Origin of the sequence: Saccharopolyspora kobensis (assembly GCF_900108315.1) — a bacterium.
In the GTDB taxonomy this organism is placed as follows: domain Bacteria; phylum Actinomycetota; class Actinomycetes; order Mycobacteriales; family Pseudonocardiaceae; genus Saccharopolyspora; species Saccharopolyspora kobensis.
In genome coordinates, this window is the sequence record NZ_FNVB01000003.1 from 734,158 (window position 1) to 946,972 (window position 212,815).

Genomic DNA, 212,815 nt, shown 5'->3' on the forward strand with positions numbered 1-212,815 from the left:
ACGCCGAGCTGGACGAGCTGCGGGACTTCGCCGCCGCCGTGTCCGCACTGATCACCGGATTTGCCGAGCACCACCGCGATACCGCTCCGAGAAAGGGAATTCTCGATGCCTCCGCATGACGCACGCGTCCGCGTGCCCTACGACGAACTGCACTCGTTCGTCACCCGGCTGTTCACCGAACGAGGTGTGCCGCTGGAGCGCGCGATCACCGCGGCCGCCGCGCTCTGCCACGGCGACCTCTGCGGCTTCGACTCGCACGGCGTGTTCAACCTGACCCGCCTGTACCTGCGGCTGTTCGCCACCGACCGGGTCGATCCCGCCGCCGAGCCGGAGACCACGACCGACCTCGGCGCCTGCGCGGTCGTCGACGCGCGCCGCGCGCTGGGCCTGTGGTCGGCCTCCGAAGCGATGGACGACGCCGTCGCGCGCGCCGGCCGGTACGGCATCGGCCTGGTGTCGGTGCGCGGCGCCACGCACTTCGGCTGCGCGGGCTTCCACGCCGCTCGTGCGGCCACGCACGGGATGGTCGGCATCGTCGCGAGCAACTGCGGTGGTCAGCGCATCGCCCGCCCACCGTTCGGGGCACTGACGATGCTGGGCACCAATCCGCTCAGCGTCGCAGCCCCGGCACTGCCCGACCACCCGTTCGTCCTCGACATGAGCACCACGGTGGTGCCCACCGGGAAGATCCGCACCGCCGCGAGCAGCGGCGAGGCGATCCCCGAGGGCTGGCTGGCCGACGACGCCGGGAACCCGGTGACCGACCCGGCCGAGTTCGACCGCCGCAACGCGCACCTGCGCTGGCTCGGCGGCACCCCGGAAAACGGCGTCCACAAGGGCTTCGGTCTCGGGCTCGTCGTGGAGATCCTGTCCGCCCTGCTGCCCGGAGCCGCGTTCGGCCCGTCCCCCGACGCGCTCCGAGGCGATGGCGGGCCGCACGGGCGGGACGACGACATCGGCTACTTCGTCCTGGCCATCGCCCCGGACCTGCTCCGCGAGCCCGGCCGGTTCGACCTCGACGCGCAGGCGATGTTCAGCACCCTGCTCGACTGCCCGTCCGCGGACCGGGAAGTCCGCTACCCCGGCTGGTGGGAGGCGGAGCGAGCCGCCGAGCGGCTGCGCAACGGAGTCCCGATCCGCGAGCACGTCCACCGCGAACTCCTCGAACTGGGACTGCGCGGCCGCCAGCCGGTGGCCGGACGATGAGCCGCCGGATCGGAGTCGTCGGTCTCGGCGCGATCTCGAAGTACTACCTGCACGCCATCACCGAACTGCCCGACTGGGAGCTCGCAGCGGTCTGCGACGTCCGCGAGGCAGCACTCGAACCGCACCGCGGCCGCACGCCGTGCTACCAGGACCACCGCACGATGCTGCGCGAATCCGAGCTGGACGCTGTGGTGGTGACGGTGCCCAACGACGTGCACGCCGAGGTGTGCGGCGACGCGCTGCGCCGGGGAATCCCGGTGTGCGTTGAGAAGCCGCTGGCGGTGTCGCTCGACGACGGGAACGACCTGGTGCGGTTCTCCGAGGCCGCGGGAGTTCCGCTGTTCACCGCGTTCCACCGCCGCTACAACGACAACGTGCTGCACCTGCTCGAACAGACCCGCCGGCGCAGCGACATCATCGCGCTGCGAGTCCGCTACCTCGAACTCATCGAGGAGCACATCGGCGGCGACACGTGGTACCTGGACCCGCAGCGGTGCGGCGGCGGATGCGTGGCCGACAACGGCCCGAACGCATTCGACCTGGTCCGGCTGTTCCTGGGCGAGGTCGAAGTGGCGCGCGCCAACATCGCGCGCGACGCGGCCGGTACCGACCGCCAAGCCACCATCAGGCTGCGCTCGGCATCCGGCATCCCGGCGACCGTCGAACTCGACTGGTCGCACCCCGGTGAGACCAAGGACGTCGAGGTCCTCCTCGCCGACGGAACCCGGCTCTCGGCCGACATGCTGGCCGGGCACGAGGAGTTCAAATCCTCGCTGTGGCACGAGTACTTCGGCATCCTCGACGACTTCGCCACGGCCATCGCCGCACCAGCCCCGACCACCACCGGCGGACTCGCCGCCCTGGAGCTGGTCGACGCGACCTACCGAGCAGAACTACGCGAACCGGCCCTCATCGCGGAGGAGACGAAGTGAACCTGGCAGAGGACGGCCCCAAGCGAGCGCTGACCGGAACGCTGGTGAAGGTGCTGGTGCACCGCCGCGACCAGCGCGGCATGGCGCTCGAACCGCACGCCAGCCGCTGCGTGCAGCGCGGCGAGGTGCACGAGCTGGTGACCACCGACCACCAGGACACCGAGCCGGGAACGCGGATCGACCGGGTCGGCTTCCTCGGCTTCGCCGAGATCGGCTGCGCCGGCGTGATCGACCGCGGCGACGAGTTCTGGATCGGTGACCAGCGCATCGGGACCGTGCTCGGGTTCGACGCCTGCCACTTCCCGAACCACTACAACATCCTGATCAACACCGAGGTCCCCGTGACCGGTGCGGACCTGGAGCTGCAGCCGGAGATGCCGGTCGCTTTCACCCAGGCCCTCCTGCCGGTTGGTTCCTGCGCTGGGCGATAGCCTCCGCTGGGCTTGAGGTTTCGGTCGATTTCGGCGTGATCGGTGGTTTCGGTTCGCGGGTCGGCGTGGTGCAGGTGGCCGGGGCCGTTTCAGGTTGAGTCGTGGATCGCTCCGTCACCGCCAAGGTGGAGTGCGGGGGTTGCAGTGGTGTGGGACCGGCGGGTTCAGATTCGGGCCTGGCCGTCGAGCGACCGGGCTCAGCCGTCGCCGAAGCAGCCCGCATAGCCCTATTAGGACGCTCAGGGATTCACGTTTGCGCCTGCGTGCAGGTCAACGACACGCCGAGCCATCCCCCGTCCTCTTCGGAGGATTTATGCTGCGAGGCAAGGGTTTTCGCGTTTGAAGAGTGTTGTGTTCACCTGATTGTGGGACGGTTATTCGCTCGAAACCACGTTCGATCCTTGGGAGAATTTGATGCATGACACCGCTGATGGCTTCCCAGGACGCGACGCCCGGCGCTGGCGCGGGTGTGGTCGTGTCCGCCTTGCCCGCGTGGGATGTGCCCGCGCCGGGTGGGGTGTGGTCGTCTGCGGTGCACTCCCTTTCCGATGAGGAACTGGTCTCCCGGATCGGGGAGGTGGAACAGCGGATCCGCCAGGCCCGCATGCAGCAGCTGCGGTTGATCGCCGAGGCCGACCGCCGCCGTCTGCACACCGTTTGTGGTGCGCGTTCGACGCAGGTGTGGTTGCAGACCCTGCTCAACATCGACGGCCAGGACGCCACGAACCGGGTCCGTATCGCCACCGCCACCACTCCGGCCGCGCCCACCGACGCCGATGCTGCCGCAGACACCACGGGAGTAGATGTCGTTGCACTCCCGGAAACCGGGCAAGCCCTGGCCGACGGCGTCATTGGGCTGGAGCATGCGCGGGTGATCTCCCGCTGCCTGACCCGTCTGCCCGAGCACGTCCGGCACCAGGCCGGTGAGGTGGAACGATTGCTGGTGGACAACGCCTGCCGTCAGTGCCCCCGTGATCTGGAGAAGTTGGCCGACCGGGTGCGCTACACGCTCGACGCTGACGGTGCTGTGGCGGACGAGTGGGCACAGTTCGAATCCCGTGAGTTGCACTATGCGACGGCTCGTGACGGGATGCTGGTGATCAAGGCCCGGCTGGACCGCGAGACTGGGGCGAAGTTCGTCACCGCCCTGCAACCGCTGGCCGCACCCCGCCCGGAAACCGACGACATCAAGGACCCGCGCACGGTCGGGCAGCGCAACGCCGACGGCCTGTCCACACTGCTCGACCTGGTGCTGGACACCGATGGAATGCCGCGCACCGGTGGGCAGAAGCCGCACCTGACCGTCACCATCGACTACACCCAGCTGAAAAACCAACTCCCCACCAACGGCGGCGAGTTCGTCGCTGGTGGTGCGGGGACGCTGGAGAGCACCGGCCAGTATGTCAGCCCGCAAACCGTGCGCAGGATCGCCTGCGACTGCGAAGTCCTGCCCATGGTCCTGGGTGGCGACAGCCTGCCCCTGGACGTCGGAACCTTGCAACGGACCGCGCCGACCCACATCCGGGCCGCACTACTGGCCCGCGACGGTGTCTGCGCCTTCCCCGAATGTGATCACCCGGCGGGGACGCCGCAGGCCCATCACATCGTGCACTGGATCGACGGCGGCCCCACCAGCCTCGACAACATGGTCATGCTGTGCGCCCACCACCACCGCACCATCCACAACCACCACTGGCACATCGAGCTACAACGTGGCCGCCCGGTTTTCACACCACCGACAGACCTCGATCCGGCACGCACACCGAAGCCCGGTGGGAAAGCCCAACCCGCCACACACCACCACGCCCTCCACCACCTGAACACACCACCAGAAAGCCGCCCGCCAACGTCCAGATCCCTGGCGAGCACCTGATCACCTCACCCCGGTCTTGGGTGGGCACCCCGCCCTGCCCACCGACCAAACAACAGAGCCGAAATTCCGACCCAACAAGGAAAGGGCAGCCACCGATGACGAACCAACCCACCACCGCTCAGCCCGAAACGACCAGCACCACTGCCCTCGTCCGCCACGTCGCCATCCACCGCGAGCCCGCACACCACAGCAACCCGGCACGCCGCTCACCGGCGACGGAGCCATTCACCACACAACCCGCAGAGGCCGCCGCCACCCGCACTCCACGATCCGCCGTCCACAAACGGGACCCGTTCCATACCGGGTCATCCCCGTGACATCCGGGGCCACAGCGCACAATCCCCAAACCACGGGGATGACGCCCAGCACAACACAACGACATCAGTAGTACGCACCTTGAAAACACAAGAGTGGAAACAAAGGCGCCCCAATACCCGTGGGTTCCCTGACAGCAGAAGACCCGGCTGTCAGGGAACCCACGACCGAACCCGGCCGTCGAACGATGAGAACGACGCACCAGGAACCCGCGGAGACCAGAAGGGGCCCCGCAGAGAGAAACAACGGCACAGCGGAGGAGAGGATGACCGGCACCCCAACGCCACCGGCCATCCGCTTCACAGCAAAGCTCAGCCGAGCAGCTCGACGTCGGACTTGCCGTAGTGGAAGTCACGCACGACGGCCAGCAGCTCGTCGACGGACAGCTCACCGTTGCCGTCCTTGTCGACCTGCTCGAACAGGGTGGCGGTCTTCGACTCGTCCACACCGACCGCGATCAGCCAGGTCGCGAACTCCTCGCCGTTGATCTGGCCGTCGTTGTTCTGGTCGCAGAGACCGACGACGCCCTTCACAACCGGGCCGAGCACCTGGTCGAACTTGCTCTCGGCACCAGCCTCGACGAGCGGGCCGGCCGCCGCGATGAACTGCTCCTCGCTCAGCGAGCCGGCGCCCTTGGCGACCTGCTCGAACATCGAGGTGAACGCGTCGGTCAGCGCGCGGGCCTGCGGGCTGGTCGCGCTCTTGCCGAACGCCTGAGCGATCTCCGCCGCCTCCTGCTCGAAGTCGGACCGCTCCAGGCTTCCGCTGCCGTCGGCGTCCCACTTCGCGAAGCGCTTGCGCAGCCGCTCGGTGGCGATGGCATTGGCCATTGGTCACACTCCCATTTCTTCTATCATCATTGGGAAAACAGGACAGGAAGGTCTTCCCGCCCCCAACGCGGGGACTTGCGCCACCCGCGCAGGTCTGTGTTGGTCGCGACTCACATCCGAGCCGCTTGCTCACCCGCGAGCACGCCGCGGGTATCCAGCAACGGGCACGCGGCCCTGGACAGCATTCCGGTGTTGTACTCCGCGTGCGCCTGTAACAGGATCGCCAGGTCCGCCGAGGCGAACTCGGCTTCGACGTCATCCACTTTGGACAGCTCGACCTCGTCCACAGTGAACGTGTCCACGTGCGGGTCGTGGAACAGCACCTCCGCGCCACGCCTGCACAGCTCGCGCGCCACCGGGAACGCCGGGGACTCCCGGGTGTCGGCGACGTCGCGCTTGTAGGTCACTCCGAGCAGCAGCACCCGGGCATCCCGGATCGGCTTCTCCCGCAGCAGTTCCTCCGCCCGGTCGACGACGTGTCGCGGCATCCGGTCGTTCACCTCGCGCGCCGCGCTCAGCACGTCGAAGGTGAAGCCCTCCTCGCGGGCCTTGCTCGCCAGGTACAGCGGGTCGATCGGGATGCAGTGCCCGCCGACGCCGGGCCCCGGGTCGAAAGGAACGTAGCCGAACGGCTTGGTCCCCGCACAGCGCAACACGTCCCACACGTCGATGTTCACCTGATCGCAGAACTGCGAGACTTCGTTGACCAGTGCGATGTTGACGTAGCGGTAGGTGTTCTCCAGCAGCTTCGCCAGCTCCGCCTCCCGGGTACCGCGCGCCACCACCACCGAGTCCACGAACCGGCCGTAGAACGTCGCGCCGTACTTCGCGCACAGCGGCGTGACACCGCCGACGACCTTCGGCGTGTTGCGCACCCCGAAAGCCGCGTTGCCGGGATCGATCCGCTCCGGCGAGAACACCAGGTGGAAGTCGGAACCCACCGCCAGCCCGCTGCGCTCCTCCAGCAACGGCAGGACCGTCTCCTCCGTGGTGCCCGGGTACGACGTGGATTCCAGCACCACCAGCATTCCCGGCCGCAGGTGCTCGGCCACCGCGCACGCCGCCGAGCGCACCGCCGCGAGATCGGGCTCCCCGTCGTCGGACAACCCGGTGGGCACGCAGATCACCACGGTGTCCGCAGTGCCGATCACCGCGGGGTCGGTACCCGCCCGGAACCCGCTCGCGAGGAGTTCGGCGACCGCCTCGCGGGAGACGTCCCCGACGTGCGAGCGGCCGGCGTTGAGCCCCTCCACCACCGCATCGGAGATGTCGAGCCCAGCCGTGGCCAGACCGGCCTCGGCCGCCCAGACCACCAGCGGCAGCCCGACGTAGCCGAGTCCTACGACGACGAGATCAAGCGACAACGCGGGTCTCCAACGGATGTGTCGATGCCATTGCTGCTGCCCTACGGCTCATGCCGAGAAGCTCCCGCTGCCGGGTGCGACGTGCGAGCCGTAGCCGGGCTGAACCGTGACGGACGGCGTCATGCAGAACGGGTCGCCGTAGATCTTCACCGGCTGGTCGGTGTTGTTCACCAGCACGTGCGCCGCCATCGGGAGCTTGTGGCAGCCCTCCGGAGCGGTGTAGGTCGTCAGCTCCTGCATCTCCGTCTCGAAGACGACGACCTCACCGCCGGCGGCTGCGGCGGTTCCCGCGGAAAGGCCCATCGCAAGCGCACTCGCGGCCAGCAGCACCGGAACGGAACGGAACAGGCTCATGTGTTTGAGACCCTTTCAGTGGAGTTCGTTCTTCCTCGGACAGCGCGGGTTTCGACCACCGGTCACCGACCGATCCGGGTGGCCGAGGACAACGCACCCACGCTGACAGTCATCACGAGCACGCCGAGAACCGCGATGATCCCGGCCGCTCTCGCCGGCGCTTCCCGCACGCCGCTGGACTCCGCCAGCTCCGGCACGCTGGGCGGCGGCACTACCGCCGTGTCCACACCGGGCAGCGTCGGAGCGACGGGGGCCACCGCACGTGCCGTAGCACGCACCAATTGGGCGGAATCCGCCACCGCGCCACCGGAAACCGCGGTAGCGGTGACCGTGAGATCGACCCGCTCACCGGCTCCGACCCGGCAGGTGTAGGTGATCGCCCGGCCAGGCGCGAGTTCACCGATCTCACGCCCGCACGCAGCGGGCCGCCCGGTGACCACCACGTCGACCAGCGGCACCGTGGACGGGTTGCGGACCGTCACCGGAACCAGCGCGGCATCAGCGCCCTCGGCGAGCGCGATGTCGCCGATGGTCAGCTCGATCTGCGCCTGCTGCAGGATCTCGACGCGCCCTGTCGCCTCCGCCGTCACGCGGCTCCCGTCCGGAGTCGTGCCTCGGACGCGCGCAGTCAGAACACCGTCCTCCGGCACGGCGCCCTCGCACGACACCTCCGCGCTGCGCCCCGGCTCCAGCCGGTCGACGTCGCGACGACATGGGCCAGTGCCGAGCTCGGCTTCGATCCGCGTCAGCGGAACACCCCCGGTGTTGGTGATGACCGCGTGCTGGGTGATCCGCTCGCCGGGGTTCGCGGCGGACGGCTCCGCGCTGGTGCGCACCTCCAGCGCCGCGTGCCAGCTGACGCGCAGCCGCCACTTTCCCCAGCAGGGATCGCCGGCCCCGGGAGCCACGCCCCGGACCACGACGGTTCGCCCGTCCGCTGCGAGGATGCCGGGCAAGCGGTCCGACACGTCAGCGTGCGCGGTGGCGTTGCCGTGCTCGTCGCGGGTGATGCGCTCGGCCACGATCCGCTCCGAGCCCACGTGCAGGGCCATCGCCGGGTCGTTCGGCCACACGCCCGGGACGAAGCGGCACCAGCCCATCGCGTCGTCGCCCCATTCGAGCTCTGCGATCAAACCCCGGGATTCGTGAGGGATTTCCAGCTCGGCGACCGAGGCGACACCGGGAACCAGGACGCCGCCGACCGTCGCCGATGTGGCGCCCTGGTCGCTTCCGGTCGGCCCGTGCGCGGCCACGAGCCACGGTGCGAGCAGCAGCAGCGCGCACACCAGCAAGCTCGATGAACGCGCGCCCGTCAAGGTGCGCACGACTGCAGATCCCCCTCTGTAGTCAGTGTTTTCGGCATATACCCGAAGACGATGTCACGTTCTGTCACGTGATCGACGCAGAAGGTAGCACGGTGCGATTCCGGCTCCGCCCACCGTGACGCGAGTTCCACTTTGGACTCGAAAACAACCTTGACCTGCTGGGAAAAGCGGCCTGTCACCCGGTCAGACTAGCTCCGCGCGCACCGCCGATGTCCGGCACGGATTTCTCAAGACCACCCGATTGAGCGGAATCGATCCCGGTTCAAGGGAATCCGCCGATCTCACCGGTACCTTCGCCCCTGGCCGCGCTCCGGTTCTCGGGCGCCTGGCGCCTCGTCCTCCCACGCGTTCGTTAGGACCAACCGCCGTGATCCTCATCAGCCTGCTGGCGATCGCCCTGCTGACCGTCGCCGTCGCCGGGTTCACCGTGCTGAACGCCCGCCGCAAGGCGGCCGCGTCCGGCGAATCGGATTCGGATTCGCAGTCCTTCGTCGGCGGCGTGCTGGCCGCGCTGTTCACCGTGGTGCTCGCCTTCTACATCGTGTTCGCCTGGCAGAACGGCGACGACATCGAGAAGGCCTCGCAGCACGAGACCAACGCGCTCATCGACGTCTACTGGCAGGCCAGCATCGCCCCGCAGCCGCACGCCGCGGACATCCAGACCACGATCTCCGAGTACACCGACCGGGTCGCCGATCACGAGTGGCTCGCCCACGACGCCGGCGGGGCCGACCCCGAGGCGGAGCGGCTGCTGGCCGAGCTGCGCACGCAGGTGCTGGCGCTGCCGGTGGACAGCGAGGCGCTCAAGACCTCCCGCGAGCAGTCGCTGCAGGATATCCGGCAGATCACCGAGAACCGCCAGGAGCGGGTCACCATCGCGACCGACGACCAGAGCTTCAACATCGTGCTGCTGGTGGCCAGCGTTCTCGGCGCCGTGCTGATGATCGTCTTCCCGCTGCTGATCGGGCTGAGCATGCGCCCGGCCAACGTGGCGGTGATGGCGGTGCTCACGGCGACCCTCGGGTTCACCGTCTACATGTCGTTCGCGCTGCTGCAGCCGTTCAGCGGCCCGTTCGGCGTCGACCCGGACTCCTTCAACGCCGCCCAGGAGACCTTCAGCACGGCTGCGGGATCCGCGTCCTGAAGCACATCGACCCCAAGTACCAGACCGGCAGCAGCAGCCCGGTGCCGAACTCGGTGCGCCGCTGCTGACTCGAGTGCACGAAGGTTGCCCGGCAGCGGATCCGGGACCGCGATCGGTCCCGGATCCGAACAGGACGTTCAGCTCCGTCCGGACGCGCCCACCCGCACCGACAGCGCATCGAGCGCGCCGAGGTACTCCTTCGCCCGCTCGACGTGGACGAGGTGTCCGCAGGCGATCTCGACGAGTTCCCGGTCGCGGAGCAGCTCCATCGCGCGGTCCTTGTCCTCGCCGTCCATCGCGGCCATCAGGACTCCCCGCTCGTCGTAGTAGGTACCCTTCCGCTTGAACCACCAGTTGGTGTGGATCAGCGTGGTCGGCGCCTCGACGGCGGCGAGGGCCGCCGCGGTGTCGAACCCGTCGTACCAGCGGCCGCTGTCGAAGGCCGTGCCGAACACCGGGTCGTAGTTCACGAAGCCCTCGAAGTAGACGTTCACCAGCCAGGGCAGGAAGAAGATCCGCAGCGGTCGGCCCGGGTTGTTGTCGATCCACCGCAACGAGTACCGGACGATGCCGCGGGCGAGCGGCCCGAAGAAGGCGAAGTACTCGCTGTGCTCGACGTAGTACCGCTGGAAGCTCTCGGCGGGCTCGGCGCGGAGGTACTCGACGGCCAGCCGCGGCAGCGTCCCACCGGTCGTGCGCTCGGCCCGGGGCGGGATCGAGGAGAACAGCGGCGGATCCTCCAGCAGCAGGCCCCGGACCAGGTCGGGCCGGTTGGCGGCCAGCCACAGCGCCAGCAGCGCACCCGACGAGTGCCCGGACACGATGGCCGGCTCCCCCACCACCGCGTCGAGGAACGCCGCGATCAGCGCGCCGACGTTCGCGTTGGTGTAGTCCTGCGCGCCGAGCCGTCCGGACTGGCCGTGGCCTGCGACGTCGACGGCGTAGACGTGGTAGCGCTGAACCAGCTCGGGGAGGACCTTCGCGTGGTCCTCCCACTGAGAACCCTGCCCGTGCACCAGGACCAGCGGCGGCCCGTTGTCCGGGCCCTCGCCGTAGTTGGTGACGAACCCGTCGATCTCCACACGGCGTTCTGCCACGCGGTCGAGGGTCGCCCGCCCTCCGCTACCGGCCACGAGCACTCCTAAGCTCCCAGAAGTACAACTTGTATAACTTATCCTACTTGTGGCCGAGGAGCTGGCGAATCCAGGGTTCAGCGCCTCGGCGACTACGGGGAAGACGAAACCGGGCGCGCATTCGTGACAGCCGCGTCGCGGTGCCGCGCTCAGCCCGGAGCACGCCCTCTGGAATATGCGTTCATGCCGCACGCGTCCGACACCGCTCCCCTCGCGGTCGTGATCGAAAATGACTGCCGCACAGGGAACATCGGACGAACGGAGGGTCACCGGGCGGCGGTTCGACGCCAGATTCGGCTTGGGTCTAGTCCATTCGTGGTTTTCGCTTGACCTGTCGGCCCGAGATCACAACACTCAGCGTCGCGCACCGAGCTCAGCGCGAGCGCTGCCGGGCAGGGGGCCCGGGCTCGGCTCATCGCGTGCAAGAGCGCAGGGCCGCAACGGTTCTGCACCGCACTGGGGGAGGATGGCTCCGCACCCCGTTCGTGCGCGCGGGTTGCCGCGTCCACTAACGCGCGTCCCTTCCCCTTGATGCCGCATGCGTTCAGGCATCCTTGAGGGATTGGAGGGGCATGCCGACGATCACGTCCTATCCAGGTGTCTACGTCGAGGAGATCCCCAGCAGCGCGCGCACCATCACCACCGTCACCACCTCGGTGACCGCGTTCGTGGGACACACCAAGCGAGGACCGCTCAACACCCCGGTCCGCATCACCAGTTTCGCCGATTTCGAGCAGCACTTCGGCGGGCTGACTCCCAACAGCGCAGTCGGTTACGCCGTGCACCAGTTCTTCGGCAACGGCGGCCGCATCGCGGTCATCGTGCGCGTCGCCAAGCGCGGTTCCGGTGAAGCGGCCTGCGTGCAGCTCCCGGACGAGCACGACGACGACTGCCCGGTGCTGGCGGTTCGGGCCAAGGAGCCCGGCGTTTGGGGCAACGGCCTGCACGTCGCGGTCGACTACAACACCTCGACGCCCGACGAGACGTTCAACCTGCAGGTCTCCGACGCCAAGAACCGGGCGCGGGAGGTGTTCACCGGGCTGTCGATGGACCGCGGTCACGGCCGGTTCGTCGAGAGCGTGGTCAACTCCGGTTCCTCGCTCATCCACGCCGAAGCACTCGACGAGGGACGCCCGGCGGCTTCCGGCACCGTGTCCGGCGAGTTCGACGGCGAGTTCCCCGATCTGGCCGTCGAACTGACCGTCTGCATCGGTGACGTCGAGCGCGATTTCACGCTGCACGACCCGGATCAGGACGGCGAAGCACCGACCACGCTGGTCGAGCTGGCGCTGCTGCTGGAGCGCAAGCTGCGCGCGCTGCCGGACGCCCCGGGCAAGCGCGCTTTCGCCGGTGCGGAGGTCGTTCCCTTCGGCAACCGCCTGCAGATCATCGCCGGTTCGACCGATCCGGCCGACGAGGTGCGCTTCAGCGGGGACTGCGCGGGCGATCTCGGCCTCGACGAGACGGTCAACCCGCCGGTGTTCGCGCTGCGCGGTGGCGCGGACGGCGATCCGCCGGGCCCGGGCGACCTCATCGGCTCCGAAGCGGCCAAGACCGGGCTCCAGGCGCTGCGCGACGTGCACGACGTCAACCTCCTCGCGCTGCCGGAGCTCTCCGACTACGAGTCCACTGAGGACGCCATCGCGGTGATCGCCGCCGCTGACCGGCTGTGCCGTGAGCGGCGGATCTTCCAGCTCGTGGACGCCCCGTCGGCCTGGGGCGGGGTGGACTCGGTCCGGGCCGGGATCTCGGCGTTCGAGCCGGTCCGCAGCGATCACGCCGGCCTGTTCTTCCCGCACCTGCAGGCGGCGGATCCGCTGACCGGGCGGCTGCGCGCCTACCCGCCGTGCGGGGCCGTGGCCGGGATCATCGCGCGGACCGACGGCGAGCGCGGGGTGTGGAAGGCCCCGGCGGGCACCGAGGCGAAAGTGCGCGGCGTGCAGTCGCTTTCGGTGCAGCTCTCGGACCGGGAGAACGGGCTGCTCAACCCGCTCGGGGTGAACTGCCTGCGGACGTTCCCGGTGGTCGGGCCGCTGGTGTGGGGTTCGCGGACGCTGGCCGGGGCGGACTCGGTCGACAGCGAGTGGAAGTACCTGCCGGTGCGGCGGTTGGCGCTGCACGTGGAGGAGAGCCTGCGGCGCGGGCTGCAGTGGGTGGTGTTCGAGCCGAACGACGACCAGCTGTGGCAGCAGATCCGGCTCAGCGCCTCCGGGTACCTGCACGCGCTGTTCCGGCAGGGCGCGTTCCGGGGCCGGACGCCGCGCGAGGCGTACTTCGTCAAGTGCGACTCCGACACCACCACCGAGGCCGACACCGAGCGCGGCGTGGTCAACGTCGTGGTCGGGATCGCGCCGGTCAAACCTGCCGAATTCGTGATCGTGACGATCCAGCAGCTCACCGGTCAACCGGAGGTGTGAGCATGGCCGAGTTCCAGATCAACGCGCACCGCTTCGACCCGTACAAGAACTTCAAGTTCCTGGTGCTGTGGGACGGCCGGACGGTCGCCGGGATCAGCAAGATCAGCCCGCTGAAGCGCACCACCGAGGTGGTCAAGCACCGGCACGGCGGCGATCCGAGCTCGCCGCGCAAGGCGCCGGGCCGCTCGGAGTTCGAGGGCATCACGCTGGAGCGCGGCGTGACCCACGACCCGGAGTTCGACCGCTGGGCGAACAAGGTGTGGCAGGTCGGCGCCGGGCTCGGCGCGGAGGTCTCACTGGCCGACTTCCGCAAGGACATCGTCATCCAGGTCCTCAACGAGGCCGGTCAGGTCGCGGTGGCGCACAAGCTCTACCGGACCTGGCCCAGCGAGTACCAGGTGCTGGGCGAGATGGACGCCAACGCCAACGCGGTGGCCATCCAGAGCCTGAAGCTCGAATGTGAGGGCTGGGAACGGGATTACGAGGTGGCCGAGCCGGCCGAGCCGGCCTTCACCAACCCGGCCTGAGATGGTCACCACGGAACCCGGGCAGCTGCTGGCGGTCTGGGAAGCGGGTCTGCCGCTGCACGCCGGTGGCCGCGCGCTGCTGCTGCACCGCGCGGCCCGGCCGGGGTGCGCCGACGAGGAGTTGCGCTCGTCGCCGGTCGGCGCCCGGGCGGCGGATCTGCTCCTGCTGCGCCGGGCGCTGTTCGGGCAGCGGCTGCAGGTGCTCGTCGAGTGCTCGTCGTGCGCGGAGGCGATGGAGTTCGACCTGGACGTCGACGGGCTCGCCGAGCGCCCGTCCGAGCGCGAGCTGCAGGTCAGCGAGGACGGCTACCTGGTGGAGTTCAGGCTCCCCACGGTGGCCGACCTGGAGGTGGCGGCGGCCGGTGGGACAGCTGAGGAACGCCGGCTGCGGTTGCTCTCGCGCTGCACGCTCTCCGCCGTGCACGACGGGGAGCCGGTCGGGTGCGAGGCGCTGCCGGAACGGGTGCAGCGCCGGATGGCCGAGCTCGCCGAGCAGGCCGACCCGGCGGCGGTGCTGACCGTGAGCGTGTCGTGCCCGGAATGCGGGCACACCACGCCGAGCGCCCTCGACATCGCCACCTACCTGTGGTCGGAGCTGGACGCCTGGGCCCGCGACGTGCTGCTGGACGTGCACCTGCTCGCCTCCGCCTACGGCTGGACCGAGTCGTCGATCCTGGCGCTCAGCCCGCTCCGGCGCCGCTACTACCTGGAGTTGTGCGCTGATGCCTGACCACTTCGACCGCCTGCTGGCCCCGACGCCCCGGGCCGCACTCCGCCCCCGTCTCCCGGGCCGCTTCGAACGGATCGACGCGCTGCGAACCGACTCGCGGGAGGAAGCCGAACACTTGGCCCCGCGCGCGGTGGCACCAGTCCCAGTGCCGCCCACCGAAGTGCGACGAGTGGAACGCGAGGTGCGCACCACCACCAACCGAACCACCGTCGTGCACACCGAGCAGCTACCACCGGAACCTCCGCCACCGCCCCAGCCGATCCGGGACCACGACCCGCAGGCGCCCGCTCCCCCACCCGCCACCCGCATCGCGGTCCCCGAAGACAAGAAAACCCAACAACCGCAAGGAATCGAACCGGCACAACCGACATCAGGCCCGAGCACACCCGGAGTGCTGAGAGTGGCGGCAACCCCGGTGCCATCCGAGCAACCGCGCACGCGCCTGGCCTCCGCAGCGGCCCGGGCCACTGCCCGCACCACGCGCCAACCCGCACAACAGCGATCAGAACCAGCTGTCCAGGTGGAGATCGGCCGCCTGGAGGTCAACGCGGCACGCCCCCAACACCGAACCCGCCCACCAGCCCCGCAACGCCAAGCCCCAGCGGTCACCCTCGCCGACTACCTCAGCGAACGAGCGAAGCCATGAGCAGAGCAACTCGATCGCTCCGCAACAGCAGCTCAGGGGACCGTGACGCAACCCAGCCACGAGAAGCCAACAAACGCGAGATCACCCGCATCGCAACCACCACTGAGAATCGCGGAGAGGCGGCACAGTGAGCAACGGGCTTGCCATCGCGACTGTCACGCAGGCTCTCGCGCTGCTGATCGCGAACAACCTGCGTCCCGAGATAGACATGGCGGTCTCCGTGGAGACGCGCAAGCCGCCTGCCGATCCGCCGACCGATCCGACCATCACCGTCTTCCTGTACCAGGTGGCCCCGAACCCGTCGATGCGCAACACCGATCTGCCGAGCCGGGCGCCGAACGGCAGGTTGTGGGCCCGGCCGACCGCAGCGCTGGACCTCAACTACCTGATCAGCGCCTACGGCGAGGAGAGCGAGCTGGTCGGGCAACGGCTGATCGGCTGCGTGGTGCGCACGCTGCAGGAGATCCCGGTGCTGCCCGCCGAGCTGATCGAGCAGGCCGCCGCGAAGCCCCACCTGGTCGGCAGCGACCTGGCCGAGTCGGCGCAGAAGGTGCGGTTCACGCCGATCCAGATGGACGTCGACGAGACCTCGAAGCTCTGGGGGATGCTGCACCAGACGCCCTACACCGTGTCGGTGACCTACCAGGGCTCGCTGGTGTTCATCGAGGGCCGGGAGGAACCGGAGCCCGCCAAGCCGGTCGAGCAGCTCAACACCACCGTCGAAGTCATCCCGCCGGACGATCCCGCGCCAGAACCCGGCTCCGGTGAATCGGTCCCCGCCGCGAAGGACGGTGGGCGAGGAGGTTCGGGATGACCGAGGAGAACGCCGCATCGCCCTCGGATGCCGTGCGCGCCGTGCTCGCCCGCCTGGACGAGCACGTCGAGGGTGTCGAGCCCGACACCGCGCTCCCCTGCCCCGACGCGCTCGAAGCACTGGCCTCCTGCTTCGGGCTCAGCACGTTCGAGCGCGAGGTGCTGCTGCTGTGCGCGGCGATGGAGATGGACGCCACCACCGCCGGCCGGTGCGCGGCTGCCAGCGGGTCTTCGCGCGCTTTCCCGACGTTCTCGCTCGCCCTCGCCGCGCTGACCGACCCGCACTGGAGCGCGCTCGCCCCGGTCTCACCGCTGCGCCGCTGGCGGCTGGTCGAGCTCGACGAGGAAGCCGGGCTGACCACCGGCAGGTTGCGCATCGACGAGCGCATCCTGCACTTCCTGCTCGGCGCGCCCTACCTGGACGTCAGGCTGCACGGGCTGCTGCGGCGACCACCGGCACCGGAATCCCTGCCGCCGTCCTACGAAGCAGCAGCCGAGCGCGTGGCCATGAGCTGGGCCGACGGGCGCTCGGGCGCACCGCTTCGGGTGGAACTGGTCGGCGGCGACGAGCGAACTCGCAGCGACATCGTCACCGCGGCCGCCGCAAGCTGCGATCTGGCCCTGTACGCGATCGACGGGACGGACGTGCCGACCGATCCGGCCGAGCGCGATCAGCTGGCCCGGTTGTGGCAGCGCGAAGCGGTGCTGCTGCCCGCAGCACTGCTGCTGGAGGTCGGCGAACCGGACCGGGAGCAGTCCTCGGCGATCGAGGCGTTCCTGGAGTCGACCGCGGTTCCACTGGTCATCGCCAGTGCCGAGCCGCGGCCGAGCGCCCGTTCCCGGGTCGAGCGGGTGCTGGTTCCGGCGCTGGACAACGACGAGCAGCTGCGGCTGTGGCGGGAGGCCTTCGCCGAGGTGCCGGAGGTGTCCGATGCCGACATCGCCAACCTGGTCTCTCAGTTCTCGCTGCCGCCGCACGTGGTCTCCTCCGCCGCTGCCGCCGTGCGCCGGGACGCCTCCGGTGACGACGCGGTCGGGCTGGCGTGGCAGGCCGGTCTCCACGAGGCGCGGATGGGGCTCGACGAGCTGGGCAGGCGCATCGAACCCGAGGCGGGCTGGGGCGACCTGGTGCTGCCGGAGCGGCAGATGCGGGTGCTGCGGGAGATCGTCGCGCACGTCCGGCAGCGGGCCACCGTGCACCACGAGTGGGGCTTCTCCAGCACGCTGCGCCGAGGGCTCGGCGTCACCGCGCTGTTCGCCGGCGGTTCCGGCACCGGCAAGACGCTCGCGGCCGAGGTGATGGCCCGCGAGCTGGGCCTGGACCTGTTCATCATCGATCTGTCCCAGGTGGTCAGCAAGTACATCGGCGAGACCGAGAAGAACCTGCGCAAGGTCTTCGACGCCGCCGAGCGCGGTGGCGCGCTGCTGCTGTTCGACGAGGCGGACGCGCTGTTCGGCAAGCGCAGCGAGGTCAAGGACAGCCACGACCGCTACGCCAACCTGGAGGTCAGCTACCTGCTGATGCGCATGGAGGCCTACCGGGGCCTGGCGATCCTGACCACCAACATGAAGAAGGCGCTGGACACGGCGTTCCTGCGCCGCATCCGGTTCGTGGTGGACTTCCCGTTCCCGAGCGAGCGGGAGCGAGCCGAGATCTGGCGGCGGGTGGTGCCGGAGCAGGCGCCGGTCAAGGACCTGGAACCGGCGCTGCTGGCGCAGCTGACCGTGGCTGGTGGATCGATCCGCAACATCGCGCTGTCCGGTGCTTTCCTGGCCGCCGAGGAGGGCGAGCGGCTGCAGATGCGGCACATGCTCGCCGCCGCCCGCACCGAGTACCTCAAGCTGGAGCGTTCCCTGACGCCATCGGAGGTGCAGGGATGGGTGTGAACCGGGATGTGCGCATCACCGTCGGTGAGCTGGTGCTCGACGGCTTCGACCGGGTCGACCCGGGCCGGGTGGCGGCGGCCTTCCAGGCGGAGCTGACGCGCCTGGTGCGCGAGCGCGGGGTGCCGGTGGCGGCCGACGGCACCCGGCGGTTCGAGGAGATGACGGAGCTGCCCGAGCTGCCGGTGACCTCTTCGCCCGTCCGCCTGGGCGAGGCGTTGGCGCGCGCAGTGCACGCGGGCTTGGCCGGGAGGGGGCGTTCGGCGTGAGCACTCCGGTTCCGGCGCACCGAGCGCGCTCGTCGCAGGACGCCAAGCGGCGCAAGCGCAAGGACCGCAAGCCGAAGAACCGCGCGCCCGAACCGAAGGAGATCGTCAGCGGCGCGGGCCAGCCGCTGGACCGCAGCACTCGCCGGGAGCTGGAGGAACGCCTCGGCCACGACTTCAGCCGGGTCCGCCTGCACACCGACCGCGATGCGGGCGAGCTGGCCGACATGCTCGGCGCGGACGCGGTCGCGATCGGGCAGGACATCCTGTTCAGCCCCGGCAAGTTCCGCCCGGGCACCGCGGACGGCGAACAACTCCTGGCCCACGAACTCCTGCACACCGTGCAGAACCCCGACGGCCTCGGTGCCCTCCGCGCAGGCCGCGATCTCGGTGCGGTGAGCCTGCCGCAGCAGGCGATCGAGCGCGAAGCCGAATCCGGTGCCCGGGAGCGGAATCCGGAGGTGCGTGCCGGTCGATCGACGCCGGGCTGGCTCCGCTACGCCAAGGTCGACGCCGACCGGACGCGCATGGAGGTCGTGGACCCGGCGACGTTCGTGGACCGGTTGGCCAACGGCCTGCTCCGATCGCTGCGCGGTGACCCGGAGGACCGCTCCAAGCGCACCCGCAAGCAGCTGGCCCGCATGTCGCCCGAGCTGCGCGAATCCGTGCTGGACCGGCTGGAGAGCCGACTTCTCAGCTCGGAGCAGGAGCGCGTGCTCGACTTCGTCGAGGAGATCGAGGCCGACGACAACGTCGAGCGCAGCGCCCTGTCCGCCCCGGAGATCGAGCCCGACGCCGAAGCCGACCTGCGGCTGGAGCGCGAGACCCGGCAGCAGGAGTCGGCCGAGCAGCAGGAGCGCGAGGACGAGCCCGCGCAGGCGGCCGGGCCGGACAAGGAGCACAGCGGACCGTCGGGTGCCGATGGCAGCACGCCGGAGAACGCCGGTCCCTCCGAGCCCGGCGCCGGCGAGACCGACGCCGCTGGTCAGAACCCTGATGCACCGGAGCCGGAGGAATCCGAGCAGTCCGGGGAATCCGCTTCGGAGGACAAGTCCGACGAGCGGTCCGGCCCCGAGGAGAAGGGAACCGCGAAGGGCGAGGCGGAAGGCGGCCCCGGGGAGAAGAAGGACGAGTCCGGGGAGAAGAAGAAATCCGACGGCAAGGAGGGCGAAGCCGGGGGCGAGGGCAGCGCTGAGCAGGAGCAGGAGCAGGAGCAGGCGGAGGAGAAGGCAGAGCCGGTCCCGGCGGAACCGCTGCCCGACGACAAGAAGGAGAAGCCGCGGGACGACGGATCACCGAAGGTCGCGGGCAAGGCCGAACCGCAGCCCGGAGCGGTCAGCGAGCTGGAGGGCACGCGCAACCAGGACGCCGAAGGTCCGCAGGAGAAGCCCGTCTCGCCCCCGGCAGGCGGTGACTCGGAGGTCGAGGTCGGTGGCGGGGAGGAGAGCGCCTGGGACGTCAAGCTGCGGCCCGAGGACTTCCTGCCCGCGGAGGATCTGGACGTTTCCGGCGTGCCCACGGCCGACAAGGCCGAACCGGGCTCGTCGACCAGCGGCATGATGCCGTCCTTCCCCGCTCCCTCGCTCACCAGGGCCGATCAGGTGCAGGCCGAGCGCGACGCCGAAGACGCCGAGGACGAGGCCGCCGAAGCCGAATCTGAAGAGGCCACCGCCCCGCCGCTGGAGTCAGATCCCTCGGTGGAGACCGAAGGAGGCCCCGGCGCGACCGGCCTCGCCGACCTCGCCACCGAGGCCGGGCCTGCCAAGGGCCACCGGCCCGCAGACCCGAAAGCGGCCGAGGACCAGCAGAAGGGCCCGGTGGAAGCCCAGCGCACCGCCCAGGAGACGGCGGGCAGAACCGAGGGCGACAAGGACGCGGCCGGTGGTGCGGTCAAGGAATTCGCCGCCGAGCAGGAGAAGGAGAAGCCCGGCGAGGGCGGCTCCGAGCGCGAGAAGAAGGAGTCCGGCGAGGCCGGGAAGCAGGAGCGGGGCAAAGGCGCCGAGACCGGGCAGCAGGACAAGAGCGGTGAGCAGGGCCAGGACGAGAGCGGTGGCGAGTCCGGTGGGCAGGACAAGCCCGGCTCCGGAGCTCCCACCGATTCCAAGGAGCCGGGCGGCCAGGGCGAGCAACCGGGTGGGGAGAGTTCGAAGCCGACCGAGGATTCCGGCAAGTCCGAGGCGGAATCCCCGAAGCCGCAGGCCGAAGCGCCGCCCAAGCCGACCGAGGAACCCGCGCGCACGGAGACGCCCTCGCCGAAGGCGCCCGCTCCGAAGTCCAAATCCCCGAAGGCCGAGGAACCGAAGAAGGCAGCGGAGCCCAGCAAGCCGGAGGCCGCTGAGAAGCAGGAGGCGGCCGCCGAGTCGGCGCCGTCCAAGTCCGGCCCCGCTCCTGCGGCACCGCGCGGCGGCGGGAGGGGCAGCACCGGTGGCAGCGGCGCCAAACCCGCGGCCAAGGGCAAGAAGAGCCAGGCCGTGCCCAACCTGGCCCAGGCCTCGCCGGAGGCGGGGTTGCGCACGGCGTCCGGTCTCAAGCCGCACCAGGCGATGAAGGCGATGAACGGCGTCAGCAGCGCCGCGGACCGCTCCGTCGGTGACGAGCACAAGAAGCTGTCCTCCGCGCCGCCGTCCATGCAACGGCCCTCCGGTGCCCCGCAGACCCTCGACGGCGAGCCGAAGGCCGACGCCCCCGCCGAGTACTCCACGTCCCCGGCGGACAAGGCCGATGCGCCGGAGAAGAAGGACGCCGAGGTCAAGGACCAGAAGAAGCCGGAGGGCAAGATCCCGGCCGAGGAGGTCGAGGAACCCGACGGCTGGGACACCTTCCTGATGAGCCTCGGGTACGTGGTCGGGACGGTCGCCAGCTGGTTCGACTCCGACGTCAAGCCCGAAGACCTCGCGGCGAAGTTCGCCGGCATGCCGACTCAGGACGAAGCCCTGAAGGAGGCGCAGGCGGGCACGGCGCCGGGCGTGGAGATGAAGGGCGACGCCGGCGAGAAGTCCCGCGAGCAGGACGAATCCGTCGACGCCAAGGGCGAGGAGACCGCCGAGACCGGCCGCGACGACACCGAGCGCCGCATGGGCGAGGACCAAGTCTACCCCAAGGTGCCCAAGGAAGAGCTGCGCGGGAAGGTGCCGGAGCGCGAGCGCGGCAAGGGCGGCGGCCCGGACGGCGGGGCGAACACCGGCGCGGTGCCGGAGGAGGCGGCCTCGGAGGTCGCCGAGCACGAGCGCGGCAAGGAGTTCAAGTCCTCCTTCAGCAAGGGCGAGCAGAGCTTGGCCGAGGCCAAGCGCAAGAAGGAGGCCGACTCCCAGAAGTCCAAGGAGAAGCACCGGCAGTCGGTGGATCGCGAGGTCCAGAAGAACACCGAGGAGCAGGCCGGGCAGCGGCAGACGACGCTCGACGACGTCACCGGCGAACGGCAGCGCTGGCGCGACGAACAGGACGCGGAGCTCCAGAAGCTGGGCACGAAGAAGTCCGAGAAGCGCGAGCAGGCCGAGAAGGACGTCGACAAGCACGAGAAGGACACCGACAAGAAGGCCGAGGAGCGCAAGGAGGAGGACAACGGCAAGATCCGCCAGAAGGGTCGCGACGCCGAGAGCGAGGCCAAGACCAAGCGCACCGAGACCGAGAACCAGGCGGGCAACTGGGTCGAGAAGGCCTTCGAGTACATCAAGCAGAAGTTCATCGAGCTGCGCGACAAGATCATCGAGATCCTGCGCAACGCGCGCGAGAAGATCATCGAGTTCGTCGAGAACTTCAAGTTCGACATCGAAGCGCTGATCAACGAGATCCGCGAGACGATCATCGGCCTGATCAAGAAGCTGGTCGAGGAACTGGTCGAGCTGGCCAAGGCGCTGGTGCAGGCGGTCATCGATCTGGCCAACAAGATCCGCGAGTTCATCGCGGACCTGATCGAGCGCGCCATCGCCCTGGTGAACAAGCTCGCGGAGGCGCTCAAGCAGCTCATCAACGACCTGCTGGAAGCGATCGCGAAGCTGCTCAACGACATCCTCAGCGTCCTGAAGAAGGCGCTGGAGGCGATGGTCCAGGCGGTCAAGGACGCCATCAAGGCGGTCCTGGACTTCGCGTCGAAGCTGCTCAGCGGTCTGGGCCAGTTCATGATGATCGCCGCCGACTTCCTGAGCGATCCGGGCGGCTGGCTCAGCGGCGCGAAGGGCTCCGCGGAGGACGGCGCGAAGAACCACTTCTTCCGCGAGGTCAAGAACGCGGTCAAGACCTGGTTCCAGCAGAAGATCGAGGAGATCATCGGCCTGCCCAAGGAGATCATCAACAAGCTGATCAAGGGCGGCCTGACGCTGGAGTGGATCGTCAAGCAGGTCTGGGACGCCGTCGTCCCCCAGCTGCCGTTCATCATCGGCGAGATCGTGATCACCAAGGTCATCGCCAAGCTCATCCCCGGCGCCGGCTGGGTGATGGCGGTCATCGACGCGATCAAGACCGCCATCGGAGCGCTCGGCGAGATCCTCCGCGCCTTCGGAGCGGTCCTCACCTGGCTGAGATCGGTGCGCAAGGGCGGCGCGGGCGTGCTGTTCGCCAAGGCGGTGGCGGCCGGTGTGGTGGCGCTGCTGGAGCTGGCCTACGAGTTCCTGCTCTCGGGAATCGGCAAGTACGTAGGCAAGGTCGGCAGCCGCCTGAAGGACATCGCCAAGCGAATGGCCACCAAGGGCCGCAAGAAGAACCCAGGCCAAGGCGCCGACGACGAAGACCCCGGCCGCCGACCTGGCCGCAAGGACGCCCCGGGCCCGCGCAAGGACGCCCCCGGTCCACGCAACACCCGCCCCGGCGAAGGCAGCCGCGGCCCCGACCGCCCCAACGCGCGCCCCGGAACCAACCGGCGAAACGAGCGCCCGGGCCGCCGCGACGACGAACGCCGCAACGACACCGGGCGCCGCGACAACGGCCGCGACGAGAAGGACCGCGAGCGCCAGGACGACCGCGTCTCCCCCAGCTCAGCGGCCCGCCAAGCGGCCAGCAAACCAGGCGGCAAACCCGGCCCGGACCGGGACGCCCCGAAGCCCGACCGCAACCACCGCGGCAGAAGCGAATCGGACCAAGACCGCCGACGCCGCGAGGACAACGACCGAGACCGGCCCGACAAGGACCCCAGGGACCGAGACCAGCGCCCGGACAAGGACAACCCGGACTCCCGGGACCGCAAACCCACCGACCGCGACGACTCCCCATCGGCCAAGGACAAGAACGGCAACCCCAAGGGCAAGAAGGACGAGGAAAAGCCCGACACCAAGCCAACCCCAGCTGCCAAGCCCAAGCCCAAGGCAGACCCACCCCGAAAACCCCGCGAAGACACCGACACGAAGAAGGACCAGAAGAAGGACGAGGACACCGGAACGAAGAAGCAGGACGACAAGGACACCACCAACCGCAAGGACGACGACTCCGACTCCAACAGCCGCCGAGACGACGACAGCTCGCAGCGCAAGGACAGGGATCAGGACTCCAACAAGCGCAAGGAGGACAAGGACACCCAGAAGGACAAGGACGGCCCCGGCAAGCACGAGGACAAAGATGGTCCTGATAAGCGCAAACGCACCGAGAACGACCATGGACGAAGCAAAAACAAGGTCCCCAACAGGAAGAAGGACAACGAAACAGACAGACCAGGAAGACCAAAGAGCAAGAACGCGAAAGGCGAAACAAAAAACAAGGACAAGAAAACCAGGGAAGACAGCCTCCGGGAGAAGTTGCAGAAAATACATCGCCATCTCAAGCCCAAGCTGGATCGAGGAATTCGCGAAGACATACACCTGAAAACGCTCGCAGGGTTGCGCGCTCACTACCGACTGAGTCGACTCTGGAAGCAGGGCGGGGACTCGTTCAGAATCTGGGGCGCATCAAGTCCTCCACAACCCGGCCCAACCACGGGCGTGAAAACCAGTGAGAACATTGACCGAACCAAGCACGAGGAACCGGAATCCAATGACATGGTCAAGAAAGGATGGATAGGGCGAGCAAAGAACGGACAATGGTACACCGGAAAAATCACCCACGTCGCGTACGAGGGCAATCGTCAACACAGCTTCGACTTCTACGGCCACGGCACGAAGGGGAAGGACGAATTCAGGGTTCCCGTCAAAGAGGCCAAAAATCGCCTGGACGAACTGGAGTACAGCACCGCACGTCTCAAGTTCGGCCCAGATTTTGAGAGCATACGACACAACAGCCTTTGGGGCGAGTACAACGACGCCCGGCAGACCCTGAACTACAGAATGACAGCACGTTTCACCAACCCCGACAGCCCAACAAGCAAATCAAAAGAAGGAAAGTCGCTCAAGCCGCAGTGGCATCACATCATCGAGCAGCGCCAGAACGGCCCGCACCACATGCACAACCTTGTGCTCACCAAAGCGACGGACAACAATAAATTCAAGGACTGGATGAATGTGAAACAACCAAAGAGCGACCCCAGGAAGACCTCTCAGAACCTGCCGGCAACCGACGGAAAGCCAGCTCACGTCTACCTCCAGAACGCGGGGTACGAAGAGAAACGATCCTGGGGCGTGCGTTGCATGGAAGAAGTGATGGGCATAAACCCCTTGAGGATTCAGACGCTCGATCGCGGTCGCGGCAGGTACCTCAAACTCCCATAACCAGCACCAACAGCCAAAGCGGGTCCCATGTGCACCATATCAATGCCACCTGAAGTAGATCGAACAGCACGTCAGACACTGCTGCGCCACGGCGGAACAGCAGACACCCAGCATGCCAATACATGGAAATTTCCACCCGACAGCCTGGACGCCGCGGCAACCGAACTCGCCGAAAACGGATACCAGTTCCGCGTCGATTGCGAACCATCTCCGGAAATCAAGGGAACGCAAGAAGGCGCGGCTTATCTATGCCTGATTTCAGAAGACGTCCTGGACGATCTGGACCCCGCCGGCCCCCAGCTCGCGTACGCGGATGACGGAAATATTCTCGCAAACAGTGAGCTGATCTCGATCATTGAACCTGCAGTAGATGGAATACGCTGGTCCCGCCACACCAGAGACGACTTCTGGCGCCTCTCGCAGGCCCACACCATACCCGAGCCGATCAAGATAAGGACACTGTTCAGGAAATGGCCAAGACCGGGTGGATCCTGGGTAATTTCTCATGACGGACGCGAGTTCATCACGAAGCCGAGCATCCAGTTCCTCGCGAGGCATGGAGCCGGCTGGACAACCGAGTACCAGTATCGCGAGCAGACTTACAAACGACCACCACTCCTCCTGTGGGGTGGCCACGTGATCAGCATCCTTGAATCACATGGCGTGCAATTCGCCGATGCACCGGTCTACTACTTGAAAGAAACAACTGAAACATCCAGTTGATCCAGAACAGCCAGCAGAAAGGTGATCGAAGTGACCCGATACGCCGACATCCCCAAGCCGATCCGGTCCGGCATCGTCGTTGTTGATCCTGAGCGGGGGACGCCTCAGCGGATCATCGTGTTGCAGTTCAACCCTGACGCGTTGGAGCGGTCTGTGTCTCCGCAGGCTGCTGGAGGTGAAGGGGATGGTGGCGGTGGCGGCAGTGGGAGCGGGGACAAGAACGAGGCACTCCGGTTGAAGGGGCCTGCTCAGGAGACTTGGAAGATCACCGCTGAGCTCGATGCCACCGATCAGCTGGATGTTGCTGCTCCGCACGGGATTCATCCTCAGCTGGCCACGCTGGAGATGCTCGTGCAGCCGACCACCGCGAAGTTGCGGGAGGCCACCCGGCTTTCGAAGAACGGGGCCATCGAGATCAGCCCGATCGAGATGCCGTTGACGTTGTTCACCTGGGGCAGCAAGCGGGTCGTGCCGGTGAAGCTCACCGAGATGTCGGTGAACGAGTCCGCCTTCGACGTCGACCTCAACCCCATCCGGGCCAGTCTGAGCCTGGGGATGAAGTTGCTGACCGTCAGCGATCTGCCCGCCGGGCATCGGGGCGCCGAGCTGTACATGGCCCACCTGGCGCAGAAGGAGCGGATGGCCGGGGTGGCCGCGCAGGGGTCGCTCGGGGCGATGGGGCTCGGCAATCGGGACATCGGATTGGGGAGGTAGGCGTGATCGAGCCGTTCGAGAGTGCGCTTGATTCCGTGCCCGGGTCGCATCCGTATCCGCGGACCAGCCGGTACCACGATGCCGAGATCGGCGTGCACCGGCGTGCCGACGGGACCGAGGTTCGCTACGCCAAGCGGCGGCTGCTGCCGAGGCTCGACGACGAGCACGCCGAGGCGCACGTCGTCAGCGCCGGTGAGCGCCCGGATCACCTGGCGCAGCGGTACTTCGGGGACCCCGGGCAGTGGTGGCGCATCGCCGATGCCAACCCGGTGCTCGATCCTCGCGAGCTGACCGAGGAGGCGGGGCGGGTCATCGCCGTTCCGGACGGGTTCGATCATGTCTGAGGTTCCCGTCGGGCAGGGCCCGGTTCACCTGAGCCTCCGGATGGGGCCCAAGCTCGCCCGGCCGGTTCCGCCGGAGGTGACCGCGGCGCTGCTGTCGGCGCAGATCACCAGCACCGCCGGCGAGCGCAGCGGTTTCCAGCTGTCCTTCGACCTCACCAAGAAGGGCCGGATCATCGACCGGCTGCTGCCCGAGGGGTTCTTCGACCCGAAGACGCGGATCATCGTGTCCATCTCGATCCGGGCGACGCCGGTCGTGCTGCTGGACGGGCTGATCGTGCGCAACGAGGTCGGTTCGAGCAACCAGCCGGGGCAGTCGACGCTGACCATCACCGGCGAGGACCTCACGCTGCTGCTCGACCTCGAAGAACGCGCCGACCGGTATCCCAACCTCGCGCCCTCGCAGCGCGTCGAGCGGATCCTGCGCAAGTACGCCGATTACGGCATCGAACCGCGCATCGTCGGCGAGCAGATCCACCAGCCGCCGCGCGAGCAGCTGCGCGTGGACTACCAGTCCAGCACCGACCTGCAGTACGTCAACGACCTCGCGCACGCCAACGGCTACACCTTCTACCTCGAACCCGGCCCCCGGCCCGGCCGCTCCACCGCTTACTGGGGCCCGGAGAAGCGGCTCGGGCAGCGGCAGCACGCGCTCAACGTCAACATGGGCGCGAACTCCACAGTGGACCAGCTGACGTTCGCCTACGACGGGACCGCGCGGGAACAGCCCGAAGCTCGCGTGCAGGACCCGTCGACCCGCGACATCACGCTGCTGCCCGATCCCGACATCGGCCCGCTGCGGCCGCCCCTGGCCCGCCGGGCCTCCCCCGCGCTCAAGCGCAAAGCGCTGCCCGGCACCGCGAAGATGGATCCCGAACGCGCCCGCGCGCAGGCGCTCGCACGCGCCGCGACCTCGGCCGACGCCATCTCCGGGTCCGGGCAGCTCGACGTCGACCGGCACGGGTACGTGCTGCGGCCCCGGGAACTGGTCGGCGTGCGCGGAGCGGGCGTGACCTACGACGGCGACTACTACGTCAAGTCCGTCACCCACAACCTCCGGGTGGGCTCCTACCAGCAGAACTTCACGCTCTCCCGCGAAGGGCTGGTGGCGGGCAGCGACCGGGTCCGCCCCTAGGCAAGGAAGGAACGCATGGCCGACGCACCGAACAGCCGCTTCCTCGGCAAGTTCCGGGGTCGCGTGATGGACAACGCCGATCCGCTGGGCATCGGCCGGATCACCGCGCAGGTTCCCGACGTGCTCGGCGACCTGACATCGACTTGGGCGCTGCCGTGCCTGCCGTTCACCGGGCGCGAGGCCGGGCAGTACGTGGTGCCGGAGATCGGCGCCGGGGTGTGGGTGGAGTTCGAGCAGGGCGATCCGAGCTTCCCGATCTGGACCGGCTGCTGGTACGGCGAGCGCGCCGAACTGCCGCCCGACGCGCAGAAGGACGACCGGCCGGTGGTGATCCAGACACCGGGCAACCACAAGGTGCTGATGTCGGACGCGCCCGGCGGCGACGGGATCCTGCTGCGCGCGCCCAACGGCGCCTACGTGCAGATCGACGAGAAGGGCGTGACCATCGGCACCGGCCAGGGCGCGTCCATCCAGCTCGTCGGCGACGAGGTCAACATCAACCAGGGGCGGCTGATCGTGCCCAGACGGCGATAGGGGAAGCCTTGACCGGACGCGGGAACTTCATCCACGCCTCCACCGCGCTGCACTGCCCGCACGGCGGGCCGGTCGTCGCCGCATCCGCTGCTGCGGCGGTGCGCGTCGACGGGCAGCCGGTGCGCACCGCCGGGGACGTGTTCGCGGTGCGCGGGTGCCCGCACGTCGCGCGCGGGCGGCCGGATCCGTGCCTGACGGTGCGGTGGAGCCCGCCGCGGGACGCGGTGCTGATCGACGGCGTGCCGGTACTGCTGGACTCCACCGACGGGCAGTGCTTCGGGGCCGATCTGCTGCCGCGCGGCCGGCCGGTGGCGCGCACCGGCGGTCAGGAGGTGAGTTCCCTGTGAAGCGCACCGACATCGCCTTCCCCTACCGCATCGATCAGCGCGGGCGGACCGCTCGGGCCGGGCACGACGCGCACGTGCGGGATCTCCTGGAGCAGCTGCTGTTCACCAGTCCCGGCGAGCGGGTGATGCGCCCGGACTTCGGTTGCGGGCTGCTGGACGTGGTTTTCGCGCCGAACAGCCCGGAACTGACCGCGACGCTGGAGCTCTCGGTGCACGCCGCGGTGCAGCGGTGGCTCGGCGAGCTCGTCGAGGTCGAAGCGCTGGACATCGTGGCCGACGAGGACACCGTGCGGGTGCGGATGCAGTACCGGGTGCGGGCCACCGGCAGCCGCCGGGCCGAGGAGTTCGAGGGGCGTGGTGCGGCGTGAGCACCGATGCGGAACTGCGCTGCGGAGCCGAGGGCAGGCGCGAGAAGGTGCGGGAGCACCGGTTCGGCGGGGTCGACGCAGTGGAGGCCGCCGACGACGGCCGCACGCTGGTGGTCACCTTCATCGGCAGGGCGCCGCACGGGGTGGGCCCGGAGAACGTGCGCATCGACGGCGGCAGGCGGATCACCGGCATCGGTGTGCTGCGGGTCGAGGTGCAGCGGGAGGAGGATCCCGAGCTCGACGACCTGATGCGCGTCACCCTGGACCGCACCGGCGACACCGCGCGCTACCGCCTGTCCATCGTCGCCGCCGACCCGCACGGGCGGCCGGGCACCGAGCCCTACCCCGGTTTCGACCAGCGGTACTTCAGCGCCGAGTTCACCTTCCGGCCCGGCGGGCCGACGCCGTTCGACTGCGCCGAGGAGCCCGGCTGCCCGCCGGAGGCCCGGCCCGCGCCGCTGATCGACTACACCGCGCGGGACTACTCCACCCTGCGGCAGGTGTTGCTGGACCGGCTCGCGCTGACCACCCCGGCCTGGACCGAGCGGCTGGCCCCCGATCTCGGCATGACGCTGGTCGAGCTGTTCGCGCACGCCGGTGACCAGCTCAGCTACCAGCAGGACGCGGTGGCCACCGAGGCCTACCTGGACACCGCGCGCCGCCGGGTGTCGGTGCGCAGGCACGTGCGGCTGATCGACTACGCCATGCACGACGGGTGCAACGCGCGGGCCTTCGTGGTCATAGGCACCGCCGAGGACCTGCTGCTGGAGCCGGGCACCTTCCGCTTCGCCGCCATCGACGCGCGGCCGCGCGGTCCGCACGACCCGCCGGAGCCGGGCCCGGTCATCGACGAGCGCGAGCTGGGCCTGCTCGACGAGCAGGACACGGTGGAGATCTTCGAACCGCTCTCCGGTGATCCGCTGCGGCTGCGCCGCGCGCACAACGAGATCCGGTTCTGGACCTGGGGCGATGAGCTCTGCCGGTTGCCGCGCGGGGCGACCGCGGCGACGTTGCGCGACGAGTGGGCCGGTGCGGGCCGTGCGCTGGACCTGCGGCCCGGTGACCTGCTGGTGCTGGAGGAGGTTCGGGGCGCGCGCAGCGGCACGCCCGGTGACGCCGATCCGGCGCACCGCCAGGCCGTGCGGCTGACGTCGGTGACACCGGGCGTCGACGAGCTGCTGGACCAGCCGGTGCTGGAGGTGACCTGGGCGTCCGAGGACGCGCTGACCTTCAGCCTGTGCCTGTCCACCGCGGGTGGTTTCGACTGCTCCCCGGTGCCGGACGTGAGCGTGGCGCGCGGCAACGTGGTGCTGGTCGATCACGGCCGCACCCAGCGCGATCCGGAGATCGCCACCGCGCCGCCGGAACCCGCGGTGCTGCCCAGCTGCGCGCCGGGCTTCGGCTGCCACGACCGCACCGACGGCAACGAGCCGGCCGAGCTCATCGGGGCGCTCATCGACAAGACCAGGCGCCGGTCGCTGGCGGTCAAGGACGTGCGGGAGCTGCACGCGGTGCTGGGCATCGCGGCGACCGAGCGGGCCGGGATCGGGTTGGAGAACGCCGGGCGGCGGCGCCAGCAGGTCGTGCCCGCGACCACGCACGCGCAAGTCGACGCCTTGCGACGGCTGCTGGCCCAGTCGGTGTACCCGGGCATCGAACCGCGGTTCCGCCCCGTTCTTCAGCGCTCGCCCGTCGCGCAGGCGGTGCCGTTCCCGGTCGCCGGGCACATCGCAGCCGGGCAGGCCGCACGGCTGGCCGCCATTCCCGGGCGGGTGCAGCAGCGGCTGGTCGAGTTGTGGCGGAGTGCGCGCGAAGACGGCCTCGACGAGGACGAGATCGACGAGCTGACAACGCTTTTCGGCTCCCGGTTCGCCGAGCGACTGCGCGTGCGGCCGGTGCCGGTGCTGCGGGAACTGCTGCACCTCAGCGATGAGCTGCTGGCAGCGAAGCGACGTCGTCTGGACGTGCTGATCGCGCGAGCGCGGGCGGGCACGGTGCTCGGGCCCGACATCGCCTGGGAGATCGCCTGCGGATGGGGCCTGCCCTACGCCGAAGGCCTGGAACCGGCCGAACCGGTGCTGCACGGCCCGGCGACGGCCGTGGTGCAGGACCCGCGCGACGCCATGCCCGCCGTGCGCGTCTTCGACGGTGACGAGGTGTGGACGCCGCGCCGGGATCTGCTCCGCAGCGGGCCGCGCGACCGGCACTTCGTCGGCGAGCTCGACGACGACGGACGGCTGGTTCTGCGCTTCGGCGACGGCCGCTACGGCGCTGCACCGAAACCCGGTGCCCGGCTGGAGATCGGCTACCGCATCGGCGGTGGCGAGGCGGGCAACGTCGGCGCGGAGGCGATCAACCGGCTCGTGATCCGGTCCGGGCCGCTGCCCGCGGTGCAGGTGCGCAACCCGCTGCCCGCCGTCGGCGGTACTGAGCCCGAGCCGGTCGAGCAGGTCCGCCAGCTCGCACCGCTGGACCTGCGGCGCACCCGGCTGCGCGCGGTGACGGCCGAGGACTACGCGGCGGTGGCCGGGGAACTTCGCGGCGTGCAGCGGGCCGCGGCGGAGCTGCGCTGGACCGGCAGCCGGCAGCAGGTGCACGTCGCGATCGACGCCGCGGGCAGCGGAGAGCCCTCCCGCGAGCTCCTGGCCGAGGTCGGCGACCACCTGCGCCGCTACCGGCGCATCGGCCACGAACTGATCGTGCGGCCCGCGCAGCGGGTGCCGCTGGACCTCGCGCTGCGGGTGTGCGCGGAGCACGGGCACCAGCGCGGGCAGATCATCGCCGAGCTGCGGCGGATCTTCGGCCGGCGCGGTTTCTTCCACCCGGATGCGCTGAGCTTCGGCGAACCGGTGCGGGTGAGCAGGCTGGTCGCGGCGGCCACCGCCGTGCCCGGGGTGACCGATGCGCGCGTCACCCGGCTGCAGCGGCTGTTCCACGGCGACGCCGGGGAGCTGGCCGAGGGCCTGCTGCGGGTGCACGGCCTGGAGATCGCCTGCTGCGACAACGACCCCGAGCACCCGGAAAACGGCATCCTCGCACTGGACTTCGGAGGTGAACGGTGACCTGCTCCTGCGGTTGCGGCGGTCACGACGAGCGCCACGCCCCGTCCCCGCCGCACAACCCACCGGGCCGCGCGGCCCTGGACTACCGCGTCGGCGAGCACGGCACGTTCCTGGCCGCGATGCTCGACCGGCTGGCGTCACCGGCGAATCCGGCGCTTCGCGGGCTGACCGTGCGCACCACCGACGACCCGACCATCGGGCTGCTGGACGCGGTGGCCGTGCTCGGGGATCTGCTGACCTTCCACTCCGAGCGGATCGCCGACGAGGGCTACCTCGGAACCGCCGACGACGAGCGCTCCCTGGCGCTGCTGGGCAGGCTGGTCGGGCACGTGCCGCGGCCGGGCGTCGCCGCCGACACCTACCTGGCCTACACCGTCGAGCGCGATCCGCGCGGCGAGGACACGCCGGTGCTGATCCCGCGCGGGGCCCGCAGCAACAGCGTGCCCAGCGCGACCGAGCACGACGCGCAGACCTTCGAGACCAGCGAGGACCTCACCGCGCACTGGGCGTGGAACCGGCTGCGGGTGCGGCGGCGCAGGCCCGCGCTGCTGACCCCGGAGGATCTGAAGCAGCGCTCGGAGCTGTTCGTGGCCGGTACCACGACATCGTTGCGCACCGGGCAGAAGCTGCTGTTCGACTTCGGCCGCACGCGGATGCTGCTGCCGGTCGGCGACGTGCGCGTCGACCGGGAGGTGGACGTCACGGCGATCACGCTGCCGCAGTCCCCGAAGCCCACGCTGGCCGAGTTGCAGGCCGAGATCCTCCAGTGGATCACCCCGGCCACGGGAGAGCCCAGCCCGGAGCACCCGAATCCGCGCCCGGTGAGCAGGCTGATCGACGACTTCGACCTCCAGGTGCTGGCGCCGCTGCGCGCCGAGCTGCCGGGCATCACCTCTCCGGCGCAGTTCGCGCAGCGGCTCGCCGGGCCGCTGGAGCGGTTGGCCGAGGCGGAGGTGCTGGCCGATCCTCATCCGCAGGTCGCCGAGTGGTTCGGCCGGTTGCACGCGGTGCTCGCCGAGTTGCGCGACCGCGCCGCCGATCTCGCACCGGTGGCGGTGCTGCAAACCCGCTCGTCCCGCAGGCCGCCCGCGTCCCCGCAGGCTCCGCCGGAGCTGCTGGGCGAGCTGCTGGCCATGCGGGTCACCGCGACGCCGTTCGGCGCGACCGCGCCGCTGCAGCCGATGCAGGACGACAACGGCCGGGTGGTGCGGCAGAGCGACTGGCCGCTGCCCGGCGGGACGCTCACCAGCGTGCGCATCGCCATGGACGCGGCCGGCCGGGAGCTGGTGCGCGCCGAGTTCCAGCGCACCGAGTCCGGTGGCGGGTGGCAGCACGTCGAGCAGCTGCCCGCCGAGGAGGTCTCCTTCGACCTCGGGCCTGGTCGCGTCGAGCTGTCCAGCCGCAGGGAGACCACGCTCGGCAGGCTGGGCGTGCGCAACGGCCAGCCCCGGCCGGGCGTGGAGGTTCGGCTGCTGCCCGGGCTGCCCGCGTGCCGGCTGTTCATCTCCCGCCCGGACGACGAGCGGTCGGTGCACGTCGGCATCCACAACGGAGCGCTGCTGGAGCTGGACCTGGCGCCGCGGGAGGAAGCTGTCTCGCCGTTCGGGCCCTACCAGGTGACCGTGCGCTACACCGCCGGGAGCGAACCGGCCGGTGTCGAGATCGCGCTGTCCACCAGCCCGGACACCGACGGCCGAAACGTGCTGCCGCTGGACGGCGTGCACGAGGAGATCACCGCGGGCAGCAGGATCGTGATCGAGCGCCCGGCCAAGGGCAAGCCCGGCGGAGTGCCCGGCGATCCCGCGCTGGCGTTCGTGGTCACGCACGTCATCGCGGTGCGCAGCACGTCCTGCGCGCAGTACGGCATCACCGGACGCGGCACGGTGCTGACGCTGGCCGATCCCTGGCTGGACGAGCACGACACGCAGCTCTCGCACATCCGCGACACCACGGTGCACGCTGCCGGCGAGCGGCTGCGTCCGGCCGACGAACCGATCGACGAGGACGTGCACGGCAACGCGATCGAACTCGCCGACCTCCACGGCGCGTTGCGGCCCGGGCGGCGGTTGATCGTTTCCGGCCCGCGCGCCGATCTGCCCGGGCACGCCACCGAGGTCGTGGTCATCGCCGAGGTCGAGGAGGTCCTGGACCCGCGGCTGCCGGGCGATCACCCGCACACCGCGCTGACGCTCACCGCCGACCTGCAGCACCGCTACCGCCGGGATTCCGTCGTGATCCACGGCAACGTCGTGCCCGCCACGCACGGCGAGAGCCGCGATGAGGCCATCGGCAGCGGTGATGCCGCGAAGACCCACCAGACCTTCGCGCTGTGGCAGTCGCCGCTGACCTGGTTGCCCGCCGACAACCCGCTCGGCGCCACGCCCACCCTCGAAGTGCGGGTCGACGGGCTGCTCTGGCACGAGGTGGACAGCCTCGCCGGGCGCGGCCCGGACGAGCGCGTGTACGTCACCGGCAGCGCCGCCGACGGGCGCACCACGGTGACCTTCGGCGACGGCGTGCACGGCACGCGGCTGCCCACCGGGCACGAGAACGTGCGGGCGCGCTACCGGTTCGGCACCGGCAAGGCCGCCAACGTCGGCGCGGATCGCATCACCCAGGCGGTCACCCGGCCGCTGGGCGTCACCGGCGTGACCAATCCGCTGCCCGCCACCGGTGGGGCGGACGGGGACGGGCCCGCGCAGACCCGCCGCACCGTCCCGCTGGCGGTCTCGGCGCTGGACCGGCTGGTGTCGGTGCGCGACTACGAGGACTTCTCCCGCTCCCGCGCCGGAGTGGGCCGGGCCTCGGCACGGCCGGTGTTCGACGGCAGGCGCGAGATCCTGCACGTGACCGTCGCGGGCGTGGACGACATCCCGATCGACCCCGGGTCGGACCTGCTGAGCTCGCTGCGGGCTTCGCTGCTGGCGTACGGAGATCCGCGGCTGGCGGTGCGGGTCGAGCCGCGGGAGCTGGTGCGGCTGGTGGTCGCGGCGAAGGTGGAGCTGCTGCCCGACCACTCGTGGGAGTGGGTGCACCCGCGGCTGCGCCACGCCTTGCTGACCGAACTCGGTTATCCCGGAAGGGAACTCGGCCGGCCCGCGCACCTGTCCGAGGTGCTGGCCACCGCCCAGTCGGTACCCGGAGTGTCCTATGTGGACGTCGACGTGTTCGGCACGGCCCCCGACGGCGTGGCCGCCACGGTGCCCGCCCGGCTCGCCGAGCACACCGAGGAGCGCTACCGCCTCAACGAGCCCGAGACGCTGACCAGCATCGCCGCCCGGCACGGGATCACCACCGCCGATCTGCTGCGGCTCAACCCCGACATCACCGACACCCGGCCGCTGCCGTCCGGGCGGACGGTGTTCGTGCACCGCGGAGTCCGGCCCGCGCAGCTGGCGCTGCTGCAGGCCGACGCGCTGACCCTCACGGAGGTGCGATGAGCAGGGATCCGGACGCGCTCGCGCGGCTGCTGCCGGAATGGCACCGGATGCGCGACGCCGAGCAGGGCGGTCCGCTGCGCGAGCTCCTCGGCATCGTCGGCGAGCAGCTGGACCTGGTGCGCGAGGCGATCGAGCAGCAGTACGACGACTGGTTCGTCGAGACCGCCGCCGAGTGGGTGCTGCCCTACCTCGGCGAACTGGTCGGCTACGAGCGGCTGCCCGGCTACGAGCGGGTGTCGACCGCAGGCCTGCGCGACGGCGCTGATCCGGCGCGGGCGCGGCAGCGGCTGGCCGAGGCGCTGGCACCGCGCCGGGACATGGCCGCCACCGTCGGAAACCGGCGGCGCAAGGGCACTCTCGCACTGCTGGAGGAGCTGGCGGCCGACACCGCGGGCTGGCCCGCGCGAGCCGTCGAGCTCTCCCGGCTGGTCGCGCACTCGCAGCCGATCCGGCTGCTGGGCCCGCACGTCCGGCCGCACGGCGGGCTGGCGGACATGCGCGACGGCACCGCCCTGGACCTCGCGACCGGGCCGTTCAGCGACACCGCGCGAACGGCGGACGTCCGGCGCGCCGACTCCCGCCGCCGCCCCGGCGGCCTCACCCCGGCCGGTGTGGGCGTGTTCGCGTGGCGGCTCAAGCCGTACTCGGTGACCAACGCGCCCGCGTACTGCATCGACCGCACCCACGGCCACTACACGTTCTCCGTGCTGGGCAACGACACCCCGCTGGTGACCAAGCCGGTGCCGGAACCCTCGACCAGCCACCTCGCCACCATCGACAACGTGCCCGCACCGCTGCGGCGCAAGCAGGTGGCCGACCGGCTGGCCGACTACTACGGGCCGGGCAAGAGCTTCTGCCTGCACCTCGACGGCCCGGACCGGCCGGTACCTCCGTCGCGGATCGCGATCGCCGACCTCTCCGACTGGCGCTACCGGCCGCGCTACGGGCAGGTCGCGGTGGACCCGGTGCTGGGCCGCATCGCCTTCAGCACCCGCCAGGCACCGCACCTCGGCGTGTCGGTGACCTACCACCACGCCTTCTCCACCGAGCTCGGCGGCGGCGAGTACCCGCGCGAGCCCGAAACCCCGCCCGCGGCGAAGGTCTACCGGGTCGGCCCCGACGAGTCGATCATGGACGCCTACCGGGCATGGCGCGAGGAACCGCGCCGCCCCGAAGCCGTCATCGAGATCGCGCACAACGGCACCCACTTGGAACAGCTGGACTTCGAGCTGACCGCGGGCGACCGGCTGCAGATCCGCGGCGCCGAGGGCTGCCGACCGGTGCTGCGGCTGCCCGACACCCACAGCAACCGCCCGGACGCCCTGACCATCCGGGTACCGGCGGAAGCCGCCGGTGACCGGCCGCGGGTCGTCATGGACGGGCTGCTCATCACCGGACGCGGCATCCGGGTCACCGGACCGCTGGAGGCACTGGTGCTGCGGCACTGCACGCTGGTGCCCGGCTGGTCGCTGCGGGAGGACTGCGAACCGCAGTGGCCCGCCGAGCCGAGCCTGCTGCTGGAACGCACCACCGCCTGCGTGCAGATCGACCGCTGCGTCCTGGGCGGCATCTCGGTGATCGGCGACGAGGTCAGCACAGATCCGCTGCCGATCCACATCCGCGACAGCATCGTCGACGCCACCGACCGCGAACTGCCCGCCCTGTCGGCGCCCGACTGCCGGCACGCGCACGCAACGCTGCACGCGCACCGCAGCACGTTCTTCGGCGAAGTGCACACCCACGCGGTGCGCATCGCCGAGAACTGCATCGTCACCGGCAGCTTCCGGGTGGCGCGGCGCGGGATCGGCTGCCTGCGCCACACCTACGTCCCACCCGGCTCGCGCACTCCTCGCCGCTACCGCTGCCCGGCGGACCTGGCGCCGGTGCGGCCGGCGTTCGCCTCGCGCCGCTACGGCACGCCGGACTACGCGCGGCTGACCGACGACTGCCCGCCCGAGATCCGGCGCGGCGCCGAGGACGGCTCCGAGCTCGGCGTGTTCCACGACCTCTACGAACCGCAGCGGGAGGACAACCTGCGAGCGCGCCTCGCGGAGTACAGCCCCGCCCGCTGCGACGTCGGCCTGATCTTCACCTCCTGAAAGGACGTGCCATGCACGCAGACTTGTCCCGGATCACCTTCCACCCGGAGCGCGGTTACTCGGCGGTGATCGCCCAGCAGGGCCGGGTCCAGGTCGACGCCGACATCAACGAGCAGGTCCTCAACCAGCTCTACCAGCACCGGACCGCGCTCGTCGACCTGATCGGCCAGCACGGCGGCCCGGCCGCCTCCGCCGGGTTCAAGATCGAGCGCCTGGCCGGCAGACACGGCCTGGACGACCTGTCCATCGGGCCGGGCCGCTACTACGTCGGCGGCGTCCTCTGCGACGCACACCGCCCCGAGCCGGGGATTCCCGTTCCCGACGAGGGCGAGCCCGCGCCACCGGACCCGCCGGGGCCCTGGACGTACTGGGACCAGCCCGACGCGTTCCGCGACCCGGAGCTCCCCGGTGACCGGCTGCCCGCCGAAGCGCCGTACCTGGTGTACCTGAAGGTGTGGGAGCGGCTGGTCACCGCCGCCGAGGACCCGGAGCTGCGGGAAGTCGCGCTGGGTGCGGACACCTCGGCGCGGATCAAGGTGGTCTGGCAGGTGCTCGCGCTGCCGAGCTCGGAGCTCCAAGTGCGCAACGCCGACGCTCCGATCGGCGCGGTGGAGCAGTCCTTCGACGAGTGGGTGCGCGGACGCACCGAGAACCCGGCCCGCCTCGCCGTCCGCGCGCAGCGCCCCGATGGCGCCGACGAACCGTGCGTGCTGCGGCCCGATGCGCGCTACCGCGGGCTCGAGAACCAGCTCTACCGCGTGGAGATCCACGACGGCGGCCCCGCGGCGGAGGCGACTTTCAAGTGGTCGCGGGAGAACGGCTCCGTCGTGTTCCCCGTCGACGACGTCGACGGCACCTGGGTGGACCTGGCCTCGCTCGGCGGTGACACCAAGCTCGACCTCGACGTCGGCGACTTCGTCGAATTCCTCGACACCGCCCTCATCAGCCGCCGGGAACCGCGGCCGATGCTGCGCGTCGAGGAGCTCGACCTGCCGGAGCGGCGGGTGCGGCTGTCCGCGGAACCGGCCGTCCCGCACCGCCCGGAACTGCACCCGTTCCTGCGCCGCTGGGACCACCGCGGCTCCCGGGGTGGAGCCGTTCCGGTCGAGGAGGGCCGCTGGATCCCGGTCGAGGACGGCGTGGAGATCTTCTTCCACCGCGCCGAATCCGAGTACCGCAGCGGTGACCACTGGATCGTGCCCGCCCGCACCGCCACCGGCGACGTGGAGTGGCCCACCGACCCGGCCGGTCGCCCGCTGCTGCGGCCGCCGCTCGGCGTCGTGGAGCACTGCGCGCCGCTGGCCTGGGTGACCGGTGAGCAGGTCGTCGACATGCGGCTCACCTTCGGCATGACCTGATCACGGGTAGGGATGCGGTCGTTGGTTGCTGAACCCGCCGTAGGCCTCGAAGCGGGGATGCCGCAGCGGCGGCGCGCCGGGCAGTGAGAGCAGCAGCACGTCCGGTGACCACACCCGCGTGGCGTGGAAACCGAGCTGGTGGACGTCGGGAGTCGTGATGTCCGCGTGCAGCAGGCGCTTCCCGGAATCGCGGAACGCGGCGACCAGGCGCCGCGCCGCGCTGCTCGGGTCGGTGGTGGTGTCGGCGGGCAGGTCGGAGGCCTGCGAGCTGGTGCAGCTCGCGAAGCGCTCCTCGACCACCCGGGCGTTGACCGGATCCGAGTAGTGCGCGACGTTGCCGTCGAGGTCGAAGAAACCGTCGCCCGGTTCGGCGCGGCCGTCCTGCCACGTGCCCAGGGCGACCATCGCCGATGCTTCGACGAGCGCCTTGTACATCGCTGCGGTCAGCTTGCCGTCCGTGCCGAGCCCCAGCACGATCGCCGGGCCGTGCCCCTGGCGCCCGCGAACGAGGCAGACGACCGTGAAGCCGGGCAGGTCGGGACTGGGCAGGAGGTGGAACTCCGGGTCGGGGAAGCGCGGACTCCAGTGCTCCTCCACGAGGTGGCGCAGGGCTCGCGTCCGCCGGTCCCAGCCGATCCGGACGGAGGGCACCGCGGTGTGCCAGTGCCCCATCACGGTGTCCAGCTGGACGAGCTCCTGCAGCGCGTTGAGCAGCGCTTTGACCGGATCGGTGTGGACCGCCGTGCCGGTCGTCACCGCGCTCTGGACGTACGGCTCCTGGTCGCGGATCTGGTAGCCGACCAGCAGCAGTTGTGCGGGCACCAGCACGTCCTCGCCGCCGACCAACGACGTCATCCGCATCCAGCTCATCGGCGCGTTCGGGTCGAACCGCTCGAAGGGGAAGTCCGGCTCGGCGAACTGGAGCTCGGCGAAGACGTCCAGCGCTGTCGTGTCGGCGACCGGTTCACCGCTGCCCACCAGATCGCTGCGGGCGGCGAAGACGAAGTTCTCGCGGTGGTGCGCGGGGAACGCGAAGTGCGCGTAGCGCTCGACCGACTCGGCGATGGTGCGGATCCGGGTGTCGTCGACGTCGGGACCGCAGGCGCCGACGTGCAACGAGCCCGACCTGACCGGCGGTGCGCCGACGAGCTGGTGGAGGCCGTGGGGCTCGGTCGCGGTGAGCGCGAAGCGCAGTCCGTACCGCCGGCGGAAGGTGGTGCCGAGGTTGGGCACCAGTCCGCACACCGGGCTCACCGCGCGTCGGGCGAGATCGTCGGCCTGGGCTCCTCTCGGCAGGGTGCGGTGCGCGAGCGCCACATCAGTCCTGCTCATCGAGCCACGCCTTCACGTCGAAGTACAGCGACGTCTCCTCCTGCTGCGGGACGGGCGCGCAAACCCGGCAGCCGGGCAGCGCGAGCACCTCGTTGACCGCGATCTCCCACGTCGGCAGGTGCAGGCCGAGCGATTTGCCCGCGGTGAATCCGGAGCCGGTGCGGGCGAAGTTGATGACTTCCAGGGCCAGGTAGGACGTGAGCAGCCCGGTCACCGCGGGCAGCATCGGTGGTCGGCCTCCGTTGGCCGCGGCGCGTGCCAGGGCGCGCTTGTAGCGGAGGTAGCCCTCGGCATTGGTCAGTCCCATCAGGACTCGGGTTTCGAAGCAGGCGTAGCAGGCGGTGGCTCCCGGCAGGAAGGTCGGCCCCACGTGCAGGAACGGCCCGTCGATCACCCCGAGGATCCACGGGATCCGCAGGTGCAGGGCGATTCGGTTCAGCAGGTCCAGGCGCACCGGGTCGATGCGGGTGTCGGCCCAGACCAGCAGCGATCCCCGCCAGTGCTCGACCGGCTCCAGCCGCTCGCGCAGGCTCAGCGGGTGGTCGGCCCAGCTGGTGTCGGGGTCGTCGAGCAGCTGCTGCCCGGCTGCGGTGTCCGGCACGACGAGTGCTGGATCGCTGCTGGTCAGCATCCCGTTCAGCTGCTCGACGAGGTCACCGCTGCCCAGCAGCCGCACCGGCGGCGGCTCGGGTGGAGCGGCCGGGCGCAGCACGTGGGCGTAGTCGTCGAGGTAGTGGTCCAGCGCGGACCGCGGGGTGTCCTCGATGGCGTCCAGATCTCGCAGGTAGGCCACCAGCCGGTCGACCTCCGCGCGACTCGTCCCCGCGCTGTCGGCGAGGTCGTCCAGCGCCGTCCCGTCCAGGCCGTTGATCAGGCTGAACAGCCGTCCCGACGCGGACTGGTCGCGGATGGTGTGCGAGAGCGAGTTCCACACGCCCGACCGAAGTTCCACCTCGTCGGGGCTGTGCGGAACAACGGAGAAGGATCGCTTGAGGCGGGGAGCACCGGTGAGGTGCATGTGCCGTACTCCAATCACGCTTCGCCGGGGCGGCCGATGAGCACCGTGTGCAGGAGGGTTCGGTAGAGGCCGTCCAGCCCGAGCGCCCGGTTCGCCGGTTCGTCGTAGAAACCGGCCCAGTCCGTGCTGGCCAGCCCGAGGGAGTTCGCCGCGAGGTGGAGGTGCTCGGACATCGCGCCGGTCTCGTGCAGCACGAAGCGCAGCCCCCGTGCGCCGTACTTGCGCATGGACCGCCACGGCCGCCCCACCAGGAGCGCGACGCAAGCGGCGTCACGCGCGGGCGGGTTCTCGCCGAACTCCCCCAAACCTTCCGAGAGCAACGCCTGAACGGCGGTCGTGTCGCCGTAGTGGTCGAACGCCTCGGCCCTGGGTGCGAAGCGGTAGGCACCGCGCTCCAGCCCGGTCACCCGGATCGCGACGATGTGCAGCTCCACCGGGAAAAGCCCACCGGCGCTGGGCACCGCGCGCCCCGGAACGCGCCGGGTGCTGTCGGCCGGATGCGTGCAGCCGCCCGCCGCGCGCACCAACGTGGCGACCTCCGCGCGGTCGACGGGTTCCCCGCTGAACGACCGGGCGCTGGTGCGGCGCTGGATGAGCTCGTCCAAGCTGCCGTCCAGCGGCAACGACGCGGGCAGGTCGACCCGCTCCGCGTCCGGCACCGATTCCGCGTCCGTCCGGGCGATCAGGGACGTGAACTTCTCGTCGAGGTAATCGGCGACCGAATTGGCGGTTTCCCGGTCGTGCCGGTGCGACCGGGAGGCGAGCAGGAATTCTTCGGCCGGCCGGGCCTGTTCGCCGAACCCGAGGTGGGAGTGCCGAATTTGATGGGGCCGATAAGCCGTCGAATTGAACCACGGCGTTGCCGCGGAGAAGGAATTGGCGTGCAGCGCCAGCGGGACAAGTTCGTTCTCGACCGCCACGACCACCCCGTTCAGCCGGACTGGGAAGCCACCGTCGCGCCCCGGGCGGGAGAAGGCTCGCACCCGGGGCGTTCCAGCGACTTCGCTACTTCTTCGCCCGTGCCGGACGGGCAGCGGCGGAAGAGCTGGAGGCACATCCCGCGGCCGCCATCGCCGGCGACCTGTCCTGGCCACTGCGCGCCGCGCTGCGGTTCTCCCTCGTGGACGAGACCTGGAGCTTCATTCGAACCACCCTCGCATTCTCGGCAACGGCCGGTTGCTCGGCCGCCGCGATACTAGCCACGGAATTCCGCGCCGAGACCCACGAGCAAGATCAACAACCCGACAGAATGAAAAACCTCCCTCGGGTAGTGACACTCTTGCGGGATCGGATCACCGCGCGGTTCGGTCGCGGAATTCCTCGGCTCAGGCGGAGTTCTGCTGCCGCCGGTGGGTGAGCGCGCGGCGGGCGAGGCCGTCAAGGAGGTAGCCGAGCACGCCGATGACCAGGATGACGGCCATCATCTGGTCGTAGGCGAGCTGGTCGCGGGCGTTGAGGATCTGGTAGCCGAGCCCGGAATCCACGCCGAGCATCTCCGCCGGGACGAGCACCACCCACGCGATGCCGAGCGCGACCCGCACACCGGTGAGGACGTGGCCCCGGGTCGCGGGCAGCACGACGCTGGTCAGCACTTCGGTCCTCGTCGCGCCGAGCGAGCGGGCCACGAGCCGGTGCCCCGGGTCGACGGCGTGCACGCCCGCGGCGGTGTTGAGCACGATCGGCCACAGCGCCGCGGCCGCCACCAGGAAGACCACCGGTCGGTGCCCGATGCCGAACAGCGCGACGGCCACCGGTGCCCACGACAGCGGCGAAACCATGCGCAGGAACTGGAAGACCGGGCGCGTGGCGCGCTCCAGCGCGGCCAGCGAACCGACGGCGAAGCCGAGCGGCACGCCGATCACGGCGGCGATGAGCAGCCCGGCGAGCAGCCGCCACAGGCTCGCCGCGATGTCGCCGAACAGCACGCCGCGCCGGGCCAGGTCGGCGATCGCGGGAATGGCGTGCTGCGGCGCGAAGGAGTTCAGCAGCCGGTCCGCACCGGCCAGCACGGTGGTGAGGAACCACCACATCAGGACGGCGACGGCGATCGCGGCCGTCGGCGCGATCCAGCGGGTGCGGGAGCGCGGCGGTGAGATGGTCACGCCGGGTTCACCTCTTCGGTGCGGTGGAGGTCGTGGGGCAGCCCGAACGCGGCGGGGCCGCCGAGCCGGTCGAGCGATCTGCGCACGAAGCGGTCGTCGACGAGCTGGCCGTGGGCGAGATCCGGATCGATCCGCCGCAGGAACGCGGTGTCGCCGTCGACCACGGTGCCGTGCATCGCCCGGATCAGGCCGGCGGTGTAGCTGGCGAACGGGAAGGGCTGGAACCCGATCCGCTGCCCGGACCACTCCGGGTGGTGCAGGCCCGATCCGTCGTAGGTCAGCGCCCTGGTGATCGCGGGCAGCGGCTGCGGCAGGTAGCGGTCGCCGGAGAGCGCGCGCGCCGCGCGCCCGCGGTCGTGCTCGATGCTGCGCTGGGCCAGGGCGACCGAGTCGACCAGCGCCTGCACCCGCAGCGGGTCGCCGTCCAGGAGGTCCTGGTGGGCGAGCACGACGCAGCACGCGTGATCGCGCCACACGTCGCCGATGAAGCGGTGGATGCGCCCGATCTTCTTGATCTCCGCGACGGCGTTGAACGGGTCGGCGACGACGTAGCCGCCGATGGATCCGCTGTCCAGCGCGGGCACCATGTCGGCCGGGCTCATCACCACCAGCTCCGCGGTTCCCGCCGCGGCGGACGGTTCTTCGCGCACCACCGGCCGCAATCCGGCGCGCCGGAGCACGTCCTGCAGGACGATGTTGTGGATCGACCACCAGTAGGGGATCGCGATCCGCCGCCCCGCGAGCTCGTCGAGCGAGCGGATGTCGCGCCGCACGGTAAGCGAGGAGCCGTTGGTGTGGTTCCAGGCCAGGATCCGGACCTGCTCGCCCAGCGAGTACCGGAGCTGCACGGCGAAGGGCATCAGCAGGTGCACGACGTCGACCTGCCTGCTCAGGAACGCCTCGGCCAGCGACGCCCAGCTGCGGAACAGCACCGGGCGCTCGACACCGGCGCCCGTCGCCTCGAAGATCCCGCTGCCGTGCGCCACCAGCAGCGGCGCGGCATCGGTGATCGGCAGGTACCCGACGCGGAGCCGATCGCTCGGGGCCACCGCGCGGCGGGTCGCGTGCGCGGCCAGATCGGCGATGCCCGCCAGACCGCCGAGCGCGCCGAGCGCAACACCGCCGCGCAGCAGCGTGCGGCGGTTCACGACACGCCCGCCTTCGGGCTGGTTCCGTAGTGCGCCAGCAGTTCCCGGCGGAGCGCGCCGCTGTCGGCGCTGTTCTCCCACACGCGGCCGATCGCACCCGATCCGTCGAGCAGCGCGATGCGATCGCCGACCAGCAGTGCCTCGTCCACGTCGTGCGTGACGAGCACCGTGGTCAGCTCCAGTTCTCCGGTGGTGCTGCGCAGCCACCTCTGCAGATCGCCCCTGGTTCCCGGGTCGAGCGCGCTGAACGGCTCGTCGAGCAGCAGCAGCCGCGGGCGGATCGCGGCGGCGCGGGCGATCGCGACGCGTTGCGCTTGGCCGCCGGAGAGCTGGTCGGGATAGGAGTCGGCGAGATCGGCCAGCCCGAACCGGGCCAGCAGCCGATCGGCCCGGTCGGTCTCGAAACGTGCTCTGTTGGCTCGGTAGCCGCCGCCCAGGCGCACGTTGTCCCGGACGGTCAGCCACGGCATCAGCAGCGGTTGCTGGAACACCACGCCGGTGGGCGGCCGGCCACCGGCGTCGTCACCCCACTCGACGGTTCCCGCGTCGAGCGGCTCCAGGCCCGCGAGCGCCCGCAGCAACGTCGACTTGCCGCCGCCGCTGGGCCCCACGACCACGAGGAACTCGCCTTCGGCCACCTCCAGGTCGAGGTCGTGGAAGAGCCTGCGCGGCCCGTAGGTCTTGCCCGCACCGGTCACGCGGACCGCGAGAGTTCCCACCTCAACTGCCCTTCGGTCGGAGCCTGCACGGGGAGGAACGCAGCCTCGCGCAGCCGTCGGCTGGTCGCGCTGCCCGCGACGTAACCGGCGCCGCCGCTGATCGCGGCCTCCAGCCGGGTGGCGTCCCCGGCGACCCGCGCCGCGTCGAGTCGCAGCTGCAGCAGCGCGCGGTCGCTGGCCCGCTGCGGGTCGCGGGCGTGCTCGAAGAGCCGCCGCCGCACGGACTCGTGCCTGCCGTCCACGTCGGCGAGATCCGGGCCGAACTCCGCGTTGAGCCCGGTGAGCCGCTTCCTCGACTGCTCCCGGGACACTCCGGCCAGCCCGCTGCAGAAGGCGCTCTGCACCAGCAGGAACGTCGGCCGGAAGGAGCGGACGAAGCCGGTCAGGTCCTCGCTGAGCACCGCGTCGGCGGCGATCTCCACGCCGTCGAGGCTGATCGAGGAGGACGCGGTGGAGCCCAGCGCCAGCAGCTCCGGCGCGCTGTGCACCGTCACGCCCGGATCGCCGGTCCGCAGCTGCACGACCACACCGCTGCCGTCGCCGAACCGGGCCGGGACGACCACGAGCGCCTCCTCGAAGAGGTTCGAGGCCCACCTGATCGGTCCGTCCAGCCGGACGCCGCCCGCGGTGCGCGTGGCGATCACCGGCACCGGTTCGAGCCCGGCCACGTGCCGCATCGCCGGTGCCATCGCCGTCGCGCCGATGACCGTTCCTCCTGCCAGCGCGGGAAGTTCCCGAGCCGCCGCCGGTCGATCGCTGCTGCGGCTGAGGTATTCGATCACCATGCGCTGCGCCCACAGGGCGAACCCGGAGCTCAGGCAACCGGCCGCGACGTCCTCCACGACCAGCAGCATGGTGGCCAGCCGGTCGTCGGCGTTGTCGGGCGCGCCCAGGTCGAGCAGCCCGAGTTCACCGAGCAACCGCAGGCCCGGCCGGATGTCGCAGTCGCCGCGGTCCACTTCGGACGCCTTCCGGGCGAAGAACTCCAGGACCTCCTGCCGACCGGGGTAGTCGAGCGAGGTGTCCGGTGTGGACGGAACGGTGCTCATCACTCGCTCCGCTCCAGCGCGTGCAGCCGGTCGATCGGGGTGTTGACGACTTCGCGCGCCTTGCGGACCACGCCCTCGTCCGGCGCGTCGTACAGGCACAGGCACTTGACCATGTCCTCGCGGACGTAGGTCCGCAGGAAGCTGACCTCGGGAACCTCGGCGTACTTCGGCGCGTTGGCCTTCTTCCGGCCCAGGTAGGTGTCCATGTCCAGGTCGGCCGGGAAGTCCCACTCGACCAGGTAGCCGGCCTTCGGCCGGGCGGCCTTGATCTCGGCCAGCTCCGCGCCGACCAGCCGGACCTGGTCCGGCCCCGCCACCTCGGCCGCCCCGGTCAGCCGCTCGGCGGTGAGGACGGTGGCCAGGTCCGCGGCGTCCGCCGCCTCGACGACGACGAAGAGCTGGTCGTGCGAGCCGGTGACCTGCGATTCGATGATCTCGCCACCGACCGAGGAGGCGACTTCGCCGATCTCGTGCAGCAGCGCCTCGATCCCGTCGCGGCCGGCGTCGGCGGGCACGATCTCGTACAGGAACAGCGACATGGTTCTTCCCTCCGGAAGGGGGTGCGGGCGAACACCGCACGACGGCGTGCGGTGCGTGAGCGGCGAAGGCCGCGAGGACGCGCCGGTCGACGACCGGGACGCGGAGATTCAGCCGATCCGGCTGGTGAAGTGGTGAGAAGGGGCGCGAGCGCTCAGCCGCGGACAGGCGTACACGCGGCGCTGGTGACCCGCAGCAGGTCCACCTGAAGGCGCTCGACGAGTTCCACGTTCCGCATGCGCCCAAGCCTAGGCATAGACCGATCGTTCTGTCTACGTCCTGGGGCATAGGATGTGGCCGTGGCCTCATCAACACGAGCCGCGGCCGCACCGTCGGAGCGACTGCTGGCAGCGGCGGCGAAGCTGTTCCCGAAGGAGGGCATCCGCGCGGTCGGCGTCGACCGGGTCCTGGCGGAGGCCCAGGTGGCCCGGGCGAGCCTGTACCAGGCGTTCGGCTCCAAGGACGCCCTGATCGCGGCCTACGTGGACCGGCAGGACGAGCACGACCGCGCCAACTACGCCAAAGCCGTCGCCGGGCTCGACGATCCGGCCGACCGGCTGCTGGCCCTGTTCGACCTCGCGCGCACGACCGCGAACAGGTCGCGCTTCCGCGGCTGCCTCTACCTCAACGCCGCCACCGAGTTCCCCGACCAGAAGCACCCCGTCGTCGCGGCCGTGGCCCGGCACCGCGGCTGGCTGCGCGAACTGCTGGTGACGCTGCTGAGCGAAGCCGGGGCGCACGACCCCGAGCCGCTCGCGGACCGGATCCAGGTCATCTACGACGGAGCGGTCGCCGGCTCCAAGCTCAACCGCAGCGCCGACCCCATCGACACCGGCCGCGCCCTGGCCGCCGAGATCCTCGCCGAGCACACCGAGCGGTCGTGAGTGCTTCGGGGCGTCCTGGACCCCGAAGCGCTCACGACCGCTTTTCGCCTTCCGGACCACCGCGCGATCGATCGGAGTAACGTGGCTCACACCGGGGGAAGATCGCGATTGCGGGGGTGCCGGGGATGGTCGAGCCGGGGAGGCTGACCGACAGCGCGTCGTTGACCCGGCGCCTGCTGTGGAACCGCCAGGTCGGTGAGCCCGCGGGCCCGCAGCCGGTGGTCGTGCTGCTGGGCCCCACCGGGTCCGGCAAGACCGAGGCGCTGAACTCCATCTCGCGGGACTGCGGCAGCGGCGTCGTGCACAACCAGCCGCTGGACTTCGCCAAGGAGGCACCGACCACGGTCGAGGCACTGGCCAAGGTCGCCTTCGGGCTGTCCCGCCGCTGGCCGTCCCGCAAACCGCCGCGGTTCACCCGCTTCGCGCTGGGCCTGATCGCCGTGCAGGCGGTGCTGCCGAACGACCGCGAGCAGGCCAGGGCCAAGATCGACCGGGCGATCCGGGAGTTCTCCCGGAATCCGTCGGCGGAGCGGATCGCGCAGATCGTCCAGGAGCTCTCCGATGCGGCCGAGCCGCTGTTCGACCCGCTGCTGGCGGCGACCGTCAACCTGCTGCCCACGCTGATCCGGCACCTGGGGCGCAAACCGCTGTCCAACGCCAAGCGCTGGCACGCCGACATCCCCGAGGCCGAGGGCGCCGGCCCGCTGGACGCCCTGATCCAGCTCAGCACCCGGGCCAGGGCCGACTCCGCCGAGCGGACCAGCTGGCTCACCTCCGCGTTCCTGGCCGACGTGCGGGAGAGCCACCCCGTGCTGGCCAAGCCCGAGCCCAAGAGCCCGTGCGCCTGCCTGAACCCGGCCCGCCTGCCGCACCTGCACAACTGGGTCGTGCTGCTGGACAACGTCGACCACGGCAGCGGATTCCGCTTCCTGGAGGACATCACCGCCGCTCGCGAACGGCACCTGCGCCAGCACGAGGAGCACGATCCGCTGCTGGTCGTCGCCACCAGCGGGCGCTGGCACCCGGAGTGGGAGTCCGACTGGCACCCGCCGTGGAAGTCGGTCGACAGCCTGCCCGATGACGTCTCGGTGGTGCCGCGCTGCCCTAACACCGGTCACTGGCGCACCGATCCGGCGCAGCAGCGGCCGACCGCGCCCTACCTGCCGGTGCTGCTGGAACCGCTGAAGATCGAGGAGACGGCCCGGATCCTCGGCACCGGCGTCCGCTCCCCCGCCGCCAGGCTCGCGCAGCGCGCCAGCGGCGGACTGCCGCACGCCGTGCACACGATCAAGGCCCTGCTCGACGGCCGCGAGCTGGACCGGCAGCGGCGCGACGTGCTGTGGCCCGACGATCTCGCCGAAGCCCGCAGCTGCCAGGAACGCCTCGAAGAGCTGCGGCTCTCGCACCACCTGGTGGACGTCGGCATCGAGGAGTTCGTCACCGCCGCGGCGTGGGCCACCGCGCCGTGGCTGGTGCCCGCCGAGTCCGCGGGCCTGGTCTCGCAGCCGAAGATCGGGCGCATCCTCACCGAACTGCGCACCGCGCTGTGGGTGATCGCCCCGGAACGCCGCGGCGGCACCGAGGACCACACCGTCATGCACCCGTGGATCGCCCGGACGCTGCTGTCCGCGCTGGCCGCGCGCACCGGCGAACCGTCCTACGCGGCGCAGTTCCGGGCGATGCTCGACGACTCCAGCGTGCGGCGCGACCCGGAGCGGCACGCCTACTGCCTGCTGGCGCTGGGCGAGTTCTCCACCGTCGTGGACGTGCTGGAGGAGCGGTTCGACCGGATCCCGCACCAGGACTGGGTGGACCTGCTGACGCTGGTGACCGGCGCGCCGGACGACAAACCGCTGCACCTCGGTCACGACGCGCTCTACCAGGCCCTGGTCGACGAAGACCTGCGCGGTGGCACCGGGGACCGGTCGATGGTGCGCAACGTGCTGGCCCGGCTGGTCGCGGCGGCCTGGCTGCTGGCCAACCCGCTGGTCGGACCGGACGACGAGCGAAAGCGCCTGGTGGCGCAGTGCTTCCGCGAACTCGCGCCGCTGTCCCGGCGGTCCGACGTCGCCGCGCTCTACGAGGCCGCGCGCCAGACGGAACGGCTCTTCTAGCAACCGACGGATTGGACCTGGCGATGACTCGATCACTCCAGTCGACGCCCGCCCCGGTGCGCCCCTGGCCGTGGTGGCGGCGGCACAAGACGATCTCGGTGCTGCTGGTGCTGGCGGTGGTGGCCGGCGGGCTGACGTGGTGGCGGCCGTGGGAGCGCTGCGGCGCGGGCATGGCGGAGGCCGACGGCCAGTGCGTCGGGCTGAGCCTGGACCTGACACCGTTCTCCGACGACGAGACCACCATCGACCTGCAGCAGCGGATCGCCGCGCAGAACGCCCAGGTCACCGGGGACGACTTCATCACCGTCGTGGTGCTCAACAGCATGACGCCCGAACCCGGCTCCGACAGCGCCGCACTGCTCAACGTGCACCACGGCGTCATGGGTGCGATCGCCGCCCAGCAGCGGGTGAACACGACTCCTGCCGTGGGATCGCAGACCCCTCCGGTGAAGCTGCTGCTGGCCAACTACGGAGGTCGAGCGCGCCAGCAGGCCGAAGCCGTGGAGCAGATCATCGCGCACCGCGACGAGCACCGCATCGTCGCGGTCATCGGCCTCGGGCAGAGCCTGGCCGAGACGCGCGCCGCCGCCAGCGCGCTGTCGGCGGCCAAGATCGCCGTGGTCAGCGCGGTGGCCAGCGCGGACAACATGAACCGCGATCCGACCACCGAGCAGTTCATCGAGCGGTTCTACCGGATCACGCCGACCAACACCGACGCCGCGAACGCGGCCGTGTCCTACCTGCGCGGCCGCGACTACCGGAAGGTGATGCTGGTCCGCGACGACAGCAGCAGCGACATCTACACGCAGACCCTCGGGGACGCCTTCGAAGTGGCCTACCGGAACGGCTTCCCGGGCCGAGGGCTCAGCGAGGCGTTCTTCACCTCGCCGTCGGAACAGCTGGAGGGCGTCACCCGCGACACCTACCTCCAGCCGCAGTTCGGCCGGATCTACGCGCGGATGTGCCAGGAGAGCCCGGAGCTGGTCTACTTCGCCGGCCGCGGCGCCGATCTCAAGGCCTTCCTGCGCGCGGTCGGGCAGGGCGGCGCCTGCGACGGGCTGTCCAAGATCGACGTGCTGACCAGCGATGACGCCTCCAGCCTGCTCGGCGAGCCGCTGCCGGAGATGACGGGCACCGAGGCCGACGTCTACTACACCAGCGTGGCCACCGCCGGCATGTGGGACGGGCAGACCTCCGAGGTCACCAACCAGCACAACTACCGGGGCTTCGCCGAGGCCTTCGCCGCCACCGGCCTCCACGACGACCTGCGGGACGGCTACGCGATGGCGCACCACGACGCGCTGCTGCTCGCGGTGGGCGCTGCCCGCCAGGTCCCGAACGTCGGCGAGAACACCAGGCTGGTGGCCGACTGGATCGACAACCACTACGACTGCGCCCACCCGCTGCCCGGCGCCACCGGCAAGATCGCCTACGCCCCGGAGACCCACGGCAACCCGATCGACAAGGCCCTGCCGATCATGCTCCTGGAACCCGGCGGCCGGATCGAGCAGAAGGCCATCGCCTGGACCACCGGCACGCCCTTCGAAACCTCCTGCCGCTGAAACCACCGGCGGAATCGCCGCCCACGATCCCGGTCCGGCGGCTCGCTACGCGGTGGCCACCGGACGCGGGCACGCCCACAGCAATGCTCCGGCGACCGCCGCGGCCACCGCGAAGGCCAGGAAGTTCGCGCCGACGCCGAGACCGGCGGCCAGCAGTAGCCCGCCGACCTGCGGCGCGGCCACGGCGCCGATGCGTCCGACGCCCAGCGCCCAGCCCAGCGCGGTGCCCCGCAAGCGCGCCGGGTAGTGGTTCGCGACTCCCGCGATGATCAGGCACTGGGTACCGTGCGTGCCGACACCGGCCAGCACCAGCAATCCGTAGGTGATGGCGTTCGGCGGATGCGCGATCAGCCCGGCCAGCGCGAGCGCGGCGACCACGGCCGCCACCGCGCCGACGCGCACCGGACCGAACCGGTCGCCCGCCCACGCGGTCAGCAGCGATCCGGCCACCGCGCCCAGGTTCAGCGCCAGCAGGAAGGTCAGCGCGGAGCCGAGGTCGAAACCCGATTGCCGCATCAGCTGCGGCAACCAGGTGCCCAGCCCGAACCAGGCGAACAGGACCGTCAACGTCGACAGCGCGAACAGCGCGGTCGCCCGGAGGTGAGCCCGGGCGAACAATCCGCCGGTGGGCGGCTGCGCGGCGGAATCCTCCGCAACGACGCCGAATTCGCGCTCGACCGCTGCGGCGCGCTCGTGGTCTCCACGGGCCCGGTGGTGAGCGGCGGTTTCCGGGACCAGCCGCCGGCACAGCACCGCCACGAGCACACCGGCGGCGCCGACGCCGAACATGCTGCGCCAGCCCCAGTTCGGGATCAGCCAGATGCCCAGCACCGATGCGGCACTGCCGCCGATCGGCACGCCGGACATCATCAGCGTGGAGACCAGCGACCGGCGGTGCGGGGCGACGAACTCGGCGGCGAGCGCGCTGACCGAGGGCACCAGGCCGCCGAGACCGAGGCCGGCGAGCAAGCGGAGCACGCCGAAGGATCCGGGGTTCCACGCGAAGCCGCAGAGCACGGTGCATACCGAGAACCAGACCGTGCACAGCAGCACCGCGCGCCGTCGGCCGATCCGGTCGGACAGCGCTCCCGCGACCAGGGCGCCGACCAGCATGCCCGCGAACGCCAGGCTGCCCAGCAGACCGGCGGATCCGGCGGTGAGCGCCCAGCCTGGCTCGCGCAGCAGCTCCGGCAGCACCGCGCCGTAGACGATCAGGTCGTACCCGTCGAACACCACCGCGAGCCAGCAAAGACCGACCACGAGGGCGGCTTTCCGGCTCGGCTCGGTGGCGTGCTCGCGGATCTGCGACATGCGGCGAATGCTACTGCCCGCTGGTCGCCCGCAGCGGTGCCGAGTGGCCGCGATCGCGCGCGAAAACGCCCCCACGACCAGCCGTGGGCCGGGTCGTGGGGAGCGGGCGGAAAGGAGGCTCGGGGAAGCCGCGGGCCTCCCCGAGTCCACTGTGGTCAGGTGCTGGCCGGGGCGTGCTGCATGCGCAGGGCGACCAGGAGCAGGGCCGCGGCGATCGTGGCCGAGATGACGGTGAACCCGGTCACCAGCACCGCGACGACGGCCGCGATGGCGACCAGCACACCGGCCGGGGCGAGTCCCCGTGCGCGGCGCGGAGTTCCGGTGGAGCCGCGCTCGAACCTGCCGAGCTGCGCGGTGAGCGGGACGAGCACCATGGCGACACCGGCCAGCCACGAACCGCGGGTCAGCCACCACTCGAAGCCCAGCGGTTCGGGCCAGGGCAGTCCCAGCACCAGCAGCACGGCGGCGAACAGCACCAGGGCGGGCATGTGCCAGAGGTAGACGGTCAGCGAGTGCTTGCCGATCGCGTCGACCGCGGAGCGCACGACCGGCCGTTCCACGAAGACCGCCAGGCGCCCGGTGAACCGCGCCAGCAGGCACACCTGGACGACGCCGAGCAGCACCAGGTTAGCGGTCGGCGGGTTGAGGTTGGCCAGCATGTCCGCCGGGTAGAGGCCGCTGGTGGTGCTGGCCAGCAGCAGCGCGAAGGCACCGAGCGCACCGGTCAGCAGCTGGCCGTCCGAGCGGAACCGGAACCAGCCGTCGGCGTACCAGAAGCCGATCTGCTGGACGGCCAGCCACACGAACGCGAGGTTGCCGAAACCGATCGCCGGGATCCCGGTGGCCATCGCCAGCTGGTCGACGCCGAGCGCGCACGCGACGAGCACCGCCAGCGTCGCCCGGGGCGCGCGCTCGTGCAGTCGGCCCAGCAGCGGCACCAGCGCGGAGATTCCCAGGTAGACGCCGATGAACCACATCGGCTGCCCCATCCGGAACCCGACCTGCGCGAGCAGCTCCGCCGGAGCTCCGGCCGCGGTCGCCACCGCCAGCGCGGCCGCGATCGCGGCGAAGGCGACGAGCGCGGGGCGGGCGAGCCGGACCAGGCGGGCCCGGACGAAATCAGCGGGCGTCGCGCCGGAATCGCGCATTCGGCGCCACTGCGTGATGCCGGCGAATCCGCCGACGATGAAGAACAGCGGCATCACCTGGATGATCCAGGAAATCGGGGTGAACCACTGCTGGTTCTCCAGCGCGTTGCGGATCTGGATTCCCGATTCCCCGACCTCGATGCCCGCCATCACGGCGTGCAGGACGACCACCACGACCAGGCATCCGGCGCGGATCAGGTCGAGCACCCGGTCGCGGGACGGTGCTGGAACGGCTTTCGCCGCCGGTGCGAAAGGTGCGCGCAAAATGGTCACTGCCGCTTCTCCCCGTGAACGGGTCCGGACGAATTCCGGACCGGGAAGAGCGTATGAATTCGGCACCGGAATTCGCGTCGGTCCGGAGAGCGCATTCGCACCCCGTACCGCGGTACGGGGTGCGGTGAATCGCTCCCCCACCGGTACGGTCGCCCGCGCGGTTTCTAGAGCATGCTGAGTTCCCGCATGGCATCGCGTTCGATGCGCGAGAGCTCGTGGAGCAGCGCTCCGGCCTGGCTGAGCTTCTCCGGGTCGCCGGCCTCCCCTGCTGCCGCGACGAGTGCGGCCACCTGCGTCCAGAGCACGGCGGCCTCGGCGTACAGGGCGTGCCCGGTGCGGAGGTGGTCGCTGTCGATCACCTCGGCGCTCTCAGCGAGGAAGTCCCGGTAGAGGTTGCGGAACAGCGCGCCGCCGGTGCCCGCCTTCTCCATGAGAACGGCGGTGCGCGACAGGTCCTCGCCTGGGTCGTCGCTGCGCTGCAGCCACTTCGGCACTTGCTTGGCGGCCTTCTCGATGCCCCGGTGGCCCAGGTTCGCGATGGGCGGGTTCAGGAACGCCTCGGCGCAGGCCTTGATCGCGGGGACGATCTGCTCGCGCGGTGACGGCGCGGTGGGCGCTGCGATGGTGAAGGAGCGGTGCTTGGCGGTCATCGGGCCGCGTTCGGCCCTGGCCCGGGCCAAGCTGTCGAGACCGGTCCTGACGGCTCCGCCCTGGGCCTCGGTGTCCACCAGGTAGGCGTCTTGGTCGTCGTAGCCGTACATGGCCACCACGTGCCCGCCGAAGTGCACCTTCGTGGTGAAGTAGTCCAGGTGGTAGCTGTCGAGCTGGAGGCCGACCGGCCGCCCGGCGTCGATGGGTCCGGCCACGTTCTGCCAGGCCTTGCGCGCGGAGGTGGTCTCCGCGACCAGCAGCTCCAGCCCGAGCGCGGCGGTCAGGTTCCGGGTGAGCTCGAAGGGCTTCACCCGGCCGCCCAGGAAGGGAAATCCCATGCTCTTGCTGTCCCAGTAGAGGAAGGACAGCCCGGAACCGAGCCCGAACAGCATCGGCTCGGACAGGTCGATCCCGGCGTGCCGCAGCAGCACGCCCAGCGTCGTCGTCTCGCAGTGCTGCATGCCGCGAGCATCGATGCCTTCCACCGCGCTTCTCCTCCCGGACCGGAGATCAGGCGCCGTTGGCGGAGACCAGCCCGCACTCGTAGGCGACGATGACGGCCTGCACCCGGTCGCGGATCCCCAGCTTGCCGATGATGCGGCTGACGTGGCTCTTCACCGTCTGCTCGGCGATGAACAGCGCAACGGCGATCTCGCCGTTCGAAAGCCCTTGCGCGACGAGGGTGAGCACCTCGCGCTCCCGATCGGTGAGCGCCTCCAGCCGCGGCGCGGTGCTCTGGCGCGGCGGGGCGGAGCGGGCGAAGTGCTCGATCATCCGGCGCGTCACCGTCGGCGCCAGCAGCGCCTCACCGGCGGCGACCACGCGCACCGCCGAGACGAGATCGGCGGGCAGCGCGTCCTTGAGCAGGAAACCGCTGGCACCGGCACGGATCGCCTCGTACACGTAGTCGTCGATGTCGAAGGTCGTCAGCATCAGCACGCGGGGCACGTGCGCGACGGATTCCGGCGGGTTCATCAGCTGCCGCGTGGTGTCGATCCCGTTGAGCACCGGCATCCGCACGTCCATCACCACGACGTCGGGTTGCCGGGCGTGGGAGATCTCGATCGCGCGAGCACCGTTGTCGGCCTCCCCGACCACCTCCATGTCGGGCTGCGCGCCGAGCAGCGCGGCGAACCCGGCCCGCACCATCGCCTGGTCGTCGACGACGAGCACCTTGATGGTCATGAAACGTCCTGCTCCTGCGAATCGTTGCTGTGCAGCGGGAGAACCGCTCGTACTTCGTAACCGCCGTCGTCGAGGTGCCCGAACCGGAGCTCGCCGCGCACGATGGCGGCCCGCTCCTGCATGCCGACCAGGCCGTGCCCGCCGCCCTGCACCGGGTTGGCCGTCCGCTCCGGCGCACCGTTGCGCACGGTGATCGTCAGCTCGTCACCGGAGCGCTCGAAGCGCACTTCCGTGCGCGCGCCGGGCGCGTGCCTGGTGACGTTGCTCAGGGCTTCCTGCACGATCCGGAACGCCGCGATACCGGCGATCTCGCTGCCCGGCCGCTCCTCCAGCAGCTCCGTGCCGTGCGCGGTGATGTCCACGCCCGCCCGGCGGGAGCTGTCGATCAGCTCCGGGATGCGGTCCAGGCCGGGCTGCGGAACCAGCTCGTTGTCGGTCTGGGTGCTGCGCAGAACTCCCAGCACGCTGCGCATCTCGCCCAGCGCCTGCCGCGAGGCGGCCGCCATCTGGTCGAACTCCGCGCCGATCGCCGGATCGAGCCCCGGGTGCCGGTACTGCGCGGTGGTCGCCTGCACGTTGATCAGCGACATGCTGTGCGCGATCACGTCGTGCAGCTCGCGCGCGACCCGCGTCTTCTCCTCGGCGATCACCCGCTTGGCGTGCTCGTCGGCGCTGAGCCTGCGCTCCTGCACCAGTTGTGAGGAGATCCGCCGCCACTGCCGGACGAACAGCGCGAGCGCGAACGTGCCCGCGGTGACGGAACCGAAGATGAAGAGGTTGGCGATCACCGCACCCGTCGACACGTTGTGCGGCACGAGTGCGGCGGCGGCGAAGGCGGCCACCACACCACCGCCCCAGCACCACAGCCCGACCGGCCAGGTCGGCTGCGCGCCGAGCACACCGACCAGCAGCCCGTGCCCGATCAGCGTCGTCACGGCAACCGGCCACACGGCCGCATCGCCCACCGCGATCGCCAGCGCGAACACGGCGGCGCAGGAGATGCCGGCGGCCAACCGCGGGCGGAAGAGCGCGAGAACGATCGCCGCGGGCTGCACGGCGCCGAGCACGAAGGCCAGCGGGACCGGCATCCCGAAGACGACGGCGTCGAGCGGGATGGCCACCGCGGCCAACGCCAGCGCACAAGCACCGAGCGCCCCGGCAGCCCAGACGACGGGCTTCACCTGGAGCTTCGACTGCTCACCCGGATCACGCCGGCGCACGGATCTGGCCATCGGCAAGGCTCAACTCCACAGGTAGCAGAAGTCCTCGCCGAGACTACCCGCCACCGCCGACATGCCCGGCACCGAAGCCCTTCACCCGACCACCGCGCGGACGGCTGCCACCGCGCGGTCGACGTCCTGGTCGTCGGTCCGCCAGTTCACCACGGAGATCCGCATGGCGCGCACGCCGTTCCAGGTGGTGCCGCCGAACCAAGCTGCACCGCCTCGTTGCACCAGACCGATGACCCGGTCGGTGCGGGCATCGTGATCTCCGTCGGCCGCGGTGAAGCGCACCAGGCCCTGGTTGATCACCGGCCGGGCGAGCACTTCGACCCCCGGCAGCGAGCCGATCTCGGCCACGAGCCGGTGCGCGTGGTCGACGCAGCCGTCGATCACCGCCGCGATGCCCCGCCGCCCCAGGGACCGGATCGCGGCGTAGACCGGCACCGCCCGCGCACGCCTGGACCACTCCGGGTTCCAGTCCAGCTGGTCGCGAGCCGGTGCCGTCCCGTCCTCCGCGGCGGTGTCGTCGGCGTGCACCAGGTAGCTCGCGCGCGTCGACATCGCAGCGCGGTGCGCCGACGGGTGCCGGACGAAGACCAGGCCCGAGTCGAACGGCACGTTGAGCCACTTGTGCGCGTCGGTGGTCCACGAATCCGCACCGCCTGCCTCGGACAACAGGTGCCGGTGCCGGTCGCTGACCGCGGCCCACAACCCGAACGCACCGTCGACGTGCACCCACGCGCCCCTGGCAGCGGCCAGCGCACAAGCCTCCTCGAACGGGTCGAACGATCCGGTGTTGATCTCCCCGGCCTGCAGGCACACCATCACCGGCCCGTCCGCCGCCGCGAGTTCCCGCTCCAGCGCGGCGAGGTCGATCCGACCCTCGGCGTCGGCTCCCACCGCGTGCAGCTGATCGGTGCCCAGACCGAGCAGCCGCACGGCCCGGTCGATCGAGGCGTGCTGATGCCCCGAGGTCAGCACCCGCACAGCCGGGGATCCGGCCAGGCCCCGCCGTTCCACGTCCCACCCGCGATCGGCCAGCAACTTGTGGCGCGCGGCGGCCAACGCGGTCACGTGCGCCGACTGCGCACCCGTGGTGAACGCGAACGACGCCGCACCCGGCAGCCCCAGCAGCTCCTTCAGCCACTCCCCGGTCACTTCTTCGACCACCGCGACGGCGGGCCCGCAAGCGTGCATCGCGGCGTTCTGGTCCCACGTCGCCGTGAGCCAGTCCGCCGCGAGCGCGGCGGGCACACCACCACCGATCACCCAGCCGAAGAACCGCCCACCGGCACTGCCCAGCAGCCCGTCGGCCGTGTCGCGAACCAGCTCGTCGACGACCCGAACGTCGTCCATGCCCTCCTCGGGCAAGGAACGCCCCAGCGCCTCCCGCAACGCAGCCGTGCTCCCGCCCGGAGCCACCGGCCGCGAGCCGAGCCCCGCCAGGAATTCGGCGGCATGCGCGGCGGTCCGCTCCAGCAGCTCCCGCGAATCAACGTGCATGCCGCCAGTGTCAGCACCTCGCCGCTCACCCGCTGGCAGATTTCGGACGCGGTCACGTCCAGCCCAGCGCACGATCGGCGTTGTCGAGGAGGTCCTTGTAGGTCATGACCTCGATTCGGCTCAAGTGCGCGTTGAACAAGCGGAGGGCCTCGTTTACGTCCTCTTCCGCGGCATCCGTGTCGCCAGCCGGGTACCCGATGAGGACCAACCCGCTCGCGCGCCTGGTCTCGATGCCGAACTCCTCGTAGATGCGCTGACGGTGCTCGTCGAGCCCCACCAGGTAGTTGACCACCTGCGACACCGCATCGTGAACCTCGGCGGTGGGCACCCAGGCATTCCGGTGCCGCTTGACGATCGACGCTCCCCTCGACCGCTTGAGCTCCACGACGTGCAGACTCCCGTCCGCACGGATCAGCGGGATGTCGATCTCGTCACCGGGCACCAGACGGCGACGAGCGTCAGTCCCCACGAAACGACCGCCGAAGATCCACGGTTGTTCTTGGAGCTTCGTCTGCATCGCGTGTTCCGTGGCGTCCGGGTCCTCGGCGATCCTTCGGACCTCCGCGAGGCTCTCCGCCTGGCGTTTCAGCTCGGCGGCTCTGAGCAGAGCCAGGCCATCTTCATCGTCGGCGAGAACGGCGATCGCATCCGGCGAACTGACGATCCGGAGCGAGTCCCCAGCCGGGTCTTCGACCTCGATCCGGTACCGGAGCACGCGTTCCAGCCAGAGAGCCATCTCCGCACGTCCCCGGACGATCCGGTAGCGGCCGGGACGTTCCGCTGGGGCGTCGACGAACCGCCCGTCGTTGCTGAGATCGATGAGCTGCTGCAGCACCTCGTCGACTGTCGCGGTTTGCCGATTCTCCAGGATCTTCCGGTAATGCCACTCCAAGAAGTGGTACACCGCCGCGAACGTGTGCGCGACGTAGTCGCGGTTCAGCTCATTCCGCGGCCCGTCCTGGTGGATGCGGTAGTACTCCTCGAAGTCAGGTCTGAGCAGCGATCCGTCCAGGTAGTCGAGAGAATCCTGAACCTGCCGCACGACGTGCCACTCGGATTCCTCCGAAGCGCGCAGGCGAGCGATCTCCAGGAGTCGGACCAGCTCGCGACCGCCTCTCCGCTTCTGACTGCGACCGCTGTGCAGGTAGCGGATCGCGTCCGCGATCGCGGCCTTGACATCGGGATCGACTGCACGCTCCTCGACCTTCTCCAACTGCAGTTCCAACGACCAGTCGGCAGGTCTGGTCATCGAATGCTCCTTCGCAGCGGGGATCTCCCGCCAGGATGCCCTCGGAAGCACTCGGCATCAGCCGGAATCCGCGGTTCCGCACGAGCACCTGGAAGGCGGGGCCCGAGGTGATCCGGGCCCCGCCCGCGCATCAGCCTCCCGTGGTGGCTGCGGCCGGTTCTCGCTGCAGGTGGCGGGTGAGCAGGCCTCCGATGACCGCCAGCTGGTCGGTCTGGGTGATGGTGTTGTGCGTGCACTCGAGGTCGTGGGAGATCACCGCGCCCGTGATCCGCGAGCGCCAGTCGTCGCCGTCGGACACGTGGTCGGCTCGGGTCGCCCGGAAGTACAGCAGGTCGCCGTCGAAGCAGGACTCCGCGTAGGTCGAGGCCAGCTGGGAAGTGTTGAGCAGCGCGGTGGTGAGCGCGGCGAGCTGCTCCTCGCCCAGCGCCGGGTGGTGGTCGGCGTCCGGCGGCAGGCCCGCTGCCTCGAACAGCAGGGCCCGGACGCCTTCGCGCTCGGGCTCGGCGCGGTGGGCCTGCGGGTCGATCGGGCGGGCGTCGAGCAGGGCGAGCAGCGGCACGAGTTCGCCGTCGGCCTGCAGGTGAGCGGCGATGGCGTGCGCCAGCGCGCCGCCGAGCGACCAGCCCAGCAGGTGGTACGGCCCGGTCGGCTGCACCGAGCGGATCTGCCGCACGTAACCCTCGATCAGCTCGCCGAACGTCGACGGCAGCCCGCCGTCGCGGGTCAGCCCGATCAGCTGCAGGCCGTACACCGGCAGGTCGTCCGGCAGGTGGCGCGGCAGACCGGCGTAGCACCAGCTCAGCCCGCCCGCCGGGTGCACGCAGAACAGCGGCGGCCGGCTGCCGCTCGGCCGGAGCGGCAGGACCGCTTCGAACGCGTTCGAGGAGGACTCCTGCTCCAGCAGGCAGGCCAGCTCGGCCACCGTCGGGGCCTCGTACACCGCGCCGAGGGGCACCTCGGTGCGGAGCTCGGTGCGGAGCCGGGTGACGAGTTCGGCCGCCATCAGCGATTGCCCGCCCAGTTCGAAGAAGTCGTCGTCGATGGTGACCTCGCCGACGCCCAGCACATCGGCGAGCAGCGCGCACAGCTGCTCCTCGCGGGGCGTGCGGGGGCGGCGACCGGCGCGTGCTTCGGGCGCGGGCAGGGCGTTGTGGTCGAGCTTCCCGTGGACCGTCAGCGGCAGCTCGGAGAGCAGGACGAACGACGAGGGCACCATCGAGGTGGGCAGTCGTTTCGCCGTCCACGCGCGGAGTTCGGCCGCATCGAGCGGCTCCGGCCCCGGCACCACGTGGGCGACCAGCTCGGGCTCGGCGGCCGAGGTCGCCGTCACCACCGCTTCGACCACTCCTGGGTGCTCGGTGAGCACGGCCTCGATCTCGCCGGGTTCGATGCGGACTCCCCGGATCTTGAGCTGGTCGTCGATGCGGCCGAGGTACTCGAGCTCGCCGTCCTGCGTCCAGCGGACCAGGTCGCCGGTGCGGTACATGCGCGCGCCGGGCGGGCCGAAGGGATCGGGCAGGAAGCACTGCGCGGTCAGCTCGTCCCGGTTCAGGTACCCGCGGGCGACCTGGGCACCGCCCAGGTACAGCTCGCCGGGGACCAGGGGCGGCTGCGGTTGCATGGCCTTGTCCAGCACGTAGGCGCGGACGTTGTGCCCCGGGCGGCCGATGAGCGGCCGGTCTCCCGCGATCCGGCCGTACACGGCGTCCACAGTGGATTCCGTGGGTCCGTAGTAGTTCCAGGCCTCTACGCCGGGGCAGTCGCGCAGCTCCGCCCAGAGGTCGGGGTCGATCGCCTCGCCGCCGACCATGAGCAGCCACGGGAACTTCTCCGCGCCGGACAGCAGGCCCGCGGCCAGCAAGCGGCGCAGGAAGGACGGGGTGAGATCGGCGAAGTCGACCCGGTGCCGGTCGAAGTAGCGCACGAGCGCGACCGGGTCGAGGCGCACCTCGTCGGTGATGAAGTGCACTTCCTGGCCCGCGGCCAGGAACAGCAGGCTCTCCCACGCGGTGTCGAAGGAGAACGACGCGGTCAGCGCGGCGCGCAGCCGTCGCCCCGCGGGCTCGATCAGCTCTCGCCGGTGGTCGTGGAAGAGGTTGGCGAGCTGGCGGTGCTCGACGACCACGCCCTTCGGGCCGCCGGTGGAGCCCGAGGTGAAGTTGATGTACGCCGCGTGCTCCGGCCGGTGGGTGCCGACCGGATCGGTGTCCGGCTGCTGATCGGTGGTGCTCTCGTCGAGCACCAGCAGCGGGTGCCCGGCGGGCAGCGCGGCGCCGATCTCGGCGGTGGTGAGCACGTGCATCGGCTGGACTTCCGCCAGCAGGGTGCGGATGCGGGCGGCCGGGTGGCCCGGGTCGAGCGGCACGCAGGTGGCGCCGGACTTGAGCACGGCCAGCACCGCGACGAGGTAGTCGGCGGTGCGCGGCAGGGCCACCGCGATGCGCGCTTCCGGTTCGGCACCGCGCTCGACCAGCAGGTGCGCCAGGCGGTTGGCGCGGGCGTTGAGCTCGGCGGCGGACAGCCGCTCCGGCCCGCAGACCAGCGCCGTGGCACCGGGATCCGCGCGGACCTGGGCTTCGAAGATTTCCGGCACGGTGCCCGGCGGTGCGTCCTGCCGGGTGTCGTTCCAGGTGCCGAGCACCAGCTCGCGCTCGTCGGCCGACAGCAGGTCGATCGCGCCCACCTGCTGCTCGGGATCGGTGCCGGCCAGCACGTGCAGCAGCTCCAGGAAGCGGCGGTGGTGCGCGGCCGTGGTCGCGCGGTCGTACTTCGACGGGTCCGAGTTGAAGTCGATCCGCAGCGACCCGTCGGCGGGCCGGTCGTAGACGTTGACGCCGAGCCCGGTCACCGGACCGTTCGAGAGGTTGCGCAGCACCGCCGGGAGACTGCCGAACCGGAGCTGGGTGTCGTGGGTCATGATGTTGATGCCCCAGTCACCGAGGTACCCGCCGCGGTGGTGCGCGATTCCCAGGTCCCGCACCATGTGCGCCGAGGAGTAGCGCTGGTGGCGCAGCAGGTCCTTCGCACTGCCCGCGGTGGTGCGGATCAGCTCGGCGACGGTGGTCGACGAGGTCATCCGGGTTCGCAGCGGCAGCACGTTGACCACCATCGACGGCACGCTGCGCGCGAGGCTCCCGGACCGGCCGTTGACCGGCAGGTCCAGCGTGACCTCGTCGTTGCCCGACAGGCGGTGCACGTACAGCGCGAGCGCGGACATCGCGACCGGGGGCAGGCCGGTGCGCGCCGCCCGGGCCAGCGCTCGCAGGCCAGCTGCGTCCTCCGGGCTGACGTAGCCGGTCTCGCGGAGGAAGCTGCGGGGCACGATGGACGACATCCGGCGCGAGCGGTCCGCGTTGGGCCAGTCCGCGAGCTGCTCCGCCCAGTACTGGCGGTCCTGGGCGAACCGCTCCGAGACCTCGTAGGCGGCCTCCTCGGCCAGCAGCTGCGCCAGCGAGCCGAACTGGCACGGCGGGAAGGGCCGCCCTTCCTCGGCCGCCGTGTAGATCTCGGTGACGCGCTGGATGAACAGCGAGAAGCCGAAGCCGTCGAGGAGGATGTGGTGCAGCGCCAAGTAGACGGTGAAGCGCTCCTGCCCGGTCCGCAGCACCGCGAAGGAGAACAGCGGCGAGCTCCGGGGGCTCACCGGCGAGCTCAGCTCGGCCCGCATCCACTCCTCGGCCGCGGCCTGCGGATCAGCGGCCCCGCGCAGGTCCACCTGCGGCAGCACCCAGTCCAGCATCGGTTCCACCGTCTGCCAGACCCGGTCACGACCGTCGCTGTCGAACCGGGCGCGGAGCGCCTCGGTCTCGCCGACGGCCTGCCGCAACGCGACTTCGAGCAGCGGCACGTCCAGCGGGCCGCTGATCTCCACCGCTTCCGCGGCTCGGTACATGGGATTGGCCGGATCGAACTCCTGGGCGAACCACACACCCGTCTGGGCAGCCGTAAGCGGGAGCGTTCCATGGTCCATCTCCTTGGGCATGGCACGCTGGGTACCACGAGCGCGGGGAAACGACACAGCGCCACGTCCGGCGCGTCGGGGTGATGGCTCCATCGGCACTCCTGATCTCCGGTCGTCACATCAAGAACGTCCTGTTTGCACGGACTTCGCGGAGCTCCGGAAGTCCGCCGGAGCGGACAGCTCACCTCACTCGGCAGCGAACTGCCAGTCCACCAGAAAACGTTGCGGTGCACTGGTTTTCATCACCGAAACGGACCCCGATCGACTACCTATCGATCTCCACCGGAGGCAAGTACACGTTCGGGTGAGATCAAGAAGTCCACTCCGGAACACCCCGGCCGCGGCACCCGACCAGACGACCACCACTTCGCAGAATTCAGGCATTACGGACATCTCCCGAGGGCGTTCCCGAAACCCGTTGGAAGACAGAGCCGTTGAGCCGGTCGTCGATGCGAACCTCCACTCAGCGCAGCGGTCGAAGAGCAGGCACCCGCAGGGAACACCCGAGCCGCCGGCGGACCGGCGCGCGCCCGGACCAACCGGCAGAATCTTTCGGATTTCCGGTCATGGCCAATGCTTTTCACCTTCCACCTGGCCGGACACACCCGGTCGACGCAGCCCGATGGCCCGCACGGGTGGCTGAGATTCTCTTTGGTGTGGCAGCCGAAGCGCGCACTCGGAAGCGGTGCAAACGTAGCTACTGCCGGTCGGCGCACCCCCCAAGTTCCCGGAACCCCGGGACAGCTGCCGACGCGGTGAAGATCAGAACACGGATGGGAGTTCAAGCAATGCGCACTACCCTTCGCCTTATCGGTGTCACCGCCGCTTGCGCCGCCGCGCTGGCCATCGGGTCCCCCGCCTTCGCCGGCGGCCACGGGGGCGACCACTCGTCCTCCAGCGCTGTGGGTGGCCACGGTGCCGGTGGCAACGGTGGGGTCGGCGTGAACGTCCTCAGCGGCATCAGCGCCCTGTCCAGCGGTGACGGCGGCAACGCCTCCGCGGGCAACGGTGGCGGCGGCTTCGGTGGCGACGCCTCGTCCTTCGCGGGCAACTGACCTGACGACGGGATAACCCCCGACACAGCAACACCAGGGCGCCGACCGGCCGCACGCCGGTCGGCGCCCGCTTTTCAGCGGCCGGGCGCCCCTCCGGAGCGGGTTGACCTTGACCCTGCGTCAGGGTTGGAGGCTCCAGGACGTGACGAACAACAGCAGCCCCGTCCCACCGGTCGGGGACTTCCAGGAGATCGACGGCCGACGGCTCTTCGCGCACCGGTCGGGCAGCGGCGGCCCGGCCGTCGTGTTCCTCCCCGGCGCCAGCGCCGTCGGGCTGGACTACTTCCTCGTGCAGCAGCGGGTTTCGGAGTTCACCACCGCCGTCGTGTACGACCGGGGCGGCACCGGGTACAGCGACCACCTCCCGCTGCCGCGCACCGCGGCCGAGGTCGCCGCGGAACTGCACCGGCTGCTGGCCGCTCAGGGCGTCCCGGGCCCGTACGTCCTGGTCGCGCACTCCCTCGGCGGCCTCTACGCGCACCGGTTCGCGCAGCTGCACCCGCAGGACGTGGCCGGGCTGGTCTGGCTGGACGCCTTGCACCGCGACTGGGACGACTTCATGCCGCCCACCGCGAGTCTCGCGGCGGCCGAGCGGATGGCCGACCTGGAGCAGGTGAAGCAGCTGCGCCCCGCTCTGCGCGAGGAGTACGCCGACATGTACGCGGCCTACCCCGAGCACCTGCGGCAGGCACTGATCGATGCCCGCACCAGCGACGAGTGGCTCCGCGTCGGCGTCGCCGAGCGCACCGGGCTGGTCGCTCTCGCCGACGAGCTGCGGGCCGGGCCGGGCCTCCCCGACGTTCCGCTGATCGCGCTCAGCGTGCTGGGCTCCGACCCCGCCGAGCAGGAGGTGCACGACGGCCGGAAGAGGATGGACGCGGCGCTGGTGGGCTCGGTCCCGCGCGGGGAGCAACGCTTGCTCTCCGGCACCGGCCACCACCGGCTCTGCTTCGACCACCCCGACGCCGTCGTCCAGGCGATCCGCGACGTCATCGACCGGGCCGCCCGCCCCTAGACTCGGCACGAGACGCGAAGGAGAACGGTGCTCACGATCAGCCAGCTCGCGAAGACCGCCGGCGTGACCGTGCGCACCGTCCGCCACTACCACCACGTCGGCCTGCTCCCCGAACCCGAGCGCGATGCCTCGGGCTACCGCCGCTACAGCGCGCAGGCAGCCGTGGACCTCATCCGGATCAGGACCCTCACCGACGCCGGCGTGCCGCTGGCGCGCATCGACGCGCTGCTGCACGCGCAGCCGGCCGAGTTCGCGGCCGCCATCACCGACATCGACGCCGAACTGCAGCGCAAGATCGACCAGCTGGCCGAGTACCGCCGCCGGATCGCTCGGCTGGACAGCGGCGAACGGCTCGTCCTGCCCCCGGAGGTGGTCGCCGTCCTGGAGCGGATGCGCGCGCTCGGGATCAGCGAGTCGAGGATCCGGCTCGAACGGGACTCGTGGATCCTGATGCTGGCGCTGGATCCGCAGGTCGTGCCGCGGCGGCTCCGGGAGAAGGACGCCGGTCTCGACGATCCCGAGGTGGTGCGCCTGTACCTCGCCTGCGACCGGTCGGTCGACTGGGAGCCGCACGACCCGCGCGTGGACCGGCTCATCGACGAGCTCGACGCGCGGGCCGCCGAGCAGGAGGAGGACGGCGAGCAGCCGGGCTACCTGCGGCTGGTCGTCTCCCGGATCTCCGAAGCGGCACCCGCCTGGCAGCGCATCGTCAGCACTCTCGCCCACCGCGCCGAACAGCGCCGGAGCTCCCGGGGCGGCGGTTAGCCGATTCACCGCGCGATCTCGCAGGTCAGCGGGTGTTCGTCCAGGCGAGGACGGCTGCCCGGCGGGCGGCGGCGCGGATTTCGCCGGTCGCTCAAAGGGGTGGCATATTCCGAAACCGTTTGGTATATGCCATCTCGGCACCTACCGTAGAGACACGCGAGTGACGTTCGCGACCGAATATGCCGGCCGCCGAGTTCGCCGCTTCTGCGGCCGGTTCCTGAGCTGCGGCGCTTGACCGACGTTCCCCCAGATGGTCAAGCGCCGCAGCGGCGGACACCGCCAGGACTTCGCCGCCTGTTCCGCGCACCACCTCGTCCACTGTGGAGTCCGTCGTGCGGTTCATCCAACCCGGTGCCTCGCGGTTTCGGAATCCAAGCGCGGCAACGCTCTTCCCGACCACGACCGATTCCCGGGTCCCGATGGCCCGTCGCGCTGGAGCGGAGCGGTCGGCCGCCGAGCGCCACCGCGAAAATTCCTCCCGAGCAGCCGTTTTCGCGGCTACCGGGAGAAACCTCCACTTCCGGGGAAATCCGCTTCTGCCCGGGTGATCCCGTGCGACACTCCTGTCCGGTGATGTCGGCGGACCGGGGGGCTGCATGAGTCGACCAGCGGGTACCGGAACACTGGCGGAGGCGCTCAACGAGCTGAAGCGTTCCAGCGGCTACAGCTACCAGCAGATCGGGGACCGGGCCCACCTCGGCCGGTCCACCGTGCACCGGTACTGCAGCGGGCAGAGCGTGCCCGCCAGCTTCGGCACCGTGGAGCTGATCGCGAAGGTGTGCGGCGCCGATCGCGATGCCCTCTCCGAGCTGTACCGCCTGTGGGACCAGGCGAACGACGTGGTGGAGCCCGAAGCCGGAGCAGCTGCCGAAGCGACGTCCGAACCGGCTCCGGCTCCGGCTCCGAAGCGGCGCCGCTGGTGGCTGGCCGCCGCCGCGGTGGCGGTCGTCGCGATCGCCGGGGCCTACGCGTACCTGCCGGAGAACGTCAACCGCACCGAGATCCCCGCTCAGCGCGACATCGCCGCGCCCAACTGGACATACAACCCGGGTTCCGTCTCGCCCGGCTTCGTCGGGGTCACCATCAACAGCGCCACCGGCGCCATGCCCACCTTCCCGGTCGGTTCGGTGCGGCTGTGGGACTCGAAGACCCGGTGGCAGGTGCTCGAACCGGAACGCGGCCGGTTCGACTGGACGGTCCTGGACCGGCACCTCGACGGCGCTGGAGCCGCCGGGCTGCCGGTGGTCTACGTCTTCGGCGGCGCGCCGGGGTGGTCTGCCCCGAACGGCAGGCGGACGCCATACACCGACGGTTCCCGGACCAGCCCGCCCGACGACCTGGCCGACTGGGAGCGATTCGTGCGCGCCCTGGTGAACCACGCTGGCGGGCGCATCGAGTCCTACGAGCTGTGGGACATCGGCACCCCGCCGTTCTTCGACGGCCCGGTCGAGACGCTGGTGGCCATGACGCGGATCGCCGGTGACGTGATCCGCGAGCTGGACCCGGACGCCAACGTCGTCTGCCCCGGTTTCACCGGCCTGTGGGAACCCGAGAACCAGCTGGTGATGCAGCGCTTCGCCGAGCTGGGCGGGTACAGCCACTGCGACTACGCCGCGGTCAAGCTGTACCCGCGCAACGCTTCGGACCCGCCCGAGACGATGATGGAGCTCACCAGGCAGATCGACCAGACCCTGGCCCGCGCGCTGATCGGGCCGAAGCTGTGGGCCACCGGCTGGGGCACCGAGGTCACGCAGCAGGAGCGGGTCGAGCCGGAGCTCGCCGCCGACTACGCGGTCCGCTCCTACCTGGTCTCGCTCTGGCGCTGGTACGACCGCTTCTACTTCTACAGCTGGGGCGGCGACCGGGTGCCCATCGTGCTGCAGACCAACGGGTTCCAGCCGACCAAGGCCGGTCGGTTCGTCGGCGAGCTGACCCGCTGGCTGGCGGACGCGAAGATCGACTCCTGCGGGCACGGGCCGGAAGCGGGCCTGCCGGGCAACGTCTGGCAGTGCCGGTTCACCCGGCAGGGCAAGCCGTTCGTCATCCGCTGGACGCACGAGGGCACCGCGCGGATGACGCCCGAACCGGGCACCACGCTGGTCCGGCGGCTGGACGGCACCAGCGCCCCGGTCGATCCGCGGGAACCGATGGAGATCACCGGCCGACCCGTGCTGCTGACCTGAGCTGTGCGGTTCACGCCGGTGCGCCCAGCAGTTCCAGCAGTTTCGGGACGCGGAGATCGGCTGCCGTGCCGATGCCCGCGAACAGGTCGAAGTAGATCGAGGTGAGTTCCGGGTCCGCCTGCACCGCCCGCAGCAGCGCGAGGCGGTGGTCGTTCGGCGGCGCCAGCCTCGCGACCTCCAGCGTCGAGGCATAACCCGGTGTCAGCGCGGCGTCGCGATCCGCCGCGTACTGCCGGAGGGCCGCGTCGAGCACGGCGGGATCACCGGTGAGCAGGCCGCCCGCGCGCTGCGCCAGCAGCTCCGCCTGCCGGAAGGCGTCGCTGATCCCCCGGGCCGTGATCGAGTCCTTGTGGTGCCCGGCGTCGCCCACCAGCGCCCAGCCGGGCCCGGCCGCCTGCCGGAAGAAGTTCTGCTGGTCGCCGGTGCCGCGGAGCCGCTCGACCCGTTGCTTGCCGCGCAGCCGGTCGTGCAGCGCGGGCGCGGTGAGGCGCACCTGGTCCAGGTGAGCGCGCAGCGGATCGGCGCGGACCTCGTCGAAGCGGGACTGCGGGAAGTAGGTCAGCACCAGGGTCGCGTTGTCGTGCGTGGCCACGGCGGCCACCCAGCTCCCGGACTTCTCGTGGAGTTCGAGTCCGGTCGGCACATCGGCCCAGTACGAGTAGTAGGCGCAGGTCAGCCGCGGGTCCTGGGCGGTGTACGGGGCTTGCGCGAAGCGGGCGACGGCCGAGCGCATGCCGTCCGCTCCGATCACCAGGCGGGCCCGCTCCGCGAAGCGCGCGCCGCGGTGGCCGCCTTCGACGCCGACGACCCGCCCGGACTCGTCGTGCAGCAGCCCGGTGATCCGGCAGCCTTCGCGCAACTCCGCCCCGGCCGAAACCGCCGCTTCCACCAGGATGGTGTCCAGGACGTGGCGGCGCGGCGCGTAGCCGGCCCGCTGCCCGGCGACCCCGCGCGCGCAGCCTTCGATGCGGATGTCGGCGACTTCGTAGCGCGCGTGCTCCAGCGGCGGGCATCCCGAGGCGCGCACGGCGTCCAGCAGGCCCCACCTCGCCAGCGCCGCGACACCGGGCTGGTGGATGACGTGCGTGGACAGGGTGTCGGACGGGAAGGCAGCCCGGTCCAGCAGCAGGACCCGGTGCCCCGCGCGGGCGAGCAGCATGGCGGTCGGTGAGCCCGCGCAGCGGGCCCCGACGACGATCGCGTCGAACATGGCGTCAGCTCCCGAGTTCGGCGTGCAGGGCTCGCCGGTCGACCTTGCCGTTGGCGTTGAGCGGCAGCTGGTCGAGGACGGTGATGCGGCGCGGCCGCAGGTAGGGCGGCAGGCGGTCGCCGAGCGCGGCGTGGAGCTGCTCGGGAACGCACGCGGTGCCGCTGACCGCGGCCGCGAGCTCGTGCGAGCCGTCGTCGGTCGGCACGGCGAGGACGATCGCGTCGCGGACTCCGGGCAGCTGCCGCAGCACCGCTTCGACCTCGCCCAGCTCGATCCGGTGGCCGCGGACCTTGACCTGGTGGTCGGTGCGCCCCAGGTGAATCAGGACGCCGTCCCGCACCGCCACCCGGTCACCGGTGCGATACCAGCCGCCCGGTGCGAAACGGCCTTCGTCGTCGGCCGGATCGAGGTAGCCGCCGAAGCGCTGCGGGCCGCGCAAGCACAGCTCGCCGCGTTCGGCGGGAACACCGGTCTCGTCCAGCACCAGGTGTTCCAGCTCCGGGTAGCTGGTGCCGATCGGCGCGATGCCGTTGGGCGTCTCGGGCCAGTCCGCCGGATCGGCGGGCAGCCGGTACGAGGTGCAGGTGACGGTGAGCTCGGTCGGGCCGTAGACGATCTCCACCTCGCTGCCCGGCGCGGCCGTCTTCCACTGGCGCACCGCGTCGAGCGGTACGGCTTCGCCGCCGAACAGGCTCCACTCCAGCGTCGGCATGCTCGCCGGTTCGAGGCTGCCCGAACGCGCGGCGAACGAGATCAGCGACGGCACCGAGAACCAGTGCGTGATCCGCAGGGCGTTGACCAGCCGCACCGGGGCCAGCAGCTGGCCGCGCTGCGGAACGACCAGCGCGCCGCCCTGCGACCAGGCGACGAACAGGTCGTGCACCGAGCCGTCGAAGGTGAGCTCGAAGTTGCCGGAAACCCTGCTGCCCGGCCCGATCCCGTACCTGGGCGCCACCTGCCGCAGGTAGGCGGCGAGGTTGCGGTGCGTGATCGGCACGCCCTTCGGCGTCCCGGTCGAGCCCGAGGTGAAGATGATGTAGGCGATGTCATCCGGCGCGAGCTCCCGAACCCTGGACGCTGCGGGCAGGACTTCGGCTGCCCCGCAGGGCGTTTCGGTGATCAGGCGTTCTATCCCGGCTGCCTCGACGACTCCGCGGATGCGCGACGCCGGGTGCTCCGGGTTGAGCGGCACGACGGCCGCCCCGGCCCGCAGCGCGGCCAGGTATCCGACGTAGGCGGTCGCCGAACGGCTCGCCAGCAGGCCGACTCGGCGGGTGCCGGACAGCTGCCCGGCCAGCAGTTCCGCCCGGTCGCGCAGCTCGGCGTAGGTCAACGCCTCCCCCGCGACTTCCAGCGCGGTGCGGTCGCCGAAGGCGTCGGCGGAGCGGGCGAACCAGTCATAGGCGTGCTCGCTCATCGTGCCGCCACCTCCAGTTCGCTGGTCCACCGGCGCAGGTCGCCGACGGTGCGCAGCCGGTCGAGCGCCGCGAGGTCGACCTCGCGGCCGATCCGCTTCTCCAGCTCGATGACCAGCTGGAGCTTGGCCAGCGAGTCGATGCCGATGTCGGCGAGCGCGGAACCGGCGTGGAAGTCGGTGCGGCTGTGCCTGCCGAGGATCCAGGTCGCCAGGTCGTCCTCGTCGTGCTGCTCGCCGGGCCAGTAGCGCTTGGTCTGCCACTGGTAGGTGGGCAGCGGGACGAACGCGCCCCCGCCGCCGAACACCTCGTCCCAGTCCAGCGCGCCACCGGCCCGGTACCGGTAGGCGATCTCGGCCATGGCGGGATCGGTCTGGCCGCCCGTTCCGCTGAGCGCGTCGATCAGCTCCGCGTGCGAGCGCCCGACGACCGCGAGGCGGTGCTTGAGGTGCTGGCGGCGCATGGCCGCGCTGCGGCAGATGTCGTGCAGTGCGAACGCGGCTCCCCGCCCGCCGGGCGCGAGGTAGGCGGCGTACGCGCGGGCCAGCGCGGCGAGTGCCTCCGGCGTTTCAGCCGACAGCGCGAGCAGCCGCGGCTCGTCGGTTCGCTCCTCCGCCACCTGGGACTCGCGCGTTTCGGCCTGCAGCAGCACCACGTGCGCGTTCAGCGCGGTGGAGCCCTGCGCGGAAACCCCGGCGACGGCGGGTCGTCCCAGCTCGGGCAGGTCGCGCAGCTCGGCCGGGATCTCCAGCGGCAGCTCGTCCCAAGCCACCGCCGGGTTCGGTGTTCCGGCGTGCAGGCTGGCCGGGATCTGGCCGTGCTCCAGGCACAGCACCGCCTTGATCAGCCCGGTCAGGCCCGCCGCGGCCTCCGCGTGCCCGATGTTCGTCTTGACCGAGCCGACCAGCAGCGGCCGGTCGGCGGGCCGCCCGGCGCCCAGGACCTGACCCAGCGCGGTGAGCTCCAGCGGATCCAGCAGCGGCGAACCGGAACCGTGCGCCTCCACGTAGTCCACTTCGGACGGATCGATCGCGGCGTCGGCGTAGGCCCAGCCCAGCACCTCGCGCTGCCCGGTCAGCGACGGGTTCAGCACCGTGTCGCTGGTGCGGCCGTCGTTGCCGATGGCGCTGCCCGCGATGACGGCCCGCACCCGGTCGCCGTCGGCGAGAGCCGCGGTCAGCGGCTTGAGCACGACGACGGACACCGCGTCGCTCGGCGAGTGGCCGTCGGCGAGGGCAGCGCCGAACTTGCTGCGGCCGTCGCGGGCCATGCCGCCGGCCTGCGACATCATGATTCCTTCGTGCGGCCGGAGCGGGAGGTTGACGCCCGCGACGAGCGCGAGCGGGCTCTCCCCGGCGCGCAGGCTCTGCACCGCCTGGTGCACCGCCACCAGCGACGACGAGCAGGCGGTTTCGACCACGACGCTGGGCCCGCGCAGGTCGAAGAAGTGCGACAACCGGGCGGGCAGCAGCGACCGCACGTTGTTGAACTGCGCCGCGGTCGCGGCCTCCGGTCCCCGCTGGAGGGCGTTCTCCAGGTAGTCGGCGCGGGAACTGCCGACGAAGACGCCCGTTCTGCTGCCCGCCAGCAGGTCGGGCCGCTGGCCCGCGTCCTCCAGCGCTTCCCAGGCCGTCATCAGCAGCAACCGCTGCTGCGGGTCGAGTTCGACCGCCTCGGCCGCCGACATGCCGAAGAACTCGGCGTCGAAGTCCGCAACGCCGTCGACGTACCCGCCGCGACGCGCGGCGATCCTGCCCGGCACCGCTCCCGGCGCGTGCAGGGCATCGGCGTCGTAGCGCTCCGGCGGCGTCGGGCCGGTGGCGTCGATGCCGCAGCTCAGCAACCTCCACAACTCCTCGGGCCCGGTCGCGCCGGGAACCCGGCAGGCCATCCCGATCACCGCGACCGATCGATCGGCCGCCGCCCCCAGAGCGGCGAACTGTCCGTCTTCCCCCATGCTTGCCTCTCCTCGTTCCGTGGCTCGGCAGCCGCGGCGAGAACACCGCGCGGGATCCGCGAAGCGGCCCCGCAGGAATCCGGTTCCACCCCCAGAACGCGGAACGCGGCTGCCTGGCGAGAAACGATGGCAGTCCCCGAACGGAGCAACAAGGCGTTGGCGTCCCGTCGCCGTCCCGGGATGGGAGAACACCGCTGACCAGCTAATTCACTCGTCCCCGGGACAGCCGCGCGCCCGGCCGCTCCCGAGGAGGACGAAAGCCCCGGCCAACGGTCACCCGTCGGCCGGGGCTTGCGCGTGCCAGGAGGTCCCCCGCGGAGCTTCAAGTCGCAGCGGGAACCGGGTCAGCGGATGAAGGTGCTCAGGAGGGCTTGGACCTCGTAGACGTCGACGCCCTTGCCGAACTGCTTCGCGATCGGTTCGGCCGTGCCGGAGAGCCAGATCTTCAGCTCCGCGTCGAGGTCGAAGGTGCCCGCGGTCTCCACCGAGAAGTGGGTGATCGCGCGGTACGGGATCGAGTGGTACTCGACCTTGCGACCGGTCACGCCCTGCTTGTCGACGAGGATCAGGCGCCGGTCGGTGAACAGGAACGAGTCCCGGATCAGCTGGTAGGCGGCGTGGATCTCCTCCCCCTGCGCCAGCAGGCGCCCGAACTCCTGCGCCGCCGCCCGCGGATCGGTCCGCGAGGCGTTGCCCATCATCCCGCCGAAGAGTCCCACCCGAGCTCCCATCGAAGATCCAGCGCTGCACGACCAACGTACCGAAATCCCGGAGGCCCGTACGCCCGCGCCGTGCCGGAACGCACCGCGTCACGGCTCGGGCGAGTCCGGCACCGGCCGCGGGTTCGTGCGGATTCGCTCCGCACGCGCTGCTGGTCAGGGCGGGTGCGGACTTAATGTTGCTTAACGTTCAGCGGGCGACTTAGGTTCTGGCTGGATCGGAGATCCGCATCACGTCAAGGGAGACTCGGCTGTGGAGATCGCGACTCGTCGCTCCGCGCGCCGACCGGGCACCGTCTCGGCGGCCGCGGTGGCCCGTGCCGCCGGGGTGTCCACCGCCGCCGTCTCCTACGTGATGAACGGCAAGAGCGGGGTCGCGCCGGCCACTCGCCGGCACATCCTCGCCGTCGCCGACGAGCTCGGTTTCCGACCGCCGAACCGGAGGAAGCCGGCCGACCCGAACCGGACCCGCGTGATCGGGCTGGTGCAACCCAACATCATCAACCCGACCTACCCGCGGTTCGCGCAGAGCATCGTGTCCGCGGCCGCCGAGGCCGGGTACGAGGTGTTCGTCGCGACCACCCAGGACGACCTGCGGACGCTGGGCAAGGTCTCCACCAGCCTGGTGCACCGCAACGTCGACGGAGTCGTCCTGAGCGCCGCGTTCCGGGAGGACGCCACCGCGCTGCGGACGCTGCGCGCCGCCCGGATCCCGTACGTCTACCTGTCGCGGCGGTCCCAGTACCTGGAGGGCGACTTCGTCGGCATCGACGACGCCGCCGCGGCGACGTCGCTGATGGAGCACGTGCTCGCGCACGGCCACACCGACATCGCCGTCGTGATCGGGCCGCGGTTCTCCTCGGCGTCGCTGGCCCGGGAGCAGGCCTTCGTGTCGACCGCCCGCGCGCACGGCATCGACATCAGGGGCGACCGGAAGATCAGCACCGAGCTCGACAGCGATGGCGGCCGCCGCGCGGCGGCGCGGCTGTTCGCCGGCGACGACCCGCCGAGCGCCGTCCTGTGCGGCAGCGACGAGCAGGCGATCGGCGTCCTGGAGTACGCCGTCGAACGCGGAATCCGGATTCCCGAGGACGTCGCGGTGACCGGGCACGACGGCATCCCGCACAGCATGTCCGGGCTGATCGGGCTCACCACCGTGATGCAGCCGCACGAGGAGATGGGCCGCGAGGCCTTCGGAATGCTGCTCAAGCGCATGGAAAAACCGTCCAACAGCTACCAATCGCTGGTCTGCGCGCACCGCCTGCACATCGGCCGCACCTGCGGTTGCGCACCAGAAGCCGCCGATTCCCGCCGCTGAGAAGCGGATCCCGAACACTCGAGCATCCAGGAACCTGGAACGGAACCGAAGGTCACGCCATGCCGAAAAACGCCGCGGAACCGGTGGTCCGCCCGCCGCGCGAGCTGAACAGAGTCATCTTCCGCAAGCTGCTCCCGCTGCTCATCGGGGCGTACATCATCAGCTTCCTGGACCGGACCAACATCGGTATCGCCAAGGAACAGCTGCAGATCGACCTGGGCATCTCCGCCACCGCCTACGGGATCGGCGCCGGGCTGTTCTTCATCACCTACTCGCTGGCGGAGATCCCGTCGAACCTGATCCTGCACCGGGTCGGAGCGCGGTTCTGGATCACCCGGATCATGATCACCTGGGGTCTCATCTCCGCCGGGATGGCCTTCGTGCAGGGCGAGTGGTCGTTCTACGTCATGCGGATGCTGCTCGGCGCGGCCGAAGCGGGCCTGTTCCCAGGCGTCATGTACTTCCTGACGCAGTGGTTCACCCGCGCCGACCGCGCCAAGGCCAACGGCCTGTTCCTGCTCGGCGTGTCCACGGCGAGCATCCTCGGTCCCCCGCTGGGCGGCCTGCTGCTCGGTCTCGACGGTCTCGGCGGCATGCACGGCTGGCAGTGGATGTTCCTGATCGAGGGGCTGCCGGCCTGCCTGCTGGCGTTCGTGGTGTGGAAGAAGCTGCCCGACCGGCCGGACCAGGCGACGTTCCTGACCTCGGCCGAGGCCCAGGACCTCCAACGGCGCATCGCCGCCGAGGACGAGGCGGGCGCCGAGGCCTCCGGCACGCACAGCATGCGCCAGGTGTGGCGGGACAAGCAGATCCTGCTGGTGGTGGCGGTCTACCTGTCGCAGCAGATCGCGGTGTACGCGCTGTCGTACTTCCTGCCGTCGATCATCGGCACCTACGGCGAGCTGTCGACGCTGCAGATCGGGTTGCTGACCTCGGTCCCGTGGATCTTCGCCGGGCTGGGCGCGTTCCTGGTGCCGCGGTTGGCCACCAGCGGCAACGCCTCCCGGAAGCTGATCAGCATCACGATGGGCGGGATCTGCGTCGGCTTCGCCCTGGGCGCGGTGTCCGGTCCGGTCGTCGGCCTCATCGGGTTCTGCCTCGGCGCGTTCTCGTTCTTCGCGATGCAGCCGATCCTGTTCACCTTCCCGGCGTCCCGGTTGAGCGGGGCGACGCTGGCCGGTGGCATCGCGTTCGTCAACACCATCGGGCTGTTCGGCGGATTCCTCGGCCCGTACGTGATGGGCGCGATGGAGGACCTGACCGGCAGCAAGCTGTCGGGCCTGTGGTTCGTGGTCGGAGTGTGCGCCGTCGGCACCGCGCTGTCGTTCTTCCTCAAGTACGGCGAGAAGCGTTCGTGACGCAGGATTTTCCAGGAGAGGTGCGGGAAGTGGATTTCACGGGGAAGCGGGTGCTCGTCACGGCGGGCGCGGACGGCATCGGGCTGGCCATCGCCGACCGGTTCGCCGGGCTGGGGGCCCGCGTGCTCGTCACCGACATCAACGAGGACGCGGTCCGGGCCGCCCGGGCTCGCGGCCTGGCCGCCCTGGTCTCGGACGCCTCGAGCGAGGCCCAGGTCGAGGAGCTGATGGGCGCCGTGCGCGCGGAGCTCGGCGGCCTGGACGTGCTGGTCAACAACGCGGGCATCGCCGGTCCGACCGGGCCGGTGGAAACCCTGGACAGCGCGGCGTGGGCGCGGACCTTCGAGGTCAACGTGCACAGCCAGTTCTACTGCGTGAAGCACGGGCTGCCGCTGCTGCGCGAGTCGGCCGGGGCGTCGATCGTGAACCTGTCCTCGGCAGCCGGTCGGCTCGGCATGGCCGGGCGCAGCGCGTACTCGGCGTCGAAGTGGGCGGTCGTGGGCTTCACCAAGACGCTGGCCATCGAGCTCGGCCCGGAGGGGATCCGGGCGAACGCGATCTGCCCCGGCGCGGTCGACGGCCCCCGCATCCGCGCGGTCATCGAGGCGAAGGCCGAGATGCTGGGCAGGCCCGTGGCGGAGATCGCGGCCGCCTACCAGGACCAGTCGTCGATGCGCCGGCTGGTCACCGCCGAGGACATCGCGGACATGGCCGCGTTCCTGGCCGGCCCGCTCGCCCGCAACGTCAACGGTCAAGCGATGGCCGTCGACGGAAACACCGAGAAGCTCTACTGATCCACTGTGGAGGTCTGACGCGGATGGCTACCAACCGCAAGGTCATCATCACGTGCGCGGTGACGGGCGCGATCCACACCCCGTCGATGTCCGAACACCTGCCGGTCTCGCCGACCGAGATCGCCGAGGCCGCGCTGGGCGCCGCCGAGGCGGGAGCGGCGATCGTGCACCTGCACGCCCGCGACCCCGAGGACGGCAGGCCGTCGCAGGACCCCGCCCACTTCGAACCGATCCTGGCGCAGCTGAAGGCCCACACCGACGCGGTCGTCAACATCACCACCGGCGGCTCACCGCACATGACCGTGCAGGAGCGGATGCGCCCGGCCGCGGTGTTCAAGCCCGAGCTCGCGTCGCTGAACATGGGCTCGATGAACTTCGGCCTGTACCCGATGCTGGACCGCTTCGCGGAGTTCCGGCACGACTGGGAGCGGGAGGCCCTGGAGAAGAGCCGGGACCTGGTCTTCAAGAACACCTTTGCCGACATCGAGGCGATCCTGGCCATCGGCGCGGCGAACGGCACCCGGTTCGAGTTCGAGTGCTACGACATCGCGCACCTCAACAACCTGGCGCACTTCGCCTCGCGCGACCTGGTCCGGGGTCCGCTGTTCGTGCAGTCGGTCTTCGGCCTGCTGGGCGGCATCGGTGCGCACCCCGAGGATCTGATGCACATGCGCCGCACCGCCGACCGCCTGTTCGGCGACTCCTACCAGTGGTCGATCCTGGGTGCCGGCCGCAACCAGATCCCGCTGGCCACCATCGGTGCGGCCCAGGGCTCGCACGTGCGCGTCGGCCTGGAGGACTCGCTGTGGATCGGCCCGGGCGAGCTGGCCAAGACCAACGCCGACCAGGTGACCCGCATCCGCACCGTGCTGGAAGCCCTGAACCTGGAGGTCGCCACCCCCGACGAAGCCCGCGAGATCCTCCAGCTCAAGGGCAAGGACCAGGTCGGCTTCTGACCACGCGGGCCGGAGCCGCCCCAGTGCTCCGGCCCGCACCGCGGGACGCCTCGGCACCAGGAGGCCTGCCCACTACGGCGACGCGCTGTTGAAAACAAAAACCCAGTTTGGTTTTATGTTCACGAGAGGCGGGTTCCTCCCGTCCGTGGACGAAGGGGTCATCGTGGACCTGGTCACCGACTTCCTGGCCTGGGCGTGGCCGCGGCACCTCAACCCGGTCAGCTGGTACATCCGGCCGTTGTTCTTCCTGCCGATCGCCTGCTTCTGCTGGACGCGACGCCCGCTCTGGCTGGCGGCGACGATCGTGGCGATGGTGTCGAGCTTCTTCTGGTTCCCCGCGCCGACCGAGATCGATCCGCGGATCGCGGGCGTGCTGGAGATGGAGAAGGAGCTGTTCACCGATCCGACGTGGATCACGTGGGTGACGTTGCCGCTGATCCCCGCGCTGATCGCCGGGCTGTGCGCCGCGTTCTGGCACCGCTCGCTGGGCTGGGGGCTGGTCGTCATCGACGGCGGGCTCGCGCTGAAGATCGCGTGGACGATCGCCAACTCGGGCACCGACGGGCTGGCGACCGTCGTCCCGCTGGGGCTAGGCGCGGTGGCGATGACCGCCGTGATCGTCGTGATCGCCCACCGGCGAGGACTGCGGCTGGCCCTTCGGTCCTGATCGCACGCCCCGCCTGAAAACATGAGGGCGTTCAGTTCGCAGCGAGGAGTCAGCGATGCCACCAGCGTTCTCGGCCGAGGAGAAGGCCCGCATCACCGGGGAGCTCATGGACGCCGGGTACCGGCTGTTCACCGCGCAGGGACTGCGCAAGACCTCGTTGGACGAACTCGTCGCACCGGCGGGGATCGCCAAGAGCAGCTTCTACGCCTTCTTCGACTCCAAGGAAGCGCTGTACCTGGAGCTGATGCTGAAGCAGACCGGCGAGGTCAAGCGGGCGGTGATCGACCGCGCGCTGCTCGCCGAGGAAGACACCGGCGAAGCGCTGCGCCGGTTCCTGCGCGCCACCCTCGGCGAGCTGACGACCAACCCGCTGTGGCGGCGGCTGATGACCCATCCCGAGGAGATGCAGGCGGTCGCCCGCAAGCTCGACCCGGAGCGGGTGAGCGCGATGGCCGACAACCCGGCCACCGCGCTCACCCGCTACGTCGAGGAGCAGCGGGAGGCGGGCCGACTGGTCGAGGCCGACACCGAGGTCGTCATCGGCGTGCTGCAGTGCGTCCTGCTGGTGCCGGTGTTCGGCGAACGGCTCGGGGAACCGGCGCTGCGCGACAGGATCCTCGACTTCCTGGTCGACATCGTCGCCGATGGCCTCACCGGCGGGAAGGACTGACCGCCCGCCGGCGAGGTCGCTCCGTCCGGATGATCACTGCGCGGGGAGCCGGGAGACGTAGATCGTGTTGGCGGATCTCCCTCCGCCATAAGGGTTGTCGAAGGGCACGACGTGCGCTTGCGCCGTCTCGAAGACCTCGTCGAGCGTCGCGGTGAAGTCCGCGTCCGGCGGGTCGTCCGACCACAGCGCGAACACCCCTCCGGGGTGGAGGTGGGCGGCGAGGCGGCGCAGCCCCGCCGGCGTGTAGAAGTCGGCGTGGCCGGAGTCCAGGACGTGGCGCGGCGAGTGGTCGATGTCGAGCAGGATCGCGTGGAACCGCCGACCGGGCACCTCCGGGTCGAAGCCCGGAGCTGAGGCTGCCATGGCGAAGAAGTCGCCTCGCACGAACCGGTTCCGCGGATCGCCGGTCAGGGACCCCGACAGCGGCAGCAGTCCGCGCCGGTGCCAGTCGACGACCTCCGGAAGGCCTTCGACGACGATCGAGGAGCGCACCCGCGGGTCGTCCAGCGCGGCGCGCGCGGTGCAGCCGAGCCCGAGGCCGCCGACCACGACGTCGAAACCGCTGCCGGGCAGCTCGGCCAGCCCCAGCCGCGCGAGCTCCTCCTCGGCAACGGTGAACAGGCTCGACATCAGGTACTCGTCGTCGAGCTTGACCTCGTAGACGTCCACGCCCAGCAGCGGATCCCGCCGACGGCGCAGGCTGATCGCACCGATCGGCGTCTCCTGCCAATCGATCTCCTCGAAACGAGCACCCATCCCGCTCTCCGATCCCAGGGGGCCGCCCGCTCGCGCGGGCGGGCCGGTGGGGGCCGACCCTATGGTGCGGCGGCGCCGCGGCCCGCACCGCCACGCCGGTGCGGCGCACCGACCGCCGGACCGGCGTGGCCGTGGTCATCTCGATCGTCGGCGGGCGGCCCGCGATGATCTCCGCCGTCACCGGTGCGTTCGCGCTGGTGGTGGCGCCGCTGGCCCGCGAGCGCGGGCTCGGCTACCTGGTCGCGACGGTCATCCTCGGCGGGGTGTTCCAGATCGTCCTGGGCTCGCTCGGGGTGGCGCGGCTGATGCGGTTCGTGCCGCGCAGCTGATGGTCGGCTTCGTCAACGCACTGGCCGTCCTCATCTTCCTGGCGCAGCTCCCCGAGCTGATCGACGTGCCGTGGCAGGTCTACCCGCTGTTCGCCGCCGCCCTGGCGATCATGGTGCTGTTCCCGAGGCTCACCAAGGCCGTTCCCGGGCCTGTGTCCACCGTGGCGCTGACCGCGCTGACCATCGCCGCGGGCATCGCGGTGCCCACCGTCGGCGGCAAGGGCGCACTGCCCTCCGCGCTGCCGGTTCCCGGCATCCCGGACGTGCCGCTCACCCTGGACACGCTCAGCCTCATCGCGCCCTACGCGCTGGCGTTCGCGCTGGTCGGGCTGATGGAGTCGTTGATGACGGCCAAGCTCGTCGACGACATCACCGACACCCGGTCCAACAAGACGCGGGAGTCCATCGGCCAGGGCGTCGCCAACGTCGTCACCGGGTTCTTCGGCGGCATGGGCGGCTGCGCGATGATCGGCCAGACCATGATCAACGTGCGGACGGCGGGCGCCCGCACCCGGCTGTCGACCTTCCTGGCCGGTGCGTTCCTGATGGTGCTGTGCAACGCGTTCGGGCCGCTGGTCTCGCAGATCCCGATGGCCGCGCTGGACGCCGTCACCACCAAGTACGAGAGCCGGGGCAAATCGGTCGAGATCGTCGGCCTGAACGCGCACAGCGCCGAGATCCACCACCGGCTCACCGGCGAGCTCACCGGCGGCTGACCGGTGCCGCGCGGCCGGGCGGCACTCGCGGTCAGGGCACGAGCACCAGGCGGATCGGGTCTCCCACCTTGTTCTCCAGCCGGTGCACCGCTTCCGCGGCCTCGGCCAGCGGCAGGTGGCCGCTGATGGAGGGCGAGAGGTCCAGGCGACCGGTGGCGGCCAGGCGGATCAGCTGCTCGACGTGCTCGGGACCGGACCCGTAGTGACCGCGGATCTCGTTGCGGTTCCAGCTGAAGCGCGTGCCGTCGGTGACGGTCAGCGGCTGCGGCGTGAGCCCCGCCAGCACCATGGCACCGCCCCGGCAGAGGGTGCGGGCGGCCTGTTCCCGCACGGCGGGCACACCGGCGAAGTCGAAGGCCACGTCCAGGCCCCGGCCGCCGGTCGCGCGCAGGACCGCCGCGGCGAAGTCCGGGTCGGCCGGGTCGAGGGCGAGGTCGGCGCCGAAGGCGAGCGCGCGCTCGCGTGCGCTGGCCAGCGGGTCGACCGCGATCACCGGTGCCGCACCGGCGAGCCGGGCCAGCTGGATGCCGTGCGCGCCCAGGCCGCCGGCGCCCCAGATGCCCACCGCCTGGGCCGGGCGGACGTCGCCGGTGGCGACGATGGCGGCGTAGGGCGTGGAGACCGCGTCCGGGATGATCGCGGCCTGGTCGAAGGGCAGGTCGTCCGGGATCGGGGCGAGGGTGTCCTCGCGGGCGATCGCGTACTGCGCCCAGCCGCCGTCGTAGTCCACACCGCGGGTGCGGGCCATCAGGCAGGGTGCGCGGCGACGGCGGCAGTTGGCGCACTCGCCGCAGCTCTGCCCGGCCTGCAGCGCCACCCGCGTGCCCGGGGTCCAGTCGCCGCCCAGGTCCGGGCCCAGCGAGTGGATCACCCCGGCGACCTCGTGCCCGAGGGTGATCTCCTCGACGGGCACGAACGGCTTCAGGCTGCCGTCGATCAGGTGCACGTCGGACAGGCACACCCCGGCGGCCTTGACCTCGATCAGCACCTCCCCCGGCCCGGGGACGGGAACCGGGACCTCTTCGACGCGGAACTTTCCGCTGGGCACGTGCAACCGCCCGGCGAGCATGGTGTCCATGGGCGAAACCTCCGATTTCTGCGCGGGATCGGTGACTCAGCGCGCGGTGTGGACGTCCTCGACGTAGCGGCCGTCGGCGACCAGCGAGTCGAGCCAGGCGGTTCCGTCGCCACCAGCGCGCTCCGCGTGGATGGCCCGGAACGCCTCGCGCACGCCGGGTGCCATCCGGGTTCCGTCGCCGCAGACGTAGATCTTCGCCCCGTCGCCGAGCAGCCGCCACAGCTCATCGGCCTCGGCGGCGATGCGGTGCTGGACGAACGCCTGCCCGTCGACCGGTTCGGCGCTGAAGGCCGGGCGCATCTCCACCGCACCGGCCAGCTCGGCGGCGCGCAGCTCGGCGCTGTGCAGGTAGTCGGCGTCCGGGGCGTCGCAACCGAAGTAGCACAGCGCCGGGGCAAGCCGCTCGCCGTTCGCCGCGCGGGCGAGCCGGTCGGCGATGGCGCCGCGGAAGGGCGCCAGGCCGGTACCGGCCGAGACCATGATCACCGGGACCTCGTGGTCGACCCGGAACGCGGCCCGGCACGGCTGGACCCGCGCGAGCACGGTGTCACCGGCGCGCACGCGGTCGAGGAATCCCGAACCGGTGCCGCGGAAGGTGCCGCGCCCCGACCGCGCGGGGGCTTCGAGCAGGGACACCATCAGGTCGACGTGGTGCGGGTCGCCGACCGGTGACGATGAGATCGAGTAGTGGCGCGGCCGGATCGGCGGCAGCAGCTCCAGCAGCACCGGCCAGGTCAGCTGCTCGATCAGCGCGGGATTGTCCTCGACGACGTCCAGCAGAGTGCGGTGGTCCGGGTCTTCGGCCAGGGCCCGCAGGGCCTGCTGCTCGGGCGGGCACGGGTCGAGCTCGGCGAGGACGCTCAGCTGCGCGCTGGTCGGGCGGTCCTGCAGCTCGACGTGCCGGGTCAGCAGCTCGCGAACGGTCACCGGCCGGTCGACCGCGATCCCGTCCCGACGCGGCGCGATGCTGAGGACGGTGTCCAGGTCCACCCGCAGGATCCGGGCGGCGCGTTCGACCAGTGCCGGGTCGTTGGCCGGGAGCACCGTGAGGTGATCGGCGGTCCGGTAGGTCTCACCCTCGGGCAGCTCCAGGCGCACGAAGCGCTTGGTGCGCGAGTAGCCGGGGCTGGTGAGGCTGGCGGTCTCGGTGACCGTCATCGGCGTCATGCCGTGCCGGGCGGCCAGCGCGTCCAGCGGACCACCGGTGAGCTCGGTGACGATGTGCGCGGGACTCGCGGGCTGGTCGGCGCCGACCGAGGCGGGGTCGCCGTGCTCCTGGAGCACGGCGTTGCGCAGCGCGGCGGTGAAGGCCTTGACCGCGCCGGTCAGATCGCCTGCGGCATCAGCCTCCGCGCGCTCCAGCAACCGGGTTCCGCCGAGGTCGGCCAGCCGGGCGTCGAGGTAGGTCGGGATGCGCTGGTAGGTGGCGGACCAGTTGCGGTCACCGACGCCGAGGACCGCGTAGGTGACGCCGTCGGCGGCACCGGGCTCGGCGTTGTCCAGCCAGCGGATGAACTCCGCCGCGTCATCGGTGGGCTGGCCGTTGTAGGAGGCGGCGGTGATGACGACGGGCCGGTCGGTGGGCAGTGCCCCGGTGTGGTCGTCGAGCGCGGCGGTGGCGGTGTCGCAGCCGATCTCGGCGGTCGCGTCGGCGAGCTGGGCCGAGAAGTCGCGGCAGGTCCCGTAGTTGCTGCCGTGCAGCAGCAGGACTCCGGTTCCCGGCCGCACCCGGGTGGGCAGTCCGTTGTCCGCGACGGGCGCCTCGGTGGTCCGGGCGGGCGCGGCGACGCGGTCCGCCGAAGTGCGCCGGGCCAGGGCGAGGGTCAAGCCGTCGGGCTTGATGGTGAGCGTCTGCTTGATGCGCAACTGGTAGTCGGCGTGGTCGAGCAGCCGGTAGCGGTGGACCAGCATCGCCAGCAGCATCGTGGCCTCGTGCAGCGCGAACTGCCGACCGATGCACGCGCGTTCGCCGGTCCCGAACGGCTTGAAGGCGTGCGGGGAGCGCGCCGCTTCCGCCTCGGGCGTGAAGCGGGCCGGGTCGAACAGCTCGGGGTTGTCGCCCCAGACCGGGTCCCGGTGCAGCATCGGGGTCACCACCGACGCCCACTGCCCCGCCCGCATCGGGATGCCGCCCAGCGCCGTGTCGTGGCGGGCCTGGCGCGAAAAACCCGGTGCAGGCGGGAACATCCGCAGCGTCTCGTTGAGCACCTGGCGGGTGAAGTGCAGGCGGCCGATGTCCTCGAAGGTCGGTTCCGGGTCGGGCTGGTCGCCCCACAGCTCGTCCACCTCGCGCTGCACCATCCGCAGCGCGGTGGGGTGCTTGACCAGGTTGTGCAGCGCGAAGGACAGGGTGCCGGAGGTCGTCTCGTGCCCGGCGATCAGGAAGGTGATCACCTGGTCGCGGATGTTCGCCAGGTCCAGGGTGGTGCCGTCCGATGGGTGGGTGGCGCTGAGCATCAGCCCCAGCAGGTCCTCGTCGTCCGGGGACGGTGCTCCGGGAGCGGTGCGCGCCGCGATGACCTCGTCCACCACCGAGGCGAGGAAGGCCGCGTCGGTGCGGAACGCCTCGTCGGTGCGCGAGTGGTCGGCGTCCGGGTCGCGGCTGAGCCTGGTCATCGCCCAGTGCAGGCAGCGCACCAGGGCGTCGACGAACGGGTGCGGTTCATCGCGCTCGAACGAACCGAAGTCGAACCCGAAACCGGCCAGGCCGATGGTGTCCAGCGTCATCCGGGTCATGTCGTCGGCCACGTCGACCGGGCTGCCCGCCGCGCACCTGCGGTCCCACGCCTCGATCAGCCGGCGGGCGACGCGCAGCATCACCGGGTGGTAGGCGCGCATCGAGCCGAGTGCGAAGGCGGGCATCAGGATGTCGTGCGCCTTGGCCCAGTTGGGCTCGTCGTCGTACGCGGTGAACAGGCCGTCGTGGGCGAACTCGCGGACGTTCTCCAGCGCCGGTCCGACGGCCTTGCCGAACCGCTGCTCGTCGGAGAGCTCGGTCACCAGCTCCAGGCTGCTGACCAGCAGCGCGTCCTGGCCGTGCTGGCGCTGGACGAAGACCGGACCGTGCTGCCGGATCAGCCGCATCGTCCGCAGGACCGGCGTGCTGGTCGGCTCGTCGGACACGTCGACGACGGGGATACCGGGCTGGAGCAGAGCGGCCATGTGGGGCCAACCGCCTTTCGCGCTTGGGGAACCGCCGGGGAGAGCGGTCCCCTCCACACTCACCCCGCGCGAACCCCCGCGGCCGCCGCCGCACTGCATAATCGTGTAGTCCGTCGGTGCACCTGGGACTTGCCAAACCGACCGGAGTGCGCAACACGCAGGGAGCAGCACATGGACCCCGAGTCGTGCGGACCGCCGCACGCGGTGGACTGGCGCCGGGAAGCGATCACCTGGCGCAACCGCATGATCCTCCTGCTCGACCACCTGCCGACGCCGATCGCGCTCTGCGAGGCCGACGGCGGCATCCTGCTGGCGAACCCGGCGATGGCCGCCGAGTGGGGCCTGCTGCCGGGGCAGATGCGCGGGCGCAACGCCCTCGACTTCTTCCGGCCCCGTGCGAAGGCCCGGCTCCACCCGATCGCCGAAGCCGTCCGGTTGCACCGCAGGTCCCGCTACCCGGTCGAGGTCAGCTGGACCCCGCCGAGCGGCGTCGAGCGCTACGGCGAGGTCGACGTCACCCCGGTCAGCGACACCGCGGACGCTCCCCCGGCCCTCATGCTGGTGCTCCGCGTCCGCGGCGAAAGAGTCGAAACATCACCGGAAGAGCCGGCGCCACCGGCCAGCGAGATCGAAGCGCGAATCCTCGCCCTGGCAGCGGGCGGCGACACGACCGCCCGGATCGCCAAAGCGGTCGGCCTGACCGTGGACGGCGTCAACTACCACCTGGCGCAGCTCGCCCGCCGCTGGAACGTGCGAGGCAGAACGGCGTTGGTTGCACGCGCCTACGCGCTCGGCGTCCTCGACCCCGAGGCCTGGCCACCGGCTCCGACGGAACCCGCGTGAGCCCCGTCAGCGGGCGCATCACTCGCTGAGCCCAGCGAGGAATGCGGCCCACCTGGCCCGCGAGAACACCAACACCCGGCCCTCGGGGTCCTTCGAATCCCGAGCTGCCACAACACCATCGCCGCTGGCGACCTCGACGCAGTTTCCGGTGCGCGGCTTTCCAGGCGGTCGAACTTGCACCTCGGCTGGGTTTGACCGCGCGAAACTCCGCCGAGAGCACCGCCGGGTCGTTGACCGAATCACGTCAAGCGCGGTTGAGCTGCACGCCCGATTCGCGGAGCAGGTCGGCGAGGTGGCCGTCGCGGCCGGTCATGCAGTCCGGGCGTCGGGCAGGTGCGACAAGGACGCGTCCCCTGCGGAGTCGTTCGACCCGGTCGCGTGTGGAGTGCTCATGCGGTCTCGGCCTGAAGGGCAGGTCCGAGGAGCAGTCCACCGTCGATGACGTGCTCCGATCCCGTGATGAACGACGCGTCCGATGACGTGAGGAACAGGAGAAGCCGGGTGACGTCGGTCGGCTCTCCGAGTCGGGGGATGGCGAACGGCTCGGGTGAGTAGAAGTCGGCGATTGCCGCCGTGGCACCGGCTGCTGGTTCTCGGATGAAGGGCGTCGCGATTACGCCTGGGTGGATGGCGTTCACCCGGATGTGGTCCCGGCCGAGCTCGAGCGCCGCCGTTCGGGTCAGACCGCGCAAGGCCCACTTGCTGGCGACGTACGGCGCGTAGTGCGCCGTGCCGCCCAGGGCCATGGTGGAGGCGATGTTGACGATGGCTCCCCCTGCTGCGCGGCGCAGAGCGGGGGCCGCGATCTTGATGCCCAGGAAGGCCCCTGTGAGGTTGATGTCGAGGATGCGCGACCACGTGGCCTGGTCCGTGCTCTCGATCGTTGCGGGCGGGTTCTGAACGCCAGCGTTGTTGACGAGCACGTTCAGGGCGCCGAAGGCGCTCTCGGCCGCCAGCACAGCGGCGGACCACGAGCTTTCGTCAGCAACGTCGAGGCGGACGAAGCGAGCGCGGGTGCCGAGCTCGTCGGCGAGAGCGGCGCCGCGTTGCGCGTCGATGCCGCCGATCACCACATTCGCTCCCTCGGCGTGAAAGGCGCGCACGTGGCTCGCGCCCTGGCCACCGGCCCCACCCGTCACGAGCACGGTCTGGTCGTCGAAGCGGCGCATCAGATGCTCCTCCAGTGCGTGGGTGACCGACCGGGATCATCGGCGATGGATGGCCGGTCGGTGGTGAGCTGGCTGACTCACCACTGCTCTGACGCTAGGCCGGCAGCGATGGTGAGTCAAGCCACTCACCTCGTATGCTCGGCCCATGAGCAGGGCCGTGACGACGTATCACCAGCGCATCGCCCAGGAGAAGCGCGCGCTGATCTTGACGGCCGCGACCGCGCTGTTCCTCGAGTTGGGCTACGACCGGACGTCGCTGGCGCGAATCGCAGAGCGCTCGGGCGTTTCGCGGGCCACCTTGTACAAGCAGTTTCCGAGCAAAGCCGCCCTGTTCGACGCCATGGTCACCGAGGCCTGGTCGACCGCTGACGAAGAGGATCCTCCGCCGGCAGGCAACATCGTTGACGGGCTCAGCACCATCGGTCGCCGCTACGCCGAGCTGTTGAGCCGCGCCCGGATGACCGACCTGTTCCGAATCGTCATTGCCGAGCTGCCGCGATTCCCCGAACTCGCCGATGCGCAGTTCTCGCACGGGAAGATGCCCTACTTCGAGTCCGTGCGCAGCTACCTGCTGGCCGAGCACGAGGCGGGCACGGTGCGGGTCGAAGACGTGGATCTCGCGGCCACCCAGTTCCTGGGCATGATCTCCAACTACGTCTTCTGGCCGACGCTCCTGGTGCCGGGCTGGGAGGTGAGCGCCGAACGCGTCGCTCAGGTAGTCGACGAGGCCGTCCGCACCATCGCCGCCCGGTACGCCGCGACTGGCCCAGCGACGTCCACCGACGACTGAGTCCCGCCGCCACCAGAAGTGCCGACGACTGCGCAATCGAGACCCTCGGCACCAAGGGCGTTCGCGAGCATCCCGGGGCGGACACCGAAAGAGGGAGCTTCGACGTGTTCGCCCCACCTCGATCGGCCTGGCATCAGCACGGCCCCTCAGCAGCAGGCCCGAACGTGCACCCCGGCGTCGTCTGGTCCGCACGGGGTGGGCGTGGTGGTCGTCATCGCCACCGGGCTGCTCGCTGGACTCTCCCCGACCTGGTCGACGAGGACTGGCCGCGGGATGACCGAGCGGTCGGGAATGAGGTGCGGGTGAGGGTTTCGGAGATCTGCCAGATTCGTTCGGCGTCGGACTCGCTGCGAAGCCGGGAGTAGAGCGCCTGTTCGGCGGGCGCGCCGGACAGGTGTCCGAGGCCGCTGGGCCCGTACAGCCGCTCGCCGCGCGCATCCGGGGAGGTCGCGGCGAAAAGCGCCGGGAGCAGCGCCGTCTCGACCGTTCCGAAGAGGACGCCGCGACCGGCGAGGGCGCGGATGACGCGCACGCCGGCGGTGTCTCGTGCCCGGCCGAGTTCGGGGCGCGCGGCCAGGAGGCTGGTGGGGGCGACGCCGGGGTGGGCGAGGTTGCTGGTGATGCCCCAGCCCTCGGCCCGGCTGCGCCGGTCCAGCTCCAGGCCGAACAGCCCGAACGCGATCTTGGACTGGCTGTAGGCGCGTTGGCCGTGGTAGGAGCGCTCCCAGTTCAGGTCGTCCCAGTTGATGGCGTGCCGGTTGGCGGCGACGCTGATCTGCGAGGTCACGCGCGCACGGCCCGCGCGCAGCAGGGGCAGCAGGTGGGCGACGAGGGCGAAGTGGCCCAGGTGGTTGCTGCCGAACTGCAGCTCGAACCCGTCGGCTGTGGTCTGCCGGTCCGGCGGGGTCATCACACCGGCGTTGTTGATGAGGATGTGGATCGGGCGGTTCTCCTCGCGCAGCGCCGCTCCCAGTGCGGCGACCGAGGCCAGCGACGAGAGGTCGAGGTCGCGCAGGGACACGGCCGCTTGCGGGTGCTGCTGCTCGATCCTCGCGATCGCCGCTTCTCCCTTGCGGCGGTTGCGGACGGGCATGACGACCTCGGCACCGGCGGCGGACAGGCGAGCGGCCAGGCCCAGACCGACCCCGTCGCTGGCTCCGGTGACGACGGCGAGCTTCCCGGAGAGGTCGGCAACGGTGATGTCCGGTCGGGTGCGTGCCATGTGCTGCTCCTGGTTCCGTTGGGAGGTGATCCCAGGCTGCGCCCGTTCCGCGGGGACATCCACGGCCTCCCGATCCCAGGCTGGCCGCGACCGGAAGGGGGATCGGTGATCCGAGGCAGCCGTCCGGCACCGGTGGCAGGATGAACGGCGCCGGCACCGGGGAGGAAGCAGCTGTGATCGATCGAGCCGGGCTCGCCGGGTTCCTGCGGCACCGCCGCGAGTCGCTCCAGCCCGAAGACGTCGGCCTCCCGCACGGGCAGCGGCGCAGAACCGCCGGCCTGCGCCGCGAGGAGGTCGCCGCGCTCTGCCACATCTCCGCCGACTACTACAGCCGGCTCGAACGGGAGCGCGGACCGCACCCGTCCGAGCAGATGATCGCCTCGATCGCGCAGGGCCTGCACCTGTCGCTCGACGAGCGCGACCACCTGTTCCGCCTCGCCGGGCACAACCCGCCGGCCAGAGACGCGACCAGCGAGCACATCGGTCCCGGGCTGCTGCGCATCTTCGACCGGCTCACCGACACCCCCGCCGAAATCGTCACCGAGCTCGGCGAGACGCTCCGGCAGACGCCGCTCGGGGTCGCGCTCACCGGGGACACCACGAGGTACACCGGCCCGGCCCGCAGCATCGGCTACCGGTGGTTCACCGACCCGGCCACCCGGGCCCGCTACCACCCCGACGACCACGCGCTGCACTCCCGCGTCTTCGCCGCCGGGCTGCGCAAGCTCGTCACACTCCGCGGGCCGGGATCACGGCCCGCGCAGCTCATGGAACTGCTGCTCGCCCAGAGCGAAGAATTCCGCACCGTCTGGGAGGAGCACGAGATCGGCATCGGCCACAGCGGCGTCAAGCGCTACGCGCACCCGGAAGTCGGCGCCCTGGAGCTGAACTGCCAGACGCTCCTCGACCCCGATCAATCGCACGTGCTCCTCGTCTACACCGCCGCCCCCGGCAGCGAGAGCTACGAGAAGCTGCAGCTCCTCTCGGCCATCGCCCCGAACGCCTGACCGGCGAGGACAGACCGCGTGACAGCGGTGTGAGGGCGATTTGGCACCGACAAGGGGAAGGCTCGGCGGCTCCGGACGAAGGAGGTAGTCGGATGATGTCCGTCGAGCTGTTCGCCCCCAAGGGTTCGCTCAGCACCGATCAGCGGCGGCAGGTGGCCGAGCTGCTGGGCTCTCCGGGCGAGTTCGCACGGTTTCAGCCGCGGCGTACGGCGCGGCGATCAGCGTCCGAGACCGGGTGCTCGACATCGGTTGCGGCACCGGGCTGACGACCCGGGTCGCCGCGCGGCGAGCACATCGCGGGCGGGCCGTCGGTGTCGACCTCTCCGCACCGATGCTCGACCGCGCACGCCGCGCCGCAGCCGCCGAGAGCATCGGCAACGTGCTCTTCGAGCAGACCGACGCCCAAGTCCACCCGTTCCCGCCGCGGGCGTTCGACGTGGCGATCAGCCAGGCGGGAGTGGTGTTCTTCGGCGATCCTGTCGCCGCGTTCGCCAACATCGCCCGCGCGCTGCGGCCCGGGGCCCGGTTGGCCTTCGTCTGCCACCGGGAACCCGCCGCCGAGGTGCGGGCGATCTTCGCCGCGCTGGCAGCGCACGTCCCTGTGCCGGGGATGCGGGAGCAAGCGACCGGTGTAGCGGACTTCGCCGATCCCGAGCACATCCGCGCGGTGCTCACCGCCGCCGGTTTCGAGCGGATGGCCGTCACCGGGATCGAGGTGCCGAGCGTCGTCGGCAGGAACTCCGCTGAAGCCGCGGACTTCCTGCTCGCGGGCCAGCTGGGCCCGATGACCCGCAACGCGGCCCCGCACGCCGTCGACGACGCGCGGCAAGCGGTCATCTCGGTTCTCCTCGCCTGCGAGAGCGAGGGCATCGTGCGACTTCCCGCTCGCGGTTGGCTGGTCACGGCGCGAACGTCCGCGTGAGCACCAGTCCACTTCGGACGTCATGGCGGATCACCCGGTCGCGGTCGTCAAAGGCGTGACGGCGGGAGCAGCGTTGCCGCCGTGGCGCTGATCGATTCGAGGGACGCTGCTACTGCTGGGTGGTCTCGGCGGCCGAGGCGGGTTGCCGCCGTGATCCGGCGGGCCGGGGCCGGTTCTCCGTGCAGGGGCAGGCGGACGACCGGCCAGTCGTCGTGCAGTCGGGCCAGGCGCGGCACCAGGATGATGCCGAAGCCGTGGGCCACCAGGGCCGCACCCGTGTCCCACTCGTTGGCGTAGTGGGCGATGTTCGGCGTGAAACCCGCTGCCATGCAGGCGGTTCGGACGAGATCGTGGTAGGCGCCGCCGGGCAGCGCCACGATCCACGGCTCGTCGGCGGCGTCGGCGAGGGTGACCGCGCGGAACTCCGTCAGGCGGTGCCGCGCGGGCACCACCAGGTCCAGCGGGTCGTCCAGCAGCGGCTGCTGGTCGAAGCGCTCGTCGGCGGTGGACGGCGTGTCCGCCGAGTTGATCACCAGCGCGAGGTCCGCCTCACCGGCCAGCAGCAGGTCGAAGCACCGGGCCGGTTCGGCTTCGATCACCCGCACCCGCAGACCCGGGTGGCGCTCGCGCAGCGCCGCGGCCGCAGGAGGCAGCAGATTCGTCGCAGCGGTGGAGAAACCGCACAGCGTGAACGAGCCGCTGGGTTCCTCGGACAGCGACGCGAGCTCGGCGTAGGCGCGTTCGGCCTGCGCCTGCAAGGCCTCCACGTGCCGCAGCAGCGCCCGGGCCGCCGCGGTCAGCTGGATCCCGCGACCGCGCTGGGCCACCAGCTCGACGCCGAGCTCCTCGGCAAGCTGCCGGAGCTGGTAGGAGACGGCCGAGGGGGTGTAGTGCAGAGCCGCGGCAGCGGCGGTGACCGTGCCGTGGTGGGCCACCAGCTGGAGCACCTTGAGCCGCGGATCGATCATGCAACCATTTTGCACGGTTCTGTTGCAGATCGTTTGATTTTCTTTCCGAGTTGCAGCGGCCAACCTGGGAGGCGTGACGCTCGCGAACTCCCCCGCTCCGGTGCCCCTCGTCGACCGCGCGCGTGAGCTGCGCACCGGCCTGTTCGTTCTTGTCGTGCTGACGGCCGGGGCCTACCTGCCCAGTCCGCTGTACCCGGCCTACCAGGACGCATTCGCGGTCAGCGATCTCGCCATGACGCTGATCTACGCGACGTTCGCGCTGGTCAGCGCGCCCGCTCTGCTGCTGTTCGGCTCGGCCTCCGATGTCATGGGGCCGCGGTCGGTGCTGCGGATCAGCATCGCGCTGGCGGCCATCGGGTCGGCCTGCTTCGCATTCGCCTCCGGCCTGGAGTGGCTGCTGGTCGCGCGAGCCGCGCAAGGACTAGCGCTGGGCGCGGTGACCGGGGCGGCCAGCTCGTTGATCAGCGAGCGGACGTCCGGCCGGGTGAGCGGCGCGGTGCTGGCCAGCACCGCTTTCGTCGCGGGCACGGCCGCGGGACCGATCGCGGGCGGGGCGCTCGCCGAGTACGCGCCCGCACCGCACGTCCTGCCGTTCCTCCTGCACCTGGTGCTGCTCGGGATCGGATGGCGGCGCGTGGCGAAGCTGACCGGATCCGCGCCGCAGACTGGCCGGTGGACACCGACCCGGCCGCAGATCCCGCCGGGCACCCGGGTGGTCTTCGCCTCGGCCGCGGCGACCGGGTTCCTCGCCTGGACGGTGGCGGGCCTGTTCCTCGCGGTCATCCCGGCGCTCCTCGACCGGAGCGCGCAGGGCGATCAGGCGGTGATCGGCGCGATCCTGGGAGCGGTGCTGATCTGCTCGGTGCTGACCCAGCCTCTCGTTCCCCGGCTCGGCGCCCGGAACGCCCAGCTCACCGGGCTCGGCGCACTGCTGGCCAGCCTCGTCCTGCTGGCGGGCGGCGCAGGCGGTTCGGTCCCGATCACCCTGCTCGCCGCCGTCGTGGCCGGTGCCGGGCACGGCTTGGCCTACGGTGGCGCGGCGGCAGCCGTCGACGCGGTCGCGCCGGCGGGCGAGCGCGGTGCCATCACCGGCGCGCTGCACCTCGCCTTCTACCTGGGCGCCGGGCTGCCCGCGATCGCCGTCGGGCTCGTCGCGCTCGGGCATCCGCTGGCCACCGCGACGTCGTGGGTCACCGCGTTCGCGGCCGCGCTCGTTCCGCTGGCCGGTGCGGCCGTCGTGCTGGCCGGGCCGGGCGGCGACCGCGCTGATCAGCGCCGGACAGCGAGCCTAAGCTGCTGGTCATGGGACTCTTCTCGCGGCGCAAGACGCCGACCGGGCCACCGCAGCCGTTCGCGTTCGTCGTGGCGAACGTCTTCTCGGTGCCGATGCGCGGAGTGGTGTTCACCGGTCGCGTCGAGAGCGGGCAGGTGCAGCCGGGGCAGGACGCCGTCCTGCACCTCGCCGGGGACGAGCGCGCCGTGCGGGTGAAGAGCATCGACGTGCGCCGCCGGTCCGCGGCCGCGGCCGGGGCCGGCGAGGAGGCGGGGCTCTACCTCGACGGGATCACCGCGCGCGACCTGCCCACCGTTCCCGGCGGCGACGGCAGCCTCATCGACAGCGACGCGGTCGCGGGCACCCGGCTCGTCTCCGCCTGACCGGGCGCGCGGAAAAATCAGTTGCCCGTCTCGCGGGCCGGGACCTAACCTCCTCGGTACACAGGAAAGGAGGTGGTCCGACGTTGAAGACGTACAGGACTTGTGAGGTGGCTGTCCGCTAGGACCGCCCAGCCGGCCCAGCGTGCGTTGGTCGCGCGGGTGAGCGGTCGGCGAATACCAGGCAGCTACCCGGCCCCGGGGCTCCGAACTGCGTCCGGTTCGGCCCGTCGGACCACCGACGGGAAACGGCCCCGGGGTCGCTGCTTTTCCTGCCGCGGTACAGGATTCCCCTAGCCCCGTGAGGGATTCACCACTGGGTGCGGTTCACCGGACTTCCTAACGTGTCGGTCACCACTGACCTCGCGTGAGGACCTCCGATGACTTCGACCCGGCAGGAAGAGCAGTCTTCCAGCGTGCTGCGGGTGGGGGTGGCCGCAGGTGTCGGCACCTCCCTGGAGCTGTACGACTTCACCATCTACGGCACCGCCGCGGCGCTGGTGTTCGGTGATGTCTTCTTCAAGACCGGTGACGCCTGGCTGGGCACCTTCCTCAGCCTGTCGACCTTCGCCGCCGGGTTCGTGATGGCTCCGCTCGGCGCCGCGGTGTTCGGCTGGATCGGCGACCGCAAGGGCCGGCGGACGGCGCTGTCGGCCGCGTTCCTGCTGATGGGGCTGGCCACGCTGGGCATGGGTGTGCTGCCGGGGTACGCGGTCATCGGCGTCGCCGCGCCGCTGCTGCTCGTCACGCTCAGGTTGCTGCACGGCGTGGCTCGCGGCGGCGAGAGCGCCGGGGCCGCGGTGCTCGCGATCGAGCACGCGCCCGTGCACCGTCGCGGCGTGTACGGCTCGTTCGTCGCCCTCGGCTCACCGGTCGGGACGATCCTGGCGAACTTCGCCTTCGCCATGGTCCTGTTCCTGCCGGACGAGGAGGTGCGGGACTGGGGCTGGCGGGTGCCGTTCCTGGCCGGTGGCCTGGTGCTGCTGCTCGGGCTGTGGGTGCGCAAGGGCGTGGCGGAGAGCCCGGTCTTCCAGAAGATGGTCGCCGACGAAGCGCAGGACGCCCGTGTCGCGCGACCGCTGCTGGACGTGATCAAGTCCGACTGGCGGCGCATCGCGCTGACCGCCGGGGTCAACATCGGGCTCACCGCGACCACTTTCACGCTGCTGACCTTCATGCTGTCCTACGCCACCGCCGACGCGCCCGAAGGGCTCGGGCTGCCGCGCCAGGCGATCGTGAACGGCTCCCTGCTGGGCCTGGCCTGCCACGCGATCCTCAACATCACCGCCGCGTGGCTGTCCGATCGCATCGGGCGCAAGCCGGTCATGCTCACCGGAGCCGTGCTGTCCCTGGCCGCCGCGCTGGTGATGTTCCCGATCGCCTCGGCGGGCACCGTCTTCGCGGTGAACACCGCCGTGGTGCTGGGATTCATCGGCACCGGTGTCCTCTTCGGACCGATGTACACCTTCTTCGCCGAGGCGTTCCCGCGCGAGAAGCGGCAGTCCGGCGTCGGCCTCGGCTACCACCTTGGCGCGGTGCTCGGCGGCGGCATCACGCCGATGATCGCGAACCGGATCATCGCGGGCACCGGCGAACCGCTCAACGTCGGCTACTACCTGGCCGCGCTGCTGACGCTGTCGCTGGTCTGCCTGCTGTTCCTGCCGGAAACCGCACCGGCCCGGCTGGCGCGAGCAGCCCGCCGGGAATCCGCACCCGCGGCCCGGTGGCGGTGAACCCGCTCAACCGCGACGATCACTTCTCGTCCGCGGCTCGCTCCGCGCCCGGCCGCGACGGCATGGCCTGGGCGATGAAGCTGTCGAAGAGGTCCTGGCGCACGATCGCGATCCCCTGCTCGACATCGGCCAGCAGCAGCAGGGTGTCGCCGGGGTTGATCCCGAACAGGTCCCGCGCTCCCTTGGGAATGACGATCTGGCCCTTCTCCCCGACCTTGACGGTCCCGGCGAACTTGCCGGGCTCGGGCGGCAGGTCCTTGACGTTCACAACGCCTCCCACGACAATCGGTCATACTTTTCATACAAGTATGACACGCATGTCGAGCCGGCACGCCGAAGGGCACCTCCGACGGCTCGGAGGTGCCCTTCGGCGATCGGATCAGGCGGCGACGGGTCGGCGCGGAGTCGCGAGATCCCAGCGGTGACGGGTAAGCAGCACCGGCACGCCTTCGCCCCGGGCTTGCGCCGCGAAGACCTCCGCACGAGCGCGGCGCCACCACACCACCGTGCGGGAAGCGCCGAACAGCAGCAGCGCCACCAGCGCCAGCATCGCGACCCGGTACTCCGAACCGCCCGGCATGCCCTGCCCCAGGTCCAGGAGCAGCCCGACGAACAGCACGCCCAGCGCCGTCGCGGAGTGACCGCCGGAGTTGGCGAGGCCGGTCGCCGTGCCGACCTGGTGCATCGGGTTGAAGTCGCGCGCCAGGACCATGGCCACGGACGAAACCGGGCCGCCCAGGGCGAAGATCAAGAACGTCGTCGCGATCACCGCGATCGGCGGGCGCCCCTGCGGCCAGGTCAGCAGCACCACCCAGGACAGCGCGTTGATCGCCAGGTAGCCGAGCACGATCCACATCCGCCACTCCGGTCGGCGGCCGATCAGCGCACCCACCAGCGGACCGCCGACGACCTGGCCGATGATCAGCAGGCTGAGCAGCACGCTCGCCGTCGGCGCGGCCACGCCGAGCCCGTTCACCAGGTACGGGAAGCCCCACAGCAGCGTCAGCGCACCCGAGGCGAACAGCGTGCTGAAGTGCGTCCAGAACGCCAGCCTGGTGCCCGGCACCGACCACGCGTCGCGCACCTGCTGGAACACCGCTCCGCTGCGGCGCGGCTGCGCACCGCCCGGCGCGACGTCCCGCACGACCGTGCCGGTCACCGCCGCGTATCCCAGCGTCAGCGCCCCCACCAGCAGGAAGGTCGCCGTCCAGCCCAGGTTCTGCAGCGCCATCGCGAGCGGGAACGTGGCCGCAACGCCCCCCAGCGCCCCCAGCGCGCTGGACACCGTTGCCACCAGTGCGTACCGGCGGGCGGAGAAGTGCGATGCCACCAGCCGGAGGATGCTCACCCACATCAGCGCGTCGCCCAGACCCAGCACCGCGCGGGCCACCAGGCCCGCCGAGTACGAGTCGGCGACGGCGAAGAGCACTTGCCCGGTTCCCAGGAGCACCACCGCGATGGTGATCACCCGGCGGGAACCGAAGCGGTCCACCAGCAATCCGGTGGGAATCTGCATGCCGGCGTAGATGCCGACCTGCAGGACCGTGAACGCGCTCAGCGCGGCCGGACCGACGTCGAAGCGGTCCAGCGCCTGCGTTCCGGCGACCCCCAAGCTACCTCTGTGAAAAACCGCGGCGAGATAGGCGATCACCGCCGCGCCCCAGATCCACCAAGCCCGACGCTCCGGTCGGTCGGCAGTCACCAAAGACCTCCTTGTTCAGATGTGCGGACCGGTCGACGTCGACCGGTTGTCCACCGTGCATGTCGCAGCCCACCGCGCCGGAGTTACGCCGAATCGAAGTGCACTGCGCCACATTTCTACATTTCCCATGCACACCAAGGAAAACTCGCCAGTGCATCCACAATGGACGATGTGACGCAGATCGTCGGACTGCAATTTCAATGGAAATCGCACGTCTGATTTCAATTGAAATTGCGGCGCAGTAGCCCGTTCGGGTAACTCGCCGGCCGAGGGTCAGAGCTCGGCGACGACCTCGTCGAGGAGCGCGACCAGACCGGCCAGGGCCGGGTTCGCGTCGTCGGCTCGCCACACCAGCGCCAGCGGGACCGGCGGCGCGTCGTGCACCGGCACCAGCACCACGCCCGGCACCTTCAGGTGCCCCGCGGTCGCCGGGACCAGACCGACCCCGGAGCCGGCGCCCACCAAGGACAGGATCGTGTGGGTGTCCGGCGCTTCCTGCACGAAGCGCGGACTGAAGCCGTGGCGCAGGCAGGCGGCCTGCACCAGCTGGTTGACCACCGATCCCCGGTTGGTCGGGTAGCTGATCACCGGCTCGCCGCGCAGGTCGGCCATCCCGATGCCGCGACCGACCAGGCGGTGGTGCTCCGGCAGGGCCACCGCCAGCGGGTGCCGCTCCAGCTCCCGCACGCGCAGGCCCTCGGTCGGCACCGGCAGCCGCAGCAGCCCGGCGTCGACCTCCTGCTGGTGGATCCGGTCGACCAGCTCGCCGCCGTAGAGCGGGCTGAGGATCTCGAAGCGCACGTCCGGGTAGCGCTCCCGGAACTTGCGCACGATCAGCAGCATCACCTGGTAGGAGGTCTGCCCGCTGAACCCGAGCCGCACCGTCCCGATCTCACCGGCCGCCGCCTGCCGCGCCAGCCTGGGCGCCGCTTCGGCCGATTCCAGCGTTTTGCGCGCCTCGCGCAGGAAGGCCTCGCCCGCCGCGGTGAGCGCGACCTGCCGCGTGGTGCGCCGCAGCAGCGGCACGCCGACCTCGTGCTCCAAGCGCTTGATCTGCTGGGACAGCGGCGGCTGGGACATGTGCAACCGGACCGCGGCGCGCCGGAAGTTCAACTCCTCGGCGACGGCGACGAACGCCTGCAGGTGGCGCAGTTCCACACCGACCTCCCGACCACGAGCGGCTTTGCCCAGGTCAACGCGCATTGTGTCGCGCAGCCGAATCAAACCTAACCGATTTTGGTGTTAGACGGAACACATCCGCTGACCTAGCTTCGAGGCACCGGGATCGCGGCGCGGCGCTCACCGTGTTGCCGAATCATCCGGCGTCCCAACGGTTTTCGACCTGCTGCGGCAGGAGTCCGGACGGAGCCAGTGCGATGAGACGTCTTTCCGAGCAGGAGAGGATGGGCCGCAGAGCGGGCATCGCCTCGTTCGTCGGCACCAGCATCGAGTGGTACGACTTCTACATCTACGGCACCGCCTCCGCGCTGGTGTTCGGCAAGCTGTTCTTCCCGGTGGTCACGCCCGCGATCGGCGTGCTGGTGTCGTTCGCGACGTTCTGGGTCGGCTTCCTGGCCCGCCCGCTGGGCGGCATCGTCTTCGGCCACCTCGGCGACCGGGTGGGCCGGAAGAAGGCGCTGATCATCACGCTGCTGCTGATGGGCTTCACCACCGTCGGCATCGGCCTGCTGCCCACCTACGCCACCATCGGCATCGCCGCGCCGATCCTGCTGGTGCTGCTGCGCGTCGTGCAGGGCCTGGCCGTCGGCGGCGAGTGGGGCGGCGCGGTGCTCATCGCCACCGAGCACGCGCCGAAGGGCCGCAGCATCACCTCCGGTTCCTGGGCCCAGCAGGGCTCGCCGTCCGGCCAGATCCTGTCCGCGCTGGCCTTCACCCTCGTCTCGCAGCTGCCCGACGACGACTTCTACAGCTGGGGCTGGCGCATCCCGTTCCTGGCCTCGGCGGTGCTGGTGGTGCTGGGCCTGGTGATCCGGCTGAGCATCGCCGAATCGCCGCAGCTGACCAGGCTCAAGGAGACCGGGCAGGTCGCGAGGTTCCCGCTGCTGGACACCTTCCGGCACCACACCGGGCTGGTGGTGCTCGGCGTGTTCGCCTGCGCGATCGTGTTCTCCGCGGCGTACTTCAAGAACACCTTCGCGGTGTCGTGGGCGACCAACGAGCTGGGCTTCGAGCGCGAGACGTTCATGACCGTGGTGCTCATCGCCAGCATCACCCAGTTCTTCGTGCAGCCCTTCGGCGCGGTGCTGGCCAGCCGGTTCGGCGTGCGCAAGGTCGTCACCATCCTGCTGGTCGCCGAACTGCCGGTCATGCCGCTGATGTTCGTGCTGATCAGCACCGGCAGCTTCGCGTGGTCGGTGGTCGGCATGGTGGCCGCGACGCTGCCGCACGTGATGTTCTACTCGATCCTCGCCGGTGTGCTGGCCGACGCGTTCCCGGCGCGCGTGCGCTACACCGCGATCTCGCTGTCCTACGGCCTGGCCGGGACGCTGCTCGGCGGCACCACCCCGATGATCGGGCAGCTGCTGCTGACCTCCTTCGGCTCGATCGTGCCGGTGGTCGGCTGGGCGGTCGTCACCGTGCTGATGTCGCTGATCGGCGTCCGGGCCCTGCTGACCCGCTCCGCGCGGCTCGCCGCGGAGACCGAGACCTCCGGCGCCAGGGCCGGGGCCGAATGATGGGTGGTGCGATGGATCCGAACGTGTTCGACGACGTGCTGCGCACGGTGCGCGACTTCGTCCGCGGCGAGGTGGTGCCCGCCGAGGACGAGATCGAGCGGACCGATGCCATCCCGGCGCGGCTGCGCGAGGCTGCCGCCGGCATGGGCTTGTTCGGCTTCGCGCTGCCGGAAGAGCACGGCGGGCTCGGCCTGTCGATGAGCGAGGACGTCCGGCTGGCCATGGAGCTGGGTTACGCGGTCCCGGCGTTCCGGTCGATGTTCGGCACCAACAACGGCATCGCCGGGCAGGTGATCGTCAAGTACGGCACCGCGGAGCAGCAGCAGCGGTGGCTGCCGAAGCTGGCCGCCGGCGAGGCGATCGCCTCCTTCGCGCTCACCGAGGACGGCGCGGGCTCGGACCCGAGCTCGGTGCGCACCAAGGCGGTCCGCGACGGCGATGAGTACGTGCTCTCCGGTGCCAAGCGGTTCATCACCAACGCGCCGCACGCCGATGTGCTGGTGGTCTTCGCCCGCACCGGCGAGGACGTGCACGGCGGCATCTCGGTGTTCCTGGTCGAGACCGGGCTGGACGGGGTCCGGATCGGGCCGCCGAACGCGAAGATGGGCCAGGCCGGTGCGCACACCGCGGAGGTGTTCTTCGACGACGCGCGGGTGCCCGCCGTGGCGCTGGTCGGCGGCCAGGAGGGCACCGGGTTCGCCGCCGCGATGTCCTCGCTGACGCGCGGGCGGCTGCACATCGCGGCCATCTGCGTGGGCCTGGCCGGGCGGATCGTCGAGGAGTCGGTGCGCTTCGCCGCCGAGGCCGAGCAGGGCGGCCGGCCGATCGGCCGGTTCCAGCTGGTGCAGGCGCTGCTGGCCGAATCGCAGGCGGAGTACTACGCGGGGCGGTCGATGGTGCTGGAGGCGGCGCGCGAGTACGACTCCGGCGCCGACACCAGGCTGGCGCCCTCGTGCGCGAAGTTGTTCTGCAGCGAGATGGTCTCCCGGGTGGCCGACCGGGCGGTGCAGGTGCACGGCGGGTCTGGGTACATGCGCGGCGTTCCGGTGGAGCGCTTCTACCGCGATTCCCGGGTGTTCCGCATCTACGAGGGCACCAGCGAGATCCAGAAGCTGATCATCGCCAAGCAGCTCCTGCGGCGGTTCACCCGCGATTTCCATTGAAATCAGGCCCGCGATTTCAATTGAAATCGGACGTCTGATTTCCATTGAAATCGCGGAACCGGACATACGAGCACTCCCCCGTCCCCGCTGCGAGGAGGATTGACGTGGCCAACTCCGCGATCCAGCGCCTGCTGCACCCGCGGTCGATCGCCGTGCTGGGCGCCTCGGACAACCCGGTCAAGCTGTCCGGGCGTCCGATCGAGCTGATGAAGCGGTTCGGCTACACCGGCAGGCTGCTGCCGGTCAACGCCCGGCGCGCGGAGGTCCAGGGCCTGCCCGCCTACCGCGATCTGGACGAGATCGACGGTGAGATCGACCTGGCCATGGTGATGCTGCCCGCCGACAAGGTCGCCGACGGGCTGCGCGACTGCGCCGCGCGCGGCATCCCGGCGGCGATCGTCGGCGCGTCCGGCTTCGCCGAGATCGGTGCCCGCGGCGAGCACCTGCAGCGGCAGCTGGAGGCGGTGATCGCCGAGACCGGCATCCGGGTGCTGGGGCCGAACTGCCTGGGCATGTTCAGCCTGCGCGACCGCGCGATGCCCACCTTCACCTCGGCGATGGACGACAGCTCCGCGCTGGTCGACGGGCCGGTGGCCTTCGTCAGCCAGAGCGGTGCCTTCGGCACGTTCATCTTCAGCGCGGCGCAACACGCCGGGCTCGGCATCTCGCACTTCCTCAACACCGGCAACGAAGCCGACCTGTCGGTGGCCGAGGTGCTGGGCGGGCTGGTGGAGACCGACGGCGTCGAGGTGCTGATGGCCTACCTCGAAGGCGTGCACCGGGGCCGGGAGCTGCTGGCGGTGGCGCGCCGGGCGCACGAGCTGGACAAACCGATCCTGGTGGTGAAGGTCGGCAGCTCTGAAGCCGGGGCCCGCGCCGCCCAGTCGCACACCGCCTCGCTGGCCGGGGAGGACGCCGTGTTCGACGGCGCGGCCCGGCAGCACGGCATCGTCCGGCTCGCCGGGCAGGAACAGCTGCTCGACACCGCGCAGGTGTTCGCCGGCGGCCGACGCGCTCGCGGTCGCCGGTTGAGCACGCTGTCGCTGTCGGGTGGCGCCGGTGTGCTCATGGCCGACGTGGCCAGCGACAACGGCCTGCTGGTGCAGCCGTGGGACCAGGCGTGGCAGCAGCAGATGGCCGCGGTCATCCCGGCCTACGGCTCGCCGCGCAACCCGATCGACCTGACCGCCACGCTGATCAGCGATCCGGATCTGCTGCGGCGCGGCCTCGACGTCGCGGTGCGGCATCCCGGCACGGACATGATCGCGGTGCTGCTGGGTAACGCCGACAACGCCTCCGCGCAGCTGATCGACGCCATCGAGCAGGCTCACCGGGCCACCGACCGGCCGTTGGTGGTGGTGTGGACCGGTGGCAGCGGCCGTCCCCGCCGACGGCTGCAGGAGCTGGGCATCCCGTGCTTCACCGATCCCGGGCGCGCCGCCGCGGCTCTGGGCAAGCTCGCCGATTTCAGCCTGCGCCCGCCGCTGCCCGAGCCGCAGCGCCCGGACGACGTCGACGAGCAGGTGGTCCGCGCGATCATCCAGGACCTGCGGGACGAGGGTCGCACCCAGCTCGACGAGCACGAGTCGAGCCGCTTGATCGCCGCCTACGGCATTCCGTGCGCGGGGGCTTTCCCCGCCAGGACACCGGATGCCGCGGTCGCCGCCGCGCACGAGCTCGGCGGCCCGGTGGCGGTCAAGCTGCTGTCCGGGAGCATCGGGCACAAATCTGACATCGGCGGAGTGCGGCTCGGTCTGACTCACGACGCGGAAATCCGCGTGGCGGCGGAGGAATTGCTGACCATCGCACGCGAGACCGGTGATCCCGGAGCCCGGCTGCTGGTGCAGCGGATGGCCGCGGGCACCGAGCTCATCGTGGGCGTCAAGCGCGATCCGGCGTTCGGGCCGGTCGTGGTGGTCGGTTTCGGCGGCGTCCTGGTCGACGTGCTCGCCGACAGCCGGGTCGGTGTCGCACCGCTGGACGTCGACGCGGCCGAACGGCTCCTGCTGTCGCTGCGCGGCAGCCGCCTGTTCGGCGAAGTGCGCGGCAAGCCCGCGCGCGACCTCGGGGCGGCGGCCGAAGCGGTGGCGCGCCTGTCCTGGCTGGCCCACGACCTGGCCGACGACATCGCCGAGCTCGACGTGAACCCGCTGCTGCTCGGCGAGGCGGGCGAGGGCGTCATAGCGGTGGACTGCCTGGCCGTGCTGACCCCGGCAGAGTGATGGGCCGGCGCATCAAACCCCGGCGCACCGGTGCTGTGGCGGGTGGTTGCGCGATTTCAATTGAAATCGGACCGTCGATTTCAATTGAAATTGCCGACCTCCCCGGAGTGTCGGGACCACGACACACCGGCGCCGTGTCGGGTCGTTGCGCGATTTCAATGGAAATCAGACGTCTGATTTCCATTGAAATCGCGTGGGTTCTCCCATCACGGGATGGGACTTCCCCTTCGGACAGGGGAAGTTCACCGCCCGGCGTGGGGAATGTGGCCATGCGTCGGCGTGTCGGTCACATGCCGGTGGTTCGGACGGAAGTCGGCCGCCGAAGTCGGAAGTGGGACACCGAGGGCGTGCTGCTGGGAAGGAAGATGCCGGATGACTGATGTGATGGCGCTGGACGGGGCGCCGGAGGTGGTGTTCCGGGACGGGCTCGCCGCCGGTGAACTGCGGTTCCAGCGCTGCCGGAAGTGCTCGGCGGCGGTGTTCCAGCCGCGCGTGCTGTGCCCGGTGTGCGGCAGCGACGACCTGGCCTGGCAGCGCAGCAGCGGACGCGGGGTCGTCTACTCCACGACGGCGGTGCGCACCCGCGAAGGCGCGCACAACGTCGCGCTGGTCGACCTGGACGAGGGTTTCCGCATGATGTCGCGGATCGAGGGCGTCGCCGCCGACCAGGTGGTCATCGGGACGCGGGTGCGGCTGGCCGTCGTCGAGCAGGACGGCCAACCGGTCGCGGTGTTCCGGGAGGAGGCGTCATAACGCCCTCGGCCAACCACATCTCAGGGGACCGCGATGCGAACCAGCCACAAGAAACCGCAGGACGCAAGAGCACCCGAAACGAAACCACCACTGAAGAACGCGGAGAGGCGGGACTGCCCATGACTTTGCGCGGAACCACGGCCGTCGTCGGCGTGGCCGAGTCCGATCTCGGGCAGGTCGCTCCGGGGCTGACCCCGCTGGACCTGGCCGGGCAGGCCACGGTGCGCGCGCTGGCCGACGCCGGACTTGACAAGTCCGATGTGGACGGACTGTTCACCGCGTCGTCCTACTACCCGATGTCGGGCATGGACACCGCCGAGTACCTGGGCATCCGGCCTGCGTACGTGGACGGCTCGACCATCGGCGGCAGCTCGTTCGTCTCGCACCTGCTGCACGCCGCCGCGGCGATCGACGCCGGGCTGATCCGCACGGCTCTGATCGTCTACGGCAGCACCCAGCGCTCCGACGGCGGCAGGCTGGTCTCGCCGTCCAAGCCCAACCCGTACGAAGCGCCCTACCGGGCCCGCCACCCGGTCAGCATGTACGCGATGGCGACCGCGCGGCACATGCACCAGTACGGCACCACCCGCGAGCAGCTGGCCGACGTGGCGGTCGCCGCGCGGCAGTGGGCGCAGCTCAACCCGGCGGCCTTCGCGCGCGATCCGCTGACCCGCGAGGACGTGCTGGCCGCGCGGATGATCAGCGATCCGCTGACCAAGCTGGACTGCTGCCTGGTCACCGACGGCGGCGGCGCGGTGGTGCTGACCAGCGCGGACCGCGCCCGCGACCGGCCCGGCGAGCCGGTGTTCCTGCTCGGCGGCGGGGAGGCGGTCTCGCACCGCAGCATCTCGGCGATGCCGGAGCTGACGGTCACCGCGGCGGTCGAGTCCGGCAGGCGGGCGTTCGCGATGGCCGGGCTGGGGCCGCAGGACGTCGACGTGGTGGAGCTCTACGACGCCTTCACCATCAACCCGGTCCTGTTCCTGGAGGACCTGGGGTTCTGCGCGAAGGGCGAGGGCGGCGCGTTCGTCGCGGACGGCCGCATCGCGCCGGGCGGCGAGCTGCCGGTGAACACCAACGGCGGCGGGTTGTCCTACTGCCATCCCGGGATGTACGGGATCTTCACCATCATCGAAGCGGTGCGCCAGCTGCGCGGCGAGTGCGGTGCCCGCCAGGTCGCCGACGCCGGTGTGGCGCTCGCCCACGGCAACGGCGGAGTGCTGTCGAGCCAGGTCACCGCGCTGTTCGGCACCGAACGGGCGCTGTGACCGACATTGCGAGGAGGTTGTTGATGCTGCAGGACAAGGTCGCGGTGATCACCGGCGGCGGCAAGGGCATCGGGTTCGCGATCGCGGAGAACTTCGTGTCCCACGGCGCGAAGGTCGTGCTCGCCGACATCGACGGCGCTCAGGCGCAGGAGGCGGCGGCGGAACTCGGCGGCAGCGCGCTCGGCGTGACCTGCGACGTGACCGATCCGGACGCGGTGCAGGCGGCGATCGAGGCGGCGACCGGCGAGTTCGGCGCGCTGGACGTGATGGTGAACAACGCGGGCATCACCCGCGACGCCACGATGCGCAAGATGACGCTGGAGGACTTCGAAGCCGTCCTGGACGTGCACGTCAAGGGCGCCTGGCTGGGCACTCGCGCCGCGGCGGCGGTGATGCGCGAGCAGGGCAGCGGTTCGATCGTGAACATCTCGTCGATCTCCGGCAAGGTCGGCATGATCGGGCAGACCAACTACAGCGCGGCCAAGGCGGGCATAGTCGGCCTGACCAAGGCGGCGGCCAAGGAGGTCGCGCACAAGGGCGTGCGGGTCAACGCGGTGCAGCCCGGCCTGATCCGCACCGACATGACCGCGGCGCTGCGCGAGGACGTCTGGCAGGCCAAGCTGCAGGAGATCCCGATGCAGCGCGCCGGTGAGCCCTCCGAGGTGGCCGACGTCGTGCTGTTCCTGGCCTCCGGGCTGTCCTCGTACATGACCGGCTGCGTCCTGGAGATCACCGGCGGCCGCCACCTCTGACCCGGCAGGAGGCGCCGCCCGCCGACGGCGCCTCCGCACCCGTGAGCCGCCGGCGGCTCAGTCGCGGGGTGGTTCGGCGTGGCCGCCGAGTTCGGCCAGGATGGCTTGGGTGTGCTCGCCGATCTCCGGGATCGGGTCCATGCGCGGTTCGCGTCCGGGGACGGTGACCGGGGGCAGCAGGGTGCGCAGCGGTCCGGCCGGGGAGGCGACCTCGCGCCAGCGGTCGCGGGCCGCCAGCTGCGGGTGCGCGGCGAATTCGGACACGGTGCGCATCCGGGCGTTGGCGATGCCCACCTGCTCCAGCCGCTGCTCGATCTGCTCGCTGCTCATCGTCGCGAACACCGCCTCGATGGCCACTTTGAGCTCGAAGACGTTGGCCACCCGCTTCGGGTTGGCGTCGAACCGCGGATCACCGGCCAGGCCGGGCTGGTCGAGCACCTGCTCGCAGAACTTCACCCACTCCCGCTCGTTCTGCACGCCGAGGAAGACCTGACCCCCGTCGCCGGCGGCGAACGGCCCGTAGGGCGCGATGGCGGCGTGGCGCGCTCCGGCTCGCGGCGGTTCGGTCCCGCTGTAGGAGTAGTAGTACGGAAAACCCATCCACTCGCCCAGCGCGTCGAACAGCGACACCTCGAACGCCGTGCCGCGCCCGGTGCGCTCGCGCTCGTACAGCGCGGTGAGCACGCCGGTGTAGGCGTACATGCCGCCGGCGATGTCGGCGGTGGAGATGCCGGTCTTGGCCGGTTCGTCCGGGCTCCCGGTGATCGAGACCAGCCCGGTCTCGCACTGGATCAGCAGGTCGTAGGCCTTCTTGTCGCGGTAGGGCCCGGAGCTGCCGTACCCGGAGAGATCGCACACGATCAACCGCGGGTTCTTCGCGCGCAGCTCGGCCGCACCCAGCCCGAGGCGTCCCGCCGCGCCCGGGGCGAGGTTCTGCACGAACACGTCCGCGCGGTCCAGCAGCTGATCCATCACCGCCCGGTCGGCCGCCGCCTTGAGGTCCAGGACGATGCTCTCCTTGTTGCGGTTGAGCCAGACGAAGTGGCTGGACAGTCCCCGCACCGACGTGTCGTAACCGCGGGCGAAATCGCCCGTCGGGCGCTCAACCTTGATCACCCGCGCGCCGAGATCGGCCAGCTGCCGGGTGGCGAACGGGGCGGCGACGGCCTGCTCCAGGGAAACCACGGTCACGCCTTCCAGCGGAAGCATCGACCCGCTCTCCTTCCCGCCGAGGGATTTGTACGGCCAATCGAACGTCAGCCGCCCCTGAGATGTCAATGCTGTTCCACAGCGCCGGAATCGACTATGGCCGTACATATCCGGCCTCCATTTGACCGTGCGAAAAGACTATTGACCGGTCAAAAGTCGGCAAGCTAGATTCCACCTCGTGGCAACCCCGGCGTACCTGCGCATCCGCACCGAACTGGAGCAGCGGATCCGCTCCGGTGCGCTGCCGCCCGGCAGCCGGCTGCCCACCGAGGCCGAGCTGCAGCGGCAGCACTCGGTCAGCCGCGCGACCGCGCAACGAGCGCTGACCGAGCTGGCGCAGGCCGGGCTGGTGGAGCGCCACCGGCGGCGCGGCACCTTCGTCGCCGAAGGCGCGCGGCAGGAGAACCTGCTGCGCGTGGTGAACCCGACGCTGCAGGGCCCGGAGATCCCGGGCAGGCACGCGGTGGACTCCGCGGCGGTGATCCCGGCGCGCGATGCCGACGTCGAACTCCCCGGCGTGCCCGGCGACACGCCGGTCAACCAGCTGCGGCGGCTGAAGTTCGACGTGGACGACAACCCGATCGCCGTCGAGCTCTCCGCCGTTCCGTTCTCGCTGGCACCACGAATGCTGGACGAGGACCTGGCGCACCTGACCGTGCACGACTACTTCGCCCGCACCGGCGTGCCCGCGGCCAAGTCCCGGGTCTACATCGACCCCGTCATGCTCGACCAGGCGACCGCGACCCGGTTGCGGATGCCCGCGGGCGGTGCGGTGATCCGGCTCCGCAGGCTGACCTGGCTCACCGACGGCAAGCTCGCCGAAGCCATGTGGCACATCATCCGGCCGGATCTGGTCGAGTTCTTCATCGAGCAGACCGTTCTGTCCACACCGGACTCCTGATCCTCCGGTACCGGTTCCCGCCGGGAACCGGTGCAGCTCCCCACACCGCCAGTCCTCCCACGACTGCGCCCTCTTCCGCGTTCCTCCGCACTCCTGGAGCGGCCATGAGCCAACCTCGCGTCGCAGTGATCGGCACCGGCGTGATCGGCGCCATGACGACCTGGCAGCTCGTCCGGCGAGGAGCCGACGTGCTCGCCTTCGACACCTACTCCCCCGGTCACGACCGCGGTGCCTCCGCCGGGGAATCGCGCATCTTCCGCACCGCCTACAAGGAGGGCTCCGGCTACGTCCCGCTGCTGCAGCGCGCCGGGCGGTTGTGGCGCGAGCTGGAACGGGCCGCGAGCGCCGAGCTGCTGACGATGTGCGGCGGCCTGACCATCGGCCCCGCCGACCATCCCGACGTCCTGGCGGTGCGGCGGTGCGCGGAGGAGCACGGCCTCGACCACGAGGTCCTCGACGCCGAACTCGCCCGCGAGCGCTTCCCGCAGCACCGGATCGACGACGACGAAGTGATGGTGCTCGACCCGGCCGCGGGCGTGCTGCGCCCCGAGCCCGCGGTGCAGGCCGCGTTGCGCATCGCAGCCGATGCGGGCGCGGAAGTGCTCGCCCACCACCGGATCACCGAGGTCGCCGAGACCGCGCACGGGTGGCGGATCACCAGCGGCGGCACCGACTTCGACGTCGACCACGTCGTGTTCGCGCCCGGCCCGTGGGCGCGCGAGCTGGAACCGCTGCGCTCGCTGCCGGTCGAGATCCGGCGCATCACCGCCTGCTGGTTCGCCGCGCGCGACACCGCCGCGCACCGGCCGGACCGGCTGCCGATCGCGATCCGCCGCCACCGGGAGGCCGGGTTCTCCTGCTTCCCGCTGCTGGACGGCGTTTCGGTCAAGATCGTCCCGCACCACCTCGGCTGGCCCGCCCTGGCCGGCCCGGACGACCTGCCGCGCAGCGCCGAGCCCGAGTTCGCCCGCGCGGCCGCGGCCGCCGCGGAACGGCTGCTGCCCGGCGTCACTCCGCACCCGGTGCGCATCGGCACCTTCGCCGAGGGCTTCACCCCGGACGAGCACGCCCTGCTGGGCCCGCTGCCCGGGCACCGCAACGCCACGGTCATGACCGGGTTCTCCGGCCACGGCTTCAAGCTCGCCCCGGTGTTCGGCCAGATCGGCGCCGATCTCGCGCTGCACGGCAGCACCGAGCACGACATCACCCAGCTGGACCCCGACCGCTTCGCGCGCGCGTGACCACCGGAGGTCGACCATGCCCACAGGATCCACCGGACAGATCATCGGGATCGTCGTCGCCAGCCTGCTGGTGATCGGCTTCGGCATCGCCATGTCCGTCTACTTCGGACGGAAGGCGAAGAACTCGCAGGACTGGCTGTCGGCGGGCGAATCGTTGCCGCTGATCGTCGTCATCATCACCCAGTTCGCCACCGCCACCGGCGGCGGCGTGCTGATCGCGCACGTCGGCATCGGCTACCGATCCGGCTGGTCGGTGTTCATCTACGAGGGCTGCGTGCTGATCGGCTTCCTCGTGCTGATGCTGATCGCGAAGTGGCTGCGGCAGCAGCGCTTCACCACCGTGCCGGACATCATCACCAGGCTCTTCGGGCAGCACAAGCTGGTCACCGCGATCGCCGCGCTGGCCGCCCTGGTGGTGCCCTTCGGCTGGCTGGCCACCCAGTTCGTCGCCTTCGCCCAGCTCTTCGGCCAGCTCACCGGCGTCTCCCCGACCGCGCTGATCCTGCTGATCATGGTGGCGTCGCTGCTGTTCGTGCTGCCGGGCGGGCTGACCTCGGTGGCCTGGACCGACTTCGTGTTCGGCATCTTCATGATCGCGATGTCGCTCGGCGTGGCCGCCTACGCCGTGCACCTGGCAGGCGGCTGGGGGCACATCACCGCCACCGTGCCGCAGCGGCTGTGGGGCTGGGAGGGCTTCACCGCCGTCGGCTGGGAGCAGATCTGGCTGTGGGTCGCGGCGATCCTGCCCGGCACGCTCACCAACCAGCTCTACTACCAGCGGGTCTTCGCCACCAAGAAGGTCTCCGACGCGCGCCGCGGGCTCGGCCTGTCCGGCCTGACCATGCTCATCGGCGGCATCTACGCCGGGTGCATCGGGCTGGCGGTGCACTCGATGAACCCGGGCCTGGCCAACGAGGAGGACGCGGCCGGCTGGCTGCTGACCCAGCTGCCGACCTGGCTGGTGGTGATCTTCGGCGCGTTCCTGGTCTCGACGATCGTGTCCACCACCGGTGCCGCGCTGCAGTCCGTGGTGGCCAACCTGACCCGCGACGTGTACCAGAACATCGTCGGCAAGCAGCAGAGCGAACGGCAGGCGGTGTCGCTGTCCCGGCTGATCACGGTCGGCGTGTCGATCCTGGCCGCCGTGCTGGCGATCCTGTTCCCGAAGGCGCTGACCTGGCTGGTCGCCACCTACGCCTACTCGGCGGCCGCGCTGGCCGCACCCATCTTCCTCGGCTACGCGCTGCACAAGCGCCGCCGGCTCACCCCGCTCGCCGCGATCGCCAGCATGCTCACCGGCATCATCGGGTGCGCTGTGGCGCAGGTGCTCGACACCACCGTCCCGTACGCGGTGTACGGCATCGGCGCGTCGACCGTGGTGCTGCTGGCGATCGCGTTCGCCACGCCGGGGAAGCCCAGTGCAGATGTCCGCAGCGAACTAGTGAGGGAAGAAGCATGAAGATCGCCGTGATCGGCCTCGGCGTGCTGGGGGCCGCTGCCGCCCGCGCGCTGGCGCTCGCCGGCTCCGAGGTGACCGTCTTCGAACGGACCGCACCGCTGGCCGGTACCTCGGGCACGTCGTTCGCCTGGACCAACTCGCACAGCAAGGACCCGCGCTCCTACCACGACCTCAACGTCGCGGGCATGGCCGAGCACGCCGAACTGGCGAAATCCGGCGCGGACTGGTTGGTGCGCAACGGGAACCTGGAGTGGGCGCAGGACGCGGCAGGCGCTGAGCGGCTGGCCGCGTCGGTCGCGGAGCTGACCGGGCGCGACTACCCGGTGGAGTGGATCACGCCGGACCGGGCCCGCGAGCTCGTGCCCGACCTGCGGGTGCCGGGCGAGGTCCGGGACATCGCCTTCTACCCCACCGAAGGGCACGTCTTCCCGGCTCTGCTGGTGGCCCGGCTGTGGGGCGAGGCTCGCGAGCACGGCGCCGAGCTGCGCTGCCCCGCCGAAGTGCTCGCGGTTTCCGAAGCAGACGGACGGGCTCGCGTCGAACTGGCCGGTGGCGCGGCGGATTTCGACGCGGTGGTGGTCGCCACGGGCCGCTGGACCGAAACCCTGACCGCAGCCGCCGGGTACCGCGTCCCGATGGCGGACCCGGACGCGGCGGGCTCGGCGACGGTCGGCCTGCTCGGCTACACCCGCCCGCTGGCCACCCGCCTGGACCGGGTGCTGACCACGCCGGACCTCAACGTCCGCCCGGACGGCGCGGGCCGCCTGATCGTGCAAGGCCTGGACCTCGACGCCCACGCGGACCCGGCTGCCCCGCCATCCGCCGGCGGCGACCACGCGCGAACCCTGTGCAGCCGCCTGAACGACCTGCTCGCGGGCACCGAGGGCGCGAGCCTGGAATCGCTCCGGGTCGGCCAGCGCGCGATTCCCGCCGACGGCCTCACCGTCGCCGGATTCCTCGGCGACAGCGGCAGGATCTACGCGCTCGCCACCCACAGCGGCATCACCCTCGGCCCGCTACTGGGCCGCCTCGCAGCGCAGGAAGTCCTCACCGGTACCCCGGCGGACGCGCTGGCCGACTTCCGCCCCCAGCGCCTGATCGGCCGGTCCGGTCTGCCACCGCTGGAACCGGCCCGCTTCGCGGGCCAGCAGTGATCGTGCCGGGAAAACCGGTTTGATCGGACTGCGAAGTCATGACACGCTGCCAACGACCGCGGTCCGCCGGTGCGGGGTCATCTCGCACCGGCGGGACCACGGACTACCCCTGGGAGCTGCTCTTGACCGTCGGGACGACACCGGTGATCGACGCCGCGCTGGCGAGGCGCTTGGTCGACGCGCAGTTCCCGCAGTGGGCCGGGCTGCCGCTGCGGCTGCTCGCCCCGGCCGGATCGGATCACGTGATCTACCAGCTGGGCGAGGAGCTGTCGGTCCGGCTCCCCCGCCACGACGGCGCGACCGAGCAGGCGAGGAAGGAAGCCGAGTGGCTGCCCCGGCTCGCCCCGCACCTGCCGCTGGCCGTGCCCGAGCTGGTGGCGGTGGGCGAACCGGGCTTCGGCTATCCGTGGCCGTGGGCGGTGTCGCGCTGGCTGGACGGCGAGGTCGCGACCGCCGACGCCCTGTCCGGTTCGCACGAGACCGCCGTCGCGCTGGCCGAGTTCCTGACCGCGCTCCACCGGATCGATGCCGCAACGGCCGAGCACCTCACCGGCGAGCCGCTGGCCGAGCGGGACGCGGAGACGCGATCCGCCATCGCGGAGGTCGGTGGCGCATTCGACGCCGCGGCGATGTCCGAGCTGTGGGACGCCGCCCTCGCCGCCCCGGGATGGGGCCGCGCACCGGTCTGGTTCCACGGCGACTTCCACACCGGCAACCTGCTGACGACCAACGGCCGCCTCAGCGCGGTCATCGACTTCGGCGAGCTCGGCACGGGCGATCCGGCCTGCGACCTGACCATCGCCTTCACCCTCCTCTCGCCCGAGACGCGAGCCACCTTCCGCTCCGCGCTCGACGTGGACGACGACACCTGGACCCGCGGTCGCGGCTGGGCCCTGGCCACCGGCTTGAACGCCCACACCTCGTACGCCGCGACCAACCCCCGCGTCGCGACCCAGACCACCCGCCAGATGACCCAAGCCCTCCTCGGCTGAACCGAGCCCGCCGACCACACCGCCGGAGCGCGGGGCGGGCTCGATCAGGTGAGGTGGCGACGCAGGAAGTCGAGGGTTCGCGGCCAGGCCGTGCGGGCCGATTCCTCGTGGTAGGAGGCCGGGTTCTGGTCGTTGAAGAAGGCGTGGCCCGCCGGGTAGAAGTAGATCTGCGGGCGGACCGCTGACTGCTGCTGCACCTTGTCCCGCAGCTCGCCGACCGCGTCCACGCTGATCGTGCGGTCGTACTCGCCGAAGTGGCACAGCATCGGCGCGGTGAGTCCGGAGAAGTCCGTCTCGGTCACCGACGGCAGGCCGTAGAACGGCACCACCGCGCCGACCCGCTCGCCCTGCTGCGCGCCGAGCACGATCGCGAACTTCCCGCCCATGCAGAACCCGACCGCGCCGACCGACGAACCGCTCACCTGCTCGTGCCCCAGCAGGAAGTCGACCGCACCGGCGAGGTCGCGGGCCGCGCGGTCGACCGGCAGCTCCTGCATCAGCCGCGCCGCTTCCTTCCCGTCGTGCGTGGTGCGCCCGCCGTAGAGGTCCGGGGCCAGCGCGACGAACCCCTCCGCCGCCAGCCGGTCCACCACGTCCGCGACGTGGTCGGTCAGCCCCCACCACTCCTGGATCACCACCACGCCGGGGCCGCTGCCCGACGGCGTCGCCAGGTAGCCGTGCGCGGTGCGCCCGTTGCTGGGGAAGCTGACGTTCTGGTGCGGATTGGTCACCGTGGCACTCCTCTGACCGGATCTCTGCCGACCGGCACATGGTCGCGCCGGGCCGGTCTGATCGCACGTGCGTCCCCCAGGTCAAGATCAACACCGTAGCCCGGCCGGATCAGCTCGCGCATCGACCAACTGGTGGATGCGGTGGATGCGGTGGTGGAGATCGCCGACCGACCGGTCCACCGATACCCGGCGGTCCCTCCTGCGAGCATCGTCGAAGCCATGTCCTCGACCTTGACCGGCACGAGCCCGGTCCACCAGGAACGCTCCCTCGCCCCGGACCTCGCCCGCGGCGCGATGCTCGCGCTGATCGCGCTGGTCAACTCGGCGATCTACCTCTACGACCGCCCGTACGGCCTCAAGCAGCACATCGTCGAGCACGGGCTGCTCGACCGCATCACCAGCGCGCTGCTGACGGTTCTCGCCGACGGGCGCGCCTACCCGATGTTCGCCGCCCTCTTCGCCGCCGGCGCGGTGCAGGTGCTGCGGCGCTCCGGGCCCGGGGTCCTGCGCCAGAGGTGCTGGTGGATGCTGGCGTTCGGGCTGGTCCACGCGGTGCTGCTGTTCCCCGGTGACGTGCTGGGCCTCTACGCGGTGGTGGGCTTCGCGATCGCCGCGTCGACCCGGATCCGGGAGCGCACGCTGCTGATCACCGCCGGGTGCTGGCTGGTCGTCGTGGCCGTGGTCCAGGGCGCCGTCAACTCGATGTCCCCGACCGGGGACCAGCGGTCCTACTTCTGGTCCTTCGCGGTCGATTCGCCGCTGGAGGCCGTTGCCCTCCGCCCGCTGGAATGGCTGATGATGCCGTTCGGGATGCTCGGCGTGCTGAGCGCGGCGCTCGTCGGCATCTGCATCGGGCGGCGCGGAATGCTGGCGGATCCGGCGCGGTACCGCGCCACTCTGGTCCGCGTCGCGGTCGGCGGGCTCACCGTCGCGGTGCTCGGCGGGCTGCCGCTGGGCCTTGCCGTCGGCGGTTTCTGGACACCGGGGAGCCTCACCGCCGCGTGGGCCGCTTCCGCCGCGCACGCCGTGACCGGCGTCGCCGGAGGCCTCGGCTACGCCGCGCTGATCGGACTGCTGGCGCTGCGGCTGGACGCCCGGCGCGGCCCGGTGGTCCGGGCGATCAGCGCCTGCGGGCAGCGTTCGCTGAGCTGCTACCTGTTCCAGTCCGTGGTGTTCTCGGCGCTGCTGCTGCCCTTCACGCTGGGCCTGGGCGCGACGCTGGGCTCCGCCGAGGTCGCGCTGCTGGCGCTGGGCACCTGGCTGGCCTCGGTGCTGCTGGCCGAAATCCTGCGGCGCGCGGGCAAACCCGGCCCGGCCGAGGTGTTGCTGCGCCGCCTGGTCCGCCGCAGCTGACCTGCCAGACTGAGCGGCGTGACATCGGTGGAGGAGCAGCAGTACATCCAGCGGGAGCAGCGCTGGAACAAGGTGTGGGCGCTCGCACCGTACGGACTGCTCGGTCCGGCTGCGGCTGTTTCGCTGTTCGACGCGTCGGGCTGGCAGCACCACCTGATCACGCTGGCCATCGCGGCCGGGCTCGGGGTGTGGCACTGGTGGTTCGTGGTGGCGCACCCCCAGTGGTGCGAGCGCAGGACCTGGCTGATGGCCCTGTACTTCGCCGGGCTGCTGGCCACGACTGTGCTCCTGGTCGGGCGCAGCAGCGCTTTCCAGCTGTTCGTCCCGGCCTGCTACGTACTCGCGTTCGTCACGCTGCCCGGCTGGACGGCCTACATCGGTGTGGCGGCCACCAGCGGGATCTGGCTGATGGCGCCGGGAACGGACGTGCCGGTGACGCTGGGCAACCTCGCGACCGCCACGCCGCTGGCCGCGCTGATCGGCTGGACGATCCGGGTGATGGAGCGCGAAGCGATCCGGCGGCGCGAGGCCCACAGCCGGCTGGTCGCGATGGCCGCCGAGAACGCACGGCTGCACCAGGTGCTGGTCGAGCGCGCGAAAGCCGCTGGGACGGCCGAAGAACGCGCCCGGATGGCCCGCGAGATCCACGACACCGTCGCGCAGGGGCTGACCGGCATCGTCACCCAGCTCGAAGCCGCCGAGGAGCTCTCCCCCGCCGATCCGGTCCGCGAGCGGCTCGGCAAGGCCCGGCAGCTCGCCCGCACCAGCCTGGTCGAGGTCCGCCGCTCGATCGAATCCCTGCGCCCGGGCCCGCTGGAGAACGCCCGGCTCGCCGAAGCGGTCGCGCGGACCGCGGCGTCGTGGCGCGAACAGCACGGCGTGCCAACGGAGTTCACCGTGACCGGCACGCCGCACCCGGCGCCGCCGGAGGCCGAGGTGGCGGTGCTGCGCGCGGCGCAGGAAGCGCTGTCCAACATCGGCAGGCACGCGCAAGCCGGGCGCGTCGACGTTACGCTGTCCTACATGGACGGTCTGGTCGTGCTGGACGTGCGCGACGACGGCGCCGGTTTCGACGTCGAGGCCGCTTCCGGGTTCGGGCTGACCGCGTTGCGCGAGCGGGTGGGCCGGCTCGCCGGTTCCGTGGAGATCGAGTCGGCGCCGGGCGCGGGTACCGCGCTCAGCATCGCAATCCCGGTGGGAGAGGTGGCCGGATGAACCGGTGGAAGCTGGTGGTCGTCGACGATCACCCGGTGGTGCGCGACGGGCTGCGGGCGATGCTCGGCACCCAACCGGATTTCGAGGTGGTCGGCGAGGCGGCCGGCGGCGCCGAAGCGCTGGCCGTGGTGGCCGCGGTGAAGCCCGACGTGGTGCTAACCGATCTGCGGATGCCCGACCCGAGCGGCGCCGAGCTGATCCGGCTGCTGCGGGAGCGGGCCGCGACGGCGCGGGTGCTGGTGCTGACCACGCACGACACCGATTCCGACGTGCTGCCCGCGATCGCGGCGGGCGCCATCGGCTACCTGCTCAAGGACACGCCGCGCGAGGAGTTGTTCCGGGCGGTGCGCGCCGCCGTGCGCGACGAGTCCGTCCTCTCGCCTCCGGTCGCCGCCCGGTTGCTCAGCAACGTCCGCCCGGCAGCGCCCGCGAACACCGCGCTGAGCGCCCGCGAGCGCGAGATCGTCGGGCTCCTCGCGCGCGGCCGGACCAACCGGGAACTGGCCGCCGACCTGCACATCAGCGTGGCGACGGTGAAGACCCACCTGCTGCACGTCTACGCCAAGCTCGGCGTGCCGGACCGCGCTGCCGCGGTGGCCGCCGCCTACGAGCGGGGACTGCTGGATCCGCGGTGACCGCCGTCAGTCGGTGACCACCTGGTCGAGCAAGGTGGTGAAGGCCTCCCGGTCGACGGTGGCCGGGTCCTGCGCCAGCCAGCTGCCGATCTCCCGGACGAACTGGCCCGGAGTCATCGGCGAGACCTGCTCGTCCTGCTCCACGGTGGTCACCTCACCGGAGCGGCTCGGGTAGATCAGCACCGCACCGCGCACCTCGACGCCGGGCAGCAGTTCCTCGAACGCCTCGACGCCTTCCACCAAGCGGGTCGCACCGCCGCGGAAGGGATGCCCGTTGCGCCACAGCGTGCCTTCCTCGTCGGTCGTGTAGTGGCCGGGCAGCCAGGTCTTGGACTCCACCAGCACCAGCCGCCGCCCGCACAGCACCGCGTGGTCGACGTCCTGGAAGACCGAGTCGGGCCAGGCCAGACCGTGGAACACCCGCACCCCGGGAAGCCGGGTGAGGTACTTGGCGCACAGCTCGGCGGTCAGCTGCTGCGCGCGCTCCTCCGGGTCGGTGCTGCCGCGCAGCCCGTAGATCCGGCTGCTGTCGTACTCCGCCGCGAACGACCGGTCGGCCCGGTGCGCGCGAATGTGCCTGCGCAGCAGCACGAGGATCACCGCGCCGGCAGCCACCAGCAGCGCCAGCCAGCCGGCCAGCAGCGCCGCGGTCAGCTCGACGGCCAGCCCGGCCAGCAGCAGCAACGACCACCCGCCGACCAGCGCGAGGGTGGGGGCGCGTTCCGGCCCGGTCATCGGCAGGTAGCGGATGCGCGCGTCCGGGTCGATGCCGTCCCACCACGCGATGTCGTCCAGGCGCAGCCGGGGCAACCGCGGCACGTAGTTCGGGTCGTCGCCGAAGTTCCGGCGACGACGGCGCGCGGCCGGCTGCGAGCGGCTCGGCTGCTGCTCCTGCTCGCCACCACCGTCGTAGTGCGCGCGGCGCACCGGGTCGTTGAGGGTTTCGTAGGCCTCCTGCAGCAGCCGGAACGTTCCCGCCGTGCCACCGACGTCGGGGTGCATGGTGCGGGCCAGCGTCCGGTAGGCGGACTTGATCTCGGAGGCGGTCGCATCGCGATGCACGCCGAGCAGCTCGTAATAGTCGACCCCGCGCACGGTCCTCCCCGCCTCCCACTGCTGCGCGGCCATGATAGGGCTTGCGCCGCGGACAAGATCAACCGCGTGGTCTGTTTCGTCGGCTTCGCGCGCGCGCCCGACGATCACGGTGCCCGCAGCGGGCGCCGACCGCACCCCGAACGCGAAAAAACCCGCTGACCTTCGGGTCAGCGGGCTCTTCCACGCGGGCGGCCGAGACGGCTGGGCCGTCCCTCCCTTTTGACCACCCGGAACAGCCGGGCGCGGTTCTCGGTGGCGCCTCGAACCGGCTCGGCTAGCTGAGCGGTGCAACGCCGGGCCCGCGAACCGGAGCGGGAGGGAACTCCGGCCGACTCGCCCGACACCGCCAAGTCCGTCGTCGGCGGGCGAAACGCCCACCGGTGCCGAACCCCACCTTAGCGGATACCGCGTCCGCGCGGGGCGGACGTGACCAACAGCTCCTCTCACACGTCCGGGCCGGAAGCCTCCATCACCGGGCGCACTTCCACCGCGGCGAACCGCGCATCCGGGATCCGGGCGGCGATCTCGATCGCCCGCTCCGGGCTGTCGCAGTCGACCACGAGGTAGCCGGCCAGCTGCTCCTTGGTCTCGATGAACGGGCCGTCGGTCGCCGCGAGCGCGCCGTCGCGGACCCGGACCGTCCTGGAGGTGAGCGGGTCGGCCAGCGCCTCGCCGCCGACGAACTCGCCCGATCCGACGATCTCGGCGTGCATCGCCTCGGCCTGCCGGGTCAGCTCGGCGCGCTCCTCCTCCGGCAGCGCGAGGAAGTCCGGGTCCCGCAGGAACATCGGGTGCTCCCAGCTCTCCGGGTTGCTGTAGATCAGCAGCAGGTACTTCACCGTCGGCTCCTCACTCCGGTCACTCGCTTCCCGCGACGCCGACCAGGTTCCCCTCCGGGTCGGTGAAGTGCCCGACCACGAAGTCGCCGTCGGGCGCCTTCACCGGCCCCAGCACGCGCTTTCCGCCGAGGCTCTCCGCCTTCGCCAGCGCCTCCTCGACCTTCGGCACGCCGATGTAGACGAGCACCCGGCTCTCGTGGTCCGCGCCACCGCCGACGCCGCCGTTGATGCCACCGGTGGTGGTGCCGTCGACGAACCCGTACTGGCCCGGCGCGGACACCTCCTCGCTCAGCGCGTCACCCACGTGGAACTGCCAGCCGAACAGCTCGCCGTAGTAGTCGTGAAGCTTCCTCGGGTCCTTCCCGATGATCTCGAAGTGCACCACGGGGCTTCCCATGACCGTTCCCCTCCGCACCGTCGACGGTGCTGACCGGCGCCCCTTCGGCGCCTCTCGACCATAGGTCGGAGCCGCCGAGCGGGCTTCGACATCGGCGCGCGCGAATTCGGAGCGGCGGTTTCGCGGTCGCCCTAGGCCCGCTGGTCGTCGGGCAGCTGCGCGGCCCGCTTCCGGAGGTAGCGCTGTTCGGGCAGGCTCGTGGTCAGGCGGGCGGCCAGCAGGTACGAATCCCGGGCCCCGGGGACGTCACCGGCCATCTCCAGCAGGTGCGCCCGCACCGCGTGCAGCCGGTGGTGCTTGCTGAGCCTCCCGTCGGTGCTGAGCGGTGCCAGCAGCGCCAGTCCGGTGTCCGGGCCGTGGACCATCGCGGCGGCGACCGCGCGGCTGAGGGCGGCCATCGGATTCGGGGCGAGCTTCTCCAGCAGCTCGTAGAGCGCCAGCACCTGCTGCCAGTCGGTGTCCTCGGCGCGGGACGCTTCGGCGTGCACGGCGGCGATCGCGGCTTGGACCTGGTACGGGCCGAGCGGCGCGCGGGTCAAGGCGCCGGTGATCAGCTCGACGCCCTCGGCGATGAGCTGCTGGTCCCACTCGCCGCGATCCTGCTCGGCCAGCGGGATGAGCTCGCCGTCCGGACCGGTGCGGGCCGGGCGGCGAGCCTCGCACAGCAGCATCAGCGCGAGCAGCCCGCAGACCTCGCCGTCGTCGGCCAGCACGCCGTGCACGAGGCGGGTCAGCCGGATGGCTTCCGCGGTGAGCTCGGCGCGCTGCAGGTCGAGCCCGGAGGTCGCGGTGTAGCCCTCGTTGAAGATCAGGTACAGCACGTGCAGGACGGCGCGCAGCCGTTCTTCCCGCTCGTCGTCGGGAGGCAGGCCGAACCGGGCGCCGGTGGCCTTGATCCGCTGCTTGGCGCGGCTGATGCGCTGCGCCATCGTCGGTTCCGGCACCAGGAACGCCCGCGCGATCTGCGCGGTGCTCAGCCCGCCGACCGCCCGCAGCGTCAGCGCCACCTGCGATGCCGGGGACAGCTCGGGATGGCAGCACAGGAAGAGCAGGGTGAGCGTGTCGTCGTCGCTGTGCGCGTCGCCGACGTCGGCGGGCGGGGCGATGTGCTCGTCGGGCAGGGCCATCGACGCGGCGTTGCTCTCGCGCCGCCTGCGCGCCTGCTCGCTGCGGAGCTGGTCGACCATCCGCCGGGACGCGACGGTGATCAACCAGTTCAGCGGGTTCGCCGGAACGCCCTGCTCAGGCCACTGCGCGGTGGCGGCGAGCAGCGCTTCCTGCACCGCGTCCTCGGCGATGTCGACGTGCCCGCGGTGCCGCACGAGCGCGACGAGCACCTTCGGCGCCGAGCGGCGCAGGAGGTCGGCAACACCGGCGTCCGTGATCGCATCTCCTTCGCGTGCGGAGCCCGGCGGCCGGACCGGAGGCCGCCGGGGACGCCCACATTCGACCACGCGGCGGCTGGCGCTACTGGGTGCCGCCGAAGTGCGGCAGGCCGCCCTCGGCGATCCAGGCGTGCACGATGCGCTGATCGGTGTAGAAGTCGATGCTCCGGGTGCCGCCCTCGTGGCCGACGCCGCTGGCCTTGATGCCGCCGAAGGGCGTGCGCAGGTCGCGGATGTTGTGCGAGTTCAGCCAGAGCATCCCGGACTCGACCTGGTTGGCCACCCGCAGACCGCGCTTGAGGTCGTTGGTCCAGACGTAGGCCGCCAGGCCGTACTTGGTGTCGTTGGCCAGCCGGATCGCCTCGGCCTCGTCGTCGAACGGCGTCACCGCCACCACCGGGCCGAACACCTCCTCGCGGAACAGGGTGTGCTCCGGGGTGACGTCGGCGAACACCGTCGGCTCCAGGAAGTTGCCCTCCGGCAGGTGCGCAGGCCGCTTGCCGCCGGTCACCAGTCGCGCGCCCTCGGCCTTGGCCTTCTCCACGTGCCCGATGACCTTCTCGAAGTGCTCCGGGTGGATCAGGCAGCCCAGCTCGGTGCCGCGGTCGGCGGGCAGCCCGACCCGGAAGCGCTCGGCGCGTTCCCCGAGCCGCCGCACGAAGTCGTCGTAGATGCTGCGGTGCACCAGCACCCGCGAACCCGCCGTGCAGCGCTCGCCGTTGAGCGAGAACACGCCGAAGATCGCGCTGTCCAGCGCCGCGTCGAGGTCGGCGTCCGCGAAGATGATGTTCGGCGATTTGCCGCCCAGCTCCATCGACAGGCCCTTCAGGCCGTCGGCGGCGTTGCGCATGATCACCTTGCCGGTGGTGGTCTCGCCGGTGAACGACAGCACCGGCACGTCCGGGTGGCGGACCAGCGCGTCGCCGGCCTCCTCGCCGATGCCGTGCACGACGTTGAACACACCGGCGGGCACGCCCGCTTCTTCGAAGATCTCCGGCAGCACGCTCACCGACAGCGGCGACCACTCGGCGGGCTTGAGCACCACGGTGCACCCGGAGGCCAGCGCCGGGGCCAGCTTCCAGCTCTCCAGCATGAACGGCGTGTTCCACGGGGTGATCAGCCCGGCCACGCCCTTGGGCTTGCGCACCACGTAGTTGAGCTGGACGTCGGCGACCCGGTAGGCCTCCTCGGTCTGCACCACGATCAGATCGGCGAAGAAGCGGAAGTTCTCGGCCGCGCGCTTGGCCTGCTGCTCGACCTGCGCGATCGGCAGCCCGGTGTCGAAGGACTCCCACTGCGCGATCCGCTCGCCGCGCGCCTCGATGCCGTCGGCGATGCGGTTGAGCACGTTCGCGCGGGCGCGGTTGCGCATGTCGGCCCACCCGCTGTCCCGGAACGCCGCCGCGGCCGCCGCGACCGCCCGGTCGACGTCGGCGGCCTGACCGGCGGCGGCGCGGGTGTACTCGGTGTTGGTCGCGGGCTCCAGCACCCCGAAGGTCTGCCCACCGGCACTGGGCACCAGCTCACCGCCGATGTAGTGGGTGATCAGCTCGGGAACGCCGTCCGGCACGTTGCTCATCTGGGGGTCCTCCACGTCGTCAGGTGCGCGGGACGCGACCCGGTGGAGATCGGGCGCGCGATCTCCACCGGAATCGCGAGTCTTCAACTGGGGATGAGGTCGCCGCCCTCGGCCAGCAGCGGTTCGATCCGGTTGCGGCCGTCGGCGGTGAGCGGGATCAGCGGCGGGCGGACGTGGTCGCTGGCGATCAGGCCGCGGTCGGCCAGCACCGCCTTGACCGCCGCCGGGTTGGTCTCGGTGAACACCAGCTCGACCAGCGGGTGCAGCCGGTAGTGCAGGTCGATGGCCTCGTCCACCCTGCCGTCGACGTAGGCCTGGTACATGTCGGCGACGGCCTTCGGCGCCAGGTTGGCGACCGCGCTGACGAACCCGATGCCGCCGATGGCCAGCAGCGGCAGGCACAGCAGCTCGATGCCCGACCACATCAGGAAGTCCTTGCCGCAGGCCTTGAGCACGTGCGAGAAGTGCTCGAAGTCCTTGGTGGTCTCCTTGATGCCGACGATGTTGTCGTGCGCGAGCCGCAGCCTGGCCACCGTGGCGGGATCGACGCTGACCGCGGTGCGGCTGGGCACGTTGTAGATCGCGATCGGCAGGTCCGGGTACTCCGCGGCGACGGTCGAGTACCAGGTGAACAGCGCTTCCTGGGTGGGGCGGGCGTAGTAGGGCGTGATCACCAGCGCGATGTCGGCGCCGAGGTCGCGGGCGTACCCGGTCAGCTCCAGCGTCTCGTCGAGCTTGGCCGATCCGGTGCCGGGCAGGAACGGCACCTGGTCGGCGGTCTCCGCGGCGACGATCTCCAGCGAGCGCTTGCGCTCGGCGAGGGTCTGCGCGCTGGGCTCGCCGGTGGAGCCGCCGCTGGAGATGCCGTGCGAACCGTTGGTCAGCTGCCAGCGGACCAGGTTGCGCAGGCCCGCCTCGTCCAGCTCGCCGTCGGCGGTGAACGGTGTGACGACCGGCGCGATCGAGCCCCTGACCTGCGACGGGTCGGCGCGGAACTTCATGACTTCTCCCCTTCCTCGGCGGACCGCAGCGCGGCCACGGCAGCGCGGGCGGTGCGCAGCGTGTGCTCCCGCGCGAAGTTCTCCACGATCGACTCCGCCGCCCCGCAGGAGACCAGCTGCAGCAGTGCCTCGTGCTCGGCGTAGGACTCGGTGTAGCGGGCGGGCACCAGCGCGAAGCTGGAGCGGCGGATCAGGTCCAGCCGCGACCACTCCCGCTCCAGCAGGCCCAGCAGGTGCGCGTTCGCGCTGGCCCCGCACAGCGTGCGGTGGAACTCCCGGTTGAGCTCGGTGTAGGCGCGGGCGTCGCCCTGCTCGGCCTTGCGCTTGAGCTCCTGGTTGAGCTCCCGCGCCCGGTCCAGCTCCGCCGCGCTGATCCGCGCCGCACCCGAAGCGGTGGCGAAACCTTCCAGCAGCGCGAGCGTTTCCATGCTGCTGAGGTACTGGCCCGGGTCGATCGAGGCGACCTGGGCGCCCACGTTGCGCTGGTAGTCGACGTAGCCCTCGGCTTCCAGGCGGCGGACGGCCTCCCGCACCGGGACCACGCTCATGTCCAGCTCGCGCGCGATCTGCTCCAGCACCAGCCGCTCGCCCGGCACGAGGCTGCGCGCCACGATCCGCTCGCGGAGGTGCTGGTAGGCGATCTCGGACTTGGAGCTCGCCGCCCCGTCCTGCGCTGCCGTCACTCCTCGCCACCCCGCCACTGCTCGTACCGCTGCTTCCACTCGCCGCTGAGCGGGTACAGGCCTTCGACCCGGTGCCCGGCGTCGACCTGCTGGTAGATGAACCGCTCCTGGCGCTCCTGCTCGACGGCGTCGGCGGCGACCTCGTCGGCCAGCCCCGGCGGGATGACCACCACGCCGTCGTCGTCGCCGACGAGCACGTCGCCGGGCTCGACCAGCGCGCCGCCGCAGGCCACCGCCACGTTGTCCTCCCACGGCACGTGCCGGTTGCCGAGGACCGCGGCGTGCTGCGTGGCGGCGTAGGTGGGGATGTCGAGGTCGGCGAAGGAGCCGCTGTCGCGCACTCCGCCGTCGGTCACGATCCCGGTTCCGCCGGCCCGCTGGACGCGCAGCGCGAGGATGTCGCCGATCGTGCCTGCGTGGGCGTCGCCGCGGGCGTCGATGACGAGCACTTCGCCGGGCCGGATCGAGTCGATGGTGGACTTCTGCGCGTTGTAACCGCCGCCGCGCTTGGCGAAGACGTCCTCGCGCAGCGGCAGGTAGCGCAGCGTGTGCGCGCGGCCGAGCATCCGGGAACCGGGCTTGGCCGGCCGGACGGATTCGATGAAGGCGTGGTGGATCCCGCGCTTGCGCAGCTGCGCGGAGAGCGTCGCGGTGGCGGCGCTGCGCAGGTTCCGCTCGGTCTCCTCCGGGAGGCCCAGCCCGCTGGGCTTGCCGAAGGCGTCCTCGCGGTCCTTCTCGGACAGCGCGGGCAGCGCGCCCGGGCCGCTCATGGGTTCCTCCGCCTCGACGATGGTGGTGCGCAGCCTGCCGCTCTCGCCCACCTCCACCTCGACGACGTCGCCGGGCTGCACGATGGGCGGTGCGGCAGGGGTGCCGGTGAGGATGATGTCGCCGGGTTCCAGGGTCAGCGAGCGCGACAGGTCCGCGATCAGGTGCTCGAAGTCGAACAGCAGGTTGCCGGAGTTGTCGTCCTGGACGAGCTCTCCGTTGACCCATAATCGGATCCGCAGGTCCTTCAGGTCCACTTCGGACGGATCGAGGACGGCGGGGCCGACCGGGGTGTAGCCGTCGGTGCCCTTGCTGCGCACGTTCGAGCCGCGATCGGCGTAGCGCAGGTCGTAGCAGCCGATGTCGTTGGCCGCCGCGATGCCGCCGATGTGCTCGGCCGCGGTTTCCACCGGGACGTTGCGGGCCCGCTTGCCGATGATGACGGCGATCTCGCCCTCCACGCCCAGCGCCTCCGCGCCGCGCGGCCGGACGGCCTGCTGCCCGTCGGCGGCCAGCGAGGACGGCGGTTTGAGGAAGTAGGAGGGTTCGCGGGGCGTCCGGCCGCGCTCTTGCGCCCGGCTGCGGTAGTTGAGGTGCACCGCGATGATCTTGCTGGGCGAGAGCCCGAGGGGGTGCGGCACCGGTTGCCTCCCATCCCGTTCGACTGGCCAGATCATGACCCCAAATCAGATACGATGTCAACCACACCCACGCACCTCCCGACCTCCCCCAACGCAATTTCAATGGAAATCAGACGTGTGATTTCCATTGAAATTGCGCACCACCAAAGGACTTCGGGGCGTCTATCAGGTGATATGCGTTCGGGGGTCATGTTCGCGCTGGTGGACTATTGACCGGCGCGCAGGCGGCTGTCTAACCTGCCAGCAAGCCAATCATATACGATCATGGTAGGTGCGCATGCCTGTCCCCGCTCCCGACGTGGTCCGCGCCGCGGACGCCGAACTGGTCGTCACCGACCTCGCGCGATCCCGGTGGTTCTGGGTGGACGCGCTCGGCTTCGAAGCCATCGAGGAGGACGACGAGGTCATCTACCTGCGCGGCTACGAGGAGTTCCTGCACCACAGCCTGGTGCTGCGCAAGGGCCCGGAAGCCGGACTGCGGCGGCTGTCCTACCGGGTGCGCACTCCCGAGGACGTCCAGCGCGCCAAGGACTTCTTCGCCGCCAAGGGCCTGCCCACCCAGGACGTCCCGGCGGGCACCACCCGCGGCATCGGCGAGGCGGTGCGGGTGGAGGACCCGTTCGGCTTCCCGGTGGAGTTCTTCCACCACGCCGAGCAGGGGCCGCGCCACGTGCAGCGCTACGACCTGCGGCGCGGCGCCGAACCCTCGCGCATCGACCACTTCAACGTGCTGACGCCGGACGTCCAGGCCGCGCACGACTTCTACGCCGAGCTCGGCTTCCGCACCTCCGAGACCATCGAGGACGCCGACCAGATCTACGCGGCGTGGATGTTCCGCAAGCCGACCGTGCACGACATCGCCTTCACCGGCGGCGCCGGGCCGCGCCTGCACCACATCGCCTTCTTCGTGCCGGAGTCGCACCAGATCCTGCGCGCCTGCGACATCCTCGGCTCCACCGCCGACCACGGGCACATCGAGCGCGGGCCGGGCCGCCACGGCGTGTCCAACGCCTTCTACCTGTACCTGCGCGACCCGGACGGGCACCGCCTGGAGCTCTACACCAGCGACTACTACACCGGCGACCCGGACCACCAGACCTACCGGTGGGACGTGCAGGACCCGCGCCGCCGCGACTTCTGGGGCCACGACGTCGTGCCCTCCTGGTACCGCGAGGGCTCGACCGCGCTCGGCCTGGACGGCGCGCCGAAGGAGCTGGTGCACCCGCCGGTCTCGGAGGAGACCGTGCACGTCGGGGCCGACGGCCTGGGCGTGGTCACCGAAGCCGAGCTGCAGCGCTCCTGATCGCGCGCGATCTCGCGGGAACGCCCGGTTCCCGCGAGATCGCGCCCCCCGCAAGGCAATCACGACCTCAGCGAAGAGGCGGAACCACATGAGCAGCCCGGAGCAGGCGCGCCGCGCCCGACTGGCCAGCATGGTCGGCACCACCATCGAGTGGTACGACTACTTCCTCTACGGCACCGCCTCGGCGCTGATCTTCGCCCCGCAGTTCTTCCCCGACCTCTCCCCCACCGCGGGCAAGCTGGCCGCGTTCTCCACGCTGGCCATCGGCTTCGCCGCCCGCCCGCTGGGCGGCGTGGTGATGGGCCACTTCGGCGACCGCATCGGCCGCAAGTCGATGCTGGTGTTCTCGCTGCTGGTGATGGGCGGCTCGACAGTGGCCATCGGGCTGCTGCCGAACTACCAGGCCTGGGGCGTGTGGGCGCCGCTGGCGCTGGTGCTCTGCCGCGTGCTGCAGGGGATCAGCGCGGGCGGCGAGTGGGGCGGCGCCGCGCTGATGGCCGTCGAGCACGCACCACCGCACCGGCGCGGCCTGTTCGGCTCCTACGCCCAGGTCGGCACCCCGCTGGGCATGGTGCTGTCCACAGTGGTCTTCCTGGTGGTGCGCCTGGCCGTCGACGAGCAGCAGTTCACCGCCTGGGGATGGCGGATCCCGTTCCTGCTCAGCATCCTGCTGGTGCTGCTCGGCCTCTACATCCGGCTGCGGGTGGTGGAGAGCCCGGTGTTCGCGGAGGTCCGCGCGCAGGACCGCCGCGCGCGGATGCCGCTCGCCCAGGTGCTGCGCAGGCAGCCGACCGCGCTGCTGATCGCCGTCGGCACCTTCGTCGGCAACAACACGCTCGGCTACATCTTCATGGTCTACCTGGTCAGCTACAGCGTCGACGAGGCCGGGCTGGGCCAGCAGGTGGTGCTGGTGAACCTGGCGCTGGGCTCGGTGGTGTGGCTGGCGCTGACTCCGGTGTTCGGCGCGATGTCCGACCGGATCGGCCGCCGCAACGTCTACCTGATCGGCACCGCGCTGAGCGTGCTCTGGGCGTTCCCGCTGTTCTGGCTGATCGACACCGGCAGCGCCCTGCTGGTGCTGGTCGCGCAGGCGGTCTACGTGATCGGGGTGTCCGCCACCTACGCGCCGCAGGCAGCGCTGTTCACCGAGCTGTTCAGCCCCGAGTGGCGCTACTCCGGCGCTTCGCTGTCCTACTCGCTCGGCGCAGTGCTCGGCGGCGGCTTCGCGCCGATCGTGTGCACCGCGCTCTACAGCGCCTTCGGCACCACAGCGGCGATCTCCGGCTACATCGTCCTGGTGAACCTGATCAGCCTGGCGGCGATCGCGGCCATCCCGGCCCATCTCGGCAAGCCGCAGCCCAGCGCCCGACCCGTTCGCACCTGACCGGTCAGACGTACTGCTCGGCGAACTCCTCCGTCGGCTCGATGGGCGTGATGACGTCGATCAGGACGCCGTTCGGGTCGGACACGATGAAGTGCCGCTGCCCGAAGTCCTCGCTGCGCAGTTCGAGCTCGGCCGGCAGCCCGCCGCGGACGACCAGCCGGTCCCACTCCGCGTCGACGTCGGCCACCTCGAAGTTGAGCAGCACGCCCTGGGCGTTCTTGCGGTAGGCGGCGGGCAGCGTCGGGTGGGTGCCGTCGAGCAGCGCGAGCTCGCTGCACGGCGGGCCGGGCCGCCGAAGGCTCACGTACCAGTCGGCCTCGAACGTCGTCTCGAAGCCCAGCAGCCCGGTGTAGAAGTCGCGGGACTCCTGCAGCCGCGCCGTGCAGAGGACCGGGTAGAAGCTGGTCAGCATCATGGGCATCTCCTTTGACATACCGTCGGTAGGCGAAACTTATTTGGCGTACCATCGGTATGTCAACAGCGGGAGGAGCACGATGGCCGACGGCATCAGGGCGCAGCAGCGCGAGCAGACCCGGCGAACACTGCTGCGCGAGAGCAGGCAGCTGTTCGCGACCAAGGGCTACGGCGCGGTGGGCCTCTCGGAGATCGTGCGCACCGCGGGAGTCACCAAAGGCGCGCTGTACCACCACTTCGACAGCAAGGCCGCGCTCTTCCGCGCGGTGCTGGAACAGGTGCAGCGCGAAGTGGCGGAGCAGGTGGCGGCGGCCGCCGACGCCGAAGCCGACCCGTGGACCCAGCTCACCGCGGGCTGCCGGGCGTTCCTCACCGCGAGCACCGATCCCGACGCGCAGCGGATCATGCTCGTCGACGGCCCCGCAGTGCTGGGCTGGACCGAGTGGCGCGCACTGGACGAGGCCGCCTCGGCCCATCACCTGACCGAAGCGCTCACCGGGCTGATCGAGGCGGGCGTGATCGCGCGCCAACCGGTGGCACCGCTGGCCCACCTGCTGTCCGGCGCGATGAACGAGGCCGCGCTGTGGCTCGCGGTGTCGGGCAGGCCCGGGGATCTGGACGACACGTGGGCAGCGCTCGCGCGGATGCTGGAGTCGCTGCGCGCCCCATACGGGACCACTGCGGCATAGCGACGGAAACGGGCCATTCGGGCCGTGCGCTGGCACACATTCGGGCGATCCGGAAATGAGCGGCAGGCACTTTACGACAGGCGAAGAATTTGCCGTGCTCGGCCTCGTTGACGACGATATTTGCCGTCAATAGAGTTCGGCCGCAACGCGAACGGCAATTCGACGGCCCCGGTTCTGCGGTGCGGAATCCGGTGCTTCACCATCTTTCCCGCTGCGAACAACGTCGGAAGTCCCAGGGGAGCACGCATGTCCGGTTCCGCGCCCACCACCGCGCCCGCCTCCGGCTGGGGCCGGGTGATGCGGCGCAAACCGGTCAGCCGGCTCAACGCCGAGAGCGGCGCCGACAGCGGTGGCAGCGAGCTGCGCCGATCGCTGGGCGTGTTCCGGCTGACCATGATCGGCGTGGGTTCCACGGTCGGCACCGGGATCTTCATCGTGCTCAACGAGGCGGTGCCCAAGGCCGGGCCCGCGGTGGTCGTGTCGTTCGTGCTGGCCGCCATCACCGCGGCACTCACCGCGCTCTGCTACGCCGAGCTCGCCTCCACCATCCCGGTGTCCGGTGCGTCCTACACCTACGCCTACGCCACGATGGGCGAGCTGATCGCCTTCATCGTCGGTGCCTGCCTGCTGCTGGAGTACGGGGTGGCGGCCTCGGCGGTGGCCGTCGGCTGGGGCGAGTACCTCAACGCGCTGCTCGGCGACGTCACCGGCTGGCAGCTGCCCGCCGAGTTCAGCGCCCCGCCCGGCGAGGGCGGGATCCTGAACGTGCCCGCCGCCGTGCTGGTCACCGCCTGCTGCCTGCTGCTGGTGCGCGGCGCGAAGGAGTCCGCGACGATCAACGCGATCACGGTGTGCATCAAGCTCGCCGTGCTGCTGCTGTTCGTCGCGGTGGCCTTCACCGCGTTCAACGCCGAGAACGCCCAGCCCTTCGCCCCGTTCGGCGCGGCCGGGGTCGGTGCCGCCGCCTCCATGGTGTTCTTCTCCTACATCGGCATGGACACCGTCTCCACCGCCGGCGAGGAGGTGCGCAACCCGCGGCGGACGCTGCCGCTGGCGCTGTTCTGGTGCGTCGTGATCGTCACCTCCATCTACCTCCTGGTGGCCATCGCAGGCATCGGCGCGCAGCCGTGGCAGCGGTTCGAGGGCCAGCAGGCGGGCCTGGCGGCGATCCTGGGCGACCTGACCGGTTCCGGCTGGCCCGCCATCGTGCTCGCCGCCGGCGGTGTGGTGTCGATCTTCGGCGTCACGCTGACCACGATCTACGGCCAGACCCGGATCCTGTTCTCGATGGGCCGCGACGGCATGGTCCCGAAGGTCTTCCACACCGTCCACCCGCGCCGCCGGACCCCGGTGCACAACACGCTGATCGTCTCGCTGTTCGTCGGCCTGCTGGCGGCGGTGGTGCCGCTGAACACGCTGGCGAACCTGACCAGCATGGGCACTCTGGTGGCGTTCACCGTCGTCTCCGCGGGCGTGGTGATCCTCCGCCGCACCCGCCCGGACCTCGACCGCGGCTTCCGCGCCCCGGGCGGCCCGGTGGTCCCGGCGCTGAGCATCGCGGCCTGCGTCTACCTGATCTCCCAGCTGCCGTGGAGCACGTACCTGATGTTCGCGATCTGGCTGGCGCTGGCCCTCACCCTGTACTTCACCTACAGCGTCAAGCACAGCACCCTGGCCACCGGCGAGCCTCGCGCGTAGCAGATCCCCGGCGGCCGCGGCACACGCGGTCGCCGGGCATGCGAGTTTGGAAAAACCCCGAATCAGTGGGAAAATGGAAAGTCGGCGTGTCCACCACCATCCAATGGGGACTCCGCCGAACCTGGTGTCAGGATAGCCGCTGTGAGGGGCAAGTGTCAAATCAGGGGTACGAAGAGGAACTTCGGTCCGAGCGCGGATACGTGGCTCAGCTCTACGCGCGGCTCGACGCCGAACGCGCGCGGGTGCGGGGCGAGTACCGGACCGCGCTACGGGACCACGGCGGCACTGCCGTCGAGCGGGACGTCGACGTGCGCGCTCTCGCCCGGGAGGCGAAGCGGCTGGACGTGGCGGACAACGGGCTGTGCTTCGGCCGCCTGGACAGCATCTCCGGTGAGCGGTCGCACATCGGCCGGATCGGCATCTTCGACGAGGACGACGACTACGAGCCGCTGCTGCTCGACTGGCGGGCGCCCGCCGCCCGGCCGTTCTACACCGCCACCGGCGCGAACCCGGAGAACATGCGGCGGCGCAGGCAGTTCCACACGCGCGGGCGGGAGCTGACCGGCTTCACCGACGAGGTGCTCGGCCGCCCCGGTGGTGACGCGCAGGGCGACGCGGCGCTGCTCGCGGCGGTCAACGCGCCGCGCGGCGAGGGAATGCGCGACATCGTGGCCACGATCCAGGCCGAGCAGGACGAGATCATCCGGCTCGACCACCCCGGGGTGCTGGTCATCGAGGGCGGCCCGGGCACCGGGAAGACCGTGGTCGCCCTGCACCGCGTCGCCTACCTGCTCTACACCCAGCGGGAGCGCATGGAGCGCCACGGCGTGCTCGTGGTCGGGCCCAATCCGGCGTTCCTGAACCACATCGGCCGCGTGCTGCCGTCGCTGGGCGAATCCGACGTGGTGTTCATGACCACCGGCGATCTCGTGCCCGGCAAGCACGTGACCGCCGAGGACCCGCCGGAAGCCGCGCGCATCAAGGGTTCGCTGAAGATCCTCGACGTTTTGACCGCGGCCATCGCCGACCGCCAGCGGCTACCGGAGCACCCGGTGCCGATCGAGCTGCAGGACGTCGCGGTGCGGATCGACGCCGAGACCGCGGAGTGGGCCAGGCAGGAGGCGCGCGACAGCGGCCTGCCGCACAACGAGGCCCGCGCGGTGTTCACCGAGATCGTGACCTACGTGCTCACCGAGCGGGCCATCGCGCGGATCGGCAAGGGCTGGCTGACCAGGGCCGACAAGGAGGCTTGGGAGCAGCTGCGGGGCGACCTGATCAAGGAGCTCGCGGAGAACGACGCGTTCACCACCGCGCTCGACGAGCTCTGGCCCGTGCTGACGCCGGAATCGCTGCTGGCACCGCTGTTCAGCTCCGCCGAGAGGCTGCGCGCCGCCGGCGCCGATGAGGCGCTGCTGCGCGCAGACGGCGACGCCTGGACCGTTTCGGACGTCCCACTGCTCGACGAGCTGGTCGACCTGCTGGGCCGCGACAAGTCCGCCGACCGGCAGGCCGAGCGGGAGCGCGCCAGGGAGGCCGAGTACGCCGAGGGCGTCATGGAGATCCTCAGCTTCGAGCGCCACGACATGATGGACGACGAGGACCACCTGCTCGCCCAGGACCTGATCGACGCCGCGGACCTGGCCGACCGCTTCGGCCAGCGCGACACCCGCGACCTCGCCGAGCGCGCCGCCGCGGACCGGGACTGGACCTACCGGCACGTCGTGGTCGACGAGGCCCAGGAACTGTCCGAAATGGACTGGCGAGTGCTGATGCGGCGCTGCCCGAGCCGGTCGTTCACGGTGGTCGGCGACCTCGCCCAGCGCCGCTCGGAGGCCGGGGCGAGGTCCTGGGGCGCGATGCTGGAACCGTACGTGCCGGGCCGCTGGGTCTACCGGTCGCTGACGGTGAACTACCGGACGCCCGCCGAGATCATGGCGGTCGCCGGAGCGGTGCTCGCCGAGTTCGCGCCGGAGATCGAGCCGCCGGACTCGGTGCGCGCGTGCGGCGTCCGGCCGTGGTCCAGGCAGGTCGGCGCGGACGAACTGCCCGCCGCGATCGAGGAGTTCACCCGCGAGGAAGCCGACCGCGAGGGCACCTGCGTGGTGATCGGTCCGCCGGGCGTGCCGGGCACCGTGCCCGCGTCGGAGACCAAGGGCCTGGAGTACGACGCCGTCCTGGTCGTGGAGCCGGAGCGCATCCTCGCCGACGGCCCGCGCGGAGCTGCGGAGCTCTACGTCTCCCTGACCCGCGCCACGCAGCGCCTCGGCGTCCTGCACCAGGGCCCGCTGCCGCAGGCCCTGTCCGGGCTCGCCGAGGCCGAGCGCGTGTAGCGGCGGCGGGCCCACCGGCCGACCATGTGCGCATGGCATCCACGCTGCACGTGCGCATCGCCGCGGAGCTGCGGTTCTTCGCGGCTCCGCGGCACCGGGGCGGGACGGCCGAGGTGCCCTACGACGGAACAGCCACTCTCGGCCACATCGCCGAGTCGCTGGGCGTGCCGTTGACCGAGGTCGGTGCCCTGCTGGCCGACGGCGTGCCGCGCTCCCCCGCCTTCCAGCCGCGTGCCGGGACGACGCTGGAGATCCGGCCGGTCGAGCGGCCGCAGGACCTCCCGCCGCGCTTCCTGCTCGACGTGCACCTGGGCAAGCTCGCCCGGCGCCTGCGGCTGGTCGGCGTGGACGCGGCCTACCGCAACGACGCGGCCGACGACGAGCTGATCGCGGAGGCCGAGCGCGAGCACCGGGTCCTGCTCACCCAGGACCGCGGCCTTCTGCAACGGCGAGCGCTGTGGGCGGGCGCCTACGTGCGCGGTTCCGATCCGGCTCGGCAGCTGGTCGACGTCGTCGAGCGGTTCGCGCCACCGCTGGCGCCGTGGACGCGCTGCACCGCGTGCAACGGCCTGCTGATCGCCGTGTCCAAAGAGGACGTGCAGGCGGAGATCGAACCGGGAACTCGGAGGCACTACGACGAGTACGCCCGGTGCCGGGACTGCGAGCGGGTGTACTGGCGCGGAGCGCATTCCAGGCGGATCGACGTGATCATCCGCTCGGCGCAGGAGGCGCACCCGGACGGCTGATCGGCTCAGATGGCGGGTTCCCGGCTGTCGCGTTCGCCGGTCTAGGCGGGTGACTGGTCCGCCTGCAGGTTGTCGAGGATCTTGGCGGCGGTGTCCGCGAACCGGTCGAGCTCTTCGGGAGTGAGGCGGTCGACGAACAAGCGCCGGACTTCCCGGGCATGGCCGGGTACGGCGTCCTTGAGCGTGGCGAGCCCTTTCGCCGTGATCACCGCGTGCGTGCCGCGGGAGCCGCACCGTTCCCGGGTGATCAGGCCTCGTCCGCTCATCCGGGTGAGCTGATGATGCATGCGGCTCTTCTCCCAGCCGGCCACCCGGCCGAGTTCGTAGACGCGCATCCGCCCTTCCGGCGCCTCGGACAGCACCGCGAGCACGGTGTAGTCGGCGTTGGACAAGCCGCTGGCGGACTGGAGCTGCTGTTCGACGCGCGTCCGCAGCAGCTCCAGCATCTGGAAGGAGGTCCGCCAGGCGCGGAGCTCGCGTTCGGTCAGTCCCGGCTGTGCCATGAGGTCATCCTACCGCTCAGTTGACACGTCAACTCGACCGTGTAGTTTGAGGTGACGCATCAACTCGCACGACTCTCCGCGGGCAACTTCCCGAACCCATGAAGGAGGATCAGCGTGTCCGGTCAGCACGGTGAAGCCAGGTCGCAGCACGATGCCGATCCGCTGGTGGCGTCCCCAGCCACGGCGAAAGGTCTTGGACAGGCACCACCGAGCGACAGCGGCGGCCGGGAGCGCCGCTACGTCATCCGAGGCGGGGCGGTGATGTCGATGGACCCGAACGTGGGCGACTTCGAGGTCGCCGACGTCCTGGTCGAAGGCAAGAAGATCGGAGCGATCCGACCTCGCATCCACGCCCCGGGAGCCGACGAGATCGACGCCAGGGGGCGAATCGTCGTGCCGGGTTTCGTCGACACGCACCACCACCAGTTCGAGACCGCGCTGCGCGCGTTCCTCGCCAACGGCCTGCTGATCAACGACGGATCGGGCTCGCCGAACGCCGATCCCTCGTACATCGAGTACGTCCTGCAGCGGTTCGCACGCGCCTACCGACCGCAGGACGTGCACATCAACACGCTGTTCGCGGGACTCTCCCAGCTCGACGCCGGCGTCACCACCGTGCACGACGTCTCCCAGATCCACCACTCCCCCGACCACACCGACGCCGCGGTCCAGGCGCTCATCGACACCGGGCGGCGTTCCGCGTTCGGCTACTTCGAGGGCGACGGCCGCGCCGGATCGCGCTACCCGCAGGACGCCCACCGCATCAGGAACCAGTGGTTCTCCTCCGACGATCAGCTGGTGAGCATGGTCATGGGCGGGGAGATCCATCAGCCGCCGGAGGTCTACACCCGTTCCTGGGGCATCGCCCGCGAGCTGGATCTGCCGATCGCCGCGCACGCCGTCTCCGGCGCGGGTCACCGGCCGATCATCGACGACCTCGCGCGCGGCACCGGCGGGGTCGGCAACGACATCGGCTTCGGCCCGGACGTGCTGCTCATCCACATGACCGGCATGTCCGACCTGGCCTGGCAGCGAGCCCGCGACGCGGGCGTGCACGTCTCGCTGGCCTTCCCCATCGAGATGCACATGCGCCACGGCGTGCCGCCCATCCTCAAGATGCAGGAGCTCGGCATGGAACCCTCCCTCAGCTCCGACGTCGAGACCACCATGGCCGCCGACCCCTTCACCCTGATGCGATCCGCTCTGACGATGCAGCGCATGGTGGTCAACCAGATGGTCCTCGAACAAGGCGATTTCACGCCTCCCGACGAATGGCCGACCCCCGCGCCGGACACCCCGTCGCTGCTCACCGTTCGCGACGTCCTGCGCTACGCGACGGTGAACGGCGCCGAGCACCTGCGCCTCGACCGCAAGGCCGGTTCCCTCACCCCCGGCAAGGAAGCGGACATCGTCCTGCTCGACGCCACCGCCCTCAACGTCGCCCCGCTCAACAGCGTGCCGGGAGCCGTGGTCACCCTGATGGACCGCACGAACGTCGAAACCGTGATCGTCGCGGGCAAGATCCGCAAGTGGAAGGGCCGCCTGGTCGACGCGGATCTGGACCGGTTGCGCCAGGAACTCGAAGCGTCCCGGGATCACCTCTTCCGCGCCGTGGGCATCCGGCAGGACCTGTACGCCTACAGCTGAGCCCGCCGACGGCCCCCGGTGCCTTCGCGCACTCACCGGCCGACCGCCTGAAAACCACTTCGCGGTGCGCCGTGCGCTGCTAGTTTTGCTGCCGAGACCGGCTTACCGCGCAGCGAGGATCCATGCCCCGGAAACTCCGAGTAGCACCTGGCGAGCACAACGCGTTCGCCACGATCCGCGAAGCGCTGGCAGCCGCCGGGCGCGGTGCGATCATCTCCATCGCTCCCGGCAACTACCCGGAACCTCTCAGCATCCGGCGCAAGGAGGTCACCCTCACCGCGGTCGAGCCCGGCACCGTCGAGATCGCCGATGCCCAGCGCAAGAGCGCCGGGATATCGGTGGAAGACTCCACAGTGGAGCTCGACGGGCTGGTGGTTCGCTCGGCGGGGAAGCCTGCCATCGAGATCTCCGGCGGGGAGGCGAGGATCCTCGGCTGTTCGGCATCGGCGGGAAGCGGAACCGGCGTGGTGGTCCGCGACGACGCCGACGCGACCGTCCGCGACACCGACATCGCGGACTCGCGCAACGGGATCCTGATCACCGGCGACGAGTTCGTGCGGAAGCGTCCTGGGGTGACGGTGGAGGGCTGCTCCGTCCGCGACGTCGCCGAAGATGCCATCACGGTACGCCGAGGCGCGAGCGCGCTGTTCCGCCTCTGCACCGTCGAGTACGCAGGTGGCCGCGGAATCCACCTCGACGGCGCCTACAACGTGACCGTCGAGCAGTGCGAGGTCACGCGTTGCTCGGGCACCGGGATCGAAGTCCGCTCCGCTCAGACCACGCTCCGCGAGTGCTGGGTGCACGACCTGGACGGCATCGGCATCGTCTGGGGCGAGCAGGCCGGCGGCGTCATGGGCTCGTACCTGGTGGAGAACGCGGCCGAACCCGGGATTCTGCGGGAGTTCCACTGGCAGGGGCAGATCCAGGTCCCCACGCCCAGCCGGACGCTCTGACGGCCCGCACGCGAAAGGGGTGGCGAGTTCGCGTGGAATCGCCACCCCCGGTTTCAGGGTTCGGTCAGCCGGTGACGGAGTTCAGCACCGGGAGGTAGCCCTTGGCGTAGCCGTCGACGTTCGGGTGGAAGGACTCCACCAGCGGGTTGCTCGGGCCGTTGATCCACTCCTCGCCCGCGCAGACGCCGTGACCGTCGAAGGCGTCGCGGGTGTCGGCGTAGGTGAACCCGGCGGCCTCGGCGCGCTCGGAGATCACCCCGGCCAGCACGTCGGAGCCGTCGTTGATCCGCTGACGCTTGGCGTCGGAGAAGAACGGGATCCCGCAGCTGCCGAGCGAGGTGAGGCGCGGGTAGCCGAGCACCACGACCTTGGCGTTGGGCGCGGCCTCGCGGATGTTGGCGTAGGTGGTGTCGAGCTTGGCGGGCAGCTCGTTGCGCGCCTTCTCCTCACCCGCGCCGACCGCGGAGTCGCACTTCTCGTCCGTGCCGAGCAGGCAGTCCTGGATGACGCTGGCGAAGCCCACGTCGTTGCCGCCGATCGAGATGGTGACCAGCGTGGTGTCCGCGCTGAGCCCGTCGAGCTGGTTGGCGTTGACGTCATCGGTCACCGCACCCGAGCAGGCGGCGAAGTTGAAGTCGGTGACGCCGTTGGCATCGGCCCAGAGCTGGGCGTAGGCCTTGGGGCTGCGCAGGCAGTCCCCGCTGTCCTCGAAGTATTCCCGGGAGCCGACTCCGGAAGCGTAGGAGTCGCCCAGCGCTGCGTAGTTCTCAGCGGCGGATGTCGCGAACGCCGGTGCGGCCAGCATGGTGCTCGCCGTCGCCACCACCGCCGCGGCACCGACGACGTGCCGTAAGTGACGCATTCTTCCTCCGATCGGAGATCGAAAAACGTCACCATTCAAGGAGAAGATCAGCGGAATCCGGAAGAATTGGCGAATACCCGCCAGTAACGGCTCGGATGGCACAGAAATCCATCGGGCAACAGCCGCCAACCGGGCTAACTCATTCCCATCACCACCGGGCCGCGCCCGCCGCGGCGCCGACCGCTCCGGCGCACGGCCAGCACGGGAGAACCTTGGCCCGGCCGAGCGCGCGGAAAGGGCCCTCCCGCCGGATCACCGAGCGAATCGAGAACCGATTTCCGATCACCCTGGGTGATCGAATCCGAACCCCGCGAATTCCTCCTTGTCGAGAGCTCGGCGAAAAAGCGATTTAAACGTTACCCCTTTTTCCGCGATGCGGAAACGACCAGCGCACGAGTTGTGGCAAAAGTTACTTTCAGGTTCATATCTCCCGAAATTTCGTATAGGCCTGTTGGCGTCGCGAATTTTCCAGCGGCCTTTCCGGCCGGGAAATTCGCGCGAGCGGAAAACGAATTCGGAGGAGTAGTGTTTCAGCTCAGTGCGGTGGCGACCGCTCTGTTATTGATCGCATTCTACGGACTCACGTTCCTCATGACGCTCTCGATCCGGGAGAAGAAGGAGAACGTGGACGGGTTCATGGTCTCCAACGGCGCGGTGGGCTTCGGCATCTCCGCCGCGAGCATGACCGCGACCTGGGTGTGGGCCGCCTCGCTCTACGCGTCGGCCAGCTCGGGCTACACCTACGGCTTGTCGGGACCGATCCACTACGGGCTCTGGGGTGCGCTGATGATCCTGTGCATCTACCCGTTCGGCCGGCACTTCCGCCGGGTGGCGCCCAAGGCCCACACCCTGGCCGAGGTGATGCACGCGCGCCACGGCCGTTCCAGCCAGCTGATCCTGGCGGTCTCCAACATCGTCGGCAGCATCATCAGCCTGACGGCGAACTTCACCGCGGCCGGCGCGCTGATGGAGATCCTGACACCGTTCAGCTTCCTGCACGGCGTGCTGATCGCGGCGGTGGGCGTGCTCGCCTACACGCTGTGGTCCGGGTTCCGGGCCTCGGTGATGACCGACTTCGCGCAGCTGGTCGCGATGATGCTGGCCGCGGCGCTCATCGTGCCGATGGTGTACTTCGCGACCGGCGGCACCGACATGTTCGACCAGGGCTTCGCCCGCCTGACCGACGAGCAGGCGAACTTCTTCTCCGGTGAGGCGTTCCTGGAGCAGGGCGGCCCGTACCTGGCCGCGGTGCTGGCCTACGCGATCGGCAACCAGACCATCGCGCAGCGGCTGTTCGCGGTTCGCCAGGACCGGATCAAGAGCACCTTCATCACCGCGACCCTCGGCTACGCCGGAACGGTGATCGGGCTGGGCATGCTCGGCCTGCTGGCGGTGATGGTCGGCCTGCAGCCGCTGAACGGCGACATGAACAACATCATCCCGCAGATGGCCTCGGAGTACCTGTCGCCGGTGATGATCGGCCTGCTGTTCATCATGGTGATCGGCTCGCTGTCGTCCACCGCGGACTCCGACCTGGCGGCGCTGTCCTCGCTGGTGATGACCGACATCTACGGCAAGAACCTGGCTCGTGGCAAGGCGAATCCGCAGACGATGCTCTACATCGGACGCATCACTATGATCGCGGCCGCCGCGCTCGGCGTCATGTTCGCGGTGTCGAACTTCAACATCCTCGACCTGCTCGTGTTCGTCGGAGCGCTGTGGGGCGCGCTGGTGTTTCCGGTGATCGCCAGCTTCTACTGGGACCGGATCACCAACCTGGCGTTCACCGTCTCGGTGGTCGTCGCGCTGGGCTTCTTCCTGGTGGCCCGCTTCGAGCTGCTGCCGCTGACCGGCGTCGTCGCCGTCGTGATGGAGTTCGCCGCGGTGATCGGCGGAGCCGTGGTGTTCGGATTCATGGCCTTCGGCCTGTTCGGCAAGCAGGTCGGCTTCACCGTCGGCGCGATCGCGGGCGTGGTGCTGTTCCCGCTGATCATGGGCTTCCTGCGCGAGTACCCGACGCTGCTCGGCTCGCTGGTCTCCTACGGCGTCAGCACCGTCGTGTGCGTCGCGATCAGCCTGACCAACAAGGAGCGCTTCGACTTCGCGCTCATCAACGAGCGGGTCACCGAGTTCCAGCTGAAGGACAAGCAGGAAGCCGCCCGCTGACCCGACGAACGGAGCACGTGCCATGAGCAACCTACTTCTGGCCGCCTACATCCTGGTCTGGCCGGCGTTGACCGCGATCGTGCTGATCGTGCTGTGCGTGGCGGTGGCCAAGGACCACCGGCAGGCGAAGAAGAACAACCGCTCGGTCGTCTGACCGTTCTCCGCTTCTCACATCGGGCGGGAGAACCGCCCTTCCCAACCAGCATTGGAGATCCATGACGTCCCGCGTTGCTGTGATCGGCGCCGGCCCCAGCGGCCTGTCCCAGCTCCACGCCTTCGAAGAGGCCCGCAAGAAGGGCGCCGAGGTGCCCGAACTGGTGTGCTTCGAGAAGCAGAGCGACTGGGGCGGGCTCTGGAACTACTCCTGGCGCACCGGTCTCGACGAGTTCGGCGAGCCCGCGCACGGCAGCATGTACCGCTTCCTGTGGTCCAACGGGCCGAAGGAGTGCCTGGAGTTCGCCGACTACACCTTCGAGGAGCACTTCGGCAAGGCCATCCCGTCCTTCCCGCCCCGCGAGGTCCTCGCCGACTACATCCTGGGCCGGGCGAAGAAGAACGACGTGCGGCGCTTCATCCGGTTCAGCACCGCGGTGCGCTGGGTCAGCTACGACCCGGCCACCGAGCAGTTCACCGTGACCGTCGAGGACCTGACCCGCAACGAGACCCGGCGCGAGGTGTTCGACCACGTCATCGTGGCCACCGGTCACTTCTCGGTGCCGAACGTGCCGCACTACGAGGGGTTCGAGTCGTTCCCCGGCCGGATCCTGCACTCGCACGACTTCCGCGACGCCCGCGAGTTCGCCGGGCAGGACGTGCTGGTGATGGGCAGCAGCTACTCGGCCGAGGACCTGGCGCTGCAGAGCAAGAAGTACGGTGCGAAGTCGGTGACGATCAGCTACCGCACGGCCCCGATGGACTTCAAGTGGCCGGAGGGCGTCGATGAGGTCCCGCAGCTGGTGAAGCTGGACGGCGACGTCGCCCACTTCAAGGACGGCTCCACCCGGCGCATCGACTCGATCGTGCTGTGCACCGGGTACAAGCACCACTTCCCGTTCCTGGCCGACGAGCTGCGGCTGCGCACCAAGAACGTGCTCTACCCGGCGAACCTGTACAAGGGCGTGTTCTGGCTGGACAACCCGAAGCTGATGTACCTCGGGATGCAGGACCAGTTCTACACGATGACGCTGTTCGACGCGGAGGCCTGGTACGCGCGCGACTACGTGCTCGGCCGGGTGTCGCTGCCGTCGCGCGAGGAGATGTCCGCCGACATCGACGAGTGGGTCGAGCGCGAGTCGACGCTCACCGACGACGCCAGGATGATCGACTTCCAGGCCGACCACGTGGCGGAACTGCTCGCGGACGTGGACTACCCGCAGTTCGACCTGGACCTCACCCGCAAGCTCTTCCGCGACTGGGAGCACGACAAGCAGGAATCCATCACCGGCTACCGCGACCGAGGCTTCCCGTCGCCCTGCACGGGCACCGAGGCCCCGATCCACCACACCCCGTGGTGGGAAGCCATGGACGACTCCCTGGAAACCTTCCTGAACACCCCGAAGCAGAGCTGACCTCGTCCACCTGAACTTGGCTGAACGAGAACAGTTTTGACGAGTGAAGGGCATCTTTGACCGACTTACCCGGTCAAAGATGCCCTTCCCCTCTCACTCGAACAGGGGTCGTGAGTGCGAAACAGGGCTCCAGCAAGGTTTCCCACTCACGACCACGCTCACCGCTCGAAGCGTCCCGCCTTGACAGCGCGGACGAAAGCGATTACATCGACGTCGAGGCGCGGCCCGTCGGGGTCCTTCGAGTCCCGGATCAGGCCGGGTGGGCTCGACAGCTCCACGCAGGTCTGGAGGTTCTGGCTTCGGCTGGACTTCCGCCAGCAGCGCACAGGCGCTTCTTCTCCGAGATTCATTGCCAGATCACCTCCCGAAGCGGCCGGTTCTGACCGCCCGCAAGAAGGTCGCCACGTCGACTTCCAACACCGGCCCGTCCGGATCTTTCGAGTCCCGGATCAAACCGGGAGGGCTGGACAACTCCACGCAGTGGGTCTCCTGGCCGCTGTAGCTGCTCTTCTGCCAGCGCTGTGACATGGTCTCGCTCATGTGTCGCGATCACAGTCACGCTTCGAAGCGACCGGACTTGACCGCACGCAGGAACGTTTCAACATCCGCCCGCAGGGTTGGGCCGTCCGGGTCCTTCGAATCCCGGATCAGGCCGCGCGGGTTGGATAACTCCACGCAGTTTCCGTTGGCGTTGGAGTAGCTAGACTTCCGCCAGGTGTGCCCCATCATTCTTCCTCCCACTTCGAGATGGCTCTCTCGATTCGAGCCACCGACTCTGCTTCGTCGATCGCGATCTCGCGGAGTCGGTCAACGGCCTTCCGGTACTCGGCGACGTCATGCTCCGTCGGAATGAATGCCCCTGAGCTGTGGTGCTCGAAGTGCACGACAGGAGAGGCGTCCGGGAACTCGTAGACGACGAACGGGCCTGCCCAGCCGGGATGCCACCCGATCCCCTGGGGCATCACCTGCACCAGCACATTCGAGCGCTTCGCCATCTCGGCCAGATGACGAAGTTGGTCGAGCACAACGCCATCAGGGCCAATTGGCTCGTAGAGCCCAGCTTCACCGATCAACGCGTGGAAGCTCACTGGACTTCTGCGGGTGAGCACCTCGCGGCGGCTGACGTTGAGCATGACGCGCAGCTCCACATCAGTCTGCGGCAACCCTGCCGCTTCCTTGATCGCGCGGGTGTAGTCCGAGGTTTGGAGCAGGCCTGGGATCACCATCGGCGACCACTCGACGATGGACGAGGCCGAGCGCTCGCACTCGACCACGCCCGCCAGTTGCTGCGGAATTCCGTTCATGCCGACCGTGAGCCAGTTCGGTTCGGCGACGTTCCGCGCCAGGTCCAAGATTCTCTCGCGTTCGCGCGGCGAGATCCGCAGCGCGGTGAGGATCATCGCGACGTTCTCGACGTTGGGTACGCGGTGGCCGTTCTCCCAGTGCGAGATCTGGGTGTGCGACAGCTCCAGATGTCTTGCCAGCTCGCGGGACCCCATGCCGTTCGTCAGCCGGGCTTCGCGGAGAGCTGCCGACAGTGCCCTGGCACGCGGCGTACCTGCGGTTGCGGGCATGCACCACATCCTATCGGTTGACCTGCGCAAACAGATCACCCGATTAGATCACTAGTGGTGCACCCCGGCAACCAACCACGCTGATGTCTACGCAACCAGTGGCAAGAATCAGAACCAGGGAGGCAGCGGATGTTCGGTGTTGGGGTTTGGCCTCGGTGGTTGCCTTCGCCGGGGTTGCGGTCGTTGGAGACGCACTTCGTCGATCGGCCTGGCGGGAACGGGGCCTGCGGGGCCGTTGTCATGTGGGCCGCCGTGGGGCATCCGACCACCACCCGGCCGCACTGCTGGGTCTGCGAGCGGGTCGCCTCGGGTGTTCCGGCTCGCAGCGCCAAGCGCGGGCCCGCGGGGCTTCGCGGCCAGGGATGCGCCAAGCGGTCAGCTCGTTGAGAATCCACTTCGGACGATTGGAGGACGCATCGTGTTCTGGCTCCAGTTCGGCACTCTCGTCGCCATCAACGTCATCATCTTCGCGATGCTGCTCTTACCGTCGTCCCACCGGCAGCACGGGGCTTCCGGCGACGGCTCCCACGACGTGTGGCGGCTGATCGGCGACGTCGAGGCCGAACGCGCCGCCGAGTACACCGGCCGCCACCGGCTGCGCGAATGGCCCGGTGACACCGCGCCGCTGCCCGGATCCGGGCAGCCGAGGACTTCCTGACCGGGCCGGCGCGTCGACTCCCTCCCCGACAGCGCGCCGGTCCTCCCGGTAGCCGGGCCCTGCCCCCGACCCGGCCCGGCTACCGGGCCCCGTCCTCGACGGCAAGCACGATTCCGGCAGGGCGTTCTCGGAAACTGGGCCTGCCCGGGGCCAGACGTGGACTGAGGACCTCCGCACCCGCGAAGGCCCTCAGTCCGGAACACCTGCTCGAGTTCAACGAGCGTCTTTCGCACTTCTGAACTCCGCCTTACTCCTAAGGATCTGGCGGGTCTCAAGACCACGAACGTCCTGGCGTTGGACGATGCATCCCACTCGGGGCCATCTCCACGGCCCCCGGCTGACCGAACTCTCAGTCGTTCAACCGCACTTTCAGTAGACACCCGCCCGACCCGCGCGTCAATGGAAAAAGACCCTCTGAGCTGCACAAATCCAACTTTCTCCGGCGAATCCGAAGCGCGTTGCCCGCGTTCGGCCCCACCTGGCTACCGGGCCTCCTCCTGCCACACCGGTTCCGCCGACTCCCGCACCCGGCCGTCGGCGTGGAAGACCAGGAATCGGTCGAAGGAACGGGCGAACCAGCGGTCGTGGGTCACCGCCACCACCGTTCCGTCGAACTCGTCCAGGCCTGCTTGCAGGGCGTCCGCCGAGACCAGGTCGAGGTTGTCGGTCGGCTCGTCCAGCAGCAGGAGGTTCGCGCCTTCCAGTTCCAGCAGCAGGATCTGGAACCGGGCCTGCTGGCCGCCGGAGAGCGTGTCGAACGGCCGCTGGGCCGCCTGCACGATGTCGTAGCGGGCGAGCAGGCGGCTGGCCTGCTCGCGGGTCATGCCCGCACGCCGCTCACCGCCGCCCATCAGCAGTTCCAGCAGCGTGCGCCCGGCGAACTCCGGGTGCTCGTGGGTCTGCGCGAACATGCCCGGCACCACGCGCGCGCCCAGGCGCGCGAGGCCGGTGTGCGCCACCGGGGTCAGCGCCTCCTGGTCCGGCACCGGGACGTCGTCGCTGCCGCCGCGGGCCAGCAGCCGCAGGAAGTGCGACTTGCCGGTGCCGTTCGCGCCGAGCACCGCGATGCGCTCGCCGTAGCGGATCTCGCTGGTGAACGACTTGGTCAGCCCGTCCATCGCCAGGTCCTCGCAGACGACCGCGCGCTTGCCGGTGCGCCCGCCCGCCAGCTTGACCTGAACGCGCTGCTTGCGCGGGACCGCCTCCGGCGGACCTGCTTCCTCGAACTTGCGCAGCCTGGTCTGCGCCGCTTGGTAGCGGGCGGACATGTTGTCGTTGTAGGACGCCTTCTGCTTGAGCGTCTGGACCAGCCGCACCAGCTTCGCGCGGTCCTCGTCCCAGCGGCGGCGCAGCTCGTCCAATCTGGACGTCCGGTCCTCGCGCGCCTGGTCGTAGGTCGCGAAACCACCGCCGTGCACCCAGGTCCGGTTGCCCACCGCGCCCAGCTCCACCGTCACGATCCGGTTCGCCGTGCGGTGCAGCAGCTCCCGGTCGTGGGTCACGAACAGCACGCTCTTCGGCGTCTCCCGGATCTGCTCCTCCAGCCACTGCTTGCCCGGCACGTCGAGGTAGTTGTCCGGCTCGTCGAGCAGCAGGACCTGGTCCGGGCCGCGCAGCAGCGCCTCCAGCGCCAGCCGCTTCTGCTGGCCGCCGGAGAGCTTGCGCAGCTCCCGGAAGCGCGCCCGGTCGTAGGGCACGCCGATCGCGGCGGTGCAGCAGACGTCCCAGAGCACCTCCGCGTCGTAGCCGCCCGCGTCGGTGTACTCCGCGATCGCCTCGGCGTAGGCCAGCTGCGTCGCGTCGTCCTCCTGCTCGATCAGCCGGTTCTCGGTCCGCTCCAGCTTCTCCGCCGCCGCGCGGAGCCTCGGCGGAGCCAGCGAGACCATGAGGTCGCGCACCGTCGAATCGTCGCGCGCGTGGCCGATGAACTGGCGCATCACGCCGAGCCCGCCGGAGCGGACGATGCTGCCCTCGGTCGGCGCGAGATCACCCGACACCAGGCGCAGCAGCGTCGTCTTGCCCGCGCCGTTCGGGCCGACCAGCGCGGCCTTCGCCCCGTCGCCCACCCGGAACGAGACGTCGTCGAGCAGCACCCGCCCGTCCGGCAGGACGTAGTGCACCTTCTGCAACTCAACGTGCCCCATGGCAGTCGTCTCCCCCTGGCTCCGCAGAAGTCCGTCAGGTCATCAGCACGGCCGGCGCGACCGCGATGTCCCGCGCCCGTGCGGGTACGCAGCGGAAGCTATCACGCCTGTGATAGTGGCCGCGAACCATTTTCCTGCGGTCGTTCGCCCTGGTCGGAGCTACCAGAGGCCGCCTGCGCGGTGGTCGCAGGTGAGCTCGCCGGTGAGGTCCAGCGGCACGTCCACCGGCAGGACGAAGATGCTCCCGTCCTCCTCCGGCGTGCGCACGACACCGGCCGGAGTCAGCGCGGAGGTCGGGCCCCGCCAGCGCTGCCAGCCGCGGCCGGCGTAGAGCAGCGCGCCTTCGTCACCGGCGCCCAGCGCCCCGAGGTCGTAGGCACCGCGGACGACGCGCTCGATCTCCGCCATCAGCATGCCACCGATCCCCCGGCGCCGGTGGCTCCCGTGGACGCCGACCGCTTCGACGTACCCGGCGCGCAGCGCCCGGCCGTCGTGCAGCAGCTGCCGCTGGACCACCGACGCGTGCCCGATCAGGTCACCGCCCTCCCGGGCCAGCACGTGGACCCCGCCGAGGCAGTGGTCCCAGTCCTGCTCGGAGATCCCGTCGAAGGCGTCCTGGAGCAGCGTGTGAACGGCCTTGGTCGTGGTGGGATCCAGATCTGCGGTGTGCACGGCGAGGATGTCGATCACACCGACCAGCCTGGCAGCACCGGACCGGGCCCGCGACCGGTCGTCGCCGGGTTCAGAGGGTGAAACCGGTGGGGAACGGGTCGGTGGGGTCTAGCAGGTACTGGGCCGTGCCGGTGATCCAGGCGCGGCCGGTGATCGTCGGGATCACCGCGGTGCGGTCGCCCACCCGCGCGGTGTCCACCAGGCGGCCGGTGAAGCGCGTTCCGATCAGGGATTCGTTGACGAAATCGGTGTTCAGGCCGAGCTGCCCGCGCGCGTGCAGCTGCGCCATGCGCGCGGAGGTGCCGGTGCCGCAGGGGGATCGGTCGAACCAGCCGGGGTGGATCGCCATCGCGTGGCGGGAGTGCGCCGCGTCGCTGCCGGGTGCTTCCAGGTAGACGTGCTTGCACCCGGCGATCTCCGCGTGGAGCGGGTGCCGCGGGCGGCGCTGCCCGTTGATCGCGGCCATGATCGCCAGGCCCGCGTCCAGCATCCGCCCCTTCTCCGCCTTGTCGAACGGGATGCCGAGATCGGCCAGCGAGGTGATCGCGTAGAAGTTGCCGCCGAAGGCGATGTCGCAGCGGATCTCGCCGAGCCCGGGCACCGCCACCACCGCGTCCAGGTCGACGGCGAACGACGGCACGTTGCGGATGGTCACCGATTCGGCGTGCCCGCCGCGCACCGCGACCTCGGCCAGCACCAGGCCCGCCGGGGTGTCCAGCCGGACCTCGGTGACCGGCTCGGTCACCTCCACCATCCCGGTCTCCACCAGCACGGTGGCCACGCCGATGGTGCCGTGCCCGCACATCGGCAGGCAGCCGGACACCTCGATGTAGAGCACGCCCCAGTCGGCGTCCGGCCGCGTCGGCGGCTGCAGGATCGCGCCGCTCATCGCCGAGTGCCCGCGTGGCTCGTTGACCAGCAGCTCCCGGACGTGGTCCAGGTTCCGCAGGAAGTGCAGGCGCTTGTCGGCCATCGTCGCGCCGGGAATCTCCCCGACGCCACCGGTGATCACCCTCGTCGGCATGCCCTCGGTGTGCGAGTCGACCGCGCTGAAGTACCGCTTCGCGCGCATCAGCGCTCCTTCAAGTACTGCACGGCCCGCTGCATGTCGGCGTCGACCTGCGCGCGCATCTCCGCGGGCAGCGGACCGCGCGGCGGGCGGCACGCGCCGCCGCGGCGTCCGACGACCTCCATGCCGCGCTTGATCGCCTGCACGAACTCGGTGCGCGAATCCCAGCGGAACGCGGCCACCAGCGGCTCGTAGAGCGCCCGCGCGGCAGCCACCTCGCCGCGGCGGGCGAGGTCGTAGAGCTCGACGGACTCGGCCGGGAAGACGTTCGGGAAGCCCGCGAACCAGCCGCTCGCGCCCATCAGCAGCGACTCCAGCACCACGTCGTCGGCACCGGCCACGACGCTGAGGCCCGGCGCCCGCTCGCGGATCTCCAGCACGCGCCGCACATCACCGGAGAACTCCTTGATCGCGACGATGCCGTCGATCTGCGCGATCTCGCCCACCAGGTCGGGAGTGAGGTCGACCTTGGTGTCGATGGGGTTGTTGTAGACCATGACCGGCAGGCCCGCCGCCGCGACCTGCTCGAAGTGGTGCAGGATCTCGCCGCGGTTCGCGCGGTAGAGCGTCGGCGGCAGGCACAGCACGCCGTCCGCGCCGTCCTCGGCCGCCAGTTCCGCCCAGTACCGGGCTTCGTGCGCGCTGGGCGCGTGCACGCCGACCACGACCGCGGCCCGCTCCCCGACCGCTTCGATCGCGGTCCGGGCGACCTGGCGGCGCTCTTCCGGTGTCAGCGAGGAGTACTCGCCGAGCGAACCGTTCGGGCCGACGCCGCTGCAGCCGTTGTCCACCACCCACCGGCAGTGCTCGGCGTAGCTGTCGTAGTCGACGCGCAGACCGGCCGGGGCCGACGGGGCCTCGGCGAAGGGCAGCGCCGTCGCGACCACAACGCTGTCCCGCCACTCCGCGTTCTTCGGTGCCGGTTGCGTTCGGTGCCGATCTCGCGTTTTCGGGGTTTCTCGTGGCTGGGTTGCGCCAGCTGTGGTGCGGTTGGGCAGGTCTGGGGTTGGCACGGGATCGTTCATCTGCACTCCTCCGGGGTTCGGGCCAGGTCTGCTAGGCGGATCGGGGTGGCGATCGGCCGCCGGGAGGTCGTGTCGCGGTCGGGCAGCGGTTCGCCGATCAGCTCCTCGGCGAGTTCGGTGGCGGTGCGGCCGCAGATCCGGCCCTGGCAGTGACCGAGGCCGACCCGGCACAGCAGCTTCAGCGACCGGGCGCTGCGCGCACCCCGCTGCCGCACCGCCGCTTCCAGCTCCCGGTACGGGACCTCCTCGCACCGGCAGATCGTGGTGTCCGGGGTCAGCCAGCGCGACCAGCCGGAACCGATCGGGTGCGCCGCGGCCAGCGCGCGGGCGAACTCCCGTCCACTTCGGACCTCCCGGAGCGCTCGGCGCACCTGCGGCTCGACGTCGTCCCAGGTGGCGGCTCCGGCGTGCACGGCAGCGGCCGACCCGGCGACCACTCCTTCCGCGGCGGCGAGATCCGCTCCGCCGATGCCGGTCAGCTCACCTGCGGCGAACACGCCCGGCGTCGACGTCCGCTGGGCCGCGTCGACCGCGACGAAGCCGTCGACGATCCGGCACCGGGCGGACAGCGCCAGTTCCAGCCGCGGGACGAATCCGTGCCCGACGCACAGCGCGTCGGTCTCGATCCGCCGCTCCGAACCGGCGATCACCTGCCAGTTGCGGTCCACGTCGGCCACCTCGACCTCGCGAACCCGGTCGTCGCCGTGTGCTGCGATTACCGCCGTGCGGATGCGGTTGGGCACTCGCCCCGCGAACCTGGCCGCGTATCCGGCCAGCTCGCCGAGCTTGTGGAACCGCGCGGCCCGGGCGTGGCGCAACCAGGCGAGCGGGTTGCCGGACTCCAGCACAGCGCGGACCTCGGCCCCGACGTCGAGCAGGGCTTCGGCCACCGGCAGCAGGAACGGTCCGGTCCCGGCCACCACGGCACGGCGGCCGACCGCGATCCGCTGGCCCTTCGCCATCGCCTGCGCCGCGCCCGCGCTGTACACGCCGGGCAGATCCCAGCCGGGGAACGGCAGCACCCGGTCGTGCGCTCCGGTCGCGAGCACCAGTGCGTCGGCGCGCAGTGTCAGCGGAGTCCGTTGTGGCGCGTCCGCCGGTCCACTTTGGACGTGGATCTGGTCGCCCTCCAGCGCCCAGACCTGGCTGCGCGGCCGGTACCGGATGCGGGGCTGTGCCAGGATTTCGTCGCGGAGGGCGCGGAAAGTCCGCCGGCCGTGCCGGATCCGCCCAGGACGCCGGGCCGCGAACTCGATCGGCAGCTGACGGTGGAACTGCCCGCCGAGCTGCTCGGCGCCGTCCAGCAGCACCACTTCGGCACCGGCGCGTGCGGCCTGCACCGCGGCGTTCATCCCGGCCGGTCCTCCGCCGACGACCACCACGCTCACGAATCGCCTCCCAGTTCGGCCCCGTGCTGAGTCCGGATGACATCACCAGGCGCCACGGCCCGTTGGCACGCGCGGACGTCGGGCAACTGGTTCACCACCAGCAGGCAGTCGAAGCAGACACCGATACCGCAGAACAGGCCGCGCGGCTTCCCGCGCCGCCGCGTGCTGCGCCACGAGGTGCGGCCGATCGTCATCAGGACCGCCGCCACCGTCTGACCGGGTTTCGCGATCACCCGCGTCCCGTCGACTTCGACGGCGAACTCAGTCCCGCCTCTCCGCGAATCGCAGTGGTGGTCGCGCTCGGGGGTGTTCGTTCGGTTTCGCGGTTCCTTGTGGCTGGGTTACATCACGGCCCCCTGGGGTGCGGTTGAGAAGAGCTGGGCGATTCCTCCAGCAGGGCGGGGCGGTCGGCCCGGAACGGCGCCGGGTCGACCTGCGGGGCTCGGCCGGTCAGCAGGTCCGCGAGCAGTCGGCCGGTGGCCGCGGCCAGACCGACGCCCGCACCCTCGTGGCCGGTCGCGTGCCACAGCCCCGGCACGCGCGGGTCCTCGCCGATCACCGGGAGGTGATCCGGGGCGTAGGGGCGGAACCCGCCGTAGGCGCGCATCACCGGCACCCGGCCGAGAACCGGGAACAGCGCGGCGGCCTTGCGGGCTATCTCGCGCAGGACGCGGGTCCGGATGGTGTCGTCGAAGCCGATGCGCTCGCGGCTGGAGCCGATCAGCACGGTGCCTGCCCGCGTGCTCTCCACGACCGTGGAAGTCTGCAGGTCGGCCTCGCCGCTCTCCACCGCGCCGACGTAGTCCGCGTCGTAGACCTTGTGCCGCACGGTGCCCGCCGGAACCGGCGCCGTCACCAGGACCACGCCGCGGCGCGGGTGGATCGCGATCGGTGCTCCGCAAGCCCTGGAGAACTCCGCCGACCACGGGCCGCACGCGTTCACCACCGCGCCGCAGTGGAGGACTCCGCGATCGGTGCGCACGCCGGTCACCCTGCCGCCGGCTCCGCGCGTCACGCCGGAAGCGGTCGCCTTCCGCACCGCTCCACCGCGCTTCCGCACGGCAGCCAGCAGCGCGGACGCCGCCAGCACCGGCTGGACCTGCGCATCCTGCGGGTAGTGCACGGCGAGCGCGGTTTCGCGCGTCAGGTGCGGTTCGAGCTGGAAGGCCTCGTCCGGAGTCAGGATCCGCGCATCGACACCGGCCGCACGCTGCTCCGCCGCGAAGGCCTCCAGCGCGACAGAATCGTCCACTGTGGTCGCCGCGACGACACCGCCCTTGGCGTCCCACTCGAAATCAGCTGCGCCACCGAGTTCTTCGCGCAGCGCGTCCACCAGTTCCGGCCAGCGCTCCCGGCTCGCCAGCGCCAGCCGCAGCTCCGCGCCCGGCGGCTTGTCCGAGACCAGCACGTTGCCCTCGCCCGCCGCCGAGGTGCCCGCTGCGGGCGCGTGCCGGTCGAGCACCTGGACGACCAGCCCGGCGGAGCTCAACGCCTCCGCGCAGGCGGCGCCGACGATGCCGGCTCCGACCACCGCGATGTCCGGGAACTGAGCCATGCCCACCACCAAGTGTTCACTAAAATGAACACTCCCGACGCTAAGCCCCACCACGTACCCGGTCAACCCCCAACCCGGGGACGCAATTTCAATGGAAATCTCACGTGAGATTTCCATTGAAATTGCGGAGTTCCGGACACGCACCGGCGTGTCGTTCACCCGACACGCCGGGCCCTCGACCGCCTAGGCGAGGGACGGGCGCCTAGGCGAGGGACGGGTGGTGGCGGAGCACCGGGCTCTCCGCCTCGCTCGGGTACTCCAGGAGCAGCACCGAGGTCACCGGCCCGCCCACCGTCTCGTAGGTGTGCGGCCCCTGCGCCGGGAAGCAGACGTAATCACCAGGTCCCAGCTCGTACGGCGCGTCCGCCGGCCCCACCCGCAGCGTTCCCTCGGTGACCACCACGTGCTCACGGCCCGGGTGCCCGTGCGAGTGCTGGACCTCGCCCGGCCGCACCCGCTGGTCGTAGACCTCCAGCACCGCCGAGGTCAGGTCGAGGCGGCGCAGCATGCGCAGGTCGACGGCGTTGCTGCTGAGCACCTCCAGCCCGGCCGAGCGCACCAGCACCACGTCGGGCTCGGTCCGCTCGGTCAGCAGCGTCGACACCGGCACCTGCAGAGCGTTCGACAAACTGAACACCGTTTGGATCGTCGGGTTGCCGACCCCGGACTCCAGCTGGGACAGCGTGCCCTTGGCGATCCCGGAGCGCCGCGCCACCTCGGACAGCGACAGCCCCTGATCGGCCCGCAGCGCGCGCAGATTCGCCGCCAGCACCCCCACGGCCTCCAGCTGCGCCATCCGGCACCTCCCGACGAACGAACCCACCGGGCAGACTATCCACCGCACCCGATCGGCGTGCCACATCACCCGTCCTACCCTTTCGCCGCGCGCAGACCTGCGGAAACGTGTGCCAGGACCGACGAAACCCGCGCGCGAAGGTCACCGGAGGCGCCGCATGAGCCCGACCGACCTGCCGACCACCGACCGGATCTGGACCAACTGGGCGGGCAACCAGACCTGCACCGCCGCGGTGTTCGCGCAACCCCGCGACGAGGACGAGGTGATCGCGGCGGTCCGGCACGCGATCGGCCGCGGGCTCAACGTCCGGGTCGCAGGCGCCGGGCACTCGTTCACCCCGGTGGTGACCACCGGCGGGATGCTGCTCGACCTGACCCGCCTGACCGGCATCACCGCCACCGACCCGGACCGGCTGCGGGCATCGGCGCTGGCAGGCACCACCGTCGGCGACTTCGGCCCGCCGCTGTGGGAGGCCGGGCTGTCGCTGACCAACCAGGGCGACATCGACAAGCAGGTGATCGCCGGTGCCATCGCCACCGGCACGCACGGCTCCGGCATCGACCTGCCGAGCTTCTCCGCGGCGCTGCGCCGCGTCCGGCTGGTCGACGGCAGCGGCGAGGTCGTGGAGATTGACGAGTCCGATCCGCGGCGGCTGCGGGCCGCGCAGGTGTCGATCGGCGCGCTGGGCGTGGTGCTGGAGGTCGAGCTCGCCGTCTCCCCCGCCTACCACCTCACCGAGGAGATCAGCTACCGGCCGTGGCAGGAGATCGCCGAGGCCTGGGACGAGCTGATCGTGCGGCACCGGCACTTCTCCTTCTTCTGGTGCCCCGTCGACGAGTCCGTCGACCTCTACCAGCTGCCCGCGCCCCCGGACCAGCCGATGGCCGACCACTGCTACGTCAAGATCTACGACGAGGTCGAGGTCACCGAGCCGGACGGCATCGTCTCCACCACGGGACACCGGGTCGACCGCGCCTACCGCATCTACCCGGGCGGCTACGACACGCCGTTCCACGAGATGGAGTACATGGTCCCCGCCGAGCACGGGTTCACCGCGGTGAGCGCGATCCGCGAGCTCATGCGCACCGAGCACCCCGACCAGCGCTACCCGATCGAAGTGCGGTGGACCGCCGCGGACGAGGCCTACCTGTCGCCGAACCACCGGCGGGCGACCACCGTCATCTCCGTCTCCGGCGCACCCGGCACCGACTACTGGCCGTTCCTGCGCGCCGTCGACGAGCGGTTGCGGGAGTTCCGGGCGCGGCCGCACTGGGGCAAGCTCCACTTCATGACGCGGGAGCGGATGACCGAGCTGTTCGACGAGTTCGGCACCTTCCTCGACGTGCGGCGGGAACTCGACCCCGACGGCACGTTCCTCAACGACCACCTCCGCCCGCTGCTCGGCTGAGCCGGGGCACCCGCGATGGAGCTCGTCGGGAACTCGATCATCTACCTGATGATGGGATTCGTCCTCGTCGGCGCGGTGGCCTCGATCCGCGACGCGGAGACCGGCCTGGGCCGCGAGTTCGTCGAGGGCCTGCGCTCGATCGGGCAGATCTTCCTCCCGGTGGCCGGCATCATGGCCGCGATCCCCTACCAGTCGGCCTTCGTCGAGCGCACCGCCGGGCCGCTGTTCGGCGCGATCGGCGCGGACCCGGCGATCGCCGCGACGAGCCTCATCGCGGTGGACATGGGCGGCTACCAGCTGGCGCAGGCCACCGCGCAGTCGACCGGCGGCTGGATCATGGCCTCGGTGGTCGGCTACCTGGCCGGTGCGACGATCATCTTCACCGTGCCGGTGGGACTGGCCGTCCTGGACCGCGCCGACCACCGGTTCCTGGCGCTGGGCGTGATGTCGGGCGTGCTCGCCATCCCGGTCGGCGCCCTGGTCACCACGACGATCCTGCTGGTCAGCGGGACGACGGTGCGCGGCGAGGTCTCCGCCGACGCGCCGTCGGACGCGCCGCTGTCCGGTTTGGACACTTCGGCGGTGCTGCTGAACCTGGTGCCGCTGATCGCGTTCGTGGTGGTGCTGGCGGTGGCGCTGCGGCTGTGGCCGACCGCGATGATCCGGCTGTTCATGTGGTTCGGGCGGTTCCTGGACGCCGCGCTCAAGATCGTGCTCGCGGTGTCGATCGTCGAGCACTTCACCGGCGTCTTCAGCGCGCTGCTGGGCGGCTGGGGCTTCGACCCGGTCATCGCCGACGCCGAGGACCAGTACCGGGCGCTGGAGGTGGCGGGCAACATCGGGATCATGCTGGCGGGCGCGTTCCCGATGGTCTACGTGCTGCGCAAGGGGCTGCCCCGGCCGCTGGGCGCTCTGGGGCGCCGCATCGGGATGAGCCCCGAGGGCACCGCGGGCCTGCTCGCGGCGTCGGCGAACGTGCTGGCGCTGTTCCGGCTCGTGCAGCACATGCCGGCGAAGGACAAGGTGCTGTGCATCGCCTACGCAGTGTGCGCGGCGTTCCTGGTGGGCGATCACCTGGCGTTCACCGCCAACTTCCAGCCGAACCTCATCCTGCCGCTGCTGGCGGGCAAGCTCGCCGGCGGTGTGCTGGCGATCCTCCTGGCGCACCTGATCGCGCTGCGCTCGGTGCGGGACGCGTGAGGCGGGCGGTCCCGGCTGGGACGGCCCGCCTCACGGACACCGCGTCACGACTGGGGTTCCGCCACCCGCACCGCCACGCGGAACGAGGCCGGAAAACCCTCACTGCTGGGGGAACTGCTCCGCGTAGGCGGTCACCGCGGCGTTGATCGCCTGGAGGTTGCGGTCCAGGGCCTGGGTGTCGACGTTGTCGACCGTGTCGCACGACTGGTGGTAGCACGGGTCGAAAGCCTGGCCCGCCTGGCCGCCCCACTTCTGGGCCTGCTCGGCGGACTTGCGCTGCTCGGCGCCGGTGAAGGTGCCGCCCGCCGGGATGCCCACCGCGATGAACGGCCCGTAGTCGGAGCGGCCGTCGAAGTCGGTGCCCTCGGTCTCCACACCGGCCTGCGCCAGCGCGTCGTTGAGCAGCTTCTCGATCTCCGCCGAGCCCTGCGGCCCCGGCCCGGCGCCCTCGCCGTCGGAGTCGTCGCCGTCGTAGGTGAAGTAGCCCGCGTTCGGCGAGCCGACCATGTCGAAGTTCAGGTACGCGGTGATCTGGTCCTGCTCGGGCTGCGACAGCGAGTCCACGTAGTGCTGCGAGCCGACCAGGCCCTGCTCCTCGGCGCCCCAGAAGGCGAAGCGCAGCTTGTTCTTCGGCGTCGCGCCGCTGCCGGCGTAGTCCAGCGCCGCCTGCAGGATCGCCGCCGAGCCGGTGCCGTTGTCGTTGATGCCCGGGCCGCGGCTCACGCTGTCCAGGTGGGCGCCGAACATCACCACGCTGTTGGCGTCGCCACCGGGCGTCTCGGCCAGCAGGTTGTAGGTGGTGCCGCCGATGGCGTTGAACTCCTGGATCGTGGTGGCGAACCCGGCGCCGTCCAGCTGCGCCTTGATGTAGTCCAGCGACGCCTTGTAGCCGGGCGTGCCCGCCGCGCGGTTGCCGCCGTTGGCCTCGGCGATGCTCTGCAGCTCCTGCAGGTGCTCCTGCACGGCGGCGACGCCGGTCAGCGGGGCGACCTCGGCCGGTGCGCTCGCCGCGTTGGCGGGCAGGGCCAGGGCCGACACCGCGGCCAAGGCGGTCGCGGTCGCCAGTACGGGTCGTTTCGGCATGCCACATCCCTTCTTCCGGGCCAGGCCGGTTCGGGCGGAACGTATCCAGCGGGGCGCGGGGCGCGGCGGGTTTGACGGGAACTCGCCGCCCACCGCGCGTTCCCGGATTCACCACAGCCGTCCGGAGAGTTCGGCGGGAATCCACCGGACGTCCACCGGCACGGCGTTCCGCCCGGTTACCGTCCGCCTGCCCGAATTCCGGAGCCGGAGGAGGAAACAGCCAGATGGACCGTCGGTCATTCCTGGTCGCAGCAGGTGGTTCGGTCGCGGCGACCGCCGCGCTGAGCGGCACCGCGCAGGCCGCACCACCGCCGCACGCGGCGAACCGGGTGCGGTTCAACCTGATCAGCGACATCCAGGGCGACCTCGCCGACTTCGGCCGGGCGCTGGACGATCTGGCCGCCATCAACCCGGGCAGCGCCGGGCTCGGCATCGTCGGCGACATCACCCCGCGCGGCTACGACTTCGAGTACGACGCGGTCAAGTCCACTCTGGACAAGCACCCGCACCCGGCGCAGCTGGCCTGGGTGATCGGCAACCACGAGTTCTACGTGCCGAAGTGGCGCGACCCGAACAACCTGGCGCAGGACACCTGGCCCAACGGCACCACCGAGGAGTCGCTGTTCGCCAGCTTCTACCGCTTCACCGGGCGCGACACCGTCTACACCGAGACCTCCTTCGGCGGCGTCCCGCTGCTGTGCCTGGGAACCGAGCGCTACTCGCACTACCACGACCCGGAGCTGTGGGACGAGGTGTGGATGAGCGACGAGCAGTTCGGCTGGCTGGAGGACCGGCTCGCGCACTGGGCGCAGCGCCGCACCCCGGTGATGGTGCTGACCCACCACCCGCTGCCCAACACCGTCTCCGGCACGCAGCGCGCGAGCTACGCCAAGGAGTACCTGCAGGCCGACCGGCTGCTGAACGCGCTCGGCCGCTACCCGGACGTCTTCGTCTTCACCGGGCACACGCACTACCACCTGGAGCTGCCCGACTGGACGGTGCGGCGCGTGGTGCCGGGCTCGGGCAACCTCGAGGGCTTCACCGTGGTCAACACCGGTGCGATCGAGACCGGCTGGCGCGACAACGGCAAGGGCGGGGAGGAGACCACCACCCGGGCGCTCAACCAGGGCCTGCAGATCGAGGTCGGCCCCCGCGACGTGCTGATCAAGGCGCGCGACTTCGCCACCGGCACCTGGCTGAAGCAGATCACCGTCCCGCTGCACAACGGGCGGTGACCGCCCGGTCGCCCCGGGTGCGGAGGCCGCGCCCGGGGTGATCGGTCCCGCAGGAGACACCAGTCACAAATGACAGTCCCCTGTGCACGACCTCTGACCTGCATGCGAGCATGCCCGAGTTCCTCGTCACGTCGCTCCCGCGGCGTTCACCGGAGAGAAGGCTGATGCACGTGCAGGTCTTGTGGGGTATTGGTGGCATGCTCGTCGTGCTGCTGATCGCATTCGCGATGTCGACCAACCGGCGCGCGATCAATCCTCGCACCGTGCTCGGGGCGCTGGCGATCCAGATCCTGTTCGCGTTCGTCGTGCTGCGCTGGGACCTGGGCAAGCAGGCGCTGTCCGCGGTGAGCGGCGCGGTGCAGAAGGTGCTCGATTCCTCCAAGGAGGGCATCGAGTTCATGGTCGGGCCGATCCTGCCCACCGAGGGCACCGTGGTGGCCTTCCAGGTGCTGCCGATCATCGTGTTCATCTCGGCGCTGACCGCGGTGCTCTACCACTGGAACATCCTGCAGTGGGTGGTCCGGATCATCGGTGGTGGCCTGCAGAAGCTGCTGGGCACCACGAAGCCGGAATCGCTGAACGCCACCGCGAACATCTTCCTCGGCATGACCGAGGCGCCGCTGATGGTGCGGCCGTACCTGCCGAAGATGTCCCGCTCGGAGTTCTTCGCGGTGATGACCGGCGGCCTGGCCACCGTGGCGGGCACCGTGATGGTCGGCTACGCGATGCTGGGCGCGAGCCTGGACCACCTGATCGCGGCCAGCTTCATGGCCGCGCCCGCCGGCCTGCTGATGGCCAAGATCATCATCCCGGCGAGCAAGGAGCCGGAGACCGAGGAGACCGACGCGCCCGGCGCGGCCAAGGCCGACCCCGCCGAGGCCGAGGAGCCGGTGACCGAGGCCGTGGAGGACAAGCCGCGCAACGTCATCGACGCCGCGGCCTCCGGCGCCTCCGACGGTCTGAAGCTCGCGCTGAACGTCGGCGCGATGCTGTTCGCGTTCATCTCGCTGATCGCGCTGGTCAACCTGATCGTCGGCGGTGTCGGCGGGCTGTTCGGGCTGGGCGACCTGACGCTGCAGCAGATCCTGGGCTACGTGTTCTCGCCGCTGATGTGGGTGATCGGCGTGCCGTGGGACGAGGCGGTGTCCGCGGGCAGCTTCCTCGGCCAGAAGCTCGTGCTCAACGAGTTCGTCGCGTTCGCCGACTTCGGCCCGCAGATCGCCCAGTTCAGCGAGAAGAGCGCGGTCATCATCACCTTCGCGCTCACCGGCTTCGCCAACCTCGGTTCGCTGGGCATCCTGCTCGGCGGCCTGGGCGGCATGGTCCCGTCCAAGCGCGGCTGGATCGCCCGCGACGGCGTCCGCGCGATCATCGCCGGCACCCTGGCGAACCTGCTCAGCGCCGCCATCGCGGGCATCCTGGTGGCCTGATCCGCCAAGCGGGTCTTGATCTCCAGCTAGGTCGAGCTCCTAGCGTCGTGGGCGTGAGCGCGAATACCGCGCTCACGCCCACTTCCACGAGCACAGGAGCACGGCATGCGCGCGATCCGGCAGTACGAGTTCGGCCCCGCGGAGGTCCTCCGCCACGAGGAGGTGCCCGACCCGCACCCGGGCCCCGGGCAGGTCCGCATCGCGGTCGCCGCGGCCGGCGTCCACGTGGTCGACACCCTCATCCGGCAGAGCGGCGTCGGTCCCTACGGCCCGCCCGAGCTGCCCATGACACCGGGCCGCGAGGTGGCCGGGATCGTCGACGAGATCGGCGAGGACGTGGCCTCCGACTGGCTCGGGCGGCACGTCGTGGCCCACCTGGGCCAGGCCAGCGGCGGCTACGCGGAGTTCGCGGTGCGCGAGGTCGAGTCGGTGCAGGTGCTGCCGGAGGGCACCGATCCGACCGCGGCGGTGGCGATGATCGGCACCGGGCGCACCACCATGTCCATCCTGCGCATCGCCCGTCCGAGCAGCGACGACGTCGTGCTGGTCACCTCGGCGGCCGGTGGCATCGGCGCGCTGGCGGTCCAGCACGCCCGCAACATCGGCGCGACCGTGGTGGGCGCGGCGGGCGGCCCGCTCAAGGCGGGCAAGGTCGGCGAGCTGGGCGCGGACCTTGCGGTGGACTACACCGAGGAGGGCTGGGCCGACCGGGTGCGCGAGGAGCTCGGCCGCCCGGTGAGCCTGGTGCTCGACGGCGCGGGCGGCGCCTACGGGCGGGCGGCGTTCGACCTGATCGGTCCTGGCGGCCGGATCGTCATGTACGGGCGGCAGTTCGGCGAGCACCGGTTCACCTCCGACGACCTGGTCAACCGCTCGGTGGCCGCCTCGGTCGCGCTCGGCCCGAACCTGCTGAAGGACGTGCCCGGCGGCATGCGGGAGCTGGAGGACGAGGCGCTGGCCGCGCTGGCCGACGGCAGCCTGAAGCCGCTGGTCGGCCCGCCGTTCCCGCTTGCCGAGGCGGCCGCCGCGCATGTCGCCCTGGAGAATCGGCAGACCTACGGCAAAGTGGTGTTGGTGCCCCGGCGGCACTGACCGGCGACCCGCCCGGGTGGCCGCAGCGGACAGCAACCCATGGAGGTCTCACCAGTGGAACAGGTGGTACTGCTCGACGAGTCCGGTCAGGCGATCGGGGTCGAGGACAAGACGACCGTGCACCACCGGGAAACGCCGCTGCACCTGGCCTTCTCCTGCTACGTCTTCAACGAGCGCGGGGAGTTCCTGCTGACCCAGCGGGCACACCACAAGAAGACCTTCCCGAGCGTGTGGACGAACACCTGCTGCGGCCACCCGGCGCCCGATGAGGAGATGAAGGCCGCGATCACCCGGCGGCTCGACGAGGAGCTGGGCCTGACCGTGCACGGCCTGGAGCTGGCGCTGCCCGGCTTCCGCTACCGCGCCGTGATGCCCAACGGGGTTGTCGAGAACGAGATGTGCCCGGTGTTCTTCGCCTTCACCGACCGCACCCCGGAGCCCAACCCCGACGAGGTCGCCGAGACCCGCTGGGTGAACTGGAAGGAGTTCAGCGCCGAGGTGCTGTCCGGCCGGACCGAGGTGTCGCCGTGGTGCGAGCTCCAGGTCCGCCAGCTGGTCGAACTGGGCCCGGAACCGGCCCAGTGGCCCGAAGGCACCCGCACCGACCTCCCCCCGGCAGCCCACGTCGCCTGACCGGGATCCGCAATTTCAATTGAAATCGAGGACGTGATTTCAATTGAAGTTGCGGATCGTCGGCGCGTCGGATCCCGACACGCCGACACCTGTGGACAACTTCCGCGATTTCAATTGAAATCGCACGTCTGATTTCAATTGAAATCGCGGTCCGTCAGGTGCCGCTCGTCTCGTACTGGTGTTCCGGGCGGCCGCTGGCTCCGTAGCGCAGCGTCATGCGGGCCTTGCCGTCCTGGGCCAGGCCCGCGAGGTAGCGCTGGGCGGTGGCCCGGGCGATGCCCAGCTCGGCGGCGATCTCCGCCGCCGAGCGCGGGCCGTCCGCTGAGCGCAGCGCGTCCTGCACCAGGCGGGAGGTCACCGCGGACTGGCCCTTCGGCGCTCCTGGGCTGTCGCCTTCGTGCAGCAGGCGCATCGCGCGGTCGATCTCGTCCTGACCGACCTGGCCGCCGGTCGGCGACAGCCGCGCGTGGTAGCGCGCGTAGGCGCTGAGCCGGTCCGCGAGCTGCTCCGCGGTGAACGGCTTGACCAGGTAGTTCAGCGCGCCCGCGGACAGCGCCGCGCGCACCGACGCGGCGTCGGCCGCCGCGGTCAGCATGATCACGTCGACGTCGAGGTCGGCGAGCAGCGCGATGCCCGCGCAGTCGGGCAGGTAGTTGTCCAGCAGCACCAGGTCGGGGTGGCAGGAGACGATCAGGTCGCGGGCCTCGGCGGCCGAGTGGGCGGTGCCCACCACCTGGAACCCGGCGACGCGCTCGGTGAACTCGGCGTGCACCCGGGCCACCCGGAAGTCGTCCTCCACCACCAGCACGCGGATCATGCACCCTCCTCCGTCTCCGCCACCGCACCGGGCAGCCACGCGTGGAACACCGCACCGCGCTCGGCCGGGTCGCCCGGGTCGGCCAACCGGACGTCGCCGCCGAAGCTCCGGGCGGCCTGCCTGCACAGCGCCAACCCCAGCCCGTGGTCGCCGTCCTTCGTGGAAACGCCTTCCACGAACAGATCTTCCCGCAGTTCCGGCGGAACGCCGCGCCCGCTGTCCACAACGGACACGTGCAGCGTCGCACCGTCGGCGAGCAGGTCGACCTCGACCCGGGCAGGCCGCCGCTCGCCGAGCTGCGCCGCGGTCACGGCATTGTCCACCAGGTTGCCGACCACCGTGGTCACCTCCACCGGTGCGCGCACCCGGCCCGGCACCCAGCTGGTCTCCCCCAGCTCCAGGTCCACCGACTTCTCCGCCGCGACGGCCTTCTTCGCCGCCAGGAACGCCAGCAGCACCGGATCTCGCACCGCGTCGGCCGCCGGCCCCAGCCCGGTCACCGGTCCGCTGGTGAGCGCCTGCAGGTAGGCGACGGCGTCCTCCTGGTGCCCGGTCTGCAGCAGCCCGGACAGGGTGTGCAGCCGGTTGCTGAACTCGTGGCGCTGCGCGCGCAGCACATCGGTCATGCCGCGCACCGACTCCAGCTCGCGGCTGAGCACCTCCAGGTCGGTGCGGTCGCGCAGGGTGAGCACGCTGCCCAGGTCCGCGCCGTCGCGGCTGACCCGGCGGTGGTTGGCGACCAGCACCCGATCCCCGGCCACGGTGATCAGGTTCTGCACCGGCTGCCCGCTCTCCAGCGCGCTGCGCAGCCGGGACGGGACCGCCAGCTCGCGCACCGGCGTCCCGGGCCTCACGCCGGTGCCCAGCAGCTGCTCGGCTTCCTGGTTGGCGAAGGACACCCGCCCGTCGGTGTCGACGGCGAGCACTCCTTCCCCGATGCCGTAGAGCACCGCCTCGCGTTCGCGCACCAGGTCGGCCAGTTCGTGCGGCTCCAGACCCAGCGTCCGGCGCTTGAGCCCGCGCGTGAGCAGCGCTGCGCCGATCACGCCGACCACGAGGGCGCCGCCGGTGAACGCCGCCGTGGTGCCCAGCAGCCGCAGCAGGGCGTGGTCGATGTCCTCGGTGTCGAACCCGACGCTGACCTGCCCGACGACGGCACCGGTGCGGTCGCGCAGCGGGACCTTGCCGCGCGCGGAGAACCCGAGCGTGCCGCGCTGCACGTCGACCACGTCGTGGCCGGCCAGCACCTCGCTCGGATCGGTGCTCACCGGCTCGCCGATCTTGCTCGGGTCCGGGTGCGCCAGCCTGATGCCGCGCCGGTCGGCGATGACGATGAACAGCGCGCCGGTGTTGACCCGGATCTGCTCCGCGCGCTCCTGCACCGTCCCGCTGCGGTCGTCGCGCGCCACCGCGGCGGCGAGGTCGGTGTCCGCGGCGGCCGCGTGCGCCACCGCGAGCGCGCGCTGTCCGAACTGGTCCACCAGGGCCCGGTCCAGCAGGGACGCGACGAGGACGAACCCGATCCCGACGACGAGCGCGATCAGACCGATCTGCAGCAGCAGCGCCTGCCGCGCGAACCTCATCGGCCGGCGTGACATGCGTCGACCCTAACCCGCGAGCAGAACGAGCAGAACGCGGAGAACGCGGGCTAGGCGGACAACGCGCACAAGACTCCCGGCGTCCCGGACCGTTCACCTACGGTCTCGCGAAACGAAACACCGCTGTTACGCGGACCACTCCGCGGGAAGGAGGAAGGCGTTGATCGCGCTCCTCGGGTTGTGCATGGTGACGGTCTTCCTCTTCTTGGTGATGACCAAGCGGGTGTCGCCGATGGTGTCGCTGATCGTGGTGCCCGCGGCGTTCGCGCTGATCGGCGGCTTCGCGACGGAGCTCGGCGACATGATCGTCGACGGCATCGGCTCGGTGGCGCCGACGGCGGCGATGCTGCTGTTCGCGATCCTGTACTTCGGGATCATGATCGACGCCGGGTTGTTCGACCCGATCACCCGCGCGGTGGTCCGGCTGACCCGCAACGACCCGCTGCGGCTGATCGTCGGCACGGTGGCCCTGGTCGCCGTGGTGTCGCTGGACGGCGACGGCACCACCACGTTCATGATCACCGTGTCCGCGCTGCTGCCGCTGTACCGGAAGCTGGGCATCAGCCCGGTGCTGATGACCGGCCTGGCCTGCCTGACCAACGCGATCCTGAACGTGGTGCCGTGGGGCGGCCCGTCCGCCCGCGCCGCCAGCGCGCTGGGGCTGGACCCGCAGGAGCTGTTCGTGCCGATGATCCCGCCGCTGGTGGCCGGGCTGGCCACCGTCTTCGTGCTCGCCTGGATGCTCGGGCTGCGCGAGCGCGCCCGGGTGCGCAGCGGTGAGCTGGTGCTCGCCGGCGGAGGCGGCGGCACCACCGGTTCCGGCACCGGCGGCAGCGCTGGCGACTCGGCCGACTTCGACGTGCTGGCCCCGGACCGCGAGTCGCTGCGGCCGAAGCTGATCTGGTTCAACGCGGCGCTGACCGCCGCGCTGCTGGTGGCGCTGATCGTCGGCGTGCTGCCGATCGCCGTGCTGTTCATGATCGGCACCGGGATCGCGCTGCTGGTCAACTACCCGCACCTGGACATGCAGCGGGCACGCATCGCCGCGCACGCCGACAGCGTGGTCTCGGTGGTGTCGATGGTCTTCGCCGCCGCGGTCTTCACCGGCGTGCTGTCGGGCACCGGGATGATCGAGCAGATGGCGCACTACCTGCTCAGCGCCATGCCGGACGGCCTCTACCCGTTCTTCAGCGTGATCGTCGCGGTGCTCAGCGTCCCGTTCACCTTCTTCATGAGCAACGACGCGTTCTACTTCGGCATCATGCCGATCCTGGCCGAGGCCGGCGCGCAGCACGGGATCGCGCCGATCGAGATCGCCCGCGCCTCGCTGCTGGGCCAGCCGATCCACATGCTCAGCCCGCTGGTGCCCGCGATGTACGTGCTGATCGGCCTGGCCAAGGTCGACCTCGGCGACCACCACCGGTTCGCGATCAAGTGGGCGCTGCTGGTGTGCGCGGTGGTGATCGGCACCGGCCTCGGCATCGGCGTCATCTCGATCCACTGAACCGAGCCGAATCTCGCTCAGGTTAGCCTTGGCTAACCTGAGCGAGATTGCGAGGCACTCCGATGTCCCCGTTCCCCCTGCGGCGCCGCGCCGCCGCCCTCCTCGGCGCGTTGGCCGCGCTGCTGCTGGTCGCCGGTTGCGGCGGCCCCGGCACCGACGAGGTGCAGCAGCCCGCCGACGGCGCCTTCCCCGTGACCATCCAGCACTCCCAGGGCACCACGGAGATCCCCAAGCGCCCGGAGCGCGTCATCGCACTCGGATACACCGACGTCGACCCGCTGCTCGCCCTCGACGTGATCCCGGTGGCCATGCGCCCCTGGGGCCCGACGGACGGCCCCGGCTCGTGGGCGAGGGACCGGCTGCGCGGTGCGAAGCCCTACCTGTTCGCCACGCAGGGCGACGTCGACCTGGAGAAGGTCGCCTCGCTGCAGCCGGACCTGATCGTGGCGGTCAACGCCGCCGTCGACGAATCGCTGTACCAGCGGCTCTCCGCGGTCGCGCCGACCATCGTGCGCCCCGAGGGCGTTCCCGACTACGGCACGCCGTGGCAGGACGCCACCCGGATCATCGGCAAGGCCGTCGGCAAGTCGGAGCAGGCCGAGAAGCTGGTCACCGACACCCAGGCCCGCATCGACCAGGTCGCCGCGCAGCACCCGGAGTTCGCCGAGGCCACCGGCGCGGTGGTGCTGATCAACCCGCAGGGCGGCTACTGGCCCTACACCCGCAACGACGCGCGCGGCCAGTTCATGGACGGGCTGGGCATCGAGCTGCCCGCCGGTGTGCAGCAGCTCGACGACGGCAAGCGGTTCTACGTCGACCTCAGCCCGGAGAAGACCTCGCTGCTGGAGTCCGACGTGCTGGTCGTCATCGACCAGAAGGGCAACAGCCAGAGGCTGGCCGACGACCCGCTGTTCCAGCGGCTGGAGGTGGCCAAGCGCGGTGACGTGATCGTCCTGCCGCACATGGAGGCCGGGATCGAGCTGGCGCACAACACCGTCCTGAGCATCCCGCACTCGCTGGACACCATCGCCCCGATGATCGCCGAGAAGCTGGCGGACAACTGATTCGCGGTCGGTGCCGCGCCCCCGACGCGGCACCGACCGGCTCTTCACAGCTTGGCCGCGTCCGAATCCGGCTCGCGAACCGCGGGCACCTCCGCGGCCAGGACCTCCCGGGCCCGCTCCCGGTCGAAGGCACCGTCCCACTTGGACACGATGAAGGTCGCCACGCAGTTGCCGAGCAGGTTGGTGACCACGCGCATCGTGTCCATGAAGCGGTCCGCGCCGAGCATCAAAGCCACCGCGGCCACCGGGATGACGCCGACCGCGGACGCGGTGGCGGACAGGGCGATGAACGCCGAACCCGGAACGCCCGCCATGCCCTTCGACGTCAGCACGAGCACCAGGATCACGGTGATCTGCTGGCCGACGGTCAGCTCGACGCCGACGGCCTGCGCCATGAACAGCGTTGCCAGCGAGAGGTAGATCGAGGCGCCGTCGAGGTTGAACGAGTACCCGGTGGGCACCACGAGCCCGACCGCTTCCTTGCGGCACCCGGCGCGTTCCAGCTTCTCCATGATCCGCGGCATGACGGCCTCGCTGGACGCGGTGCCCACCGCCAGCGCGAACTCCTCGCGGGTGTAGCGCAGGAAGCGCAGCAGGCTGAGCCCGGTGAAGGCGCGGAGCAGCACGCCGAGCACCAGGCAGAACAGCAGTGCGGCGCCGTAGCAGGCGGCGATCAGTTTGGCGTAGGTGTTCAGCGAGGACAGCCCGTACTCGCCGATGAGGTAGGCCATGGAGCCGAACACCGCGATCGGCGCGAGGCGCATGACGTAGCCGATGATCTTGAAGATGATCTCGCCGGTCTGGTCGATGAACGCGAAGACCTGCGGGGCGCGGGTGATCCCGACGTGCAGCAGGCCGGCGGCGAACAGGACGGCGAACAGCAGCACCTGCAGCAGCTCGTTCTCGGCGAACGCGGCGACCGCGCTCTCCGGGATCATGTGCAGCACGAACTCGGCCGGGCCGGGCATCTGCTCGCCGTGGGTCTTCTCGGTGACCGCGGAGGCGTCGAGCGTGGCCGGGTCGATGTCGAGCCCGGCACCCGGCTGCAGCACGTTGCCCGCGACCAGGCCCAGCGCCAGCGCCGCGGTGGTGACGACCTCGAAGTAGATCAGCGCTTTCAAGCCGATCCGCCCGACCGACCGCATGTCGCCCGCCTTGCAGATGCCGACGACGACCACGCAGAAGATCAGCGGCGCGATCGCCATCTTGATCAGGCGGATGAACCCGTCGCCGATCGGCTTGAGCGCCGAGCCGAAGTCCGGCCAGAAGTGACCGACGGCGATGCCGATTGCCGCCGCGATGAGGACCTGGACGAACAGCGAGGACAGGATCCTCTTCGCCCGGTTCCCGGATGTCTTGCGTTCGGTTTCGCGCATGGGCTCACGTCTCTCGTACTGCGGAAAATCGATTTCGCCGAGTGGTAGGAGAGTTTCCGCAGTCGAGCCGGGCGCGTCAAGATGGCGGACGATAATCAACAAAACGTTGAGATGGCTGCAATTCCCGCGACCACCGCCACTCCCCCGGCTCCGGCGCGCCGACCAGCTTCAGCCCCGCGCGGCGCAGGGTCCGCGCGATCGCGGTGTTGTCGACGTGGGTGTGCGCGGTGAGCGTGCGCAGGTCCAGCTGCCGGGCCTGCTCGACGAGCCTGCCCGCCAGCGCCGCCCCCACCCCGCGCCGCTGCCAGTCGTCGCGGACCAGCAGGGCGAGCTCGCCGGTGTCGCCGTCGTACATCAGGTTCCCCATGCCGACCACGTCGCCGTTCGGGGCCACCGCCAGCAGCGCCCGGCCGAGCGCCGGGGTGAGCAGCCGCTGCAGGCCGCGCACGCCCGGCGCCGGTCCCGGGCTGAAGTAGCGCCGGTAGCGGGCGGCGCTGGAGCAGCGCTCGTGGAACTCGGCCACCAGCGCCACATCCGCGCGGTCGGCCGCCCGGATCGTCAACTCCACGCCGCCCGAGGTGCGGAACTGGTCCTGCGGTGGGCGAATTCGCGTTCGGCAGGCGGCAGCCAGCTCGACCATCGCGCTCGCCCGAGCGAACTCGGCAGGCGTGAACGAACCGCCTGGACGCTCCAGCACCAGCTCACCGCCGCCCGGCGCGGCCAGGCGCATCGCCGTCCCGGAGCACGAGCCCGCCTCCTCCTGCCAGCGGACTTCCACGCGGCCCAGCAGCGCGGACAGCGCGCGGACGAGATCGGTGCGGCCGTTGACCAGATCGGTGGCCAGGTTCGCGGTTCTCGTTGGCACGTCGTCGAGTTCCCGCACGTCCGCCCGCGCGACGACGACGTCCCGGCCGCCCGCGGCTTCGACGGCCTCGATCAGCTCCCAGCGGGTTGTCCGGTCGGGCACGTGCAGCAGGACCTCGTCGACCGCGCCGTCCGCCACCGGGTGGACCTGCATGGTGCGGATGTCGCCGCCGAGCGCGGCCAATCCGCCCGCCAGCCGGGCGAGCCTGCCCGGTGCGTCGGTGACCGATGCGCGGAGCCTCCACAGCGCCTGGCGGACGTCGGGCTCTTCGGGCACTGGTGCCGGTGCGGTCGTCGTGACCTGGGGTGGGCGCTTCAGGAACCAGCGGATCGCTGCGACGACCAGCAGAACAGCACCGATCGACAGCAGCACGGACGAGCCGACGGTCAGGGCGTGCGCGCCGGTCACGGCGAGGTTCACCGCGCCCGCCGCGAGGAACAGCGCGGCCAACTCGACGAGTTCGCGGGTCCAGTCGCCGCGCGCTTGGCGATGCGGTCCGGGGTTCATGAGGCCATGGTTCCGGGGGCGTGTTGCGTTCGGTCGACGTGCGGTTTCGGTGCGGTTAAGCGGGGGACGTCACACTTGGCCCGTAGCGGTGCGGTGCGCGGCTCGTCGTGCGTTGGGCGCCCTGGCGATTGGTTGCTGCAGTTGGCTCTTTGGGCATCGGCATCGAACGACGACACCCGGCACTCCGGCGCCGGAGCAGCTCCCTTCCCCGGGTTTGATCACCGCATCGAGTGATCGATATTTTGTCGAAACTTTGTTCTATCGGTGCGACAATCGTTGCATGGCACCGCTTTTGATGAGTTCCGCTGGTGACGCCGAGGGCCGTTCGGGCTCGGTGACGGCTCCGGCTGCCGCCACCGAGGGTGGGGTGGCCGTCGAGCTCTGCGCTGGCGGGCGGTCTGCGGTGGCTCTTCGCGATGCCGAGATCGTTGCTGAGATCGCCGAGATCGAGCGGGCCGTGCGGGTGGCCCGGATGCGGCAGTTGCAGTTGATCGCCGAGGCCGGGCATCGCGGGTTGCACGTCGAGCGGGGAGCGCGCTCACCGCAGGCATGACTGCAGGGGTTGCTCAACATCGACTTCGGGGAGGCCAAGTCGCGTGTTGTCGTGGCGCGCGACGTCGAGCAGCGGACGTCCGGCTGGGGCGAACCGCTGCCCGCCGATCTGCCCGCCACCGCTGCCGCGTTGACCGACGGGGCCATCGGAATCGAGCACGCGCGAGTCGTTTCCCGCTGTGTGCGAACCATGCCCGAGCACACGCGGGTTCACCACACTCCCCAGATCGACGCCATCCTGGCCGACAACGCGCGCCGCATGTGCCCGCGTGATCTCGCCAAGCTGGCCGAGCGCATCAAGTACCTGCTGGACCAGGACGGGGCGTACCGCGACGAGGAGGCGCAGCACGAGGCGCGGGAGCTGCACTGCGCCACCGGGCGGGACGGCATGCTGGTCGTCAAGGCGCGGCTCGACCGGGAAGTCGGTGCGAAGTTCGTCGAAGCGCTCCGGCCGCTGGCATGCCCTCGCCCCGAGACCGAGGGCGAGAAGGATCCGCGCAGTGCCGGGCAGCGCAACGCCGACGGGTTCGCCGCGATGATCGATCTGGTGCTGGACTCCGACCAGATGCCCCGCACCGGCGGGCAGCGGCCGCACCTGAACATCACCATCGACTTCGACGACCTCAAGCGCGGGTCGCTGCTCGGCGACGAGGGCATGCCCGGCACGCTCCAGGCGACCGAACAGTCCATCACCGCTGAGAACGTCCGCCGCATCGCCTGCGACTGCGAGGTGTTGCCGATGGTGCTCGGCGGGGACAGCCTCCCGCTGGACGTCGGAACCTCCCGGCGAACAGCACCCACGCACATCCGGGCCGCCCTGTTGCAGCGCGACGGCGTGTGCGCTTTCCCTGGCTGCGATCGTCCGCCCGGCACACCGCAAGCGCACCACGTCGTGCACTGGATCGACGGCGGCCCCACCACCGTCGAGAACATGGTCATGCTCTGCGCACATCACCACCGCGTCGTGCACGGTCAGCGGTGGGGAATCGGCCTGCACCACGGTCGGCCGGTGTTCACGCCACCGTCCGATGTGGACCCGTCACGGAAACCCAGACCTGGCGGCAGAGCGCTGCCCGCCGAATACCGCGCAACCCTCCGGGATCTCATCCCTGCACCCAGGGCCCCGGAGGGCACCGCGTGACGCCCGCGTGCCCGAGGGGCCTGAAGTACTGTCCCGCGATGATTGTGCGGAACGGCGTCGGAGGCGGCTGGCCCCCGGGTCAGCGCAGACCGGTCGCCCATGCCGTGAGTGCGGCGAAGTCGTTGCTGGTGAGACCGCAGCGGGGATCGACCCGGTGCAGCAGAGCAGGACCGTTGTGATGCTCGTTCACCCAGGCCCGATCCGCTTCGGTGATCTCGTCATCGATCCAGGCGAAGGCCCGGCCTTTCGCCCAAGCGACGATCTCCGGGGTCTTCCAGAACACGCCGCCCCCAGGCTCGTCACGCGGCGAGGGCCAGGCGATGAAGGGCAGCTCGGGCAGTCCTAGGACCGGTGCGACGAAAGCGTTGGCTTCGTCCTCCCACGTGGTCGCCCACACCAGCTCGAAGGGGAGCGCGTCCAACGCCTGGCCGTGCGCCGGGTTGAGCCACACCCGCAGAGGTTTCACCCGCTTGTTCGGCAGACCCCACTCAGCCAGACGGCGCCGTTCGGCGGCCTCCCAGCTGGGCGTCAGAAACCGGTGCGTCCGGTAACCTTCGGGCCGCCGATGCGGCTCCGCGGCGAACGGGTTCAGCGGACCGTCCACATCCACCAGCAGCACTGGGCGCACCAGCCCACCCCTCCCCCGTTCCGCATCGCACGGTACCGGCCGACGGCGGGCCCGCCCAGCGAATTCCCGGCAGGTGGCGATCTGCGCGAACGCGGCCTTCGAAGCGGTGGGGCGACCGGAATGCAAAGGGGTCGTGGGCGCACCGCCGTGCAGTGCGCCCACGACCTACGGGTTCAGCGGGCCTGCTGGCCGTATCCGCTGAAGAGCTCCGCGCAGCGGGACATTTCCTCGTCGCTGAGCAGGCTGGGTTCACCGACCTGCTTCGCGGTCAACCACAGTTCGCACAGCCACTCCAGCTGCCGGGCGCGGTTGTAGGCCTTCGGCAGGGAGTCCGCGATGGTCACCGTGCCGTGGTTGCGCAGGATGCAGCCGGTCCGGCCGATCAGGGCCTTCGACATCGACACCGCCAGCTCGGGGGTGCCGAACGTCGCGTACTCCGCCACCCGCACCGGGCCGCCGAAGTCCGCCAGCTGGTAGTGCACCGCCGGGACCTCGTCGCGCAGCAACGACAACGCCGTCGCGTTCAGCGAATGCGTGTGCACCACGGCGCCCGCATCGTGCTCGCGGTACGCGGTGAGGTGCATCGGCAGTTCCGACGTCGGCTTGAGGTCGCCCTCCACCACGTCGCCGTCGAGGTTCACCACGGGGATGTCGGCGACCTGTAGGTCGTCGTAGTCGACACCAGAGGGCGTCACCGCCACCAGGTCGCCGCAGCGGACCGACACGTTGCCGGACGTGCCTACCACCAGCCGGTCCGCCGTCATGCGCTGGGCGATGGCGATGACCTCGCTCCGTTGCGCGGCCAGTCGCGAACTGCTCACTTCACACCTTCGTTCAACAGGAGGCGCCGGGGACGTCCGACGCCGACTCGTAACCGCTGATCGCCGCCACCTTCTCAGCCGACGGCGAGGACTCGTCGAAGTGGTATCCCAGCCACTCCGATGCGAGCTTGCGGGCCAGCTCCAAGCCCACCACTCGCTGGCCGAAGCACAGCACCTGCGCGTTGTTGCTCAGGATCGAGCGCTCCACCGAGTAGCTGTCGTGCGCGGTGACCGCGCGGATGCCCGGCACCTTGTTCGCGCTGATCGCCACGCCGAGACCGGTGCCGCACACCAGCAGCGCGCGGTCCGCCTTGCCCTCGGCGACCAGTCGGGCCGCGTTGACCGCCACGTGCGGGTAGGCCGTGTGCTCGTCGGAGCCCACGCCCACGTCGACCACGTCGGCCACTCGCGGGTCGTTCTCCAGGTCCTTCTTCAGCGCGTCCTTGTACTGCAGCCCCGCGTCGTCGGAACCGACCACGATGCGCAGCGGCGCCTGCTGCTCAGTCACTTCTGTCCGTCCTTCCTGTCACCGGCGAGCACCTCGCCGATCCGGGTGAGCGCGAGCGCCAGCGACGTCGCGCCGGGGTCCGGCGTTCCGACGCTGCGCTCCGCCAGCGGTCGGGCGCGTCCCGTGCGGGGCCGCAGATCCGCGGTCTTGGCCGCCGCTTCGGTGGCCACCTCCGACGCCCGTGCCCAGGCCTCGCGGCCGCTCGCACCGGCGTCGACCTCGCTGCGCAGCTTCTCGACGAACGGCACCAGCGCGTCGACCAGCGTCTTGTCGCCGAGCTCGGCGCGGCCCAGGCGCTGCACCGCGGCGAGAGCCGCCGCCGCACCTGCCGCCAGGTCACCCGGCAGCGCCGCGCGGTGGTCCGGCAGCAGGTCGCCGAAGGACCGAAGCGCCGCGCCCCACAGGACGCCCGAGGTGCCGCCCGCCTTCGCCGCCCACGCGTCTCCGGCGTCGACGAGCACCGCAGCCGGGCCGACGCCCTGCGCCGCCGCCGCTTCCGCTGCCTCGATCGCCGCCGCACTGCCGCGCGTCATGCCCCGGCCGTGGTCGCCGTCGCCCGCGATCGCGTCGAGCCGGCCCAGCTCTTCTTCCTGGTCGTGCAACAGGTCCGCGATCGCGCGCAGGGCCTTCACCACGGTCGTCGCCGTCGCCTGCCCCTCCGCCGGGGCCACCACGACCACCTTCTCCGGCAGCTCCGGCAGCGCCTCGTCCTCCGCGTCCGCATCCGCGGCCGCGATCTCGACGTTGCCCTTGCGGTAGGCCGGCGTGTCCGCCGGGGCCTGCCACAGGCGCTCCAGCTCGTCGTCCAGCCAGGTCAGCGTCAGCGAGCAGCCCGCCATGTCCAGGCTGGTCACCAGCTCTCCCACCTCGGGCGCGACGACCTCCACACCGGCCTCGGCCAGCAAGCGGGACACCGTGCCCCAGACCACGAACAGCTCTTCGTACTTGGTGGCGCCCAGGCCGTTGAGGATCGCCGTCACGCGGCGGGAACCGGTCTCCGGTGCCTCCGCCAGCACGCCGTCGACCAGGATCTTCGCCAGCTCCGAGGCCGTCGGCAGCTCCCGCTCCGACACACCCGGCTCGCCGTGGATGCCGAGCCCGAGGCCCATCCGGCCCTCCGGCACCTCGAACAGCGGGTGGTCCTGGCCCGGCAGCGTGCAACCGTCGAAGGCCACGCCCAGGCTGCGGGTCCGCTCGTTGGCGTGCTCCGCGACGCGCACGACCTCGTCGAAGTCGTAGCCCTCCTCGGCCGCCGCCGAGGCGACCTTGAACACCACGAAGTCGCCGACCACGCCGCGACGCTTGTTCTGCTCCGCCGCCGGGGCGCTGGCCACGTCGTCGGTGACCACCACGTTGTGCGCGCGGATCCCGTCGCGCTCCAGACGCTCCACCGCCAGGCCGAAGTTCATGTTGTCCCCGGCGTAGTTGCCGAAGGAGAACACCACGCCGGCACCGCGGTCCACCGCGCGGCCCACCGAGTACGCGTCGTCGGCCGACGGCGAGGTGAAGATGTTGCCGATGACCGAACCGTCGGCGAAGCCCGGCCCGACCACACCGCAGAACGCCGGGTAGTGCCCGGAACCGCCACCGGTGACCACGGCGACCTTGCCCCGCCGCGGCCGCTTGGCCCGCACCACCCCGCCCGGCACCTGCCGGACGTAGGAGGGGTGCGCGGCAACGAAGCCGGTCACCATGTCCTCGGTGAACCTCGCCGGGTCGTCGTACAAGCGCGTCATCGCACTTCTCCTCAAGCAGCAGTCAGGAGCTCGCGCCCCAGTGCGGGCGGGCGCGGTCGATCGAAACCAGGTACTCGCGGTAGCCGCGTTCGTAGAACTCCACCGCGTTCGGGTGCGGCTGCACGGTGCGGCGCGCCGCGGCCCACTTCTCGCGGTCCACCGGCTCGCCCAGCGAGTCCCACGCGGTCATGGCCGCGCCGCGCGCGCCCACGCCTTCCTCGTAGGGCACGTGCAGCGGCCGGCCGAGCACGTCGGCGAAGATCTGGCTCCACGCCGCCGAGCGCGCCCCGCCGCCGCAGGCCGAGACCTCGCCGGTCAGCCCGGCGGACTCCAGGTTGTGGCGGGCCGCGTAGGCCACCGCCTCGCACATCGCCCGCACCAGGTCCGCCTGCGTGGTGTCCAGCGACAGCCCGGTGAACTGGCCGCGCGCGTGCGGCGCCACGAACGGCGCCCGCTCCCCCGAGGTGGACAGGAACGACAGCGCCGCCGCGCCACCGGCGCCGGGCTTGCTGCCCGCCAGCAGCGTTTCCAGCTGGTCGACACCCGCGCCGACCATCGCCAGCACCCAGTCCAGGTTGGCGGTGCCGACCATCGCCGGCATTACCCGCAGGTAGCGCTCCGGCAGCGGGGTGGCCAGCCACATGCCCGCGACCTCGCCCTGCGGGTCGACGTCGAACTCGTCGCGCAGCACCTGGCAGCCCAGCGTCGTGCCGATGACCAGGCTGCCGTCGCCGACGTCGCTGATGCCGGAACCGAAGGCGCAGGCGGGCAGGTCGAACGGACCCGCCGACACCGGCAGCCCGGCGGGCAGCCCGAGTTCCTTGGCCGCCTTGCCGTCCAGCGCGAACAGCTTGTTCGGCGGCGCGGGCTCGGCCAGCAGCCTGCGGTACTCGGCGACCCCGCACGCCTCCAGCGCTTCCTGCGAGTAGCTGCGCGTGGTCACGTCCAGGAACGGCAGCGAGGCGTCGGAGGCGTCCACGGTGATCTCACCGGTGAAGCGCTGCACGATCGCGTCGACGCAGTAACCGGCGACCGCGGCCCGCTCCAGCCGCTCCGGCGTGTGCTCGGCGAGGTGCGCCAGCAGCGGCCCCGCCGAGCCGGGGAACATCCCGGACCCGGTCAGCCCGAACACCTCGCGCTGCACACCGGATTCGCCCCAGCCGTCCAGGATTCCGGAGGCCCGGGCGTCCAGCCACGAGATCGCCGGGCCGACCTGCTGGCCCTGGTGGTCGCGCAGCCACAGGCCGTCGCCCTGGCCGGTGATGGCCAGCGCCTCGACCGGTTCGCCGGTGCTCTCGGCCACCGCGGCGACCTCCCGCACCACGCGGATCACCGAGCTGATGACCTCGTCGAGGTCCTGCTCGACCCGGCCGCCGGGCAGCCGGTTGAGCGTGCTGCGCATGCTGTGCGTGACCAGGGCGGTTCCGTCGCGGTTGAGCAGCGACGCCTTGGTCACCGACGTTCCGACGTCGACACCGATGATCATGGCCGCAGGCCCTCGAACTGGGCCAGCACGTCGGGGTTGGCCACGAAGCGCGGGCGCTTGCCCTCCAGGAACAGCGCCACCTCACCGGCCACGATCTGCGCCGCGCGGTGCGCGGTCTGGCGCGTGGCGCCCGCCAGGTGCGGGGTGGTGATGACGTTCGGCGCGTCGAACAGCGGCCAGTCACGCGGCGGCGGTTCGATGTCGTAGACGTCCACGGCCAACGCACCGAGCCGGCCGGACTTCAGCATCTCCGGCAGCGGCGCGTAGTCCAGCAGCCCACCGCGCGCGGAGTTGATCAGCACCGCGCCTTCCGGCAGCAGCTTGAGGTTGTCGGCGTTGAGCAGGTTCTTGGTCTCGGGGGTGAGCCGCGCGTGCAGGCTGACCACCGAGCTGCGGCGCAGCAGGTCGTCGAGCTCGACCAGCTCGACGCCGTCGCGCGCGGCGTCCTCGGCCTTGACGAACGGGTCGGAGACCAGCACGTGCGAGCCGAAGGCCTTGAGCACGCGGGCCACGATCTTGCCGATCGCGCCGTAGCCGACCAAGCCGACGGTGGCGCCTTCCAGCTCGATGCCGGCGTTCTCGTAGGCGTAGTAGTCACCGCGCCAGTTGCCCGACTTCAGCTCGGCGTCGGAGCCGGGGATGCGGCGCAGCGCGGCCAGCGTCAGGCCGACGGCGAACTCCGCGGCAGCGGCGGCGTTGCGGCCCGGCGCGTAGCTGACGATCACACCGTTGTCGGTGGCGGCCTGCAGGTCGACGTTCACCGGCCCGCCGCGGCAGACGCCGACGAACTTCAGGTTCGGGGTGGCGGCCAGCACGTCGGCGGTGAACGGCGCCATCTGGGTGGCCACGATCTCCGCGTCGCCCAGCGCGTCGAGCAGCTGCTGCTCGGTGCCGCTGGCCTCGTGCACGTTGCCGACCGGGCCGAACGGCTCCACCGGCCACGGCAGCTTCAGGGTGCTGAACTGCAGGTCGTGCGCACCTGCGCTGCTGCGCAGCGCGTCGACGAACACCTCGGGGGCGACGAAGTGGTCACCTGCGGCCAGTACGCGGGTCATGAGGACTCCTTTGTCACAAAGAGCTGGCTTGCGGCGCTACCCCGATTCTGCGTGCCCAGAACCGGGGTGGTCCGCCCGGCACGTCGGCGGGGTGCCGGGCGGCGGACGCCTGATGGGGAACGGGAGGATCAGCTGCCGACGGGCTCGGGCAGCGAGCTCACCAGGCGCTGCCGCACGTCGTCGAGGTCCGAGGCGACGTAGCTGGCACCGGCCAGCGCGTCCTCGGCGGGCGGGTAGTCGGCGTTGGGGATGGCCACCACGGTCATCCCGGCGGCGGCCGCGGCGCGCAGGCCGTTGCTGGAGTCCTCGACCGCGAGGCACCGCTTCGGGTCCTGGCCGAGCTTCTCGGCGGCCGACAGGTACACGTCGGGGCTGGGCTTGCCCTTGGGCACCTCGGCGCTGGAGACCGTGGCGCTGAAGTGCTCGATCAGGCCGTGGCGCTCCAGCACGGCGTCGATCAGCCGGCGCGGTGCGGAGGAGGCGAGCGCGATCGGGGCGCGCTCGGCCGCCTCGGTGACCATCCGGGCCGATCCGGGCAGCAGCTCGATCTCGCCGCCTTCGAGCGCGGCGATCATGTCGTCGACCACGATCTTCTCGGTGGCCTCGGCGGTTTCGGTGGCCTCGGCGAACTTCGCGAGGAAGGCGGACCACTCGGGCGCGCTCATGCCCTGGACCTGCCGGGTCTGCTCAACGGTCCAGGTCTTGCCGCGCGCGGCGGCGAACTTGGCCCACATCCGCTCCCACAGGTGCTCGCTCTCGACCAGGACGCCGTCCATGTCGAACACGACCGCGCTGTGGGCGCCGTTCGGCTGCTCGGACCGGGTCATCTCAAACCTCCCGCCAATCACTGACACGACTCAAATTAACATGATCAACGTTAATTGTCACCCTTTGGATGATAGTTCAGCATCACGCCCCTGACAGTCCGCCGCGAGCGGCAAGATGGCCGCATGGCGTCCGCACCGAAGAAGCAGTCCCCCCGCCTCCTGCGCCAGCAGAAGATCATCGACCACGTGGTCGCGCAGGGCTTCGCCAGCGCCGCGGAACTGTCCGAGCTGACCGGCGTCAGCCTGATGACGGTGCACCGCGACCTCGACGACCTGGTGACCAGGGGCCTGCTGCGCAAGTACCACGGCGGCGTCTCCGCCCAGCCCTCCACGGTGTTCGAGAGCAGCTCGGACTTCCGGCTGCACACCCACACCGCCGAGAAGGACGCGCTGGCCAGGGACGCGCTGCAGTTCATCACGCCCGGCATGTCGGTGATGCTGGACGACTCCACCACCGCGCTCGCGCTGGCCAGACTGCTGCCGGACGTCGGGCCGCTGACCGTGGTCAGCAACTACCGGCAGGTCCAGGAGACGCTGCGCGACGTGCCCGACATCCGGCTGATCGGGCTGGGCGGGGAGTACTCCCGCACCCACGACTCCTACCTGGGCCTGCCCTGCCAGGAGATGATCAACGCCTTCTCGGTGGACATCGTGTTCCTGTCGACCTCGGCGATGAACGCGCGGCTCACCTACCACCAGGAGCAGGAGATCGTGCTGGTCAAGCGGGCGATGCTGGCCAGCGCCACGACCAAGGTGCTGCTGATGGACGCCAGCAAGGTGGCCCGCTCGGCCCTGCACCAGTTCGCCCCGGTCAGCGCCTTCGACCACGTCCTGCTGGCCGGCGACCTGGACCCCGCCCTGGTGGAGGAGATGCGCGAGCAGACCGACGTCCGCCTGGCCGCCCTGGAGTGACCCGCGGTACCGGCGCGGACACGCGGTGTGGCGCACCCTGCGATGCGCCGAATTTCTCCAAATTAACGTCTTGCGCGTTAATATGAACGAGGTGCATGATAGCCAGCACTCGTAGACCGGCCCGCTGTGAGCGTGCGCCGAGAACTTCCACTCCTTGGAGACAGTGATGTCCCAACAGACCACAGCGGAGCGCCCGGCCAGCAGGCTCGACCGCATCGGCATTCCCAAGCCCCTGTTCTGGGGCTTCGTCGCCGTGCTGATCTTCATGATCGGCGACGGCGTGGAGACCACGTTCCTCTCGGACTACCTGCAGCAGCCCGAGGGCGGCGGCCTGCCCGGCTCGACCGCGGCGTTCGCCACGGTCACCATCTACGGCGTCGCGGCGATGATCGCTTCGTGGTTCTCCGGGACGCTGTCGGCGATCTGGGGCCCGCGCCGGGTGATGTGGCTCGGTGGCGCCTGGTGGATCGTGTTCGAGCTGCTGTTCCTGTTCGTGGCGCTGCCCACGCACAACGCGACGCTGATCGTGGCCACCTACGGCATCCGCGGCTTCGCCTACCCGCTGTTCGCCTTCGCGTTCCTGGTGTGGGTGCAGATCGCCAGCCCGGTCAAGATGCGCGGTTCGGTCGCCGGCTGGTTCTGGTTCGCCTTCACCGGTGGTCTGCCGACGCTGGGCGCGGCGCTGGCCGCGCTCGCGATGGGCGGTTTCGGCCTGAGCCAGCACGCCACGCTGGTGCTGTCGCTGGTCGTGGTCACCATCGGTGTGCTCATCGGCAGCTTCGCCGTCCGCGAGAAGCACGGCCTGATGCCGATCGCCGACGAGTCGGTCAAGAACCCGCGCAGCCTCAAGCGGCTGGCCGAGGGCGTGGACATCCTGTGGCGCGACCGCCGCACGCTGGCCGGTGGCCTGATCCGCATCGTCAACACCGCGCCGCAGTACGGCTTCTTCGCGATGTTCCCGTTCGTGCTGGGCCCGGCCACGCCGGGCGGCGGCTTCCTCACCGCCGCGCAGGTGGCCACCCTCGCCTCCATCAGCTACGGCGCCAACATCGCCGCGAACCTGTTCTTCGGCGTCTTCGCGGACCGCTTCGGCTGGCGCCGCACCATCACCTGGTTCGGCTGCGTGGGCTGCGCCATCGCGACCCCGCTCTGGTACTTCACCGCGGTGTCCACCCAGAGCTTCGTGGTGACGGCCGCCTTCGGCGTCGTCTACGGCATCCTGCTGGCCGGCTTCGTCCCGCTGTCGGCGCTGATGCCGTCGATGGTCGCCCCCAAGGACAAGGGCGCTGCCCTGGCCATCCTGAACTTCGGCGCCGGTGGCGCCGCGTTCGTCGGCCCGGTCGTGGTCACCATCCTGTTCCCGCTGGTCGGCGGCGGTGGTGTGGCCATCGCGTTCAGCGTGCTCTACATCCTGGTCGCGTTCCTGAGCCTGAAGGTCAAGGACCCGGCCGACCCGGGTGAAGCCCGCAAGCTCAACACGGCGGCGACCGCGCGAGCGGCTGCCTGAGCGAAGTGATCGCGGAGCCCGCGTCCCCTCCCGGGGGCGCGGGCTCACGCGTGTCCGGCCGTCGTCGCCCAGCACGACCACGAACCGGCCGTCCGGGGTGAGCGCCGGATCGCCGACGGCCTGCCCGGGCACGACCGTCCGCTCGGCACCGAAGACCTCGATCCGGCCACCGGCACCACGGACGGCGAGGACCGGCGGGCTCCCCTCCGCCACGGCCGGATCGGAGGTGGCGGCGACCGCCACCCGCCGCACCTCGCTCCACCCGGCCCGCTCCCCCAGCACCACGAGGTGCCCGGTCCCCGCTTCGCGGAACGCGGCGAAGGAGCCTCCCGCCACCGCGATCGATCCGGCCGGACGGTGCGCCGACGGCGGCGAGACGAGCTCCGCCCGGCCGGACGCGCTCAGCTTCCAGTGCAGCAACCCGGCCCGCGCCGCGGCCAGCACGTGCACCTCCCCCGTTCCCGTCACGAGCACCGACACCTCGTCCCGGACGTCGGCGCCGCCGAGCTCGGTCCACCTCGGCGCATCGGCGAAGCGGAGGCTGACTCCACCGGCGGAGTTCTTCGCCGCGACCACGATCCGCCCGCCGGGAACCACGGCAGCTCCCGGTGGCCCCACGTGCGTCACCTGCTCCGCCGCGCGCGGCGCACCGAGCGCGGTCCACGGTTCACCGTTCACCCGCACGAAGATGTCGCCGGTGTAGCGGTCCTGCGCGACGATCGTGCGCGCATCCGCGAGAACCACCGAGCGCGGCACGAAACCCGGTGTGGGCACGACGGATTCCGCCGCTGCGGAACCCGCGAACAGCCGGTCGCCGCGCACGAGCACGTGCACTTCCCGGCCCGCGCTGTCCGTCGCGGCCCACTTCGCGCCGCGCGGCCAGCGCTGCCGCATGCTCCGCAGCCAGGTCCCGTACGGATCACCGAGGCTCACCACGGGATCGTGCCGGGCGTAGCGCTGGAAGATCGCCCGCTTGTCGGCCACGACCTCCGGTGGCAGGTTCGGCGGCGCATCGGCGATGTCGTAGTCGCGGTAGTGCACGAGGTGCGCCGGGATCGCCGCACGGCGCACCGCGATCTCGGCGAACCGCGCGGTCATCACGTGGTCCGGGTGGTTGTGGTGGGCTCCCCACTGCGGCTGGTTGCGCCGATCCGGCTCGGGGTCGTGAGTGCGGACGATGACGGGTGCGAAGCGCCGGTGGAGGGCGGTCAGCAGCCTGATCAACGACATCCGGTCGTGCTCGACCACCGCGACCGCGGAACCGTCCGGGCGCAGCGTGGTGACTCGCGCGGCCGGGTCCCGCCAGAGCCGGGTGAGCGCGTGCTTACCGCCGGTGGCGTGCGGATCGTTGTCGTCGGGCAGGTTCAGGAAGACCAGCCGGACTCCCGGCCGGGCGCGCAACTCGTGGATCTCGACTTCCCGGTCTCCGACTCGCACCGCTCCGCGCCGCCAGTCGTCGGCGGCACCGGCCATCGCCGCGAACGCGGCCCTGGCCCCGGCCTGCCGCTTCGCGGCGTACTGCGCGGCCGGAAGCACATCGCTCTCGCCCGCGGTCAGGAACACCGTGGTCACCTCCGCCCCGGAGCGCACCGACATCGCCAGATCCGGGTTCATGAACAGGATGTCGTCGTCCGGGTGCGCCACGACCTGCAGGTGCGACCGCTGAGTTCCCGCGGCGACGGGCGCGGCGAGCACCACGAGCAGCACCGCGACGATCAAGGCAACCGTTCTCATCCCGACCTCCGCTGTGCCGCCGGAAACGCGGAGAGAACCGCGGCCAGCACTGCTCCGACGCAGACCAGCACGACGTGCCAGGCGAATCCTGGCGGGCTCCAGGAGATCGTGAGCACGCCGCCCGAGGAAGCCGGGACGCGCACCCGCAGCAGCCCGGCCTCGGTCGCCCCGACCGGAACCGGGCGGTCGTCCACCTCCGCGCGATAACCGGGCCAGGCCAACCGGGCGAACACGAACTCACCGGAACCGTCGAAGCGCACGGTCTCCCGCGCCTGACCGTGCTGCACGTCATCGAGGACCCGCACACCGCGTGCCGCGCCCAGCCGCCCTTCCGGCCAGGCGATGGGCGTTTCGCGGCTGAGCACGACGACTTCCCGGTCACGCCGTGCGATCCGCCAGCCGTCGGGAGCCGTCGTCACCTCGCGCAGCCTGCGCTGCACCACGACGTGCTCGACGCGGAGCTGATCGGCCAGCGGCCAAAGCCTCTCGTAGGCGTGCGGGCAGGTGGCACCGAAGTAGTTCAGGCAGAGCGCGGCGTGCAGGGCGGCGTGCCCGATCCCCGTGTAGGCCACCAGGTTCGCCATCCCGGCAGCGGCCGGCATGTTGCCGAACAGCAGCTGCGACCACGCCTGGCCCGAGACGATCTGCCCGGCCGGGATCCGGTCGCGGTCGGCGATCTGCACGACGGTTCCGCTGCCCAGCGCGGCGAACCGCGTCCGCAACTCCCGCACGTCCGTCGGGAAGTGGTAGGCCGCGACGTCCCGGTTGACCGGGAACCACACCACCTGCAGGGCCAGCGCGCACGCCGTGCCCAGGTGCAGCACCGCGACGAGCACCCGGGTGCGCAGCGCCAGCAGCAGCAGAACAGCGACCACGGCCAGCGAGACCAGGTGCTTCGGCGCCTGCCCCGGCCAAGCGGCGACGGCCAGGTACCCGCCGACCAGCATCGACCCAGCGGAGCAGAACAGCCGCACCTTGAACCGGTCGGTGCGCAGACCGGCGGACAGCGCGACTGCGAGCAGGACGGCGACCGCCAGGTGCAGCACCACGACGTTGCGCAGCGGCCAGCGGAACAGCCACAGGTTCGACGGTCCCAGGCACAGCAGCAGGTAGCAGCCCGCCAGCACCACCGCGCAGGCGCAGCCGCGCCACCGCACGGCGCGCCAGTCGAGCCAGGCCAGCAGCGGAACCGCGAACCAGGCGAAGTAGGTCGCGGGCACCGACATCCGGAACGCGCCGAACGTGGTGATCTGCGGGAGGAACGAGGGCAGGCTCGCGTTGAGGAGATCACCGACGCCCGGCACCAGCTGCCCGGTGTTGAAGAACGCGTACCCGGACCGCCATCCCACCTCCGACGCCGCCAGCACCGGGCCGTAGACCAGCGGCAGCGCGACGACGACCGCGACGCCGAGCAGCACCAACCGCAGCCGGTCCCGGCCGCGCTCGACCAGCAGCCCGGCGAACACCAGGCACAACGCCAGCACGCTGTAGGGATCACCAGCCGAGACGCAGAGGAAGCACAGGACCCACGCCGCGAACGCCGGAACCCGGTCGGGCCGGCGCAGCGCCCACCAGGCCCACGGCAACCACGCGAACCCCATGAGCCCACCCGCCCAGGAACCGGCCTGGAAGTACAGCACGAACCCGGACACCGGCAGCGCCGCGCCGAGCACCGAGGCGAAGCCGCGCGTCGCCCCGTAACTGCGGCACAGCAGGAACGTGCCGACGCCGAGGACGACGAGGAACTGCGTCTTCACCACCGCGGCGGCGATCGCGAGATCACCGATCCACACCACCAGCAGGAAGTCCAGCAGGTGCACCGGGTTCCAGATCCCGAACAGCGCCTCACCGGCCAGGTTCCCGCCCATCCACGAATCCAGGTCGAGCCCCAGCGGCCAGTCACCGGCCAGCAACCGCTCGCCCAGCCGGTGCCACATCGGCAGGAACTGCGCCGCGCTGTCGTCCCAGAAGTAGAACGACGGGTTCGCCAGCACCGGGATCTGGCTCAGCACCGCGACCACCGCGCCGACACCGGCCGCGGCCGCCCAGTCTCCGGGCCCCGTCCTGCGTCGCGCGGTCAGCACCGCCCGGCTCGCGAGGAACGTCGCGGGCAGCACGGCGGCGCCTCCGATCAACGGCGCCAGCACCGGGTCGACACCGGCCACGACCGCGACGGCCACCGCCACCGCGCTCAACCCGACCAGCACCAGGTTCACCAGCGCGAACAGCAGGAGCGTGCGGCGCCGCACCGGCACACCGAAGGTGAACCGGCAGTTGAGCAGGTAGGAGCACAGCGTGGCCACCGCGGTCGCGACCACGTGCGCCAGCAAGTACGGCAACAGCGCGAGCAGCGCGAAGTAGACCGCGCAGTGCACGCTCGTGTTCGCCCCGCCGACCAGGGCGAACCGCCCGAGCTGCGTCCCGCGCCCCATCACGGCACCCGTTCGACGGGCCTCGGCCGGTGCGCCGCGACGTCCGGGCTCAGTTCCTTGACCAGGTAGTGCGGTCGGCGCTTGGCCTCGGAGTAGCTCCGCCCCACGTACTCCCCGAGCACTCCGAGGAAGCACAGCTGCAGCCCGCCCACCCCGACGAGCAGCGCCCCGCACACCGACGTCCGCGATCCGTCCACAATGGCCTTCGCCGTCGCGCGGGCGATCCGCGCACCCGCCGCGCACGCCAGCAGCGCACCCAGGTGCAGCGAGATGCGCAGCGGTTTCGCGCTGAACGAGGTCAGCCCGTCGATGCCGTGATCGACCAGCGCACCGAAGGTCCACTTCGAACGGCCGGACCGCCGCGGCGCGTCGCGGAAGGAGACGTAAGCGGTGTCGAAACCGATCCAGGCGAACAAACCCTTGGAGAACCGGTGGTGCTCCGGCAACGACAGCACCGCCTCCACCGCGCGCCGCGACAGCACCCGGAAATCGCCCGCGCCGTCGGGCATCCGGACACCGGTGAGCCGCCGGGCCGCCCGGTAGTACGCCCTGGCGGGCAACGACCGCCAGCGCCGCTCGCCGCTCCTGGTGCGGCACGCGACGACCTGGTCGTAGCCGGAGTCCAGCAGCGGCAGCATCCGGCGCAGCAGCTCCGGCGGGTGCTGCAGGTCGGCGTCCAGCAGCGCGACGCGATCGCCCAGCGCGTGCCGCAATCCGCACAGCATCGCCGGTTCCTTCCCGAAGTTGCGGCTCAGCGACACGTAGCGGAAGCGCGGGTTCGCCGCCGCCAGCCGGCGGGCCTCGCGCAGCGTCCGGTCGGTGCTGCCGTCGTCGACCAGGATCACCTCGTAATCCCGGACGCGTTCGGACAGCGCCGCGACCAGCGCGTCGTGGAACCGTTGCAGGCCGTGCTCCTCGTTGAAGCACGGCACCACCAGCGACAGGTACATGGCAGGTCTCATCCGTCTCGGCGGCCACGAAGCCGCTGCGGTCCTTGAAGATTCGGCTCGAAGGTAGGTTCGACGCCGGACCGCACCCCCGCCCGACACACCGGCGGATAATCCGTCCGCGTGGCAGATCGGAACCTGCTCGCACCGCGGCGCACCGCGAATGGCAGGCTGGATCCATGTCGTCCGCGTCATTCCCCCGCCGCAGCGCGCGAACTCAGGGATTCACCCTGGGCGCACCCCGGAACTTCACCGCCACCGGCAACGGTGCGGCGGTGCTCTTCCTGCGTTCGGCCTCCGGCACCGATCCCCGCAACTCCCTGTGGGCGCTGGACACCGCGACCGGTCAGGAGCGCGTGCTGGCCGATCCGGCGGCGCTGCAGGACAGCGACGAAGTGAGCCCGGAGGAGCAGGCGCGCCGCGAGCGCGCGCGGGAACGCGCGGGCGGCATCACCGGTTACGCCGCGGACCGCGCGGGGGACTCGGTCGTCTTCATGCTGTCCGGGCGGCTGTTCCACACCGCGGTCGCCACCGGGGAGACCCGCGAGCTCCCGGTCCGCCGGCCCGTCGCCGACCCGCGGCTGGACCCGGACGGCCGCCGGGTGTCCTACGTGTCCGGTGGCGCGCTGCGCGTCATCGAGGTGGACGGTTCCGGCGACCGGGCGCTGGCCGAACCCGACGGCCCGAACATCACCTGGGGTGCGGCGGAGTTCATCGCCGCCGAGGAGATGGGCCGCTTCCGGGGCCACTGGTGGGCGCCGGACGGCTCGCGGCTGCTGGCCGCCCGGGTGGACGAATCCCCGGTGCAGAACTGGTACCTCGGCGACCCGAACGACCCGGCGCGCGAACCGTCCCCGATGCGCTACCCGGCGGCCGGGACGGCGAACGCCGAGGTGGGCCTCGCGCTGGTCGGCCTCGACGGCGAGCGCGTCGCGGTCGACTGGGACCGGCAGGCGTTCCCGTACCTGGTCACCGCGCACTGGTCCCGGCACGGCCGACCGCTGATCGCGGTGCAGGCCCGCGACCAGCGCACCCAGCTGGTCCTCGCGGTCGACCCGGACACCGGGCGCACCACCGAGGTGCACCGCGACACCGACCCGCACTGGGTGGAGATCAAGCCGGGCTGGCCCGCCTGGACGCCGGACGGCCGCCTGGTGCGCATCAGCGCCGAGGACGGCGCGTACCGGCTCGTCGTCGGCGACCGGCCGTGGACGTCGGCACCGCTGCAGGTCCGCGGCATCCTCGACATCGGCGAGGACGACGTGCTGGTCTCGGCCTCCGAGCAGGACCCGACGCAGGTGCACCTCTACCGCGTCACCGAATCCGGCGTCGAGCCCGTGACCACCGCTCCCGGCGTGCACAGCGGAACGCGTTCCGGCGAGGTGCTGGTGACCGCCAGCTCCACCCTGGACGAGCCGGGCACCCGCGTGCGGGTGCGGCTGGGCGGGCGGGAGATCGCCGAGATCGCCAGCCGCGCCGAGGATCCCGGCGTGGATCTCAACGTCGAACTGCTGCGCCTCGGCGAGCGCGAACTGTGCAGCGCGCTGCTGCTGCCGAACGGCTACCAGCCGTCGGACGGCCCGCTGCCGGTGCTGCTGGACCCCTACGGCGGTCCGCACTCGCAGCGGGTGCTGTCCCGCCGGCAGGGCTTCCTGACCTCGCAGTGGTTCGCCGACCAGGGCTTCGCGGTGCTGGTCACCGACGGTCGCGGCATGGCGGGCCGCGGCCCGGACTGGGACCGCGCCATCGCCGGGGATCTGGCCGAACCGCCGCTGCAGGACCAGGTCGACGCACTGCACGCGGCGGCCGCGCAGCACCCGGAGCTGGACCTCGACCGCGTCGCGATCCGCGGCTGGTCGTTCGGCGGCTACCTGGCGGCGCTGGCGGTGCTGCGGCGACCGGACGTCTTCCACGCCGCGGTGGTCGGTGCCGGAGTGGTGGACTGGCGCCTGTACGACACCCACTACACCGAGCGCTACCTCGGCGACCCGAACGAGGCGCCGGAGGTCTACGAGGCGAACTCGCTGCTGGCCGACGCCCCGAAGCTGGACCGCCCGATGCTGATCGTGCACGGAACGGTGGACGACAACGTCGTGCTGGCCCACGCCCTGCGACTGTCGGCGGCGCTGACCGCGGCGGCCCGCCCGCACACCGTCCTCCCGCTGCCGGGTGTCAGCCACATGCCCACCGACGAGACGACCAGCGAGAACCTCCTGCTCCTCCAGGTCGACTTCCTGCGCAAGTCCCTGGCTCGCTGAGCGGATCGGTCGTGAGCGCGCAGCCGATGCGCGCTCACGACCGGTGGGATCAGAGGACTTCCAGCGGGACCGGACGCTTCGGTGCGGGGAAGGCCGCGTCCAGCTCGGCCAGGTCCGCGGCGGTCAGCTCGATGTCCAGCGCCGCCCGGTTCTGGTCGACGTGCTCCGGAGTGACGGCCTTCGGGATCGCGCACACGCCGTCCTGCGCCAGCACCCAGGCGATCGCGATCTGCGCCGGCGTCGCCTCGTGGCGTTCGGCGACTCGGCGCAGCGCCGGCTCGCCGAGCAGTCGGCCCTGCTCGATCGGCGAGTAGGCCATCACCGGCAGGTGCCGCTCCCGGCACCACGGGAGCAGGTCGACCTCGACGCCCCGCCGGGTCAGGTTGTAGAGCACCTGGTCGGTCGCCGACCGGCTGCCGAGCTCACCGGCGAACAGCTCGTCCATGTCGGCCGGGTCGAAGTTGCTCACCCCGAAGCACCTGATCTTGCCGTCGGCCCGCAGCTGCTCGAAGGCCTCCATCGTTTCGGCCAGCGGTGTGCTGCCGCGCCAGTGCAGCAGGTAGAGGTCCAGGTGGTCGGTGCCGAGGCGGCGCAGGCTGCGCTCGCACGCCTCGACCGCACCGCGGCGGGACGCGTTGTGCGGGTAGACCTTGCTGACCAGGAAGACCTCGTCCCGGCGCCCGCTGATCGCGGCGCCGACGACTTCCTCGGCACCACCGCTGCCGTACATCTCCGCGGTGTCGATCAGCCCGAGGCCCAGGTCCAGCCCGCGGCGCAGCGCGGCCACCTCGGCCGCTCGCTGCCCGCGCCGCTCGCCCATGCCCCAGGTGCCCTGCCCCAGCACCGGCAGTTCTCCACCACCGGGCAGTCGGATAGCACGCATGCACGCTCCCAAAGTTCAGTCGCTGCCGGGCGTGCGGCCAGCATACGGTCAGCGCTGCTTGGGCAGGACGGCCGTCAGCTGGAAGCCGCCGTCCTCGGACGGCTTGGCGTCGAGCTGCCCGCCCGCCATCCGCACCCGCTCCGAGAGCCCGGCGAGCCCCGAACCGCCGCTGCCCACGTCGACGGGCTCGCCCTGCGGTGCACCGTTGGTGACCACGATGTGCAGCGCGCCCGCTCTGCTCGCCAGGTCCACCTTGATCACCGCGCCGGGCGCGTGCTTGGAGGCGTTGGTCAGGGCTTCCTGCACCACCCGGTAGGCCGCCCGCTCCACAGCCGGTGGCACGTCCGGATCGCTCAGCTCGCTGGACAGCTCCACGTCGACCCCGGCCGCGCGGGCCTGGCCGATCAGTTCCGGGATGGTGTCCAGCCCGGTGCGGCAGGTGCTGCCCAGCCCGAGCGTCGCGCGCATCTCGTCCAGCGCCTGCTTGGCCAGCCCGCGCAACCGGGACGCGGTCTCCTTCGCCTCGCTGTCGGCGGTGGTCGCGGCCAGCGCGGCCGATTCGACCGCGATCAGGGTGACGTGGTGGCCGACGGCATCGTGGATCTCCCGCGCGATCCGCGCCCGCTCGTCGGCCCGCGCGGTCTCCGCCTTGGCCTCCAGCTCCGCGGCAGTGGCCGCTTCCAGTCGGCGCAAGCTCTCGGCCAGCTTCTGCCGCAGCGACACCAGCGCGCCCAGGGCGACCGGCGCACCAGCGGCCAGCAGCACGTACGCCAAGGTCAGCACGATCGCGCCCACCGGCAGCGATTGGAAGATCAGCACCGGCGCGACCGCCACCGCGGCGGCCAGCACCACCCACCAGGCCAGCGACCGCGCCTGCGGTTGTGCCCGGCCCAGCGCGAACAGCGCCACGATCGACGCGGGCCAGCCGAGCCCACCGGCCAACGCCGGCAGGCACAGCAGCACCGCGATGCGCGGCCACCGCCGCCGCAGCGGCAGCAGGAGAGCAGCGATCAGACCGGACACCACGGGGTAGCCGAACGGGTCCGGCGCGGCCAGCACCGCGCCCGCCGGGATCGCGACGGCCAGCACTTCGACGGTGAACTGACGCCACCGCACAGCGTTCACCAGCGGTCGCCCGCGCCCGCGACGCGCTGCGCGATCAACGCGGCCTGCACCCGGTTCTGGGCGCCCAGCTTGCTGAGCACGGTCGACACGTAGCTCTTCACCGTGGCCTCGGTCAGCCCGAGCCGCATCCCGATGTCGGCGTTGGAGCGCCCGTCCGACAGCAGCTCCAGCACCTGCCGCTCCCGGGCGGACAAGCCGCGCACCAGCTGCACCTCGTGCGCGTTGTCGGTCGCGCCCCGGAACCGGGGCAGCAGCCGCGCGGTGATCCGCGGGTCCAGCACCGCACCACCGGCCGCCAGGTCGTGCACGGCCCGGACCAGCACCGCCGGGTCGGCGTCCTTGAGCAGGAACCCGTTGGCGCCGTAGCGCAGCGCGTCCGAGACGTAGTCGTCCAGGTCGAACGTGGTCAGCACGGCGGCCGCGGGCCGGTCCGGCAGCGAGGTCAGGTCCCGCAGCGCGGACAGCCCGTCCTTGCCGGGCATCTGCACGTCGATCAGCGCGACGTCCACGCTGTGGGCGCGCACCGCGGCGAGCAGCTCGTGCCCGTCGCCCGCCTCGGCGACCACCCGGATCGTGCCGCTGCTCTCCAGCAGCAACCGCAGGCCCCGCCGCAGCATGGCCTCGTCGTCGGCCAGCACCACCCGGATCGGCTCCCCGCCGTTCACCGCCTGCACCTCTCGGTCACCTCCCCTGCTCCGAAAGGGTTGCTGAGCAGACTAGCGGGGTGCCCCGAACGCAGCGCGCACACCACCCGAGCGGACGGTGATCAGCGACGACCGCCCTTGTTCGCCTTGCGCTCGCGCACCCGCACCGAGATCCGCACCGGGCTGCCGACGAAGCCGAAGGTCTCCCGGAGCTTGCGCTCCAGGAAGCGCCGGTAGCCCGCCTCCAGGAAGCCGGTGGTGAACAGCACGAACGTCGGCGGCCGGGTCTGCGCCTGGGTGGCGAACAGGATCTTCGGCTGCCGACCGCCGCGCACCGGCGGCGGATTGGCCGCGACGAGCTCGGACAGCCAGCCGTTCAACCGGCCGGTGGGCACCCGGGTGTCCCACGAGTCCAGCGCGGTGCGCAGCGTCGGGGCCAGCTTGGCCACCGCTCGGCCGGTCTTGGCCGAGACGTTGACCCGCTCCGCCCAGCGCACCCGGACCAGCTCGCGGTCGATCTCCTTCTCCAGCTGGCGGCGGCGGTCGTCGTCGACGAGGTCCCACTTGTTGTAGGCGATCACCAGCGCCCGGCCGGCCTCCACCACCATGGTGATCACCCGCAGGTCCTGCTCGCTGAGCGGCTCGGACCCGTCGATGAGCACGATGGCGACCTCGGCGGCCTCGATGGCGGCCTTGGTGCGCAGCGAGGCGTAGTACTCGGTGCCGCTGGCGGTCTTGACCCGCTTGCGCAGGCCCGCGGTGTCGACGAACCGCCACACCTCGTCGTCGAGCTCCACCAGCGAGTCCACCGGGTCGACCGTGGTGCCCGCGACGTCGTGCACCACCGACCGCTCCTCGCCGGTCAGCTTGTTGAGCAGGCTCGACTTGCCCACGTTCGGCTTGCCGACCAGCGCGACCCGCCGCGGCCCGGCGGAAGCCCCGAACACCTCGCGCGGGGTCTCCGGGAACGCCTCCAGCACCGCGTCGAGCAGGTCACCGGAGCCGCGCCCGTGCAGCGCGCTGACCGGCATCGGCTCGCCCAAGCCCAGCGACCACAGCGAGTGCACGTCGGAGACGCCGCGCTGGTCGTCGACCTTGTTGGCGGCCAGCAGCACCGGCCGCTTGGACCGGCGCAGCACCCGCGCCACGGCTTCTTCGGTCTCGGTGGGCCCCACCCGCGCATCGACCACCAGCAGCACCGCGTCCGCGGTGTGCATGGCCAGCTCCGCCTGCGCGGCGACCGAGGCCATCAGGCCCTTCGCATCGGGCTCCCAGCCGCCGGTGTCGACCACCGTGAACCGGCGGCCGTTCCACAGCGCGTCGTAGGCGACCCGGTCCCGGGTCACGCCCGGGGTGTCCTGCACGACGGCTTCACGACGGCCCAACAACCGGTTGACCAGCGTCGACTTGCCCACGTTGGGGCGGCCGACCACGGCCAGCACCGGCTGCGGCACCGGCGGTGCGGCGTCCTCCGGGGCGGAGACCCCGTCGAACTCGGCCCATTCGGCCTCGTCGGACCACGTGCCGTCCAGGCCTTCCAGCGACTCGTCGGTCACGCTCGTTTCCCTCTCACATCGTCTTCGCGGTGGTCGGCGACCAGCCGGTCCAGTTCGGCGATCAGCTCGACCAGTTCGGTGCGCACCGCTTCGGTCGCCACGACCAGGCCGGTGCGGCCCTTGCCCGCGGGCAGCGCGATCGGCTCGCCGAACAGCACGTCGATCCTGGGCAGAAGCCTACGGCCCCTGCCTTCCGGACGTCGGGTGCCCCGGACCGCGACCGGCAGCACCTGAGCGCCGGACGCCCGAGCCAACCAGGCCGCTCCGTGCTGCGCGTTCTCCACGTCGCCGGACCCGCGGGTGCCCTCGGGGAAGACCCCGACCAGCCCGCCCGCCTTGAGCACCCGCACCGCGGTCAGCAGCGGCGTGCGGTCGGCCTCGCCGCGCCGCACCCCGATCTGCCCGATGCGGCGCAGGAACCAGCCCAGCGCGCCCTTGAACATCTCCTGCTTGATCAGGAACACCGCCGGGCGCGGCAGCATTCCGAGCAGCAGCGGCCCGTCCAGCAGCGAGCTGTGGTTGGCCACCATCACCAGCGGCCCGGTGCGCGGGACGCGGTCGGCCCGGTGCACGCGGACCCGGAACGGCAGCCGCACGATCCGGCGCGAAATCCACCGGCCGAACCGGTGCATCCGGTGCGACGCGCCTTCGGGCAGTGTCCGGTCGTTCATCATGCGCCCGGGCTCCCGTCGGTGAGCAGACCGCGGCTCTCGACGTGCTTGTGCAGCTGTTCGAGCACCCCGGCCACGTCCAGGTCGGTGGTGTCCAGCTCCAGCGCGTCGTCGGCCTTGCGCAGCGGCGCGACCTTGCGCCCGGAGTCCAGCGCGTCCCGGCGCTGCACGTCGGCGTGCGTGCGGTCCAGATCCCCGGCCCGGCCCTCGGAGACGTCCTGGGCGGTGCGCCGCTCGGCGCGGGCCGTCGAGGACGCCGTCAGGTAGACCTTCAAACCGGCGTCGGGCACCACGACGGTGCCGATGTCGCGGCCCTCGACCACGATGCCGCCGGGTTCGCGCAGAGCGCGGCCGATCAGCTCCCGCTGCTGCGCGACCAGCTGGTCGCGCACCTCGGCCACCGCCGACACCGCCGAGACCGCGCCGGTGACCTCCGGGCCGCGGATCTCCAGCCCGACGTCCTGGCCGTCGAGCAGCACCCCGGGCCGCTCCGGGTCGGTGCCCATGGTCAGCTCCGCCGCGCGCACCACGCGCACGACCTCGGCCTCGTCCGAGGGCTCGACCTGCGCGCGCAGCACGGCCAGCGTCACGGCGCGGTACATCGCGCCGGTGTCGAGGTAGGTCGCGCCCAGTGCCGCGGCCAACTTGCGGGACACCGTCGACTTTCCGGTGCCCGACGGACCGTCGAGGGCCACCACACCGCGGAGCCTGGCGTGTGCCACGTGCTCTTCCTCCTGATCGTCGCCGCACCCGGCCGACTGCCGGACCAACCGTCCATTCTGCCTGGTCCCAGGCCGCCGGTCCGCATCGCGTCCCGATCCACTCGAACTGCCGGACAAATCCCGCCGATCACGGAATATGGTGGGCGGGTGGATGTAACAGTGACCCCGCTGCCGGGCCTGGGCACGCGGCAGGACTTCACCACCCGATCCGGCCACCGCATCGGCGTGATCACCTATCGGGACGGCCGGTTCGAGCTGATCGTCTCCGACCACGAGGACCCGGACAAGGTCGCCGCCTCCGTCGACCTGACCACCGCCGAGACCAGCGCGCTGGCCAACCTGCTGGGCGCCCCGCAGCTGGTCGCGAAGCTCACCGAGCAGCAGCGCGAGGTCACCGGGGTCACCACCTGGCAGCTGCCGCTCCCGCCGGGTTCGCCCTACGACGGCCGCACCCTCGGCGACACCGAGATGCGCACCCGCACCTCGGTGTCGATCGTCGCGGTGGTCCGCGACGGCACCGTGCACCCCTCGCCCCGCCCGGACTTCGAGTTCGCCGGCGGCGACCTGGTGGTCGTCGTGGGCACCAGCACGGGGCTGCGCGCCGCCAGTGAAATCCTGGAGAAGGGCTGACCGCAGCCCGCTCCGCCCGCCCGGTCCCCGACCGGGACACGCGTCGCCAACGCCGGTCCCGCGCGTGTCGGTCCCACGACAACTCCATACGCAGGTAACACGCGAGAGGAACACCACGGTGCACGACACGGCGATCTCGTTGATCGAGCTCGGCGCGGTTTTCTTCGGTCTCGGCGTGCTGGGCAGGCTCGCCTGGAAGATCGGGATATCCCCGATCCCCCTGTACCTGCTGGGCGGACTGGCGTTCGGCACCGGTGGGCTGATCCCGCTGCACGGCATCGAAGCGTTCACCCACCTGGCCTCCGAGATCGGCGTGGTCCTCCTGCTGCTCCTGCTGGGGCTGGAGTACTCCGCGGGCGAGCTGGTCACCGGGCTGCGCCGCTCGTGGTTAGCGGGCCTGATCGACATCGTGCTCAACGCGGTGCCGGGCGCCGTGGTCGCGCTGATGCTGGGCTGGGGCCCGATCGGCGCGCTGACCATGGCGGGCGTCACCTACATCTCCTCCTCCGGCATCGTCGCGAAGGTCCTCGGGGACCTGGGTCGACTGGGCAACCGGGAAACCCCGGTGATCCTGTCGATCCTGGTCTTCGAGGACCTCGCGATGGCCGTCTACCTGCCGATCCTCACCGCGCTGCTGGCCGGCGTCAGCTTCCTCGGCGGGCTCACCGCCGTCGGGGTGTCGCTGGTGGTGATCACGCTGGTGCTGGTGATCGCGCTGAAGTTCGGCAAGTACGTCTCGGCGCTGATCGACAGCCCGGACCCGGAGGTCTTCCTGCTGCGGCTGCTCGGCTCGGCGCTGCTGGTCGCGGGCATCGCTTCGGAGCTGCAGGTCTCGGCCGCGGTCGGCTCGTTCCTGCTGGGCATCGCGATCTCCGGTTCGACCGCGGCCAACGCCACCCGGATGCTCGAACCGCTGCGCGACCTGTTCGCCGCGCTGTTCTTCGTGGTGTTCGGCCTCAACACCGACCCGTCGCAGATCCCGCCGGTGCTGCCGGTGGCGCTGGCGCTGGCGCTGATCACCGCGGCGACCAAGATCGTCACCGGCTGGCTGGCCTCGCAGATGCAGGGCGTGGGCCGGATGGGCCGCGCGCGGGCCGGTGCCGCGCTGGTGGCTCGCGGCGAGTTCTCCATCGTGATCGCCGGGCTGGCGGTGGCCTCGGGCGCGGTGTCCGGTGAACTGGCCGCGCTGGCCACCGCCTACGTGCTGCTGATGGCGATCCTCGGCCCGGTCGCGGCGCGCGTCGTGGAGCCGGTGGCCCGGCTGTTCGTCCGCCGCACCGCGCCCAAGGCCTGAGCCGCCGGCGTCACATCCCGACGATGCGGTACAGCGAGCCGACTTCCTGGCGGTTGAGCGGGCGGATGGCGCCGGGGCGCTCCGTGGTCAGGCGGACGTCGCCGATCCGGGTGCGCACCAGGCGCTGCACCGGGTGGCCGACGTGCTTGAGCAGCCGCCGCACGATGCGCTTGCGGCCCTCGTGCAGCACGATCTCCACCAGCGCGCGGTTCTGGTTGGTGTCGACCAGCTTGAACCGGTCGACCTTCACCGGGCCGTCCTCCAGCTCCACGCCGTCGCGCAGCCGCTGGCCCAGGTCCTTCGGGATCGGGCCGATGACCTCGGCGAGGTAGGTCTTGCGCACCTTGTAGGACGGGTGCATCAGCCGGTTGGCCAGCTCGCCGTCGTTGGTGATCAGCAGCAGGCCCTCGGTGTCCTGGTCCAGCCGCCCGACGTGGAACAGCTTGCCCTGGCGCTCCCGCAGGTAGTCGCCGATGCACGGGCGGCCCTTGTCGTCGGACATGGTGCACAGGATGCCGCTGGGCTTGTTGAGCATCAGGTGGGTCAGGTTGTCGTTGACCATCACCCGGTTGCCGTCGACGTGGATCACCGCGGTGGCCGGGTCGACGCGGCGGCCCAGCTCCATGACGACCTCGCCGTCGACCTCGATGCGGCCTTCGACGATCATCTCCTCGGCCGCGCGCCGCGAGGCCACTCCGGCCTGGGACAGCACTTTCTGCAGGCGCACGCCTTCCGCGGCGGCGTTGGACGGGCGGTTCTCAGACGTCATCGATCGAATCCACTTCGGGCAGCAAGGGGGCGAGCGGCGGCAGGTCCTTCAGCGACGACAGGCCCAGCCGTTCCAGGAACAGCTCGGTCGTGCAGTACAGGATGCCGCCCGTCTCCGGGTCGGTCCCGGCCTCTTCGATTAGGCCGCGCCCCACCAGGGTACGGATGACGCCGTCGACGTTCACACCCCGTACTGCCGCCACCCGCGAGCGGGCCACCGGCTGCCGGTAGGCGATGACCGCCAGCGTCTCCAGCGCGGCGCGGGTCAGCTTCGAGCGCTGCCCGTCGAGCAGGTAGCGTTCGACGTAGGGCGCGTAGGTCTCCCGCGTGTAGAACCGCCACCCGTCGCCGACGCGGCGCAGGTCGATGCCGCGCTCGGAATCGGCGTACCAGGCGGAGAGCCGCTGCAGCGCCTGCCGGATCCGCCGCACCGGCTGTTCCAAGGTGTCGGCCAGCAGCTCCTCACCGGCAGGCACGTCGACCACCAGCAGCAGCGCTTCCAAAGCAGCGTCGAGCGCGGCGTCGGACGTGAGATCCGGCGCGCTCGAAGTCTCGATCACCTCGGCAGGTGGCTGCTCCGGCGCCTGCTCGGTCTGCGGCTCCGATTCGCTACTCACCCGTACTCCTCTTCCTCGGCGTCGGCGCTGGCTCGCTGGACCTCGGCGTCGGCCTTGGCCTGCTCCAGGCTGCCGCCGACCCAGCGCACGACCAGCTCGCCCAGCGGCGTCTCCTGCTCGAACTGCAGCACCTTCTCGCGGTAGAGCTCAAGCAGCGCCAGGAACCGGGCCACCACCTCCACGGTGTGCCCGCAGTCGGAGGTCAGCTCCGGGAAGGTGGCGCTGCCCTTCTCCGCCAGCCGCACCCGCAGCAGCGCCGCGTGCTCGCGGACGGAAACGCCGTGCTGGTGGATGTGGTCCAGCGACACCGTCGGCGGCGGCTTCGGCCGGAAGACCGCGGCCGCGACCTCGGCGAACCGCTGCGGATCGACCCCGATCCGCACCTCCGGCAGCAGGTTCTCGAACCGCTCCTCCAGCGCCACCGAGCGCGGGTAGCGCCGCAGCGCCCCGGCCTCCAGCTCACCGAACAGCGCCGCCACCTGCTTGTACGCCCGGTACTGCAGCAGCCGCGCGAACAGCAGGTCGCGGGCCTCCAGCAGCGCGAGGTCGGCCTCGTCCTCCACATCGGCCGCGGGCAGCAGCCGGGCCGCCTTGAGGTCGAGCAGGGTCGCGGCGACCACCAGGAACTCGGTGACCTCGTCGAGGTCCCACTGCTCGCCCAGCGCCCTGGTGTAGGCGATGAACTCGTCGGTGACCTTGTGCAGCGCCACCTCGGTGACGTCGAGCTGGTGCTGCGAGATCAGCTGCAGCAGCAGGTCGAAGGGGCCTTCGAAGTTCTCCAGGCGGACGGTGAACTTGCCGGTGCCGCCGGACTCGCCGGTCGCCTGCTCCCCGGCAACGGGTTCGGTCACTCGCCGGACTCCCGCAGGCGGCGGACCAGCTCCGAATCGGCACCCCGCTCGTCGAGGTCGGCCAGCAGCGCCGCGACCGCTTCCCGCACCACCCGGCCGCGGTCCACGGCGATGCCGTGGTCGGCCCGCAATGCCAGTCGCGCCTGCTCCAAGCCCAGCAACTCCTCGTCGGAGACGTACACGGTGATCTTCGCGTCGTGCTTGCGCCGACCCGACCCGGACCGCCCGGCACGGGCCGGCGCGGCCGGTGCCGCTTCCGGCGCGTCGGCGTGATCCGCGCGAGGAACAGTAGTACGGAAGAGCTCGGCGGCTCCCGGCAGGGCCGCCCGCCGGGTCATCTGGCGATCACCTCGCGGGCCAGCGCCCGGTAGGCCTGGGCGCCCGCGGAGCGCGGCGCCCAACGGGTGATCGGCTCCCCGGCGACCGTGGTCTCCGGGAACCGCACCGTGCGGTTGATCACCGCGTCGAACACCACGTCGCCGAACGCCTCCACCACCCGGGCCATGACCTCGCGGGAGTGCAGCGTGCGCGGGTCGAACATGGTGGCCAGTATCCCGCTGATCTCCAGCTTCGGGTTGAGCCGCTCCTGCACCTTCTCGATGGTGTCGATCAGCAGCGCCACCCCGCGCAGGCTGAAGAACTCGCACTCCAGCGGGATGATCACGCCGTCGGCGGCGGCCAGCGCGTTGACCGTCAGCAGGCCCAGCGACGGCTGGCAGTCCACCAGGATGTAGTCGTAGTCGGCCAGCGCGGGCTGCAGGACCCGGTGCAGCGTCTGCTCCCGGCCCACCTCGGCGACCAGCTGCACCTCGGCGGCGGACAGGTCGATGTTGCTGGGAAGCAGGTCCATGCCGTCGACGGAGGTCCGGCGGACCACGTCGTGCACGCTGACCGACCGCTCCATGATCACGTTGTAGATCGTCTGATCCAGCTGGTGCGGCTGGACCCCGAGGCCGACCGAGAGCGCGCCCTGCGGATCGAAGTCCACCAGCAGCACCCGGCGCCCGTACTCCGCCAGCGATGCGCCGAGGTTGATCGTCGACGTGGTCTTGCCCACTCCGCCCTTCTGGTTGCACATCGCGAGGACCGCGGCGGGACCGTGCCGGTCCAGCAGCGGCGGTTCCGGGATGTGCCGAAGCGGCCGGCCGGTGGGACCGAGACCGCGCGGATTCGGCGCCAGGTCAGCGCCTTCCACGCGGCCCGTCGTCTCGGGTGCGATGCTCAGGTCGACCGCACCCCGGGACCGCCCTTCGGCGGAGGGCTGCGGCAGCGACATGGCGATCAGACTCCTTTTGGGTACCGGTGGCGATCAACCGCAGCCTAAGTGGCATTCACTACCAGCGGCAACGCGCCTCGCCGGGGTGTCCGAAGTTCCTTGTGATCTGCGTGTGATCAACGTCTACCGCCAATCCGGCCGCGCCGCATGCGCAGCGCGAGCAACTCACCCCGAAGCGTACGCACGCGGGTGAGCCGTCGCGTACACCTCGCGCAAAGCGTTCACGGTGACCAGCGTGTAGACCTGCGTCGTGGTGACCGAGGCGTGCCCGAGAAGTTCCTGCACGACGCGGACGTCCGCGCCGCCCTCCATCAGGTGCGTGGCGAAGGAGTGCCGCAGCACGTGCGGGGAAACGTCACCGCCGATCCCGGCGCGCCGCGCCGCCGTCTTCAGCGCGTTCCACGCGCTCTGCCGGGAAAGCCTGCCACCGCGCGAGTTCACGAAGATCGCCGCGCTGCCGCGGCCGCGCGCCACCAGCGCGGGCCGGGCCCGCACCAGGTAGGCGTCGAGGGCTTCCAGCGCGGGACGGCCGATCGGCACCAGCCGCTGGCGGCCGCCCTTGCCGTCGAGCCGGACGGTCCGGTCGGTGCGGTCGACGTCGTCGAGGTCCAGGCCGACGGCTTCGGAGATCCGCGCACCGGTGGAGTACAGCAGTTCCAGCAGCGCCCGGTCCCGCAGTCCTTTGGCGTCGTCGCCCCCGGCGTGCTCGAGCAGGGTGTCGACATCGCCGATGGACAGCGCTTTCGGCAACCGCTTCGGCAGGCTCGGCGGCGCGACCTCGCGCGCCACGTCGACGACGAGCTTTCCCTCGGCGTGCGAGAACTTGTGCAGCCCGCGCGCCGCCACCAGCGCCCTGGCCGCCGAGGACGAGGCCAGCGGCGGCCGCTGCTCGGTGCCCTCCCGGAGTTCGGCCAGGAAGTCCGAGAGGTGCTGGGCGCGCACTTCGCCGAGTCCGGCGATCCCCGCGCTCACCAGGAATTCGGCGTACCGGCGCAGGTCCCGGGCGTAGGAGTCCAGCGTGCTGCGGGCGGTGCCGCGCTCGACCGCGAGGTGGTCGAGGTAGCCGCTGATCGCTTCGCGCAGCCCCGCGGGCAGTGCGTCGAGCCCCTTCACCGCGCCAGCCGCCGCCGGAACCGCTGCGGCCGGTCCGGCCACTCCGCGTCGACCGGCCGCCCCCGGCGGTCCCCGTCGCGCACCGCCTTGGCCGCGAGCAGCCCCGCCACCGCAGGCGAGTTCACGATCTCCCCGGCCAGCACCATGTCCACCGCTTCGGCGAAGGGCACCCGGCGCACGACCAGATCGGCCTCCTCGTCCCCGACCGCCTCCGGGCGGTCCACATCGGACAGCCCGGTGGCCAGGAAGATCCGGATGCTCTCGTCGGTGAAACCGGGCGAGGACGCGACGTCCACCAGCACCGACCAGTCCGCCGCCGCGACACCGGCCTCCTCGACCAGCTCCCGCTGCGCGGTCCGGACCGGGGCCTCCCCGGCGACGTCCAGCAGTCCCGCGGGCAGCTCCCAGAGCCGCCGCCCCACCGGGTAGCGGTACTGGTGCAGCAGCACCACCCGGTCCTGCTCGTCGACGGCGACCACGGCCACCGCACCGAGGTGCTCGACGACCTCGCGCCGCGCGTGCCCGCCACCGGGCATCCCGACCTCGTCGGCCCGCAGCGCGAGGATCTTGCCGACGTAGACGTCCTCGCTGGCCAGGGTGGTGAACTCGTGCTCGCCGTTGGTGCGCGCCACACCGCTTCCCGTCATGTCCACACCGCCCACCCTAGAGCCGGCGGGCGCGGCGCGGCGAGCGGCGCGATCTCGCCGGAGCCGGAAATCCTCCGGCGTCCGGCGAGATCACCTGGTCACGCGCTCGGCGCGGGCTCTTCGGCCGGCTCCAGCTCGACCGGCAGCCGCTCGGCGGCGCGGTAGTCCAGCGCGGCCTTGACGAACGCGGCGAACAGCGGGTGCGGGCGGGTCGGGCGGCTCTTGAGCTCCGGGTGCGCCTGGGTGCCGACGAAGAACGGGTGCTCCTCGCGCGGCAGCTCCACGAACTCCACCAGCCGGCCGTCCGGCGAGGTGCCGGAGAACACCAGGCCGGCCTTGCTCAGCCGGTCGCGGTAGGCGTTGTTCACCTCGTAGCGGTGCCGGTGCCGCTCGGCCACCTCGGTCGCACCGTAGGCCTCGGCCACGATCGAGCCGTCGCGCAGCTTCGCCGGGTAGGAACCCAGCCGCATGGTGCCGCCCATGTCCCGGTCGCCCGAGAGCACGTCGTGCTGATCGGCCATGGTGCTGATCACCGGGTGCTGGCAGGGCTCCTCGAACTCCGCGGAGTTGGCCCGCTCCAGCCCGGCCAGCGACCGCGCCGCCTCGATCACCATGCACTGCAGGCCCAGGCACAACCCGAGGGTGGGGATGCCGTGCGTGCGGGCGTAGCGGATGGCGCCGAGCTTGCCCTCGATGCCGCGCACCCCGAAGCCGCCGGGGATCATCACGCCGTCCATCCCGGACAGCGCCCGCGCGGCGCCCTCGTCGGTCTCGCAGGTGTCCGAGCCGACCCAGGAGATCTCCACCTTCGCGCGGTGCGCGAAACCACCGGCGCGCAGCGCCTCGGTGACCGACAGGTAGGCGTCGGGCAGGTCGATGTACTTGCCGACCAGCGCGATGCGCACCTTCTCCGACGGGTTGTGCACCCGGTCGAGCAGGTCTCCCCACACCGACCAGTCCACGTCGCGGAACGGCAGCCCGAGCCGGCGCACCAGGTAGGCGTCCAGGCCCTCGCCGTGCAGCACGCGCGGGATGTCGTAGATCGACGGCGCGTCCGGGCAGGCCACCACGCCGTCGGAGTCGACGTCGCACATCAGCGCGATCTTGCGCTTGAGGTCCTCCGGCAGCTCCCGGTCGGCGCGGCACACCAGCGCGTCGGGCTGGATGCCGATGTTGCGCAGCGCGGCCACCGAGTGCTGCGTCGGCTTGGTCTTGAGCTCGCCCGACGGCGCCAGGAACGGCACCAGCGAGACGTGCAGGAAGAAGCAGTTGTCCCGGCCGACGTCGTGCCGCACCTGGCGGCAGGCCTCCAGGAACGGCAGCGACTCGATGTCGCCGACGGTGCCACCGACCTCGGTGATCACCACGTCCGGCGTGCGGCCGTCCTCGTCCGGCTCGGCCATCGCGCGGATGCGGGCCTTGATCTGGTCGGTGATGTGCGGGATGACCTGGACGGTGTCGCCCAGGTACTCGCCGCGACGCTCCTTGGCGATGACCGCGGAGTACACCTGGCCGGTCGTCACGTTGGCGTTGCGGGTCAGGTCGCGGTCCAGGAACCGCTCGTAGTGCCCGATGTCGAGGTCGGTCTCGGCACCGTCCTCGGTGACGAACACCTCACCGTGCTGGAACGGGTTCATCGTTCCCGGGTCGACGTTCAGGTAGGGGTCGAGCTTCTGCATGGTGACCCGCAGACCGCGGGAGGTCAGAAGTTCGCCCAGGCTGGACGCCGTGAGCCCCTTACCCAACGAGGAGGCCACGCCTCCCGTGACGAACACGTGCTTGATCGTGCGTGCTTGCGGCGCCAACAAATGCTCCCCGTGGTCAAGCCGTCGCCTGGCTGGATGTCTGCACTGGCAGGACGGCTGGATCCGTCGCTCCCACGGAATTCCAGCCTAACGCACGTCAGCCGAGCCGCGCACCGAGACCCCCGCCGCCGAACCAGAGCCGAACCTCCAGGTCAACCGCCATCCGGGCGGCCAACGACCTGTCGGCGAAGCTGTCCGCGCCTCACAAGCGGCGCCAGCCGCTTGGAGTACGCACGCAGAGTGACCACCGGCGGGGACGGTGGCCCGCCGCTGGGTGGCTCTCTGGGCGAGGACGGCCCCTCCGCCGTGTATCGGGCATACATCAGGAGGGGCACCCGCAGTCCGGGGAAGCACTCAGGTTGCGCCAAGCGACCACGCAAACCAACCACCAGCAGACACTTTGCGCTCAGCCGCGGCCGCTCGGCACCGCCCCCTGCGCGCTGCTCGCCACGCCGTAGTGCCCGGCCTGCCGGTCGGCCTGCTCCCGCAGCGCCAGCACGATCGCCACCCGGCCGGAGCTGCTGCCCGCGTTGTCCACCGTCGACAGGTTCGACGCGATCGCCGGATCGGCCCGCGCCACGCCGACCGCGCCGGTGCCGTCGGCCGAACCGGTCAGCACCGCGCCCTGCCCGGCGAGGTCGACCTGGGTGGCGAACCGGGCCAGCACGGCGGCCTCGTCACCGGCGCGATCGCCCTCGAAGGGACCGCCGGTGAGCACCACGGCCAGCTGCGCGGGCCGCAGCCCCGGCGATGCGGTGGCGAAGCCACCGTCGGCCAGCCCGGAGAACGCGGCCGCCCGCTCCTGGTCGCCGGTCTGCGGCTGACCGGTCTGCGGGTCGAGCAGCGACAGCGGGCCGATCAGGCCACCGGCCAGGGTCCCCGGATCGGCCGCCGTGGGCAGCTGGAGCCCGGCGGGCAGCAGCTCGGTGACCACCCGGCGCAGCTGATCGGCCCGGTCCGGATCGGCGAAGCCCTCGCCCAGGCGCACCTCGCCGGTCACGTCCGCACCCGCGTCGCGCAGCAGTTCCGACACCGCCGCCCGCCGCTGGTCGGACACCTCGGCCGAACTGATGAGCACGACGCTGCGCTGCGCCAGCTGCCCCTGCACCGCCATCGGCGCCACCGCCGACTCGAACTGCTCGGCCCCGGCGACCTGCGCCTTCAGCGCGTTGCGCTCGGCGCCGAGCTGCTCGACCTGCCCCTGCAACGACTCCCGCTCCGCGCCGACCCCGGCCAGCAGCCGGTCGCTGATCGACGTCGAGCCGAGCACCACGCCGACCGCCAGCGCCAGGAAGACCGCGGCGACCGACACGATGTGATAGCGCATCGAGATCACGTGAAAAGCCCCTTGAAGTAAGCCGCCACCTGGCCGCCCAGATCGGCGACCACGTGCATGAACGCGGTGCCCAGCCCGGAGACGAGCAGCGCCACGACCACCGCCAGCAGCACCGAGACGATCAGCAGCACCACGGCGCTGGTCGGCGTCCGGCTGCGCTGCAGGGCGGCCACCGCCCGGCCGTCGACGATCTTGCTGCCCATCCGCAGCCGGGTCAGGAAGGTCGACGGGTTGGACCCCGACCGCCCGCTGTCCAGGAACTCCCCCAGCGTCGCGTGGAAGCCGACCGTGACCACCAGGCTCGCCTTGTGCGCGTCGGCCAGCAGCAGCGCCAGGTCCTCCGGGTTGCCGGAGGCCGGGAAGGTCACCGCGCCGATGCCGAGGTCCTGGATGCGCTCCAGACCGGGCGCGTGCCCGTCGAGGTGGGCCGGGATCACCAGCTCCGCGCCGCACTTGAGCGTCTCGGTGCTGATGACGTCCGGATCGCCCACGATGACGTCCGGCTTGTACCCGGCCTCGCGCAGCACGTCCGCGCCCGACTCGACGCCGATCAGCACCGGCCGGTACTCGCGGATGTACTTGCGCAGCCGCTTGAGGTCGTCGGCGTGGCCGTAGCCCGGCGCCAGCACGAGGACCTGGCGGTCCTCCAGCGACGCGCTCAGGTCGGGCACGCCGATGCCGTCCAGGATGAGCGTCCGCTCCCGGCGCAGGAACTCGATGGTGTTCGCGGAGAACGCCTCCAGCTGCGCCGACATCCCGGCCTTGGCCTCGATGAGCAGGTCGGCGACCGAGTCGGCGTCCTGCGCCGTGCCGCGACCGACCTCCCGCTCGCCGACGAACACCCCGCCCTCGTGCAGCCGGAGCTTCGTGCCGTCCTTGATCTGGCGCGCGAGCTCGGGGCCGACGCTGTCGACCAGCGCGATCCCGGCCGACAGCAGCACGTCGGGCCCGAGGTTCGGGTAGCGCCCGGAGATCGACGGCGCGGCGTTGACCACCCCGACCACACCGGCCGAGACCAGCGCTTCAGCCGTGCGCCGGTCCAGATCCGCGTGGTCGAGCACCGCGATGTCGCCGGGCCGAACCCGGCGCAGCACGTCGTCGCTGCGGCGCTCGATCCGGGCGATCCCGACCACACCGGGCAGGTTTCCCTGCTGGCGAGCAAGCAGACCGCTGAGTTTCATGCACCGATGGTGACAAACCGATCACCCGATTCCGGTCCGCCACGCCGAGACAATTGACCCGTATGGCCCAGAAAATGTTCGGCCAAATGGCCCCGCTGCTACGTCCCGCTCTTCTCCTTCTTCTTGGCGGGCTTCTTCCGCCGGGAGAAGCGGGCCTGCGCCAGCTTGTACGCGGTCGCGGTGTTCAGCAGCTCCTCGGCGTGCGCGCGGCCGGTCTCGGTGGAGTCCATCCCGGCCAGCATCCGGGCCAGCTCCACCACCCGCCGCTCGTCGGCCACCACCCGCACGTCGCTGCGCGTCAACCCGCCCTCGGAGCTGCCCTTGTCGACCACCAGGTGGCGGTCGGCGTAGGCGGCGACCTGCGGCAGGTGCGTGACGACCACGACCTGGTGGGTGCGCGCCAGCCGGGCCAGCCGCCGCCCGATCTCCACCGCGGCGCGCCCGCCGACTCCGGCGTCGACCTCGTCGAAGACGAGGGTGGGCACGGTGTCGGCGTCGGCCAGCACCACCTCCAGCGCCAGCATCACCCGCGACAGCTCACCGCCCGAAGCACCCTTGTGGATCGGCAGCGCGGGAGCGCCGGAGTGCGCGATCAGCTGCAGCTCGACCTCGTCCACGCCGTCCGGTCCCGCGTGCACGGTCTCGCCGCGCACCTGCAGCGCGTTCGGATCGCCCGCGTCGGCCGGCTTCGGCTGCACCACGACCTCCAGCCGGGCTTGCGCCATGGCCAGGCCGTCCAGCTCTTCGGACACCGCCGCCGAGAGCCCGACCGCGGCCTCCCGCCGCGCATCGGTGAGTTCCCCGGCCAGCTCGGCCAGCTCCGCGGCGAGCTCGTCGCGACGCGCGGCCAGCGCCGCCAGCGCCTCCTCCGAGGTGTCCATTCCGGACAGCCGGGCGCGGGCTTCCTCCGCCCAGGCCAGCACGCCGTCGACGTCCGCCGCGTACTTCTTGGTCAGCATCTTGAGCTCGGCCTGCCGGGCCAGCACCTGCTCCAGGCGGGCCGGATCGGCGTCCAGCCGGTCCAGGTACCCGCCGAGCTCGCCACCGACGTCGGCCAGCACCGCAACGGCTTCGGCCACCCGCGGCTCCAGCTCCCGCAGCGCCGGGTCCTCAGCGGTCGACAGCCGCCGCCGGGCCTCGCCGATCAGCCCGATCGCGCCGGGCGCGTCCGGATCCCCGTCCGCCGCACCGGTCAGCGCGTGGTGGGCGCCGGCGGCGATCTCCCGCAGCTGGTCCACGTCCGCCAGCCGCCGGGCCTCGTCGACCAGCGCGACGTCCTCGCCCGGTTCCGGCCCGACCGCCTCGATCTCGCTCAGCCCGTGCCGCAGCAGGTCGGCTTCCCTGGCCAGTTCCCGCGAGCGCTCGGTGCGTTCGGTCAGCTCCCGGACGGCTTCGGCCCACTCCGCGCGCACCCGCTGGTAGTTCCCGAGCACCTGCAGCACCGGTTCCCCGGCGAACCGGTCGAGCACCGCCCGCTGCTCACCGGGGCGCAGCAACCGCAGCTGGTCGTTCTGGCCGTGCACCGCCAGCACCTGCTCGGCCAGCTCGGACAGCACGGCGTTGGGCACCGAACGGCCGCCGAGGTGAGCGCGGGAACGACCATCGGCGGTGACCGTGCGCAGCGCGATGAGGCTCCCGTCCTCGTCGGGTTCGGCCCCGGCGTCGGAAGCGACCTTGGCCGCAGGTGAGTCGATCGTGGTCTGGAACCGGCCCTCCACGACAGCACGCTGCGCACCGGAGCGGACCCGGGAGGCGTCGGCGCGGCCGCCGCCGAGCAGGTGCAACCCGGTGACCACCATCGTCTTGCCGGCCCCGGTCTCACCGGTGACCACGGTCAACCCCGCGTGCAGTGCGAGCGTGGCGTCGTCGATGACGCCCAGTCCCTGGATGCGCATCTCCGCCAACACATCAAGCACCCTACTGGCACGCCCGGACGCGCGACGCCCCGCTGGGAATAACGAAACGCTGAACTCGCCCGTGCGCTGCTCAGGGCGTGGCGGGGCCGCGCCAGCCCTGCACGGGAAGCTCGAACTTGTGCACCAGGCGGTCGGTGAAAGCGGTGTCGTGCAACCGCACCAGGCGCAGCGGGCTGTCCCCGGCCACCACCTCGACCCGCGCGCCGGGCGGCAGGTCGAAGTGCCGCTGCCCGTCGCAGCTGAGCACCGCGTGGTGGCCGTACTGGTCGATCTCCACCGCCACCAGCGATTCCCGCGACACCACCAGCGGCCGGGCGAACAGCGCGTGCGCGTTGCTCGGCACGACCAGCAGCGCCTGCACCTCCGGCCACACCACCGGCCCGCCCGCGGAGAACGCGTACGCCGTGGATCCGGTCGGGGTGGAGCAGAGCACGCCGTCGCAGCCGAACGCCGACACCGGGTGCCCGTCGACCTCCACGACCACGTCGAGGATCCGCTCCCGGCTGCTCTTCTCCACGCTGGCCTCGTTGAGCGCCCAGGTGCTGGCCAGCACCTGGCCGTCGAGCTTCGCGGTGACCTCGACCGTCATCCGCTCCTCGACGTGGTACCGGCCCGCCACCACGGCGGACAGCGCCTCGTCCAGCGCATCGGAGTCGGCCCCGGCCAGGAACCCGACCCGGCCCAGGTTCACGCCGAACACCGGGACGTCGGCCAGCCTGGCCAGCTCGGCCGCGCGCAGCAGCGTGCCGTCGCCACCGAGCACGAGCACCAGCTCCGTGCCCGCAGCAGCCTGCGCTCCCGGCGCCACCACCCTGCTGTAGCAGTCCGGGCTGAGCTCAGGTGCCTCTTCCGCCAGCACCCGGACCCGCAGCCCGGCGCCGATCAGCTGACCGGCGACCTTCTCCGCGGTGCGCAGGTTGTGCTGCCTGCCGGTGTGCACCACCAGCAGCACCTCTCGGGTCAACTCCCACTCCTCTACCGGTGCGAGTTCTTGACCGCGGTCTGCGGCCCCTGGCGAACCGCGTCCGCCACCAGCTCCTCGGCTGCCGCCACGTCGGTGCTCTCGCCCGGCCGCAGCCACAGGAAGTACTCCACGTTCCCGGACGGGCCGGGCAGCGGACTGGCCACGACACCGCGCAGCCCAAGGCCGCTCTCCGCCGCGACCTGCACGACCTCCAGCACCGCCTCGGCCCGCAGCTGCGGATCGCGGACCACCCCGCCCGAACCCAGCCGCTGCTTGCCGACCTCGAACTGCGGCTTGACCATCGGCACCAGGTCGGCGTCCGCGGTCGCGCAGGCGGCCAGCGCGGGCAGCACCAGCTTCAGCGAGATGAACGACAGGTCCGCCACCACGAGGTCGACCGGACCGCCGATGGTCTCCGGGGTCAGCGCGCGGACGTTGGTCCGGTCGTGGATGTGCACCCGCTCGTCGGTCTGCAGCTTCCAGACGAGCTGCCCGTACCCGACGTCGACGGCCTCCACCTCGCGGGCACCGCGCCGCAGCAGCACATCGGTGAACCCGCCGGTCGACGCGCCCGCGTCCAGGCACCGGCGCCCGTCCACGGTCAGACCGAGCGGTTCGAAAGCTTCGAGAGCGCCCAGCAGCTTGTGCGCGCCGCGCGAGGCCCAGCCGGGATCGTCGACGTCCTCGGCGACCACCACCGGCGCATCGGTCTCGACCGCGGTGGCGGACTTGCGCGCGACCATGCCGCGCACGCTCACCCGTCCCGCCTCGACCAGTTCGGAGGCGTGCTCGCGGGAGCGCGCCAGCCCGCGGCGAACCAGTTCGGCATCCAACCGAGCCCTGCGTGGCACTGCGTCAGCTCCTGTGTGCACTCGTTGCGGAGAGGAGGTGGTCGGCCTTCGACAGCGCGTCGGTGAGCGCGGTGTGCACCGCCTCGAACCGCTCGACGTGCTCGGCGACGGGCATCTCCCGCACCTCGCCGAGTCCGGCGACGGCCGCCGCGATGGCGTCGATCGCCGACTGGCCGTCGTCGGCCTGGCGCGCCAGCATCGCGGGATTCGGCATCTGCCCCGGAGAGGTCATCCGCTCCTGCTCCCCTCGATCTCGCCGCGACCGCTGTGCGGCGACGCCTCCACGCTATCGGAACGCCCTGACGCGGACACCGCGAGTCGGTGGCTCAGGCCAACCCGAGTTCGCGCAGCGCGGCCTTCGCGCGCTCGTCGGCCGCGCACACCTCGACAGCGCCCGACGAAACGGCCCACCACGCCGCGCACAGCGCCCGCAACGCGGCGAGCGCATCGGCTTCGCCGTCGGCCCGGGAAAGCTCCAGCCCGGAGTCCTCGACCCGGACGTGCCACCCGGCCTGCGCGCCGATCGCCACCTCCGCGGGTGCTCGCAGCAGCCCGCGCAGGTCGGCGGCGACGTGGTCGGGGCGCATCTGCGCGGAAGCGGCGAGCAGGTCGCCGGGAGTGCTCACACCGGTCAGCACCATCAGCGACGGCATCCCGGCGTTGACCGCACCGGCGATGTCGGTGTCCAGCCGGTCGCCGACCATCAGCGGCGCCCGACCGCCCGCCGAGTCGACGGCGCGGTCCAGCAGCGGGCGCTCCGGCTTGCCGGCCACCAGCGGTTCCTGGTCGGTTGCCGCGCGCAGCAGCTCGACCAGCGAACCGTTGCCCGGCATCAGACCGCGTTCGGTCGGCAGCGTGCGGTCGCCGTTGCACGCCACCCACAGCGCGCCGGCCCGGATCGCCAGGCACGCCTCGGCGAGGTCCCGGTAGGCGATCTCAGTGGACAGTCCCTGCACGACGGCGACCGGCTCGTCGGCGAAGTCCGACACCGGCACCAGGCCTGCGCGGTCCACTTCGGACGCCAGCGCGGCGGAGCCGACCACCAGCACCCGGGAACCGGCGGGCAGCTTCTCCGCCAGCACCGCGGCGCCTGCCTGCGCGCTGGTGCTGACCTCGGATCGCTCCGCGGTCAGCCCCAGACCCGCGAGGTGGTCGACGACCGCCTGGTCCGGCTTCGACGCGTTGTTGGTGACGTAGCGGACCTGGACACCGCGGCGGTGCACCTCCCGGACTGCCTCGAAGGCACCGGGAACGAGTTCACCGCCGCGGAAGACCGTGCCGTCCAGGTCGAACAGCACGACGTCGTGGCCGTCGAGCAGCGTGCCGCTCACTGCGCTCGCGCGCCCCCTTCAACGTCACCCTCGGCGAGGTCCTTCTTCGGCGCAGCGGCCTCGGACCCGTCGGTCACCGAGTCGGTCGTGCCGTCCTCGTCGGTGTCCGACTTCGCCGGCTCGTCGTCCTCCGAAGCGTCCTCGTCGGCGTCGACCTCGTCCACGCCGGCCTCGCCGTCGTCGTCGAAGTCGTCGTCATCGCCGTCGAGCTCGTCCTCGTCGGAGATCCCGGCCGCGGCCTCGGCCTCGGTCACGAGCTCCTCGACGACCTCGGGCCCGCCGAGCTTCTCGGCCAGCTCCTCCAGGCGCTCCGGAGCGTCGGTCTCCTCCTCGTCGTCGGCGTGCGCCGCGTGCACGAACCAGGTGAAGGCTTCGCGCTCGCGACCGGCGGCGAGCAGGTTGTCCGCGTAGGCGTAGAACAGCCGCGCGCTCCACGGGTCCTGCCGCTGCGGGTCCAGCTCCGGGATCTGCAGGCTCACCACGGAAGCCTCGATCTCACCGAGGTCCCGGCGAGCACCGGCAGCCACGATGCGCAGCTCGACGGCGTCCTCCTGCTCCAGCTGAGTCGCCTCCTGGCTGCGGGCGAGCTCGACCGCGCGCTCGGGACGACCCAGCGCGCGCTCGCAGTCGGCCATCATCGCGAGGTGGCCGGGGCCGCCCGCGATGCGACGAGCCGCACGCAGCTCGGACAGCGCCTCGCTCCACTCGCCGGCCAGGTAAGCGGCGAGCCCGTTGGCCTCGCGCACGGACGGGATGCGGGAGGCCTTCTGCCGGGCGAAGCGGGCGTGCTCGAGCGCCTTCACCGCGTCGTCGTCGACCAGCTGACCGGCCGCGACGAGGTGCTGCGCGACCTTGTCCGCCAGGCCCTTCGGCAGCGGCAGCAGCTCGCGGCGCACCTCGGGGTCGAGCTCCTTGGGGTCGACGCCCTCGGGCAGCTCCGGCTCCTGCAGCTTGGGCTCGACGGCCTCGTCCGCCTGCTGCTCCGCGCCCTCGCGGACGCCGCCGCGGTCGTCACGACGGTCGTCGTGCCTGCGGTCGTCGTGCCTGCGGTCGTCGCGACGCGGGCCGCGCCGGTCGCGATCCGGTCGGCCACCGCGGTCGAACCGGTCGCCGTCCCGGCGCGGACGGTCGTCGCGCCGGAAACCACCGCGGTCCTCGCGCCGGTCATCACGACGGGGGCGGTCGCCGAAGTCGCGGCGAGGCCGGTCCTTGAAGTCGCGGTCGTCCCCGCGCGGGCGGTCGTTGAAGTCGCGGCGGGGGCGGTCCTTGAAGTCCCGGTCATCGCGACGGGGACGGTCGCCGAAGTCGCGGTCGTCCCGGCGCGGCCGGTCCTTGAAGTCCCTGTCGTCGCGACGGAAACCGCCACCGCGCTTGTCATCACGGCGGAAGCCACCACGGTCATCACGCCGGTCGTCACGGCGGAAGTCACCGCGGTCGCGGTCATCGCGGCGGAAGCCGCCACGATCATCGCGCTTGTCGTCACGGCGGAAGTTGTCCCGGCGATCCCGGTCGTCGCGGCGGAAGCCCCCGCGGTCGTCGCGCTTGTCATCACGACGGAAACCACCACGGTCATCACGACGGAAGTTGTCACGACGGTCACCGCGATCGTCGCGCCGGAAACCGCCGCGGTCGTCGCGCTTGTCATCACGACGGAAACCACCACGATCGTCACGACGGAAGTTGTCACGACGGTCACCGCGGTCATCGCGCCGGAAACCGCCGCGGTCGTTTCCGCGGAAGCCACCGCGGTCATTCCCGCGGTCGTCGCGCCGGTCCCGGTCGTCGCGGCGGAAACTCCCGCGATCGCGGTCGTCACGGCGGAAGTCGCGACGCGGTCCACGATCATTGCGCGGTCCGCGATCGTTGAAACCGCGGTCGTCGCGGCGGAAACCGCCGCGGTCGTCACGGCGGTCATCACGGCGGTTGTCGAAGCCGCGCCGGTCGTTGTCGCGCCGGTCGTCGTCGCGGCGGAAGCCGCCACGGCGGTCCTGGCCGCCCTGGCCGCGGCCGCCGAAGTCGTCCCGGCCCCTGCGGTCGTCGCGGTAGCCACCGCGGCCGCGGTCATCGCGGTCGTTGCGGAAGCCGCCGCGGTCGTCCCGCGAGCCGAAGCGGCGCTGGCCGCCTTGTGAATCCCGGCGCTCGTAGCTCCCGCGGCCGCCTTGGCCGCTTCGGCCGGCACCGGCCCCGCGGCGAGAGTCGCCGCGCCTGTCGTCGGAACCGGACACCGAACCTCCTGAAGCAGAAAAACTGAAGTCCCACCAGCGTAGCCCCACCTATCGGCGGGCCGCGGTGGGCCGCACCCCTGATGTGAGCGGGGGCAACTCGCGGTCGTGAAATCGTTCATGAAAAAGGGGGCCGACCGGAGATCCGTCCCGCAAGGACGGGTCCGGTCGGCCCCTCTCAGTTAGTGTGTCGGCGGTGTCTTACTCTCCCACACTCTGTCGAGTGCAGTACCATCAGCGCTGGGGAGCTTAGCTACCGGGTTCGGAATGGGACCGGGCGGACCCTCCCCGCCATCGCCACCGACAACCCTCACCCCCACCCCAACAGGGCAGGAAACCTCAGATCATCATCACAGCAGATGACACACATATTCTCTTTATCAAGTATCCGATCAAACAACCATGGTTGTTGTCTCAGACACCATATAGTGGGTGCGAGCAATCTTCGTGAGCAAGTCCTCGGCCTATCAGCACCAGTCAACTCCACACATTACTGTGCTTCCATATCTGGCCTGTCAACCCAGTCATCTACTGGGGGCCTTACCCCACAAAGGGTGGGAGACCTCATCTAGGAACAGGCTTCCCGCTTAGATGCTTTCAGCGGTTATCCCTCCCGAACATAGCCAACCAGCCACGCCCTTGGCAGAACGACTGGCACACCAGAGGTTCGTCCATCCCGGTCCTCTCGTACTAGGGACAGCCTTCCGCAAGTCTCCTACGCGCGCGGCGGATAGGGACC

General features: G+C 71.0%; 182 protein-coding genes, 2 rRNA genes and 3 pseudogenes (1 of these 187 cut by a window edge). 88 read left to right on the plus strand and 99 right to left on the minus strand.

Features of this window, described 5'->3' with window-relative positions; genetic code table 11:
- The 5 genes from C4T78_RS11905 to C4T78_RS11925 form a co-directional block, all read left to right on the plus strand.
- On the plus strand, positions 1-119 hold the end of the coding sequence (locus tag C4T78_RS11905) for a M20/M25/M40 family metallo-hydrolase (RefSeq protein WP_093356871.1). The gene continues 1,186 nt to the left of window position 1, outside the view; only the last 119 of its 1,305 coding nucleotides appear in the window; its start codon lies off the left edge, out of view; the stop codon is at positions 117-119.
- The gene (locus C4T78_RS11910) at positions 106-1,206 is read left to right on the plus strand and encodes an Ldh family oxidoreductase (RefSeq protein WP_093356873.1); all 1,101 of its coding nucleotides are present in this window, start codon (positions 106-108) and stop codon (positions 1,204-1,206) included. Before C4T78_RS11905 ends, C4T78_RS11910 begins: the two co-directional genes overlap by 14 nt.
- The gene (locus C4T78_RS11915) at positions 1,203-2,138 is read left to right on the plus strand and encodes a Gfo/Idh/MocA family protein (RefSeq protein ID WP_093356874.1); all 936 of its coding nucleotides are present in this window, start codon (positions 1,203-1,205) and stop codon (positions 2,136-2,138) included. Before C4T78_RS11910 ends, C4T78_RS11915 begins: the two co-directional genes overlap by 4 nt.
- Positions 2,135-2,569 carry a DUF6917 domain-containing protein gene (locus C4T78_RS11920; RefSeq protein WP_093356876.1) on the plus strand — a complete coding sequence of 145 codons (435 nt, stop codon included), beginning with the start codon at positions 2,135-2,137 and terminating at the stop codon, positions 2,567-2,569. The genes C4T78_RS11915 and C4T78_RS11920 overlap by 4 nt, the downstream gene beginning before the upstream one ends.
- Before the next feature lie 418 nt (positions 2,570-2,987).
- Entirely contained in the window at positions 2,988-4,442 is a 1,455-nt protein-coding gene (locus C4T78_RS11925; protein WP_103908114.1) for an HNH endonuclease signature motif containing protein, read from the plus strand.
- Between the two features lie 626 nt (positions 4,443-5,068).
- Here the strand turns inward: C4T78_RS11925 and C4T78_RS11930 are convergent.
- The 4 genes from C4T78_RS11930 to C4T78_RS11945 all read right to left on the minus strand — a co-directional run bounded on the left by C4T78_RS11930 (position 5,069) and on the right by C4T78_RS11945 (position 8,630).
- The gene (locus C4T78_RS11930; protein WP_093357200.1) at positions 5,069-5,587 is read right to left on the minus strand and encodes an EF-hand domain-containing protein; all 519 of its coding nucleotides are present in this window, start codon (positions 5,585-5,587) and stop codon (positions 5,069-5,071) included.
- A 110-nt stretch (positions 5,588-5,697) separates the two neighbouring features.
- The gene (locus C4T78_RS11935; RefSeq protein WP_093357201.1) at positions 5,698-6,951 is read right to left on the minus strand and encodes a nucleotide sugar dehydrogenase; all 1,254 of its coding nucleotides are present in this window, start codon (positions 6,949-6,951) and stop codon (positions 5,698-5,700) included.
- A 48-nt stretch (positions 6,952-6,999) separates the two neighbouring features.
- On the minus strand, positions 7,000-7,305 hold the full coding sequence (locus C4T78_RS11940; protein ID WP_093357202.1) for a hypothetical protein: 306 nt from the start codon (positions 7,303-7,305) through the stop codon (positions 7,000-7,002).
- 62 nt (positions 7,306-7,367) lie between these two features.
- Complete coding sequence (locus C4T78_RS11945) at positions 7,368-8,630, minus strand: COG1361 family protein (protein WP_143186012.1); 1,263 nt, start codon at positions 8,628-8,630, stop codon at positions 7,368-7,370.
- 367 nt (positions 8,631-8,997) lie between these two features.
- Between C4T78_RS11945 and C4T78_RS11950 the strand changes: the two genes are divergently transcribed.
- Entirely contained in the window at positions 8,998-9,774 is a 777-nt protein-coding gene (locus C4T78_RS11950; RefSeq protein ID WP_093357205.1) for a bestrophin-like domain, read from the plus strand.
- A 137-nt stretch (positions 9,775-9,911) separates the two neighbouring features.
- On the opposite strand, the gene C4T78_RS11955 is transcribed toward C4T78_RS11950, so the two are convergent.
- Complete coding sequence (locus C4T78_RS11955; RefSeq protein ID WP_177247761.1) at positions 9,912-10,871, minus strand: alpha/beta hydrolase; 960 nt, start codon at positions 10,869-10,871, stop codon at positions 9,912-9,914.
- 608 nt (positions 10,872-11,479) lie between these two features.
- On the opposite strand from C4T78_RS11955, the gene C4T78_RS11960 reads away from it, so the two are divergent.
- The 18 genes from C4T78_RS11960 to C4T78_RS12040 all read left to right on the plus strand — a co-directional run bounded on the left by C4T78_RS11960 (position 11,480) and on the right by C4T78_RS12040 (position 38,940).
- Positions 11,480-13,324, plus strand: a complete 1,845-nt coding sequence (locus C4T78_RS11960; protein WP_093357209.1) for a phage tail sheath family protein — start codon at positions 11,480-11,482, stop codon at positions 13,322-13,324.
- Between the two features lie 2 nt (positions 13,325-13,326).
- The gene (locus C4T78_RS11965; protein WP_093357211.1) at positions 13,327-13,851 is read left to right on the plus strand and encodes a phage tail protein; all 525 of its coding nucleotides are present in this window, start codon (positions 13,327-13,329) and stop codon (positions 13,849-13,851) included.
- A 1-nt stretch (position 13,852) separates the two neighbouring features.
- Positions 13,853-14,581: a T4 family baseplate hub assembly chaperone gene (locus tag C4T78_RS11970; RefSeq protein WP_093357213.1), complete on the plus strand. Its 729-nt coding sequence runs from the start codon at positions 13,853-13,855 to the stop codon at positions 14,579-14,581.
- 773 nt (positions 14,582-15,354) lie between these two features.
- Positions 15,355-16,041: a Pvc16 family protein gene (locus C4T78_RS11975; protein WP_093357215.1), complete on the plus strand. Its 687-nt coding sequence runs from the start codon at positions 15,355-15,357 to the stop codon at positions 16,039-16,041.
- The gene (locus C4T78_RS11980) at positions 16,038-17,927 is read left to right on the plus strand and encodes an ATP-binding protein (RefSeq protein WP_093357216.1); all 1,890 of its coding nucleotides are present in this window, start codon (positions 16,038-16,040) and stop codon (positions 17,925-17,927) included. Before C4T78_RS11975 ends, C4T78_RS11980 begins: the two co-directional genes overlap by 4 nt.
- Entirely contained in the window at positions 17,918-18,193 is a 276-nt protein-coding gene (locus C4T78_RS11985) for a hypothetical protein (RefSeq protein WP_093357218.1), read from the plus strand. Before C4T78_RS11980 ends, C4T78_RS11985 begins: the two co-directional genes overlap by 10 nt.
- On the plus strand, positions 18,190-24,819 hold the full coding sequence (locus C4T78_RS11990) for an eCIS core domain-containing protein (RefSeq protein ID WP_093357220.1): 6,630 nt from the start codon (positions 18,190-18,192) through the stop codon (positions 24,817-24,819). The genes C4T78_RS11985 and C4T78_RS11990 overlap by 4 nt, the downstream gene beginning before the upstream one ends.
- Positions 24,820-24,861: 42 nt before the next feature.
- Positions 24,862-25,542: a hypothetical protein gene (locus C4T78_RS36005; protein ID WP_143186014.1), complete on the plus strand. Its 681-nt coding sequence runs from the start codon at positions 24,862-24,864 to the stop codon at positions 25,540-25,542.
- Between the two features lie 30 nt (positions 25,543-25,572).
- A complete protein-coding gene (locus tag C4T78_RS11995; protein ID WP_093357222.1) occupies positions 25,573-26,256 on the plus strand; it encodes a hypothetical protein in 684 nt (227 codons plus the stop codon).
- Positions 26,257-26,291: 35 nt separating this feature from the next.
- Positions 26,292-26,600 carry a LysM peptidoglycan-binding domain-containing protein gene (locus tag C4T78_RS12000; protein WP_218161720.1) on the plus strand — a complete coding sequence of 103 codons (309 nt, stop codon included), beginning with the start codon at positions 26,292-26,294 and terminating at the stop codon, positions 26,598-26,600.
- Positions 26,593-27,732 carry a hypothetical protein gene (locus C4T78_RS12005; RefSeq protein WP_093357226.1) on the plus strand — a complete coding sequence of 380 codons (1,140 nt, stop codon included), beginning with the start codon at positions 26,593-26,595 and terminating at the stop codon, positions 27,730-27,732. The genes C4T78_RS12000 and C4T78_RS12005 overlap by 8 nt, the downstream gene beginning before the upstream one ends.
- Before the next feature lie 15 nt (positions 27,733-27,747).
- Positions 27,748-28,266, plus strand: a complete 519-nt coding sequence (locus C4T78_RS12010) for a phage baseplate assembly protein V (protein ID WP_093357227.1) — start codon at positions 27,748-27,750, stop codon at positions 28,264-28,266.
- 8 nt (positions 28,267-28,274) lie between these two features.
- The gene (locus C4T78_RS12015; RefSeq protein ID WP_218161710.1) at positions 28,275-28,613 is read left to right on the plus strand and encodes a hypothetical protein; all 339 of its coding nucleotides are present in this window, start codon (positions 28,275-28,277) and stop codon (positions 28,611-28,613) included.
- Positions 28,610-28,981, plus strand: a complete 372-nt coding sequence (locus C4T78_RS12020; protein ID WP_093357229.1) for a GPW/gp25 family protein — start codon at positions 28,610-28,612, stop codon at positions 28,979-28,981. The genes C4T78_RS12015 and C4T78_RS12020 overlap by 4 nt, the downstream gene beginning before the upstream one ends.
- Positions 28,978-32,043, plus strand: coding sequence for a putative baseplate assembly protein (locus tag C4T78_RS12025; protein WP_218161711.1), 3,066 nt, complete (start codon positions 28,978-28,980; stop codon positions 32,041-32,043). The genes C4T78_RS12020 and C4T78_RS12025 overlap by 4 nt, the downstream gene beginning before the upstream one ends.
- Positions 32,040-35,483, plus strand: a complete 3,444-nt coding sequence (locus C4T78_RS12030; RefSeq protein ID WP_093357231.1) for a putative baseplate assembly protein — start codon at positions 32,040-32,042, stop codon at positions 35,481-35,483. The genes C4T78_RS12025 and C4T78_RS12030 overlap by 4 nt, the downstream gene beginning before the upstream one ends.
- Positions 35,480-37,582 (plus strand): hypothetical protein, encoded by a 2,103-nt coding sequence (locus tag C4T78_RS12035; RefSeq protein WP_093357233.1) that lies wholly within the window; start codon positions 35,480-35,482, stop codon positions 37,580-37,582. Before C4T78_RS12030 ends, C4T78_RS12035 begins: the two co-directional genes overlap by 4 nt.
- A gap of 11 nt (positions 37,583-37,593) precedes the next feature.
- Positions 37,594-38,940 carry a DUF6519 domain-containing protein gene (locus tag C4T78_RS12040; RefSeq protein ID WP_093357235.1) on the plus strand — a complete coding sequence of 449 codons (1,347 nt, stop codon included), beginning with the start codon at positions 37,594-37,596 and terminating at the stop codon, positions 38,938-38,940.
- Here the strand turns inward: C4T78_RS12040 and C4T78_RS12045 are convergent, their stop codons facing one another.
- The 8 genes from C4T78_RS12045 to C4T78_RS12080 all read right to left on the minus strand — a co-directional run bounded on the left by C4T78_RS12045 (position 38,941) and on the right by C4T78_RS12080 (position 46,847).
- The gene (locus tag C4T78_RS12045) at positions 38,941-40,272 is read right to left on the minus strand and encodes a YcaO-like family protein (protein ID WP_093357236.1); all 1,332 of its coding nucleotides are present in this window, start codon (positions 40,270-40,272) and stop codon (positions 38,941-38,943) included.
- Complete coding sequence (locus C4T78_RS12050) at positions 40,259-41,290, minus strand: TOMM precursor leader peptide-binding protein (protein ID WP_093357238.1); 1,032 nt, start codon at positions 41,288-41,290, stop codon at positions 40,259-40,261. Before C4T78_RS12050 ends, C4T78_RS12045 begins: the two co-directional genes overlap by 14 nt.
- A 14-nt stretch (positions 41,291-41,304) precedes the next feature.
- Complete coding sequence (locus tag C4T78_RS12055; RefSeq protein WP_177247762.1) at positions 41,305-42,210, minus strand: SagB/ThcOx family dehydrogenase; 906 nt, start codon at positions 42,208-42,210, stop codon at positions 41,305-41,307.
- Positions 42,211-42,615: 405 nt separating this feature from the next.
- Positions 42,616-43,392: an ABC transporter permease gene (locus C4T78_RS12060; RefSeq protein ID WP_235863795.1), complete on the minus strand. Its 777-nt coding sequence runs from the start codon at positions 43,390-43,392 to the stop codon at positions 42,616-42,618.
- A complete protein-coding gene (locus C4T78_RS12065; protein WP_093357242.1) occupies positions 43,389-44,540 on the minus strand; it encodes an ABC transporter substrate-binding protein in 1,152 nt (383 codons plus the stop codon). Before C4T78_RS12065 ends, C4T78_RS12060 begins: the two co-directional genes overlap by 4 nt.
- The gene (locus C4T78_RS12070) at positions 44,537-45,259 is read right to left on the minus strand and encodes an ABC transporter ATP-binding protein (RefSeq protein WP_093357244.1); all 723 of its coding nucleotides are present in this window, start codon (positions 45,257-45,259) and stop codon (positions 44,537-44,539) included. The genes C4T78_RS12065 and C4T78_RS12070 overlap by 4 nt, the downstream gene beginning before the upstream one ends.
- Positions 45,235-46,308, minus strand: a complete 1,074-nt coding sequence (locus tag C4T78_RS12075) for an acyl-CoA dehydrogenase family protein (RefSeq protein ID WP_093357245.1) — start codon at positions 46,306-46,308, stop codon at positions 45,235-45,237. The genes C4T78_RS12070 and C4T78_RS12075 overlap by 25 nt, the downstream gene beginning before the upstream one ends.
- Positions 46,308-46,847 (minus strand): DUF4242 domain-containing protein, encoded by a 540-nt coding sequence (locus C4T78_RS12080; RefSeq protein WP_093357247.1) that lies wholly within the window; start codon positions 46,845-46,847, stop codon positions 46,308-46,310. The genes C4T78_RS12075 and C4T78_RS12080 overlap by 1 nt, the downstream gene beginning before the upstream one ends.
- Positions 46,848-47,144: 297 nt before the next feature.
- Here C4T78_RS12080 and C4T78_RS12085 point away from each other — a divergent pair, with 297 nt between their 5' ends.
- The 3 genes from C4T78_RS12085 to C4T78_RS12095 all read left to right on the plus strand — a co-directional run bounded on the left by C4T78_RS12085 (position 47,145) and on the right by C4T78_RS12095 (position 51,405).
- On the plus strand, positions 47,145-47,729 hold the full coding sequence (locus C4T78_RS12085; RefSeq protein WP_218161712.1) for a TetR/AcrR family transcriptional regulator: 585 nt from the start codon (positions 47,145-47,147) through the stop codon (positions 47,727-47,729).
- Between the two features lie 125 nt (positions 47,730-47,854).
- On the plus strand, positions 47,855-49,843 hold the full coding sequence (locus C4T78_RS12090) for a hypothetical protein (protein WP_093357250.1): 1,989 nt from the start codon (positions 47,855-47,857) through the stop codon (positions 49,841-49,843).
- 23 nt (positions 49,844-49,866) lie between these two features.
- A complete protein-coding gene (locus tag C4T78_RS12095) occupies positions 49,867-51,405 on the plus strand; it encodes a type 1 periplasmic-binding domain-containing protein (RefSeq protein ID WP_143186016.1) in 1,539 nt (512 codons plus the stop codon).
- Between the two features lie 45 nt (positions 51,406-51,450).
- Here C4T78_RS12095 and C4T78_RS12100 read toward each other — a convergent pair whose 3' ends face one another.
- The 8 genes from C4T78_RS12100 to C4T78_RS12135 all read right to left on the minus strand — a co-directional run bounded on the left by C4T78_RS12100 (position 51,451) and on the right by C4T78_RS12135 (position 63,930).
- Positions 51,451-52,716 (minus strand): MFS transporter, encoded by a 1,266-nt coding sequence (locus C4T78_RS12100; RefSeq protein ID WP_093357253.1) that lies wholly within the window; start codon positions 52,714-52,716, stop codon positions 51,451-51,453.
- 155 nt (positions 52,717-52,871) lie between these two features.
- The gene (locus C4T78_RS12105; RefSeq protein ID WP_235863796.1) at positions 52,872-54,137 is read right to left on the minus strand and encodes an acyltransferase family protein; all 1,266 of its coding nucleotides are present in this window, start codon (positions 54,135-54,137) and stop codon (positions 52,872-52,874) included.
- A 164-nt stretch (positions 54,138-54,301) separates the two neighbouring features.
- Positions 54,302-55,273 (minus strand): BtrH N-terminal domain-containing protein, encoded by a 972-nt coding sequence (locus C4T78_RS12110; RefSeq protein ID WP_235863797.1) that lies wholly within the window; start codon positions 55,271-55,273, stop codon positions 54,302-54,304.
- A 25-nt stretch (positions 55,274-55,298) separates the two neighbouring features.
- Positions 55,299-55,973, minus strand: coding sequence for a response regulator (locus tag C4T78_RS12115; protein ID WP_093357255.1), 675 nt, complete (start codon positions 55,971-55,973; stop codon positions 55,299-55,301).
- Positions 55,970-57,205 (minus strand): sensor histidine kinase, encoded by a 1,236-nt coding sequence (locus C4T78_RS12120; RefSeq protein ID WP_093357256.1) that lies wholly within the window; start codon positions 57,203-57,205, stop codon positions 55,970-55,972. Before C4T78_RS12120 ends, C4T78_RS12115 begins: the two co-directional genes overlap by 4 nt.
- 81 nt (positions 57,206-57,286) lie before the next feature.
- Positions 57,287-58,699, minus strand: coding sequence for a pyridoxal phosphate-dependent decarboxylase family protein (locus C4T78_RS12125; RefSeq protein WP_093357258.1), 1,413 nt, complete (start codon positions 58,697-58,699; stop codon positions 57,287-57,289).
- Positions 58,700-58,751: 52 nt separating this feature from the next.
- Positions 58,752-59,912: a Shedu immune nuclease family protein gene (locus C4T78_RS12130; protein ID WP_218161713.1), complete on the minus strand. Its 1,161-nt coding sequence runs from the start codon at positions 59,910-59,912 to the stop codon at positions 58,752-58,754.
- A gap of 166 nt (positions 59,913-60,078) precedes the next feature.
- On the minus strand, positions 60,079-63,930 hold the full coding sequence (locus tag C4T78_RS12135) for a non-ribosomal peptide synthetase (protein ID WP_218161714.1): 3,852 nt from the start codon (positions 63,928-63,930) through the stop codon (positions 60,079-60,081).
- A gap of 767 nt (positions 63,931-64,697) precedes the next feature.
- Here C4T78_RS12135 and C4T78_RS12140 point away from each other — a divergent pair.
- From C4T78_RS12140 to C4T78_RS12155, 4 genes are all read left to right on the plus strand, one after another.
- Positions 64,698-64,964 carry a hypothetical protein gene (locus C4T78_RS12140; protein ID WP_093357261.1) on the plus strand — a complete coding sequence of 89 codons (267 nt, stop codon included), beginning with the start codon at positions 64,698-64,700 and terminating at the stop codon, positions 64,962-64,964.
- 142 nt (positions 64,965-65,106) lie between these two features.
- Positions 65,107-65,979, plus strand: a complete 873-nt coding sequence (locus tag C4T78_RS12145) for an alpha/beta fold hydrolase (protein WP_093357262.1) — start codon at positions 65,107-65,109, stop codon at positions 65,977-65,979.
- Between the two features lie 27 nt (positions 65,980-66,006).
- On the plus strand, positions 66,007-66,744 hold the full coding sequence (locus tag C4T78_RS12150) for a MerR family transcriptional regulator (RefSeq protein WP_093357264.1): 738 nt from the start codon (positions 66,007-66,009) through the stop codon (positions 66,742-66,744).
- Positions 66,745-67,340: 596 nt separating this feature from the next.
- A complete protein-coding gene (locus C4T78_RS12155; protein ID WP_093357265.1) occupies positions 67,341-68,927 on the plus strand; it encodes a helix-turn-helix domain-containing protein in 1,587 nt (528 codons plus the stop codon).
- A 10-nt stretch (positions 68,928-68,937) separates the two neighbouring features.
- Here the strand turns inward: C4T78_RS12155 and C4T78_RS12160 are convergent, their stop codons facing one another.
- The 4 genes from C4T78_RS12160 to C4T78_RS12175 form a co-directional block, all read right to left on the minus strand.
- Positions 68,938-70,137 carry an NAD(P)/FAD-dependent oxidoreductase gene (locus tag C4T78_RS12160; RefSeq protein WP_093357267.1) on the minus strand — a complete coding sequence of 400 codons (1,200 nt, stop codon included), beginning with the start codon at positions 70,135-70,137 and terminating at the stop codon, positions 68,938-68,940.
- Between the two features lie 4 nt (positions 70,138-70,141).
- A complete protein-coding gene (locus C4T78_RS12165; RefSeq protein ID WP_093357268.1) occupies positions 70,142-71,554 on the minus strand; it encodes an AMP-binding protein in 1,413 nt (470 codons plus the stop codon).
- Positions 71,551-73,509, minus strand: coding sequence for a beta-ketoacyl synthase N-terminal-like domain-containing protein (locus C4T78_RS12170; protein ID WP_093357270.1), 1,959 nt, complete (start codon positions 73,507-73,509; stop codon positions 71,551-71,553). The genes C4T78_RS12165 and C4T78_RS12170 overlap by 4 nt, the downstream gene beginning before the upstream one ends.
- Before the next feature lie 344 nt (positions 73,510-73,853).
- Positions 73,854-74,228 carry a PH domain-containing protein gene (locus C4T78_RS12175; RefSeq protein WP_093357271.1) on the minus strand — a complete coding sequence of 125 codons (375 nt, stop codon included), beginning with the start codon at positions 74,226-74,228 and terminating at the stop codon, positions 73,854-73,856.
- Positions 74,229-74,481: 253 nt separating this feature from the next.
- Between C4T78_RS12175 and C4T78_RS12180 the strand changes: the two genes are divergently transcribed.
- From C4T78_RS12180 to C4T78_RS12205, 6 genes are all read left to right on the plus strand, one after another.
- Positions 74,482-75,546: a LacI family DNA-binding transcriptional regulator gene (locus tag C4T78_RS12180; protein WP_093357272.1), complete on the plus strand. Its 1,065-nt coding sequence runs from the start codon at positions 74,482-74,484 to the stop codon at positions 75,544-75,546.
- Positions 75,547-75,605: 59 nt separating this feature from the next.
- Positions 75,606-76,904 (plus strand): MFS transporter, encoded by a 1,299-nt coding sequence (locus C4T78_RS12185; protein ID WP_093357274.1) that lies wholly within the window; start codon positions 75,606-75,608, stop codon positions 76,902-76,904.
- 29 nt (positions 76,905-76,933) lie between these two features.
- Positions 76,934-77,698: an SDR family oxidoreductase gene (locus tag C4T78_RS12190; RefSeq protein WP_093357276.1), complete on the plus strand. Its 765-nt coding sequence runs from the start codon at positions 76,934-76,936 to the stop codon at positions 77,696-77,698.
- A gap of 23 nt (positions 77,699-77,721) precedes the next feature.
- The gene (gene kce / locus C4T78_RS12195) at positions 77,722-78,654 is read left to right on the plus strand and encodes a 3,5-dioxohexanoate:acetyl-CoA acetone transferase (protein ID WP_093357277.1); all 933 of its coding nucleotides are present in this window, start codon (positions 77,722-77,724) and stop codon (positions 78,652-78,654) included.
- Between the two features lie 145 nt (positions 78,655-78,799).
- Positions 78,800-79,321, plus strand: a complete 522-nt coding sequence (locus C4T78_RS36375) for a hypothetical protein (protein ID WP_093357279.1) — start codon at positions 78,800-78,802, stop codon at positions 79,319-79,321.
- A gap of 55 nt (positions 79,322-79,376) precedes the next feature.
- Positions 79,377-79,991 carry a TetR/AcrR family transcriptional regulator gene (locus tag C4T78_RS12205; RefSeq protein WP_093357281.1) on the plus strand — a complete coding sequence of 205 codons (615 nt, stop codon included), beginning with the start codon at positions 79,377-79,379 and terminating at the stop codon, positions 79,989-79,991.
- A gap of 33 nt (positions 79,992-80,024) precedes the next feature.
- On the opposite strand, the gene C4T78_RS12210 is transcribed toward C4T78_RS12205, so the two are convergent.
- Positions 80,025-80,747: a polyamine aminopropyltransferase gene (locus C4T78_RS12210; protein WP_093357283.1), complete on the minus strand. Its 723-nt coding sequence runs from the start codon at positions 80,745-80,747 to the stop codon at positions 80,025-80,027.
- Between the two features lie 125 nt (positions 80,748-80,872).
- Here C4T78_RS12210 and C4T78_RS12215 point away from each other — a divergent pair.
- A pseudogene (locus C4T78_RS12215) lies at positions 80,873-81,687 on the plus strand (SulP family inorganic anion transporter); the annotation flags it as partial.
- Positions 81,688-81,823: 136 nt separating this feature from the next.
- On the opposite strand, the gene C4T78_RS12220 reads toward C4T78_RS12215, so the two are convergent.
- Both C4T78_RS12220 and C4T78_RS12225 read right to left on the minus strand, forming a co-directional pair.
- Entirely contained in the window at positions 81,824-82,870 is a 1,047-nt protein-coding gene (locus C4T78_RS12220; protein ID WP_093357284.1) for a zinc-binding dehydrogenase, read from the minus strand.
- A gap of 36 nt (positions 82,871-82,906) precedes the next feature.
- Positions 82,907-86,032 (minus strand): bifunctional cytochrome P450/NADPH--P450 reductase, encoded by a 3,126-nt coding sequence (locus C4T78_RS12225; RefSeq protein WP_093357285.1) that lies wholly within the window; start codon positions 86,030-86,032, stop codon positions 82,907-82,909.
- Positions 86,033-86,203: 171 nt separating this feature from the next.
- On the opposite strand from C4T78_RS12225, the gene C4T78_RS12230 reads away from it, so the two are divergent.
- A complete protein-coding gene (locus C4T78_RS12230; protein ID WP_093357287.1) occupies positions 86,204-86,875 on the plus strand; it encodes a PAS domain-containing protein in 672 nt (223 codons plus the stop codon).
- A gap of 18 nt (positions 86,876-86,893) precedes the next feature.
- Here the strand turns inward: C4T78_RS12230 and C4T78_RS12235 are convergent, their stop codons facing one another.
- Both C4T78_RS12235 and C4T78_RS12240 read right to left on the minus strand, forming a co-directional pair.
- Positions 86,894-87,118 carry a DUF397 domain-containing protein gene (locus tag C4T78_RS12235; protein WP_309599273.1) on the minus strand — a complete coding sequence of 75 codons (225 nt, stop codon included), beginning with the start codon at positions 87,116-87,118 and terminating at the stop codon, positions 86,894-86,896.
- Positions 87,119-87,264: 146 nt separating this feature from the next.
- A complete protein-coding gene (locus tag C4T78_RS12240; protein ID WP_093357289.1) occupies positions 87,265-88,044 on the minus strand; it encodes a glucose 1-dehydrogenase in 780 nt (259 codons plus the stop codon).
- Positions 88,045-88,189: 145 nt separating this feature from the next.
- Between C4T78_RS12240 and C4T78_RS12245 the strand changes: the two genes are divergently transcribed.
- On the plus strand, positions 88,190-88,834 hold the full coding sequence (locus tag C4T78_RS12245) for a TetR/AcrR family transcriptional regulator (RefSeq protein WP_093357290.1): 645 nt from the start codon (positions 88,190-88,192) through the stop codon (positions 88,832-88,834).
- Positions 88,835-89,045: 211 nt separating this feature from the next.
- On the opposite strand, the gene C4T78_RS12250 is transcribed toward C4T78_RS12245, so the two are convergent.
- On the minus strand, positions 89,046-90,056 hold the full coding sequence (locus tag C4T78_RS12250; RefSeq protein ID WP_093357309.1) for an SDR family oxidoreductase: 1,011 nt from the start codon (positions 90,054-90,056) through the stop codon (positions 89,046-89,048).
- Between the two features lie 173 nt (positions 90,057-90,229).
- Here C4T78_RS12250 and C4T78_RS12255 point away from each other — a divergent pair, with 173 nt between their 5' ends.
- Positions 90,230-91,063, plus strand: coding sequence for a helix-turn-helix transcriptional regulator (locus C4T78_RS12255; RefSeq protein ID WP_093357440.1), 834 nt, complete (start codon positions 90,230-90,232; stop codon positions 91,061-91,063).
- A 217-nt stretch (positions 91,064-91,280) separates the two neighbouring features.
- The gene (locus tag C4T78_RS12260; protein WP_093357310.1) at positions 91,281-91,985 is read left to right on the plus strand and encodes a class I SAM-dependent methyltransferase; all 705 of its coding nucleotides are present in this window, start codon (positions 91,281-91,283) and stop codon (positions 91,983-91,985) included.
- A gap of 47 nt (positions 91,986-92,032) precedes the next feature.
- On the opposite strand, the gene C4T78_RS12265 is transcribed toward C4T78_RS12260, so the two are convergent.
- Positions 92,033-92,953: a LysR substrate-binding domain-containing protein gene (locus tag C4T78_RS12265; protein ID WP_093357312.1), complete on the minus strand. Its 921-nt coding sequence runs from the start codon at positions 92,951-92,953 to the stop codon at positions 92,033-92,035.
- 73 nt (positions 92,954-93,026) lie between these two features.
- Here C4T78_RS12265 and C4T78_RS12270 point away from each other — a divergent pair, with 73 nt between their 5' ends.
- From C4T78_RS12270 to C4T78_RS12280, 3 genes are all read left to right on the plus strand, one after another.
- Positions 93,027-94,442 carry an MFS transporter gene (locus C4T78_RS12270; protein WP_235863799.1) on the plus strand — a complete coding sequence of 472 codons (1,416 nt, stop codon included), beginning with the start codon at positions 93,027-93,029 and terminating at the stop codon, positions 94,440-94,442.
- Entirely contained in the window at positions 94,433-94,609 is a 177-nt protein-coding gene (locus tag C4T78_RS36380; RefSeq protein WP_177247763.1) for a hypothetical protein, read from the plus strand. Before C4T78_RS12270 ends, C4T78_RS36380 begins: the two co-directional genes overlap by 10 nt.
- A 377-nt stretch (positions 94,610-94,986) precedes the next feature.
- The gene (locus tag C4T78_RS12280; RefSeq protein WP_093357315.1) at positions 94,987-96,339 is read left to right on the plus strand and encodes an MFS transporter; all 1,353 of its coding nucleotides are present in this window, start codon (positions 94,987-94,989) and stop codon (positions 96,337-96,339) included.
- 19 nt (positions 96,340-96,358) lie between these two features.
- Here C4T78_RS12280 and C4T78_RS12285 read toward each other — a convergent pair whose 3' ends face one another.
- The 3 genes from C4T78_RS12285 to C4T78_RS12295 form a co-directional block, all read right to left on the minus strand.
- Positions 96,359-96,607 (minus strand): AbrB/MazE/SpoVT family DNA-binding domain-containing protein, encoded by a 249-nt coding sequence (locus C4T78_RS12285; protein WP_093357316.1) that lies wholly within the window; start codon positions 96,605-96,607, stop codon positions 96,359-96,361.
- 111 nt (positions 96,608-96,718) lie between these two features.
- Positions 96,719-98,041: an MFS transporter gene (locus tag C4T78_RS12290; protein ID WP_093357318.1), complete on the minus strand. Its 1,323-nt coding sequence runs from the start codon at positions 98,039-98,041 to the stop codon at positions 96,719-96,721.
- Positions 98,042-98,314: 273 nt separating this feature from the next.
- The gene (locus C4T78_RS12295; protein ID WP_177247764.1) at positions 98,315-99,199 is read right to left on the minus strand and encodes a LysR substrate-binding domain-containing protein; all 885 of its coding nucleotides are present in this window, start codon (positions 99,197-99,199) and stop codon (positions 98,315-98,317) included.
- Positions 99,200-99,417: 218 nt separating this feature from the next.
- Here C4T78_RS12295 and C4T78_RS12300 point away from each other — a divergent pair, with 218 nt between their 5' ends.
- The 6 genes from C4T78_RS12300 to fabG all read left to right on the plus strand — a co-directional run bounded on the left by C4T78_RS12300 (position 99,418) and on the right by fabG (position 106,895).
- On the plus strand, positions 99,418-100,737 hold the full coding sequence (locus tag C4T78_RS12300) for an MFS transporter (RefSeq protein WP_235863800.1): 1,320 nt from the start codon (positions 99,418-99,420) through the stop codon (positions 100,735-100,737).
- A gap of 11 nt (positions 100,738-100,748) precedes the next feature.
- Complete coding sequence (locus tag C4T78_RS12305; protein WP_093357443.1) at positions 100,749-101,900, plus strand: acyl-CoA dehydrogenase family protein; 1,152 nt, start codon at positions 100,749-100,751, stop codon at positions 101,898-101,900.
- A 104-nt stretch (positions 101,901-102,004) separates the two neighbouring features.
- Complete coding sequence (locus C4T78_RS12310) at positions 102,005-104,122, plus strand: acetate--CoA ligase family protein (protein WP_177247765.1); 2,118 nt, start codon at positions 102,005-102,007, stop codon at positions 104,120-104,122.
- Between the two features lie 372 nt (positions 104,123-104,494).
- On the plus strand, positions 104,495-104,875 hold the full coding sequence (locus tag C4T78_RS12315) for a Zn-ribbon domain-containing OB-fold protein (protein ID WP_093357323.1): 381 nt from the start codon (positions 104,495-104,497) through the stop codon (positions 104,873-104,875).
- Between the two features lie 119 nt (positions 104,876-104,994).
- A complete protein-coding gene (locus C4T78_RS12320) occupies positions 104,995-106,143 on the plus strand; it encodes a thiolase family protein (RefSeq protein ID WP_093357324.1) in 1,149 nt (382 codons plus the stop codon).
- 23 nt (positions 106,144-106,166) lie between these two features.
- On the plus strand, positions 106,167-106,895 hold the full coding sequence (gene fabG / locus C4T78_RS12325; RefSeq protein ID WP_093357325.1) for a 3-oxoacyl-ACP reductase FabG: 729 nt from the start codon (positions 106,167-106,169) through the stop codon (positions 106,893-106,895).
- A 57-nt stretch (positions 106,896-106,952) separates the two neighbouring features.
- Here fabG and C4T78_RS12330 read toward each other — a convergent pair whose 3' ends face one another.
- Positions 106,953-108,104, minus strand: coding sequence for a CaiB/BaiF CoA transferase family protein (locus C4T78_RS12330; RefSeq protein ID WP_093357326.1), 1,152 nt, complete (start codon positions 108,102-108,104; stop codon positions 106,953-106,955).
- A 178-nt stretch (positions 108,105-108,282) separates the two neighbouring features.
- On the opposite strand from C4T78_RS12330, the gene C4T78_RS12335 reads away from it, so the two are divergent.
- The 5 genes from C4T78_RS12335 (at position 108,283) to C4T78_RS12355 (ending at position 113,851) form a co-directional block, all read left to right on the plus strand.
- The gene (locus tag C4T78_RS12335; protein ID WP_093357328.1) at positions 108,283-109,005 is read left to right on the plus strand and encodes a GntR family transcriptional regulator; all 723 of its coding nucleotides are present in this window, start codon (positions 108,283-108,285) and stop codon (positions 109,003-109,005) included.
- 104 nt (positions 109,006-109,109) lie between these two features.
- Positions 109,110-110,246, plus strand: coding sequence for an N-methyl-L-tryptophan oxidase (gene solA / locus C4T78_RS12340; protein ID WP_093357329.1), 1,137 nt, complete (start codon positions 109,110-109,112; stop codon positions 110,244-110,246).
- Positions 110,247-110,262: 16 nt separating this feature from the next.
- Positions 110,263-111,705 carry a sodium:solute symporter family protein gene (locus C4T78_RS12345; RefSeq protein ID WP_093357330.1) on the plus strand — a complete coding sequence of 481 codons (1,443 nt, stop codon included), beginning with the start codon at positions 110,263-110,265 and terminating at the stop codon, positions 111,703-111,705.
- Positions 111,702-112,859, plus strand: coding sequence for an NAD(P)/FAD-dependent oxidoreductase (locus C4T78_RS12350; RefSeq protein ID WP_093357332.1), 1,158 nt, complete (start codon positions 111,702-111,704; stop codon positions 112,857-112,859). Before C4T78_RS12345 ends, C4T78_RS12350 begins: the two co-directional genes overlap by 4 nt.
- A gap of 122 nt (positions 112,860-112,981) precedes the next feature.
- A complete protein-coding gene (locus tag C4T78_RS12355) occupies positions 112,982-113,851 on the plus strand; it encodes an aminoglycoside phosphotransferase family protein (RefSeq protein WP_218161716.1) in 870 nt (289 codons plus the stop codon).
- A 44-nt stretch (positions 113,852-113,895) separates the two neighbouring features.
- On the opposite strand, the gene C4T78_RS12360 is transcribed toward C4T78_RS12355, so the two are convergent.
- Positions 113,896-114,582 carry a dienelactone hydrolase family protein gene (locus tag C4T78_RS12360; RefSeq protein WP_093357334.1) on the minus strand — a complete coding sequence of 229 codons (687 nt, stop codon included), beginning with the start codon at positions 114,580-114,582 and terminating at the stop codon, positions 113,896-113,898.
- A 219-nt stretch (positions 114,583-114,801) separates the two neighbouring features.
- Here C4T78_RS12360 and C4T78_RS12365 point away from each other — a divergent pair, with 219 nt between their 5' ends.
- The 3 genes from C4T78_RS12365 to C4T78_RS12375 are packed head-to-tail and all read left to right on the plus strand — an operon-like array spanning position 114,802 to position 117,785.
- On the plus strand, positions 114,802-115,935 hold the full coding sequence (locus C4T78_RS12365; protein ID WP_093357444.1) for a DUF418 domain-containing protein: 1,134 nt from the start codon (positions 114,802-114,804) through the stop codon (positions 115,933-115,935).
- A gap of 18 nt (positions 115,936-115,953) precedes the next feature.
- Positions 115,954-117,150 carry a sensor histidine kinase gene (locus C4T78_RS12370; RefSeq protein WP_103908116.1) on the plus strand — a complete coding sequence of 399 codons (1,197 nt, stop codon included), beginning with the start codon at positions 115,954-115,956 and terminating at the stop codon, positions 117,148-117,150.
- Entirely contained in the window at positions 117,147-117,785 is a 639-nt protein-coding gene (locus C4T78_RS12375; RefSeq protein ID WP_093357337.1) for a response regulator, read from the plus strand. The genes C4T78_RS12370 and C4T78_RS12375 overlap by 4 nt, the downstream gene beginning before the upstream one ends.
- Before the next feature lie 6 nt (positions 117,786-117,791).
- On the opposite strand, the gene C4T78_RS12380 is transcribed toward C4T78_RS12375, so the two are convergent.
- The 8 genes from C4T78_RS12380 to C4T78_RS12415 all read right to left on the minus strand — a co-directional run bounded on the left by C4T78_RS12380 (position 117,792) and on the right by C4T78_RS12415 (position 126,173).
- The gene (locus C4T78_RS12380; RefSeq protein WP_093357446.1) at positions 117,792-118,880 is read right to left on the minus strand and encodes a J domain-containing protein; all 1,089 of its coding nucleotides are present in this window, start codon (positions 118,878-118,880) and stop codon (positions 117,792-117,794) included.
- 443 nt (positions 118,881-119,323) lie between these two features.
- Positions 119,324-119,719: a YciI family protein gene (locus C4T78_RS12385; RefSeq protein ID WP_093357338.1), complete on the minus strand. Its 396-nt coding sequence runs from the start codon at positions 119,717-119,719 to the stop codon at positions 119,324-119,326.
- Between the two features lie 19 nt (positions 119,720-119,738).
- Entirely contained in the window at positions 119,739-120,116 is a 378-nt protein-coding gene (locus tag C4T78_RS12390; RefSeq protein ID WP_093357339.1) for a VOC family protein, read from the minus strand.
- Between the two features lie 131 nt (positions 120,117-120,247).
- Positions 120,248-121,501, minus strand: coding sequence for an RNA polymerase sigma factor (locus tag C4T78_RS12395; RefSeq protein WP_093357447.1), 1,254 nt, complete (start codon positions 121,499-121,501; stop codon positions 120,248-120,250).
- An 82-nt stretch (positions 121,502-121,583) separates the two neighbouring features.
- A complete protein-coding gene (hpaE, locus tag C4T78_RS12400) occupies positions 121,584-123,080 on the minus strand; it encodes a 5-carboxymethyl-2-hydroxymuconate semialdehyde dehydrogenase (RefSeq protein WP_093357341.1) in 1,497 nt (498 codons plus the stop codon).
- A gap of 83 nt (positions 123,081-123,163) precedes the next feature.
- Positions 123,164-124,081 carry a 4-hydroxy-tetrahydrodipicolinate synthase gene (gene dapA / locus C4T78_RS12405; RefSeq protein WP_093357342.1) on the minus strand — a complete coding sequence of 306 codons (918 nt, stop codon included), beginning with the start codon at positions 124,079-124,081 and terminating at the stop codon, positions 123,164-123,166.
- Entirely contained in the window at positions 124,078-124,764 is a 687-nt protein-coding gene (locus tag C4T78_RS12410; RefSeq protein ID WP_093156999.1) for a GntR family transcriptional regulator, read from the minus strand. The genes dapA and C4T78_RS12410 overlap by 4 nt, the downstream gene beginning before the upstream one ends.
- Positions 124,761-126,173, minus strand: a complete 1,413-nt coding sequence (locus tag C4T78_RS12415; RefSeq protein ID WP_093357343.1) for a fumarylacetoacetate hydrolase family protein — start codon at positions 126,171-126,173, stop codon at positions 124,761-124,763. Before C4T78_RS12415 ends, C4T78_RS12410 begins: the two co-directional genes overlap by 4 nt.
- A 277-nt stretch (positions 126,174-126,450) precedes the next feature.
- Between C4T78_RS12415 and hpaD the strand changes: the two genes are divergently transcribed.
- The gene (gene hpaD / locus C4T78_RS12420) at positions 126,451-127,476 is read left to right on the plus strand and encodes a 3,4-dihydroxyphenylacetate 2,3-dioxygenase (RefSeq protein WP_093357345.1); all 1,026 of its coding nucleotides are present in this window, start codon (positions 126,451-126,453) and stop codon (positions 127,474-127,476) included.
- An 88-nt stretch (positions 127,477-127,564) separates the two neighbouring features.
- A complete protein-coding gene (locus tag C4T78_RS12425; protein ID WP_093357346.1) occupies positions 127,565-128,860 on the plus strand; it encodes an MFS transporter in 1,296 nt (431 codons plus the stop codon).
- A 4-nt stretch (positions 128,861-128,864) separates the two neighbouring features.
- Here C4T78_RS12425 and C4T78_RS12430 read toward each other — a convergent pair whose 3' ends face one another.
- Positions 128,865-129,275 carry a VOC family protein gene (locus C4T78_RS12430; RefSeq protein WP_093357348.1) on the minus strand — a complete coding sequence of 137 codons (411 nt, stop codon included), beginning with the start codon at positions 129,273-129,275 and terminating at the stop codon, positions 128,865-128,867.
- 79 nt (positions 129,276-129,354) lie between these two features.
- On the opposite strand from C4T78_RS12430, the gene C4T78_RS12435 reads away from it, so the two are divergent.
- The 4 genes from C4T78_RS12435 to C4T78_RS12450 all read left to right on the plus strand — a co-directional run bounded on the left by C4T78_RS12435 (position 129,355) and on the right by C4T78_RS12450 (position 134,737).
- On the plus strand, positions 129,355-129,963 hold the full coding sequence (locus C4T78_RS12435; RefSeq protein WP_093357349.1) for a TetR/AcrR family transcriptional regulator: 609 nt from the start codon (positions 129,355-129,357) through the stop codon (positions 129,961-129,963).
- A 246-nt stretch (positions 129,964-130,209) separates the two neighbouring features.
- A complete protein-coding gene (locus C4T78_RS12440) occupies positions 130,210-131,661 on the plus strand; it encodes an amino acid permease (protein WP_218161717.1) in 1,452 nt (483 codons plus the stop codon).
- A 152-nt stretch (positions 131,662-131,813) separates the two neighbouring features.
- Positions 131,814-133,991 carry an RNA polymerase recycling motor ATPase HelR gene (gene helR / locus C4T78_RS12445; RefSeq protein WP_093357350.1) on the plus strand — a complete coding sequence of 726 codons (2,178 nt, stop codon included), beginning with the start codon at positions 131,814-131,816 and terminating at the stop codon, positions 133,989-133,991.
- Between the two features lie 32 nt (positions 133,992-134,023).
- Positions 134,024-134,737 carry a Mut7-C RNAse domain-containing protein gene (locus C4T78_RS12450; RefSeq protein ID WP_093357352.1) on the plus strand — a complete coding sequence of 238 codons (714 nt, stop codon included), beginning with the start codon at positions 134,024-134,026 and terminating at the stop codon, positions 134,735-134,737.
- A gap of 41 nt (positions 134,738-134,778) precedes the next feature.
- Here C4T78_RS12450 and C4T78_RS12455 read toward each other — a convergent pair whose 3' ends face one another.
- Entirely contained in the window at positions 134,779-135,240 is a 462-nt protein-coding gene (locus C4T78_RS12455; RefSeq protein ID WP_218161718.1) for a MarR family winged helix-turn-helix transcriptional regulator, read from the minus strand.
- A gap of 114 nt (positions 135,241-135,354) precedes the next feature.
- On the opposite strand from C4T78_RS12455, the gene C4T78_RS12460 reads away from it, so the two are divergent.
- Both C4T78_RS12460 and C4T78_RS12465 read left to right on the plus strand, forming a co-directional pair.
- A complete protein-coding gene (locus C4T78_RS12460; protein WP_235863801.1) occupies positions 135,355-136,887 on the plus strand; it encodes an amidohydrolase family protein in 1,533 nt (510 codons plus the stop codon).
- A 122-nt stretch (positions 136,888-137,009) separates the two neighbouring features.
- Positions 137,010-137,840 (plus strand): right-handed parallel beta-helix repeat-containing protein, encoded by an 831-nt coding sequence (locus C4T78_RS12465; protein ID WP_093357353.1) that lies wholly within the window; start codon positions 137,010-137,012, stop codon positions 137,838-137,840.
- A 64-nt stretch (positions 137,841-137,904) separates the two neighbouring features.
- Here the strand turns inward: C4T78_RS12465 and C4T78_RS12470 are convergent, their stop codons facing one another.
- Positions 137,905-138,702: an SGNH/GDSL hydrolase family protein gene (locus C4T78_RS12470; protein ID WP_093357354.1), complete on the minus strand. Its 798-nt coding sequence runs from the start codon at positions 138,700-138,702 to the stop codon at positions 137,905-137,907.
- Between the two features lie 591 nt (positions 138,703-139,293).
- Between C4T78_RS12470 and C4T78_RS12475 the strand changes: the two genes are divergently transcribed.
- The 3 genes from C4T78_RS12475 to C4T78_RS12480 all read left to right on the plus strand — a co-directional run bounded on the left by C4T78_RS12475 (position 139,294) and on the right by C4T78_RS12480 (position 142,436).
- A complete protein-coding gene (locus C4T78_RS12475) occupies positions 139,294-140,868 on the plus strand; it encodes a sodium:solute symporter family transporter (RefSeq protein WP_177247767.1) in 1,575 nt (524 codons plus the stop codon).
- A 22-nt stretch (positions 140,869-140,890) separates the two neighbouring features.
- On the plus strand, positions 140,891-141,022 hold the full coding sequence (locus C4T78_RS36780) for a putative transporter small subunit (protein ID WP_211841151.1): 132 nt from the start codon (positions 140,891-140,893) through the stop codon (positions 141,020-141,022).
- Positions 141,023-141,083: 61 nt separating this feature from the next.
- On the plus strand, positions 141,084-142,436 hold the full coding sequence (locus tag C4T78_RS12480) for a trimethylamine monooxygenase (RefSeq protein WP_093357357.1): 1,353 nt from the start codon (positions 141,084-141,086) through the stop codon (positions 142,434-142,436).
- Positions 142,437-142,594: 158 nt separating this feature from the next.
- Here the strand turns inward: C4T78_RS12480 and C4T78_RS12485 are convergent, their stop codons facing one another.
- Genes C4T78_RS12485 through C4T78_RS12500 form a run of 4 tightly spaced genes read right to left on the minus strand, consistent with a single transcriptional unit; the run spans position 142,595 to position 144,010 of the window.
- Entirely contained in the window at positions 142,595-142,786 is a 192-nt protein-coding gene (locus C4T78_RS12485; RefSeq protein ID WP_093357359.1) for a DUF397 domain-containing protein, read from the minus strand.
- 7 nt (positions 142,787-142,793) lie between these two features.
- Entirely contained in the window at positions 142,794-142,976 is a 183-nt protein-coding gene (locus tag C4T78_RS12490; RefSeq protein ID WP_235863802.1) for a DUF397 domain-containing protein, read from the minus strand.
- Positions 142,977-142,991: 15 nt separating this feature from the next.
- Complete coding sequence (locus C4T78_RS12495; protein ID WP_093357360.1) at positions 142,992-143,165, minus strand: DUF397 domain-containing protein; 174 nt, start codon at positions 143,163-143,165, stop codon at positions 142,992-142,994.
- Complete coding sequence (locus tag C4T78_RS12500; protein ID WP_093357361.1) at positions 143,162-144,010, minus strand: helix-turn-helix domain-containing protein; 849 nt, start codon at positions 144,008-144,010, stop codon at positions 143,162-143,164. Before C4T78_RS12500 ends, C4T78_RS12495 begins: the two co-directional genes overlap by 4 nt.
- Positions 144,011-144,428: 418 nt before the next feature.
- Here C4T78_RS12500 and C4T78_RS12505 point away from each other — a divergent pair, with 418 nt between their 5' ends.
- Positions 144,429-144,668, plus strand: a complete 240-nt coding sequence (locus C4T78_RS12505; RefSeq protein WP_093357363.1) for a hypothetical protein — start codon at positions 144,429-144,431, stop codon at positions 144,666-144,668.
- A gap of 482 nt (positions 144,669-145,150) precedes the next feature.
- On the opposite strand, the gene C4T78_RS12510 is transcribed toward C4T78_RS12505, so the two are convergent.
- From C4T78_RS12510 to C4T78_RS12545, 8 genes and pseudogenes are all read right to left on the minus strand, one after another.
- Positions 145,151-146,812: an ABC-F family ATP-binding cassette domain-containing protein gene (locus C4T78_RS12510; RefSeq protein ID WP_093357364.1), complete on the minus strand. Its 1,662-nt coding sequence runs from the start codon at positions 146,810-146,812 to the stop codon at positions 145,151-145,153.
- Between the two features lie 159 nt (positions 146,813-146,971).
- Positions 146,972-147,502 (minus strand): GNAT family N-acetyltransferase, encoded by a 531-nt coding sequence (locus tag C4T78_RS12515; RefSeq protein WP_218161719.1) that lies wholly within the window; start codon positions 147,500-147,502, stop codon positions 146,972-146,974.
- A gap of 52 nt (positions 147,503-147,554) precedes the next feature.
- Positions 147,555-148,556, minus strand: a complete 1,002-nt coding sequence (locus C4T78_RS12520; protein WP_093357365.1) for a proline racemase family protein — start codon at positions 148,554-148,556, stop codon at positions 147,555-147,557.
- Positions 148,556-149,440 (minus strand): dihydrodipicolinate synthase family protein, encoded by an 885-nt coding sequence (locus tag C4T78_RS12525; protein WP_235863803.1) that lies wholly within the window; start codon positions 149,438-149,440, stop codon positions 148,556-148,558. The genes C4T78_RS12520 and C4T78_RS12525 overlap by 1 nt, the downstream gene beginning before the upstream one ends.
- A 134-nt stretch (positions 149,441-149,574) precedes the next feature.
- Positions 149,575-150,966, minus strand: coding sequence for an NAD(P)/FAD-dependent oxidoreductase (locus C4T78_RS12530; RefSeq protein ID WP_093357368.1), 1,392 nt, complete (start codon positions 150,964-150,966; stop codon positions 149,575-149,577).
- A pseudogene (locus C4T78_RS12535) lies at positions 150,963-151,217 on the minus strand ((2Fe-2S)-binding protein); the annotation flags it as partial. The gene C4T78_RS12530 and the pseudogene C4T78_RS12535, both read right to left, overlap by 4 nt.
- Positions 151,218-151,312: 95 nt before the next feature.
- A complete protein-coding gene (locus tag C4T78_RS12540) occupies positions 151,313-152,521 on the minus strand; it encodes an NAD(P)/FAD-dependent oxidoreductase (protein WP_093357370.1) in 1,209 nt (402 codons plus the stop codon).
- A 202-nt stretch (positions 152,522-152,723) separates the two neighbouring features.
- Complete coding sequence (locus C4T78_RS12545) at positions 152,724-153,317, minus strand: helix-turn-helix domain-containing protein (RefSeq protein ID WP_093357372.1); 594 nt, start codon at positions 153,315-153,317, stop codon at positions 152,724-152,726.
- A 157-nt stretch (positions 153,318-153,474) separates the two neighbouring features.
- On the opposite strand from C4T78_RS12545, the gene C4T78_RS12550 reads away from it, so the two are divergent.
- Complete coding sequence (locus tag C4T78_RS12550; RefSeq protein WP_093357373.1) at positions 153,475-154,725, plus strand: D-arabinono-1,4-lactone oxidase; 1,251 nt, start codon at positions 153,475-153,477, stop codon at positions 154,723-154,725.
- Between the two features lie 15 nt (positions 154,726-154,740).
- Positions 154,741-155,925, plus strand: a complete 1,185-nt coding sequence (locus C4T78_RS12555) for an ethanolamine utilization protein EutH (protein WP_093357374.1) — start codon at positions 154,741-154,743, stop codon at positions 155,923-155,925.
- A gap of 99 nt (positions 155,926-156,024) precedes the next feature.
- Here C4T78_RS12555 and C4T78_RS12560 read toward each other — a convergent pair whose 3' ends face one another.
- Positions 156,025-157,008: a M28 family metallopeptidase gene (locus C4T78_RS12560; protein ID WP_093357375.1), complete on the minus strand. Its 984-nt coding sequence runs from the start codon at positions 157,006-157,008 to the stop codon at positions 156,025-156,027.
- Between the two features lie 224 nt (positions 157,009-157,232).
- On the opposite strand from C4T78_RS12560, the gene C4T78_RS12565 reads away from it, so the two are divergent.
- From C4T78_RS12565 to idi, 4 genes are all read left to right on the plus strand, one after another.
- On the plus strand, positions 157,233-158,243 hold the full coding sequence (locus tag C4T78_RS12565) for a DUF4073 domain-containing protein (RefSeq protein WP_093357377.1): 1,011 nt from the start codon (positions 157,233-157,235) through the stop codon (positions 158,241-158,243).
- A 164-nt stretch (positions 158,244-158,407) separates the two neighbouring features.
- Entirely contained in the window at positions 158,408-159,673 is a 1,266-nt protein-coding gene (locus tag C4T78_RS12570; protein WP_177247768.1) for a NupC/NupG family nucleoside CNT transporter, read from the plus strand.
- 105 nt (positions 159,674-159,778) lie between these two features.
- Positions 159,779-160,765: a zinc-binding dehydrogenase gene (locus C4T78_RS12575; protein WP_093357380.1), complete on the plus strand. Its 987-nt coding sequence runs from the start codon at positions 159,779-159,781 to the stop codon at positions 160,763-160,765.
- 54 nt (positions 160,766-160,819) lie between these two features.
- A complete protein-coding gene (gene idi / locus C4T78_RS12580) occupies positions 160,820-161,398 on the plus strand; it encodes an isopentenyl-diphosphate Delta-isomerase (protein WP_093357382.1) in 579 nt (192 codons plus the stop codon).
- Positions 161,399-161,552: 154 nt separating this feature from the next.
- Here the strand turns inward: idi and C4T78_RS37315 are convergent, their stop codons facing one another.
- Together C4T78_RS37315 and C4T78_RS12590 are read right to left on the minus strand one after the other, a co-directional pair.
- Positions 161,553-162,215 carry a response regulator gene (locus tag C4T78_RS37315; RefSeq protein WP_093357383.1) on the minus strand — a complete coding sequence of 221 codons (663 nt, stop codon included), beginning with the start codon at positions 162,213-162,215 and terminating at the stop codon, positions 161,553-161,555.
- Positions 162,212-163,813 (minus strand): sensor histidine kinase, encoded by a 1,602-nt coding sequence (locus C4T78_RS12590; RefSeq protein WP_258958342.1) that lies wholly within the window; start codon positions 163,811-163,813, stop codon positions 162,212-162,214. Before C4T78_RS12590 ends, C4T78_RS37315 begins: the two co-directional genes overlap by 4 nt.
- 160 nt (positions 163,814-163,973) lie before the next feature.
- Between C4T78_RS12590 and C4T78_RS12595 the strand changes: the two genes are divergently transcribed.
- The gene (locus C4T78_RS12595; RefSeq protein ID WP_093357386.1) at positions 163,974-165,317 is read left to right on the plus strand and encodes a CitMHS family transporter; all 1,344 of its coding nucleotides are present in this window, start codon (positions 163,974-163,976) and stop codon (positions 165,315-165,317) included.
- 62 nt (positions 165,318-165,379) lie between these two features.
- On the plus strand, positions 165,380-166,381 hold the full coding sequence (locus C4T78_RS12600) for an iron-siderophore ABC transporter substrate-binding protein (protein WP_093357387.1): 1,002 nt from the start codon (positions 165,380-165,382) through the stop codon (positions 166,379-166,381).
- 44 nt (positions 166,382-166,425) lie between these two features.
- Here the strand turns inward: C4T78_RS12600 and dctA are convergent, their stop codons facing one another.
- Both dctA and C4T78_RS12610 read right to left on the minus strand, forming a co-directional pair.
- Complete coding sequence (gene dctA / locus C4T78_RS12605; RefSeq protein ID WP_093357388.1) at positions 166,426-167,757, minus strand: C4-dicarboxylate transporter DctA; 1,332 nt, start codon at positions 167,755-167,757, stop codon at positions 166,426-166,428.
- Positions 167,758-167,833: 76 nt separating this feature from the next.
- Complete coding sequence (locus C4T78_RS12610; RefSeq protein ID WP_093357390.1) at positions 167,834-169,129, minus strand: GNAT family N-acetyltransferase; 1,296 nt, start codon at positions 169,127-169,129, stop codon at positions 167,834-167,836.
- A 280-nt stretch (positions 169,130-169,409) separates the two neighbouring features.
- On the opposite strand from C4T78_RS12610, the gene C4T78_RS12615 reads away from it, so the two are divergent.
- Both C4T78_RS12615 and C4T78_RS12620 read left to right on the plus strand, forming a co-directional pair.
- A complete protein-coding gene (locus C4T78_RS12615; RefSeq protein ID WP_107916114.1) occupies positions 169,410-169,682 on the plus strand; it encodes a hypothetical protein in 273 nt (90 codons plus the stop codon).
- 9 nt (positions 169,683-169,691) lie between these two features.
- Positions 169,692-170,822, plus strand: coding sequence for an HNH endonuclease signature motif containing protein (locus tag C4T78_RS12620; RefSeq protein WP_107916113.1), 1,131 nt, complete (start codon positions 169,692-169,694; stop codon positions 170,820-170,822).
- A 79-nt stretch (positions 170,823-170,901) separates the two neighbouring features.
- Here C4T78_RS12620 and C4T78_RS12625 read toward each other — a convergent pair whose 3' ends face one another.
- The 7 genes from C4T78_RS12625 to C4T78_RS12655 form a co-directional block, all read right to left on the minus strand.
- On the minus strand, positions 170,902-171,441 hold the full coding sequence (locus C4T78_RS12625; RefSeq protein WP_093357393.1) for an HAD domain-containing protein: 540 nt from the start codon (positions 171,439-171,441) through the stop codon (positions 170,902-170,904).
- A 182-nt stretch (positions 171,442-171,623) separates the two neighbouring features.
- The gene (locus C4T78_RS12630) at positions 171,624-172,271 is read right to left on the minus strand and encodes a class II aldolase/adducin family protein (protein ID WP_093357395.1); all 648 of its coding nucleotides are present in this window, start codon (positions 172,269-172,271) and stop codon (positions 171,624-171,626) included.
- Positions 172,272-172,284: 13 nt separating this feature from the next.
- A complete protein-coding gene (locus C4T78_RS12635) occupies positions 172,285-172,779 on the minus strand; it encodes a ribose-5-phosphate isomerase (RefSeq protein WP_309599274.1) in 495 nt (164 codons plus the stop codon).
- Entirely contained in the window at positions 172,776-174,515 is a 1,740-nt protein-coding gene (locus tag C4T78_RS12640) for a dihydroxyacetone kinase family protein (protein ID WP_093357396.1), read from the minus strand. Before C4T78_RS12640 ends, C4T78_RS12635 begins: the two co-directional genes overlap by 4 nt.
- A gap of 22 nt (positions 174,516-174,537) precedes the next feature.
- On the minus strand, positions 174,538-176,001 hold the full coding sequence (locus tag C4T78_RS12645; RefSeq protein WP_093357397.1) for an FGGY-family carbohydrate kinase: 1,464 nt from the start codon (positions 175,999-176,001) through the stop codon (positions 174,538-174,540).
- Positions 175,998-177,056: a 2-hydroxyacid dehydrogenase gene (locus tag C4T78_RS12650; protein WP_093157053.1), complete on the minus strand. Its 1,059-nt coding sequence runs from the start codon at positions 177,054-177,056 to the stop codon at positions 175,998-176,000. Before C4T78_RS12650 ends, C4T78_RS12645 begins: the two co-directional genes overlap by 4 nt.
- 128 nt (positions 177,057-177,184) lie before the next feature.
- Positions 177,185-177,883 carry an HAD family hydrolase gene (locus C4T78_RS12655; RefSeq protein ID WP_093357398.1) on the minus strand — a complete coding sequence of 233 codons (699 nt, stop codon included), beginning with the start codon at positions 177,881-177,883 and terminating at the stop codon, positions 177,185-177,187.
- Between the two features lie 123 nt (positions 177,884-178,006).
- Here C4T78_RS12655 and C4T78_RS12660 point away from each other — a divergent pair, with 123 nt between their 5' ends.
- The 3 genes from C4T78_RS12660 to C4T78_RS12670 all read left to right on the plus strand — a co-directional run bounded on the left by C4T78_RS12660 (position 178,007) and on the right by C4T78_RS12670 (position 181,005).
- Entirely contained in the window at positions 178,007-178,795 is a 789-nt protein-coding gene (locus C4T78_RS12660) for a DeoR/GlpR family DNA-binding transcription regulator (RefSeq protein ID WP_093357400.1), read from the plus strand.
- Between the two features lie 166 nt (positions 178,796-178,961).
- On the plus strand, positions 178,962-180,302 hold the full coding sequence (locus C4T78_RS12665; RefSeq protein ID WP_093357401.1) for an MFS transporter: 1,341 nt from the start codon (positions 178,962-178,964) through the stop codon (positions 180,300-180,302).
- Positions 180,303-180,528: 226 nt separating this feature from the next.
- Entirely contained in the window at positions 180,529-181,005 is a 477-nt protein-coding gene (locus tag C4T78_RS12670; protein WP_093357403.1) for a hypothetical protein, read from the plus strand.
- A 380-nt stretch (positions 181,006-181,385) separates the two neighbouring features.
- On the opposite strand, the pseudogene C4T78_RS37410 reads toward C4T78_RS12670, so the two are convergent.
- The 3 genes and pseudogenes from C4T78_RS37410 to C4T78_RS12685 form a co-directional block, all read right to left on the minus strand.
- Positions 181,386-182,036: pseudogene (locus C4T78_RS37410) on the minus strand (PIG-L family deacetylase); the annotation flags it as partial.
- The gene (locus C4T78_RS12680; protein WP_093357404.1) at positions 182,033-184,468 is read right to left on the minus strand and encodes a GtrA family protein; all 2,436 of its coding nucleotides are present in this window, start codon (positions 184,466-184,468) and stop codon (positions 182,033-182,035) included. The pseudogene C4T78_RS37410 and the gene C4T78_RS12680, both read right to left, overlap by 4 nt.
- Positions 184,468-185,418, minus strand: coding sequence for a glycosyltransferase family 2 protein (locus C4T78_RS12685; RefSeq protein ID WP_093357405.1), 951 nt, complete (start codon positions 185,416-185,418; stop codon positions 184,468-184,470). The genes C4T78_RS12680 and C4T78_RS12685 overlap by 1 nt, the downstream gene beginning before the upstream one ends.
- A gap of 176 nt (positions 185,419-185,594) precedes the next feature.
- Between C4T78_RS12685 and C4T78_RS12690 the strand changes: the two genes are divergently transcribed.
- Entirely contained in the window at positions 185,595-187,673 is a 2,079-nt protein-coding gene (locus C4T78_RS12690; protein ID WP_093357406.1) for a S9 family peptidase, read from the plus strand.
- A 49-nt stretch (positions 187,674-187,722) separates the two neighbouring features.
- Here the strand turns inward: C4T78_RS12690 and C4T78_RS12695 are convergent, their stop codons facing one another.
- The 6 genes from C4T78_RS12695 to cmk form a co-directional block, all read right to left on the minus strand.
- Positions 187,723-188,556, minus strand: a complete 834-nt coding sequence (locus C4T78_RS12695) for an aldo/keto reductase (RefSeq protein ID WP_093357408.1) — start codon at positions 188,554-188,556, stop codon at positions 187,723-187,725.
- 48 nt (positions 188,557-188,604) lie between these two features.
- Entirely contained in the window at positions 188,605-189,672 is a 1,068-nt protein-coding gene (locus C4T78_RS12700) for a sensor histidine kinase (RefSeq protein ID WP_235863804.1), read from the minus strand.
- A 5-nt stretch (positions 189,673-189,677) separates the two neighbouring features.
- Positions 189,678-190,355 carry a response regulator gene (locus C4T78_RS12705; RefSeq protein WP_093357410.1) on the minus strand — a complete coding sequence of 226 codons (678 nt, stop codon included), beginning with the start codon at positions 190,353-190,355 and terminating at the stop codon, positions 189,678-189,680.
- A 92-nt stretch (positions 190,356-190,447) separates the two neighbouring features.
- Entirely contained in the window at positions 190,448-191,881 is a 1,434-nt protein-coding gene (gene der / locus C4T78_RS12710) for a ribosome biogenesis GTPase Der (protein ID WP_093357412.1), read from the minus strand.
- A complete protein-coding gene (locus C4T78_RS12715) occupies positions 191,878-192,552 on the minus strand; it encodes a lysophospholipid acyltransferase family protein (protein ID WP_093357456.1) in 675 nt (224 codons plus the stop codon). The genes der and C4T78_RS12715 overlap by 4 nt, the downstream gene beginning before the upstream one ends.
- On the minus strand, positions 192,552-193,274 hold the full coding sequence (gene cmk / locus C4T78_RS12720) for a (d)CMP kinase (RefSeq protein WP_093357457.1): 723 nt from the start codon (positions 193,272-193,274) through the stop codon (positions 192,552-192,554). The genes C4T78_RS12715 and cmk overlap by 1 nt, the downstream gene beginning before the upstream one ends.
- A gap of 147 nt (positions 193,275-193,421) precedes the next feature.
- Between cmk and C4T78_RS12725 the strand changes: the two genes are divergently transcribed.
- Positions 193,422-193,904: a cation:proton antiporter regulatory subunit gene (locus tag C4T78_RS12725; RefSeq protein ID WP_093357413.1), complete on the plus strand. Its 483-nt coding sequence runs from the start codon at positions 193,422-193,424 to the stop codon at positions 193,902-193,904.
- A 118-nt stretch (positions 193,905-194,022) separates the two neighbouring features.
- Complete coding sequence (locus tag C4T78_RS12730) at positions 194,023-195,198, plus strand: cation:proton antiporter (RefSeq protein ID WP_093357414.1); 1,176 nt, start codon at positions 194,023-194,025, stop codon at positions 195,196-195,198.
- A gap of 10 nt (positions 195,199-195,208) precedes the next feature.
- Here C4T78_RS12730 and C4T78_RS12735 read toward each other — a convergent pair whose 3' ends face one another.
- The 16 genes from C4T78_RS12735 to C4T78_RS12810 all read right to left on the minus strand — a co-directional run bounded on the left by C4T78_RS12735 (position 195,209) and on the right by C4T78_RS12810 (position 210,750).
- On the minus strand, positions 195,209-195,967 hold the full coding sequence (locus tag C4T78_RS12735; protein ID WP_093357416.1) for a pseudouridine synthase: 759 nt from the start codon (positions 195,965-195,967) through the stop codon (positions 195,209-195,211).
- Positions 195,957-196,583, minus strand: a complete 627-nt coding sequence (gene scpB, locus C4T78_RS12740; protein ID WP_235863805.1) for an SMC-Scp complex subunit ScpB — start codon at positions 196,581-196,583, stop codon at positions 195,957-195,959. Before scpB ends, C4T78_RS12735 begins: the two co-directional genes overlap by 11 nt.
- The gene (locus C4T78_RS12745) at positions 196,580-197,434 is read right to left on the minus strand and encodes a segregation and condensation protein A (RefSeq protein ID WP_093357417.1); all 855 of its coding nucleotides are present in this window, start codon (positions 197,432-197,434) and stop codon (positions 196,580-196,582) included. The genes scpB and C4T78_RS12745 overlap by 4 nt, the downstream gene beginning before the upstream one ends.
- Entirely contained in the window at positions 197,431-197,772 is a 342-nt protein-coding gene (locus tag C4T78_RS12750; protein ID WP_093357419.1) for a hypothetical protein, read from the minus strand. Before C4T78_RS12750 ends, C4T78_RS12745 begins: the two co-directional genes overlap by 4 nt.
- Positions 197,769-198,710 carry a ParA family protein gene (locus C4T78_RS12755; RefSeq protein WP_093157084.1) on the minus strand — a complete coding sequence of 314 codons (942 nt, stop codon included), beginning with the start codon at positions 198,708-198,710 and terminating at the stop codon, positions 197,769-197,771. Before C4T78_RS12755 ends, C4T78_RS12750 begins: the two co-directional genes overlap by 4 nt.
- A gap of 165 nt (positions 198,711-198,875) precedes the next feature.
- Positions 198,876-199,823, minus strand: a complete 948-nt coding sequence (gene xerD, locus C4T78_RS12760; protein WP_093357459.1) for a site-specific tyrosine recombinase XerD — start codon at positions 199,821-199,823, stop codon at positions 198,876-198,878.
- Complete coding sequence (locus C4T78_RS12765) at positions 199,820-200,470, minus strand: NUDIX domain-containing protein (protein ID WP_093357420.1); 651 nt, start codon at positions 200,468-200,470, stop codon at positions 199,820-199,822. The genes xerD and C4T78_RS12765 overlap by 4 nt, the downstream gene beginning before the upstream one ends.
- Before the next feature lie 98 nt (positions 200,471-200,568).
- Positions 200,569-202,275, minus strand: a complete 1,707-nt coding sequence (gene pyrG / locus C4T78_RS12770) for a CTP synthase (RefSeq protein WP_093357421.1) — start codon at positions 202,273-202,275, stop codon at positions 200,569-200,571.
- 406 nt (positions 202,276-202,681) lie between these two features.
- Positions 202,682-203,611 (minus strand): copper transporter, encoded by a 930-nt coding sequence (locus tag C4T78_RS12775; RefSeq protein WP_093357422.1) that lies wholly within the window; start codon positions 203,609-203,611, stop codon positions 202,682-202,684.
- A complete protein-coding gene (gene steA, locus C4T78_RS12780; RefSeq protein WP_093357424.1) occupies positions 203,608-204,792 on the minus strand; it encodes a putative cytokinetic ring protein SteA in 1,185 nt (394 codons plus the stop codon). Before steA ends, C4T78_RS12775 begins: the two co-directional genes overlap by 4 nt.
- Positions 204,793-204,890: 98 nt before the next feature.
- Entirely contained in the window at positions 204,891-206,699 is a 1,809-nt protein-coding gene (gene recN, locus C4T78_RS12785) for a DNA repair protein RecN (protein WP_093357426.1), read from the minus strand.
- A 79-nt stretch (positions 206,700-206,778) separates the two neighbouring features.
- On the minus strand, positions 206,779-207,672 hold the full coding sequence (locus C4T78_RS12790; protein WP_093357427.1) for an NAD kinase: 894 nt from the start codon (positions 207,670-207,672) through the stop codon (positions 206,779-206,781).
- An 11-nt stretch (positions 207,673-207,683) separates the two neighbouring features.
- Positions 207,684-208,523 carry a TlyA family RNA methyltransferase gene (locus tag C4T78_RS12795; protein ID WP_093357428.1) on the minus strand — a complete coding sequence of 280 codons (840 nt, stop codon included), beginning with the start codon at positions 208,521-208,523 and terminating at the stop codon, positions 207,684-207,686.
- Between the two features lie 4 nt (positions 208,524-208,527).
- A complete protein-coding gene (locus tag C4T78_RS12800; RefSeq protein WP_093357429.1) occupies positions 208,528-208,755 on the minus strand; it encodes a hypothetical protein in 228 nt (75 codons plus the stop codon).
- A 94-nt stretch (positions 208,756-208,849) separates the two neighbouring features.
- Positions 208,850-209,854, minus strand: a complete 1,005-nt coding sequence (locus tag C4T78_RS12805; RefSeq protein ID WP_093357430.1) for an HAD-IIA family hydrolase — start codon at positions 209,852-209,854, stop codon at positions 208,850-208,852.
- A complete protein-coding gene (locus C4T78_RS12810) occupies positions 209,851-210,750 on the minus strand; it encodes a tetratricopeptide repeat protein (protein WP_235863806.1) in 900 nt (299 codons plus the stop codon). The genes C4T78_RS12805 and C4T78_RS12810 overlap by 4 nt, the downstream gene beginning before the upstream one ends.
- Here C4T78_RS12810 and C4T78_RS36385 point away from each other — a divergent pair.
- Positions 210,694-211,983 carry a hypothetical protein gene (locus C4T78_RS36385; RefSeq protein WP_177247760.1) on the plus strand — a complete coding sequence of 430 codons (1,290 nt, stop codon included), beginning with the start codon at positions 210,694-210,696 and terminating at the stop codon, positions 211,981-211,983. The two genes, C4T78_RS12810 and C4T78_RS36385, sit on opposite strands and share 57 nt — an antisense overlap.
- A 281-nt stretch (positions 211,984-212,264) precedes the next feature.
- Here the strand turns inward: C4T78_RS36385 and rrf are convergent.
- Positions 212,265-212,381: ribosomal RNA gene (rrf, locus tag C4T78_RS12815) — 5S ribosomal RNA — on the minus strand.
- 142 nt (positions 212,382-212,523) lie between these two features.
- Positions 212,524-212,815, minus strand: a 23S ribosomal RNA gene (locus C4T78_RS12820); the annotation flags it as partial.

Excerpts from the sequence above, each read along its gene's own strand:
- C4T78_RS11910 (WP_093356873.1), top strand. The coding sequence starts at position 106 with ATGCCTCCGCATGACGCACGCGTCCGCGTGCCCTACGACGAACTGCAC.
- C4T78_RS11915 (WP_093356874.1), top strand. The coding sequence starts at position 1,203 with ATGAGCCGCCGGATCGGAGTCGTCGGTCTCGGCGCGATCTCGAAGTAC.
- C4T78_RS11925 (WP_103908114.1), top strand. The coding sequence starts at position 2,988 with ATGACACCGCTGATGGCTTCCCAGGACGCGACGCCCGGCGCTGGCGCG.
- C4T78_RS11930 (WP_093357200.1), bottom strand. The coding sequence starts at position 5,587 with ATGGCCAATGCCATCGCCACCGAGCGGCTGCGCAAGCGCTTCGCGAAG.
- C4T78_RS11940 (WP_093357202.1), bottom strand. The coding sequence starts at position 7,305 with ATGAGCCTGTTCCGTTCCGTTCCGGTGCTGCTGGCCGCGAGTGCGCTT.
- C4T78_RS11960 (WP_093357209.1), top strand. The coding sequence starts at position 11,480 with ATGCCGACGATCACGTCCTATCCAGGTGTCTACGTCGAGGAGATCCCC.
- C4T78_RS11965 (WP_093357211.1), top strand. The coding sequence starts at position 13,327 with ATGGCCGAGTTCCAGATCAACGCGCACCGCTTCGACCCGTACAAGAAC.
- C4T78_RS11970 (WP_093357213.1), top strand. The coding sequence starts at position 13,853 with ATGGTCACCACGGAACCCGGGCAGCTGCTGGCGGTCTGGGAAGCGGGT.
- C4T78_RS11980 (WP_093357216.1), top strand. The coding sequence starts at position 16,038 with ATGACCGAGGAGAACGCCGCATCGCCCTCGGATGCCGTGCGCGCCGTG.
- C4T78_RS11985 (WP_093357218.1), top strand. The coding sequence starts at position 17,918 with ATGGGTGTGAACCGGGATGTGCGCATCACCGTCGGTGAGCTGGTGCTC.
- C4T78_RS36005 (WP_143186014.1), top strand. The coding sequence starts at position 24,862 with ATGCCACCTGAAGTAGATCGAACAGCACGTCAGACACTGCTGCGCCAC.
- C4T78_RS12005 (WP_093357226.1), top strand. The coding sequence starts at position 26,593 with ATGTCTGAGGTTCCCGTCGGGCAGGGCCCGGTTCACCTGAGCCTCCGG.
- C4T78_RS12010 (WP_093357227.1), top strand. The coding sequence starts at position 27,748 with ATGGCCGACGCACCGAACAGCCGCTTCCTCGGCAAGTTCCGGGGTCGC.
- C4T78_RS12035 (WP_093357233.1), top strand. The coding sequence starts at position 35,480 with ATGAGCAGGGATCCGGACGCGCTCGCGCGGCTGCTGCCGGAATGGCAC.
- C4T78_RS12040 (WP_093357235.1), top strand. The coding sequence starts at position 37,594 with ATGCACGCAGACTTGTCCCGGATCACCTTCCACCCGGAGCGCGGTTAC.
- C4T78_RS12045 (WP_093357236.1), bottom strand. The coding sequence starts at position 40,272 with ATGAGCAGGACTGATGTGGCGCTCGCGCACCGCACCCTGCCGAGAGGA.
- C4T78_RS12050 (WP_093357238.1), bottom strand. The coding sequence starts at position 41,290 with ATGCACCTCACCGGTGCTCCCCGCCTCAAGCGATCCTTCTCCGTTGTT.
- C4T78_RS12075 (WP_093357245.1), bottom strand. The coding sequence starts at position 46,308 with ATGAGCACCGTTCCGTCCACACCGGACACCTCGCTCGACTACCCCGGT.
- C4T78_RS12080 (WP_093357247.1), bottom strand. The coding sequence starts at position 46,847 with ATGTCGCTGTTCCTGTACGAGATCGTGCCCGCCGACGCCGGCCGCGAC.
- C4T78_RS12090 (WP_093357250.1), top strand. The coding sequence starts at position 47,855 with ATGGTCGAGCCGGGGAGGCTGACCGACAGCGCGTCGTTGACCCGGCGC.
- C4T78_RS12095 (WP_143186016.1), top strand. The coding sequence starts at position 49,867 with ATGACTCGATCACTCCAGTCGACGCCCGCCCCGGTGCGCCCCTGGCCG.
- C4T78_RS12100 (WP_093357253.1), bottom strand. The coding sequence starts at position 52,716 with ATGTCGCAGATCCGCGAGCACGCCACCGAGCCGAGCCGGAAAGCCGCC.
- C4T78_RS12115 (WP_093357255.1), bottom strand. The coding sequence starts at position 55,973 with ATGACCATCAAGGTGCTCGTCGTCGACGACCAGGCGATGGTGCGGGCC.
- C4T78_RS12120 (WP_093357256.1), bottom strand. The coding sequence starts at position 57,205 with ATGGCCAGATCCGTGCGCCGGCGTGATCCGGGTGAGCAGTCGAAGCTC.
- C4T78_RS12125 (WP_093357258.1), bottom strand. The coding sequence starts at position 58,699 with ATGCACGTTGATTCGCGGGAGCTGCTGGAGCGGACCGCCGCGCATGCC.
- C4T78_RS12135 (WP_218161714.1), bottom strand. The coding sequence starts at position 63,930 with ATGCCCAAGGAGATGGACCATGGAACGCTCCCGCTTACGGCTGCCCAG.
- C4T78_RS12140 (WP_093357261.1), top strand. The coding sequence starts at position 64,698 with ATGCGCACTACCCTTCGCCTTATCGGTGTCACCGCCGCTTGCGCCGCC.
- C4T78_RS12155 (WP_093357265.1), top strand. The coding sequence starts at position 67,341 with ATGAGTCGACCAGCGGGTACCGGAACACTGGCGGAGGCGCTCAACGAG.
- C4T78_RS12160 (WP_093357267.1), bottom strand. The coding sequence starts at position 70,137 with ATGTTCGACGCGATCGTCGTCGGGGCCCGCTGCGCGGGCTCACCGACC.
- C4T78_RS12165 (WP_093357268.1), bottom strand. The coding sequence starts at position 71,554 with ATGAGCGAGCACGCCTATGACTGGTTCGCCCGCTCCGCCGACGCCTTC.
- C4T78_RS12170 (WP_093357270.1), bottom strand. The coding sequence starts at position 73,509 with ATGGGGGAAGACGGACAGTTCGCCGCTCTGGGGGCGGCGGCCGATCGA.
- C4T78_RS12185 (WP_093357274.1), top strand. The coding sequence starts at position 75,606 with ATGCCGAAAAACGCCGCGGAACCGGTGGTCCGCCCGCCGCGCGAGCTG.
- kce (WP_093357277.1), top strand. The coding sequence starts at position 77,722 with ATGGCTACCAACCGCAAGGTCATCATCACGTGCGCGGTGACGGGCGCG.
- C4T78_RS12205 (WP_093357281.1), top strand. The coding sequence starts at position 79,377 with ATGCCACCAGCGTTCTCGGCCGAGGAGAAGGCCCGCATCACCGGGGAG.
- C4T78_RS12210 (WP_093357283.1), bottom strand. The coding sequence starts at position 80,747 with ATGGGTGCTCGTTTCGAGGAGATCGATTGGCAGGAGACGCCGATCGGT.
- C4T78_RS12220 (WP_093357284.1), bottom strand. The coding sequence starts at position 82,870 with ATGGACACCATGCTCGCCGGGCGGTTGCACGTGCCCAGCGGAAAGTTC.
- C4T78_RS12225 (WP_093357285.1), bottom strand. The coding sequence starts at position 86,032 with ATGGCCGCTCTGCTCCAGCCCGGTATCCCCGTCGTCGACGTGTCCGAC.
- C4T78_RS12230 (WP_093357287.1), top strand. The coding sequence starts at position 86,204 with ATGGACCCCGAGTCGTGCGGACCGCCGCACGCGGTGGACTGGCGCCGG.
- C4T78_RS12240 (WP_093357289.1), bottom strand. The coding sequence starts at position 88,044 with ATGCGCCGCTTCGACGACCAGACCGTGCTCGTGACGGGTGGGGCCGGT.
- C4T78_RS12245 (WP_093357290.1), top strand. The coding sequence starts at position 88,190 with ATGAGCAGGGCCGTGACGACGTATCACCAGCGCATCGCCCAGGAGAAG.
- C4T78_RS12250 (WP_093357309.1), bottom strand. The coding sequence starts at position 90,056 with ATGGCACGCACCCGACCGGACATCACCGTTGCCGACCTCTCCGGGAAG.
- C4T78_RS12265 (WP_093357312.1), bottom strand. The coding sequence starts at position 92,953 with ATGATCGATCCGCGGCTCAAGGTGCTCCAGCTGGTGGCCCACCACGGC.
- C4T78_RS12280 (WP_093357315.1), top strand. The coding sequence starts at position 94,987 with ATGACTTCGACCCGGCAGGAAGAGCAGTCTTCCAGCGTGCTGCGGGTG.
- C4T78_RS12300 (WP_235863800.1), top strand. The coding sequence starts at position 99,418 with ATGAGACGTCTTTCCGAGCAGGAGAGGATGGGCCGCAGAGCGGGCATC.
- C4T78_RS12305 (WP_093357443.1), top strand. The coding sequence starts at position 100,749 with ATGGATCCGAACGTGTTCGACGACGTGCTGCGCACGGTGCGCGACTTC.
- C4T78_RS12315 (WP_093357323.1), top strand. The coding sequence starts at position 104,495 with ATGACTGATGTGATGGCGCTGGACGGGGCGCCGGAGGTGGTGTTCCGG.
- C4T78_RS12320 (WP_093357324.1), top strand. The coding sequence starts at position 104,995 with ATGACTTTGCGCGGAACCACGGCCGTCGTCGGCGTGGCCGAGTCCGAT.
- fabG (WP_093357325.1), top strand. The coding sequence starts at position 106,167 with ATGCTGCAGGACAAGGTCGCGGTGATCACCGGCGGCGGCAAGGGCATC.
- C4T78_RS12330 (WP_093357326.1), bottom strand. The coding sequence starts at position 108,104 with ATGCTTCCGCTGGAAGGCGTGACCGTGGTTTCCCTGGAGCAGGCCGTC.
- solA (WP_093357329.1), top strand. The coding sequence starts at position 109,110 with ATGAGCCAACCTCGCGTCGCAGTGATCGGCACCGGCGTGATCGGCGCC.
- C4T78_RS12345 (WP_093357330.1), top strand. The coding sequence starts at position 110,263 with ATGCCCACAGGATCCACCGGACAGATCATCGGGATCGTCGTCGCCAGC.
- C4T78_RS12350 (WP_093357332.1), top strand. The coding sequence starts at position 111,702 with ATGAAGATCGCCGTGATCGGCCTCGGCGTGCTGGGGGCCGCTGCCGCC.
- C4T78_RS12365 (WP_093357444.1), top strand. The coding sequence starts at position 114,802 with ATGTCCTCGACCTTGACCGGCACGAGCCCGGTCCACCAGGAACGCTCC.
- C4T78_RS12375 (WP_093357337.1), top strand. The coding sequence starts at position 117,147 with ATGAACCGGTGGAAGCTGGTGGTCGTCGACGATCACCCGGTGGTGCGC.
- C4T78_RS12390 (WP_093357339.1), bottom strand. The coding sequence starts at position 120,116 with ATGGGAAGCCCCGTGGTGCACTTCGAGATCATCGGGAAGGACCCGAGG.
- hpaE (WP_093357341.1), bottom strand. The coding sequence starts at position 123,080 with ATGAGCAACGTGCCGGACGGCGTTCCCGAGCTGATCACCCACTACATC.
- dapA (WP_093357342.1), bottom strand. The coding sequence starts at position 124,081 with ATGAAGTTCCGCGCCGACCCGTCGCAGGTCAGGGGCTCGATCGCGCCG.
- hpaD (WP_093357345.1), top strand. The coding sequence starts at position 126,451 with ATGCCTGTCCCCGCTCCCGACGTGGTCCGCGCCGCGGACGCCGAACTG.
- C4T78_RS12425 (WP_093357346.1), top strand. The coding sequence starts at position 127,565 with ATGAGCAGCCCGGAGCAGGCGCGCCGCGCCCGACTGGCCAGCATGGTC.
- C4T78_RS12430 (WP_093357348.1), bottom strand. The coding sequence starts at position 129,275 with ATGATGCTGACCAGCTTCTACCCGGTCCTCTGCACGGCGCGGCTGCAG.
- C4T78_RS12435 (WP_093357349.1), top strand. The coding sequence starts at position 129,355 with ATGGCCGACGGCATCAGGGCGCAGCAGCGCGAGCAGACCCGGCGAACA.
- C4T78_RS12440 (WP_218161717.1), top strand. The coding sequence starts at position 130,210 with ATGTCCGGTTCCGCGCCCACCACCGCGCCCGCCTCCGGCTGGGGCCGG.
- C4T78_RS12450 (WP_093357352.1), top strand. The coding sequence starts at position 134,024 with ATGGCATCCACGCTGCACGTGCGCATCGCCGCGGAGCTGCGGTTCTTC.
- C4T78_RS12455 (WP_218161718.1), bottom strand. The coding sequence starts at position 135,240 with ATGGCACAGCCGGGACTGACCGAACGCGAGCTCCGCGCCTGGCGGACC.
- C4T78_RS12465 (WP_093357353.1), top strand. The coding sequence starts at position 137,010 with ATGCCCCGGAAACTCCGAGTAGCACCTGGCGAGCACAACGCGTTCGCC.
- C4T78_RS12470 (WP_093357354.1), bottom strand. The coding sequence starts at position 138,702 with ATGCGTCACTTACGGCACGTCGTCGGTGCCGCGGCGGTGGTGGCGACG.
- C4T78_RS12475 (WP_177247767.1), top strand. The coding sequence starts at position 139,294 with ATGACGCTCTCGATCCGGGAGAAGAAGGAGAACGTGGACGGGTTCATG.
- C4T78_RS36780 (WP_211841151.1), top strand. The coding sequence starts at position 140,891 with ATGAGCAACCTACTTCTGGCCGCCTACATCCTGGTCTGGCCGGCGTTG.
- C4T78_RS12480 (WP_093357357.1), top strand. The coding sequence starts at position 141,084 with ATGACGTCCCGCGTTGCTGTGATCGGCGCCGGCCCCAGCGGCCTGTCC.
- C4T78_RS12485 (WP_093357359.1), bottom strand. The coding sequence starts at position 142,786 with ATGAATCTCGGAGAAGAAGCGCCTGTGCGCTGCTGGCGGAAGTCCAGC.
- C4T78_RS12490 (WP_235863802.1), bottom strand. The coding sequence starts at position 142,976 with ATGAGCGAGACCATGTCACAGCGCTGGCAGAAGAGCAGCTACAGCGGC.
- C4T78_RS12495 (WP_093357360.1), bottom strand. The coding sequence starts at position 143,165 with ATGATGGGGCACACCTGGCGGAAGTCTAGCTACTCCAACGCCAACGGA.
- C4T78_RS12500 (WP_093357361.1), bottom strand. The coding sequence starts at position 144,010 with ATGCCCGCAACCGCAGGTACGCCGCGTGCCAGGGCACTGTCGGCAGCT.
- C4T78_RS12510 (WP_093357364.1), bottom strand. The coding sequence starts at position 146,812 with ATGGGGCACGTTGAGTTGCAGAAGGTGCACTACGTCCTGCCGGACGGG.
- C4T78_RS12520 (WP_093357365.1), bottom strand. The coding sequence starts at position 148,556 with ATGCGCGCGAAGCGGTACTTCAGCGCGGTCGACTCGCACACCGAGGGC.
- C4T78_RS12540 (WP_093357370.1), bottom strand. The coding sequence starts at position 152,521 with ATGGCTCAGTTCCCGGACATCGCGGTGGTCGGAGCCGGCATCGTCGGC.
- C4T78_RS12545 (WP_093357372.1), bottom strand. The coding sequence starts at position 153,317 with ATGGCGCAGCTGGAGGCCGTGGGGGTGCTGGCGGCGAATCTGCGCGCG.
- C4T78_RS12550 (WP_093357373.1), top strand. The coding sequence starts at position 153,475 with ATGAGCCCGACCGACCTGCCGACCACCGACCGGATCTGGACCAACTGG.
- C4T78_RS12555 (WP_093357374.1), top strand. The coding sequence starts at position 154,741 with ATGGAGCTCGTCGGGAACTCGATCATCTACCTGATGATGGGATTCGTC.
- C4T78_RS12560 (WP_093357375.1), bottom strand. The coding sequence starts at position 157,008 with ATGCCGAAACGACCCGTACTGGCGACCGCGACCGCCTTGGCCGCGGTG.
- C4T78_RS12565 (WP_093357377.1), top strand. The coding sequence starts at position 157,233 with ATGGACCGTCGGTCATTCCTGGTCGCAGCAGGTGGTTCGGTCGCGGCG.
- C4T78_RS12570 (WP_177247768.1), top strand. The coding sequence starts at position 158,408 with ATGCACGTGCAGGTCTTGTGGGGTATTGGTGGCATGCTCGTCGTGCTG.
- C4T78_RS12575 (WP_093357380.1), top strand. The coding sequence starts at position 159,779 with ATGCGCGCGATCCGGCAGTACGAGTTCGGCCCCGCGGAGGTCCTCCGC.
- C4T78_RS37315 (WP_093357383.1), bottom strand. The coding sequence starts at position 162,215 with ATGATCCGCGTGCTGGTGGTGGAGGACGACTTCCGGGTGGCCCGGGTG.
- C4T78_RS12590 (WP_258958342.1), bottom strand. The coding sequence starts at position 163,813 with ATGTCACGCCGGCCGATGAGGTTCGCGCGGCAGGCGCTGCTGCTGCAG.
- C4T78_RS12600 (WP_093357387.1), top strand. The coding sequence starts at position 165,380 with ATGTCCCCGTTCCCCCTGCGGCGCCGCGCCGCCGCCCTCCTCGGCGCG.
- dctA (WP_093357388.1), bottom strand. The coding sequence starts at position 167,757 with ATGCGCGAAACCGAACGCAAGACATCCGGGAACCGGGCGAAGAGGATC.
- C4T78_RS12610 (WP_093357390.1), bottom strand. The coding sequence starts at position 169,129 with ATGAACCCCGGACCGCATCGCCAAGCGCGCGGCGACTGGACCCGCGAA.
- C4T78_RS12615 (WP_107916114.1), top strand. The coding sequence starts at position 169,410 with ATGGCACCGCTTTTGATGAGTTCCGCTGGTGACGCCGAGGGCCGTTCG.
- C4T78_RS12640 (WP_093357396.1), bottom strand. The coding sequence starts at position 174,515 with ATGACGCGCTTGTACGACGACCCGGCGAGGTTCACCGAGGACATGGTG.
- C4T78_RS12645 (WP_093357397.1), bottom strand. The coding sequence starts at position 176,001 with ATGATCATCGGTGTCGACGTCGGAACGTCGGTGACCAAGGCGTCGCTG.
- C4T78_RS12650 (WP_093157053.1), bottom strand. The coding sequence starts at position 177,056 with ATGACCCGCGTACTGGCCGCAGGTGACCACTTCGTCGCCCCCGAGGTG.
- C4T78_RS12655 (WP_093357398.1), bottom strand. The coding sequence starts at position 177,883 with ATGACCCGGTCCGAGCAGCCGAACGGCGCCCACAGCGCGGTCGTGTTC.
- C4T78_RS12660 (WP_093357400.1), top strand. The coding sequence starts at position 178,007 with ATGGCGTCCGCACCGAAGAAGCAGTCCCCCCGCCTCCTGCGCCAGCAG.
- C4T78_RS12665 (WP_093357401.1), top strand. The coding sequence starts at position 178,962 with ATGTCCCAACAGACCACAGCGGAGCGCCCGGCCAGCAGGCTCGACCGC.
- C4T78_RS12680 (WP_093357404.1), bottom strand. The coding sequence starts at position 184,468 with ATGGGGCGCGGGACGCAGCTCGGGCGGTTCGCCCTGGTCGGCGGGGCG.
- C4T78_RS12685 (WP_093357405.1), bottom strand. The coding sequence starts at position 185,418 with ATGTACCTGTCGCTGGTGGTGCCGTGCTTCAACGAGGAGCACGGCCTG.
- C4T78_RS12690 (WP_093357406.1), top strand. The coding sequence starts at position 185,595 with ATGTCGTCCGCGTCATTCCCCCGCCGCAGCGCGCGAACTCAGGGATTC.
- C4T78_RS12695 (WP_093357408.1), bottom strand. The coding sequence starts at position 188,556 with ATGCGTGCTATCCGACTGCCCGGTGGTGGAGAACTGCCGGTGCTGGGG.
- C4T78_RS12715 (WP_093357456.1), bottom strand. The coding sequence starts at position 192,552 with ATGAACGACCGGACACTGCCCGAAGGCGCGTCGCACCGGATGCACCGG.
- C4T78_RS12735 (WP_093357416.1), bottom strand. The coding sequence starts at position 195,967 with ATGACGTCTGAGAACCGCCCGTCCAACGCCGCCGCGGAAGGCGTGCGC.
- C4T78_RS12750 (WP_093357419.1), bottom strand. The coding sequence starts at position 197,772 with ATGACCCGGCGGGCGGCCCTGCCGGGAGCCGCCGAGCTCTTCCGTACT.
- C4T78_RS12755 (WP_093157084.1), bottom strand. The coding sequence starts at position 198,710 with ATGTCGCTGCCGCAGCCCTCCGCCGAAGGGCGGTCCCGGGGTGCGGTC.
- C4T78_RS12765 (WP_093357420.1), bottom strand. The coding sequence starts at position 200,470 with ATGACGGGAAGCGGTGTGGCGCGCACCAACGGCGAGCACGAGTTCACC.
- steA (WP_093357424.1), bottom strand. The coding sequence starts at position 204,792 with ATGAAACTCAGCGGTCTGCTTGCTCGCCAGCAGGGAAACCTGCCCGGT.
- C4T78_RS12800 (WP_093357429.1), bottom strand. The coding sequence starts at position 208,755 with ATGACCTCTCCGGGGCAGATGCCGAATCCCGCGATGCTGGCGCGCCAG.